Origin of the sequence: Sphingobium cupriresistens LL01, assembly GCF_001046645.1 — a bacterium.
Classification (GTDB): Bacteria; Pseudomonadota; Alphaproteobacteria; order Sphingomonadales; family Sphingomonadaceae; genus Sphingobium; species Sphingobium cupriresistens.
Genome location: NZ_KQ130434.1, coordinates 2521734 through 2694498 on the forward strand (window position 1 = coordinate 2521734; position 172765 = coordinate 2694498).

At 64.9% G+C, this 172765-nt stretch carries 160 protein-coding genes, 2 tRNA genes, 2 rRNA genes and 1 riboswitch (2 of these 165 only partly in view); of the genes, 59 read left to right on the forward strand and 105 right to left on the reverse strand.

Annotated elements, in window-relative coordinates; translation table 11 throughout:
- Nucleotides 1–4109, forward strand: the 3' portion of a protein-coding gene (locus V473_RS12170; RefSeq protein WP_066604349.1) for an NAD-glutamate dehydrogenase. It extends 556 nt beyond the left edge of the window; only the last 4109 of its 4665 coding nucleotides appear in the window; its start codon lies off the left edge, out of view; it ends in the stop codon at nucleotides 4107–4109.
- 138 nt (nucleotides 4110–4247) lie between these two features.
- On the opposite strand, the gene V473_RS12175 is transcribed toward V473_RS12170, so the two are convergent.
- Complete coding sequence (locus V473_RS12175; RefSeq protein WP_066604351.1) at nucleotides 4248–5237, reverse strand: MlaA family lipoprotein; 990 nt, start codon at nucleotides 5235–5237, stop codon at nucleotides 4248–4250.
- 287 nt (nucleotides 5238–5524) lie between these two features.
- On the opposite strand from V473_RS12175, the gene V473_RS12180 reads away from it, so the two are divergent.
- The 4 genes from V473_RS12180 to V473_RS12195 all read left to right on the forward strand — a co-directional run bounded on the left by V473_RS12180 (nucleotide 5525) and on the right by V473_RS12195 (nucleotide 8610).
- A complete protein-coding gene (locus V473_RS12180; protein ID WP_066604353.1) occupies nucleotides 5525–6169 on the forward strand; it encodes a PepSY-associated TM helix domain-containing protein in 645 nt (214 codons plus the stop codon).
- Nucleotides 6170–6186: 17 nt separating this feature from the next.
- Nucleotides 6187–6717 (forward strand): DUF2271 domain-containing protein, encoded by a 531-nt coding sequence (locus V473_RS12185; protein WP_066604354.1) that lies wholly within the window; start codon nucleotides 6187–6189, stop codon nucleotides 6715–6717.
- Nucleotides 6718–6730: 13 nt separating this feature from the next.
- A complete protein-coding gene (locus V473_RS12190; RefSeq protein WP_082679132.1) occupies nucleotides 6731–7645 on the forward strand; it encodes a DUF4198 domain-containing protein in 915 nt (304 codons plus the stop codon).
- 101 nt (nucleotides 7646–7746) lie between these two features.
- Complete coding sequence (locus V473_RS12195; RefSeq protein WP_066604355.1) at nucleotides 7747–8610, forward strand: FAD:protein FMN transferase; 864 nt, start codon at nucleotides 7747–7749, stop codon at nucleotides 8608–8610.
- Between the two features lie 256 nt (nucleotides 8611–8866).
- On the opposite strand, the gene V473_RS12200 is transcribed toward V473_RS12195, so the two are convergent.
- The 9 genes from V473_RS12200 to V473_RS12240 form a co-directional block, all read right to left on the reverse strand.
- Nucleotides 8867–9550, reverse strand: coding sequence for a Fe2+-dependent dioxygenase (locus tag V473_RS12200; protein ID WP_066604357.1), 684 nt, complete (start codon nucleotides 9548–9550; stop codon nucleotides 8867–8869).
- Nucleotides 9551–9565: 15 nt separating this feature from the next.
- Complete coding sequence (locus tag V473_RS12205; RefSeq protein ID WP_066604363.1) at nucleotides 9566–10339, reverse strand: energy transducer TonB; 774 nt, start codon at nucleotides 10337–10339, stop codon at nucleotides 9566–9568.
- A 174-nt stretch (nucleotides 10340–10513) separates the two neighbouring features.
- Nucleotides 10514–12832 (reverse strand): TonB-dependent receptor, encoded by a 2319-nt coding sequence (locus V473_RS12210; RefSeq protein ID WP_066604369.1) that lies wholly within the window; start codon nucleotides 12830–12832, stop codon nucleotides 10514–10516.
- A 34-nt stretch (nucleotides 12833–12866) separates the two neighbouring features.
- Nucleotides 12867–13178: a ribbon-helix-helix domain-containing protein gene (locus V473_RS12215; protein ID WP_082679082.1), complete on the reverse strand. Its 312-nt coding sequence runs from the start codon at nucleotides 13176–13178 to the stop codon at nucleotides 12867–12869.
- The gene (gene phbB / locus V473_RS12220; protein ID WP_066605635.1) at nucleotides 13178–13900 is read right to left on the reverse strand and encodes an acetoacetyl-CoA reductase; all 723 of its coding nucleotides are present in this window, start codon (nucleotides 13898–13900) and stop codon (nucleotides 13178–13180) included. The genes V473_RS12215 and phbB overlap by 1 nt, the downstream gene beginning before the upstream one ends.
- Nucleotides 13901–13926: 26 nt before the next feature.
- The gene (gene hemH / locus V473_RS12225; protein ID WP_066604372.1) at nucleotides 13927–14943 is read right to left on the reverse strand and encodes a ferrochelatase; all 1017 of its coding nucleotides are present in this window, start codon (nucleotides 14941–14943) and stop codon (nucleotides 13927–13929) included.
- Entirely contained in the window at nucleotides 14940–17207 is a 2268-nt protein-coding gene (locus V473_RS12230; RefSeq protein WP_066604375.1) for a xanthine dehydrogenase family protein molybdopterin-binding subunit, read from the reverse strand. The genes hemH and V473_RS12230 overlap by 4 nt, the downstream gene beginning before the upstream one ends.
- A 38-nt stretch (nucleotides 17208–17245) precedes the next feature.
- The gene (locus tag V473_RS12235; protein ID WP_066604377.1) at nucleotides 17246–17680 is read right to left on the reverse strand and encodes a CoA-binding protein; all 435 of its coding nucleotides are present in this window, start codon (nucleotides 17678–17680) and stop codon (nucleotides 17246–17248) included.
- 82 nt (nucleotides 17681–17762) lie between these two features.
- Nucleotides 17763–18755, reverse strand: coding sequence for an Mrp/NBP35 family ATP-binding protein (locus tag V473_RS12240; RefSeq protein ID WP_066605640.1), 993 nt, complete (start codon nucleotides 18753–18755; stop codon nucleotides 17763–17765).
- Between the two features lie 74 nt (nucleotides 18756–18829).
- On the opposite strand from V473_RS12240, the gene hflK reads away from it, so the two are divergent.
- The 11 genes from hflK (at nucleotide 18830) to V473_RS12295 (ending at nucleotide 37556) form a co-directional block, all read left to right on the forward strand.
- On the forward strand, nucleotides 18830–19957 hold the full coding sequence (gene hflK / locus V473_RS12245; protein WP_201785497.1) for an FtsH protease activity modulator HflK: 1128 nt from the start codon (nucleotides 18830–18832) through the stop codon (nucleotides 19955–19957).
- Nucleotides 19957–20805, forward strand: a complete 849-nt coding sequence (hflC, locus tag V473_RS12250) for a protease modulator HflC (protein WP_066604385.1) — start codon at nucleotides 19957–19959, stop codon at nucleotides 20803–20805. Before hflK ends, hflC begins: the two co-directional genes overlap by 1 nt.
- A gap of 135 nt (nucleotides 20806–20940) precedes the next feature.
- Nucleotides 20941–22446 carry a Do family serine endopeptidase gene (locus V473_RS12255; protein WP_066604387.1) on the forward strand — a complete coding sequence of 502 codons (1506 nt, stop codon included), beginning with the start codon at nucleotides 20941–20943 and terminating at the stop codon, nucleotides 22444–22446.
- A gap of 156 nt (nucleotides 22447–22602) precedes the next feature.
- The gene (locus V473_RS12260; protein ID WP_066604389.1) at nucleotides 22603–24234 is read left to right on the forward strand and encodes a helicase HerA-like domain-containing protein; all 1632 of its coding nucleotides are present in this window, start codon (nucleotides 22603–22605) and stop codon (nucleotides 24232–24234) included.
- Nucleotides 24235–24269: 35 nt separating this feature from the next.
- Nucleotides 24270–24659 carry a hypothetical protein gene (locus tag V473_RS12265; RefSeq protein WP_066604396.1) on the forward strand — a complete coding sequence of 130 codons (390 nt, stop codon included), beginning with the start codon at nucleotides 24270–24272 and terminating at the stop codon, nucleotides 24657–24659.
- A 126-nt stretch (nucleotides 24660–24785) separates the two neighbouring features.
- Nucleotides 24786–26090: an MFS transporter gene (locus V473_RS12270; RefSeq protein ID WP_066604399.1), complete on the forward strand. Its 1305-nt coding sequence runs from the start codon at nucleotides 24786–24788 to the stop codon at nucleotides 26088–26090.
- Entirely contained in the window at nucleotides 26087–27016 is a 930-nt protein-coding gene (gene cysK, locus V473_RS12275) for a cysteine synthase A (RefSeq protein ID WP_066604402.1), read from the forward strand. The genes V473_RS12270 and cysK overlap by 4 nt, the downstream gene beginning before the upstream one ends.
- Nucleotides 27017–27037: 21 nt before the next feature.
- Nucleotides 27038–28375 (forward strand): cell wall hydrolase, encoded by a 1338-nt coding sequence (locus V473_RS12280; protein ID WP_066604409.1) that lies wholly within the window; start codon nucleotides 27038–27040, stop codon nucleotides 28373–28375.
- Between the two features lie 330 nt (nucleotides 28376–28705).
- Complete coding sequence (gene rpoB, locus V473_RS12285) at nucleotides 28706–32869, forward strand: DNA-directed RNA polymerase subunit beta (protein ID WP_066604411.1); 4164 nt, start codon at nucleotides 28706–28708, stop codon at nucleotides 32867–32869.
- A gap of 84 nt (nucleotides 32870–32953) precedes the next feature.
- Nucleotides 32954–37240 carry a DNA-directed RNA polymerase subunit beta' gene (rpoC, locus tag V473_RS12290; protein WP_066604414.1) on the forward strand — a complete coding sequence of 1429 codons (4287 nt, stop codon included), beginning with the start codon at nucleotides 32954–32956 and terminating at the stop codon, nucleotides 37238–37240.
- A gap of 242 nt (nucleotides 37241–37482) precedes the next feature.
- Nucleotides 37483–37556, forward strand: a tRNA-Gln gene (locus V473_RS12295).
- Nucleotides 37557–37663: 107 nt separating this feature from the next.
- Here V473_RS12295 and V473_RS12300 read toward each other — a convergent pair.
- The 5 genes from V473_RS12300 to V473_RS12320 all read right to left on the reverse strand — a co-directional run bounded on the left by V473_RS12300 (nucleotide 37664) and on the right by V473_RS12320 (nucleotide 43565).
- Complete coding sequence (locus V473_RS12300) at nucleotides 37664–37978, reverse strand: hypothetical protein (RefSeq protein WP_242495956.1); 315 nt, start codon at nucleotides 37976–37978, stop codon at nucleotides 37664–37666.
- A 25-nt stretch (nucleotides 37979–38003) separates the two neighbouring features.
- Nucleotides 38004–39620, reverse strand: coding sequence for an NAD(P)/FAD-dependent oxidoreductase (locus V473_RS12305; protein WP_066605649.1), 1617 nt, complete (start codon nucleotides 39618–39620; stop codon nucleotides 38004–38006).
- A gap of 42 nt (nucleotides 39621–39662) precedes the next feature.
- Nucleotides 39663–40934 carry a PepSY-associated TM helix domain-containing protein gene (locus tag V473_RS12310; RefSeq protein WP_066605652.1) on the reverse strand — a complete coding sequence of 424 codons (1272 nt, stop codon included), beginning with the start codon at nucleotides 40932–40934 and terminating at the stop codon, nucleotides 39663–39665.
- A gap of 13 nt (nucleotides 40935–40947) precedes the next feature.
- Nucleotides 40948–42984, reverse strand: a complete 2037-nt coding sequence (locus tag V473_RS12315) for a TonB-dependent receptor family protein (RefSeq protein ID WP_066604418.1) — start codon at nucleotides 42982–42984, stop codon at nucleotides 40948–40950.
- 173 nt (nucleotides 42985–43157) lie between these two features.
- Nucleotides 43158–43565 (reverse strand): DUF2946 family protein, encoded by a 408-nt coding sequence (locus V473_RS12320; protein WP_066604420.1) that lies wholly within the window; start codon nucleotides 43563–43565, stop codon nucleotides 43158–43160.
- A gap of 106 nt (nucleotides 43566–43671) precedes the next feature.
- Here V473_RS12320 and V473_RS12325 point away from each other — a divergent pair, with 106 nt between their 5' ends.
- Together V473_RS12325 and V473_RS12330 are read left to right on the forward strand one after the other, a co-directional pair.
- Nucleotides 43672–44082, forward strand: a complete 411-nt coding sequence (locus V473_RS12325) for a MerR family transcriptional regulator (protein WP_066604422.1) — start codon at nucleotides 43672–43674, stop codon at nucleotides 44080–44082.
- Between the two features lie 43 nt (nucleotides 44083–44125).
- On the forward strand, nucleotides 44126–45928 hold the full coding sequence (locus tag V473_RS12330; RefSeq protein WP_066604425.1) for an acyl-CoA dehydrogenase C-terminal domain-containing protein: 1803 nt from the start codon (nucleotides 44126–44128) through the stop codon (nucleotides 45926–45928).
- Between the two features lie 57 nt (nucleotides 45929–45985).
- Here the strand turns inward: V473_RS12330 and V473_RS24565 are convergent, their stop codons facing one another.
- The gene (locus tag V473_RS24565) at nucleotides 45986–46117 is read right to left on the reverse strand and encodes a hypothetical protein (RefSeq protein ID WP_269076438.1); all 132 of its coding nucleotides are present in this window, start codon (nucleotides 46115–46117) and stop codon (nucleotides 45986–45988) included.
- Nucleotides 46118–46373: 256 nt separating this feature from the next.
- On the opposite strand from V473_RS24565, the gene V473_RS12335 reads away from it, so the two are divergent.
- Nucleotides 46374–47669, forward strand: coding sequence for an amino acid permease (locus tag V473_RS12335; RefSeq protein ID WP_066604426.1), 1296 nt, complete (start codon nucleotides 46374–46376; stop codon nucleotides 47667–47669).
- A gap of 97 nt (nucleotides 47670–47766) precedes the next feature.
- On the opposite strand, the gene dnaJ is transcribed toward V473_RS12335, so the two are convergent.
- Nucleotides 47767–48906, reverse strand: coding sequence for a molecular chaperone DnaJ (gene dnaJ / locus V473_RS12340; protein ID WP_066604429.1), 1140 nt, complete (start codon nucleotides 48904–48906; stop codon nucleotides 47767–47769).
- A 65-nt stretch (nucleotides 48907–48971) separates the two neighbouring features.
- Nucleotides 48972–50873 (reverse strand): molecular chaperone DnaK, encoded by a 1902-nt coding sequence (gene dnaK, locus V473_RS12345; protein ID WP_066604431.1) that lies wholly within the window; start codon nucleotides 50871–50873, stop codon nucleotides 48972–48974.
- A gap of 174 nt (nucleotides 50874–51047) precedes the next feature.
- On the opposite strand from dnaK, the gene V473_RS12350 reads away from it, so the two are divergent.
- Nucleotides 51048–51524 carry a copper chaperone PCu(A)C gene (locus V473_RS12350; protein ID WP_066605654.1) on the forward strand — a complete coding sequence of 159 codons (477 nt, stop codon included), beginning with the start codon at nucleotides 51048–51050 and terminating at the stop codon, nucleotides 51522–51524.
- A complete protein-coding gene (locus V473_RS12355; RefSeq protein WP_066604434.1) occupies nucleotides 51521–51979 on the forward strand; it encodes a vgr related protein in 459 nt (152 codons plus the stop codon). Before V473_RS12350 ends, V473_RS12355 begins: the two co-directional genes overlap by 4 nt.
- Nucleotides 51980–52299: 320 nt before the next feature.
- Here V473_RS12355 and sdhA read toward each other — a convergent pair whose 3' ends face one another.
- Genes sdhA through sdhC form a run of 3 tightly spaced genes read right to left on the reverse strand, consistent with a single transcriptional unit; the run spans nucleotide 52300 to nucleotide 54886 of the window.
- Nucleotides 52300–54102, reverse strand: coding sequence for a succinate dehydrogenase flavoprotein subunit (gene sdhA / locus V473_RS12360; protein ID WP_066604435.1), 1803 nt, complete (start codon nucleotides 54100–54102; stop codon nucleotides 52300–52302).
- Nucleotides 54099–54491, reverse strand: coding sequence for a succinate dehydrogenase, hydrophobic membrane anchor protein (gene sdhD, locus V473_RS12365; RefSeq protein WP_066604441.1), 393 nt, complete (start codon nucleotides 54489–54491; stop codon nucleotides 54099–54101). Before sdhD ends, sdhA begins: the two co-directional genes overlap by 4 nt.
- Nucleotides 54491–54886, reverse strand: coding sequence for a succinate dehydrogenase, cytochrome b556 subunit (sdhC, locus tag V473_RS12370; RefSeq protein ID WP_066604444.1), 396 nt, complete (start codon nucleotides 54884–54886; stop codon nucleotides 54491–54493). Before sdhC ends, sdhD begins: the two co-directional genes overlap by 1 nt.
- Nucleotides 54887–55096: 210 nt before the next feature.
- On the opposite strand from sdhC, the gene V473_RS12375 reads away from it, so the two are divergent.
- The 3 genes from V473_RS12375 to V473_RS12385 all read left to right on the forward strand — a co-directional run bounded on the left by V473_RS12375 (nucleotide 55097) and on the right by V473_RS12385 (nucleotide 58268).
- Complete coding sequence (locus tag V473_RS12375; protein WP_066604446.1) at nucleotides 55097–56431, forward strand: methyl-accepting chemotaxis protein; 1335 nt, start codon at nucleotides 55097–55099, stop codon at nucleotides 56429–56431.
- Nucleotides 56432–56534: 103 nt separating this feature from the next.
- Nucleotides 56535–57530, forward strand: coding sequence for a 50S ribosomal protein L11 methyltransferase (locus tag V473_RS12380; protein WP_066604452.1), 996 nt, complete (start codon nucleotides 56535–56537; stop codon nucleotides 57528–57530).
- Between the two features lie 21 nt (nucleotides 57531–57551).
- Nucleotides 57552–58268, forward strand: a complete 717-nt coding sequence (locus V473_RS12385; protein WP_066604454.1) for a dienelactone hydrolase family protein — start codon at nucleotides 57552–57554, stop codon at nucleotides 58266–58268.
- Nucleotides 58269–58288: 20 nt separating this feature from the next.
- On the opposite strand, the gene ruvC is transcribed toward V473_RS12385, so the two are convergent.
- The 6 genes from ruvC to V473_RS12415 all read right to left on the reverse strand — a co-directional run bounded on the left by ruvC (nucleotide 58289) and on the right by V473_RS12415 (nucleotide 61019).
- Nucleotides 58289–58780 (reverse strand): crossover junction endodeoxyribonuclease RuvC, encoded by a 492-nt coding sequence (gene ruvC / locus V473_RS12390; protein WP_066604456.1) that lies wholly within the window; start codon nucleotides 58778–58780, stop codon nucleotides 58289–58291.
- The gene (locus V473_RS12395) at nucleotides 58777–59178 is read right to left on the reverse strand and encodes an endonuclease domain-containing protein (RefSeq protein WP_082679083.1); all 402 of its coding nucleotides are present in this window, start codon (nucleotides 59176–59178) and stop codon (nucleotides 58777–58779) included. The genes ruvC and V473_RS12395 overlap by 4 nt, the downstream gene beginning before the upstream one ends.
- 49 nt (nucleotides 59179–59227) lie before the next feature.
- Nucleotides 59228–59971, reverse strand: coding sequence for a YebC/PmpR family DNA-binding transcriptional regulator (locus tag V473_RS12400; RefSeq protein WP_066604461.1), 744 nt, complete (start codon nucleotides 59969–59971; stop codon nucleotides 59228–59230).
- A gap of 110 nt (nucleotides 59972–60081) precedes the next feature.
- A complete protein-coding gene (locus V473_RS12405) occupies nucleotides 60082–60408 on the reverse strand; it encodes a heavy metal-binding domain-containing protein (protein WP_201785498.1) in 327 nt (108 codons plus the stop codon).
- Between the two features lie 26 nt (nucleotides 60409–60434).
- Nucleotides 60435–60677, reverse strand: a complete 243-nt coding sequence (locus V473_RS12410) for a DUF2312 domain-containing protein (RefSeq protein ID WP_006956223.1) — start codon at nucleotides 60675–60677, stop codon at nucleotides 60435–60437.
- A gap of 42 nt (nucleotides 60678–60719) precedes the next feature.
- Nucleotides 60720–61019 carry a DUF1244 domain-containing protein gene (locus V473_RS12415; RefSeq protein WP_066604463.1) on the reverse strand — a complete coding sequence of 100 codons (300 nt, stop codon included), beginning with the start codon at nucleotides 61017–61019 and terminating at the stop codon, nucleotides 60720–60722.
- A gap of 122 nt (nucleotides 61020–61141) precedes the next feature.
- Between V473_RS12415 and pyk the strand changes: the two genes are divergently transcribed.
- Nucleotides 61142–62599 (forward strand): pyruvate kinase, encoded by a 1458-nt coding sequence (gene pyk / locus V473_RS12420; protein ID WP_082679084.1) that lies wholly within the window; start codon nucleotides 61142–61144, stop codon nucleotides 62597–62599.
- Between the two features lie 236 nt (nucleotides 62600–62835).
- On the opposite strand, the gene ykgO is transcribed toward pyk, so the two are convergent.
- Nucleotides 62836–62961, reverse strand: coding sequence for a type B 50S ribosomal protein L36 (ykgO, locus tag V473_RS12425; protein ID WP_004210176.1), 126 nt, complete (start codon nucleotides 62959–62961; stop codon nucleotides 62836–62838).
- A 198-nt stretch (nucleotides 62962–63159) separates the two neighbouring features.
- On the opposite strand from ykgO, the gene V473_RS12430 reads away from it, so the two are divergent.
- Nucleotides 63160–63765, forward strand: coding sequence for a hypothetical protein (locus V473_RS12430; protein WP_066604468.1), 606 nt, complete (start codon nucleotides 63160–63162; stop codon nucleotides 63763–63765).
- On the forward strand, nucleotides 63762–64892 hold the full coding sequence (locus tag V473_RS12435; protein ID WP_066604471.1) for a M14 family metallopeptidase: 1131 nt from the start codon (nucleotides 63762–63764) through the stop codon (nucleotides 64890–64892). The genes V473_RS12430 and V473_RS12435 overlap by 4 nt, the downstream gene beginning before the upstream one ends.
- A 37-nt stretch (nucleotides 64893–64929) precedes the next feature.
- On the opposite strand, the gene V473_RS12440 is transcribed toward V473_RS12435, so the two are convergent.
- The 6 genes from V473_RS12440 to V473_RS12465 form a co-directional block, all read right to left on the reverse strand.
- Nucleotides 64930–65208 (reverse strand): DUF2218 domain-containing protein, encoded by a 279-nt coding sequence (locus tag V473_RS12440; protein WP_066604472.1) that lies wholly within the window; start codon nucleotides 65206–65208, stop codon nucleotides 64930–64932.
- A gap of 1 nt (nucleotide 65209) precedes the next feature.
- Entirely contained in the window at nucleotides 65210–65860 is a 651-nt protein-coding gene (locus V473_RS12445; protein WP_066604473.1) for a PadR family transcriptional regulator, read from the reverse strand.
- A 121-nt stretch (nucleotides 65861–65981) separates the two neighbouring features.
- Nucleotides 65982–67223, reverse strand: coding sequence for a threonine synthase (locus V473_RS12450; protein ID WP_066604477.1), 1242 nt, complete (start codon nucleotides 67221–67223; stop codon nucleotides 65982–65984).
- 104 nt (nucleotides 67224–67327) lie between these two features.
- Complete coding sequence (gene grpE, locus V473_RS12455; RefSeq protein WP_066604480.1) at nucleotides 67328–67882, reverse strand: nucleotide exchange factor GrpE; 555 nt, start codon at nucleotides 67880–67882, stop codon at nucleotides 67328–67330.
- Complete coding sequence (hrcA, locus tag V473_RS12460) at nucleotides 67879–68922, reverse strand: heat-inducible transcriptional repressor HrcA (RefSeq protein WP_066604482.1); 1044 nt, start codon at nucleotides 68920–68922, stop codon at nucleotides 67879–67881. The genes grpE and hrcA overlap by 4 nt, the downstream gene beginning before the upstream one ends.
- A 31-nt stretch (nucleotides 68923–68953) precedes the next feature.
- A complete protein-coding gene (locus V473_RS12465; protein ID WP_066604484.1) occupies nucleotides 68954–69460 on the reverse strand; it encodes a DUF6438 domain-containing protein in 507 nt (168 codons plus the stop codon).
- Nucleotides 69461–69603: 143 nt separating this feature from the next.
- On the opposite strand from V473_RS12465, the gene rph reads away from it, so the two are divergent.
- Complete coding sequence (gene rph / locus V473_RS12470) at nucleotides 69604–70320, forward strand: ribonuclease PH (RefSeq protein WP_066604488.1); 717 nt, start codon at nucleotides 69604–69606, stop codon at nucleotides 70318–70320.
- 114 nt (nucleotides 70321–70434) lie between these two features.
- Complete coding sequence (rdgB, locus tag V473_RS12475; protein ID WP_066604491.1) at nucleotides 70435–71064, forward strand: RdgB/HAM1 family non-canonical purine NTP pyrophosphatase; 630 nt, start codon at nucleotides 70435–70437, stop codon at nucleotides 71062–71064.
- A gap of 17 nt (nucleotides 71065–71081) precedes the next feature.
- Here the strand turns inward: rdgB and V473_RS12480 are convergent, their stop codons facing one another.
- Nucleotides 71082–71861 (reverse strand): hypothetical protein, encoded by a 780-nt coding sequence (locus V473_RS12480; protein WP_066604493.1) that lies wholly within the window; start codon nucleotides 71859–71861, stop codon nucleotides 71082–71084.
- A gap of 65 nt (nucleotides 71862–71926) precedes the next feature.
- Complete coding sequence (locus V473_RS12485; protein ID WP_408021497.1) at nucleotides 71927–72583, reverse strand: CAP domain-containing protein; 657 nt, start codon at nucleotides 72581–72583, stop codon at nucleotides 71927–71929.
- A gap of 49 nt (nucleotides 72584–72632) precedes the next feature.
- On the opposite strand from V473_RS12485, the gene hemW reads away from it, so the two are divergent.
- Nucleotides 72633–73820 carry a radical SAM family heme chaperone HemW gene (hemW, locus tag V473_RS12490; protein WP_066604499.1) on the forward strand — a complete coding sequence of 396 codons (1188 nt, stop codon included), beginning with the start codon at nucleotides 72633–72635 and terminating at the stop codon, nucleotides 73818–73820.
- Between the two features lie 15 nt (nucleotides 73821–73835).
- On the opposite strand, the gene V473_RS12495 is transcribed toward hemW, so the two are convergent.
- The 8 genes from V473_RS12495 to V473_RS12535 form a co-directional block, all read right to left on the reverse strand.
- Entirely contained in the window at nucleotides 73836–75545 is a 1710-nt protein-coding gene (locus V473_RS12495) for a M56 family metallopeptidase (RefSeq protein WP_066604502.1), read from the reverse strand.
- Nucleotides 75542–75910: a BlaI/MecI/CopY family transcriptional regulator gene (locus V473_RS12500; protein ID WP_066604508.1), complete on the reverse strand. Its 369-nt coding sequence runs from the start codon at nucleotides 75908–75910 to the stop codon at nucleotides 75542–75544. Before V473_RS12500 ends, V473_RS12495 begins: the two co-directional genes overlap by 4 nt.
- Nucleotides 75911–76461: 551 nt before the next feature.
- Entirely contained in the window at nucleotides 76462–76791 is a 330-nt protein-coding gene (gene grxD, locus V473_RS12510; protein WP_066604514.1) for a Grx4 family monothiol glutaredoxin, read from the reverse strand.
- A gap of 57 nt (nucleotides 76792–76848) precedes the next feature.
- Nucleotides 76849–77082, reverse strand: coding sequence for a BolA/IbaG family iron-sulfur metabolism protein (locus V473_RS12515; protein ID WP_066604516.1), 234 nt, complete (start codon nucleotides 77080–77082; stop codon nucleotides 76849–76851).
- 12 nt (nucleotides 77083–77094) lie between these two features.
- Nucleotides 77095–77418: a DUF1476 domain-containing protein gene (locus tag V473_RS12520; RefSeq protein WP_066604518.1), complete on the reverse strand. Its 324-nt coding sequence runs from the start codon at nucleotides 77416–77418 to the stop codon at nucleotides 77095–77097.
- 57 nt (nucleotides 77419–77475) lie between these two features.
- Nucleotides 77476–78087, reverse strand: a complete 612-nt coding sequence (leuD, locus tag V473_RS12525; RefSeq protein ID WP_066604520.1) for a 3-isopropylmalate dehydratase small subunit — start codon at nucleotides 78085–78087, stop codon at nucleotides 77476–77478.
- A 109-nt stretch (nucleotides 78088–78196) separates the two neighbouring features.
- Nucleotides 78197–79648, reverse strand: coding sequence for a 3-isopropylmalate dehydratase large subunit (leuC, locus tag V473_RS12530; protein ID WP_066604522.1), 1452 nt, complete (start codon nucleotides 79646–79648; stop codon nucleotides 78197–78199).
- An 89-nt stretch (nucleotides 79649–79737) separates the two neighbouring features.
- The gene (locus V473_RS12535) at nucleotides 79738–80436 is read right to left on the reverse strand and encodes a glutathione S-transferase family protein (RefSeq protein ID WP_066604523.1); all 699 of its coding nucleotides are present in this window, start codon (nucleotides 80434–80436) and stop codon (nucleotides 79738–79740) included.
- A 228-nt stretch (nucleotides 80437–80664) separates the two neighbouring features.
- On the opposite strand from V473_RS12535, the gene V473_RS12540 reads away from it, so the two are divergent.
- Nucleotides 80665–82473, forward strand: coding sequence for a DUF885 domain-containing protein (locus V473_RS12540; protein WP_066605658.1), 1809 nt, complete (start codon nucleotides 80665–80667; stop codon nucleotides 82471–82473).
- A 299-nt stretch (nucleotides 82474–82772) separates the two neighbouring features.
- Here the strand turns inward: V473_RS12540 and V473_RS12545 are convergent, their stop codons facing one another.
- Complete coding sequence (locus V473_RS12545) at nucleotides 82773–84368, reverse strand: isocitrate lyase (RefSeq protein WP_066604525.1); 1596 nt, start codon at nucleotides 84366–84368, stop codon at nucleotides 82773–82775.
- Nucleotides 84369–84510: 142 nt separating this feature from the next.
- Between V473_RS12545 and V473_RS12550 the strand changes: the two genes are divergently transcribed.
- Nucleotides 84511–85908: a helix-turn-helix domain-containing protein gene (locus V473_RS12550; RefSeq protein WP_066604532.1), complete on the forward strand. Its 1398-nt coding sequence runs from the start codon at nucleotides 84511–84513 to the stop codon at nucleotides 85906–85908.
- On the opposite strand, the gene V473_RS12555 is transcribed toward V473_RS12550, so the two are convergent.
- The 7 genes from V473_RS12555 to V473_RS12585 form a co-directional block, all read right to left on the reverse strand.
- On the reverse strand, nucleotides 85905–86099 hold the full coding sequence (locus V473_RS12555; protein ID WP_066604534.1) for a hypothetical protein: 195 nt from the start codon (nucleotides 86097–86099) through the stop codon (nucleotides 85905–85907). The two genes, V473_RS12550 and V473_RS12555, sit on opposite strands and share 4 nt — an antisense overlap.
- A gap of 31 nt (nucleotides 86100–86130) precedes the next feature.
- On the reverse strand, nucleotides 86131–87069 hold the full coding sequence (locus V473_RS12560; RefSeq protein ID WP_066604536.1) for a right-handed parallel beta-helix repeat-containing protein: 939 nt from the start codon (nucleotides 87067–87069) through the stop codon (nucleotides 86131–86133).
- Between the two features lie 105 nt (nucleotides 87070–87174).
- The gene (locus V473_RS12565; RefSeq protein ID WP_066604539.1) at nucleotides 87175–87534 is read right to left on the reverse strand and encodes an argininosuccinate lyase; all 360 of its coding nucleotides are present in this window, start codon (nucleotides 87532–87534) and stop codon (nucleotides 87175–87177) included.
- 88 nt (nucleotides 87535–87622) lie between these two features.
- On the reverse strand, nucleotides 87623–90235 hold the full coding sequence (gene metH / locus V473_RS12570) for a methionine synthase (RefSeq protein ID WP_066604542.1): 2613 nt from the start codon (nucleotides 90233–90235) through the stop codon (nucleotides 87623–87625).
- Nucleotides 90236–90322: 87 nt separating this feature from the next.
- Complete coding sequence (locus tag V473_RS12575) at nucleotides 90323–91369, reverse strand: homocysteine S-methyltransferase family protein (RefSeq protein WP_066604545.1); 1047 nt, start codon at nucleotides 91367–91369, stop codon at nucleotides 90323–90325.
- 94 nt (nucleotides 91370–91463) lie between these two features.
- Nucleotides 91464–92369 carry a methylenetetrahydrofolate reductase gene (gene metF, locus V473_RS12580; RefSeq protein WP_066604548.1) on the reverse strand — a complete coding sequence of 302 codons (906 nt, stop codon included), beginning with the start codon at nucleotides 92367–92369 and terminating at the stop codon, nucleotides 91464–91466.
- Nucleotides 92366–93337, reverse strand: coding sequence for an ArsR/SmtB family transcription factor (locus tag V473_RS12585; protein WP_066604550.1), 972 nt, complete (start codon nucleotides 93335–93337; stop codon nucleotides 92366–92368). Before V473_RS12585 ends, metF begins: the two co-directional genes overlap by 4 nt.
- Before the next feature lie 239 nt (nucleotides 93338–93576).
- On the opposite strand from V473_RS12585, the gene V473_RS12590 reads away from it, so the two are divergent.
- Nucleotides 93577–93792 (forward strand): hypothetical protein, encoded by a 216-nt coding sequence (locus V473_RS12590; protein WP_037491279.1) that lies wholly within the window; start codon nucleotides 93577–93579, stop codon nucleotides 93790–93792.
- Nucleotides 93793–93871: 79 nt separating this feature from the next.
- On the forward strand, nucleotides 93872–94114 hold the full coding sequence (locus V473_RS12595; RefSeq protein WP_066604551.1) for a hypothetical protein: 243 nt from the start codon (nucleotides 93872–93874) through the stop codon (nucleotides 94112–94114).
- A 62-nt stretch (nucleotides 94115–94176) separates the two neighbouring features.
- Here V473_RS12595 and V473_RS12600 read toward each other — a convergent pair whose 3' ends face one another.
- Nucleotides 94177–94596, reverse strand: coding sequence for a glycine zipper 2TM domain-containing protein (locus V473_RS12600; RefSeq protein ID WP_066604552.1), 420 nt, complete (start codon nucleotides 94594–94596; stop codon nucleotides 94177–94179).
- Between the two features lie 188 nt (nucleotides 94597–94784).
- Between V473_RS12600 and V473_RS12605 the strand changes: the two genes are divergently transcribed.
- Nucleotides 94785–95798, forward strand: coding sequence for an esterase-like activity of phytase family protein (locus V473_RS12605; RefSeq protein ID WP_066605661.1), 1014 nt, complete (start codon nucleotides 94785–94787; stop codon nucleotides 95796–95798).
- Nucleotides 95799–95961: 163 nt separating this feature from the next.
- On the opposite strand, the gene rpmB is transcribed toward V473_RS12605, so the two are convergent.
- A complete protein-coding gene (gene rpmB / locus V473_RS12610) occupies nucleotides 95962–96255 on the reverse strand; it encodes a 50S ribosomal protein L28 (protein ID WP_066604556.1) in 294 nt (97 codons plus the stop codon).
- Between the two features lie 167 nt (nucleotides 96256–96422).
- Between rpmB and V473_RS12615 the strand changes: the two genes are divergently transcribed.
- Nucleotides 96423–96644 carry a hypothetical protein gene (locus tag V473_RS12615; protein WP_066605666.1) on the forward strand — a complete coding sequence of 74 codons (222 nt, stop codon included), beginning with the start codon at nucleotides 96423–96425 and terminating at the stop codon, nucleotides 96642–96644.
- A gap of 41 nt (nucleotides 96645–96685) precedes the next feature.
- On the forward strand, nucleotides 96686–97144 hold the full coding sequence (locus V473_RS12620; RefSeq protein ID WP_066604561.1) for a nucleoside deaminase: 459 nt from the start codon (nucleotides 96686–96688) through the stop codon (nucleotides 97142–97144).
- Here the strand turns inward: V473_RS12620 and V473_RS12625 are convergent.
- Nucleotides 97106–99013 (reverse strand): hypothetical protein, encoded by a 1908-nt coding sequence (locus tag V473_RS12625; protein ID WP_066604563.1) that lies wholly within the window; start codon nucleotides 99011–99013, stop codon nucleotides 97106–97108. The genes V473_RS12620 and V473_RS12625 overlap by 39 nt on opposite strands.
- 45 nt (nucleotides 99014–99058) lie before the next feature.
- On the opposite strand from V473_RS12625, the gene V473_RS12630 reads away from it, so the two are divergent.
- Nucleotides 99059–99475 carry a GtrA family protein gene (locus V473_RS12630; protein ID WP_066604566.1) on the forward strand — a complete coding sequence of 139 codons (417 nt, stop codon included), beginning with the start codon at nucleotides 99059–99061 and terminating at the stop codon, nucleotides 99473–99475.
- Between the two features lie 85 nt (nucleotides 99476–99560).
- Here V473_RS12630 and V473_RS12635 read toward each other — a convergent pair whose 3' ends face one another.
- The 3 genes from V473_RS12635 to V473_RS12645 form a co-directional block, all read right to left on the reverse strand.
- On the reverse strand, nucleotides 99561–100361 hold the full coding sequence (locus V473_RS12635) for a LytR/AlgR family response regulator transcription factor (RefSeq protein ID WP_066604569.1): 801 nt from the start codon (nucleotides 100359–100361) through the stop codon (nucleotides 99561–99563).
- Nucleotides 100358–101464 carry a sensor histidine kinase gene (locus V473_RS12640; protein WP_408021498.1) on the reverse strand — a complete coding sequence of 369 codons (1107 nt, stop codon included), beginning with the start codon at nucleotides 101462–101464 and terminating at the stop codon, nucleotides 100358–100360. Before V473_RS12640 ends, V473_RS12635 begins: the two co-directional genes overlap by 4 nt.
- Before the next feature lie 77 nt (nucleotides 101465–101541).
- The gene (locus tag V473_RS12645; protein WP_066605673.1) at nucleotides 101542–102024 is read right to left on the reverse strand and encodes a winged helix-turn-helix transcriptional regulator; all 483 of its coding nucleotides are present in this window, start codon (nucleotides 102022–102024) and stop codon (nucleotides 101542–101544) included.
- Between the two features lie 112 nt (nucleotides 102025–102136).
- Here V473_RS12645 and V473_RS12650 point away from each other — a divergent pair, with 112 nt between their 5' ends.
- Nucleotides 102137–104242: a RelA/SpoT family protein gene (locus V473_RS12650; protein ID WP_066604572.1), complete on the forward strand. Its 2106-nt coding sequence runs from the start codon at nucleotides 102137–102139 to the stop codon at nucleotides 104240–104242.
- A 160-nt stretch (nucleotides 104243–104402) separates the two neighbouring features.
- Here V473_RS12650 and V473_RS12655 read toward each other — a convergent pair whose 3' ends face one another.
- Both V473_RS12655 and V473_RS24090 read right to left on the reverse strand, forming a co-directional pair.
- A complete protein-coding gene (locus V473_RS12655; protein WP_066604575.1) occupies nucleotides 104403–105050 on the reverse strand; it encodes a LysE family transporter in 648 nt (215 codons plus the stop codon).
- A 267-nt stretch (nucleotides 105051–105317) separates the two neighbouring features.
- A complete protein-coding gene (locus V473_RS24090) occupies nucleotides 105318–105482 on the reverse strand; it encodes a hypothetical protein (RefSeq protein WP_165363568.1) in 165 nt (54 codons plus the stop codon).
- A 551-nt stretch (nucleotides 105483–106033) separates the two neighbouring features.
- Here V473_RS24090 and rplJ point away from each other — a divergent pair.
- A complete protein-coding gene (rplJ, locus tag V473_RS12660) occupies nucleotides 106034–106549 on the forward strand; it encodes a 50S ribosomal protein L10 (RefSeq protein ID WP_066604577.1) in 516 nt (171 codons plus the stop codon).
- A gap of 72 nt (nucleotides 106550–106621) precedes the next feature.
- Entirely contained in the window at nucleotides 106622–106996 is a 375-nt protein-coding gene (gene rplL / locus V473_RS12665; protein ID WP_066604579.1) for a 50S ribosomal protein L7/L12, read from the forward strand.
- A 126-nt stretch (nucleotides 106997–107122) separates the two neighbouring features.
- On the opposite strand, the gene V473_RS12670 is transcribed toward rplL, so the two are convergent.
- Complete coding sequence (locus V473_RS12670) at nucleotides 107123–108559, reverse strand: porin (protein WP_066604580.1); 1437 nt, start codon at nucleotides 108557–108559, stop codon at nucleotides 107123–107125.
- A gap of 144 nt (nucleotides 108560–108703) precedes the next feature.
- Here V473_RS12670 and V473_RS12675 point away from each other — a divergent pair, with 144 nt between their 5' ends.
- A complete protein-coding gene (locus V473_RS12675; protein WP_066605676.1) occupies nucleotides 108704–110200 on the forward strand; it encodes an ABC transporter substrate-binding protein in 1497 nt (498 codons plus the stop codon).
- Nucleotides 110201–110290: 90 nt separating this feature from the next.
- Entirely contained in the window at nucleotides 110291–110713 is a 423-nt protein-coding gene (locus V473_RS12680) for a DUF4112 domain-containing protein (RefSeq protein ID WP_066604589.1), read from the forward strand.
- On the opposite strand, the gene V473_RS12685 is transcribed toward V473_RS12680, so the two are convergent.
- The 6 genes from V473_RS12685 to V473_RS12710 are packed head-to-tail and all read right to left on the reverse strand — an operon-like array spanning nucleotide 110714 to nucleotide 116339.
- Entirely contained in the window at nucleotides 110714–111541 is an 828-nt protein-coding gene (locus V473_RS12685; RefSeq protein ID WP_066604591.1) for a ribonuclease T2 family protein, read from the reverse strand.
- Complete coding sequence (nadC, locus tag V473_RS12690; RefSeq protein WP_066604593.1) at nucleotides 111534–112400, reverse strand: carboxylating nicotinate-nucleotide diphosphorylase; 867 nt, start codon at nucleotides 112398–112400, stop codon at nucleotides 111534–111536. The genes V473_RS12685 and nadC overlap by 8 nt, the downstream gene beginning before the upstream one ends.
- Nucleotides 112381–113700, reverse strand: a complete 1320-nt coding sequence (locus V473_RS12695) for a DUF2254 domain-containing protein (RefSeq protein WP_066604596.1) — start codon at nucleotides 113698–113700, stop codon at nucleotides 112381–112383. Before V473_RS12695 ends, nadC begins: the two co-directional genes overlap by 20 nt.
- A 13-nt stretch (nucleotides 113701–113713) precedes the next feature.
- Entirely contained in the window at nucleotides 113714–114718 is a 1005-nt protein-coding gene (gene nadA / locus V473_RS12700) for a quinolinate synthase NadA (RefSeq protein ID WP_066604598.1), read from the reverse strand.
- Between the two features lie 44 nt (nucleotides 114719–114762).
- Nucleotides 114763–115476 carry a DUF4230 domain-containing protein gene (locus V473_RS12705; protein ID WP_066604601.1) on the reverse strand — a complete coding sequence of 238 codons (714 nt, stop codon included), beginning with the start codon at nucleotides 115474–115476 and terminating at the stop codon, nucleotides 114763–114765.
- The gene (locus tag V473_RS12710) at nucleotides 115461–116339 is read right to left on the reverse strand and encodes an MBL fold metallo-hydrolase (protein ID WP_066605679.1); all 879 of its coding nucleotides are present in this window, start codon (nucleotides 116337–116339) and stop codon (nucleotides 115461–115463) included. The genes V473_RS12705 and V473_RS12710 overlap by 16 nt, the downstream gene beginning before the upstream one ends.
- A gap of 145 nt (nucleotides 116340–116484) precedes the next feature.
- Between V473_RS12710 and V473_RS12715 the strand changes: the two genes are divergently transcribed.
- Together V473_RS12715 and V473_RS12720 are read left to right on the forward strand one after the other, a co-directional pair.
- Nucleotides 116485–116871: a hypothetical protein gene (locus tag V473_RS12715; protein WP_066604604.1), complete on the forward strand. Its 387-nt coding sequence runs from the start codon at nucleotides 116485–116487 to the stop codon at nucleotides 116869–116871.
- Nucleotides 116872–116876: 5 nt separating this feature from the next.
- Nucleotides 116877–117767, forward strand: a complete 891-nt coding sequence (locus V473_RS12720; RefSeq protein ID WP_066605681.1) for a tyrosine recombinase XerC — start codon at nucleotides 116877–116879, stop codon at nucleotides 117765–117767.
- A gap of 1 nt (nucleotide 117768) precedes the next feature.
- On the opposite strand, the gene V473_RS12725 is transcribed toward V473_RS12720, so the two are convergent.
- The 4 genes from V473_RS12725 to rsmI all read right to left on the reverse strand — a co-directional run bounded on the left by V473_RS12725 (nucleotide 117769) and on the right by rsmI (nucleotide 120851).
- Nucleotides 117769–118368 carry a DedA family protein gene (locus tag V473_RS12725; protein ID WP_066604606.1) on the reverse strand — a complete coding sequence of 200 codons (600 nt, stop codon included), beginning with the start codon at nucleotides 118366–118368 and terminating at the stop codon, nucleotides 117769–117771.
- A 156-nt stretch (nucleotides 118369–118524) separates the two neighbouring features.
- Nucleotides 118525–119499: a glutathione synthase gene (gene gshB, locus V473_RS12730; protein WP_066605682.1), complete on the reverse strand. Its 975-nt coding sequence runs from the start codon at nucleotides 119497–119499 to the stop codon at nucleotides 118525–118527.
- Nucleotides 119500–119643: 144 nt separating this feature from the next.
- Nucleotides 119644–120012, reverse strand: a complete 369-nt coding sequence (locus V473_RS12735; protein ID WP_066604609.1) for a YraN family protein — start codon at nucleotides 120010–120012, stop codon at nucleotides 119644–119646.
- A complete protein-coding gene (gene rsmI / locus V473_RS12740) occupies nucleotides 120009–120851 on the reverse strand; it encodes a 16S rRNA (cytidine(1402)-2'-O)-methyltransferase (RefSeq protein ID WP_066604612.1) in 843 nt (280 codons plus the stop codon). The genes V473_RS12735 and rsmI overlap by 4 nt, the downstream gene beginning before the upstream one ends.
- Nucleotides 120852–120862: 11 nt before the next feature.
- Between rsmI and V473_RS12745 the strand changes: the two genes are divergently transcribed.
- Nucleotides 120863–122068, forward strand: a complete 1206-nt coding sequence (locus V473_RS12745) for a penicillin-binding protein activator (RefSeq protein WP_066604615.1) — start codon at nucleotides 120863–120865, stop codon at nucleotides 122066–122068.
- Nucleotides 122069–122098: 30 nt separating this feature from the next.
- On the opposite strand, the gene V473_RS12750 is transcribed toward V473_RS12745, so the two are convergent.
- Complete coding sequence (locus tag V473_RS12750; RefSeq protein ID WP_066604618.1) at nucleotides 122099–122878, reverse strand: ABC transporter ATP-binding protein; 780 nt, start codon at nucleotides 122876–122878, stop codon at nucleotides 122099–122101.
- The gene (locus V473_RS12755) at nucleotides 122872–123870 is read right to left on the reverse strand and encodes a FecCD family ABC transporter permease (RefSeq protein WP_066604621.1); all 999 of its coding nucleotides are present in this window, start codon (nucleotides 123868–123870) and stop codon (nucleotides 122872–122874) included. Before V473_RS12755 ends, V473_RS12750 begins: the two co-directional genes overlap by 7 nt.
- Before the next feature lie 83 nt (nucleotides 123871–123953).
- Between V473_RS12755 and V473_RS12760 the strand changes: the two genes are divergently transcribed.
- Nucleotides 123954–124763, forward strand: a complete 810-nt coding sequence (locus tag V473_RS12760; protein ID WP_066604624.1) for an ABC transporter substrate-binding protein — start codon at nucleotides 123954–123956, stop codon at nucleotides 124761–124763.
- Between the two features lie 36 nt (nucleotides 124764–124799).
- Here the strand turns inward: V473_RS12760 and V473_RS12765 are convergent, their stop codons facing one another.
- The 7 genes from V473_RS12765 to V473_RS12795 form a co-directional block, all read right to left on the reverse strand.
- Nucleotides 124800–126647 (reverse strand): TonB-dependent receptor plug domain-containing protein, encoded by a 1848-nt coding sequence (locus tag V473_RS12765; protein ID WP_066604626.1) that lies wholly within the window; start codon nucleotides 126645–126647, stop codon nucleotides 124800–124802.
- Between the two features lie 165 nt (nucleotides 126648–126812).
- Nucleotides 126813–127026, reverse strand: a riboswitch (cobalamin riboswitch).
- A 69-nt stretch (nucleotides 127027–127095) separates the two neighbouring features.
- Nucleotides 127096–127908, reverse strand: a complete 813-nt coding sequence (gene fdhD / locus V473_RS12770; RefSeq protein ID WP_066604628.1) for a formate dehydrogenase accessory sulfurtransferase FdhD — start codon at nucleotides 127906–127908, stop codon at nucleotides 127096–127098.
- 28 nt (nucleotides 127909–127936) lie between these two features.
- On the reverse strand, nucleotides 127937–128242 hold the full coding sequence (locus V473_RS12775) for a formate dehydrogenase subunit delta (RefSeq protein ID WP_201785499.1): 306 nt from the start codon (nucleotides 128240–128242) through the stop codon (nucleotides 127937–127939).
- Between the two features lie 10 nt (nucleotides 128243–128252).
- Entirely contained in the window at nucleotides 128253–131099 is a 2847-nt protein-coding gene (gene fdhF / locus V473_RS12780) for a formate dehydrogenase subunit alpha (RefSeq protein WP_066604630.1), read from the reverse strand.
- The gene (locus tag V473_RS12785) at nucleotides 131096–132697 is read right to left on the reverse strand and encodes a formate dehydrogenase beta subunit (RefSeq protein ID WP_066604634.1); all 1602 of its coding nucleotides are present in this window, start codon (nucleotides 132695–132697) and stop codon (nucleotides 131096–131098) included. Before V473_RS12785 ends, fdhF begins: the two co-directional genes overlap by 4 nt.
- Complete coding sequence (locus V473_RS12790; RefSeq protein ID WP_066604637.1) at nucleotides 132694–133146, reverse strand: NAD(P)H-dependent oxidoreductase subunit E; 453 nt, start codon at nucleotides 133144–133146, stop codon at nucleotides 132694–132696. Before V473_RS12790 ends, V473_RS12785 begins: the two co-directional genes overlap by 4 nt.
- Before the next feature lie 98 nt (nucleotides 133147–133244).
- Nucleotides 133245–134147, reverse strand: a complete 903-nt coding sequence (locus V473_RS12795; RefSeq protein WP_066604639.1) for a LysR family transcriptional regulator — start codon at nucleotides 134145–134147, stop codon at nucleotides 133245–133247.
- Between the two features lie 46 nt (nucleotides 134148–134193).
- On the opposite strand from V473_RS12795, the gene mobA reads away from it, so the two are divergent.
- Entirely contained in the window at nucleotides 134194–134715 is a 522-nt protein-coding gene (mobA, locus tag V473_RS12800) for a molybdenum cofactor guanylyltransferase (protein WP_066604642.1), read from the forward strand.
- A gap of 17 nt (nucleotides 134716–134732) precedes the next feature.
- Here the strand turns inward: mobA and cobA are convergent, their stop codons facing one another.
- From cobA to V473_RS12855, 11 genes are all read right to left on the reverse strand, one after another.
- The gene (gene cobA / locus V473_RS12805; protein ID WP_066604645.1) at nucleotides 134733–135515 is read right to left on the reverse strand and encodes a uroporphyrinogen-III C-methyltransferase; all 783 of its coding nucleotides are present in this window, start codon (nucleotides 135513–135515) and stop codon (nucleotides 134733–134735) included.
- Entirely contained in the window at nucleotides 135502–138111 is a 2610-nt protein-coding gene (locus V473_RS12810; protein WP_066605683.1) for a nitrate reductase, read from the reverse strand. Before V473_RS12810 ends, cobA begins: the two co-directional genes overlap by 14 nt.
- A complete protein-coding gene (gene nirD, locus V473_RS12815) occupies nucleotides 138111–138446 on the reverse strand; it encodes a nitrite reductase small subunit NirD (RefSeq protein ID WP_066604648.1) in 336 nt (111 codons plus the stop codon). Before nirD ends, V473_RS12810 begins: the two co-directional genes overlap by 1 nt.
- A 5-nt stretch (nucleotides 138447–138451) precedes the next feature.
- A complete protein-coding gene (gene nirB / locus V473_RS12820) occupies nucleotides 138452–140941 on the reverse strand; it encodes a nitrite reductase large subunit NirB (RefSeq protein ID WP_148648394.1) in 2490 nt (829 codons plus the stop codon).
- Between the two features lie 236 nt (nucleotides 140942–141177).
- A complete protein-coding gene (locus V473_RS12825) occupies nucleotides 141178–142383 on the reverse strand; it encodes a hypothetical protein (RefSeq protein WP_066604650.1) in 1206 nt (401 codons plus the stop codon).
- Nucleotides 142384–142628: 245 nt separating this feature from the next.
- Nucleotides 142629–143873, reverse strand: a complete 1245-nt coding sequence (locus V473_RS12830; protein WP_066604652.1) for a nitrate/nitrite transporter — start codon at nucleotides 143871–143873, stop codon at nucleotides 142629–142631.
- Nucleotides 143874–144231: 358 nt separating this feature from the next.
- Nucleotides 144232–145446 (reverse strand): CmpA/NrtA family ABC transporter substrate-binding protein, encoded by a 1215-nt coding sequence (locus V473_RS12835; RefSeq protein WP_066604655.1) that lies wholly within the window; start codon nucleotides 145444–145446, stop codon nucleotides 144232–144234.
- Nucleotides 145443–146027 carry an ANTAR domain-containing response regulator gene (locus V473_RS12840; protein WP_066604659.1) on the reverse strand — a complete coding sequence of 195 codons (585 nt, stop codon included), beginning with the start codon at nucleotides 146025–146027 and terminating at the stop codon, nucleotides 145443–145445. Before V473_RS12840 ends, V473_RS12835 begins: the two co-directional genes overlap by 4 nt.
- 88 nt (nucleotides 146028–146115) lie before the next feature.
- Nucleotides 146116–147645 carry a DHA2 family efflux MFS transporter permease subunit gene (locus V473_RS12845; RefSeq protein WP_066604662.1) on the reverse strand — a complete coding sequence of 510 codons (1530 nt, stop codon included), beginning with the start codon at nucleotides 147643–147645 and terminating at the stop codon, nucleotides 146116–146118.
- 21 nt (nucleotides 147646–147666) lie between these two features.
- Complete coding sequence (locus tag V473_RS12850; protein ID WP_066604664.1) at nucleotides 147667–148818, reverse strand: EmrA/EmrK family multidrug efflux transporter periplasmic adaptor subunit; 1152 nt, start codon at nucleotides 148816–148818, stop codon at nucleotides 147667–147669.
- Complete coding sequence (locus V473_RS12855) at nucleotides 148811–150325, reverse strand: efflux transporter outer membrane subunit (protein WP_066604670.1); 1515 nt, start codon at nucleotides 150323–150325, stop codon at nucleotides 148811–148813. The genes V473_RS12850 and V473_RS12855 overlap by 8 nt, the downstream gene beginning before the upstream one ends.
- 89 nt (nucleotides 150326–150414) lie before the next feature.
- Between V473_RS12855 and V473_RS12860 the strand changes: the two genes are divergently transcribed.
- Both V473_RS12860 and V473_RS12865 read left to right on the forward strand, forming a co-directional pair.
- Entirely contained in the window at nucleotides 150415–151053 is a 639-nt protein-coding gene (locus V473_RS12860) for a TetR/AcrR family transcriptional regulator (protein ID WP_066604672.1), read from the forward strand.
- A gap of 113 nt (nucleotides 151054–151166) precedes the next feature.
- Nucleotides 151167–151790 carry a response regulator transcription factor gene (locus V473_RS12865; RefSeq protein WP_066604675.1) on the forward strand — a complete coding sequence of 208 codons (624 nt, stop codon included), beginning with the start codon at nucleotides 151167–151169 and terminating at the stop codon, nucleotides 151788–151790.
- Here V473_RS12865 and V473_RS12870 read toward each other — a convergent pair.
- Genes V473_RS12870 through argH form a run of 4 tightly spaced genes read right to left on the reverse strand, consistent with a single transcriptional unit; the run spans nucleotide 151781 to nucleotide 155453 of the window.
- Nucleotides 151781–152545, reverse strand: coding sequence for a precorrin-2 dehydrogenase/sirohydrochlorin ferrochelatase family protein (locus V473_RS12870; protein WP_066604678.1), 765 nt, complete (start codon nucleotides 152543–152545; stop codon nucleotides 151781–151783). The two genes, V473_RS12865 and V473_RS12870, sit on opposite strands and share 10 nt — an antisense overlap.
- Entirely contained in the window at nucleotides 152545–153810 is a 1266-nt protein-coding gene (gene lysA / locus V473_RS12875; RefSeq protein ID WP_066604679.1) for a diaminopimelate decarboxylase, read from the reverse strand. Before lysA ends, V473_RS12870 begins: the two co-directional genes overlap by 1 nt.
- A gap of 18 nt (nucleotides 153811–153828) precedes the next feature.
- Nucleotides 153829–154086 carry an argininosuccinate lyase gene (locus V473_RS12880; RefSeq protein ID WP_066604682.1) on the reverse strand — a complete coding sequence of 86 codons (258 nt, stop codon included), beginning with the start codon at nucleotides 154084–154086 and terminating at the stop codon, nucleotides 153829–153831.
- The gene (gene argH / locus V473_RS12885; protein WP_066604684.1) at nucleotides 154086–155453 is read right to left on the reverse strand and encodes an argininosuccinate lyase; all 1368 of its coding nucleotides are present in this window, start codon (nucleotides 155451–155453) and stop codon (nucleotides 154086–154088) included. Before argH ends, V473_RS12880 begins: the two co-directional genes overlap by 1 nt.
- A 43-nt stretch (nucleotides 155454–155496) precedes the next feature.
- On the opposite strand from argH, the gene V473_RS12890 reads away from it, so the two are divergent.
- From V473_RS12890 to V473_RS12925, 8 genes are all read left to right on the forward strand, one after another.
- A complete protein-coding gene (locus V473_RS12890; protein WP_066604692.1) occupies nucleotides 155497–156093 on the forward strand; it encodes a TlpA family protein disulfide reductase in 597 nt (198 codons plus the stop codon).
- 250 nt (nucleotides 156094–156343) lie between these two features.
- The gene (locus V473_RS12895) at nucleotides 156344–158914 is read left to right on the forward strand and encodes a TonB-dependent receptor plug domain-containing protein (protein ID WP_066604694.1); all 2571 of its coding nucleotides are present in this window, start codon (nucleotides 156344–156346) and stop codon (nucleotides 158912–158914) included.
- Nucleotides 158915–158990: 76 nt separating this feature from the next.
- Entirely contained in the window at nucleotides 158991–159473 is a 483-nt protein-coding gene (locus V473_RS12900; protein ID WP_066604697.1) for a RidA family protein, read from the forward strand.
- A 23-nt stretch (nucleotides 159474–159496) separates the two neighbouring features.
- Entirely contained in the window at nucleotides 159497–161083 is a 1587-nt protein-coding gene (locus V473_RS12905; RefSeq protein ID WP_066604700.1) for a flavin monoamine oxidase family protein, read from the forward strand.
- A gap of 1 nt (nucleotide 161084) precedes the next feature.
- Nucleotides 161085–161489 carry a c-type cytochrome gene (locus V473_RS12910; RefSeq protein WP_066604703.1) on the forward strand — a complete coding sequence of 135 codons (405 nt, stop codon included), beginning with the start codon at nucleotides 161085–161087 and terminating at the stop codon, nucleotides 161487–161489.
- Nucleotides 161486–162631: an aminotransferase class I/II-fold pyridoxal phosphate-dependent enzyme gene (locus V473_RS12915; protein ID WP_066604705.1), complete on the forward strand. Its 1146-nt coding sequence runs from the start codon at nucleotides 161486–161488 to the stop codon at nucleotides 162629–162631. Before V473_RS12910 ends, V473_RS12915 begins: the two co-directional genes overlap by 4 nt.
- Nucleotides 162628–163890: an aminotransferase class V-fold PLP-dependent enzyme gene (locus V473_RS12920; protein WP_066604707.1), complete on the forward strand. Its 1263-nt coding sequence runs from the start codon at nucleotides 162628–162630 to the stop codon at nucleotides 163888–163890. The genes V473_RS12915 and V473_RS12920 overlap by 4 nt, the downstream gene beginning before the upstream one ends.
- An 18-nt stretch (nucleotides 163891–163908) precedes the next feature.
- Nucleotides 163909–164358 (forward strand): RidA family protein, encoded by a 450-nt coding sequence (locus V473_RS12925; protein ID WP_066604710.1) that lies wholly within the window; start codon nucleotides 163909–163911, stop codon nucleotides 164356–164358.
- A gap of 110 nt (nucleotides 164359–164468) precedes the next feature.
- Here the strand turns inward: V473_RS12925 and V473_RS12930 are convergent, their stop codons facing one another.
- The 7 genes from V473_RS12930 to V473_RS12960 form a co-directional block, all read right to left on the reverse strand.
- A complete protein-coding gene (locus tag V473_RS12930) occupies nucleotides 164469–164678 on the reverse strand; it encodes a Trm112 family protein (protein WP_066604713.1) in 210 nt (69 codons plus the stop codon).
- Nucleotides 164656–165270, reverse strand: coding sequence for an LON peptidase substrate-binding domain-containing protein (locus V473_RS12935; RefSeq protein WP_066604716.1), 615 nt, complete (start codon nucleotides 165268–165270; stop codon nucleotides 164656–164658). The genes V473_RS12930 and V473_RS12935 overlap by 23 nt, the downstream gene beginning before the upstream one ends.
- Nucleotides 165271–165275: 5 nt before the next feature.
- Nucleotides 165276–166187, reverse strand: a complete 912-nt coding sequence (locus V473_RS12940) for a tetratricopeptide repeat protein (RefSeq protein ID WP_066604719.1) — start codon at nucleotides 166185–166187, stop codon at nucleotides 165276–165278.
- A 96-nt stretch (nucleotides 166188–166283) separates the two neighbouring features.
- Entirely contained in the window at nucleotides 166284–167132 is an 849-nt protein-coding gene (locus V473_RS12945) for a MipA/OmpV family protein (protein ID WP_066604722.1), read from the reverse strand.
- Nucleotides 167133–167205: 73 nt separating this feature from the next.
- Complete coding sequence (locus tag V473_RS12950; protein ID WP_066604726.1) at nucleotides 167206–167613, reverse strand: DUF2141 domain-containing protein; 408 nt, start codon at nucleotides 167611–167613, stop codon at nucleotides 167206–167208.
- A 23-nt stretch (nucleotides 167614–167636) separates the two neighbouring features.
- Nucleotides 167637–168365: a sterol desaturase family protein gene (locus tag V473_RS12955; protein WP_066604727.1), complete on the reverse strand. Its 729-nt coding sequence runs from the start codon at nucleotides 168363–168365 to the stop codon at nucleotides 167637–167639.
- A 202-nt stretch (nucleotides 168366–168567) separates the two neighbouring features.
- Entirely contained in the window at nucleotides 168568–169458 is an 891-nt protein-coding gene (locus tag V473_RS12960) for a prephenate dehydratase (protein WP_066604729.1), read from the reverse strand.
- Between the two features lie 185 nt (nucleotides 169459–169643).
- Between V473_RS12960 and V473_RS12965 the strand changes: the two genes are divergently transcribed.
- Nucleotides 169644–170270 carry a c-type cytochrome gene (locus V473_RS12965; RefSeq protein WP_066604732.1) on the forward strand — a complete coding sequence of 209 codons (627 nt, stop codon included), beginning with the start codon at nucleotides 169644–169646 and terminating at the stop codon, nucleotides 170268–170270.
- A 441-nt stretch (nucleotides 170271–170711) separates the two neighbouring features.
- On the opposite strand, the gene V473_RS12970 is transcribed toward V473_RS12965, so the two are convergent.
- From V473_RS12970 to V473_RS12980, 3 genes are all read right to left on the reverse strand, one after another.
- Nucleotides 170712–170788 (reverse strand) — tRNA-Met (locus tag V473_RS12970).
- A gap of 182 nt (nucleotides 170789–170970) precedes the next feature.
- Nucleotides 170971–171085, reverse strand: a 5S ribosomal RNA gene (gene rrf, locus V473_RS12975).
- 201 nt (nucleotides 171086–171286) lie between these two features.
- Nucleotides 171287–172765 (reverse strand): 23S ribosomal RNA (locus V473_RS12980) (it continues 1342 nt past the right edge of the window).

A 172765-nucleotide genomic window follows, 5' to 3' on the forward strand; every position in this document is an offset into this window, starting at 1 on the left:
CGGACGAGGAAGGCGCGGCCCTGCTGCGCTGGTTCCTGGCGCGGCATTTCACCCAGACCGGGCATGAGATCATCCAGCGGGACGGCGGCAGCAGCGCGCCGCTCGGCATCTGCACCCGGCATGACAGGCCGCTGATCGCCCCCGCCTCGCTGGAGGCAGCCTTCTCCTGGTTCGAGGAAGGCAAGCGCACGCCCCTTATCATCAAATCCAGCCGCATCTCGCGCGTGCATCGCCTGGTGCTGCTCGACCTGGTCATCATTCCGGTGCGGGACGGAAAGGAGGTCAAGGCGCTGTCGATCCACGCCGGCATGTGGACCAGCACCGGCCTGTCGGCGACCCCGGACAAGGTGCCGCTGCTCCGCTCGGCGCTCTCGACCCTGATGGACAAGTTCGGCTTCGATCCGCTCGGCCATGCCGGCAAGACGCTGGCCCATGCGCTGACCGCCCTGCCGCACGACATCACCATCGGCTTCGACCGCGAAACGCTGGAGCGGCTGGCGCTGACCTTCATGTCGCTGACCGACCGGCCACGCCCGAAGCTGGCGCTCGCCACCAGCGCACTGGCCCGCCATCTCTATGCCTTCGTGTGGCTGCCGCGCGACGAATTGTCGACCGCCCGTCGCGTAGCGGTGCAGGATATGCTCGCGCAGGCGGCGAACGGCCCGGTGCTCAGCTGGTCGATCGCGCTGGAGGAAGGCGGCCTGGCGCTGCTGCGCATCACGCTCGACCTGCGCGAAGGCGGGGTAGTGCCCGATGACGCCGCGCTCGACCGTCAGCTCAAGCAAATGGTGCGCGGCTGGGTGCCGGCCGTCGAGGAAGCGCTCGCCGAAACCGAGGAAGCTGGCCGCGCCGCAGCGCTCGCGCAGCGTTTCGCTCCCGGCTTCCCGCTCGCCTATCGCAATGGCGCTGGCCCGCTTGAGGCCGCGATCGACATTCGCCTGCTTCACGGCCTGTCGGGTGAAGGTGACAAGTCGATCCGAATCTATCGCAACGCGGAAGACTGCAACGAACGCCTGCGGCTCAAACTCTACAGCAGCCATACGGTCGCCCTGTCCGAAGTGGTGCCGGTGTTCGAGAATTTCGGTTTCCGCGTGATCGAGGAAATGACCACCGCGGTCGACAATGGCGCGCTCGGCCATGTCCAGCGTTTCGTGCTGGAACTGCCCGCCGGCGGCGACGCGCAGGCAGTCGTGGCGCGCGCCGGCGTCGTGACAGAGGCGATCGCGCAGGTACTCGAAGGACGCGCCGAAAACGACCGGTTCAACGAACTGATCGTCACCGCCAGCCTGTCGCCGCGCTCGGTCGTGCTGTTCCGCGCGCTCTACCGCTATCTGCGGCAGACCGGCGTCGCCTATGGCATGGCTACCTTCGCCGAAACGCTGCGCAAGGCGCAAGGCGTCACAGCCAACCTCATCAACCTGTTCGAAGCGCTGCATGATCCCGCCGCGCAGGACGGCGCGGCCGACCGGATCGCCCAGGCTCAGGCGGCAATCGAGGCGGGTCTGGAGCAGGTCACCGCAATCGACGAGGACCGCGTGCTGCGCCTGCTGCGCGCCGTCATCACCGCCACGCTGCGCACCAATTTCTACGCCCCTGCGGCGCAGGAAGCGCTGGCGTTCAAGCTCGACAGCGCACAGGTGCCCGGCCTGCCCGCGCCCCTCCCCTGGCGCGAAATCTGGGTCTATTCGCCCCGCGTGGAGGGCATCCACCTGCGCGCCGGTCCGGTGGCCCGCGGCGGGCTGCGCTGGTCAGACCGGCGCGACGATTTCCGCACCGAAATCCTGGGCCTGATGAAGGCGCAGCGGGTCAAGAACGCCGTCATCGTGCCGACCGGCGCGAAGGGCGGCTTCTATCCCAAGCAATTGCCCAGCCCCCAGGTCGATCGCGACGCCTGGCTGGCCGAAGGCACGGAAAGCTATCGCATCTTCATTCGGTCCCTGCTGTCGATCACCGACAATATCGTGAAGAACAAGGTGAAGCACCCCGCGCAAGTCGTCATCAACGACGGCGATGATCCCTATTTCGTCGTCGCGGCGGACAAGGGCACCGCCACCTTCTCCGACGTCGCCAACGCGATCGCGCTGGACCGCGATTTCTGGCTGGGCGACGCCTTCGCCAGCGGCGGCTCCAACGGTTACGATCACAAGGCGATGGGCATCACCGCGCGCGGCGCCTGGATCAGCGTACAGCGTCACTTCGCCGAAATGGGCATCGATGTGCAGAGCGAACCGGTCAGCGTCGTGGGCTGCGGCGACATGTCGGGCGACGTGTTCGGCAACGGCATGTTGCTCAGCAAGGCGATCAAACTGGTCGCCGCCTTCGACCATCGCCACATCTTCTTCGATCCCACGCCCGATCCGGCGAAGAGTTGGGAAGAGCGCCACCGGATGTTCGCCCTGCCCCGCTCCAGCTGGGAGGATTATGACAAGGCGCTCATCTCCAAGGGCGGCGGCGTCTTCTCGCGCAGCCTCAAGCGTATCGCGCTGACGCCCGAAATGCAGACTGTGCTCGACGTCACCGACAAGGAAATGGAGCCGGCCGCGCTGATCTCCGCCATCTTGAAGGCGCCGGCCGACCTGCTCTGGTTCGGCGGCATTGGCACTTATGTAAAGGCCGCGGGGCAAAGCCATGGCGATGTCGGCGATCCCGCCAACGACCGCCTGCGCATCAACGCCGAACAACTGCGCGTCAAGGTGGTGGGCGAAGGCGCAAATCTGGGCGTCACCCAGGCTGGCCGCATCGCCTTCTCGCTCCATGGCGGCCGGATCAACACCGACTTCATCGACAATAGCGCTGGCGTTGACTGTTCGGACAACGAAGTGAACATCAAGATCGCGCTGAACAAGGAGATGATCGAGGGTCGCCTACCCTTCGACAAGCGCAACGCACTGCTCGAAAGCATGACCGACGCGGTCGGCGACATCGTGCTGGAGGATAACCGCCTCCAGGCGCTCGGCCTTTCCATCGCCGAAGCGGGCGGCGCGGCCGACCTTGCCTCCTATGTCCGCCTGATCGAGACGTTCGAGGAAACCGGCCGGCTCGACCGTCAGGTTGAAGGGCTGGCCGCTAACGACCAGTTGCTGCGTCGCGGCCAAGACGGCCAGGGGCTGACCCGCCCTGAACTGGCCGTCCTGCTCTCGACCGCCAAGCTGGCGTTGCAGGATGCGATCGAACATGGCGATCTGGCGACCGACGACAGCATGACCGGCGAGCTCATGGCCGCCTTCCCCGCCGCAATGCAGAAGAAGGAAGCGGACGCCATCGCCGCCCATGCGCTGCGCAAGGAAATCATCGCCACCAAGGTCGCCAACCGTATCGTCAATCGCCTGGGCCTCATCCATCCGTTCGAACTGGCGGAAGAAGAAGGCTGTTCGATGGCCGACCTTGCCAGCGCCTTCCTGATCGCCGAACGGCTTTACGACATCGGCGCGCTCTGGGCGGATATCGACGCGGCGGACATGTCGGAAGGCGCCCGCCTCGCCCTGTTCAGCGATATCGCGGGCGGCATGCGCGCGCAGATTGCAGACATATTGCGCGCCCTGCCCGCCGGGACGCTGCCCAGCGAAGGGCATGATCGCCTGTCCAAGGGCGTCGGCACCTTGGCCGCCCAGGTCGACGATCTGCTGACCAGCGAGGCGCAGCGTCGCACCAATGCCGTCACCGACCGGCTGCTCGGCCTTGGCGCGCCCGAAACCCTGGCGCTGCGCACGGCGGGGCTGTTCAAGCTAGACGGCGCGGTCGGCATCGCCGCTCTCGCCGCGCGCATGGGCGTGGAGGAAGTCGCGCTCACCCGCGCCTTCACCCATCTGGGCGAAGCGGTCGGCATCGACTGGGTCCAGTCCGCGGCCGCGCGGATGGAGCCGACCGATCCGTGGGAACGGCTGCTCATTTCCGGCGTCGCCCGCGACATGCAGCAGGTCCGGCTCGATTTCCTGGCCCAGGGGAAGGGGAAGGATATCGCCACCCATGTCGAGAACTGGTTGCAGGCCAAGGGCGCCCGCGTCCGCCAGTTCCGCACCCTGGTCCAGCGCGCCAAGGCGGCCGCGACGCCCAACGTCGCAATGCTCGCCGAGATAGCAGGCCAGGCGCGCGGCCTGCTGGGGCGGTAAGAGACGGGCGTTCCGGCGAAGGCCTGAACCCAGTCCTGCCGTCTGATCTGGGAACACGCCATGCCTTAGCCGCCAACAGAAAGAGCGTCATTCTCTTCGCGAGAATGACGCTCTTTCCGTGTCGCGCGAATACAAGCTTTATTGCGGCGCGTCCGGCGCCGGTTCGGCGGCATCATCGTCCGCATAGGGATCGGGTAACACGACCTTGGGCGCATCTTTCTTGCCCGGCGTGCGCAGGCCGTCGCCATAGATGGGCACAACCGGCTCCGCCGACACGCGCCCGTGCAGCGCTTCGATCTCCGCCTTACGCTGTTTCAGGTACAGCGTCTTGTAGACGGTATAGGGATCGTCTTCCTTGCGGATCGCCGTGATCGTCTCGTCGAATGCGGCGCGCTCGCCCAACTGGTTCAGGATCGTCGCGGGAATGACATAGGCCGGCTTGAAGAATTTGCCGCCCAGGGCGAAAGGCAGGATCATCTTGTCCGCCGTATCGCCGATGATGTCGCGCAACGTGGTCGGCCCGACGACCGGCAAATACATATACGGCCCCGGCCCTACGCCGTAGAAACCCAAAGTATTGGCAATGCCATTGTCGCGATGGGGCAGGTTGAACGGCTTGCGCTTGGCCACATCGAACATCCCGACGAAACCCAGCGTCGTATTGACGCCAAAGCGCCCGGCCGTCTCGAACGCCTTGCCCGGTTTGAACTGCAACAGATAGGCGGCCGCCACGATCGGTTCGCCCAGGTTCGAAAAGAAGTTACGCAACCCCTTGCGCACCGGGCGCGGCAGGCCCTTGTTATAGGCCTTCGCCACCGGCTCCACGACCGCCCTGTCGACCGACTGCACCGCCTCGAAACTCTTGGCGTTGAGCTGCTCCAGCGGGTCGCCCTTGGGCGCGCCCTTGTCGCCGGTGACCACGATGTCCTGCGCCGCGTCGCCCTGTGGGGCGAGCGGCGGGGCAGCGACAGGTTGCGTGGGTGCCTGCGCCGGGGCGGCGGGAGTGACGGACGGCGCTGCATCCTGCACCCCACCCGCGACTTCTGCGGCCACGGCCAGTTGCGGCGCGGCGGCTTCCGCCTGCGTCCCGATCATCATCATTCCCGCAGCTACGGCCGGCAATAGCATAGTCATGTCCTAGCAGCAGCCACGCGCTCTCCCCCCGCGCGGCTATCAAAATCCGTGACATACCGGACATATAATCCGTGTTACATCAGGCATACAGTGCGGCTAGAGGTGGTGGCCATGGTCGTCAATAGCAAGGCCACGCCATAGATCGGCCGGAAGGGGCCTCTTGTCGCATCCCGATCCGGCTCTCCTTACATTTTGATACAATTTCCTGCTGCGACTCGTTTGCAACTGCGAGTCGTTCGCGTTATGCGAGGATCATCATAGCGCAGGACATATCCCACCCCATGCACGGAACCGCCCGCATCCAGACGACCAGGAAGAAGAGCGCCAAGGCCTTCTGGATGAAGCAGCTCCATACCTGGCATTGGGTGAGTTCGGCCGTCAGCCTGATCGGCCTGCTGCTTTTCGCCTTTACCGGCATCACCCTCAATCACGCCGCCGATGTCGAAGCATCGCCCCGGACCATCGAAAAGAGCGCCACCCTGCCCGCCGACCTGCTGCAACAGGTCGCCGCCAATGACGCGCCCGACGCGAAGAAGCCCCTGCCCGCGCCCGTCGCGACATGGGTCGAAAAATCGGTGGGCCTGCCGGGCGTCGGCAATGCCGAATGGTCCGCCGATGAAATCTATCTGGCCCTGCCCCGCCCCGGTGGCGATGGCTGGGTATCGATCGACCGGCACAGCGGCGCCGTCACCAGCGAAAGCACCAGCCGCGGCTGGATCAGCTATCTCAACGATCTGCACAAGGGTCGCAATGCCGGCGGCGTGTGGAAATGGTTCATCGATATTTTCTCGATCGCCTGCTTCGTCTTCGCGCTGACCGGCCTGGTACTGCTCCAGCTTCACGCCAAGAAACGGCCCAGCACCTGGCCGCTGGTCGCGATCGGCCTCGCCCTTCCGGCGCTTCTCGCCATCATCTTCATCCACTAAAGGGGAATTTTCCGCTCATGCAGATCCGCCACACGCTTATCCTGACGGGCAGCGCGACGCTGGGCGCGGCCGGAGCGCTTGCCGGCCCCGCGACCGCGCAGACGCTCGACGTCACCCTCACCCTGCCGCGCCTGTCGGTCGCCGAATATCACCGTCCCTATGTCGCGATCTGGATCGAGAAGGAGGGCGCGCCCGCCCGCACCCTGTCGATCCTGTACGACGTCGACAAGCGCAACAATGCCGGCGTCAAATGGCTGCGCGACGTGCGTAGCTGGTGGCGGGCATCGGGCCGTGCGCTCAGCCTGCCTGCCGACGGCGTCAGCGGCGCGACCCGCGCGCCGGGCACGCACAAGCTCAGCTTCACCGCCGGCAAGGGCGGAATGCCGAACCTTGCGCCCGGCAAATATACGCTGGTGGTCGAAGCCGCGCGCGAAGTGGGTGGTCGCGAAGTTGTGCGCGTCCCGCTGACCATCGGCGCATCGGGCGCGAAGGGCAGCGCCACCGGCTCGGCCGAGCTGGGCGCCGTCAATGTCGTCGTTTCACGCTAAGGGGATGCAGGTCATGATGAAATTCCGCACGCTGCTGCTCGCGGCGGGGGCTGCGCTTGCCCTGCCATCCACGGCCGGCGCCGCGCCGCGTCCCTGGATGCTGCCGTCCGAAACCATGTTCGCCGGCACCGGCAATGAATGGCTGACGGTCGATGCCGCCATCTCCACCGACCTCTTCTATTTCGATCATCCGGGGCAGGATTGGGAACCGGTCGTCACCGCCCCCGACGGATCGATCGTTCCCGCGGAAAACCGCTCCGTCGGCAAGCTGCGCGAAACCTTCGACGTGCCGGTCAAGGCCAAGGGCAGCTACAAGATCGCCATCACCAATGTCGCGGTGATGGGCAGCTTCATGCTGAACGGGGAACGCAAGATGCTGCCGCGCGGCACCACGCCCGCGACGCTCGCCACCGCCGTCCCGCAGGGCGCCACCGACGTCCAGACAGCCCAGGCGATGACGCGGATCGAAACTTTCGTCAGCGCCGGCGAACCGACCCGCGACATTTTCAAGCCGACCGGCAAGGGGTTGGAAATGGTGCCCGTCACCCATCCCAATGATGCGGCCGTGGGCGAGCCGGCCACCTTCCAGTTCCTGCTGAACGGCAAGCCAGCGGCTGGTCTGGACGTCACCGCCATCGCCGGCGGCGTGCGCTATCGCCAGGATCTCAAGCAAATGGACGCCAAGACCGATGCAGAGGGCAAGGTCACGCTGACCTGGCCGGACGCAGGCATGTATTGGGTCAGCGTCAGCACGGGCGGCCGTCGCGGCGGCGAGGGTGGCCCTGGTGGTCCCGGTGGCCCTGGCGGCCCCGGTGCTGGCGGCCCACAGGGTCCGGCGGGCGGCGAAGGCCAAGGCGGCCCCCGCCCACCCATGGGTCCGCCGCAGGACCGCGCCACCTACGCCATGACGATCGAGGTGCAGGGCTGAGCACCCATGGCGTCCGCATCGCGATAGCGCCCGGCCTGTCGCCCGACCAGTTTGTCGGGCGACAGCGCAGGGGCGCTATCGTCACTTATGGCGGCCCCACCATGGGAACTAGCTGGTCGGCGCAGATCGTCGATCCGCCCGCCCGCTCTGAAAGCGCCATCGAAGCGGTGCTGGCCCGCGTCATCGACCAGATGAGCAATTGGGAAGCGGACTCCACGATCAGCCGTTTCAACCGCATGGCCGTGGGCGCTTGGATGCCGCTGCCCGCCGACATGCTGACCGTGCTGCGCGCCGGGCTGGACATGGCGCGGCTGTCGGGCGGCGCCTTCGATCCCGCTATCGGCCAGCTCGTCGACCGATGGGGCTTCGGCCCCGGCCTTGGTCCGACCGCCGCGTCCGTCACCGCCCTCTGGACCCGCATAGAGGTGGAAGGGGATCGCGCCCGCCGCCGCGCCGACGTCGCGCTCGACTTTTCCGGCATCGCCAAGGGTTTCGCCGTCGATGCCGCCGCCGCGCAGTTGCGCGCCATGGGCGTCGCCAATTTCCTGATCGAAATCGGCGGCGAGCTGCGCGGGGAAGGCATCAAGCCCGACATCCAGCCCTGGTGGGTCGATGTCGAATCCCCGCCCGACCTCGCCGTCCCCACGCTCCGCATCGCGCTGTGCGGCCAATGCGTCGCCACCTCCGGCGACTATCGCCGCTTCCGCCTCGAAGACGGCGCGCGTCTGTCCCACAGCATCGACCCCGCGACCGGCGCCCCGATCGCGCCCGGCGTCGCTTCCGTCACCGTCCTGCACGACAGCGCCATGATGGCCGACGCATGGGCCACCGCCATCACCGTCATGGGAGCCGACCGTGGCATGGCGCTGGCCACCCGCCACGATCTCGCCGCCCGCCTCGTGCAGCGCACGGGCGACGGCGCGCAGGAATATATGACCCCCGCGCTGGCGGCGATGCTGGAGTGATGGCGCTAATCCGGTGATCGAGAATAGCGAATTGAGGTGGATTCCCACCATTCTCCGATTTTTAACAACCGTTGGGGATTTGCAGCCGTCGCTGCAAAACCAGTGATCACAAATGTTCCAATGTAGGATTTTCTCTGGTCTGTCCGCGCGATGGCGTCACAGGGGCCTGGGCGGTACGATTGCCCGAAAAAGTCCGACAACGGTGTGAACTTCGGCGCGCCCGATCATGGCGCATCATCGCCCCCCACAGCGCTCGTCAGGCGTCGGCCCAGCGCCGCAGCAAATTATGATAGACGCCAGTCAGCCGGATGACCTGCGCATCGTCATGGCCGAGGGTTTCGGCAAGCTGCTGGATGCTGCTGTCCAGATCGAACAGGGTCTGGCGCGCGCTATCATCCCGCACCATCGACTGGACCCAGAAGAAACTCGCCACACGCCGCCCGCGCGTCACCGGCTCGACCCGGTGCAGCGAGGAAGAGGGATAAAGCACCGCATGACCGGCGGGCAGCTTGATCTGTTGGACACCATAATGGGTTTCCACCGTCAGTTCGCCGCCATCATAAGCCGCCGGGTCTTCCAGAAACACGGTCATGGACAGGTCGGACCGCACCCGGAATGTCGTGCCCTTGCGGATGCGGATCGCATTGTCGACATGGGTGCCGAACGCCTGCCCACCGGCATAGCTGTTAAACAGCGGCGGGAAGATGCGCTGCGGCAGCGCCGCCGCGATGAACAGCGGGTTTTGGCCAACGGCATCGAAGACGATCTGCTGCGCCTCTTGCGCGGCAGGCGAATCTTCGGGCAATTGCAGGTTGCGCTTGGCCAGCGCCGACTGATGGCCTGACGTGATGTTGCCATCCACCCAATCACCAGCGTCGATGATGGCACGGATAGCGGCGACGCCAGCGGGGTCGATCAGGTCGGGGATGGCGATCAACATGAAAAAGCGTGTCCGTTAGGCGGCATCGGTGCGCAGAATGAAAGGGATTTCGACCACGCCCCGAACTCGGACCGGCTGCCCGCCCCGGATGGTCGGCTTCCAGCGCCAGCCCTTGACCGCATCCCTGGCGGCATCGTCGAGCCGGGCGAAACCGCTGCTCTGGCTGACGACGATGCTCTCCACCCCGCCATCCATTGCCAGGGTGATGGTCAGCACCACCGTCCCCTGCTCGCGCTTGCGGCGGCTGTCGATGGGATAGCGGGGCGGCTTGCCCGCGACCATCTGGGCGCCCAGATCGCCGCCCTGCACCATGCTGGGCGGGGCCGGCGGCGCGGCGACCGACGTGCTTGGTCCCGGCGCGATGACGGTGACCGGCGCGGCCGCCTGCACGGGCACGGGTTCGGGCGATGTCTGGACGGTTGGCACCGGCGGCGCCGGCGTCTGCACGATCGGCGGCGGCGCGACCACTTGCGGCGCGGAAGGCGGCGGCGGGGGCGTTTCCGCTGCGGGCGGCGGAGGGGGCGGCGGCGACAGGTTCACCACCGTCAGCTTGGCCGCCTCCGTCCGCTGCACGTGGTTGCGCACCTGAATCAATGCGCCGATCAACAATGCGTGGACGACCAGGATGGCGACGATGGCCGGGACGTTGGGGCGGGACCGGGCGCCATAGCGATCGGCGGAAGACGCCACGGAGGCCGACGGAGGCAGGGCCGCAACAGGCGCGAGGGCGACGACCTGCTCCGGCGCACCATCATAATCCTCAATCGGCTGGCTGGCCGCCTGCAACATGCCAGTGCCTCCCTTTGCGTGACCCTGTGGCGGTTCGCAATAGCGTGAAGCCTAATGCGAATCAATTGCGATGTTTGCGAAGGCTTTCGATCGGGCCATGCAGGGACGCTGGCGCAAACCGGAGCCTGTCGCCGCCCATCCTGCCCCCCCGGCCGGTTGGACCGGGGGATTGGATCAGAATTTATAGCCCAGAGTCAGGATCGCCGCCCGTCCTTCTCCGACCCGCGCCCACTGGGCCGACGTCTGCGCGCCGTTGCGAACCCCAGTATAATAGGTCTTGTCGGTGAAATTCTTCACATTGAGCTGGGCGGACAGACCCGGCGTGAAGTCATAGGCCAGCATCGCATTGTGGATCAGATAATCATCCACCTGATAGATGGCGCCGGTCGTCGCCGAATTGAGATCGAACTTGCCCTGATAGGTGAAGCCATAGCCGATTTTCAGGCCGAAGGGCAGCGCATAGGTGGTGAAGAAGCTGCCCGAATGTGTCGGCACATTGGTCAGTTCCGCACCCGACAGCGGATCGACCTCCCCATCCGCGACGCTCTGGATGATCTTGCTGTCCAGGTAGGTATAATTGGCGGTGACGGTCCAATTGGGCGTGATCTGGCCATTGGCGCCCAGCGCGACGCCATCGACCCGCGACTTGCCGTCCAACTGCATTTCACCCAGCGGATTGTCGTCGCTCACGATGCCGGTCACGCGGAAATTGCTACGCTCGTTGCGAAACAGCGCTGCCGTCAGCAGAACGCCTTCGCCCAATTCCGCCTTGGCGCCGATTTCATAATTGACCGCCGATTCCGGCTTCACGTTGCACGACGCCGCGGTGCAGGATCCATTGACCGAAGTCTTGGACGGGGTCTTGCTGTTGCCATAGGCGGCATAGAGGCTGATCGCTTCGACCGGCTTGTAATTGAGGCCGACGCGGTAGGAAAACAGGTCATCCTCGTTGCGGAAGGTCGTGCCGGGCGTCACCGTCCCCATGCTGGTGGCGGTTGCGCCGACGATCGTGTCGGCGCGATAGCTGCCCTTGTTCTTTTCATAGCGAAGGCCGCCGGTCAGCTCGAACTGGTCGGTCAGCTTCATCGTGTCGAACAGATAGACAGCGTAATTTTCCAGCTCGCCGGTCTGCGCCGCCGTCGGGATGAAGTTGACTGGGCCGGTATAGATGTTGCTGCCATAAGTGAAACCGTCCGGGCCGGTCACGATCGCGTTGGGATTGGCGACGTTCATCAGCGGATAAGCGCTGAAAGCTGCCGTGCCGTCCGCATTGCGCAGGCTGTTGCCCGACCGGAGGTCATATTTCTCCCACGTCACCGCCGTACCCAACACGATCGTATGTTCGATCCCGCCGGTGTTCGCCACAGCCCGCAGGTCGAGCTGGTTGAAGGCGAGCTGGTTGCGCGAATCGCGGGTGGTCCCGCGTGGGCCGCTGGGCAGATAATAACCGGCCGGAACCGTCGCAGGACAGGCATCGCCATTGGGCAGTGCTCCGTTGGCCAGGCAATAGGTGCCCTGTGGCGGATTGACGACGGTGAACTGGGTCACATCTTGCCAGCGGGTCAGGTTGCGGATACTGACCGTATCGCTGAAATCATGTTCGAAAATGGCCGTCAACTGATCGACATTGGTTTCCTGCGTATCGACATTGCGATAACCGAAATAGTCGGTGCTGTCGGCGCCCGGCAGCAAACCGCCCAGCGCGGCCACATAGGGCGCGCCATATTGGGGGGTATTTTCGTCTTCCTGATGCAGATATTGCAGCGTCAGGCGGGTCGGGCTTTCGATGCCGAAGGTGATCGACGGCGCCACGCCCCAGCGTTTATAATCCTCGACATCGCGGCCCGGCACGTCATTCTTGTGCGCCATCGCATTGATGCGAAAAGCGATGAATTCGCTGGCGCGAACATTGGCGTCGATCGCGGCGCGATAATAATTGTCGGTGCCGATGCCGGCATTGGCGACGACCTGCGTGTCGGCTTTGGGCCGCTTGGTCACGATATTGATCGAACCGCCGACAGAGCCGGACCCGGCGGTGACCGAATTGGCGCCGTTGGTGACTTCGATCTGTTCGGTGTTGAAACTGTCGGTGCGGCTGTACTGGGCGCTGTCGCGCACGCCGTCGGTGGTGATGTCGGTATTGGCCGAATAGCCGCGCAATGTGATGCTGTCGCCATAGCCCCCGCCGCCTTCGCCCGCGCCAAAGGTGATGCCGGGCACTGTCGACAACACGTCGCGCAGCGTCAACAGATTCTGCTGCTCGATCACGGTGTTGGTCAGGATGGTAATCGTCTGCGGCGTGTCGCGGACGGGGCGGGTCGCCTTGGGGCTTTCCTGCCGGGCCGGAGCGTCCTCGATTGCGGTGTCCGTGACGGTCATGCCGCCCAGACGGGGCCCCTGCTCCGCCTCTTGCGCGTTCGCAGTCGTCGCAAAAGCCATCACGCCGACGCAACCCATCGCCAGAAACGAGGTCATGCTCACCGATTTCGACATAGTTTCAGATCCCCTTTTAATCGTTGGGGGCCTGCTATTGAGAGTCCTTCTCAGAGTCAACGCTATTGCGAATAATTCTTATCGTTGTCGCAAAATGTCCAGCGAACAGCCAGCACCGGATGGCGCTGGCCAGATTGGGCGGATGCGGCGCGGCCAACCGCGCAGCATCGATACGAGCGACCAGCGCGTTGATCGGAAGATTTTGCCGCAAGGCATGGGTACGCAAGGCGTCCCAGAAGATCGGCTCCAGGCTGATCGCAGTCTGGTGTCCGGCAATGGTCACGCTCCGCTTGACCGGCGGCGCGAAGGGCGACCCCAAAGGATGGTCAGGGTCGCCCGTCATCATCAATACATGTGCTGGCCGCCGTTGATCGACAAGGTGCTGCCGGTCACGAAGCCGCCTTCCTCGCTACAGAAGAAGGCGACGCCACGCGCGATTTCGCTGGCCTGGCCCAGGCGGCCGACCGGGATTTTGGCGACGATCTTCTCCAGCACCGGCGCGGGGACCGCGGCCACCATGTCGGTGTCGATATAGCCGGGCGCGATCGCGTTGACGGTGATGCCGGACTTGGCGCCTTCCTGCGCCAGCGCCTTGGTGAAGCCGTGAATGCCCGACTTGGCGGCGGCATAGTTGACCTGGCCATATTGTCCGGCCTGGCCGTTGATCGAACCGATATTGACGATCCGGCCCCAGCCGCGTTCCCGCATCCCGCCGAAGGTCGCCTTCGACATGTTGAAGCAACCGCCGAGGTTGATGCGCATCACCTCGTTCCAATCGTCAAAGCTCATCTTGGCGAGCACGCCGTCGCGGGTGATGCCGGCATTGTTGACGACGATGTCGATCGGACCCAACGCTTCGGTCACCGCGGCGCAGCCGTCGAGGCAAGCCTGGTGATCGCCGACGTCCCATTTGAAGGTCGCGATGCCGGTCTTGTCGGTAAAGGCCTTCGCCTTCTCCTCATTGCCACCATAGTTGGCGGCGACGGTATAGCCCATCTCCTGCAAAGCCAGGCTGATCGCCTCGCCGATGCCGCGCGTTCCGCCGGTCACGATCGCCACTCTCGACATATGCGTATCCTCTTCCTGCAACCGGGTCAGTTGATCCAACCCGAAAGTTCGCGGCTCACAAGCCTGTCGTACAGAGTGATAGCTTCCGCTGATGCGTTTAGACAGGGCAAAAGGGCAAATTTTTCGCCACCTTGGGCCAAAAAAACATCTTTCGCACGCAGGGCGATTTCCTCTAGGGTTTCAAGGCAATCCGCCGCGAATCCTGGTGTGACCACAGCAACATTGCGGACACCTTCCTTCACCAATTTGGCGAGCGTAGCTTCGGTTTCCGGTTCGAGCCATTTGGCGCGACCGAAGCGCGACTGGAAGCTCATATGGACCGGCAGCGGCGGGTTTTTCAGAGACAGGGCTTCACGCAGCAGGCGGACCGTCTTGACCGATTGGCAATGATAGGGATCGCCCAGATGCAAAGTGCGTTCGGGCATGCCGTGGAAACTGGCGAGCAGCGCGTCGGGAACGAAGTCGAGTGCGGCGACATGCCGGTCGATCGACGCCTTGAGCGCGGCGATATAGGCCGGATCGTCATGATAGGGCGGCAAGGTGCGAATGGCGGGTTGCCAGCGCATTGCGGCCAAGGCGGCGAAGGCCGCGTCATTGGCGGTCGCGGTGGTAGCGGCGCTATATTGCGGATAAAGCGGCGCGAGCAGGATGCGTTCGCAGCCTTGCGCCTTCATCGCCGCAAGCTTCGCCGCAATGGCCGGATTGCCGTAGCGCATCGCCCAGTCGACCACCACGCCCTGCCCCATCGCCTGTTGCAGCGCATGGGCAGTGGCGCGGGTATGGACCGCCAGCGGCGAGCCGTCCGGTGTCCACACCTGTTGATAGGCGTGGGCGGATTTCTTCGGGCGGGTAGTGAGGATCACGCCGCGCAGGATCGGTTGCCAAAGGAGTTGCGGAATCTCCACCACGCGCCGGTCGGAGAGAAATTCCGCCAGATAGCGACGCACCGATTTTGGATCGGGCGCATCGGGCGTGCCGAGATTGATGAGCAACACGCCGACCTTGGGCGTGGCAATGACGGGATGATTGGCGGGCTGGTTCATGCGGCTCCCACTAGCGGCAGGCTGCGCATACGCTGACCTGTCCATGTGTACAGGGCGTTGGCGATGGCGGGGGCGACGAGCGGCGCTGCCAGATCGCTGACCCCGGCCGGATCGGCGGTGCTGCGCATCAGTTCCACCGTGACTTCGCCGATGTCGGCGAGGCGCGGCAGGTTCATGCGGCCAAGGATGGCGCGGGTCGGCAGGCCGCGCTCATAGGGAACGGAGGCGCCCATCGCATAGGCGAGGCCATAGACCAGCCCGCTTTCTATCTGCTGCCGAGCGATGTCGGGATTGACCTGATCGCCCGCATCGACCGCAGCGACGATGCGGCTGACGCTGAGCTTATCGCCGTTCATCGCCGCCTCCACCATGATGGCGGCATAGGCGCCGTCCATCATATGGGCGGATAGCCCCTGCCCGCTGCCCGCTATGCCGCCCTGCCAGCCGCCCATCGACGCCGCGGTCGACAGGCAATGGGCGAGGCGCGGATTGCCGCCCAGCATCTGGATGCGGAAGGACATGGCCTCCATCCCCGACAGATGCGCCAGTTCATCGACGAAACTTTCCGTGAAGAAAGCGCTGTGCAGATGCGCATTACCGCGGGTGAAGCCGAGCGGCAGGCCGACATCGGTCGGGAAATGATCGACCGCCCAATTAGGAATGGCATAGGGCGGGGCCATGCCGGCGACGGCCAGCCGGGTCGCCCTGTCCGCGGCGTCCGCCGCCGCAACGTGCGGTAAGACGCCGTCCGCGATGCGCGCCCATGTCTGCGTCAGGGCGCAGGGCGCGGCGACCTTCGCCAGCCAGCCTTCGATCGCGCCGTTGCGGCCGAGCTTGGCCGCCATGCGGGCGTGGGCGGGGGCGCTCGGCCGATCCTGGACCACATCCTCCAGCCGCGACCAGAGGAGTTGCACCGGCCGCCCCATGGCGCGCGCCAGCAGCGCCGCCTGCACCCCGGCATCCCAATCCATCCTGCGGCCGAACGACCCGCCAGCATGGAGCGGATAGAGCGTCACCGCCCGTTCCGGCAGGCCCAACGCATCGGCGATCGCCGCACGGGCGAGGCCGGGCGCCTGCGTCGCCATCCAGATTTCCGCGCCGTCGTCGGTGACGCGGGCGGTGGCGCACTGGGGTTCGAGCGCCAGATGCAGCCCGGCATCGACCTGATATTCGCTGGCTAGGATGGTCGCCCCCTCGAACACCGGGGCGAGATCGCCCTGGGCATAGAGGCGGCGGCCGTCCGACCCCGCAAAAGCCGCCTCCAGCGCGTCGTCTATGCCACCGCTGCTGACCGGCACGCCGCGGAGCGTGAAGACCGGGTCGGACAGGTCGAGCGCCTTGTTCGCGGCCCACCAGTTGCTGGCGACCGCGGCGACCCAGCGTTCCTGCCGCACGAGCTTGAGGAAGCCGGTGACGCTGCCGGCGGCGCGCTCGTCCAGCCCGGCCAGCAGGGCGTCGCCGATCGGTCCCTGCCGGATCGAGGCATAGACCATGTCGGGCAGACGAATGTCGGCGGTGAAATTATGGCTGCCGTCGATCTTCGACGGGGTATCGAGCCGCGGCAGATCCTGCCCGGACAGGCGGCCATCCTGCCCCTGGCGATAGGGCAGGATATCGGGCAGGTCGAACCGGGCGGCATCCGCGACCACATCACCGATCTTCATGCGGCGCGCGCCGCCGTCGGAAATGATGCCATCCTGAATGTCGCAACTTTCCCAGGGAATGGCCCAGCGCGCCGCCGCCGCCTTGCACAACAGCACGCGGGCAGCCGCGCCGGCATCGCGATAGGCGTCGCGGAACATCGGGACGGAGGTGCCGCCGCCGGTCAGCATCAGCGCGCCGCGCGTCGCATATTGGCCGATCGCCCAGTCGCCAGCGTCACCGAGCAGCCGCGTCCAGTCGCTCGCCAGCCATGCGCGCGCCAGCAGGGTGTTGGCGTAGAGCGGGCTGATCGGCGCGCTCTGCACCGCGACTGTGCGCCAGTCCGCGCCCAGTTCGTCGGCCAATATCTGTGGCAGGACTGTGGTGACGCCCTGCCCCATTTCGGTTTGCGGCACGACGACGATGATCTGGCCGGATGCATCGATCTTCAGGAAGGCGTTGACGATGGTTTCGCCGGGACCGGCGTTGAGATTGGGCTGGTAGCTGCGCGGCCATACGCCCCAGGCGAGCAGCAGCCCCGCCGCTGCGCCACCGCCGATCAGCAGCGTGCGCCGGTTGATGCCCTGATGTTTGCCGGATTGCTTCCGCGGGGTGCGCGCCATGCCAGCCTGATAGAACCGCAGGCGCGCGCTGCCTAGCGTTAATCGGCACCTATCGGCGCAAGGCCGAGGCGGGGGATGTCGATCGCGGGACAACGATCCATCACCACCTTCAACCCGGCCGCTTCGGCGCGCGCCGCCGCCGCTTCGTTGACGACGCCCAGTTGCATCCACACCGCCTTGGCCCCGGCGGCGATGGCGTCGTCCACCGCCTCCCCCGCCGCTTCGCTGCGACGGAAGATATCGACCATGTCGACGGCCACGCCGATGTCGGACAGGCGGCCCCAGACAAATTCGCCATGGACATGCTCACCGGCGATCTGCGGATTGACCGGCAGGACGCGATAGCCATGGTCCTGAAGGAATTTCATCACGCCATAGCTGGGGCGGTCCGGGCGATCGGAAATGCCGACCAGCGCGATGGTGCGGATTTCCGACAACAAGGCGGCGATGTCCTGCGGGGCGGTGAGCGGCATGGCGTATCTCCTTTGCGACCGAGATGGGGAAGACGCGGGCGAACGCAAGACGTTCCTTTCCCGGCGCGACCGGGCGCTATAATCAGGCCGATGCCTTAAGCCAGTCGGCAACCTTGCGCGCGATGGCATGGAAGGCGTCGGCATGGACGCCCTCGCCCGCCGCCGGCGGATCGCCCGCGTCCGAGCGGCGACGGATGTCGATCGCCAGGGGCACACGGCCAAGGAAGGGCATGGACAGGTCGCCAGCCGTGCTTTCCGCGCCGCCATGGCCGAACGGATCGGAGACTTCGCCGCAATGGGGACAGGCATAGCCGGCCATATTTTCGACCAAGCCGACCATCGGCACCCCGGCCTGATGGAACAGGCTGACCGCGCGGGTGGCGTCGATCAGCGCCAGATCCTGTGGCGTGGACACGATCACCGCGCCGGCGGGCTTGTGCTTCTGCACCATGGTCAACTGGATGTCGCCGGTGCCGGGCGGCATGTCGACGACCAGCAATTCCGTCTCGCCCCACTCCGCATCGATCAGCTGCGTCAGCGCATTGCCCACCATCGGCCCGCGCCAGGCCAGCGCCTTGCCCGGCTCCACCAGATGCGCCATCGACAGCATCGGGATGCCCAGCGTGCCGGTGACGGGAATCAGCTTCTTCTCGCGCGCCTGGGGCTTTTGATCCTCGCTCCCCATCAGCCGCGCCTGCGACGGGCCGTAGATATCGGCGTCGACCAGCCCGACCTTCAGTCCGAGCCGGTGCAGCGCGACGGCGAGATTGGCCGACAGGGTGGATTTGCCCACCCCGCCCTTGCCCGACGCGACGGCCAGGATGCGCAGCGGCGCCTTGGCGGGCGGCGTTTCTGCGGGCTTTCGCTCCGCGGTCATGGCGATGCGGACGTCGGTGACGCCGGGCACGGTCAGCGCGCCTTCGCGGATCGCGGCGGCTAACCCATCGCGCCGATCGTGTTCCAGTCCACCCACGTCGAGGGCGATGGTCATCACCCCTTCCTTGAGCCGCGGCGCGCTGGCGCGGCCGTCGGTAAGGGCGGTCAGACGGGCGGTGAAATCGGCAAGATCGGTCATGGCCATGCCCTGTAGGAAATAATCGCAGGCATTTGCACTGTTTTTCGGCGAAGAGCCTTCCTATAGAAGGTGGCATGAGAAGAATGTTCGGGTGGATGCCCGCGATCGCAGCGATGGTCCAAGGCCCCTGGGGCGGCAAGAATGACGGACCCGAAGGGGACGGACAGAGGGGTGGCGGCGACGGCGGCCCGCGCAATCCGTGGACCCAGCCGGGCAGACCGTCCGGCGGCCAGAAGGGGCCATCCGCCATCGAAGAACTACTGCGCCGCGGCCGCGAAAGCTTTGGCCAGGGCGGCGGCGGGAATGGCGGTGGCTTCGGCGGGCTTCCCCCGCGCGCGTCGGGCAAGGCGCTCTGGCCGATCGCCATCGCCCTGGTTGTGATATTGTGGCTGGTCCTGACCAGTTTCCATCGCGTCGGCCCGCAGGAGCGCGGCGTCGTCACCCTGCTCGGCAAATATAGCCGCACCCTGACACCCGGCATCAGCCTGACCATGCCCGCTCCGTTCGAGGCGGTGACGACGGTCGATGTCGAGGAAATCCGCACCATCGATATAGGCTCCGCCAGTGCGGAGAGCGAAAATCTGGTGCTGACCGGGGACCAGAATATCATCGATCTCGCTTATTCGGTGCGCTGGAACATCCGCAACCCGGAACTCTATCTGTTCCAGCTGTCGGACCCGGACGCGAGCGTGCGCGAAGTCGCCGAAAGCGCGATGCGCTCCGTGCTCGCCAGCGTCAGCCTGGACGATGCGCTGGGCGCCGGGCGGACCGCGATCGAACAGCAGGTCGAATTGCGGATGCAGGAGATATTGGACGGCTACAAGTCGGGCATCCGCATCCAGGGCGTCGCGATCAAGCAGGCCGACCCGCCGACCGCCGTCAACGATGCGTTCAAGGCGGTGTCCGCCGCGCAGCAGACGGCGCAGACCTACTTGAACGAAGCGCGCGCCGCCGCCCAACAGGTGACGGCCAAGGCGCAGGGCGAGGCCGCGGCTTTCGACAAGGTCTATGAGCAATATAAGCTGTCGCCCGACGTGACCCGCCGCCGCATGTATTATGAAACCATGGAGGGCGTGCTGTCGAACGTCGACAAGACCATCGTCGAGGGCGGTAATGTGACGCCCTATCTGCCGCTGCCCGAAATCAAGCGCCGGGCGCAGCCCACCCCGACGCCAGACGCCGCCAGCACGGGAGGCCAGTGATGCCCGGCATATTGCGCCATCCCGTCGCCCTCGCGCTGATCCTGCTCGCCCTGCTGATCATGGTCGGCAGCACCGTGGCGATCGTGCCCGAAACCAAACAGGGCGTGGTCGTCCGCTTCGGCGATCCCAAGGCGATCATCAACCGCTATCGCCCCAACGAAAGTTTCGGCAACACCGGCGCCGGCATCATCTGGCGCTGGCCGTTCGTCGATCAGATCGTCTGGATCGACAAGCGTGTGCTGTCGGTCGAGATGGAGCGGCAGCAAGTGCTGTCGACTGACCAGTTGCGGCTTCAGGTCGACGCTTTCGCCCGCTATCGCATCGTCGATCCGCTGCGCATGTATATCGCGGCGGGCAACGAAGAGCGGGTCGGCGAAGCGCTGCGCCCAATCCTGGGATCCGCGCTGCGCAACGAACTGGGCAAGCGGCCCTTCGCCGCGCTGCTCAGCCCCGAACGCGGCCAGGTGATGCAGAATATCGAGGCGGGCCTCGACCGGGTCGCGCGCCAATATGGCGCCGAGATCGTCGACGTGCGGATCAAGCGCGCCGATCTGCCCGACGGCACGCCGCTGGAAAGCGCCTTCACCCGGATGCGCACCGCGCGCGAGCAGGAAGCGCTGACCATCCGCGCCCAAGGCGCCAAGCAGGCGCAGATCATCCGCGCGGAAGCCGACGCCAACGCTGCGCGCATCTATGCCGAGAGCTTCGGGAAGGACCCGTCCTTCTACGATTTCTATCGCGGGATGCAGAGCTATCGCTACACCTTCGCGCCCGATCGGCCGGGCCAGACCAATATCATCCTGTCGCCGGACAATGAATTCCTGCGGCAATTTCAGGGACGACGTTAAACTTTCGTCATGATCCCCCGGAGATCATTACGGAACCAGCGTCATTCAATGAGGGTTAAGGCAAGGCGGAGCATCTGAGGGCTTCCTAAAAGTCCCGCCTTCCTTACCATGAAGCTTTGAAGAGGACCGTCACGAGTGCGTTACGCTTATGCCATCACCGGCGCCCTGCTGCTCGGCGGCACCGCCATTGCGGTCACGACCAGTTCCAATGTCGGGGCGCAGACCGCGCAGAATGAAGGCCTCACGGCTGCGGCGCCCGCGGGTGCGCCGGCCAGCCTGGCCGACATGGTCGAGAAACTGCAACCCGCCGTGGTCAATATCTCCACCAAGCAGCGGGTGAAGGTGCAGAATCCTTTCGCCGGCACGCCATTTGGCGAATTATTCGGTCAGGGTCAGGGTGGACAGCCCCAGACCCGGCAGGCGCAATCGCTGGGATCGGGCTTCCTGATCTCCGCCGACGGTTATATAGTCACCAACAATCATGTGGTGTCTGCCGGCGCTGAAGGCGCAAGCGTCGATTCGATCACGGTCACCATGACCGACAAGCAGGAGTTTTCCGCCAAGCTGGTTGGGCGCGACCCTGCGACGGACCTGGCGGTGCTGAAAATAGAATCGCCAAAGCCCCTGCCCTTCGTCAAGTTCGGCGACAGCAGCAAGGCGCGTGTGGGCGACTGGGTCGTCGCGATCGGCAACCCCTTCGCCCTTTCGGGTACGGTCACGGCGGGCATCATTTCCGCCCTGCATCGTGGCACCGGCGGCACCTATGACAAGTTCATCCAGACAGATGCGTCCATCAACCAGGGCAATAGCGGCGGCCCGATGTTCGACATGCGCGGTAATGTCATCGGCATCAACAGCCAGATTCTGTCGCCGTCGGGCGGCAATGTGGGCATCGGCTTCGCGATTCCCTCGGAACAGGCGGCGCCGATCGTCGATACGTTGCGCAAGGGCCAGGCGATCAAGCGCGGCTATCTGGGCGTGCAGATCAGCCCGCTGGGCGAAGACCTGGCCGACTCGCTCGGCCTCGCCAAGAATCGTGGCGAATTCGTCCAAGGCGTGGAGCCGGGCAAGGGCGCTGAAAAAGCCGGGATCAAGGCGGGCGACGTGATCGTCAGCGTTGCCGGCCAGGAAGTGACCGCAGACCAGAATCTATCCTCGATCGTCGCCAATCAGGACATCGGCGCGCGCGTGCCGATCATCCTGATCCGCAACGGCCAGCGGCAGACCGTCACCGCCATCGTCGGCGAGCGTCCGTCCGAAGACGAATTGAACAATTTCGCCCAACCGCAAGGCGACGAAGATTTCAGCCAGCAGGACCAGAATCCGGGTCAAGCGACACAGCAGGCGCTGGGCATCTCGGCGATCCCGCTGACGCCGGGCATCATCCGCCAGCTCGGCATCGCCGCCGACACGAAGGGCGTCGTCATCACGGCGGTCGATGGGTCGACTGACGCGGGAGCCAAGGGCCTGCGCCGCGGCGATGTCATCATCAGCGCCAACAACCGCCCGGTCGCAAGCCAGGCGGAGCTGGACGCGCAGGCGAAGGCGGTGGCGGCCCAGGGCCGCAACGCTATCCTGCTTCAGGTGCTGCGGCGGGGTCAGCCAGCCATCTTCCTGCCGGTACGTCTGCGCGACAAGTAAGCGGCGCTTGCCGAACCGTCCTAGCCCGGTAGAGTGAGGACGTCCTATCAGACCCGTTCGGGCTTAGCCTGTCGAAGCCTTCTTCTTCCCCTGAAGAACAGAAAGGTCCTTCGACAGGCTAAGGGCGAACGGGTTTTTCTTTTCGGAGTTGCAGCAATGAGCGACGGTATCTTCATCGGCCTGGGCGCACCGGAGAAGGAAGGCGGCGTTCCGCAGATGCTGAACCTGCGCCGCGCCAACCGTCATGGGCTGATCGCAGGCGCGACCGGCACCGGCAAGACCGTGACCTTGCAGGGAATCGCCGAGAGTTTTTCCGCGCTTGGCGTGCCGGTGTTCCTGGCCGACGTGAAGGGCGACCTTGCCGGCATATCCATGGCCGGTTCCCCCACCGCCAAAAATGCCGACAAGCTGGTGGCGCGCGCGGCGGAAATCGGCATCAGCAATTATAGCTATGCCGATAATCCGGCGATCTTCTGGGATCTCTATGGCGAGCAGGGCCATCCGATCCGCACCACCGTCAGCGAGATGGGGCCGCTGCTGCTCGCGCGGCTGATGGGCCTCAACGAAACGCAGGAAGGCGTGCTGTCCATCGCCTTCAAATATGCCGATGAGGAAGGGCTGCTGCTGCTCGATCTGGGCGATTTGCAGGCGATGCTGGCCTATTGCGCGGAAAATGCCGATACGCTGTCGGCCCGCTACGGCAATGTCACCAAGGCCAGCGTCGGCGCGATTCAGCGGCAGTTGCTGCAACTGGAAAGCCAGGGCGGCGACCATTTCTTCGGTGAACCCGCGCTCGACATCCACGACATGCTGCAGGTGGACGAAAAAGGGCGCGGTTACGTGAACGTGCTGGCCGCCGACAAGCTGATGCAGAGCCCCAAACTCTACGCGACCTTCCTGCTATGGCTGTTGTCGGAATTGTTCGAGACGCTGCCGGAAGTCGGCGACCCCGACAAGCCTAAGCTGGTCTTCTTTTTCGACGAGGCGCATCTGCTGTTCGACGACGCGCCCAAGGCGCTGACCGACAAGATCGAACAGGTCGTGCGCCTGATCCGGTCCAAGGGCGTAGGCGTCTATTTCGTGACCCAGAACCCGATCGACATTCCAGAGGATGTCGCCGGGCAGCTGGGCAACCGGGTGCAACATGCGCTGCGCGCCTTCACCCCGCGCGACCAGCGGGCGATCAAGGCGGCGGCCGAAACTTTCCGCATCAATCCCGATCTGAACGTCGAGACGGCGATCACGGAGTTGAAGGTCGGCGAAGCGCTGGTTTCGCTGCTGCAGGAGGACGGGTCGCCCGGCATCGTCCAACGCACGCTGATCGCGCCGCCGCGGTCGCGGCTGGGACCGCTGGATGCCAAGGAGCGGGCGATCATCCAGTCGATCTCGCCGGTCGCCGGCAAATATGACGACGCAGTCGATCGCGAATCGGCTGAAGAGATATTGGCCGCACGCGGGCAGGCCGCCGCTGCGGCAGCGCAGGCGCAAAAGGCGCAGGCAGAGGCCGACAAAACCGCCGCCGCCCAAGCCAAGATCGAGGCGAAGCAGCGCGAGGCAGAATTGAAGGCGCAGGCCCGGCGCGAAACGGTGGAGGCGCGCGAAGCGGCCAAGCCCAGCGCTTTCGACAAAGCGATCCAGTCGGCCACGCGGGCGGCGGGCTCATCGGTCGGAAGGCAAGTCGCCAACGAACTGGGCCGCGCCGTGTTCGGCGGCACGAGCCGCAAATCCTCGTCCGGCGGGATCGCCGGCAAACTGGTCCGCGGCATATTGGGCAGCCTGTTCAAATAGGCTATGCTGGTCTACCGGCAGGGAGGCGGCGCGTCATGCAGAAGACAGCGATTTGGACAGTAGTAGCGCTGGTCGCGGCCAGCCCGCTCCACGCCCAGACGATTGATCCCCATCATGTCATCGGCGCTGCGATCGCCAGCGACATCGCGCGCGACCGGCAGGCCGAGCGCGACGCCCGTCGCACGCCCTATGCCTCGCCAGGCTATGGCGCGATCGCAACGGCCGCCGCCGCACGCGACGCCTGCGCGGCCAAGGCGCTGTACCAGGCCGGCCCCAACGGCAAGCTCATCGGTCGACCCCGCGCCAGCACCATGGCGACCGGATGGGAGGTGGAGGGCGAGATCGGCTTTGCTGAGGGCGGGGCCGTACCCTTCGTCTGCTCCGTGCGCAACGGATCGGTCAGCGGCGTGCTGTTGCAACGCTGATCGGCTATGTGGGGCGGAGCGATGGATCGCCGCCCGCCCCGCTCATAGGTCGCAAAGCAAATCTTGTTGCATGGTGGGCCGCACCCCTGTTGCTTCGGCAATATAAGCGCCGCTAAAGCCGTGGCCATGACGGCTGCCCCCTCCCCTCGCCACCCCCTGCATTTCGGCAATTTCCGGGCCTATCTCGCGGGACGGCTGTGCGCCGTGCTGGCGCAATACAGCATGATGATCGTGCTGGCGTGGCAGGCCTATAATATCGCGCGGGAGACGATGACGACCGCAGGCGCTTCGGCGCAGCTTGGCCTGATCGGGCTGGCGCAGTTCCTGCCGCTTTTCTTCCTGACACCCGTCACCGGATGGGTCGCCGACCATTATGACAGGCGGATCATCACCCGGCTGACGCTCACCTTGCTGACGATCGCGGCCGGGCTGCTTGCCTTTGCCACCTATGAAGGCTGGGTCAGCCTGCCGCTGATCTTCGGGATCGCCGTGATCGTGGGCATCGCCCGCGCCTTCAACGGCCCGGCCTATGGCGCGCTGGCGCCCAATCTGGTGCCACCAGCCGCGCTGCCCACCGCTATCGCCATTTCCAGCGTCTCGTGGCAGGCCGGGATGATCGCGGGACCGGCGGTAGGCGGCTATGCCTATGCCGCCACCCCTTGGGGCGCATATGCGCTGGCGGCCATCCTCTATGGCGTGGCGCTGGGCGCGATGCTGCTGATCGGGCCGGTGCCGCAGCCGCCGCGCGACACCAGCCGCCATCCGGTACGCCAGATGATCGACGGCTTCACCTATGTGAAGGGCAACCGGCTGGTGCTGGCGACGATCACGCTGGACCTGTTCGCGGTGCTGCTGGCGGGCGCGACCGCGCTGCTGCCGGTCTATGCCCGCGACATATTGCATGTGGGGTCGGCCGGGCTGGGCCATCTGGCAGCCGCGCCCGGCATCGGCGCGGCGGCGACCGCGCTCTGGTTCTCCTTCCGTCCGATGAAGACCGAGGTGGGGCTGAAGATGCTGGGGTCGGTCATCCTGTTCGGCTTGGCCACCATCGCGTTCGGCTGCACCGCCTTCCTGCCGCGCGGTATCGCGATCGAGGCGGGGATCGCATCGCTGGTGGTGCTGGGCGGCGCGGACATGGTGTCGGTATTCGTGCGCCAGTCGCTGGTCCAATTGCACACGCCCGATGCGATGCGCGGGCGGGTGTCCAGCCTGTCGCAGCTTACCATCTCTGCCTCCAACGAACTGGGCGAGGCGGAGTCCGGTTTCCTCGCCGCGCTGGTCGGCCCTGTCGCGGCGGTGATCGGCGGCGGCGTCGGTGCTATCATCATCACCCTATTCTGGGCGCGACTCTTTCCCGAATTGCGCCTTGCACGAAGCTTCGATCCACCCGACATCGGGCGAGAAGAGAACAGCCAGGAGAAAAACCCATGAAAGCTGCCACGATTCTCGAAACCATCGGCAATACGCCACATGTCCGCATCAACCGGCTGTTCGGCGATGCGCCCGCCGGCACCGAAGTGTGGATCAAGTCGGAACGGTCCAATCCCGGCGGGTCTATCAAGGACCGTATCGCGCTGGCGATGATCGAGGCGGCCGAGGCCAGCGGCGAATTGCAGCCGGGCGGCACCATCATCGAGCCGACATCGGGCAATACCGGCGTGGGCCTGGCCATGGTCGCGGCGGTCAAGGGCTACAAGCTGGTGCTGGTCATGCCCGAAAGCATGTCGATCGAGCGCCGCCGGCTGATGCTGGCCTATGGCGCCAGCTTCGACCTGACGCCGCGCGAAAAGGGCATGAAGGGCGCGATCGAACGCGCGCTGGAACTGGTGTCGCAGACGCCGGGTAGCTGGATGCCGCAGCAGTTCGAAAATCCCGCCAATATCGACGTGCATGTCCGCACCACGGCGCAGGAAATCCTGGCCGATTTCGCCGACGCGCCGATCGACGCGCTGATTACCGGCGTGGGCACAGGCGGCCACATCACCGGCGTCGCCGAGGTGCTGAAAAAAACATGGCCCGCGATCAAGATCTTCGCGGTCGAACCGACCCTCTCCCCGGTCATCAGCGGCGGCCAGCCCGGCCCGCACCCGATCCAGGGCATCGGCGCGGGCTTCATCCCGGCCAACCTGCACACCCAGTTGCTGGACGGCGTGATCCAGGTCGATCCGGCCGACGCCAAGGACTATGCCCGCCGCGCCGCGACGCAGGAAGGCCTGCTGGTCGGCATCTCGTCGGGCGGCACGCTGGCGGCGATCGCGCAGAAGCTGAAGGAACTGCCCGCGGGCAGCCGGGTTCTGGGCTTCAACTATGATACCGGCGAACGCTATCTGTCGGTGCCCGACTTCCTGCCCGAATAGGCTATTGGCGGCAAGCGAGGCATGACCGACCTACCTCCCCCGGCCCGGCCGCATCCTTTCCTGTGGCTGGTCTGGGCACTCCTGTTTGTCGGCCTGCCCGCACTGGCCGCCGCCTGGGACACGCGGGCGCGGCCGGACGCGGGCGCGCGCCGGATGGCCGTGGTCGAAGCCGAACGGATGAAACGCCCCACCACGCCGCCGCCGCCAGTGGAGCCGGTCGAGGTCTTCGCGCTGGAGCGGAACCAGGCGGTGGCGTTCAACGCGACCATCCCCTTTTCGCGCGATCCCAACCCGGCCGCCCGGCCCTTCCGCTTTTCGGGCTCCGAAACCGATCTGGCGCGTGCGACCGATTGCCTGGCGGCGGCGGAAATCTTCGAAGCGGGCGACGACGCCGTGGGCGAACAGGCGGTGGCGCAGGTGGTGCTGAACCGCGTGCGCCACCCCGCCTTCCCCAAGACGGTCTGCGGTGTCGTGTTTCAGGGACAGGAACGGCGCACCGGATGCCAGTTCACCTTCAGTTGCGACGGGGCGCTGACCCGCACGCCGGGCGAGGCCGCTTGGGGCCGCGCGCGCGAGATCGCCCGCGCCGCGCTGGCGGGCAAGGTCTACAAGCCGGTCGGCCACGCCACCCATTATCATACCGACTGGGTCGTGCCCTATTGGAGCGGCAGCCTGGACAAGATCGCGGCGGTCGGCACGCACCTCTTCTTCCGCTGGCGCGGCTGGTGGGGGACGCCCCCCGCATTTCACCAGAGCGACGACAAGGGCGAGCCGCTGATCGGCCGGATCGCGCGCTTCTCGCCTGCGCATCAGGGTGGGACGGATACCCCCTTGATGCCGCCGCCGACCGTGGCGGCGGCGGAGGCTGCCGCAGCGCTCGCCGCCCGGCCGCAACAGACGATCGGCGCGGATTCGCTGGGGCGTACGGTGGCGGGGGTTCGGCTGATCGCGATCGCGCCGGGGGCGAAGAGCTTCCTGGTCGAACTGCCTGCCGGCAGCGGCGGCGCGGATGGCTGGCCGGCGATGGCGCAGACCTTTTGCGCCGGGCGCGCCGAATGCCGGATCATGGCCTGGCGACCGGGCGCTGCGCCTGCGGGCCTGCCTCTCAGCGACGCGCAGATGGCGACGATGAGCTTCGCCTATATCCATAACGCCGGCAGCGGCTTGCAGCGGGCGCTGTGGAATTGCGGGCAGACGCGGCGGACGGCGAAGGAGGAATGTATGCGCCAGCGCCTCCCGACCATTGTCCCCACCCTGCCCACCGAAGCGCTGGCCGGTGTCCGGCGCAAGGGGCGGTTCGAAACGGTGAAGATCGCGCCGGTCATGCCCGCCGGTGAGACAAGAACAGCGACACCTTGAACGCTTGGCGTTTTGGCGGCTTACCTGCCCCCTTCACAAACCGGGCGCCAGCGCCTATATCGGCGGCAATCCGGTCGTCCTCTGCGCTGTGCGTAACGGGATAGGCCGTCCCCCGGATCGCTCGGGGTCTGGCTTCGAATTGCGCGCGAAGCTGGCGGAATTGGGCGAATTTTGGCGGGTCACAAAGTGCTGACAGTGCGGATCGGACAGTCCCGGCCCGCACTTTTTTGCGTGGATTGGCGGGTGCGAATCACCCCCTATTCCATCGCGCTTGGACTGAGTTTTCGCTGGGATGCGGAAAAACGCGACGAATGAAGGCAAGGACAACGCATGGCGACCAGAGCTCTCCCCCCGATCAGCAACACCGGCGCGAAGAAGCGCATCAGAAAGGTGTTCGGCGACATCCACGAAGTGGTGCAGATGCCCAACCTGATCGAGGTCCAAAGGGAGAGCTATGAACAGTTCCTCCGGTCCGACCCGTCGATCGGCTATGTGTCGGGCCTGGAAAAGACGCTGCGCAGCGTGTTCCCGATCCGCGATTTCGCCGGCACCGCCGAAATGGACTTCGTCCATTATGAGCTGGAAGACCCCAAATACGACGTCGAGGAATGCCGTCAGCGCGGCATCACCTATGCGGCGCCGATGCGCGTTACCCTGCGCCTGATCGTGTTCGAAGTGGATCAGGACACCGAAACCCGTTCGGTCCTGGATATCAAGGAGCAGGACGTCTACATGGGCGACATGCCCCTGATGACGGGCAACGGCACCTTCATCGTCAACGGCACAGAGCGCGTCATCGTGTCGCAGATGCATCGTTCGCCGGGCGTCCTGTTCGACCATGACCGTGGCAAGACCCACTCGTCGGGCAAATATCTGTTCGCCGCGCGCGTCATCCCCTATCGTGGTTCGTGGCTCGACTTCGAATTCGACGCCAAGGACATCGTCAACGTCCGTATCGACCGCAAGCGCAAGCTGCCGGTCACGGCGCTGCTGTTCGCGCTGGGCCTGACGCCGGAAGATATCCTGGGCGAATTCTACAACAAGGTGACCTATGTCCGCGGTGAAGGCGGTTGGGTGATCCCCTATCTCGCCGAAGCCTGGCGCGGCCTGAAGCCCGCCTTCGACATCGTCGATGCGAAGACCGGTGAAGCGATCTTCCCCGCCGGCACCAAGATTTCGCCGCGCGCCGCCAACAAGGCGGAAAAGGACGGCCTGGAAACGCTGCTGATCCCGACCGAGGAAGTCTATGGCCGCTACAGCGCCTATGACCTCATCAACGAGAGCACCGGCGAAATCTACATCGAGGCGGGCGACGAAGTGTCGCCTGAAAATCTCGAAAAGCTGGACAAGGCGGGCATCGACCGCCTGGAACTGCTCGACATCGACCATGTCGGCACCGGCCCCTGGATTCGTAACACGCTGAAAGCCGACAAGGCCGAGGATCGCGACCAGGCGCTGAGCGACATTTATCGCGTCATGCGCCCCGGCGAACCGCCGACGAAGGAAACCGCCGAAGCGCTGTTCGCCGGTCTGTTCTTCGATCCGGAGCGCTACGACCTGTCGGCTGTGGGCCGCGTGAAGCTCAACATGCGCCTCGACCTCGACGCCGAGGACACGGTCACCACCCTGCGCGTCGAGGACATCCTCGCCGTGGTCAAGGAACTGGTGAACCTGAAGGACGGCAAGGGCGAAATCGACGATATCGATAACCTCGGCAACCGTCGCGTCCGTTCCGTCGGCGAACTGCTGGAAAACCAGTATCGCGTCGGGCTGCTGCGCATGGAGCGCGCCGTCAAGGAGCGAATGTCGTCGGTCGACGTGTCGACGGTGATGCCCAACGACCTGATCAACGCCAAGCCCGCCGTGGCCGCCGTGCGTGAATTCTTCGGCTCGTCGCAGCTGTCGCAGTTCATGGACCAGACCAACCCGCTGTCGGAAGTCACCCACAAGCGCCGCGTGTCGGCGCTTGGGCCGGGCGGTCTGACCCGCGAGCGCGCAGGCTTCGAAGTCCGCGACGTTCATCCGACGCATTATGGCCGTATCTGCCCGATCGAAACGCCCGAAGGCCCGAATATCGGTCTCATCAACTCGCTGGCCACATTCAGCCGCGTCAACAAATATGGCTTCATCGAAACGCCGTACCGCAAGGTCGTAGACAATAAGGTCACCGACGACGTCGTCTATCTGTCGGCGATGGAAGAAGCCAAGCACACGATCGCGCAGGCCAACGCCGAAGTCGATGCCGACGGCCATTTCGTCGAGGATCTGATCTCCTCACGCGAAGCCGGCGAATTCCTGATGGCGCCGCGCGACCACATCACCCTGATGGACGTCAGCCCCAAGCAGCTGGTGTCGGTGGCGGCTTCGCTCATTCCGTTCCTGGAAAATGATGACGCCAACCGCGCGCTCATGGGATCGAACATGCAGCGTCAGGCCGTGCCGCTGGTGCGCGCCGAAGCCCCGTTTGTGGGCACCGGCATGGAAGGCACGGTCGCCCGTGACTCCGGCGCGGCGGTCGCGTCCAAGCGGGCGGGCATCGTCGATCAGGTCGACGCGACCCGTATCGTCATCCGCGCGACCGGCGACATCGAAGCCGGCCAGTCGGGCGTCGATATCTATACGCTCCAGAAGTTCCAGCGGTCGAACCAGGACACCTGCATCAACCAGCGTCCGCTGGTCCAGGTCGGCGATCTGGTCGAAGCCGGCGACGTCATCGCCGATGGTCCCTCGACCGAGTTCGGCGAACTGGCGCTGGGCCGGAACACGCTCGTCGCGTTCATGCCCTGGAACGGCTATAACTACGAAGACTCCATCCTGATCTCCGAACGGATCGTGAAGGACGACGTCTTCACCTCGATCCATATCGAGGAGTTCGAGGTCATGGCCCGCGACACCAAGCTGGGGCCGGAGGACATCACCCGCGACATTCCCAATGTCGGTGAAGAAGCGCTGCGCAACCTCGACGAGGCGGGCATCGTCTATATCGGCGCGGAAGTGGAGCCGGGCGACATTCTGGTCGGCAAGATCACCCCGAAGGGTGAATCGCCGATGACCCCGGAAGAAAAGCTGCTCCGCGCCATCTTCGGCGAAAAGGCGAGCGACGTGCGCGACACGTCCCTGCGTCTGCCGCCGGGCGTCGCCGGGACGGTCGTGGAAGTCCGCGTGTTCAACCGTCACGGCATCGACAAGGACGAGCGCGCCATGGCGATCGAGCGGGAGGAAATCGACCGCCTCGCCAAGGATCGCGAGGACGAACGCGCCATCCTCAACCGGGCGACCTTCAACCGCCTGCACGAAATGCTGCTGACCCAGACGGCGTCTGCCGCGCCCAAGGGCGTCAAGAAGGGCGTCGTGATCGACGAAGCCCTGCTGGCCGAAGTCGAGCGTCACGAATGGTGGAAGTTCGCGGTCGAGGACGACAGCCGTCAGGCCCAGATCGAAGCGATCAAGGGCCAGTATGACGAAGCGGTGAAGTCGATCGTCGACAAGTTCGAGGATCGCGTCGACAAGCTGCAGCGTGGCGACGAACTGCCGCCGGGCGTGCTGAAGATGGTCAAGGTGTTCGTCGCGGTGAAGCGCAAGCTGCAGCCAGGCGACAAGATGGCCGGCCGTCACGGGAACAAGGGCGTCATTTCGCGCATCCTGCCCGTGGAGGACATGCCGTTCCTGGAAGATGGCACCCATGTCGACATCGTGCTGAACCCGCTGGGCGTGCCATCGCGCATGAACGTCGGCCAGATCTTCGAAACGCATCTGGGCTGGGCCGCCCGTGGCCTTGGCCAGCAGCTCAAGCACGCGCTGGAAGACTGGCGTGAGGCCAATCCGAACCCATCGGCGGGCGACATGCCCGACGCGGTCAAGGAACGGCTGCTGACCTCCTATGGTCCGCGCTATGCCGAGCAGATCGAAGGCCGCTCGCCGGAACAGATCATCGACCTGGCCGAGCATCTTCAGCGGGGCATCCCGATGGCGACGCCGGTGTTCGATGGCGCCCGTGAAGCGGACGTGTCGGCAATGCTGTCGCTGGCAGGCCTGCACACGTCGGGCCAGTCGGACCTGTATGATGGCCGCACCGGCGATCGGTTCGACCGCAAGGTGACCGTGGGCATCATCTACATGCTCAAGCTGCATCACTTGGTCGACGACAAGATCCATGCCCGTTCCATTGGGCCGTACTCGCTCGTCACGCAGCAGCCGCTGGGTGGCAAGGCGCAGTTCGGTGGCCAGCGCTTCGGTGAAATGGAGGTCTGGGCGCTCCAGGCCTATGGCGCGGCCTATACGCTCCAGGAAATGCTGACGGTGAAGTCGGACGACGTGGTCGGCCGCACCAAGGTCTATGAGGCGATCGTCAAGGGTGACGACACGTTCGAGGCCGGCATTCCCGAAAGCTTCAACGTGCTGGTCAAGGAAATGCGCTCGCTGGGCCTCAACGTCGAACTCGCCACGATGGACCCGGTCCTCGACGAAGACGGCGTCGCGCTGGCTGCGGAATAAGGGAAGCTTCGGGCGCTGTCTCCCGACGACAGTGCCCTGCCCCTTCTTCACCCCAGAACTTTACCCTCTAGAGGGACTGAAAAAATGAACGAACTGACCAACTTCGCGAACCCGGTCCAGAAGGCCGAGACTTTCGACCAGATCCAGATCGGCCTCGCCTCGCCAGAGCGCATCCGGTCCTGGTCTTTTGGCGAGATCAAAAAGCCGGAAACCATCAACTATCGCACGTTCAAGCCGGAACGTGACGGCCTGTTCTGTGCCCGCATCTTCGGTCCGATCAAGGATTATGAATGCCTGTGCGGCAAATATAAGCGCATGAAGTATAAGGGCATCGTCTGCGAAAAATGCGGTGTCGAAGTTACCGTGAGCAAGGTGCGCCGCGAGCGCATGGGCCATATCGAACTGGCCGCCCCGGTTGCGCATATCTGGTTCTTGAAGTCGCTGCCCTCGCGCATCGGCCTCCTGCTCGACATGCAGCTCAAGCAGCTTGAGCGCGTTCTGTATTTCGAAAGCTATATCGTCATCGAGCCGGGCCTGACCTCGCTCGACAAATATCAGCTGCTGAACGAAGACGAACTGCTCGACGCGCAGGACCAATATGGCGAAGACGCCTTCTCCGCCGGGATCGGCGCGGAAGCGGTCAAGCAGATGCTGATGGACCTCGACCTGGAAGGCGAAAAGCAGATCCTGCTGGACGAGCTGGCCGTCACCAAGTCGGAACTCAAGCCCAAGAAGATCATCAAGCGGCTGAAGGTCGTCGAAAGCTTCCTGGAATCGGGCAACCGCCCCGAATGGATGATCCTGGACGTCGTCCCGGTCATTCCGCCAGAACTGCGTCCGCTTGTGCCGCTGGACGGTGGTCGTTTCGCGACGTCGGATCTGAACGATCTCTATCGCCGCGTCATCAACCGGAACAACCGCCTGAAGCGCCTGATGGAACTGCGCGCGCCGGACATCATCGTCCGCAACGAAAAGCGCATGTTGCAGGAAGCCGTCGACGCCCTGTTCGACAATGGCCGTCGCGGCCGCGTCATCACCGGCGCGAACAAGCGTCCTTTGAAGTCGCTGTCCGACATGCTCAAGGGCAAGCAGGGCCGCTTCCGTCAGAACCTGCTCGGCAAGCGCGTCGACTATTCGGGTCGTTCGGTCATCGTGACCGGCCCGGAACTCAAGCTGCACCAGTGTGGCCTGCCCAAGAAGATGGCGCTCGAACTGTTCAAGCCGTTCATCTACGCGCGTCTGGACGCCAAGGGTCTGTCCATGACCCTGAAGCAGGCCAAGAAGTGGGTCGAGAAGGAACGCAAGGAAGTCTGGGACATCCTGGACGAGGTGATCCGCGAGCATCCGGTCATGCTGAACCGCGCGCCCACGCTTCACCGTCTGGGCATCCAGGCGTTCGAACCCGTGCTGATCGAAGGCAAGGCGATCCAGCTGCACCCGCTCGTCTGCTCGGCCTTCAACGCCGACTTCGACGGTGACCAGATGGCCGTCCACGTTCCGCTCTCGCTGGAAGCCCAGCTGGAAGCGCGCGTGCTGATGATGTCCACCAACAACATCCTGTCGCCCGCCAACGGCAAGCCGATCATCGTGCCGTCGCAGGACATGGTGCTGGGCATCTATTATCTGTCGATGGAACGCGAAGGCGAGCCGGGCGAAGGCATGTTGCTGTCGGACATGCAGGAAGTGCATCAGGCCCTCTTCACCAAATCCGTGACGCTGCATTCCAAGGTCATCAGCCGCGTGCCGCAGACCGACGAGGCGGGTAACGCCTATCTCAAGCGCTACGAAACCACGCCGGGCCGTATGTTGCTGGGCGAATGCCTGCCCAAGTCGCACAAGGTGCCCTTCGACGTCGTCAATCGCCTGCTCACCAAGAAGGACGTGGGCGACGTGATCGACGAGGTCTATCGTCATACCGGCCAGAAGGACACGGTCCTGTTCGCCGACGCCATCATGAGCCTGGGCTTCCGTCACGCATTCCAGGCCGGCATCTCGTTCGGCAAGGACGACATGGTGATCCCGGACAGCAAGGAAGGCACCGTCGCCGAAACCAAGGCGCTGGTGGCCGATTACGAGCAGCAATATCAGGACGGCCTGATCACCCAGCAGGAAAAATACAACAAGGTGATCGACGCCTGGAGCCGTTGCGGCGATCAGGTCGCGAACGCCATGATGGACGAGATCAAGGCCCAGCCCAAGGATCCGCAAACCGGTCGCCTCGCGCAGATCAACTCGATCTACATGATGGCGCATTCCGGTGCGCGTGGTTCGCAGGCCCAGATGAAGCAGCTGGCGGGTATGCGCGGCCTGATGGCCAAGCCGTCGGGCGAGATCATCGAAACGCCGATCATCTCGAACTTCAAGGAAGGCCTGACCGTCCTTGAATATTTCAACTCGACCCACGGCGCGCGCAAGGGCCTGGCGGATACGGCGCTCAAGACGGCGAATTCGGGTTACCTGACCCGCCGTCTGGTCGACGTGTCGCAGGACTGCACGATCGTCGAGGAAGATTGCGGCACCGAAAAGGCGCTGGAGATGAAGGCGATCGTGCAGGGCGGCAGCGTCATCGCCTCGCTGGGCGAGCGCATTCTGGGCCGCACCACGGCGCAGGACATCGTCGACAGCAAGGATGGCAGCGTCGTCATCCCGATCGGCACCCTGCTGGACGAACCGATGATCGCGAAGATCGAGGCCATCGGCACCCAGGCGGTCAAGATCCGCAGCCCGCTGATCTGCGAAAGCCGGATGGGCGTTTGCGGCAAATGCTACGGCCGTGACCTGGCCCGCGGTACGCCGGTGAATATCGGCGAAGCGGTCGGCGTCATCGCGGCGCAGTCCATCGGCGAGCCGGGCACGCAGCTCACCATGCGGACCTTCCACATCGGCGGTGCGGCGAATTTCAACGAAACGTCAAACCTGGAATCGATGGCGGACGGCACGATCGAACTGCGCGACATGCCGACCATCACCGACAAGCAGGGCCGTCGCCTGTCGCTCGCCCGCAACGGCGAGATCGCGATCATCGACAGCGAAGGCCGCGAGCGCGAAACCCATCGTCTGCCTTATGGCGCCACCATCCTGTTTGCGGATGGCGACGCGATCAAGAAGGGCGAGCGTTTCGCCGAATGGGACCCGTTCACCATGCCGGTGATCACGGAAAAGCCCGGCATCGTGAAATATGTCGACCTGATCGACAGCAAGACGCTGACCGAGCAGACCGACGAAGCCACCGGCATCGCCCAGCGCGTCGTGACGGAACATCGTGGCGCCGCCCGCACCAAGGAAGACCTTCGCCCGCGCCTCACCCTGCTGGACGACCAGTCCGGCGAAGCCGCCCGCTACATGCTGGCGGTGGGGGCGACCCTGTCGGTCGATGATGGCGCCCAGGTGCAGGCCGGTGACGTGTTGGCCCGTGTCAGCCGTGAAGCGGCCAAGACCCGCGACATCACCGGTGGTCTGCCGCGCGTCGCCGAACTGTTCGAAGCCCGCAAGCCCAAGGACAATGCGATCATTGCCAAGGTGTCGGGCCGCGTCCAGTTCCTGAAGGATTACAAGGCGAAGCGTAAGATCGCCATCAATCCGGAAGATGGCGGCGAGCCGGTCGAATATCTGATCCCCAAGAGCAAGGTGATCGACGTTCAGGAAGGCGATTTCGTCAAGCGCGGCGACAACCTGATCGGCGGTTCGCCCGATCCGCACGACATTCTGGAAGTGCTGGGTATCGAGCCGCTGGCCGAATATCTGGTGGCCGAAATCCAGGAAGTCTATCGCTTGCAGGGTGTGAAGATCAACGACAAGCACATCGAAACGATCGTTCGTCAGATGCTGCAAAAGGTCGAGATCATCGAATCCGGCGACACCACCTTGCTGGTGGGCGAGCAGATCGACCGCGAGGAGATGGACGAGATCAACGCCAAGCTCCAGCCGGGCTTCGCGCCCGCCGCGGGCAAGCCGGTGCTGCTGGGCATCACCAAGGCGTCGCTCCAGACCCGCTCGTTCATCTCGGCGGCGTCCTTCCAGGAAACCACCCGCGTCCTCACGGAAGCGGCGGTACAGGGCAAGAAGGACACGCTGGTCGGTCTCAAGGAAAACGTCATCGTCGGCCGCCTGATCCCGGCGGGCACCGGCGCCGGCATGAACCGCCTGCGCGTAGCCGCCTCGTCGCGTGACGCGGCGCTGCGGGCCGCGCTGCGCGCGTCCAGCCAGGTGGACCTGATCGCACCCAAGTCGGCTGCCGCCGAACGTGCGGCCGAACTGGCGCAGGGTCCAGAAGCGGCGATCGGCAATGATCCGCTGGCCGCTCTTGAAGGCGAAACCCACGGCACCGACGCGGACGCGGGCGATTACCTGCTGAAGAGCGACGGCGAATAAGCCCTTTGAAAGCATGGGAGGCGCTTCCTATATAGGTGGCGGCTCCCATGCCATTCGCTCCCGCAAGGGAGAGAAGCTCATGCCCGCCGGACGCTTCACGCGCTCCGGCGGGCTTTCTTTTTACGGGAAAAAATCGGCAGCCGACTTGCAAAAAAGTGCGTCGATCCGTTTCACAAACCCCTTGACCATCGCCAGAACCGCGCTTATTTGCGGCCTCCCAAGCGCGACGCGCTGGGGATTGATGCCCGATCCTCTAATGGTAAGAGAGCGGACTCTGACTCCGTCAATCAAGGTTCGAGTCCTTGTCGGGCATCCAGAATTTTCCCATCATGATGACCCATTGCCGTCGCAGGCGCGCGCATGGGATCGGCACGCGCCCGTGGCCCCGTGCAGTCCGTGCGCGTTCCATCTGCGGCCGCCCGTTTAGGGAATATCCTTCCTCATCGCGCCGATCATGATGCGCCATACATTGGCGGCGTCGGCCTGATGCGCCGAGAACGGCTCGTCCGGGCTGATATTCTGTATCAGTTCCGCTCCCGCCTCGCTCATCCACGCGCTGGGTTCATGCAGAGCCTCTATCACGGCGAGGGCCTGAGCCATGTAGCCGTGCCACAATAGCCCCCCTTCTACGGCTGTGTCTTCGGTCTTGCCGTCAAGGGCGCACAGGGCGCGGGCGGCGCGTTCGATCGGTGTCATCTTCACAAGGTTGCGGAAGCTTGCGGGTCCGTCAAGCGCCATGCCCGCGCGAATCCTTAATATGCATTTATCCCATGGTGCAGGCGACCGCTTCGGCGACCTTGATGCCATCGATCGCGGCGGACAGGATGCCGCCGGCATAGCCCGCGCCTTCCCCCGCCGGGTAGAGGCCGGTCACGTTGAGGCTCTGGAAATCCTTGCCCCGCGTGATGCGGATGGGCGAGGAGGTCCGCGTTTCCACGCCCGTCATCACCGCATCGGGATGGTCGTAATGGGCGATCTGGCGACCGAAGGCGGGCAGCGCTTCGTGGAAGGCTTCTATCACATAGTCGGGCAGGCAGCGCGCCAGGTCGGTGGGGGTCACGCCCGGCTTGTAGGATGGCACGACATCGCCCAGCTGCGTCGAGGGTCGGCGAGCCAGAAAATCGCCCACGGTCTGCCCCGGCGCCCAGTAGCAAGAGCCGCCCGCAACATAGGCCATCGATTCCCAATGCCGTTGCAGGTCGATCCCGGCCAGCGGCCCGTCGGGATAGTCGCGCGCCGGGTCGATGCCGACGACCAAACCGGAATTGGCGTTGAATTCCGCGCGGCTATATTGGCTCATGCCGTTGGTGACGACGCGCCCTTCTTCCGACGTGGCGGCGACGACGCGGCCGCCCGGACACATGCAGAAGCTGTAGACGGTGCGGCCATTGGCGCAATGATGGGCCAGGCTGTAGGAGGCCGCGCCCAGATCGGGATGCCCGGCGCAATGGCCGTAGCGGGCGCGATCAACCCAGCTTTGTGGATGTTCGATCCGCACGCCGATCGAAAAAGGCTTGGACTCGATATAGACGCCGCGGCCGTGCAGCATCTCGAAGGTCGGCCGGGCGCTGTGTCCGACGGCCAACACGACATGGTCGGTGTCGATCACGCTGCCATCGTGGAGGACGAGGCCGCGCAAGCGCTGTTCGCCCTCGCCGGTGCGTTCCAGCACCAGATCATCCACCCGATGCTGCCAGCGATATTCGCCCCCCAGCGATTCGATCTGCCGCCGCATCGCCTCGACCATGGTGACAAGGCGGAAGGTGCCGATATGGGGATGCGCTTCCCACAGGATGTCGTCGGGCGCACCCGCGGCGACGAATTCCTCCAGCACCTTGCGGCCCAGGAAGCGCGGGTCTTTCACCCGGCAATAGAGTTTGCCGTCAGAGAAGGTGCCTGCCCCGCCTTCGCCGAACTGGACGTTGCTGTCGGAATTCAATTCGGCGCGGCGCCACAGGCCCCAGGTGTCCTTGGTCCGTTCGCGCACCACCTTGCCGCGATCAAGGATGATCGGACGAAAGCCCATTTGCGCCAGGATCAAGCCCGCGAACAGGCCGCATGGCCCCGCGCCGATAACGACCGGGCGCTTACCCTGCCAGCCGTCGGGCGCGTGGGTGACGAATTTATAGCTGGTGTCGGGCGTAGGCCGGACGTCATGGTCGTCGGCGAAGCGGGCCAACACGGCGGCTTCATCCACGACATCGATATCGAGCGTATAGACCAGCAGAATCGCGCTGCGGCGGCGGGCGTCGTTGCCGCGCCGCACCAGGCTGTGGCCGCGCAGTTCGTGCGGATCCAGGCCAAGACGGTCGCAGATGGCGGCGGGCATCGCCTCGGCCGGATGGTCGAGGGGCAGTTTCAGGCCGGACAGGCGGATCATGGCATCGCCCATAGTGCGTCGGGACCGGAAATGAAATGGCGGTCAGGCCATCCGCACCTGCCCGACCAGCCATTCCCCCGCCAGAGCGGCCAGCATCGACAGGCCGGTGAGCGGGAAGAATATGCCCAGTCCCAGCATCAGCGCCGCGACCATGCGCCGGGCGGCGGGCGTGGAGGCGGGCGGCGGGTGCAGGCGGCCATGCTTGCGCCGCTTCCACCACAGGATCGGCGCGGTGATGCACAGCGCCAGCAGGCAGAGGCAGCCCGCCAGCATCAGCAGGCGATTGGCCTCGCCATATTGCTGGCCCTGATGGGCGGCGATGCCCCATTCGACCGCTTTCGCCCCCGGACCGAACATGCGCCAGTCGATATCCTGCACAACCGCGCCGCTGGCCGCGTCGATAGTGAGGGCGCGGGCATCATCAGCGCGTTGCACCAGGCTCGCGACCAGATAGGGCGCGCCGGGATGGGACGGCAGGATGATCTGATAGCCATGACGCAGCCCGCGCATCGCGGCGATCCGGGCGACCGCATCGACGCCAATGTCGCCAGGCGCGCCCGCCGCGCCGCCGCCTTCGCGCAGGGTCCAGGGGAGCGCGTCCCTGGCCGGGGCGGTCAAGGGGATGACCGCCATTTTCGGGCGGCCCCAGTCGTTGGCGGCGACGACGGCGCGCAATCCCCCGCCCCAGATGTCGGTCCAGGGCATCCCGGTCACCGCGAGGAACAGGATGACCCCGGCCGACAGGAAGCCCAGCGTGCCATGCAGGTCGCGCCAGAAGATCCGGCCCCCGACCCGGCCCCGGATCGCCAGCGCCCGCTGACCGCGGCGGGGCCAGCGCAGATAGACGCCGGTGACGCACAAGATGATCGCCCAGCCCGCGACCACCTCCACCAACCGGTTGCCGATCGGGCCGGTCAGCGCCAGGCTGTGCAGATCCTTGATCGTCTTCATGACGCCGCCGCGGTGGATCACGCCCAGAATATGGCCGTCAAATGCGTCAACGAGTTGGACAGTTGAATCGCCGTTTTCGGCTTTGGTCGTCACCCGCCAGCCTTCCGTCCGGGCGGCCGGGATCAGCAATTGGGTGACCGGATCGCCCGATATTCGTTGCGTTATCGTAATGATTTGCGAGGGCGGCAGGGTTCGCGCATCCGGCGGCGCGGCGATCCGCACCGGATAGAGCGCCGCCTCCAGCTCCGGCTTGTAGAGATAGAGCGCGCCGGTCACCGCCATCAGCGCCAATATAGGGAGCACGATCAGTCCGGCATAAAAATGCCAGCGCCACATCGCACGGTAGAAAGCCCCTTCCGCCATGGTCCCGCCCCCGTCAGAAGCGCGCGCGCACGCCGCCATAAATGGCGCGGCGTTCGATGGGATAGAAGGCGGCGCTGCCTTCGTCGGCGGTGGTGGCGGCATTGTCCGGCGTGTAGCGGACGAGCGCGCTGATATCGCCGATCGCGCGGCGGGCGGTCAGGTTGCGGGCGTCGAGGAACAGGGTCACGCCATCGCGTAGCTGCGCCTGCGCGCCCAGGTTCAACATCGCATAGCCGCCCACGCGCTTCGTATTGGCATAATCGACCCACGCGCCCTGCGGCAGCCATTCGACCACGGGCGAGACGGACAGGCGATCCGTGCCTAGCTGGAGTTCCGCACGATAGGCGTGGCGCGGGATCACCGGCAGGCGGTTGTCGCCGAACTGTGCGTCGTCGCGGAATCGGAAGTCGCTATATTGATAGACCTGCCGCAGCGTCGCCCAAGGCGCGAATGCCAGGTCCAGCCCCGCCTCCAACCCCTGGTGCCGGGTGCGATCGGCGTTGAAAGTGGCGGCGGGGATCGTGCCCGGCACCACGCTATATTGCAGCATCTCCCCCCTTATGTCGGCGCGGTAGAGGCTGATATCCCATCGGGCGATGCCCATCGCGCCGCGCGTGCCGACCTCCGCCGTCCACGCTTTTTGCAGGCCGACCGGGGTGAAGCCCGGCACGCCGCCGGCCGGCGTCTGGCTCAATTCGGCATAGCCCGGCATTTCGACCGAGCGGCTGACATTGGCATAGAATTGCAGGGTATCGGCGGGTTGATAGAGCAGGCCCAGTTTCGGCGCGAAGCTGTCGAAACTGGCCTTACCGCTGCGCGCGGGGGCGAAGCGATTGTCGATCTTGCGCTCGCCATGGCTGTGGAGGCCGCCCGCGATCAGCCACAGGCCCGGCAAAGGCGCGACGCGCAACTCGCCATAGCTGTTGATGGTCTGCGCGCTGGGCCGCTGATAGGCGGTGGGCGCGCCGGACTTGCCGCCCAGATTGACGAACTGGCGCGACATGCCGTTGCCGAACCGCGCCTGGCTGCCCAGCGTCAGTTCCACCGGCAGGCGACCCAGATCGCCCGCCAGGTCGAGGCTGACGAAGCCACCCCATACCTGCGACCTCTGGTCGATCACCTGATAGATGGGATGGTCGAGTGATTTGGCATTGAAGAAGCCGCCGAAGGCCAGTTGGCCGTGCGCCAGATCGACCGTGGTGCGGTTCTGCAAGCGAATCGAATCGATGTTGCGCGCCTGATCGAGCACGACATTACCCTTGGCCGGATTGGTCAGTGCGTCCTTCTCGCTTAGCGTGCCGGCGAGTTTCTGGCGGATCGTCTGGGCGCTGGCATAAAAGCGGGTTTCGATATGGTCGCTGAGTTTCAGCCCGATATTGCCGTTAAAACGCAGCGCCTTACGATCGCCATGGATGCGGTCGCTGTCGGAGCGGTCGGCCGTCAGCGCGGCATAGGCGTCGCCATGATCGTCGGCATAGCCATAGGCGATCTTGCCGCGCAGCGTGTCGAAGCTGCCGCCGTCGATGCGGACTTCCGCGCCGGGCGTATTGCGGCCGGTCGGGGTCACCGCATTGATCGCCCCGCCCAGCGTCGACCCGCCGTAACGCAGCGCATTGCCGCCGCGATAGACCTCGATATGCTGGAAGACCTGCGGGTCCAGTTCCTGGAAATCGCCATTATCGTCGGCGCTATTGATCGGCACGCCATCCTGCAACAGCGTCAGCCCGCGCATATGATAGCCGCGCGACAGGCCCGACCCGCGGATCGATATCCGCACCTCCTGCCCGAAACGCGGCTGCGTATAGACGCCGGGCGAAAAGGCGAGCGCATCGCGCAGCGAGACGGCGAATTTGTTTTCGAACGCTTCCGCGGCAACGACATCGACGCCACCGGGGGTGCGCTGCACGCGGGCAGCGGCGGCTTCGACGGCGGGACTGGCGGTGACGATGATGGCGCTTTGGTCGGCGTCTTCGGCGAAGGCGGGAACGGCGGACAGAGCAAGAATGAGGGCGCACAGCGGCAGGCTGCGCATGGCGTGGATGTGACGCATGGAACGACTTTCTGAGAACGGGCAATGCAGGATCGGCGCGCGGGCGCGACGATCAGGTCATGCCACTTCAGGACCGTTGATCAGGCGCTTCGCGAAGAGAGCCGCGCTTTTCGTCAAGAAAAGGACGGGGCTTCGACAGGCTCAGCCCGAACGGTGAGAGGTGGCGATAGCGTTCAGAAAGTCGTGGGCGGCCCTGATGAGGGCGGCGGCGGCGCGGCGAGGCGCGCGATGACGCCCGTCTTGAGCGCGAAGGCGATCGGGCCGAAGGCGATCTGCCAGGTCGGGAGCGGCAGATCTGCGGCGACGAGCGGCGGCACGAGCGGTTGGACCGAGGCGGCGAAGGGGCAATGCTGCTGCCCGGTCATGCCATCGTCCGGCTGGCCTTGCTTGCCCGGCGCTTCCCCGCGCGGGACCACGACATTGACCGCACCCTGCCCGGTGCAGAGCGTCACCACGACGCCCGTTGCGGTGCGCACCGGCATGAAGCCGGCGGGCGCGATCAACTGGATGGCGAGGACGAGGAGCGCCAGTGCGGCCAACAGCCCGCGCGCCCTTTCCGATTGTCTGATCGCCCCCATCATGGCGCTTCCCTAGCGGCGACGGAGCGTTCTGTCATCCGGTCAAAAGGTCCAACCTGTCCATTCACTCACCTTGACGTAAACGTAAAGCTCGATTACATCTTTCGGCATGAACAACCGCAGCAGCATCGCCGGCATCGAACTGCCCGACCATAGCGAACGGCAGAGCTACAGCATCACCGACCTGTCCGAAGAGTTCGGCGTGACCGCGCGCGCGCTGCGCTTCTATGAGGATGAGGGGCTGATCTCGCCGGAACGGCAGGGGCTGGCCCGCATCTACTCGCGGCGCGACCGCGCCCGGCTCGCCTGGATTTTGCGCGGCAAGCGCGTCGGTTTCAGCCTGACCGAAATCCGCGAGATGATCGATCTCTACGACGCCGACGAAGAGCATGAGGCCCAGCGTCGCGTCACCGTGGACAAATGCAAGGCGCGAATCGACCTTTTGACCCGGCAGAAAGAAGATATCGACGCCGCCATCGCCGAACTGGACGCCTTCGTCGCGACCATCGAACAGCGCTAATTCCCTCCCCTACCCTTCAATAAAAATATCGCAGGAGAAGATCATGCCCAGCTATGCCGCCCCCGTTCGCGACACCCGTTTCGTGCTGGACCATGTGGTCGGGCTGGACCGCTACGCCAATCTGCCCGGCTTCGAGAACGCCACCCCAGACCTGGTCGAGGCGATCCTGACCGAAGGCGGCAAGATGGCGGCCGAAGTGCTGTTCCCGCTGAACGCGGTGGGCGACAAGGAAGGCTGCACCCGGCATCCGGACGGCAGCGTGACGACGCCGACCGGCTTCAAGGCGGCGTTCGACCAATTCGTCGCGGGCGGATGGACGACGATCCACGGCCCGGCGGAATTTGGCGGCCAGGGCCTGCCCAGCGTGCTGGCGACGGCGGTGGACGAATATGTGCTGTCCGCCAACCAGGCGTTCGAAATGTATCATGGCCTGACCGCCGGAGCGGTCGCGGCGCTGATCGCCAAGGGCAGCGCCGAATTGCAGCAGCGCTATATTCCCAAGATGGTGTCGGGCGAATGGACCGGCACGATGAACCTGACCGAACCGCATTGCGGCACGGACCTGGGCCTCATCAAGACCAAGGCGGTACCACAGGCCGATGGCAGCTACGCCATCACCGGCACAAAGATCTTCATTTCGGCGGGCGAACATGACCTGTCGGAAAATATCATCCACCTGGTCCTGGCCAAGACGCCCGACGCGCCCGAAGGCAGCAAGGGTATTTCGCTGTTCGTCGTGCCCAAGCTGTTCGTCGATGATGACGGGACAGTGGGCGACCGCAACGCCGTGTCCTGCGGGTCGATCGAGCATAAGATGGGCATTCACGGCAACGCCACCTGCGTCATGAATTATGACGGCGCGACCGGCTGGATCGTGGGCGAGGAGAATAAGGGCCTGGCCGCGATGTTCATCATGATGAACGCCGCGCGGCTGGGCGTGGGCCTGCAGGGGCTGGGCCAGGCGGAGATCGCGTTCCAGAATGCGGTCCATTATGCGAAGGATCGCCGTCAGGGCCGGGCGCTGACCGGGCCGAAGGAGCCGAACGAGAAGGCCGACACGCTGTTCGTCCATCCCGACGTGCGCCGGATGCTGATGGAGGCCAAGGCGATCACCGAAGGATTGCGCGCCTTCATCCTGTGGGGCGCATTGCAGGTCGACCTGTCGCACCATGCCGCCACGGAAGAAGAGCGCCAGACCGCCGACGACCTGATCAGCCTGCTGACCCCGGTCATCAAGGGCTATGGCACCGACAAGGGCTTCGACGTGGCGGTCGCCTGCCAGCAGGTGTTCGGCGGCCATGGCTATATCTGGGAAAATGGCGTGGAACAGTATGTCCGCGACGCCCGCATCGCCCAGATTTACGAAGGCACCAATGGCGTGCAGGCGATGGACCTAGTCGGCCGCAAGCTGCCGATGAATGGCGGGCGGGCGCTCCAGGCATTCCTGAAGATCGTCGCCGACGAGGTGGCCGACGCCAAGGGGCATGAGAAGCTGAGCAGCTTTGCCGAGGCGCTGGAAAAGGCGAGCGGCCAGTTGGGCGCGGCGACCATGTGGCTGATGCAGAATGCGATGAAGAACCCCGACCATGCCGGGGCGGGCGCGCATCATTATATGCACATCATGGGCATCGTCGCGACCGGCCTGATGTGGCTGCGCATGAGCAAGGCGGCGGTGACGCTGCTGGAAGCGGGCGAAGGGGACGCGCAGTATCTGGAAGCCAAGCTGGTGACGGCGCGCTTCTATGCGGAACGGATCATGCCCGATGCAGGGTCGCTGCGTCGCAAGATTGAGGGCGGCGCCGATGCGCTTATGGCGCTCGATCCAGACATGTTCCTGGCCGCCTGACCCGGTGCGACCAGTATCAGACGAAAAAAGGGCGGCCCATCGGTCGCCCTTTTTGCGTCAGGCTGCGAGCGGGATCGGGGTCACATCGTCCTCGACCGGCGTCTGCGCCTTGGCGAGGCCGGCCATATAGCGTTCGCCGATGACGACGTCACGGCGATAGGCGAAATAAAGCGACAGCAGGGAAAACATCGTGGAGCCTCGATTGATAGATTTTGCTGCGTTGCAACATCAAGGTTCATCTGGGCTTCCGGTCGCGCTTTCGCAAATGCAATGCGGGTCGAGGCGATTGCAGTTAATGTAAGTCGGCGTAGCGGGTTGGTCTGGTAGCGACCGAGGACGTGTCCCACTCCCGCTGGCGGGGGCATGGCCGTAAACCACCCATCCTCCCCTCCCCGTGCAACAACCGACCCTAGCCATCGTCCCCCGCCCCCGTTAGCATCCGCCCATGCCAGCCCCCGACATCGCCGCGCCTTCAGCGCCCTCCTCCGCCCGCACCCTGGGCCTGGCCGCCTGCATCGCGCTGGTCATGGGCAATATGATCGGGTCGGGCGTGTTCCTGCTGCCCGCGGCCCTCGCGCCGTTCGGCTGGGATGCGGTGGCGGGATGGGTGTTCACCATCGCTGGGTCGCTGGTGCTGGCCTTCGTCATCGCCCGGATGACCGTCGCCATGCCCGACGCCAATGCATCGCAGATGATCGCGCGTGCCTATGGACCGCTGGCGGGCTTTGCGATCGGCTGGATCTACTGGCTGTCGATCATCATCACCAACGTCACCATTGCGGTGGCGGCCACCGCGAACCTGAGCAGCGTGCTGCCCGCGCTCGCCGCGCCGGGTATGGGCGCAATCTGCTCGATCGCCTTCCTCTGGGCGATGACCGGCATCAACCTGATCGGCGCGCGGGCGGCGGGCATGACGCAGATCGCCACCACCTGCGTCAAGCTGATCCCCATCATCGTCGTCATGGTGTTGCTGGTGCTGATCCTCTCCAGCGGCGAGGCGCAGGTCGCGCCCTTTCCCGCGCAAGGCCTGACCGGCGCGAGGATCACCGCGTCGGCGGCGTTGACGCTGTGGGCGTTGCTGGGGTTCGAATCCGCCAGCGTCGCGGCCGACAAGGTGCGCGATCCTGCGCGCACCATCCCGCGCGCGACATTGATCGGCACGGCGGCGACGGGGCTGATCTACCTGCTGGTCTGTTCGGGGATAGCGCTGACCCTGCCAGCGGCGGAAACGCAGACCGGGTCGCCCTTCGCCGCGTTCGTCAGCCATTATTGGTCGGCGGGACCAGCGCGCTATATCGCGATCTTCGTGGTCGTCAGTTGCCTGGGCGCGCTCAATGGCTGGACATTGTTGCAGGGGGAGGTGCCGCTGGCGATGGCGCGGGCGGGGGAACTGCCGCGCTGGCTGGCTGGCACCGACGCCAAAGGAACGCCGGTGCGCGGGTTGATCCTGTCCACGACATTGGCCAGCCTGTTGCTGGTCGCCAATAGTTTGCAGGGGCTGGTGGCGCTGTTCACGGCGATGGCGCTGCTGGCGACATCGGCGACCTTGTGGCTCTATGTCGGGTGCGCGTTGGCGAGCCTGCGTTTCCGGCTGGTGGCGCCGGCGGCGGTCATCGGGCTTGGCTATGCGCTCTGGACGCTGTGGGGCGCGGGACTGGCGGCCAGCGGGTCGAGCGTCTTGCTGATGGCGGCCGGCCTGCCCTTCTACTGGTGGGCGCGGCGGGAGCGACGGTCCTTGTAAGACATCCGTTCGGTTCGCGCTTGTCGAGACCTATTCTCGATACGCCTTCTCGACAGGCTCGAAGGCTACTCGAATCGAACGGCATCCTTTTTAAAGATCAATCCGCCCACAAATCCTTGAGTTTGGAGAAGAAGCCGCTGACCTGCGGACATTCCTCGCCGGTTTCGGTCTCGCGGAAGGCTTCAAGCAGTTCCTTCTGCTTCGCGGTCAGGCGGGTCGGCGTCTCGACGTCGATCTGGACGACCAGATCGCCCTGACCCCGGCCGTTCAGCACCGGCATACCGCCGCCACGCTGGCGAATCTGCTTGCCCGACTGAATGCCGCTGGGAATCTTGATCTCATGTCGCAGGCCGTCCAGGCCCGGCACTTCAATCGATCCCCCCAGCGCCGCCGTCGTGAAGCTGACCGGCGCGCGACAGAACAACGTCGTGCCGTCGCGTTCGAACAGGCCGTGCCGCTTCACATGCAGGAAGATATAGAGGTCACCCGCCGGTGCGCCGCGCGCGCCAGCCTCGCCCTCGCCCGACAGGCGAATGCGCGTGCCTTCGTCAACACCGGCCGGGATATTGACCGACAGACTCTTGGGCTTGTCCACCCGGCCTTCGCCCCGGCAGGAGCGGCACGGGCTTTCGATCACCTGACCTGCGCCATGGCAGGACGGACAGGTGCGTTCGACCACGAAAAAGCCCTGCTGCGCGCGGACCTGGCCATGGCCCTTGCACGTGCCGCAGCTCTTGACCCCGGTGCCGGGCTGCGCGCCCGATCCCTCGCAACTATCGCAGGCCGTGGACACCTCGATCTCGATCTCGGTCTTCTTGCCATGATAGGCTTCGTCCAGCGTGATCTCCATGTCGTAGCGCAGGTCCGCGCCGCGACGATTGGCCTGACGCCCGCCACCCTGCCCGCCAAAGCCGGACTGGCCGAAAATGGTTTCGAAAATATCGCCCAAGTCGGAAAAGCCGCCTGCGCCGCCGCCGTGAAAACCGCCGCCGCCGCCCTGCTGTTGCTGGGTGTAGGCCGCATGGCCGAACCGGTCATAGGCCGCGCGCTTTTGCGGATCTTTCAGGCAGTCGTAAGCCGCCGACACGGCCTTGAACTTCGCTTCGCTGTCGGTGCATCCCCCGGTCTTGTCCGGGTGATATTTCATCGCCATTTTGCGATAGGCGCTTTTGATGGCGCCTCCGTCAGCCGTGCGCTCGATTTCGAGCAACTCGTAATAATCAACTTCGGTCGTCATAGAGGCTCCCGCCCGCTTCGCCCGTCACCCCGGTTCGTACCGGCATGACGGGCGATGGGCATAGATTATGCCTTGTTGTTTTCGTCGACTTCCGAGAATTCGGCGTCAACGACATCATCGTCAGCCTTAGGCGCATCCGCACCCGGAGCAGCGGCCGAAGCCTGCTCCTTCTCGTAGATCGCCTGGCCCAGCTTCATCGCGACGGTCGCGAGTTCCTGCGCCTTGGCTTTCATCGCTTCGGGCTCGCCGCCCTCGATCGCCGCCTTGGTGTCGGCGATCGCGGTTTCGATCTCGCCCTTCAGGCTGGCGTCGACCTTGTCGCCATGTTCGGCCAGCTGCGCTTCGGTCGTGTGGACCAGGCTCTCGGCGTTGTTCTTCGCCTCGGCCGCCTCGCGACGCTTCTTGTCGTCCTCGGCGAAACGCTCGGCATCCTTGACCATCTGGTCGATGTCGGAATCGCTGAGGCCACCCGACGCCTGGATGCGGATCTGCTGTTCCTTGCCGGTGCCCTTGTCCTTGGCCGACACATTGACCAGGCCGTTGGCGTCGATGTCGAACGTGACTTCGATCTGCGGCACGCCCCGCGGCGCCGGCGGGATGCCGAGCAGGTCGAACTGGCCCAGGATCTTGTTGTCCGCCGCCATTTCCCGCTCACCCTGAAACACGCGGATCGTCACCGCCTGCTGATTGTCGTCGGCGGTCGAATAGACCTGCGACTTTTTGGCGGGGATCGTTGTGTTGCGGTCGATCATACGGGTGAACACGCCACCGAGCGTCTCGATGCCCAGCGACAGCGGCGTCACGTCGAGCAGCAGCACGTCCTTGACGTCGCCCTGCAACACGCCCGCCTGGATCGCCGCGCCCATGGCGACGACTTCGTCGGGGTTCACGCCGGTATGCGGTTCCTTGCCGAAGAACTCCTTCACGGCTTCGCGCACCTTGGGCATCCGGGTCATGCCGCCCACCAGCACCACTTCGCTGATCTCGCTCGCCGAAACGCCCGCGTCGGCCATCGCCTTCTTGCACGGTTCCATGGTCCGCTTGATGAGGTCGGCGACCATACGCTCCAGATCGGCGCGGGTGATCGTCTTGACCAGATGCTTGGGACCATTTTGGTCGGCGGTGATGAAAGGCAGGTTGACTTCGGTCGACTGGGCCGACGATAGTTCGATCTTCGCCTTTTCCGCGGCTTCCTTCAGACGCTGGAGGGCCAGCTTGTCCTTTGTCAGATCGATGCTCTCGGTCTTCTTGAAGTCGTCGGCCAGGAACTGCACCACCTTCGCGTCGAAATCCTCGCCGCCAAGGAAAGTGTCGCCATTGGTCGACTTCACTTCGAACACGCCGTCGCCGATCTCCAGGATCGAGATGTCGAACGTGCCGCCGCCAAGGTCATAGACCGCGATCGTCTTGCCGTCCTGCTTGTCCAGCCCGTATGCAAGGGCGGCCGCGGTCGGCTCATTAATGATGCGCAGGACTTCGAGGCCCGCAATCTGGCCGGCGTCCTTGGTCGCCTGACGCTGGGCGTCGTTGAAATAGGCGGGAACGGTGATGACCGCCTGCGTGACCGTTTCGCCCAGATAGGACTCCGCGGTTTCCTTCATCTTCTGCAGGATGAACGCGCTGATCTGCGACGGGCTGTAATCCTCGCCACCGGCCTTGACCCAGGCGTCGCCGTTCGGGCCCTTGGCGATGTCATAGGGGACGAGTTCCATGTCCTTCTTGGTCATGGGATCGTCGAAGCGGCGGCCGATCAGGCGCTTCACCGCGAAAATCGTGTTGTCGCCATTGGTGACAGCCTGGCGCTTGGCCGGCTGACCGATCAGGCGCTCGCCATCCTTGGCGAAGGCGACGATCGAGGGCGTGGTGCGCGCACCTTCTGCATTTTCGATGACCTTGGGCTTGCCGCCGTCCATGACGGCGATGCAGCTGTTGGTGGTGCCAAGGTCGATACCGATTACTTTTGCCATTGTGTCCTCTTTGAACCCCAAATTCTATTCAGCGGTTGACGGCCCAATACCTCACATAAGCGCCAAGGCAAGGCCGGTTTGCAGGTGGGATATAGGCGCGCTTTCGCTTGGCACAAGAAGTTGTGACGATTACCTATGCGGGCGACCGGAAACGAGACAGTCATGGAGCATCCAATGCGCGCGCCCCTTATCCTCTTCGCCCTTGCCGCACCGATGCTGCTCAGCGCCTGCGGCGATCCTGCCCCCAGCTATATCGACCAGGCCTGGGTGCGGCTGTCGCCCAATAAGGACACGCCCTCGGCCGGCTATTTCGTCATCCATGGCGGCGACGCGGGCACGCAGCTGCGCGGCGTGCTGACCGACTATGCGCTCAAGGTCGAAATGCATGAGAGTATCGACAAGGACGGGATGATGACGATGCAGGCGGTCGACAAGGTCGATGTGCCGCCCAAGGCAACGGTCGCCTTCGCGCCTGGGGCTAAACATCTGATGCTGTGGGGCGTCAACGATACGGCGATCAGCCGGGGTAAGATGCAGCTCACCTTCCTGATGGGCAATGGCGACCGGCTGCTGGTGGACGCGGTGGTCCGCAAGCCCGAAGCGGCGGGTGCGACCGCCGCCGCCAAGTCGGAGGGGCACGAGGGCCATTGACCAGCCGCGCGCTGACAACGCAGGAGGTTGCGCTGGCGCGCGGCATGTTCGGCGGGGCGATCGATTATAGTCGGGTGCGAGCGCATGAGCGCAAATGGTGGCCGCTCCAGCCCAAAGGGGTGACGATGGCGCCGGATGGCGACCTGTGGTTTCATCCTGACGGCGGGTTGTTCTGCGCGGATTTTTGCGACGGGCCGCTGCATTTGCAGGGGCATTTCATCCACGAAATGACCCATGTTTGGCAGGCGCAGCGTTCGGGAAAGTGGTGGCTGCCGCTGATGCGGCATCCCTTCTGCCGCTATGGTTATGATGTCGTGCCGGGGCGACCGTTCGACCGCTATGGCATAGAGCAGCAGGCGGAGATCGTGCGGCACGCCTTTCTGTTGCGGCGGGGTGTCGCGGTGGTGGGGAAACCGGGGCTAGAGGTTTATGAGGGGCTGCTGCCCTTTGGTTAAGACGGTTACCAATATTTGGTAGCATCGCGTCATGAGCAGCAAGACCACCTCCATCGCGCCGGGCGATCGCTTCCGCGAATTTGCCGCGCGCAAGGTCAGCGAAGGCCGTTACGGAAGATTTCGTTTCCGACGTCTTTTTGGCGGCTAAAAGACATGCCCGATGATGGGTCGGATCATCCGCATGGCCATGATAGCGTGGACATTGTGTGCGTATTCCATCAGCGGATGGATGCTGCCGCAAAGTTCTGATGCCTGATGCGATACAGAAAGGGCGGACCTTCCGGCCCGCCCTATTCCGCATTCACACCAGATCGCGGCCTTTAATATACGCGCGCCTTGGGCTTCACATATTCCGCTTCGTCGGTCATCGTATAGTCGTGGACCGGGCGATAATCGAGCGTCACCTTGCCGCCCGAACCGCCCCAGCCTTCGAACCAGCTGATGGTGTGCTTCATCCAGTTTTCGTCGTCGCGGTTGGGGAAATCCTCATGCGCGTGAGCGCCGCGCGATTCCTTGCGCGCTTCGGCGCCTTCCATCGTGCAGATCGCCTGGCACATCAGATTGTCCAGCTCCAGCGTCTCGATGAGGTCGGTGTTCCAGATCAGCGAGCGATCCGAAACCTTGACGTCCTGCAACCGCTTGTTGACGGCCTGCATCTGGATAACGCCTTCGGACAGAAGCGCGCTGTCGCGGAACACGGCGGCGTGCTTCTGCATGGTGCGCTGCATGTCCAGGCGGATGTCCGCCGTCGGCGTGCTGCCCTTGGCGTTTCGATAATGGTCGAGACGCGAGAGCGCCAGGTCCGCGGCATCGGCCGGCAGCGCCTTGTGCGGCGCGTTGGGCTTGAGATTGTCCTTGAGGAACAAGCCCGTAGCACGGCCGAACACGACTAGGTCGATGAGGCTGTTGGAGCCAAGGCGGTTGGCGCCATGGACCGACACGCAGGCCGCTTCGCCGACCGCGAACAGGCCTTTCACGATCACTTCGGGATCGTCGCCCACCTTGGTCACGACCTGACCATGATAATTGCAGGGGATGCCGCCCATATTATAATGGACGGTCGGCGTCACGGGCAGCGGCTGGCGGGTCAGGTCGACGCCGGCAAAGATCTTGCCGCTTTCGGTGATGCCCGGCAGGCGCTCGGCCAGCACCTTGGGATCGATATGGTCGAGGTGCAGGAAGATATGATCCTTATGCTCGCCCACGCCGCGCCCTTCGCGCATTTCCATCGCCATCGAGCGGGACACGACGTCGCGCGACGCCAGATCCTTGGCCGAGGGGGCATAGCGTTCCATGAAACGCTCGCCTTCGGAGTTGGTGAGGTAGCCACCCTCGCCGCGCGCGCCTTCGGTGATGAGCACGCCCGCGCCGTAGATGCCGGTCGGGTGGAACTGCACGAACTCCAGATCCTGGAGCGGCAGGCCCGCGCGCAGCACCATGCCGCCGCCGTCGCCGGTGCAGCTATGCGCCGAGGTGGCGGAGAAATAGGCGCGGCCATAGCCGCCCGTCGCCAGCACGACCGCATGGCTGCGGAAGCGATGGATTGAGCCATCCTCCATGCAGATGGCGATGACGCCGCGACATTCGCCATTTTCCATGATGAGGTCGATGGCGAAATATTCGATGTAAAAGTCCGCGTCATATTTCAGCGACTGCTGATAGAGCGCGTGCAGCATGGCGTGGCCGGTACGGTCGGCAGCGGCGCAGGTGCGCTGCACCGGCGGGCCGGCGCCCATATTCTGCATATGGCCGCCGAAGGGCCGCTGGTAGATGGTCCCGTCCTCGTTGCGGCTGAACGGCACGCCGGCATGTTCCAGTTCGATCACGGCCGCCGGCGCTTCGCGCACCATATATTCGATCGCGTCCTGGTCGCCCAGCCAGTCGGACCCCTTGACGGTGTCGTACATGTGCCAGGTCCAGTGGTCGGGACTGTTATTGCCCAGCGACGCGGCGATGCCGCCCTGCGCCGCGACGGTGTGGCTGCGTGTCGGGAACAGCTTGGTGATGCAGGCGGTCTTGAGGCCCGCCTCGGCGCTGCCCATGGTCGCGCGCAGGCCGGAGCCGCCCGCGCCCACGACAACCGTGTCGTAGGTGTGGTCGATGATCTTATAGGCTTCGGTCATGGCTTGACGACCCCAATGAAGGCGATCTTGGCGATCGCGAAGACGCCCGCGGCCGCGCCGCCAAAGGCATAGAAATTCAGGACGAGCATGGAGAAGAAGGCCAGACCCTTGTCATGGACATAATCCTCCAGCATCACCTGCATCCCCAGGCGCAGGTGCATGAAAATGCTGACGACCATCAGCATCAACGGCACCGCAACCACCGGGTTGGCGATCCAGCCGACGACGCTTTCATAATCCAGGCCGGGCAGGCTGAGCAGGCTGAACAGCAGCCACAGCGTCAGCAGCAGGTTGCCGACGGCGGTGTAGCGCTGCGCCAGCCAATGATGCGCGCCGTGACGGGCCGAGCCCAGGCCGCGGACGCGACCGATACCAGTACCGTTGCCCATCAGAGCGCCTTTCCGAAGATGGTGAGCCAGACGAGGCCGGTCACGAGCAGCGATGCGATGAAGGTCGCGATCGACCACAACTTGTTGTTCTTCAGTTCGTAACCCGCGCCCATGTCGAGCACGAAGTGCCGCAGGCCAGAGAAGAGATGCTGGAAGAAGAACCAGCTAAGGCCGATCATCACCAGATAGCCGATCGGCGAAGTGGCGCACTTCACGAAGGTCGCATAAGCCTCCGGCCCGGTAGCGGCGGCCATCAGCCACCAGATGAGGCCGAGTGCGCCGGCGGTGGCCAAGCCATTGCCCGTTACGCGGTGCATGATGGAGACGGCCATGGCCGGTCCCCATTTCCAGATCGTCAAATGCGGCGAGAGCGGCCGGCTGTTGGATCGCGCCATGTCTACCCTAGTCCCTGATACGTGTCCCTGAGTCCGCCCCCCTTAGGTGCGATACGCCAAGAGGGCAAGAAGCGGAAAGCGGGAGATTGCCGCTACCCCTTTGGCCAGGTCGGCCAGCCGGGCATATGGTCAGGCATAAGAAGTGATTAACCAACGCGCGCTAAAAGGACGAACACGCACCGATCACGTCATCAGCAGGGACCGTCCTTCATGCCGTCCAATCTTCCTTCCGCCGCCGCCACATCGGATTTTCTGGCGGAGGTCGATCCCACCGGCGACATCGCCCGCGCCGCGCGCGAAGTGGGCGAATTGATCGGCGACGATCTGGGCAGCGTCGGCGCCGCCTTCTTCACCAGTTATATGCGTGAAACGGGGCTTCAGGACCGGCTGGGCAGCGCCGTCATCGCGCGAATCGAGCGCGAAGCCGACACCTATGTCCGCGAAAAGCTGATGCATTTCGCCGAAGGGCGCTGGGCGCGGTCGGCTTCCGATTGCGTGCGCCACGCCCGCAAGCACGACGTGTCAGTGCGCGCGGTTCTGAGCGCCGTCGCCGCCGCCAACGAGCGCATCACCGACATCATCTGGGAACGCTGCCATGATGACGGGCCGCGTTGCCGCCGACTGCTGCGCATGATGTTGCAGATCGCGATGATCGATTCGGGTTTCATGAGCAATGTGCTGGCCACCGACCAGGCCGAAGCGCAGCGCGCCGAGCGCCAGCGTTACGGCACCCTGTTCGAACAGCGCATCGTGGGCGAGATCGACGGCGCGTCCAAACTGGGCGAATCGCTGCGCGAACAGGCCAAGGACGCCTCCGCCGCCACGCGGGGCATGTTGGGCAAGGCGTCCGAAGTCGCCGCCGCCGCCGAACAATCGGCGCTGGCCATGCGCGAGGCCGCCCGCACGTCGGCCGGCCTGATCCGCGCGATCGAGGACGCCCGCACCGAAGTCGAGAGCGCGGCCGAGGTCGCCCAGCGCGCATCCGCCCAGTCGGGTGACGCGGTGTCCATGTCCTCCACCCTGTCCGACCATGCCAAGTCGATCGAATCGATCCTGGGCCTGATCCGCGACATTGCAGGGCAAACCAACCTGCTCGCCCTGAACGCCACGATCGAGGCCGCCCGCGCCGGGGACGCCGGGCGCGGCTTCGCCGTCGTCGCGCAGGAAGTGAAAAGCCTGGCCAACCAGACCGCCCGCGCCACCGACGAGATCGCTGGCAAGATCGCCGACATCCAGGCGTCGACCCGCCAGTCGGTCGAAACCAACGAGCGTATCCGCGATACGGTGGGCGAGGTGCAAGCCAGCGCCGAACGCATCCGCCACGCCATGGATGCGCAGGCGCAGACCGTCACTATGATCACCGCCGCAGTCGATGAAACCGCGCTGGCCGCCGATTCGATGTCGACCACCATTTCGGCGATCCGCCAGGACACCGAAGTCGTGGCGTCGGAAATCGACCAGCTGGAACGCGGCTTCGTCAGCGTCGAGGGCAAGCTCGCCAGCCTGCGCCATGCCTCGTCCGATTTCGGCCGCCAGGTGGCCTGAGCGGCTCTCTCAAGCGCCTATCTCCGTTCGAAACGAACGGATGGCTTGTGCCACCCTGTAGCCCGTCTTCCCCTGCCCCGCCCGCTGGTCTAAAGGCGGCGGGATGAACGATGTCGCCAAGCCAGTCCAAAGCTGGAAAGTCACCCTGCCCTGCACCCGCGCCGAAGCGGAGGCGCTGGACGGGGACATCGCCGCCTTCACCATGATGGAGCAGCCGCCGGTGCTGATGACCAGCGAGGCGACGCCCGATGACGAGGATGCCTGGCGCCTAGACGCCTATTTCGAGGGCAAGCCCAGCGTGGCAGCGATCAAGCTGCTCAAGACGCTGGTGCCCAGCGCCAGCCGCGCCAAGCCCATTGTAGAGGCGCTGCCTGACGAGGATTGGGTGACGCTGAGCCAGCAGGGGCTGGAACCGGTGACCGCCGGCCGCTTCCATGTCCGCAACATCGCCACCGATCCCGAACTGCCCGACCATATCAATCTGCTGATCGAGGCAGGTCGCGCCTTCGGCACCGGACAGCATGAAACGACCGCGGGCTGCCTCGCCATGCTCGACCGGATGCGCCGGGTGGGGATGCGTTTTGCCCATGTCGCCGATATCGGCACTGGCACCGGCCTGCTCGCCTTCGCGGCGCTCAACCTGTGGCCCCGCGCCCATGCGATCGCGTCGGACATCGATGCCGTCGCGGTGGAGATCAGCGCCGACAATGCGCGCGCCAATGGCGTGGCGCTGGGCGACGGACCGGGTCGGCTGGCGCTGGTGACGGCGGCGGGCGGCAACCATCCCGCGCTGATCGGCCGGGCGCCCTATGACCTGCTGATCGCCAATATCCTGGCCGGGCCGCTGATCGAACTGGCGCCAACGCTGTGCGCCCTCGTCGAGGATGGCGGCACGATCGTCCTGGCGGGCCTGCTGAACGAACAGGCGGATGCGGTAATCGCGGCCTATCGCACGCAAGGGATGCGGCTCGCCGAACGCAGCGACCGGGGCGAATGGCCTACGCTGCGCCTGCGCAAGCGGCCCAGTATCGGCTGGAAGCGGCCCCGTCGCATCAATGCCGCCGCGCGCGGCGAAGCCCCCGGCTTCGGCAGCATCTGACCTTTAACGGAGGTATCGTCCATGAGCATCACCCGCACCGTCATCGTTCAGGACATGGCCGGCGACCCCTTCGAGCATGTCGCCGTCGCAGACGATGCCGTCGGCCCGCGTCCCGGCATCCTGCTCTTCCCCAACATACTGGGCACGAAGGAGGCCGACTTCGCCTATGCCGAGAAGGTCGCGGCGCTCGGTTACGCCGTACTGGTCGCCGACGTCTTTGGCCAGGGCAAGCGCACCACCCGTGCCGACCCCGATGCCGGGCGATACATGGCGCCGCTGAACGCCGACCGCGCCTTGCTGCGCGACCGGGTGAACGGCGCGCATGATGTGCTCAAGGGGCTGGCGGACGTCGATGCCGAGAGGACGGCGGCGATCGGCTTCTGCTTTGGCGGCAAATGCGTGCTCGATCTTGCTCGCTCCGGCGCGGACATTAGCGGCGGCGTCAGCTTCCATGGGGTCTATGACCCGGTGCCCTTCCCCAACGCGCCGATCACCGCCAAATTGCTGGTCTGCCACGGCTGGGACGACCCGATCGCGCCGCCAGAGGCGACCGCGGGTCTGGCCCGCGAACTGACCGACGCAGGCTGCGACTGGCAGATTCACGCCTATGGCGGCACCGGCCACGCCTTCACCGACGAGGGCGTCAATATGCCGGAAAAGGGGCTGGCCTATAGCCCAAGCGCCGACCGGCGCAGCTTCCGCGCGATGACGGATTTCCTGGGCGACCTGTTCGGATAAAAGCCGAAAACAGGACTGTCTCAACGGGTCGGAATGCGCCGGGCGCTGGCGAGATGATGGGCGTGGGTGATCGCCACCGCCAGCGCATCGGATGCGTCCGGCCCCACGATCTTCGCGCCGGGCAGCAGGCGCGACACCATCGCATGGACCTGCTCCTTCGACGCATTGCCGACGCCAACCACCGATTTCTTGACGAGGCGCGCGGCATATTCGCCGACCTCCATGCCCGATCGCGCGGCATTGAGCAGAATTACGCCCCGCGCCTGCCCCAGCTTCAGCGTCGATTGCGGGTTCACATTGACGAACACTTCCTCGACCGCCGCGCCATCGGGCCGATGTTCGAGGATCAGGTCGGTCAGCGCCAGGTCGAGCGCCAGCAGTCGCGTGGACAGCGCCATGCTGCTGTCGGTCTTGATCTGGCCATTGCCGATATGGGTCAGCCGATTGCCATCCGCGGCGATCAGGCCCCAGCCGGTGGTGCCAAGGCCGGGGTCCAGGCCAAGCAGGATCATAAACTCTCTGAACTTAGCCCCTCCCCTTCAGGGGAGGGGTTGGGGTGGGGCCAGCGATCCGGCAGCGTTTCAAGCTGCGTCATGATCTGCACCAGAACGCCTTCGACATTCTCGGCAACATCCCGATTCGAGACGTGCAAAACAGCAACGCCCATACCGGTCAGTTCGGCGTCTCTGACAGCCATTTCGTCCACATCATGCGTGTCACCATCGACTTCGATCGCGAAGGCTCTGGCAGGGCAGAAGAAATCGACAATCCGATTGCCGATCACATGCTGACGGCGGAATTTATAGCCAAGCTGAGACCGGGACAGGTGACGCCAGAGGATCACCTCAAAGGGTGTGGCGTCATGGCGCATATGCGCTGCATTTTTCAGCAATCGCGGGTCTTGCGCCATTCCCCACCCCAACCCCTCCCCTCAAGGGGAGGGGCTATGTACGAGCATCTTAGCCCAGCTTCTCCATCACGTCGTCGGACACTTCATAATTGCCCCAGACGGTCTGGACGTCGTCGTCATCCTCCAGCGTGTCGACCAGCTTCATCAGCGTGGCCGCATTGGCCTCATCGACATCGACGGTGATCTGCGGCTTCCAGGCGAGCTTCGCGCTGTCGGCGGCGCCCAGCTTGGCTTCCAGCGCCTTGGCGACCTCGTGAAGGGCGTCCATGGCGGTCCAGATTTCATGCTCGTCCTCGTTGGACGACACATCCTCCGCGCCCGCTTCAAGCGCCGCTTCGAAAATCGCGTCGGCGTCCCCCGCGCTTGCCGGGTAGCTGATGAGGCCGACACGGTCGAAGCCATGGCTGACCGCGCCCGACGCGCCCAGATTACCGCCATTCTTGGAAAAGGCCGTGCGGACATTGGTCGCGGTGCGGTTGCGATTGTCGGTCAGCGCCTCGACGATGATGGCGATACCGGCCGGGCCATAGCCCTCGTAGCGCACTTCCTCGTAATTCTCGCCGCCCGCCGCGTTCGCCTTGTCAATGGCGCGCTGGATATTGTCCTTGGGCATCGACTGGGCCTTGGCGGCGTTGACCGCCAGGCGCAGGCGCGGGTTCATGTCCGGGTCGGGCATGCCCATCTTGGCCGCGACGGTGATTTCGCGGCTGAGCTTGGAGAACATCGACGAGCGCTTCTTGTCCTGCGCGCCCTTGCGATGCATGATGTTCTTGAATTTGGAATGGCCTGCCATGGTCCTGAATTCTTATCTGCCGGTTGACTGTGATGGGCGCCCTTACACCAGCGCCCGCCCAAAGGGCAACCGCCAGCGCATCCTTCAGTCTCTGCCGGATGGGCGAGGGATCAGTAGAGGATCGCGGTGCCCGATGCCGACACCATCAGCATCGACCCGTTGGAGCCGATGACTTCATAGTCCAGATCGACGCCGACCACGGCATTGGCGCCCAGCGTCGCCGCGCGCGTGCGCATTTCGCCCAGCGCCTGATCGCGGGCGCGTTGCAGCACATCCTCATAAGCGCCCGATCGCCCGCCCACGATATCGCGGACGCTGGCGAACAGGTCGCGAAACAGGTTCGCGCCCACGATCACCTCGCCGGTGACGATGCCGAGATAGTCCTTCGCCGGCCGCCCTTCCAGACGGCTGGTGGTGCTGACGATGATCTCGGACATGGGCGTTTCTCCTTGATGATAAAAACTTATTCCATGCCCAGCGCGGACAGATAGGTCTGGAGGATCGCTTCCATCTCCTGCCGGTCATGCGGCTGCATCTTACGCAGACGGACGATCTGGCGCATGATTTTGGGGTCGTAACCGGTCGCCTTGGCTTCCAGATAGACGTCCTTGATATCGTCGCCGATGCCCTTCTTTTCCTCTTCCAGGCGCTCGATGCGCTCGATCAGAAGGCGGAGTTGGTCGGCGGCGACATTGGGTTCTGTCATGGGGGAGTATCTCCGGTAGATGTGAATCGGTTGGAGGGCGTCCTAGTGATTGTCGGCGTTCTTCGCCACACTCTCTTTCATCCGCGCCACCTGCTCTGGCGTCGCTTCGCCCTGATGCCGTTCTTTCCATTCCGGAAAAGGCATGCCGTGGATGATTTCGCGCGCCTGGTCGCGCGTCAGATCGCCGTCCGCCTCCGCGATCCAGTCGGCCAGGCAATTGCGGCAGAAGCCCGCCAGCCCCATCAGATCGATATTCTGGACGTCGGTGCGGTGCTGCAAATGCGCGACCAGGCGGCGGAAGGCGGTTGCGGCCACGGCATCTGTGACTATGGTGTCGGTCATCGGCGTGAGGAACCTTTCGCTGATCTACATCATCCTGTCGTGCAGCACGGATAACCCATAACGACGCACTGGCAAGGCCTACAAGGCCAAGCCGGGGACGATCATGACGGTCAGGAGAAACCATGACGAAGTTACCGCCCCGCTCGCGCAAGGTTCGCATCCTGGCGACCCTTGGTCCTGCGAGCGATACGTCCGAAATGATCCGGGCGCTGTTCATCGCCGGGGCTGACGCCTTCCGCATCAATATGAGCCATGGCGCGCATGAGGATCATGCCGCGCGCATCGCCATCATCCGCGCGCTGGAAAAGGAATTTCAGCGGCCAACGACGATCCTGGGCGACCTGCAGGGGCCAAAGCTGCGCGTCGGCGCCTTCGAAAAGGGGCTGGCCATATTGGAGACGGGCGCCGCCTTCACCCTCGACCGGGACGAAACGCCCGGCAATGCCCGCCGCGTCAACCTGCCCCATCCCGAAATCTACGCCGCTCTGGTGCCCGAAACCCGGCTGCTGCTGGACGATGGCAAGCTGGTGCTGCGGGTGAAGGCGATTGGGGAAGACCGGATCGACACGATCGTCGAAGTCGGCGGCGCCCTGTCCAACCGCAAGGGCGTGAACGTGCCCGACGTGGTCGTGCCGGTGCCGGCGCTGACCGACAAAGATCGGCGCGACCTGAGCTTCGCCATGAGCCAAGGCTGCGACTGGATCGCGCTCAGCTTCGTCCAGCGGCCCGAAGATCTGGCCGAAGCGCGCAAGTTGATGGGCGGCTATGGCGCGCTGATGGCGAAGATCGAGAAGCCGTCGGCCGTGCAGCGACTGGAGGAGATCATCGAACTGGCCGACGGCGTGATGGTGGCGCGCGGCGACCTGGGCGTCGAACTGCCGCCCCAGTCGGTGCCGCCGCTGCAGAAGCAGATCGTCGCCACCGCGCGGCGCATGGGGCGGCCTGTGGTGGTTGCGACCCAGATGCTCGAATCGATGATCAAGTCCCCCTCCCCCACCCGCGCCGAAGTGTCGGACGTGGCGACCGCGGTCTATGACGGGGCGGATGCGATCATGCTGTCGGCGGAGACGGCGGCGGGCGACTGGCCGGTGGAGGCGGTGACGATGATGGACAGCATCGCCCACAGCGTCGAGCGCGATCCGGGCTATTTCGGCCGGCTCCATTATACCGAGACGAAGCCCGATCCGACCACCGCCGACGCGCTGGCCGAAGCGGCGGGGAACATCGTCGCGGTCGTGGGGGCCAGCGCCATCACCTGCTTCACTTCATCGGGCAGCACTGTGCGCCGCGTGGCGCGCGAACGGCCCGATGCGCCGATCCTGGCGCTGACGCCGCGCACCGACACTGCGCGCAAGCTGGGCCTGACCTGGGGCGTCCACGCCATCCGCACCAAGGATATCGGCACGTTCGAGGAAATGATCGGCAAGGCGCGGCGCATGGCGCTGCGCCATGGCATGACCGAAAAGGGCGGCAAGATCGTGGTGCTGGCCGGCGTCCCGTTCGGCACGCCGGGATCGACCAATGTGCTCCACGTCACGGCGATTCGCGGTGACGAGTTGAAGGGCCGCGACGAGGGTTGAGCGCAGCGCGCCCCGACAACACCCTCCGTTCGCTTCGAACGAAGTCGGGAAGCGGGTAACGCTATCCCTGCGTGTCTCGACTTCGCTCGAAACGAACGGCGATGGGTAACAGGAGTCCGATTCGGGCGAATCACCCACCCCATGCCAACGCGGAAAGGCGCCCGATCATCGACCGGGCGCCTGCCACATTGCATGAAGACCCACCGCCCCGAAGGGGGGCGACAAGCGCCTGCCTATTAGCCCTGGCGGGCCTTGAAGCGGCGGTTGGTCTTGTTGATAACATAGGTGCGGCCGCGACGACGGATCACGCGGTTGTCCCGGTGGCGGCCCTTGAGCGACTTGAGCGAGTTGCGGATCTTCATGGCAGACGGCCCTTGATGAATCTGGTGTGGTCGAATTTCGAAGCGCAGCCCCTATGGGTCGGGCCGGCCAAAGTCAAGGGCGGCAGGCGCTCTTTTCCCGCTGTTCATCCCCCGTGCAGCAAGGTCGTGGCTTCACGCGTTGGAGGGGATTATGCTCTCCGCGCCGTTACTACGGCATATGCCCGTTGGAGTTTACCCATGTCGAAGCGCCTGATTCTCGCCGCTTGCCTTGCCCTGCCGCTTTCTGCCTGCGCGACCGCCGTTCCGCCGGTGGAAGTGACCCGCTTCCATGTCGACAATCCCGCCCGCGCCGGCACGATCGCGGTGGAGGAAATGCCCGGCAACCCGGACATCAGTCTGGAATTTCGCACTTATGCTGCTGCGGTATCGCAGGAATTCCAGCGTGTCGGCTTCACGCCGGCGCCGGCCGGCGGCCCAAGCGACTATGTCGCATCGGTCAGCTTTCGTCGCGCCTTCCGCCCGTCCGGCGTCGATCGCAGCAGCGACAAGCCGGTCAGCGTAGGCGTGGGCGGCGGCATCGGCGGCGGCGGCGGCACCTTCGGCGGGCTTGGCCTGGGCGTCGGCATCAACCTGTCGGGCAAGCCCAAGGATATCGTGACGACCGAACTCCATGTGCAGTTGCGCCGCCGGGCCGATTCGACCGCCATCTGGGAAGGCCGCGCGTCGACGCAAGGACGGCAGGGTACGCCGGCCGCGCAGCCGGGGATCGCCGCACAGAAACTCGCCGCGGCCCTGATCGGGGGCTATCCGGGTGAATCGGGGCGCACTATAACGGTCAAATGACCATCAACATTTCCAGCGGCTTTGACAGCGGCAATATTCGCGTCCTCTCCATCACCCACACCCCGGCCGGCGTCCGCGCCGATCTGGAGATCGTGACGGATCATCAGAGCGACTTTTACCAATGGTTCCATTTCCGGCTGTCCAACGCGGCGGGCCGCGCGGTGGAAGTGCGAATCCTCAACGCGGGCGGATCGGCCTATCCCGACGGATGGGCCGGCTATAGCGCGCGAATGAGCGAAGATCGGGACAATTGGGTCCAGGCCGACACCAGCTATGCCGATGGCATACTGACGATCCGGCTGGAGCCGGACAGCAATGCGCTATGGATCGCCTATTTCGCGCCCTATTCGATGGAGCGCCATCACGACCTGATCGCCTGGGCCGCGACCCAGCCGGGCGTCGACCATCGCGAACTGGGGCTGACCCTGGACGGCCAGCCGCTCGACATGCTGACGATCGGCGACGGGCCGAAACAGGTCTGGCTCTATGCGCGCCAACATCCCGGCGAAACGATGGCGGAGTGGTGGATGGAAGGCGCGCTGGAGCGGCTGTGCGACGAGGAGGATGCGGTCGCCCGCCTGCTGCGGCAGAAGGCGACAATCCACATCATCCCCAACATGAACCCGGACGGCAGCCGCCGCGGCCATCTGCGCACCAATGCGGTCGGCGTGAACCTCAACCGCGAATGGCATGAGCCGACGGCCGAGCGTAGCCCCGAAGTGCTGATGGCGCGCAATGCGATGGACGACACCGGCGTCGATTTCGCCATGGACGTGCATGGCGACGAAGCGATTCCCGCCGTATTCATCGCAGGATTTGAGGGTATCCCGTCGATCACCGATCGGCAGGTCGCGCTCTATCATCGCTATCGCGACACGCTGGCCACGCGCACCCCGGATTTCCAGACGCGGCTGGGCTATCCGGTGGCGGGCGCGGGCAAGGCGAACCTGTCCATGTCCACCAACCAGCTGGCCGAACGCTTCGGCGCGGTGGCGATGACGCTGGAGATGCCGTTCAAGGATAATGACGACCTGCCGGACGCCGATTTCGGCTGGTCTCCGGCGCGGTCGATCCAGCTCGCCAAGGATTGCCTGGCGGTGCTGGCGGAGATGATCGAGGATATTTGAGGATCGACATGTTCCCGCGAAAGCGGGAACATGCAACCTAACGCCAATCGAACGGCAGCGGCGCTTCGCGGAAGGCGAAGCGGTCGAGATGATCGGCGACCACCTGTTTGAACCGCTCCACGTCGGCGTCCGCATTGGGCTCCAGCGTCACCACCAGCGCCTCGGGCTGCGCCGCCATGCGGATCGGCCCCATCGGGAAGGCAATGACGCCCTGTTCGGGGCTGAAATCCGTCTCGAACTTGTGGCTCCAATGTTTGCACAACTGCTGGAGATAGCGGCTGGCATGGGTGGTCGGCACGTTTGCGGTCACGGTCATGTCAGAGCCTTTCGATCTTGCTCGCAGCCTCGTCGATCAACGACGCGACATCGAACATGGTCTGGTTATCGGCGCCCTCCTTTTCAAGGCGATGCTGGATGGCGATGCGCAGATTGTGCAGCGCGCGGCGCACCGGCGCGCCATCGACCCGCTCCGCCTTCTGCGCCAGCGCGGCCAGCCGGGCCAGCGCCAGGTCGAGCGCGGCCTTGCGCTCCTCGATCTGGACCTTCCCGGCATCGGTGATGGCGAAGCGTTTGCGGCTGCCTGAGCCTGATCCCAAGGGCGGTTCCTCGACGATCAGATCCATTTCCGCCAACATAGTCAGCGTAGGATAGACGACGCCGGGGCTGGGCGCATAGGCTTCGCCCGACAGCGCCTCGATCGCGCGGATCAGTTCATAGCCATGGCGCGGCTCGTCGGCGATCAGCTTCAGCAGGATCAGGCGCAGCGTTTCATTGTCGAACAGCCGTCGGCGACCACCGCCGCGGCCGCCGCGGCCGCCGCCGCGCAAACCGTTTTCGCCAAAGGGATCGCCGCCGAGCGGGCCGCCCCGCCCGCCGCCACGACCAAAGCCGTCAGGTGAACCGAATCGGCCAGCGCCGGGGCAATGACCGCCATGGCGGCCGCGATGAGAGTGAGGAAAATGCATCATTGGGTCTTTCATATATGTCATGATGCATTGCGATATATCTTACAAATGTTCGCCGTCAAGAGTTACGATAGATCTTAATTGTATTTTTGTGGTCGCGGCGTTGAGACGCCCGCATGTTGGCCTAGAGCGCGGCGAAATCGATCGGTGCGTGGCGATCCAGCGTGCGGCTTTGGTCTTCCAACGGATATTTCAGACCGCTGGCGCAATTGAACAATACCGCCCGCTCGTCCCGTCCGATTAGCTTCTCGTCTAGCGCCCGTTGATAGGCAGCCAGCGTCGCACCGCCCTCCGGGCAGAGCAGCAACCCGTCGTCGCGCGCCACGTCGCGCACCGCCGCCATGATCGCCGCGTCAGACACGGCCAGCGCCGCGCCGCCGCTTTCCCGCACCGCGCGCAGGATCAGGAAGTCGCCCACCGCGCGCGGCACGCGGATACCCATGGCGATGGTGTAGGCATCCTCCCAGCGCTCGGCGAACTCCACGCCCTGTTCGAACGCGCGCACCATCGGCGCGCAGCCCTCGGCCTGCACCGCGAACATCTTGGGACGTTTGGAACCGATGAAGCCGATCTTCTCCAGCTCGTCGAACGCCTTCCACATGCCGATCAGGCCGGTGCCGCCGCCAGTGGGGTAGAAGATCGCGTCGGGCAGTTCCCAGTCCAACTGTTCGGCCAGTTCCAGCCCCATCGTCTTCTTGCCCTCGATCCGGTAGGGCTCCTTGAGCGTCGAGAAATCGAACCAGCCGCGCGCCTTCGCCCCCTGCCCCACGATCGCCCCGCAATCGTCGATCAGGCCGTTGACGCGATAGACGCGCGCGCCCTGCGCCGCGATTTCGCGCACGTTGATCTCCGGCGTGTCGTCGGGGCAAAAGATGATCGCCTCCATCCCCGCTACGGCGGCATAAGCGGCCAGCGCCGCGCCGGCATTGCCGTTGGTCGGCATCGCCACCTGGGTCACGCCCAGTTCCTTGGCCATGGACACCGCCATGACCAGGCCGCGCGCCTTGAAGGAGGCGGTGGGCAAGCGCCCCTCATCCTTGGCCAGCAGATGTGCCCCGCCCAGCCGGGCTGCGGTGCGCGGCAGCGGGATCAGCGGCGTCGCATTTTCGCCCAGGCTGACGATATTGGAAGTCTGCCGCACCGGCAGCAATTCGCGCCAGCGCCACAGGTCCATCGGCCGCGCAGCAAGCGCTTCCTTGGTCAGTGTCGCCCGCACGCCGTCAAGGTCATAGCGCACCAGCAACGGCTTCCCCGCCGCCGACAACCCATGCAGTTCATCCGCCGCATAACGCTCGCCGGTCAGCGAACATTCCAAATGGGTGACGAAAGTGGGACGATCGGTGGTCAGGTTGAAGTTGTGCAACACAATAATCTCCGTTCGGGCTGAGCCTGTCGAAGCCCCGCCCTTCTCTTCAGAAAGTGGGGCCCTTCGACAGGCTCAGGGCGAACGGGATAAACAACCCGGTGTGATTATTCCGGCGTCTTCGCCACGCTGACCATGGCGGGCCGCAGCAGGCGGTCCTTTATCATATAGCCGGCCTGCATCTCGATCAGGATCGTGCCCGGCGCGGCGTCGGCCGACGGGACTTCCATCATCGCCTGATGCTTGTTGGGATCGAGCGGCTGGCCGACCGATTCGATCTTCGTGATGCCGTTGCGGCCGAACACGCTGTCCAGTTCGCGGCCGGTGGCTTCCAGGCCCACGACCAGCCCCTTGAACTTCTCATCCTCGCGCAGGTCGGCGGGAATGGCGGCCAGCGCGCGGCTCAGATTGTCGGCGACCGACAATATGTCGCGGGCGAAGGCGGTCGCCGCATAGGCGCGCGTATCGGCCAGTTCCTTTTCCAGCCGGCGGCGCACATTCTGCGTATCGGCATGGGCGTAGAGAATATCCTGCTTGGCGGTGGCCAGTTCCGCCTCCAGCGCTGCGATCTTCTCGGCGGCGGCATCGCCCGCGGGCGCGGCGTCTTCCGGCAGCGCGTCCACGACTTCGGTGTTTTCGATAGTGTCTTTTTGTTCGCTCATCTCATCAATCTCGATAGCGTCTGTGCTGTGAAGTCCACCATGGGGATCACCCGCGCATAGTTCAAGCGCGTGGGGCCGATCACGCCGACCACGCCGACGACCCGGCCGTCCGCGCCACGGTAGGGCGCGGCTATGACCGAAGAACCCGACAGGGAAAAGAGCTTGTTTTCCGACCCGATGAAGATTTTGGTCGCGCTGCCGGCCAGCGCGCTTTCCAGCAGGCGGGAAATCTCCTGCTTGCCTTCCAGCTGCTCCAGCAATTGCCGCACCCGTTCCAGGTCCGCGGCGGTGCCGTCATCGATCAGATGCGCCTGCCCGCGCACGATCAGCACCGGCCGGTCGTCGGCATCGTGCGACCAGATGGCGATGCCCCGTTCCACCAGTTCGCGCGCCGCGCCGTCGAGCAAGCTGCGCTCCGTCTCCATCTCGCGGCTCAACTGGTCGCCCGCCTGACGCAACGTCATACCGGCAAAGCGCGCCGACATGAAATTCGCCGCTTCGTTCAGCATCGACGGGGTGACGCCGGGCGGCAAATCCAGCACGCGATTTTCCACCGATCCGTCCTGCCCCACCAGCACCGCCAGCGCCTGACGATCATTCAAGGGTACGAAGCCAAATTGCCGCAGCACCGGCTCGCGCCGTGGCACCATGACGATGCCGGCGCAGGCCGATAGGCCCGACAGCGCAGCCGTGGCGGCGGACAGCGCTTCCTCGATCGGGCCGCTTTCGACCAGCCCGGCCTCGATCGCGCGCCGTTCTTCCGCCGATGGCGCGGCCGCCTGCATCATCCCATCCACAAACAGGCGCAGCCCTGTCTCGGTCGGCATCCGCCCGGCCGACGTATGTGGCGCGGCGAGCAGGCCCAGTTCCTCCAGGTCTTGCATGACGTTGCGAATCGACGCCGGCGACAGGCTGAGCGATGCGATCTTGCTGATGGTGCGCGATCCGACCGGCAGGCCGGTGCCCAGATAGCTTTCCACCACCACGCGAAAGACATCGCGCGCGCGATCGTTCAATTCGGAGATGGGGGTTATCGACATGCGCCTTATCTAGGCAGGCCGGGGCGCAGGCTCAAGGCGTGACCGCCTTGGGATTGAGCATGGGCTGGACATCCAATATCTTCGGCACCGCCGCCAGCGCGACCCGCAATCGGCCGTAGCGCGCATCCATGCAACCCGACTGGAATTCCAGCCGCGTCGCGTCCTGCCCCGGCCGGGTCCATTCCACGACATAGCCGGGCATGTCGGTGGCGAACCGATCGCAATTCTGGCCATGGGCGATCTTTCGCACCGTGCCCGCCGCCGGGCGATGCGGCGCCAGCGTCGTCACGAGCCGGCGATATTGCGCCGCCGTGAGGGTAAAGCGCGTCGGACCGGGAACGGATGTGAAGCGTTCCGGCTCCAGCAGGCCCGACCCGTCCGGCGACACCTGCACCCTATAGGCCGGGCAAGCGCCAAAGCAGCGCCCGGCGGTGAAGCGGATGATGTCGCCCGGCGCCTTGGGCGGTTCCAGCCCCGGTTCGGCGGCCGTGCAACCGGCCAGCAGCAGCATGGCGGTGAGTGTCGATATGCGTTCCATGCCCCCTCCTTATCGCCTAATTGTCGCCGTGACACTGGCAAGAAGCGTCGTCGGGCGCTAAGCGGCCTGTTAAGTGCGCTTTTGGGCGCATTGGCGGCATCCGTCAGGGATGGCCGCCATCTGAACGCTTCGGAGTAGAAATTATGCGTCCTTCCGGCCGCGCGCCCGACCAGATGCGCGACATCACCATGGAGCCTGGCTTCACCATCCATGCCGAGGGAAGCTGCCTCATCAGCTTCGGCGATACTCGCGTGCTGTGCACCGCATCGGTCGAGGAGAAGGTGCCGCCTTTCCTGCGCGGCAAGGGGTCGGGCTGGGTCACGGCCGAATATGGCATGTTGCCCCGCGCCACCCATACCCGCGGCAGCCGTGAAGCGGCCAAGGGCAAGCAATCGGGCCGCACGCAGGAAATCCAGCGCCTGATCGGCCGGTCGCTGCGCACGGTCGTGGACCTCAAGAAGCTCGGCGAGCGCCAGATCGTGGTCGATTGCGACGTGATCCAGGCCGATGGCGGCACGCGCACGGCGGCCATTTCGGGCAGCTGGGTCGCGCTGCGAATCGCGGTCGACAAGCTGCTGGCGTCGGGCGCGCTCAAGGAAGACCCGATCATCCAGAAGGTCGCGGCGATCAGCTGCGGCATTTTCGAAGGCACGCCGGTGCTCGACCTCGACTATGCCGAGGACAGCAATGCCGAAACGGACGCCAACCTGATCCTGACCGGCGACGGCAAGTTCGCCGAAGTGCAGGCGACGGCCGAAGGCGCCGCGTATGACGAGGAAGAGCTGCTCCGCCTGCTCCGCCTCGCCCGCATCGGCTGCGCCAAGATCTTCGCCGCGCAGGATGTCGCGACGGGCCGGTAACAACATCTGCCTCCGTTCGTTTCGAGCGAAGTCGAGTTCAGCGAAGCTAAACGCTATGGATGCGCTATCCGCTTCTCGACCAGGCTCGAAGCGAACGGAACGAATGGGAAATTTATGACCGACCAATTCGGACAGGAACAGGCGATCCGCAAGCTCGCCCCCGGCAAGCTGGTGATCGCCAGCCACAATCCTGGCAAGGTGCGCGAAATCGCAGCATTGCTTGGCCCGTTCGGGATTGAACCGATTTCGGCCGCGAGCCTGGACCTGCCCGAACCGGAGGAAACGGGCACCACCTTCATCGCCAATGCGGAATTGAAGGCGATGCAGGCGGCCGACCTATCGGGCCTGCCCGCGCTGGCTGACGACAGCGGCTTGTGCGTCGAGGCGCTGGGCGGCGACCCCGGCCTCTTTTCCGCGCGCTGGGCTGGCCCGACCAAGGATTTCGACCTCGCCATGCGCAAGGTGTGGGACGGGATCGAGGCCAAGGGCCCGGACGCCGGCCATGACGCCCATTTCGTCTGCGCCCTTGCCCTCGCCTGGCCCGATGGTCATGTCGAAGCGTTCGAGGGGCGGATCGACGGCGCGCTGGTCTGGCCGCCGCGTGGCGACAAGGGCTTCGGTTATGACCCCATGTTCATGCCGCACGGTCATGACGTCAGCTTCGGCGAGATGGACCCGGACGCCAAGCACGCCATGAGCCACCGCGCCAAGGCCTTCGAAAAACTGGTGGCCGCGGTTTTCTGATCAAGAGTGGCGCCATTTCATCGCGTCGGCGCCGCCTTCAGCTTCGCCTGCCCGATATGCCAGCGCAATTGGGCAGGCGACGCGCCGTCCACATCATTAACCCGCCGCACGACATAGTCGCCGACGAAACGCTGGCGCGTGCCGTCCTGCAATTGCGAATCGACCGTCACCGGCACCGTCTGGTAGATTGATCCCGCGCCGCCATCGCCCGGCTCCAGCTGGCCGATCGTCACCCGCGTCGATCGGGTGCCAGCGAACCCCGCCTGAAACTTGTCCAGCGTCTGGTTGGGCGGGCCATTTTCGCCCCATTGCGCCCAGGCCACGCCATAGTCGCGGGCGTTGAGCGCGGAATAATAACGCTGCACGACCGCCACGGCCGCCGCCATGCTCTTGGGCGCGGGATCGCATTCCGGCATCGGATCGCCCTGACCGTCGAACAGGGCGCAGCTGCGCGCAATCTCATCCTCGATCATGGCGCAGCTATTGGCGGCATTGCAGGGCGGGTGGGTGGCGGGCGACACGTTGCGGCAGATGGCGACTCGCTTGGCCGCCGCGGCCGACCCGATATCCGCCGCGCAGGATAGCGGCGCAGCGGGCGCCGCTGCGTCAGCCGCCGACGCCGCATCGGGAATGGGCGTCTGCGCCCCATTGTCCGGCGCAACCCTGGTCACGGCGGGGGCGGAGATAGCGGCGTTGTCGGACCCGCCCTCCGCCTTGGGCGGCGTCGGCGCGCCACACCCGGCCAGCCCGATCAGCGCACAACCCGACAGGGTCCATGACAGCAGAGCGATGCGCATCCTCTTCTCCTTTTGGCGACATGCCCTGTCCAATGCGCGCCCCCGGGAGAAATATCCATAGCCGCCTATGGCGCTGCGCTCGCCACCTGGGTCTGCGCGCCCGGCGTGTCTGCCGTCGGCGGAGCGGGTTCATCGTCCGCATCCATCGGCCCGCGCCCGAACGCATTGCCGGCCGGGAAATAGCGGCACACCAGATAATCGGCATTGGTCCCTTCGCCCAGCGCGCAGCCGACCTTCCGCGTGCCGCGCCAGATCATCTGGGTATAATGGCCGACATCCTGCCAGCGCCCGGTGCTGCTGAGGTCGGGCAACTTGCCTGCAATTCGCGTGAAGCGCTTCTCTTCCAGAAACGATCCCACCATGACCTGATAATCGTAGAGACGGCGCGGCCCCATCCACAGATTTTCGCCGCTGGGGATGGCTCGGCCGGCCCGCGGCGAATGGCGGAAAACGCCGCTGCGCGCCATCTCCCCGGCGTAACGCGCCGCATCGGTCGCCAGCGCCTGGTCCCAGTCCAGCAGCGGCAGACCCAACGAGGCCCGCTCGCCATTATGCGCGTCCAGCATCGCCGCGCGCAGCAGCCTATCGCTCCGCGCGGCCTCCGCCATGCCATAATAGGCGGCTGACATCACCGCGATCGCGGCGCCCGCCTTGGGCGCGCGCCCGTCGCTATCGCTCGCCGCCTGCGCGCCGCTCGCCGTCGCCAGAAGAACCGGCAGCATCGCTGCCCATAGCGAAGCGCGCAAAAACGCTTTAGGGCTGCCCCCAGCCATGTCGTCTCATTCCCCCCAAAATCCGCCGGCCCCTGCTTGCGTGCCGGCAGACGCCCAAGCCTTATATATCCACTGGCCATTTTGCGTATCCAAATGTCCCTATTGCGATTTTAACAGTCATGTCCGCGATGGCGTGGACATCGATGCGTGGCGCGCTGCGCTTTTGGCCGACATGGCGCATGAGACGGCGCTGACCGCGGGGCGGCGGCTTTCCTCCATCTTCTTCGGCGGCGGCACGCCCTCGCTGATGCCCCCTGCTTTGGTCGAAACGCTGATCGACGCGGCGCAGGACCATTGGGGCTTCACCCCCGACATAGAAATCACGCTGGAGGCCAATCCCAATTCGGTCGAGGCGGCGCGTTTCGCCGATCTGGCCGCCGCCGGGGTCAACCGCACCTCGCTTGGCCTGCAGGCGCTCGACAATGAGGCGTTGCATTTCCTCGGCCGCGCCCATGACGTGACGGAGGGACTGGCTGCGCTCGACACCGCGCAGGCCGTGTTCGACCGGGTGAGCTTCGACATCATCTATGCCCGCCCCGGCCAGAGCGAGGCGGACTGGCAGGCCGAACTGGCCCGCGCCTTGTCCTTCGGCACTGGCCATCTCTCGCTCTATCAACTGACGATCGAACCGGGCACGCGCTTCGCCACGCTGGTCGCGCAGGGCAAGCTGACGCCCGCCGACCCGGACCATGGCGCGACCCTGTATGAACTGACGCAGGCGATGACCGGCGCGGCCGGCATCCCGGCCTATGAGATCAGCAACCACGCCCGACCGGGCCAGGAAAGCCGCCATAACCTGACCTATTGGCGCTATGGCGACTATGCCGGGATCGGGCCGGGCGCGCATGGCCGCCGCGGCGGCATGGCGACGATGCGCCACAAGAAGCCCGAAAACTGGATGGGCGCGGTCGGCCGCAACGGTCACGGCCTCCAGAGCGAAGAGCCGCTGTCGGGCGAGGACCGGGCGCGCGAGGCGCTGCTGATGGGATTGCGGCTGGGCGAAGGCGTCGATCTGGCCCGCATCGCCGCCGCGTCGGGGGTCAAGGCCGACCGGCTTGTCGACGAACGAGCGATCGACCAACTCGCCGACCTCGCCCTCATCCGCCTGACCGGCAGCCGGTTGCAGGTGGCCCCGGCCGGCATGTTGCTGCTCGACGCCATCCTGCCCGAAGTGGTGGCGGTCTAGGGCCGCTCGGTAATATCAGGGCTGGTCGTTACGCAGTTCCGCGATCGACTGGTCGATTTCACGCAGCGCCTGCGCGCGGGCATAGGCAGGCATGGACGTGTTGCGGGCGATCTGGCCCCGCGCGGTGCGCAGGCCATTCAGCGCCGCAACATGGTCGGAACGCGCGGCGCGTTCGGCGCGGGCTTCGGCGATGTCGGCCTGCCGCTCCGCCCGATCCGCCTGAAGGTCGGCCGCCTGCTCGGAACGGCGGGCCGCCCGCTCGGCGCGGGCCTCGGCAATATCCGCCTGCCGCGCGGCGCGATCGGCTTGCATCCCGGCCATGTCGGCGGAGCGTTGGGCCGCCCGCTCGATCGCCGCGTTGCAGATACGCACCCGGATATGGCGACGGCCATTGGCGTCCACGCTTTCGCGACGGGTGGTGGCGTCCCTGCCGCCATCGCAACCTTCGCGCACATCGACCACCGGCACCATCCGGGCGATGTCCGCCTCCGTCGGGATACGGTGCGTTTCGACACGACCGTCGGCATGGGTGACGGTCATCCGACCCTTTTCATTGCGCACGACGGGGGGCACCGGCGGCGCGGGCGGCACCGGGGCGATCATGTCGGCGGCGGGCACGATCGGCGCGGGCGGGGCCATGGGCGCTGGCGAGGGCCATGCATCATCGGCCGCGCTGGCCGCCGGGACGGCTGGCACAGCAGGGATCGCGGCACCTTCGGCCAGTGTCGGTACGGTCGCCGCTACGGGCTGCGACACCAGATTGGACAATTTGGCGAAGTCGGCGCCTTCCACCTTGTCAGTGATCGCCGCCATCTGCTGCGCGGCGCGGCTGCCCGATGCGGTGAGCGCCAACCCTGCGGCGGTGACAACCGCGACGGCGGCCATGCCCCAACTGATACGCTGAAGCGAAACATCATGGTTGGACAGCATTTTCAGCCTCCCTTTCAACGTCGTGATACGGGTGAGATGGCAGGCGCCCGCAAATTGCCGGCCGCCCGCCGCCTTCAAGATGGCGCGGCCATAGGCATGGGCCTGGTCGCGGCCGTAGAGCGAGAGGACGCGCGCGTCGCAGGCGGTTTCCTGGTCGGCGCGATAGGCGCGATAGGCGATCCATGCGACCGGATTGCACCAATGCACCGCCAGCAGCAGCAGCGCGATCATGTTGGCGGCCAGGTCGCCGCGCTCATGATGCGCCCGTTCATGGGCGATCGCCATATCCTGTTCCTGCGCGTCATAGCGCAGCGCGAAATCGGCGGGCAGCACGATATAGGGGCGCAACACCCCGAAGGCGAGCGGCCCGGACGCATGGGGGCTGGTGATGAGGCGGATGCGCCCCTCCTCCCCGATCGGCGTCGCGCCATCCAGCATATGGCGGCGGAACCGCCCATAGCCCACGGCCTGCACTGCCAGAAAAGCGAGCAGCCCGACGAACCACATGCCGATGCCGATCTCCAGCCAGGGGAAAGACGGCGCGGATGAAGCGACCGATGCGGCGGGTGCGACCGTCAGCAGGTCCGGCAGGCCCGCCTGATCGACCGCGACATGCAGCGGCGAGGGATCGACGTCGCGTGGCAGCGCGGGCAACAGCATCCGCGCGAGCGGCAGCGCCCAGAGCCAATAGGCCGCCCCTGCCCCCAGCCAGCGCGCCACCGGCCGGCGCAACATCATGACCAGCGCCATCAGCAAGGTGGTGGCGATCAGCGTTTCGGCCAGCCAGACGCTCATGATTTCAACCCCTTCAGGATGGCCTCAAGCTCGGCGATATCGTCCGCCGTCAATTGATCCTGTTGCGCCAACTGGGCGACCAGCGGCGACACCCGCCCGCCAAACAGCCGGTTCACCAGCCGCCCGGATTCGCCCGCGACATAATCGTCGCGCGCCACCATCGGGCGATAGAGAAAGCGGCGGCCATCCTGGTCGGCGGCGATGATATCCTTGGCCATCAGCCGCGACAGCAAGGTCTTGACCGTTTGCAGGCTCCAGTCGCGGTCGGCGGCGACCCGATCCGACACGTCATTGGCGGTCTGCGGCGCGGTTTCCCACAACGCCTCCATCACCACCAGTTCCGCTTCGCTGATCTTCTCAGTCACCTGGCCTCACCCGACTCGCATATTTAACAACCACAGATGTAATCGCATCGATTACGGATGTAGTCAATGGGCGTTCGCAGCGGTGGAGCGTCACACTTCGCGTTGAAAAGGCGCGATATGTCGGAAAATTTGACAAAGCGGATGAAGGCGGTCGAGGCGTTAACCTTTGGAACCCGCGCTTTCCTGCAAACGCACCATTGTGGCACAGTCATTGCGACATTGGTCGCGTTCCCACCGTTTACCTATCGGGGGATGCAGGCCGTCTCCGCCAGCATCCCCCACCCGGTGGGCTTCTCCCTTATCCTCGACCATGGTCTCGATGTGACTGGGTGCGACCAGAATCGGACATTCCCCCCCCCCGCTGGCGGGAGGGAGTTAGGGGGTGGGCAGGACGTCGCAACGGCCCACCGCGCTGCGACTAACGCGCTCCGCGCGCAAGTCTCGCTGCCCCTCCCGCAAGCGGAAGGGGAATGGCGGACAGCCACTCAAAGCAACAAAAAAGGGCGGCCGAACCCGGACCGCCCTTCGCAAACCGTCAGACCCAGCCCCGCTTAACTGGCGGCGACGCCCTGGTCGGTCATCAACTGCTGCAATTCGCCAGCCTCGTACATTTCCATCATGATGTCGCTGCCGCCGACGAATTCGCCCTTCACATAAAGCTGGGGGATGGTCGGCCAGTCGGAAAAGGCCTTGATGCCCTGCCGCACAGCCTGGTCCTGCAAGACGTCGACCGTGTCATAGGCGACGCCCAGATGTTCCAGGATCGCGATGGCGCGGCTGGAAAAGCCGCATTGCGGGAAGAGCGGCGTGCCCTTCATGAACAGCACCACGTCATGGGCGCCCACAAGTTCGGCAATCCGCTGATGCACGGCGTCGGTCATGTCTAAGGTCCAGTCCTGTCTGGCGCCCCGTCCGCGGAGCGCAAATCTATCGAAGGATTAGTTGGGAACGGCGGTGGTCAGTTGCAAGGCGTGCAGCACGCCGCCCATGCGTCCGCCCAGCGCGGCATAGACGGCGCGCTGCTGCGCGACCCGGCTCATGCCGCGAAAGCTTTCCGCCACGACTTTCGCCGCATAATGGTCGCCATCCCCGGCCAGGTCGGTAATCTCGACCTCAGCATCCGGAATCGCGGTGCGGATCATGTCCGCAATATCGTCGGCGGCCATCGGCATGGGATCGCGGCCTTATTGGGCTTCGATGAACATGCGGCGGGCGATCACCGCCTGCTCGTCCAGCGCGGCGCGCACGCCGGCTTCATCGATGTCGATCCCGGCCGACGTCATGTCGCCCACCAGCTTGCGGATGACATCCTCGTCGCCCGCTTCCTCGAAATCGGCCTGCACGACCGCCTTGGCATAGGCGTCGGTTTCTTCCGGGGTCAGGCCCATCTTCACGGCAGCCCATTCGCCCAGCAGGCGGTTGCGGCGCGCCTGGATGCGGAACTGCAGTTCCTGATCGTTGGCGAACATATTTTCGAACGCCCGTTCGCGATCGTCGAAGGTGGTCATGCGTCAAAGCCCCGTTGAAATGCCGTCTGGTTAGGAAAGATAGGCAGAAGCGCGTCGTTACGCAACGGCCGCGGGCACGATCCAGGGGCGATCCTGCGCCTGTTTCGCCTCATAGCCGCCGATCAGATCCGACTGGTCCAGAGTCAGACCGATCTCGTCCAGCCCGCCCAACAGGCAATGTTTGCGGAAGGGATCGATTTCGAACGTGAAGCGATCCTGAAATTGCGTGGTGACGGTCTGCGATTCCAGATCGATATGGATCGGATCGGGCGTCCCGTTCACGCCTTTGGCGACGTCCATCAGCCGGTCGATGGCCGCCTGCGGCAGCACCACGGTCAAGATGCCGTTTTTGAAGGCGTTTCCAGAGAAAATGTCGGAGAAGCTGGGCGCGATCACCACCTTGATGCCGAGGTCGCCGAGCGCCCAGGCGGCATGTTCGCGGCTGGACCCGCAGCCAAAATTGTCGCCCGCGATCAGGATCGGGCTGCCGACATAGGCGGGATCGTCAAAGACGTTGCCCGGTTCCTTGCGCAGCACTTCGAACGCGCCCTTGCCAAGGCCGCTGCGCGAAATCGTCTTGAGCCAATGCGCCGGGATGACGATGTCGGTATCGACATTCTTCATCCCGAACGGATAGGCCCGGCCGTCGACGGTCGTCAGCTTGTCCATTAGTGAACCTTCTTCGCCTCGGCGGCCGGCGTGTCTTCGGCCCGGCCCAGGGTCGCGGCCATGGCGGCGCTGGCCAGTGCGCCCAGCGTCAGCAGCCAGAAAATCTTCTTCATGCGACCACACCCTCTTTGTTATTCAGCAATTCGCGCACATCGGTCAGCCGCCCGGTGATGGCCGCCGCCGCCGCCATGGCGGGCGACACCAGATGGGTGCGCGATCCCGGCCCCTGGCGGCCCATGAAATTGCGGTTGCTGGTCGAAGCGCAGCGTTCGCCCGCAGGCACCTTGTCCGGGTTCATCCCCAGGCACGCAGAACAACCCGGCTCGCGCCATTCGAAACCGGCGTCGAGGAAGACGCGGTCCAGCCCTTCTTCCTCCGCCTGGCGCTTGACCAGGCCGGAACCGGGCACGACCATGGCGTGCTTGATGCCCGCCGCGATATGGCGGCCTTTGAGCAGCGACGCCGCGGCGCGCAGATCCTCGATCCGGCTGTTGGTGCAGCTGCCGATGAAAATATGTTCGATGGCGACGTCGGCGAGTCTTTGCCCTGCCGTCAGCCCCATATAGTCGAGCGACTTCTGCGCCGCCGCCTGCTTGGACGGATCGGCGAAGCTCGACGGATCGGGCACCACGCCCGTCACGGCGACGACATCCTCCGGGCTGGTGCCCCAGGTGACGTTGGGCACGATGTCGGCGGCGTCGATCACCACGGTCTTGTCGAACACCGCGCCCTCGTCCGTATGCAGCGTGCGCCAATAGGCGACGGCCGCGTCGAAATCCGCGCCCTTGGGCGCCATCGGGCGGCCCTCGATATAGGCGAAGGTTTTCTCGTCCGGCGCGAACAGGCCCGACCGCGCGCCCGCCTCGATCGACATGTTGGCGACGGTCAGGCGACCTTCGATCGACATGTCGCGAAACACGGAACCCCGATATTCCATGACATAGCCGGTGCCGCCCGCCGTGCCGATCGTGCCGCAAATGGCCAGCGCGACATCCTTGGCCGTGACGCCCGGCGCCAGTGCGCCATCGACGACGACGGCCATCGTCTTGGATTGCTTGAGCAGCAGCGTCTGGGTGGCCAGCACATGCTCGACCTCCGACGTGCCGATGCCAAAGGCCAGCGCGCCCAGCGCGCCGTGCGAGGACGTATGGCTGTCGCCGCAGACCAGCGTGGTGCCGGGCAAGGTGAAGCCCTGTTCCGGCCCGATGACGTGGACGATGCCCTGTTCCGCATCGGCGTCGCCGATCAGGCGCACGCCGAACTCCGGCGCATTGCGCTCCAGCGCGGCCAGTTGCTGGGCGCTTTCGGGATCGGCGATCGGGATGCGCTTGCCATCCGCGTCGCGGCGCGGCGTGGTGGGCAGATTATGGTCCGGCACGGCCAGCGTCAGATCGGGCCGGCGCACTTTTCGGCCGGCGAGGCGTAGCCCTTCGAACGCCTGCGGGCTCGTCACTTCATGGACGAGGTGGCGGTCGATATAGATGAGGCAGGTGCCATCGGGACGCCGTTCGACGACGTGCGCGTCCCAGATCTTTTCGTAGAGGGTGCGAGCTTTGACCATAGTCCTCACCCCCTAGACCCGTCGGGGCGATCGGGAAAGGGGGTGAGCGACCGATTTGTCCTGTTTTCGCCATCAGGCGGGCAAGAATGTTACACCGCCCGATAGTCCGCGATGATCCTGCCCGCCGCGCCCATCTCCGCCTCATGGCTGTCCTCACGCCAGCTTTCCGCCAGCGCCGCTTCCTCCCACCGGAGCATGGCGGGATGGGCCAGCATATGATCGACCCAGGCTTGTGCTTGCGGGCCGACATCCAGCCCATAGGTGCGCACGCGGAACGCCACCGGCGCATAGAAGGCATCGACTGCGGTGAAGCTGCTGCCGGCGAGGAAGGGACCACCGAACCGGTCCAACCCCTGCTCCCACAATTCCCGCAGGCGGGCGATGTCCCGGCCCAGCGCGGGCGAGTGGACATGCGGCTCGACGCGCACGCCCACATTCATGGTGCAGTCGTTGCGCAAGGTCGAAAAGCCGCTGTGCATTTCCGCCGCAGCGCATTGGGCAAAAGCGCGCGCAGCCTCGTCCGCCGGCCAGACGCCAGGATGGCGGTCCGCCAGATAGAGGATGATGCCGAGCGAATCCCAGATGGTGCGCTCTTCCCCATTGGCCCTGTCGATCAGCGCCGGCACCTGTCCGGTCGGCGAGAAACTGCGGAACGCCGCATAGTTGGTGGCGGACGCGAACGGCTCGATCCGGTCTTCGAACGCGATGCCCAGCGCCGTCATCAGCACCCAGGGGCGCAGCGACCAACTGCTGTAATTACGATTGGCTGTGATGAGCGTGTAGGCCATGCGGTTCCTCCCTGTGCAAGGTGCGCGCGTTTTAGCGTATCGGGTGGCGGCGAAACAGCTGCAACGATCCGTGCAGCTTACAAGCTGGGCTTATGCAAACTCCGTGCTCCCGCCTGCGCGGGATCACATGACGTTGAACCCTAGCCAAGCCCTTCTCATCGCGGCACAAGGCCTCATCGCGGGCGGCGCCCCCTTGCCGCCCTCCCTTGATCCATGGAGCATTTTGTCGTGAACCGACGCCAATTCCTCGCCACCAGCGGCGCCACCGCCATCGCCGCCGCCACCCCCAGCGCCTTTGCGCAGGCAGGCGGAGCCGACACCCGTTTCCGCGCGATGCTGGACGATTTCTTCTACGCCCGGCTCGCCGAATCGCCCGAACAGGCGACGCGCCTCGGCCTCGACACCGGCGCGCGCGCGGCGCTGCGCGGCAAGCTGTCCGACACCAGCGCCGCCGGCGCGGCCCGCGACCTCGCCCGCACCAAGGCGCAGGCGAAGCGGCTGGCCAGCGTCGATCGCGCCAAGCTGAGCCAGGCCAGCCAGCTCGACTATGACGTCGTCGCCTATCAACTCGACCGCGCCGTTAGCGGCGAACGCTTCGGCTATGGCGAAACGGCGGGCCGCTATGCGCCCTATATCCTCAGCCAGTTGACCGGCAGCTATCGCGAAATTCCCGACTTCCTCGATTCGCAGCATCGGGTGAAGGACGCGGCCGACGCCGACGCCTATCTCGCCCGTCTGGAAGCCTTCCCCGCCGCGATGGACGGCGAACTGGCCCGGCAAAAGACGGACGCGGCCAAGGGCGTGTTCGCGCCGGACTATATCCTCGACACGACGATGAAGATGCAGGCGGCGCTGCGCGATCAGCCCGCCGCGCAGACGGTCCTCGTCGCCAGTTTCGTCAAGAAGCTCGCCGCCGCCGGCCTGCCGCCCGAACGCGCCGCCCAGGCGGAAAAGATCGTCGCCGAGAAAATCTTCCCCGCCGTCGATCGCCAGCGCGCGCTGGTGCAGCAGCTACGCGCCAAGGCCAGCCATGACGCCGGCTGCTGGCGTCTGCCCGCTGGCGAGGCCTTCTACGCCGCCGCCGCTGAGGCCGCGACCACGACCAAGCTGACGGGCGATGACATTCACCAACTGGGCCTGGATCAGGTCGCGCAGATCAGCGGCCGGATCGACGCGATCCTGAAAGGCCAGGGGATGAGCCAGGGCACAGTCGGCGACCGGCTGGTCGCGCTCAACAAACGCCCCGATCAGCTCTTCCCCAACACCGATCCGGGTCGCGAGGCGCTGCTGGCGCAGCTCAACACCCAGATCAAGGCGATGCAGGCGCGTCTTGGCGAATCGTTCAACACCGTGCCCAAGGCGCCGGTCGAGGTGCGCCGCGTGCCGGTGACGATCCAGGCGGGCGCGCCGGGCGGCTATTATCAGAACGCCTCGCTCGACGGATCGCGGCCGGCCATCTATTATATCAACCTGCGCGACACGTTCGACCGGCCCAAATTCGGGCTGGCGACGCTGACCCATCATGAAGCGGTGCCGGGCCATCATCTGCAAGTATCGGTGGCGCTGGAATCCGATGCCATTCCCATGATCCGGCGGCGCGGCGGCTATAGCGGCTATTCCGAAGGCTGGGCGCTCTATTCGGAGCAACTGGCCGACGAAATGGGCATGTATGAAGGCGATCCGCTGGGCCAGGTCGGCTATCTCCAGTCGCTCCTGTTCCGCGCCACCCGTCTGGTGGTGGACAGCGGGATGCACGCCAAGCGCTGGAGCCGGGAAAAGGCGACCGATTACCTGATCGCCACCACCGGCATCGCGCGCGGCCGCAGCCAGGGGGAGATCGACCGCTATACCGTCTGGCCGGGCCAGGCGTGCAGCTACAAGATCGGCCATACCGTGTGGACGCAGTTGCGCGACGAGGTGAAGAAGGCGCAGGGCGACAGGTTCGACCTCAAGGCCTTCCATGATGTGCTGACGCTGGGCGCGATGCCGCTCGACATCTTGAAGCAGACGGTGCGGCAGCGGATGGGGGTCGCTTAACATATACACAGGTGTTCCCGCCAAGTGGGAACACGCATTCCTTGGAAAACACAAAAAAACGACCCGGCGGTGCGCCGCCGGGTCGTCCAGTTTCTTCCACCCAAATCGCGAGGCGGTGTCGAAGCCCCCGCGCTTTGGCTTTTCTTGCGGCCGGCACGCCGCAAATTGCACTTCCTATGCTCCTCAATATCCGTTCAGGCTGAGCGAAGTCGAAGCCCTTGCCGGAGCGAAGCAAAGGCGCCTCGCTCCGCTCGGTTGAACCCTTCGACTTCGTTCAGGGCGAACGGAGTATATGATTGCTAGGCCGCAAACTGGTTCATCGTGTTGTGTGCGCCACCGGCCTTGAGCGCTGCTTCCCCAGCGAAATAATCCTTATGATCGTCGCCAATATCGCTGCCGCTCATATTTTGATGCTTCACGCAGGCGATGCCCTGGCGGATTTCCTTGCGCTGGACGCCCTCGACATAGCCGAGCATCCCGGCTTCGCCGAAATAGTCCTTGGCCAGGTTATCGGTGCTGAGCGCCGCCGTATGATAGGTCGGCAAGGTGATGAGGTGGTGGAAAATCCCCGCCCGCGCCGCCGCATCCTTCTGGAAGGTGCGGATCTTCTCGTCTGCTTCGCGGCCCAATTCCGTCGCGTCATAGTCCGCGCTCATCAGCTTCGCCCGGTCATAGGCGCTGACATCCTCGCCGGCTTCGACCAAGGCGTCATAGACCTGCTGGCGGAAGTTCAGCGTCCAGTTGAAGCTGGGCGAATTGTTGTAGACCAGCTTGGCGTTGGGGATGACTTCCCGGATGCGGTCGACCATCGACGCGATCTGTTCGATATGCGGCTTTTCCGTCTCGATCCACAGCAGGTCCGCGCCGTTCTGGAGCGAGGTGATGCAATCGAGGACGCAGCGATCCGCGCCGGTGCCTTCGCGGAACTGGAACAGGTTGCTGGGCAGGCGCTTGGGGCGCAACAGCTTGCCGTCGCGGTTCAGGATGACGTCGCCATTCTTCGCCGTCGCCGGGTCGATCTCCTCGCAATCGAGGAAACTGTTATACTGGTCGCCAATGTCGCCTGCTTCCTTGCTGACCGCGATCTGCTTGGTCAGGCCCGCGCCCAGCGAGTCGGTGCGTGTGACGATGATGCCATCATCGACGCCCAGTTCCAGGAAGGCGTAGCGGCACGCACGGACCTTCGCGAGAAAGTCTTCATGCGGCACCGTGACCTTGCCGTCCTGATGACCGCACTGTTTTTCGTCCGAAACCTGATTCTCGATCTGGAGCGCGCAGGCGCCCGCCTCGATCATCTTCTTGGCGAGCAGATAGGTCGCCTCGGCATTGCCGAAGCCTGCGTCGATATCCGCGATGATCGGAACGACATGGGTTTCATAATTGTCGATGGCGTGGGTCAGGCGTTGCGCCTCGACCGCGTTGCCCGCCTCGCGCGCCTTGTCGAGATCGCGGAACATCATGCCCAGTTCGCGGGCGTCGGCCTGCTTCAGGAAGGTGTAGAGTTCCTCGATCAGCGCGGCGACGCTGGTCTTTTCATGCATCGACTGGTCGGGCAGCGGCCCGAAATCGCTGCGCAGCGCGGCGACCATCCAGCCGGACAGATACAGATATTTCTGCTTCGTCGTGCCGAAATGCTTCTTGATCGCGATCAGCTTCTGCTGACCGATGAAGCCGTGCCAGCAGCCCAGCGACTGGGTGTAGTTGGCCGGGTCCAGATCATAGGCGGCCATGTCGCGGCGCATGATGCCAGCGGTATATTTGGCGATGTCGAGGCCGGTGTTGAAGCGGTTCTGGAGCTTCATGCGGGCGACGGATTCGGCGTTGATGCCGTCCCACGTGCCGGGGTGGCTGCCGATGAGGCTCTGCGCCTTTGCGATATTGTCCTGATAGGTCATGGGCCGTTGTCCTTGCGGTCGGTGAGCTGTTGCCCCTCGCCTACGCCCCCCTGGCGCAGCGCGGCAGTCCTCCTGAAGTTCAGTTGTCGATCTTTACAAAAATCTGCTGTAAAGTTGTAAAGCCTGCACAGGAGCATGAGTCATGGCCAAGGATCGTCCCGTCTATATGGGGCCGCGACTGCGGCGGCTGCGGCGTGAACTGGGCCTGACCCAGGCCGACATGGCCGCCGATCTCGACATTTCCGCCTCCTATGTGGCCCTACTGGAACGCAACCAGCGCCCTCTGACCGCCGACATGCTGTTGCGGCTGGCGCGCACCTACAAGCTGGACATGGCGGAGGTGGCGGGCGACGGCGGCGCGGAACAGACCGCGCGGCTCCAGGCCGTGCTCAAAGACCCGATGTTTGCGGACATCGACCTGCCGCAACTGGCGACCGGGGATGTGGCGGTCAATTATCCCGGCATCACCGAAGCGCTGCTGCGCCTCTACACCAGCTATCGCGAGGAGCATCTGGCGCTGGCGGATCGGGGGGCGGACACGGAACCGCAGGAGGATGTCGCCGATCCCGTCGCCGAATCGCGCCGCTTCCTCGCCGTCCGCCGCAACAGCTTCCCCCTGTTGGACGACGCGGCGGAGAAACTGGCGACGGAGGCAGAGGCCGAAGGCGGCCTCATCGCCTGGCTCAAGGCGAAACATAATCTTCGGGTGCGCCGCTTGCCCTCCGACGTCATGGCCGGGTCGATGCGCCGGCTCGACCGCCATCGCGACGCGGTGCTGCTGGACGATGCGCTGGACGGCGCGAGTTCCGCCTTCCAGCTGGCGCTCCAGATCGCCTATCTGGACATGCGCAAGAGCTTCGACGCGATCCTGAAGGACGGCCAGTTCGCCAGCGAAAGCGGCCGCCGCCTCGCCCGCCGTGCGCTCGCCAGCTATGGCGCCGCCGCGATCCTGATGCCCTATACCGCCTTCGCCAAGGCGGTCGAGGCGCGGCGCTACGATGTGGAGGCGCTGGCCCGGCAGTTCGGCGCCAGTTTCGAACAGACCGCCCATCGCCTGACCACATTGCAGAAACCGGGGCAGGAGCGTGTTCCTTTCTTCTTCCTGCGCGTCGATCCGGCCGGCAACGTCTCCAAGCGGCTGGACGGCGCGGGCTTTCCCTTCGCCCGCCATGGCGGCTCCTGCCCGCTCTGGTCGGTGCATCGCGTGTTCGAAACCCCGCGCGAGGTGGTGACGCAATGGCTGGAACTGCCCGACGGCCAGCGCTTCTTCTCGATCGCGCGCACGGTGACGGCGGGCGGGGGGGGCTGGGGGGCGCCACGGGTCGAACGCGCCATCGCGCTCTGCTGCGCGGCCGACCATGCCCATCGCCTGATCTATACGCAGGACGCCCCGCCGCCGGAGCCAACCCCAATCGGCGTCACCTGCCGCCTGTGCCACCGCAGCCAGTGCATGGCCCGATCCGCCCCGCCGATCGGCCGTGACATGCTGCCCGACGATTATCGCCGCACCCGCACGCCATTCGGCTTTGCGGATGGTTAGCTTTCGATCAGGTCCAGATAGGCGACGACATCATTGTCGGTGGCGAGGAACAGGCCGTCCTGCACCTCTACCGACTGCTGTTCCGCGACATGCAGCGCCTGACTCAAAGGGCCATACATGATGGTCCGGGCCGCGCCGTCATCGCCCAGATGATAGAGGCGGACGGTGGCATTGTCATAGGTGCTGCGCATCGCCGCCTTCTACCACGACGCCGCGCCCAAGTCAGCGCCGATCCTTGACCTTCATGCTGGGCGCCAGCTGGTTCGCGCCGATCCGCACCGCATCGTCGGTGAAATTGGCGACGAAGGTCGAGTTGCGATCCACGCCCGGCACGAAGCCCACCTTGTTCCCCTCGATCACCAGCCCCGCGCTGCTATGTTCGCGGCCTTCGGGGGCCACGGTGATGAAGGCGGACCAGTTATCCTTGTCCTTGCCCTGCACCATTTCATTGCCCGTGATGCTGCCGGTCGCGCCGTTGGACAGGTCGATCATATAGTTGGTCAGATGCCCGGCGCTGTCGTCGAAACTGTTGCCGCTGATGGTGACGCGGGCGGTGCGGGTTTTCAGATAATGGCCGCCATCGCCCTGGTCGAAGCGGCTGTTGGTGACGGTCAGGCTGGCGAGGCGGCCGATATAGATGCCATGCGCGCAATCCAGATCGCGGTCGCAGCGCCCCAGATGGCGGAAGGTGGATTTGTCGATGACCACCTGCCCGCCGTCATAGTCGCCGGTCAATATGCCTTCCTCGCTGTTGCGGAACAGGCTGTTGCGCACGGTCAGGCTGCCGCTTTCCAGCCGGATGCCCGCACCGTTGCCGTCAGGCACACGCATATTCTGGAAGATGACGCCATCGACCGTGCTGGACCGGCCGCGCAGGACGAACCCGCCCTTGCCCTCGCATACCACGCCGTCGAAAATAGCCGTGCCCGGCGTCGCCGCGCGGATGGTGACGTCGCCGCCCTGCTGCACCGCGCATTGGCGATAGGCGCCGGGCGCCACCACCACGGTCCCGCGTCCGTCGCCGATCGCAGCCAGCGCATCGCCCAGCCGGGCGTAGGCGCGGCCGCTTTCCGCCACGGTGAAGGGCGCGCCGCCGCCCTGGGCGAAGGCGGTGGCGGTGATCGCTGCGGACAGCAGCAGAGTCGTGGACAGGATGCGCATGGCGACAGGCCTACAACGCCCGACCCCATGCGCCAACGCACGGATAGGGTTAACGAAAAACCGCCCCATCGCGGGACGGAAGCGGCGTCCCGCGTTAACGCCGCGTCATTCCCACTTGGCGGTCGCCTTCTGCGTCTTTTGGTTCCAGAAAATCTGGATCTTGCTGATCGTGCAGAGGTCGAAATTGGTCCAATAGGCTTCGTCGCCGTCGGTGAAGATGACCTTCAGGTCGTAATTGCAGATGGCGTTCTTGGCCTTGAAGGTGATCGGCACGGAATGCGCGTCCTCCAGCACCTCGTCCTCCATCACGTCATCGCCCCAATTTTTCGACTTGGCGGGCGACACATAGACTTCGGCAATATCATAGCCGGTCTTGTTGAACAGCGTGAAGTCCTGGTCGCCAGCGACAGCAGGCGCGGCAAGCATCAGGGCGCAGGCGCCCAGGGCAATAGACATGATCTTCATAGGAGTCCCCCCGATGTCGACCGGAAGGATCGACATCGGACGGCATAATTTATTCTCGATACGGCAACAAGCGGTTGTTTTTCGTATCTTAATCCAGATTGGGACGCAGATAGCGCTCGGCCGTTTCCAGGTCGATCCCGCGCCGCTGGGCATAATCTTCCAACTGGTCCCGACCCACGCGGGCGACGCCGAAATATTCGGCTTGCGGGTGGCCGAAGTAAAAGCCGCTCACCGCCGCAGTCGGCAGCATCGCGAAACTCTCCGTCAGCGTCGCGCCGGTCGCATGATGGGCGTCCAGCATGTCGAACAGGATCGGCTTCAAACTATGTTCCGGGCAGGCCGGATAGCCCGGCGCCGGGCGGATGCCGCGATATTGCTCCTTGATCAGCGCTTCGTTGGTCAACTGTTCGCCCTCGGCATAACCCCACAGCGCCGTGCGGACATAATGGTGCAGCCGCTCGGCAAAGGCTTCGGCCAGACGATCGGCCAGCGCCTTCAAAAGAATGTCGGAATAGTCATCGATCGCGTTCTTGAAGCGCGCCAGATGCGGTTCGATGCCGTGGATCGACACGGCGAACCCGCCCATCCAGTCGCCGTCAGGACTGATGAAGTCAGCGAGGCACATATTGGCCCGCCCTTCCCGCTTCTGGATCTGCTGGCGCAGCATCGGCAGGCGGACATGCTTTTCATCCTCGACATGGACGATGATGTCGTCGCCCCCCATGTCATTGGCGCGGCGGCAGGGCCACAGGCCCGCCACACCGCGCGCGGTCAGCCATTTATCTTTGACGATCTTGTCCAGCATCGCCTGCGCGTCGGCGAACAGGCTGGACGCGCTTTCGCCCACCACTTCGTCGGTCAGGATCGCGGGATAATTGCCCGCCAGTTCCCACGCGCGGAAGAAGGGCGTCCAGTCGATATAGGGGACCAGATCGGCCAGATCCCAGTTCGGGAAGCGATGCACGCCGGGCAGGCGCGGTCGCGGTGCCTTGAGGCTCTCGTCGATTTCGAATCCGTTGGCGCGGGCGTCCTCGATCGGCACCAGCGCGCTTTGCCCCTTGTTCGCGCGGGCGACGCGGACATGCTCATAATCATCCTTGGTCTTGGCGACGAAGGCGTCCTTCTGCGTTTCGGACACCAGCGCGGTCGCCACGCCCACGGCGCGGCTGGCGTCCAGCACATGGACGACCGGGCCGGTAAAGGCCGGATCGATGCGCAGCGCGGTGTGGACGCGCGATGTCGTCGCGCCGCCGATCAGCAGCGGCATCACCATGTTCGCGCGCTGCATTTCCTGCGCCACCGTCACCATCTCGTCCAGCGAGGGGGTGATGAGGCCCGACAGGCCGATCATGTCGGCGTCATGATCGTTCGCGGCCTTGAGGATGTCCTGCCACGGCACCATCACGCCCATGTCGACCACGTCGAAGCCGTTGCACTGGAGCACCACGCCGACGATATTCTTGCCGATATCATGGACGTCGCCCTTGACCGTCGCCATGATGATTTTGCCCTTGCCCTTGGCGCCCGGCTCCTTGGCGGCCTCGATAAAGGGCAGCAGATGCGCGACCGCCTTCTTCATGACGCGGGCGGATTTCACCACCTGGGGCAGGAACATCTTGCCCGCACCGAACAGGTCGCCGACCACGTTCATGCCGTCCATCAACGGCCCTTCGATCACCTCGATCGGCTTGGCGGCGACAAGGCGGGCTTCCTCCGTATCCTCGACCACATACATGTCGATGCCCTTGACCAGCGCATGTTCCAGCCGCTTGGCGACCGGCCAGCCGCGCCATTCCTGCGCCGCCTTTTCGGTCGCCGCATCCTTGCCGCGATAGCTTTCGGCCAGCGTGACCAGCCGCTCCCCCGCGTCGGGATCGCTGTTCAGCAGCACGTCCTCGCACGCCTTGCGCAGCACCGGGTCGATCGTGTCATACACATCGAGCTGGCCCGCATTGACGATCGCCATGTCGAGGCCGGCGGGAATGGCGTGGTAGAGGAACACGCTGTGCATCGCCCGACGCACCGGCTCGTTGCCACGGAAGGAGAAGGAGAAGTTGGACAGGCCGCCCGAAATATGGACATGCGGACAGCGCGCCTTGATCTCCCGGCACGCCTCGATGAAATCGACGCCGTAGTTGTTATGCTCCTCGATCCCCGTCGCCACGGCGAAAATATTGGGATCGAAGATGATGTCTTCGGGCGGAAAACCGATCGTCATCAGCAGCTTGTAGGCGCGCTCGCAAATCTCGACCTTGCGCTCTTTCGTGTCGGCCTGGCCCGTCTCGTCGAACGCCATGATGACCGCCGCCGCGCCATAGGCCATGCATTTGCGGGCATGGAACAGAAAGGCTTCCTCGCCCTCCTTCATGCTGATCGAATTGACGATCGGCTTGCCGCTGACGCATTTCAGGCCCGCCTCGATCACATCCCATTTGGAAGAGTCGATCATCACCGGCACGCGGCTGATGTCCGGTTCCGACGTCATGAGCTTGAGGAAGGTCGTCATCGCCTCGACCGCGTCGAGCAGCCCCTCGTCCATGTTGACGTCGACGATCTGCGCGCCATTCTCCACCTGCTCGCGCGCGATGTCGATCGCGGCGGCATAGTCGCCTGCCATGATCAGCTTCTTGAACTTGGCAGAGCCGGTGACGTTGGTGCGTTCACCGATATTGACGAAGGTGGCGGTGGTTTTCTGGGTCATGTTTCAAAGGGTCCGTTCGCTTCGAGCGAAGTCGAGAAGCATTCGCGCCCGTGTCTCGACTACGCTCGACACGAACGGCGGTTGGGTTCAGGCGGCGATATGCATCGGCTCCAGCCCCGCAAGCCGCGTCACGACCTCCAGTTCCGGCACCAAGCGCGGCTTGTGCCCCTCCAGCGCCTTCGCCACCGCGCCGATATGCGCGGGCGTCGTGCCACAGCAGCCACCGACCATATTGACCAGCCCCTCATCCACCCAGTCGCGGATCAGCCGCGCGGTGGTTTCGGGCAGTTCGTCATATTGCCCCAGTTCGTTGGGCAGCCCCGCATTGGGATAGGCCAGGATCAGCGTGTCGGCGTTTTTCGACAGTTCGCTGAGATAAGGCCGCAGCAGGTCCGCGCCGAACGCGCAGTTCACCCCGATGGTCAGCGGCTTCAAATGGCGCAGCGAATACCAGAAGGCGTTGATCGTGTGGCCCGACAGGTTGCGGCCCGACATGTCGGTGATGGTGAAGCTCAGCATCAGCGGCACCGATCGGCCCGCCGCTTCCTCCGCCTCGCGCGCGGCCATGCCCGCCGCCTTGGCGTTCAGCGTATCGAAGCAGGTTTCGACCAGCAGGAAATCCACGCCGCCCGCGATCAGCGCATCGCACTGTTCGCGATAATCGGCCTTGAGCGTATCATAATCGACCTCGCGATAGGCCGGATCGTTCACGTCCGGCGAAATCGACAGCGTCTTGTTGGTCGGGCCGATCGAACCGCATACGAAGCGCGGCTTGCCATCGGTCGCCGTCGCCTTCTCGCACGCGCTGCGGGCCAGCTTGGCCGCCGCGATATTGATGTCCCACACCAGATGTTCGCAGCCATAGTCGGCCATCGCGATCTTGGTCGAGCTGAAGGTATTCGTCTCGATCATGTCCGCGCCGGCCGCCAGATAGGCGGCATGGATGCCCTCCACGATGTCCGGCCGGGTCAGGCACAGCAGGTCGTTATTGCCCTTCTGGTCCTTGGCCAGATCGAGCGACCCGCGATAATCCGCCTCGGTCAGCCCATGTTTCTGGATCGACGTGCCGTATCCGCCATCGAAAATCAGGATCTTGTCGGCAGCCAGTTGGCGCAATTTTTCTTCGGCAGTCATATGCTCCCTCTCCCCGTTCGGTTCGAGCTTGTCGAGAACCCTCGCGCGACCAGTCCTCGACAAGCTCGAACCGAACGGAGGGGGTTAATCCGTATCAGGCGTCCACCGCCGCCTTGGCCCGAAGGCCCAGCAGATGACAGATCGCAAAGCTGAGTTCCGCCCGGTTGAGCGTATAGAAATGAAAGTCGCGCACGCCGCCTGCATAGAGGCTGCGGCACAGTTCCGCTGCAATCGTTGCCGACACCAGTTGGCGCGAGGCGGGATGATCGTCCAGCCCTTCGAACAGACGCGCCATCCAGTTGGGCACCTGCGTGTTGCACATGGCGGCCATGCGCTGGGTCGCGGCGAAATTACTGACCGGCATGATGCCCGGCACGATGTCGGCCGTGATACCGGCCGCCGCCGTCTTGTCCAGGAATCGGAAATAGGCTTCGGGCGAAAAGAAGAATTGCGTGATCGCGCGGGTCGCCCCGGCGTCCAGCTTGCGCTTGAGATTATCGAGATCGCTCTGCGCGCTCGCCGCCTCCGGGTGGACTTCGGGATAGGCCGACACCGAAATCTCGAACGAGTGCCGCTTCATCAGCCCATCGACCAACTCGGCCGCGCTTTTATACCCGTCCGGATGCGGCTCGAACGTCCCGCCCACCTCTGGCGGATCGCCGCGCAGCGCGACGATATGGCGCACGCCCGCGTCCCAATAGGCGTCGGCGATCTCGCCAATCTCATCCTTGCTCGCTGCGACGCAGGTCAAATGCGCCGCGGCCGCCAGCGGCGTTTCGCTGGCGATGCGGGCCACCGTATTATGCGTCCGCTCGCGCGTGGAGCCGCCCGCGCCATAGGTGACGGACACGAATTTGGGGGCCAGCGGCGCCAATGTCTCGATCGCCGACCATAGCTGCGCTTCCATCTTCTCCGTTTTGGGCGGGAAGAATTCAAAGCTGACACGGGCGTCGCCGGCCAGGTCCGCATAGAGCGGTGCTGCAGGATCATTCAGGGTCATGCGGAAATCCGTTCGTCTTGATGCCGGATGCGCGCGCTCCCGCGCCGTCCCAGCCACAGTTGCACCGTCAATTCCTGGCCGGGCAACGTCTCCACCCGCTCCAGCGCCAGGCCCGCCTGCGCGAACCAGCTTTCGATCTGCTCGTCGGAAAAGCCCAGTCGCGCATGTTGGTCGCGCAGCCGCAGCTCTTCGCGTTCATGCGCCGCGAAATCGGCGATCAATACCCGGCCGTTCGACGCCGTCACGCGCGCGGCTTCGGCGATCACCAGTTCGGGCGCCTGCGCATAATGCAGCACCTGATGCAGCACCACCGTATCGGCGCTGCCCGGCTCCAGCGGCAGGGCGGAAAAATCGCCCAGCAACAGCACATATTTGTCGCCCGCATCCTGCGGCAGTTTGGCGCGGGCCAGCCGCAGCATGTCCGGGCTGCGATCGAGCGCCGTCACCTGATCCGCGGCATCGCCCAGCAATTCGATCATCCGGCCAGTGCCGGTGCCGATGTCGAGCAGATGGCCTATGGGTTCGCGGCCCAGCAGCGCAGTCATCGCCGTCTCCACTTCGGCTTCGGCGACATGAAGCGAGCGGATCGCGTCCCATTCCTCGGCATGTTCGGCAAAATAGCTTTCGGCAGCGCGCGCGCGGTCGGCGCGCACCGCGGCCAGCCGCGCCAGGTCCGCCGCCTGCCACAATATCTCGCCCTCCGACGGGTCGAGCCGATCGAACAGGGCCAGGAACGGGACCACCGACATAGCCTTGCCCAGCCGCAAAAACACCCAATTGCCTTCCTTGCGCCGCTCCACCAGCCCCGCTTCCGCCAGGATGCGCACATGGCGGGACACGCGCGGCTGGCTCTGCCCCACGACCTGCGCAATCTCGCCCACCGCCAGCTCCATCGCCCGCAGCAGATGGATGATGCGCAAGCGCGTCGGGTCGCCAAGTGCCCGGAAAATATCGAGTGCCGCGTGCATGGCAGCATCATATAAAGAAATCTTTATATACGTCAATGCGGTCGTTTGATCAGGCATTTTTCTAAGGATTTTTCGGCCAGGGAGCGGCAAAATGGCGCGCATCCGACCTTTCCCCCGCATGAATGGGATTGCCTTGCTGTGCCCAAAGCATTACGAATCGGCGCGCAGGCGCAATGGGGGGTGAGCTTTTCTCCGAGAGTGGTCTGCAATTTGTTTTTCTCAGAGAGGGGTTTGTGCCCATGACCAAGTCGATTGCTCTTTCGCTCGTTCTCGCCGCTTCGCTCGGCCTGGCTGCTTGCTCAGGCGGCACCGAAAACGCCGCCAACAACGCCGCCAATTCGGCCGAGAACGCGTCGAACGCTGCCGACAACGCCATGAACGCTGCGCTGAACGCTGCCGACAACGCCGCGAACGCTGCGTCGAACGCGACCAACAACGTCGCCAACGCGATGTAATCAGGTCCCGTTCGGGTCTTGAAGTTATGAAGGGGGTCGCACCAGCAAAGGCGCGGCCCTTTTCGTTGGAGCGCCGTCTATGATCCGCATCTTCCTGTCCATGGCCGTGGCATTCGCGCTGGCGGCTTGCGATTCCGGGTCGCAGGATGGCGTCGGCGGCGTCAGCGCCGGTGAGGCCAAAGCGCTCAATGAGGCGGCCGCCCGGCTCGATGCGCGCGCCGGCGCTGCGCGGAGCGGCGACCCCGGTCTCAATCCCGCCGCCGTCGCGGCCGCACGCGCCGACCGGAACCGCGTCCCACCGCCGCCACAGCCTGCGCTCTGACACATGAAAAGGACCGCCCTTTGCAGGACGGCCCTTCCCGATTGGTCAATGCAGCGGGGGTCTTAGCAGTTTCGGTCGATCGCGCGGCCGGCCAGCGCACCCACGCCCGCGCCGATGATGGCGCCGGTGGTGCCGTCGCCGCGACGGCCATAGCGACCCGAACTCCGGCCGACTTCATTGCCCAGCAGACCGCCGGCGATCGCACCGATGATGGTGCCGCCCGTGCCATTGTCCCGGCAGCGATAGCCGCCGCGATAGCCGCGATAGCTGTTGCGATAATAGTCGCCGCGATAGCCACGATTATACCCGCGATAATAGCGATCGCCGCGGTAGCCGCGATTATATCCGCGATAATAGTCGCCGCGGTCATAACCACGCGAATAATGATCGCGCGCCATCGCCGGGGTGGCCGTCACGGCCGCGAGGGAGGCAGCGCCCATCGCCAGAGCGGCTCCCATATTCACAAGAAATTGCATCTTCATGGCGTTGCTCCTCAATACCATCCTCTTGGGCGGTCGCATGAAAAACACGGGATTGCCCTTCGATTGACGTCTGTATGCATGAGTCGGCTTGAGCCAAGCCTGAATGGGGGTGACAGCCCCCGTTCAGATGGACACGGCCTGTCACAGCCCTGCTGCGTCCTGCCGGATTATGCCCTATGGCAGGCGCGATGCAGCGAATCCTGATCGTCCTTGCCCTTGCCGTCCTGCTGCTGCCGGCCCCGCACATGGGCAAACCGGAAACAGTGACGGCCGGGGCGCTGCTGGTGACGGCGCGCGCGCTGCCGCTCAGCAGTATCGATCCGACTCTGGATCATGTCGGCGTGCTCGCCTATCTCGGCGGCTGGGAGCTGAAAAGCGCCAATCCCGGCTTCGGCGGCCTGTCCTCCCTGCTGGTGTCACCGGCAGGCGATATGCTGGGCCTCAGCGACTCCGGCATATTGATGGGTTTCCACATCGGCCCCGGCGAAGGCGAAGGCCATCCCTTCATCGCGCCCCTGCCCGTCCGCGCGCAGGACCGCCATCGCCCTTGGTGGGCCTGGGATTCGGAATCCATGACGCGCGACCCCGCGACCGGCCGCTATTGGGTGGGCTTCGAACTGCAACAGGCGATCTGCCGCTACGCGCCCGGCTTTGCGCGGGTGGAGGCGTGCCGGACCTGGCCCGAAATCCTAGCCTGGCCCAAGACCGGATCGATCGAATCGCTCGCCCGCCTGCCCGACGGCCGCTTCCTGGCGATCGGCGAGATGGGAATGACGCCCGACGGACGGCACGACACATTATTGTTCGCGAGCGACCCGGCGGAAAAGGACACGCCCGCCCCCATCCACATGCGCTACACCCCGCCGCGCGGCTATCGCCCGACCGACGCGGTCGCGCTGGACGACCGCCACCTGCTGGTACTCAACCGCCGCCTGACGATGGAGCAACTGTTCACCGCCACGATCGCGATCGTCGAACTACCCGAAAAGCTGGAGCCGGGCACGGACCTCAAGGCCCGCACCCTCGCCCGGCTGGCCCCGCCGCTGCTGGCCGATAATTTCGAAGGGATCGCGGTCAGCCGGGAACGCGGCCGCCCGATCATCTGGATCGTCTCCGACGACAATCACGAATTTTTCCAACGCACTTTGTTGCTGAAGTTTGAGCTGCTGAAATTTGGGCTTCCCGACGATCCGTCACGTTAGACGCGACCTGGATCAAAGCGCTCCGTGCTCCCGCGTCGGGGGGAACCCAGTCCCACCGCCAATCTGGGTTCCCGCCTGCACGGGAACACGCATCATGTAAAACACGACGCAAAAAAGCGGCCTGTCGCCAGGCCGCTCCTTATGCCGAAACGAATCGCGGGAATCAGGCTGCGACGGCAGCCTTTTTCTTGACGATGTCGCGCTTCAGGCGCCGGGCCTTGAGCGACAGCTTGTCGTCGCTGGTCTTGACCAGCCAGTTGTCCAGGCCGCCATTATGTTCGACCGAACGCAGACCATGGGTCGACACGCGCAGCTTGACGCTGGTTTCCAGGGTTTCGGAGATCAGCGACACGTTCTGCAGGTTCGGCAGGAACACGCGCTTGGTCTTGTTATTGGCGTGGGAAACATTGTGACCCACCTGGCGACCCTTGCCGGTCAGCTCGCAAATGCGCGACATAGTCAATCAACCTTTGAATTCGGGTTCGTTCGGAAAGCCGCGCCGATAAACAGATTCGCGGCCAGCGTCAACCACGAGCGCAAATTTGACCCTGCCGATCGTGGCGCTTGCGCAACCATTTCGCCCGCCCCCGCGTTCATTCTTCCAATTGGACAGAGGAGGAATATATGCGTTTCATCGGCGGACTGTTGCTGATCGCGCTTATCGTGGTCGGCGTAGGGATAGCAACCGGATTCGTCGACCTTCAGAAAACCAGCGAGGGTCGCCTGCCCGAAATCGCGATCAAGGAAGGCGCGCTACCCAAATATGAAGCGAACGTCGCCAAGGTCGAAGTCGGCACCCGCAACGAAACGGTCGAAGTGCCCACCGTCGCGGTCAAAAAGCCCTGATACTTTCGCCAAGCGCCGTGATCCTGTAACGGCAGGGGCCTATGGCCCCGCCCTTCCCCCTCCCCGCGCCTATGCGCCGCGCGCTGGACCTCGCCGCCCAAGCGCAGGCGGCGGGCGAAGTGCCGATCGGCGCGGTGGTGACGAAGGATGGCGCGATCATCGGCGAAGGGCAAAATCGCAATCGTCGCGACAATGATCCCACGGCCCATGCCGAAATCGTCGCCATGCGCGCGGCGGCGACACATCTGAACGATTTCCGCCTGACCGGCTGCGACCTGTGGGTCACGTTGGAACCCTGTCCGATGTGCGCGGGAGCCATCTCCCACGCCCGCATCGCCCGGCTCTATTACGCCGTCGGGGACCCCAAGGGCGGCGCCATCGAGCAAGGCCCGCGCCTTTTCGGCCAGCCCCAATGCCTGCACCGGCCAGACGTCTATGGCGGTCTGGCCGAGGTCGAAGCCTCAACGCTGCTGCGCGCCTTCTTCGCCGCCCGGCGCTGAACGCTTCGCATAGTCGATGCGATAGAGTTGATAAGGCAATGTCATGCCGGTCTTGAGCGCCACCGGCGCCAGCCAGCGCGGGATCGTTCCCCGCATCAGCCCGGCATAGAAGCCGCGCGGGCTGCGCGACTGGTAGATCGTGCCTTCGGGGAAATTAGGGCAGACCAGCAGATAGGTGGCATGATGCTTGGCCGCGATCGGGCGGAAGGAGTCTGCCGGCCCGTCATAGGCGTGATGGATGTCCAATATCGTCGCCCCGTTGCGATGATAAGGGCCAGCCAGCGCACTATGATGGGTGGTCGCGATCAGCCGAGGCCCCAGATCGACCATGGTGAAGATCGTCGCCGGCGGCAACTGGTTCAGCACTGCCAGCGCCGGCAAGGTGCGGCAGCGCCCGTTCGCCTTCTTGATGGCATCGGTCCGAGCAACCGCCGACGGCCGCCAGGGCTTGGGCTTCCTTCCCGTCGCCTCCTGATACAGCTTCACCACCTGCGGGTAGAGCGGATAGGCGAAGGCGATCGCCGCCAGCAACACAACGCCCGCCCCCGCCGCGATCTTCACTCGGCGCGATCCCATCACGATCATCGCGATCAGCCGGTGCGCGGCCCAGGCGGCAGGCGGGATCGCCAGCAATTGCGCCGCCGGCCCGGCGCGTAGCTGCCAAAAGAGCAGCGCAGTGGAAAACACCATCATCAGCCCGACCGTCGCCCAGGCCCAGAGCCGCTCGCCGTCGCGGCGGGCGTCCCACAGCGCCCAGACCAGCCCGATCAACCCCGCCAGCGGGAGCGCCAGCAACGGCACCACCATGCTCTGCGCCTGCGCCGTGATCGGCTTGGCCTCGCGGATGTTGGCGAGCCACAGCCGCTCCAACTCCGGCGAAATCTGATAGGGGGACAGGCATTGTGGCCAGTTCAGGTAAAAGAATAGGCCAGCCGCCCCGCCCACGACCGCGCCCGCCGCCAGCCGCGCCGCCCACCCCCGTAACGGCAGGCGCGACAGCAGCACCATGCCCGCCGATGCCACCCCGAACACGGCGACCCAGATCGGCGACAGCGCATCGCACACTTGTCCCCGATTGGCGTAGCTGGCGAACAGCAGATAACAGAGCGACGTCGCGCCCCCCAGGCTCAGCGCATAAGGCAGCATCCGCCGCTCCGCTCCCGGCCGGAACACCCAGCGCAGCGCGATCAACCCGCCGCCCGCCGCCAGATAGACGATCATCTCCATGCCGATGGCGATCGAAAGCGCGCTGCTGACCCCCGCCATCACGCCGCCGCGCAGCCGGTTGGCGTCGATCACCCCCGCCAGCATCGTCACCGCCAGCGCCAGTTGCCAGCCATGATGGTCGATCCGCATCGGCGCATACATGCCCAGCCCCATCTGCGCGGCCAACGGCGCCAGCACCGCCAGCAGCCAGCCGTTAGGCCCCGCCAGCCGCCGCCCGATAAAACCCAGGCTCAGCATCAGAAGCAGCAGCGGCAGCAGCGGCGCGATCCCGCAGGCCAGCCGATCGGCCAGCCCCTGATCGACGAAGGCGCGAAAGAAGAGGATCAGGCCCGCGATCGGCAAGTCGACCAGCCGCGACCAGTGGATGTTCGCCCCGCCCGGCGGATCGAGCCGATATTGGCGCAGATCATACCAGCCTTGGCCCGCCAGCCAGTCCTTCACCTGCGCATAGCGGATATTGTCGTCTGTATCGCCCAGCACCAGCCAGTGGATGGCGGACCAGCGGGTCGCGACCATAGTCACCGCGATCACGATCCAGATCAGCAGGGTCAGCCATTTCCAGTGCCGCTGGGCGTAAGCGGTCAGGATCGCCGTCCAGTGAAGGGCGCGGGCGCGCAGGGTGTCGCGACTATGCAAGGTCATGGCTGTGGATTAGAGGCTGCGAACCAAAGCGCAACGGGGAGCTGCATGAAAATCCTGCAACGATATTATGCGGAGCATGGCGCGCTGTTCTGGCAGATCGTCCGCTATGGCGTGACCGGCCTGTTCGTCACCGCCTGCCAGGCGGCGATCTACTGGTGCCTCGCCGCGCTGGCCGGCTTCCATCCGCAAGTCGCCAACCTGATCGGCTATGCCGCCGCGGTCGCCATCGGCTATGTCAGCCACAGCCTCTTCACCTTCCGCGGCCATGGCGGGGAAGCGAACCATGCCGCGCGCGGCGCGAAGTTCGTGGCGGTGTCGCTCATCAGCTACGCGCTGAACGCGCTTTGGGTCTATCTATGCGTCACCCATATGCACTGGCCCGAATGGTCGCCCATCCCCGCCATGGTCTTCGTCACGCCCGCCGTCATGTTCGGGTTGAACCGACAATGGGTGTTTAAGTAACACCGCCCGATATCCGCGCAGGCGGGAACCCAGTTCATACGGTAGGACTGGGTTCCCGCCTGCGCGGGAACACGGCAGCCCTAATTCAATGCACGAACCGCGCCACCACATCGCGGTACGACCGGCTGACCTTCACCTGCGCGCCGCTTTCCAGCACCAGGAAACATTCGCCATTGGTGTGCGGCTTGACCTGCCGCACCTGTGACAAATTCACGATGGTCGAACGATGGACGCGCTGGAAATTGCGCGGGTCGAGCCGCTTTTCCAGATCCTTCATCGTCTCACGCAGGATCAGGCTATTGTCGGCGGTGTAAATGCACATATAGTCGCCCGCCGCATCGATCCGCTCGATCGAATCGACATCGACGCGGAAAATCTGGCCGCGATCCTTGATGTTGATGAGCTTTTCGAAGCGGTTGGACGCAGGCGCATCGTCATCGGCGGCGAAATCGGTCATCGCCTGCGGCGCGACCTCGGCCAGCACCTCGCGCAGCTTCTCGATCTCCTGCACCTGCCGCTTTTCGTTCAGCCGCTGGCGCACCCGGTCGAGCGCATCGGCCAGGCGGCCTTCGTCCACCGGCTTCATCAGATAATCGACCGCCTGCGCCTCGAACGCGCGGATCGCATGATCGCTATAGGCGGTGCAGAAGATGACGAGCGGCGGCTCCACCTCCATCAAACCCTGGACGACGGAAAAGCCGTCAAAACCGGGCATCTGGATATCAAGGAACACAAGGTCGGGTTTATGCGTCTTGATGGCGCGGATCGCTTCACGGCCGTTATTGCAGGTTTCGATAATGTCGACATCCTCATGCGCTTGCAGACGCAGCGCAAGCCCTTGAATGGCCAGGCTTTCGTCATCGACGAGGATTGTTCTGATGGTCATGCGGCCACTTTCGATGTTTCATCCATATTCAGCGGAATTTCGATGATGACCGAAAATCCGCCCGGCGTGGAACGCGTTTCGAAGCGCTGTCGTTCCCCGAAGGCCTGAATTAACCGGTCCCGGATGTTCGGCAGGCCAATCCCCGTCCCCTCGCTCATCGGGATGTGCGGCCTGATTCCGCTTTCGTTCAATCCCGGCCCGCTGTCCGATACGACGATCCGGACATTATCCCCGGCAGGCTGCGCGCTGACCGCGATTTCGGCGCCCTCTTCCTTGGGCGTGACCGCATATTTGATCGCATTTTCGACCAGCGGTTGCAGCAGCAGCGAAGGCAGGCGCGCCTGCGCCACCGCCGGATCGATAATGAAGGATGGGCGCAACCGCTCCTCGAACCGCATCTTCTCAATCTCCAGATAGAGTTTGAGCGTTTCGATCTCCTGCTCGATCGTCACTTGCGCCGTCGGCTCGTTGATCAGCGTATAGCGCAGGAAGGAGGACAGCCGCGACAGCATCGCATTCGCCCGGTCCGTCTGTTTCAGCAGCACCAGCGTCGATATGCTGTTGAGCGTATTGAACAGGAAATGCGGGTTAAGCTGATAGCGAAGCATCGCCAGTTGCGCATTGGCCGCCTGATTTTCCAGCAGCAGCAACTGGTCCGCCTGCTCCTCGACCGTCAGATAGAAATTGATCGCATAATAAAGCGCCGACCAGGCGCCCAGCAGCGTCATCGACAGATAGAAAGCGCCCAGGAACAGTTGCAGCCCCGCCGTCTCGCTCCCCCGGTTTTGCGTCGAAAAGACCCAGGCGTCGATGAACGCGACCAGCCCCGCCGCCGCGACCACGGTGACGATCGACACGCCCCAGGTCACGATCGGCCGTTTCTTGACCAGAAACCGAAACATCACCGCGATCAGCAGCGTCACCGAATAGCCGGTGACGGTCGAAATCAGCACCGGCACCAGGCTGGAGAGCGGCTGGCCATTGGCGATGGTGGAGGAGCCGCGCAGCAGGAAAGCCCCGGCCCATCCGACCGACTGCAAATTCCAGAAGGCGCGGTTCTTGTCAGCGAAAAAGGGCTGAGGCTTGATGCGGGGCACGGTCACGGACATTGCGTGCAGGCTTAGGCGATTTGGGCCTGCGGTCAAAGCGGGTTTGAGAGCGCCCGTGTCGCTGGCGCGACTCAGGCCGCCGCGGCCGGCTCTTCGGTCATCGGCGTCACCTCGTCGGTGCACAGCCAGACCAGGTCGGACAGGTCCAGCGTGCGGCCGTCATGCGCCAATATGCCGATCGGGCGGATCGGCTGGCCATCGCGCTTGTCCGCCAGCACCTGGCACGCGGGCGTGCCGCAGCCCCATCGCTCGCCCCACTGGCGCAGCGCGATCATGGCGGGGGCCAGCCCCTGCCCTTTCTCGGTCAGCCGATATTCGACCTTTCGCCGGTCGCACTGCATCGGCTCGCGCACCAAAATCCCGTTCTCGACCAGCCGGGCGAGCCGATTGGCCAGGATGTTGCGCGCAATCCCCAGCGTCGACTGGAATTCCTCGAAATGGCGGATGCCTGACAATGCGCCGCGCAGGATCAGGAACGACCAGCGTTCACCCATCATTTCCAGCGCGCTCGGCAGCGCGCATTGTTCCAGATCCTGGGCCAGATTATGTTTCATATGTCGCCCCGCATAGCGCAAAGCTTTCAGCGTTGCAAAATCGCCGCCTAATTCGTGGAAGATGGGATTTTTTTGTTGCACGACAAGGGTCTTCCAACACAATCGGGAAACGATGCTACGCCAATATGAACTTGTCGAACGGGTAAAGCGCTACGATCCCGATGCGGACGAAGCGATGATCAACCGCGCCTATGTCTTTTCGGTCCAGAAGCACGGCTCCCAGAAGCGCGCCAGCGGCGATCCCTATTTCAGTCACCCGATCGAGGTGGCGGGCATCCTGACCGACTTCAACCTGGACGACCAGACGATCGTCACCGCGCTGCTGCACGACACGATCGAAGATACGCTGGTCACCTATGAGGAGATCGAAAGCGCGTTCGGCAAGGATGTCGCCCGCATGGTCGATGGCGTCACCAAGCTGTCGAAGATCGAGGCCATGTCCGAAAATGAGCGGGCCGCGGAAAATCTCCGCAAATTCCTCCTCGCCATGTCGGACGATATCCGCGTGCTGCTGGTCAAGCTCGCCGACCGGCTGCACAATATGCGCACGCTGCACTTCATCAAAAATCCTGACAAGCGCCGCCGCATCGCGCGCGAGACGATGGATATCTACGCGCCCTTGGCCGAACGCATCGGCATGTACGACTTCATGCGCGAGATGCAGCTGCTCGCCTTCCGCGAGATCGAGCCGGAAGCCTATGCCAGCATCACCAGGCGGCTGGAACAGCTCAAGGAAGGCGGCCATGACAAGGTCGACCGGATCGGCGCGGAACTGCAATTGCTGCTGGCGGGCAAGGGCATGTCGGTCAGCGTGTCGGGCCGCGAAAAACACCCCTTCTCCATCTGGAAGAAGATGCAGGAACGCCATATCAGCTTCGAACAACTGACCGACGTCATGGCCTTCCGCGTCATCACCGACAGCCATGAGGCCTGCTACCACGCGCTCGGCATCATCCACCAGACCTTCAAGATGGTCCCCGGCCGCTTCAAGGATTATATCTCCACGCCCAAGCGCAACGGCTACCAGTCGCTGCACACCACCGTCATCCATCAGGACAATGCCCGGATCGAGGTGCAGATTCGCAGCCGCGACATGCATAATGACGCCGAACTGGGCCTCGCCGCGCACTGGGCCTATAAGCAGAAGGGCGACGCCACCGACCATCATGCCGCCTGGCTGCGCGACCTCGTCGAAATACTGGAACAGAGCCAGGACGCCGACGAACTGCTCGAACATACCCGCATGGCCATGTATCAGGACCGCATCTTCGCCTTCTCGCCCAAGGGGGAGCTGCACCAGATGCCCAAGGGGTCGACCCCGGTCGATTTCGCCTATGCCGTCCACACCTCACTCGGCAACCAGACCGTAGGGGCCAAGGTCAACGGCCGCGTCGTGCCGCTGCGCACCTCCCTTGAAAATGGCGACCAGGTCGAAATCCTGAAATCCGAAGGGCAGGAGCCGCAACCGGGCTGGCTCACCTTCGCCATCACCGGCAAGGCCCGCGCCGCCATCCGCCGCTACATCCGCCAGAAGCAGCGCGGCGAGGAGATCAAGCTTGGCGAAAAACTCTATGAGGAAATCATCGGTCGCTTCTCCCCCGACCTCGCCAGGGAACTGGGCGACAAGGCGCTGACCGCTGCGCTGAAGCGGCTGAAGCTGGACGACCGGGCCTCGCTGATGGTCGCGATCGCCACGCATCGCCTGCTCGATTCCGAAGTCATGGAGGCGCTGATGCCCGGCTCCACCAGCGCGCAGGGCATGGAGGAGGCGCATCCCCGCCAGCATGAACCCGTCTCGATCCGCGGCCTGACGCCCGGCATCGCCTATCATCTGGGCGATTGCTGCCATCCCGTCCCCGGCGACCGCATCGTCGGCGTGCGCCGCACCGGCGAACCGATCGAGGTCCACACCATCGACTGCCGGTCGCTGGAGGTGGAGCAGGACGACGACTGGATCGACCTGGCCTGGGACGGCAAGTCGAAGGGCGGCACCGCCCGCCTCTCCGTCATCGTCAAGAACCAGCCCGGCGCGCTGGCCGCCGTCGCCAACCTCTTCGGCGCGACCAAGGCGAATATTCTGAACCTGCAACTGGTGAACCGCGAAGGCCCGTTCCACACCGACGTCATCGACCTGGAAGTCGCCGACGCCCAGCATCTGAACCGGATCCTGTCGGCGCTAAGGGCGATCGATGTCGTGGTGCAGGCGGATCGAGTTTAGGGGGCGACGAAAAACTTCCTTAGAAGGGTTGTCGCGCATATATACAACCCGACGGTGATTTCCGCACAATCTCTGATTCAGAATCGGGATTTATCCTGCCATTCGTTAGGAATTTCAGGAAATCGCGTGCGCCTCTGACGGCTACATGTGATTGTCGTCATCATGTGATACCTATGGCGCTAAACAGAAGGCCGCCACCAAAGATGGCCATCAGCGCGCCTGCGACAGCATCGAGCCAGTAGGTGAGATGCCGTGCGCCATCGGACTGCGCCATGAAAGCCATGAACTGCGCGAGCAGTTGATGATAGATCAGGTCAACGGCGATAATCCCCAGCAACACCATGAGGCGTATCTCTGTGGGGACGGCTTGTCCCGCTACCGGAGCGAACAGACCGAAGAAGAATACGGCCATTTTTGGGTTCCCGATTGTCACGGCGAAGCCTTTTGAAAGAGCGTCCTTCAATCTCGCGGTGTCAATGTTCGACCGGCTATGCTGCGATGGTTCCAAGGTGTTATCTGCCGCCCTAAAATGCGATCGAAGAAGGGCTGCGCCGAGAGTAATGAGGTAAATGCCGCCACCGATCTGGATCATGGTGATAACCCAAGGAAATGCCGTCAGCAGGGCGCTTATGCCGAGTAATGCTGATACGGCATATATTGCGGCGGCGAGTGTCACGCCCAGTGCGGCACACGCACCGACCATCCTTCCGTTGGCGATAGTGGCGCGCGATACCGCAACGAAGCTTGGCCCCGGCAGAGGGACCGCGACGGCATAGATCAGAATGACGGCGAGGGCTGAAAACGTCATGGGGCTTTCCCTTTAAGGGCCGCCGCAACAGGTGACGTTCAGAGATTAAACCATTCGCCCCGGCACGGCGGCGATGGTCGCAGATAAATGACGACAAGCCGCTCCCTACAGGAAGCGGCACCAAACTGCGCTAAAGTTCGAAATTGGAAGCGTCATGGTCACAACAGATGCCATGTGAAAGGCGTCCTGCCAAGCGGCTAGGGAGTTTCGGTAGCCAGTTGCCCGACAAACAGGTGTTGTCGTCATTCGGCAACATCCAACATACACTCAATTCAGTTGCAAAGCGGCGTCGTGATCCTGTTCCGGACCGATGATCCGGTGAATGAAGATGCGGTCCGGTTCGACGGAGTAGAGGATTCCATATCCCTTGTAAGACCGGCGCCTGATTCCATGCTGTTCGTAGCGCGGGACCAGCGGGAAGGCGCGGGGCATATCACCTAGCCGCTCCCCGCCCGGCCCGTCGCCGCACCCGGACCAAGGCGCATCATCGGCGCGCCACTATGACCCGATCGTGACCCAACACACGCGCAACAGGCGCGTCATCGATACCCACCTGTGCCCCAACAGCGGCTTTCCCGTTACCCCGCCGCCTTATTTTTCCACATTTTGCGTCGCCACACCCCGACAACGGTGTGAACTTCGCCGCCAGCGCCCCGCTGTGATCCGCGGCCAACGCCCCACACCCCCGCCCCACGCCACTTTCCGCGTGACATCCCGCCCCTTTTCCCATAAAGGCGCCCGCAGCGAACCCTTCGGGGTTCACCGTCCGAGACAGTTGGTGAAGGGATCTGCCCTTCTTAATCTCCAGCCTAGACGGGGAAAAGTTCTTTGCCGAACGGGTCATGCACCCGATTCGGGTCTGCCTGTTCCTTGATGGATGCGGGCCAGTCGATCTCTCCCCTCGGACTTAGTGCCCCATGCCTTCGGCGTGGGTTTAGTCGTTCGCTCGTGCAAGCGGCGCGGACATGAAGTGGAGTAATGGCATGGATCGTAATCAGAAAGCTGAGGTCGTTTCCGCGCTCAACGCAGAGCTGGCAGAAGTTGGCGTGGTCGTCGTGACCCGCAACCTCGGCATGACCGTCGCACAATCGACTGTCCTGCGCCAGAAGATGCGCGACGCGGGCGCCACCTACAAGGTTACGAAGAACCGCCTCGCCCGTATCGCCCTTGATGGCACGGCCTATGGCCCGCTCAGCGACCTGCTGACCGGTCCCGTTGGCCTCGCCACCTCGGCCGACCCGGTCGCAGCCGCCAAGGTTGCGGTCGATTTCGCGAAGACCAACGACAAGCTTGAGATCGTTGGCGGCGCGATGGGGCAAATGCTGCTCGATGCGGAGGGCGTCAAGTCCCTGGCATCGATGCCGTCGCTGGATGAACTGCGTGCAAAGCTGGTCGGCCTTATCGTCGCTCCGGCTACCAAGCTCGCAACCGTCACCCAGGCACCGGCAGCGCAGCTGGCGCGCGTCTTCAACGCCTATGCGGAGAAGGAAGCGGCGTAAGCCGACCTTCACCCGGAACATCTTTGAACCCAATCTGACGGGGCGCTTGGCCCCAATCAAGGAACTAGAAAAATGGCAGACATCAACGCTCTGGTCGAACAGCTTTCGGCCCTCACCGTTCTCGAAGCTTCCGAGCTGTCGAAGGCTCTGGAAGAAAAGTGGGGCGTTAGCGCCGCTGCCGCCGTCGCCGTCGCTGGCCCGGCCGCTGGCGCCGCTGCTCCGGCTGCTGAAGAGCAGACCGAATTCGACGTGATCCTGACCGGCGACGGTGGCAAGAAGATCAACGTCATCAAGGAAGTCCGCGCCATCACCGGCCTGGGCCTGACCGAAGCCAAGTCGCTGGTCGAATCGGCTCCCAAGGCCGTCAAGGAAGGCGTGAACAAGGAAGAAGCCGAGAAGGTCAAGAAGCAGCTTGAAGAAGCTGGCGCGACCGTCGAGCTGAAGTAATCGAAAACGCCCCGCAGTCACAAGCTGCGGGGCGGCCGATCCGGCTCCGGCCGGACGAAAAAGGGCGACACCTTGTTATGGGTGTCGCCCTTTTTATGTGCTGGGGTTGGGGCGATGCCTCGCCGGTCAGTAATTCCATTGCACCTGGGTACGAATCAGGTCGCCTTCGGCGCGGCCGGTGCGCCGTTCGTCGGCTTCGGCGCGCTTCATCCGGGCATAAGCGACCGTGAATTCCAGCGCCTTCCACGGCTGCCATTCCAGGCCCAGTTCGAACTCGTCGGTTTCCAGGCGCGGCGCGTTGGTGCTGGCCTTCCACCCGCCGCGATAATGTTGCCAACGGCCATAGGGCATCAGCGCGCCGACCGAGTCCGTCGGCAGGCGATACATCATCTGGACATAGCCGCCGCGCAGCTTCTTCGTTTCAATGGACAGGCTGTCGCGGTCATATTCCGGTCCCTTGCCCCAATTCCATTCGGCCTGGATGCCGAAAGGCTGCGGATAGAGCATGGCGTGGAGGCCGACGCGATTATCCTCATAGGCGATCGTGCTGACCGCCCCGCTGCGCAATTCGGGCTGCACCTTGTTCAGCATCGCCGACCCGCCGATTTCGAACACCTGCCCTTCAAACGCATCGCCCAGCCCGTCCAGCGCGAACGGCCAGGTCGCAAAGGCGACCTTCATCAGCCCGCGATTCTGCTCGGTCCGGTTGGTGCCCTGCCCGTTGAACACGCCGACGCCAAAGGCGCCATAATTGCCGAACAGCTTCTGACCGTCATGCCCCAGCCGGTCCCAGATCTTCTGCACCGACGGCGGCGTATAATAGCCCACCACGCCCAGATCGCGCTCGCTGGGCACTGCGCTGTTGATCGCATCGCTGCGGTCCAGCGTCAGCCGGTTGGACGATGACTGCATATTCTCCCAGCCATAGGGCACTTTGGACTGGCCAAAGCGCAGGCGCAGGCTCTTTTCTTTGTCGAGGAACACATCGGCATAGGCGTCGCGCAACTGGGCGAAACCCTCGCGCCGCTCCGTGCCCGCCTGATTGTTGACGGCGGTCGCGAAGTCGGACTGGAGGTAGAGCGAGACGCGATCGGAGACATCGCCTTGGAGCACCAGCCGCGCCCGACGGAGCGAAAAGCCGCCGCGATCCGAAATCGAACTGTCATGCACCGACCGCAGGCGCGATACGCCCGCCGCCGCCGTATCGTCACCGGACAGGAAGCCATTATAGCGCATCTGGGTATAGCCGCGCAGCGACAGCTTTTCATACCAGGCCTTGGCCTTTGGCGCGGCGGACGATGCCGGGATGGCCGGCGGCGGCGCGATCGACGCGGCAAGCGCGACCGGCGTGGCGGACGATGCCGGCGCGGACGCCGGCGCAACAGCGACAGGTTGCGCGCTCTGGCCCGCAGCCAGCGCCGCGGTCAGCGCCTCCACCTGGGCCCTGAGCGCGTCGATCTGGCGCTGCAAATCGGCGCTGCTTTGCGCCTGCGCCGCCACCGGCATATGTATCATCAGCAGCGCCAGCGCGGTGCCGCCAGCCAGTCGCAGTCGGAGCGTCATACCTATACCTTTCCTGTTCCGCGACGCCCGTATGAAACTTTAGTTACATCTTGGCGTCTATCTCATGTCTCTTTTGTGACAGTCGCTTTTTGATCCGATCGCCGGTTGGCGGCGCGGGTTCGCCGGGCTAAGTCCCTGAACATCATGTTCGCTGTTCCGCCCTTCCCTATCGCCTGCCGCCGCGCCGCCCTGATCGCGGTGGCGGGACTGGCCCTGCTGGTGGGCGGCTGTTCCGATGAGGGCCGCGATCCTGTCGTCGTCAGCGTAATGGGCGATCGCGACGATTTTGCGAAACCGCTGGCGCACCTGCCCGATCCGGGCGCCAAGCTCATTCTGGAGGCGACGGCGCAAGGGCTGGTCGCCTTCGATGCGGGTGGCGAGATATTGCCGGCGCTGGCCCAGCGCTGGATCGTCGAGGATGGCGGTCGCAGCTATATTTTTCGCCTGCGTCGCGCATTCTGGGCCAATGGCGCGCGGGTCACCGCCCCCGACGTCGCCAGGATGCTGATGGCGCGGATCGAATCGCTGCGCCGCCTTGATCCCGACGGCCCGCTGGACGCGGTGCAGGCGGTGGTGCCGATGACCGGCGAGGTGATCGAAATTCGCCTGGCCGCGCCACGCCCCTATGTGCTGCAAATGCTGGCCCAGCCGCAAATGGCGGTGCTGTCGCGTGATGGCGGCACCGGCCCTTACCGCCGCCGAACGCAGGGCAATGCCCAGTTCCTGACGCCGATCGACCGCAACAGCGGCGACGACGTGGCGGCGGATGAGCCGGTTCCGCCCTGGCAGACGCGCGTCCTGCGCGCCGAACGGGCGGCGCTGGCGATCATCCGGTTTCGCGAAGGCGACGCCGCGCTGGTGCTGGGCGGCCGCTTCACCGATCTGCCGTTGCTGGTGCCGGCGGGGATCGACCGCGACAATGTGCGGATCGATCCTGTGCGTGGTTTGCTGGGCCTGGCCGTGACCAGCCGCGGCAAGCTGCTGGACGACGCCGCGATCCGCGCCGCCATCAACATGAGTATCGATCGCAGCCAATTGCCCGCGCTGTTCCCCCTGGGCGGCTGGGCGACCAGCGAACGCATCCTGCCCGATCCGATGGATCTGGGACGGGCGCCCAGCGATCCGGCCTGGGCGGGGCTGTCGGTGGAACAGCGCCGCGCGCAAGCAGGGGCGAGCGTCACCCGCTGGCGCGCCGACAATGGCGACCCTCCGCCGCTCCGCATCGCCCTGCCGAACGGTCCGGGCGCCACGCTGCTGTTTGGCCTGCTGCAGCGCGATCTTGCCGCCATCGGGCTGCCTGCTCGGCGCGTCGCCACCACCGCGGATGCGGACCTGCGCTTGATCGACGAAGTGGCCGCCTATGACAGCGCCCTCTGGTATCTCGGCCGCATCGGCTGCGCCCGCAAGATCCATTGCAGCGACGTGGCCGACGCCCAGCTTCAGGCCGCCAGCCTCGCCAGCTCAGCCGAGGAGCGCGCCGCCCGCTTCGCGCAAGCCGAAGCCCAGATGGTCGCGCATGACGGCTATATCGCGCTCGGCGCGCCGGTGCGCTGGTCGCTGGTCGCCAAGCGGCTGACCGGATTCCAGCCCTCCGCCCGCGCGCGTCACCCATTGAACCATCTCTTCCGCACTACCAATTAGGCGTTTGACCGTGCGCGTAATGAACCCCCTGGGGGTCGGGCGCGTATGTCAATCAGGCGCCCATCCAATATCGGGCAAGGAGGCACGCAGATGGCGATTTCGCAGGACCAGTTCGACCGTATCGCGCGGGAGTTGCCGGGTTTCGGCCGCGACCCTGCCTCCATCCGCCGCCGGATCGAAGCGATGGAGGCGATGTTGGAGGGGCTGTTCGTCATTCCCGGCACCAATCGCCGCGTCGGCCTGGACAGCCTCGTCGGACTAATCCCCGTGGTCGGCGATCTCGCCACCGCCGCCATGGGCGCCTGGATCGTGTGGGAAGCCCGGAACCTGGGCATGTCGAAATGGCAGATCACCCGCATGGCCGCCAATGTCGGGGTCGATACGCTGGTGGGCGCCATTCCCTTCGCGGGCGACCTGTTCGATTTTCTCTATAAATCGAACACCAAAAATCTGCGGATCATCCGCAAGCATCTCGACCGCCACCATCCCGCGACCGTGACGATCGACGCCTGATCAACCGGCGCTGTTGCCCAGCGGCTGGACCTTAGGGTCCAAATCCAGGATCAGCCCCGGTTTGCGGGCCGGGCTGGTTCGCCGTCTGGGCGTGCTTACCGGTCGCCGGGGGTTCGCGATCACCGGCCCCGGTTCGATCCGCAGATAGCTGGTTGTGGACGCGCCGCCTTGATGGCTGGGGCAGCGGGTGAATTCCAACGCCCTGTCCATGCATAGCCAGATTTCGCTCAGCCAATTGCCACGCACCGTGGTTACGCGCAGCATGTCGGCGCGCAGCCCCTTGTTAGCGCGCGCAAAAGCCTCCGCAAACTGGCCGACGGTCAGCGTCGGTCGCCGTGCCAGCGCCGCCATATCAGGATAGCGCAGCGACTGATAGAAAGCGCGCGACAGGTTGAAATACAGCTCCGGCTTCGTCGTCATGCAGGTGCCATGCTTGGCCCATTCATGCTGGAGCAGCTGGACCGATGGCGTCGTACAGAGATTGGCGCGCAGCACCTGCCGTGGCAACAAGTCGGCCGGACGGCAATATTGCGGCCATTCCCTGCCCATTCCGTCGGGCCACAGGCCGTGCAGGGTGAAGCCGAACCGTCCGTTGCGCCCCCCGCACTGGAGTCGGCTGGCGGCTCCTCGCGCGGTCGAGCAATATTGCGGCGACCAGCTAAGCGCCAGCGTATAGCTGCCGATCGGCAGAACGCGCTTAGGCTCCTTGGCGCTGGGCGCCTCGATTTGCGGCCGGGGCAACGAGCCGGCCATGCTGCACTGGGCCGACTGCGCCAGGGCAACGCCGGGAATGGCCAAAGCGGCGATGGCGATCGCAGCCCTAAGCATAAGCGAAATCCAGTCCGATGTCCGCGGCCGGGGCCGACTGGGTCAACCGCCCGACGCTGATATAGGTGACGCCGGTCTGCGCCTTCGCGCGGATCGTCTCAAGCGTGACTCCGCCCGACGCCTCGGTCGGCACGCGCCCGGCCACCAAGGCCACCGCCCCGCGCAGCGTCGCCGCGTCCATATTGTCGAGCAGCAAATGGGTCGCGCCTGCGCTTAGCGCCGGTTCGATCTGGTCCACCCGATCGACCTCCACGATGATGCTGGCGACCCCGGCGGCCACGGCGCGGCGCACCGCTTCCTCGACCGATCCGGCGACCGCGACATGATTGTCCTTGATCATCGCCGCATCCCACAACCCCATGCGATGATTGGTCGCCCCGCCCATGCGGGTCGCATATTTCTCCAGCACGCGCAGGCCGGGGATCGTCTTGCGCGTGTCGAGCAGGGTCGCGCCGGTCCCGTCGATCGCATCGACATAGGCGCGGCTCATCGTCGCGATGCCGGTCAAATGCTGGACTGTGTTGAGCGCGGACCGCTCCGCCGTGAGCATCGCGCACGCCCGCCCGCGGATACGCATGATGTCGGTCCCGGCCGCCACCCGATCGCCATCCTGATGCAGCAGTTCGATCGCCACATCGGGGTCGAGCGCACGGAAGAAAGCGACCGCGATCGGCAGTCCCGCCAGCGTCACGTCATCGCGACTGTCCATCACCCCTTCGAACACCGCATCGGCCGGAATCACCGCCTCGCTGGTAACGTCCCGGCCATCGGGGCCAAGATCTTCGGCAAGGGTAGACGCGACGAAGGCGGCAAGGTCGAAGCCTGGGAGCGAAAAGATATCAGGATAAAAGCCGTTCATACCCGCCGTCTTTCATGGCTTCAACGAAATCGCAATAGCGCGCGTCCAACTCGTCCAGTGACGGCCCGGCCAGTTCCAGCCGTGCCTGCGCCATAAGCAGCGCCCCTTCTTCGCGCAGCCTCACGCGCCTGCCATGCAGGCGCAACGGCGATGCTGCGCCCAGCAGACAGTCCAGAAACTGCGCCGCGGCGATCGGACTGGTCGCCGCTGCCGCGCGAACGCCACCGAAGCCGCGGCGCACGAAATGATCGAAATCGTCATTCATCGGCACGACTCGATTCCAGTCATAATCGCCCTGGTCCGGTCCGCCGCGCAGGTCGCGCGCGCCGATCTGCGCCGTCGCCGCGCCCAACCAGTGCAGGGCGGTAACGGCGGTGAAGGGATCGTTGATGCCCGGCGACAGCGCCCGCAGCGCGATCTCCACCAGTTCGTCGATCAGAAATTCGATATCCTGCGCGGGCGATCGCATCGCGCCCAGCGAAAAGCAGCCGCGCAGCCTGTCCCGCATCACATCGTCCACCTCGACGCCCACAACGGCCAGCAGTTCCACATCGGGATGAACGAAATCGCCAGGCCGCAGCCGCATTTCGATCCGGCATCCCGTTTCACGCGCGATCCGGTCCAACCCGGCGAAATCGACGATCTGGATATAACCCGTCCCGATTGCCGCGACTGAAGCGCCCAAAGGTGGTTGGTCGCGCTGCTCTTCGACGCAACCTTGCGGGAAGCGGTCACGTATCGCACGTAGTAGCCGCTCCCCTATCCCTTCCAGCACCGCGTTGATGCGGATGGATGCGGGCACATGATTGAGGAAATAGACCAGTACCGCGATCGAGGCCGCCATCAGCCCGGTCGCGACCATCAGGGATAATTGCGGCACGAAACCGGGATCGCCGGCCGTCTCATAGGCGTCGCGAACCACGCGCAGAACCATGACGGCATAAACGAAAGTAGCGATGAAGGTCGCCAGCGACAGCTGGTTGCCGCGATCTTCCATGAAATTGGCAAGCAGGCGCGGGCCATAGCTGCCCGACGCATAGACAACGGCGGCGATGGTGATGGAAAAGACCGTCGATGCGACGCCAATCATCGACCCCGAAATGACGTTCAGGACGTTGCGTGCGCCCTCAGGCCGCGCCTGGTCCACCCATTCATGGCTCGTCAGCCACGCGGTGGCGCCGTGGCGGTCCAACCAGACGGTCAGCATCGCCAGCACCGCCGCGGTCAAGGTGAAGAGCGCGGGGTAGAGCCAATAGCTGGCCCTCGTCCCCTGCCAGAGCGCACGTAATCGGGCGACCATCACCAATCAACTTTCAGGGCCGCGCGCCCGCATCCCTGGCGCCCACGTCTCCCTGGCCCACGGTCCCGCTCGCCATTTCCAGCATCCGGTCCAGGCTCTTCTTCGCCTGCAACCGCAGCGTTTCGTCCATTTCGATCCGCGGCTGCAAATCGCGCAGCGACAAATACAGCTTCTCCATCGTGTTGAGCGCCATATAGGGGCAGATATTGCAGTTGCAGTTGCCGTCCGCGCCGGGCGCGCCGATGAAATTCTTGTGCGGCACCGCCTTTTCCATCTGATGGATGATATGCGGTTCGGTCGCCACGATCAGCGTGTTGCCCGGCATCGTCTTGGCGAAATCCAATATGCCGCTGGTCGATCCGACATAATCGGCATGATCGACGATATAGGGCGGACATTCGGGGTGCGCGGCGATCGGCGCGTCGGGGTGCTGAACCTTGAGTTTGAGCAGTTCGGTCTCGCTGAACGCCTCATGCACGATGCACACGCCCGGCCACAGCAGCATGTCGCGGCCCAGTTTGCGCTTGAGGTAGCCGCCCAGATGCTTGTCGGGACCGAAGATGATCTTTTGGCTCTGGGGTATCTGCGCCAATATCTTTTCCGCCGAAGAGCTAGTGACGATAATGTCGGACAGCGCCTTCACCTCGGCCGAACAATTGATGTAGCTGAGCGCGATATGATCGGGATGCGCCTCGCGAAACGCCTTGAACTGGGCGGGCGGGCAGCTGTCCTCCAATGAACAGCCCGCGTCCATGTCCGGCAGCACGACGATCTTCTGGGGCGACAGGATTTTCGCCGTCTCCGCCATGAAGCGCACGCCGCAGAAAGCGATCACGTCCGCATCCGTCTCCGCCGCCTTGCGCGACAGTTCCAGCGAATCGCCGACAAAGTCCGACAGATCCTGAATTTCGGGCGACTGGTAATAATGGCCGAGGATGACGGCGTTGCGCTCCTTGCGCAATCGGTCGATTTCGGCGCGCAGGTCGGTGCCTTGCGGGATTCCCGTGATCGCGTTCATACCCTGATACTCCTCGGTCCCATGGCTGGCCCTTTGTCCGCGCCCTAGCGCTGTGGCCGCCTGTTGGCCAGTACCTCGTTGATCGGCGTTGTGACGTCCCACTGTTCCTTGCTGCGTCTTTCCGACGGGAAAGTGACGATCACCCGCGCGTCGCCAAAGCCCATCGCAGCCAGCGGCGCGCCCATGATCTTGCCCACCGCCGCGCGCCCATATTCGCGCGCCTGCGCCATGCGTTCGGGCGAGCGCGCCGATGCCGCGGCGCGGGCCTGCGCATGGGCGGACACTTTCCGGCTGAGGGCCTCGCCCGCCGCCCGCGTCACGAACAGGCCGCTGGTCCGCACCAGCGTCCGGCGCGCCTCGTCGACATTGGGCTTGTCCGGCGTCACATCGGGCGCATTGACGATCAGCGTGCGGCTCTTCTCGTTCCACTCCAGATCGCGCGCGCTCAGTCCCGACAGATCGATGAAATAATCGACCGAATAGGGCATCTTCACCACCTGGTCGGATTTCAGCCAGCCAAAGCCCCGCACGTCCTGCGCCGTGCTCTGGACCGTGCCGTTCAGCCGCGACACGCGCAGGTCGCTGGCGCCTGCGATCTTCTCCGCGATGATCTTCGTCACCGCGGACCCGTCATCCTCGACCGCGACCACATAGTCGCGATCATAACGCTGCCACCCGACCAGCATCGCCGCGCCCACGCCCAAAATCAGCAACGCGGCAAGGACGGGACCGACATAGCGCCTCAGCGCGTCTGCCATCGCCCATCCTCCAGCGGCGCGGCCAGACCGCGGCCGTCCAGGTCGATCAGATGCGCCAGCACCGATCGCCCCGCCGCGCCATAGAGGCGCGGATCGACGCCCTTGTACATTTCGGCCACCATGTCGGGGATGGCGCTGTCGCCGTTGCGCTCCAGAAAGCGCAAAATCTGCCCCTCGCGCTGCTTGCGATGGCCCATCATGCCGCGCACCAGCCGCTGCGGCGTCTCGATCGGTTCCCCATGCGCGGGATAATAGATGACATCGTCCCGCTCCAGCAGTCGCTGCATCGAGCGCATATAGGCGCTCATGTCGCCATCGGGCGGCGAGATCACACTGGTCGACCAGCCCATCACATGGTCGCCAGTAAAAAGGGCCTTCTCTTCCAGCAAGGCGAAGCAGAGATGGTTGGACGTATGCCCCGGCGTCGCCACCGCCTCCAGCGTCCAGCCCGGCCCGCTCACCTGCTCGCCATCGACCAGTACTCGGTCAGGCCGGTAATCGGCGTCGAAGGCCGCGTCCGCCCGCGGCCCGTCATCCTCCAGCGTCAGCGGCGCACAGCCGATGACCGGCGCGCCGGTCAGGTCGCTCAGCGGCCTGGCGGCCGGGCTATGGTCGCGATGGGTATGGGTGCATAATATCGCCACCACGGAGCGTCCGGCAATGGCGGCGGTCAGCGCGGCGAGATGATCGGGGTCCGCGGGACCAGGGTCGATCACCGCGACCGCCTCGATTCCCACGACATAGGTCTGCGTGCCGGTATAGGTGAAGGGCGACGGATTGGGCGCCAGCACCCGCGCCACCAGCGGAGACAGCGGCATCAGGACGCCGGTCGGCAGGTCGGCCGGATCGAAAGGTGTTGCCATGCATCCCATGTGCCCATTTATGCGCGGATTTCAAGGGCGTCGAAAAGGCCTTGCCCGGCCCATAGATAGGAAGACGACAAATGAAAGATTGTCGCATCAACGGCTAATCGCCTAGACAAGGCGGATGCGACCTCCCGTCATAGCAATGGCAGCCATCGGCTTTAGGGCGTTGGGCGGTTGCGACACCTATACTGTGCCGGTCGATGCCACCTACAAACGCCCCGCGTTCGACGGGACGTCGGTGGATTATGTCGATTATCGGCTGAACCTGACCGTTCCTGCCCGGTACGCCCCTATCATGGCACGGAATTTGGCCAGCACCACAGCAACCATCGCCGAGTGCGCGTCTGGTGTGGCATTCGCAAAGGTGCCGAATTTGACGCAAAATAGGGAGATGGGCTTCCAAAGCCAGTTTCGCCTCAAATATACCGTGCCGATGAACCATATGTGCGTGACCGTCGCAGGCGGACGCCTGTTCGAACGGTTCGAAACCTTGCCAACGCCACTTAAACCGCTGGTCCTGTTACAGTGACCAACATGACCCCCGCCCTTTCCGAACGCTGGCGCCAGCATCTCGCGCTCGACCGACGGCGCTCTGTCCACACCGTCCGCGCCTATGTCGCCACCGCCGAGCGGCTGATCGCCTTCCTCGAACAGCATCGCGGCGAAGGCGTCAGCCCCGCCACGCTCGCGCACATCGATCAGGCCGAGCTGCGCGCCTTCCTCGCCAGCCGGCGGACGGACGGCATCGGCAATCTCTCTGCCGCCCGCGAACTCTCCGCCGTGCGCGGTTTCCTCAGGTTCGTCGGCGGCGACGACGCCCGCGTGCCGCTGCTCAAGGGGCCGAGGGTCAAGCGCGGCCTCCCCCGCCCCATCTCTCCCGACGAAGCCGTCGCGCTGGCGCAGGACATCGCCGAGACGGCCCGCGAAGGCTGGATCGGCGCGCGCGACTGGGCGGTGCTGCTGCTGCTCTATGGCGCAGGCCTGCGCATCGGCGAGGCGATGGGCCTGCATGGCGACATATTGCCGCTGGGCGACACGCTGCGCGTCACCGGCAAGCGGGGCAAGACCCGCATCGTGCCCCTGCTGCCGCAGGTGCGCGCCGCGATCGACGCCTATGTCGACGCCTGCCCCTATCCGCCCGCCCGCGACCAGCCGCTGTTCCGCGGCGCGCGCGGCGGGCCGCTTTCCCCCGCGCTCATCCGCCGCGCGGTGCAGGGCGCGCGCGGGCGGCTCGGCCTGTCGGACCGCACGACGCCCCACGCGCTGCGCCACAGTTTCGCCACCCACCTGCTCGGCCGCGGCGCGGACCTGCGCTCCTTGCAGGAGCTATTGGGCCATGCCAGCCTGTCCTCGACCCAGGTCTACACCCAGGTCGATGCCGCCCACCTGCTCGACATCTATCGCAACGCCCATCCCAGGGCGTGAATCAGCCCTTGGGTCGCCAGGTCGCGAGCCGCCAGAGATAGAGGATCACCGCGCCCACCACGCAGGCGGTCGCCACCGGGCCGACATAATGGTCTATGTCCCGGAAATTCTGCCCCAGCACATAGCCGGCATAAGCCAGAATGACATTCCAGATCAGCGCCCCGCCCATCGTCCACAGCAGAAAACGGACATGCCCCATGCGGAACAGCCCAGCGGGCAGCGAGACCATGGTGCGGAAGGCGGGCATGAAGCGAAAGACGAAGACGACGATCTGGCCATATTTGCCGAATAGCCGGTCCAGCGCCTCGACATCGCGCCATTCCAGCGTCGCCCAGCGGCCGAAGCGATCGACCAAGGGTTTCAGACGCTCGAAGCCCAGCACATGGCCGACCAGATACCAGAAATAATTGCCGATCGTGGTGCCGATCGTGCCGGCCAGCAGCAGCCAGCTCATGTCCATCCGTCCCTGCCCGACGCGGATGCCACCAATCCCCATGATGAGTTCGGACGGGATCGGCGGAAAGACATTCTCCAATATCATCAGCAGGAAAATGCCCCAATAGCCGCCCGCATCGATCAGGCGCAGAACCCAGTCAGTCATGAAATATCGCTCACTTGGTTCTCAAAGGGCACGAAGATGGACTAACGCGCCACCCTCACTTCCGTTCGCCCTAGGCCTGTCGAAGGGCCTAACTTTCCTTTGGCAATGGACTTCGACGTTGCTTAGCCGGAATGGATTTGAGGAACAGCGACATATCTACGCCGCCGCCCGCGCCGCCAGCCGGGCGTCGATCGCGTCCCAGATCAGGCCGCCGGTGTCGGTCCCGTCGAACGCATCGATCGACACGATGCCCGTCGGCGAAGTCACGTTGATCTCGGTCAGCCATTCGCCCCCAATCACGTCGATCCCCACGAACAGCAGCCCGCGGGCCTTCAACTCCGGCGCCATCGCGGCGCAGATTTCGCGCTCCTTGTCGGTCAGCAGCGTCTTGGCCGCCGATCCGCCCACCGCCAGGTTCGACCGGATTTCGCCCGCGCCCGGAATACGATTGACCGCGCCCGCCACCTCGCCATCGATCAGCACGATGCGCTTGTCGCCCTGCGCGACGCCGGGGATGAAGGCCTGGACCATGAACGGCTCGACCCACGACGCCTTGAACAACTCCACCAGTGACGACAGGTTGGCCCCATTCTTGCCGAGATGGAAAACCGCCACGCCGCCATTGCCGTACAGCGGCTTGACCACGATTTCGCCATGCTCCGCCAGGAAGCTCTTCACCTCGCCCAGGTCGCGGGTGATCATCGTGGGCGGCATGAAGCGCGCATAATCGAGCACGAACAGCTTTTCGGGCGCATTGCGGACGCTGGCGGGATCATTCACCACCAGCGTCTCTTCCTGCACCCGTTCCAGCAAATGGGTGGCGGTGATGTAGCTCAGGTCAAAGGGCGGGTCTTGCCGCATCCACACGACATCGACGTCGCGGCCCAGGTCCAGCACCTCTTCCGGGCCAAAGGCGAAATGGTCGCCCTCCACTTTCTGCACATTGACCGGCCGCGCCTTCGCCAGCACGCGGCCGTCGCGAAAGGTCAGGTCGGGCGCCAGATAATGATAGAGCCGGTGCCCCCGCGCCTGCGCCGCCAGCATGATGTGGAAGGTCGAATCGCCGGCGATCTTGATGTCCTCCATCGGGTCCATCTGCATGGCGACGGTCAGGGGGTTGAGTTCGGTCATGCGCGTCATTCCCTTAAACCGTTCGGTTCGAGCAGCTTCGAGCTTGTCGAGAAGCGCCCGTCGAGAACCCTTTCTCGACTGCGGTTCTCGGCTTCGCTCGAACCTCCGCTCGACACGAACGGGATTGATGGATGGGGCGGGCCTTCACCCCCCATGCCAGACATTGGCCAGATGGCGCGGCGCACGCCCCGGCGCAAGGAGGATGACGTCGATTCGCATGTCGTCCCCCGGTTTCGCCAGTTCGTGCCACAATATTTCCGCCGCCTTCGCGACCCGCGCCAGCCGCCGCTCGTCGATCGCTAGGTCCAGTTCCGCCGCGCTCGCCCGCGCTTTCACCTCGACAAAGGCCAGCATCGCCCCCCGCCGCGCGACCAGATCGACCTCGCCAGCGGGCGTACGCATCCGGCGGCCGACAATCTGCCAGCCCTTCAGCCGCAGCCACCAGGCGGCGATGCGTTCGGCCTGCCGCCCGCGCTTCTCCGCCGCGAGTTTTGCAGCAGGCGGGCTCTTCACCCCTTCAATTCCGTCGCCCGATCATAGAGCGTCCGCCGGTCCAGCCCCAATTTCTTCGCGACCTCGCCCGCCGCCTTCGACACCGACAGCCGGGTCAGCGCCTCCCGCAACGCCGCGTCGGCGTCCTCCGCGCTGGCGGGCGGCGCTTCGCCCGGCGGGCCGACGGTGACGACGATCTCGCCCTTGGGCGGCGCATCGGCATAGCGGGCGGACAGTTCGGACAGCGTACCGCAGGCGGTTTCCTCGAACGTCTTGCTGATCTCGCGACTCACCGCCGCATCGCGATTCCCCAGATGCGCCGCCATGGCCGACAGGCTTTCCGACAATCGCGGCCCGCTTTCGTAGAAAACCAAAGTCGCGCGCAATGCCGCCACCTCGTCCAGCGTATCGCCCCGCGCCTTCGCCTTGCTCGGCAAAAATCCCATGAACAGGAAGCGATCGGTCGGCAGCCCCGACAGCGTCAGCGCTGCGATCGCCGCGCTTGGCCCCGGCAGCGTCGTGATCCTGCGCCCCGCCGCCCGCGCGTCGCGCACCAGCTTGTAGCCCGGATCGGAAATCAGCGGCGTGCCCGCATCCGACAGCAGAGCGATCGATTCGCCCGCCATCCGATCCACCAGCCGCTGGCGCACATTTTCCGCGCTATGATCGTGATAGGGCACCATCGGCCGATCCGAACCGGCATGGCGCAACAGTCGCGCGCTCACCCGTGTATCTTCCACGGCGACCACATCGGCCAGCCGCAGGACTTCAGCCCCGCGCGGCGTAAGGTCACCAAGGTTGCCGATCGGCCCAGCCACGATATAAAGCCCAGGCTCTAGCCCAGAAGTTCGAGTTTCCATAAGGACGCCAGATGACAGAGACGGATGCCCCCCGGCAAGCAAATGTGTTCGCTGCCATGAAGCGCGGCGCGCGCTGCGCCTTCATGGGGGCGGCGCTGTTCCTGGCCGCCTGTCAGTCGATCGTGCCCAAGGGGCCGGCCCCCGCGCCGCCCACCGGCCCGGTCCAGCCGACCGGCCCGGAAGTGGTGCAGGGCCTGCCGACCGACGCCATGCGCCATCGCGTCGCGCTGCTGGTGCCGATGAGCGGTCCCAATGCGGGCGTCGGCCGATCGATCGCCAACGCCACTACGCTGGCGTTGATGGATACCAAAACCGACAGGGTTCGCATCACCACCTATGACACCGCGCTTGGTGCGGCTGCGGCGGTGAACAGGGCGCTGGCCGATGGCAACCGCCTGATCCTGGGACCGTTGCTGGCGGAGGACGCCCGTGTGATCGGGCCTATCGCCGCGCGCGCCAATGTCCCGGTCATCAGCTTCTCCAACGATAACAGCGTCGCGGGCGGCGGCGTCTATATCATGGGTTACAATCCCACCCAGTCGATCGAACGGGTCGTCGGTTTCGCCCGCGAAAGAGGCCTGAGCCATTTCGGCGCGCTGATCCCCCGCGGCACCTATGGCGAACGGGCGGGCAATGCGCTGCTGCGCGCGGTCGAGCAGGCTGGCGGCACCGTCGTGTCCATGCAGACGTTCGACCGCAGCCCCGCCTCGATCACGGCAGCGGTCAAGAAATTGCAGGCGTCATCCAGCTATGATGCGCTGCTGATCGCCGACAGCGGCCGCGTCGCGCTTCAGGTCGCGCCGATCGTGCGCAAAAATGGCGGCGCGACCGCGCGCCTGCTCGGTACGGAACTGTGGAATACGGAAGGCACGCTGGCCGCCAGCCCGGTGCTGCGCGGCGCCTGGTTCGCCAGCGTTTCCGACACGCTCTATCGTCAACTCGCGACCAAATATCGCGCCCGCTATGGCGCATCCCCCTTTCGCCTGTCCTCGCTGGGCTATGATTCGGTGCTGCTGACCGTCCGCATCGCGCAGGACTGGAAGCCCGGATCGCCCTTCCCCGCCGCGCGCCTGCGCGACGCGGGCGGTTTCTCCGGCATCGATGGCGCCTTCCGCTTCAACCGCGCCGGCGTCGCCGAACGCGCGCTGGAAGTCAGCGAAGTCGGCGCTGGTGCCGTGACCGTCGCCGATCCTGCACCAAGGGGGTTTGGGGAGTAATCCAGACCCCGTTCGCTTCGAACGGATATCTTATTCGTTAACCCGCGCCATCGGCACAATCAGCGGCACGTCCCCGTCCCGCTCGATCCGCGCCGTCACGCCATAGACCCGCGCCAGCGCACCCGCCGTCAGCACGTCCATCGGCGCGCCATCGGCCACCAGCGCCCCGCCGTCCATCAGCAGCAGCCGGTCGCAATAACGCGCCGCCATGCCGAGGTCGTGCAGCACCGTCACCACCAGCGCCCCGCCGCGCGCCTCGCCGCGCAGCAGGTCCATGACGTCGATCTGATGCCCCGGATCGAGCGCGGCCAGCGGCTCGTCCGCGATCAGCCCGTGCGCGCCCACCGCCAGCGCCCGCGCCAGCAGCACCCGCGCGCGTTCGCCACCCGACAATTCGGTCGCGGTCCGACCCTTCAGATGCTGCACATCGGCCCGGACCATCGCCGCCTCGATCACCGCTTCATCATCCGCCGACATCCTGGACAATGGCCCCAAATGCGGCAATCGCCCCAGCGCCACCAGCCGCTCGACGCTGAGCGGCCAGTGCAGCGTCTGGCCCTGCGGCAGATAGGCGACGGCGCGCGCCATCGCCCGCCGGTCGAGCCGCGTCACGTTCTGTCCGTCGATCAGCACCCGCCCCGCCTGCGGCTTGACCAGCCCCAGCAGCGCGCGGATCAGCGTGGACTTGCCCGCACCATTGGGACCGATCACGCCCACCAAAGCCCCCGGCTCCAATCTCACGTCCACATCCCGCACCGCTGCGTGGCGGCCCAGCCGCACCGTCAGCCCCTGCGCCGATATCGTCACCATAGCCGCCGCTCCCGTATCAGATGCGCCAGGAAGACGGGCACGCCCAGCAGCGCGGTCACCACCCCCAGCTTCAATTCATTATTGGTCGGGATCAGCCGCACCCCGATGTCCGCCAGAGTCAGCAGCGCTGCGCCGCCCAGCATGGACGGGACCAAAACGGACGATGGCGACCGGTCGGTCAGCGGTCGGACCAGATGCGGCACGATCAGCCCGACGAACCCGATCGCCCCCGACACCGCCACCGCGCCGCCTACGCCGATCGCCACGCCCAGCATCATGCGCAACCGCGCGACCGACAGGTTGACGCCCAGCGCCTGCGCGCCATCCTCGCCCAAGGTCAGCGCATCGAGCGTCCGCCCGTCCGCAATCAGCAGCGCCGCGCCCACGACGACGCAGGGCAGCGCGATCCAGACATGGGCATAGCTGCGATTTTCCAGACTCCCCATCAGCCAGCTCATGATTTCCATCGCAGCGAAGGGATTGGGCGACAGGTTGAGCGCCAGGCTGATCCCCGCCCCCGCCAGCGTCGCCACGGCGATGCCGGCCAGGATCAGCGTCAGTGGGCTTTCCACCGTGCCCGACAGCGCGAACAGGGTCAGGATGGCGACGAGTCCGGTCAATATCGCCAGCAGCGGCAATATCATCGGATGCAACTGCGCCAGCCCGAAATAGAGCGCGCAGACAGCCCCCAGCGCCGCCGCATTGGACGCACCCAGCACCGACGGCTCAGCCAGCGGATTACGCAGATAACCCTGCAACGCTGCCCCCGCCAGCCCCAGCATCGCGCCGACAACCAAGCCCAGCAGCATCCGCGGCAAACGCAGGTCCAGTATGATGGTGCGGGCGACCGCATCGCCGCCGCCGGTCAGCACAGCCCAGACGCGCGCTGGACTGATCGCCACCGCGCCCAGCAGCACGGAGCCGAAGGCGGTGCCGAAGACCAGCAGCAGCAAGCCGGGGATCAGCAACGGATGATGGCGGCGCGCGGTCACTTGCGCGCGCCTTGGCGGTTGGCAATGCCGCGTGTTCCTGCGAAGGCGGAATCAAGTCCCGCTATTGGATTCAACACGCTTCCATGATCCGCCCCCTGATGATCGCGGCAACCGCCCTGCTCGTGCTTGCCGGCACGTCCGCATCGGCCGCCCCGCGCCGCATCGTGTCGCTCAACGTCTGCGCCGACCAATATCTGCTGGCCCTCGCCGATCCGACCCAGATCGCCGCGCTCAGCAGCAACGCCCGCGATCCCGAACTCTCCGCAGCGGCGATCAAAGCGCGCGGTTTCCGCACGCTGCGCCGTCCCGCGGAGGAAGTGCTGGCGATCCGCCCCGACCTGATCCTGGGTTTCCCGATCGGCCCGAATGCGGTAGCGGGCGCGCCGCCGGGCCAGTGGCGCACGCTCGGCCTCGCCAGCGCCGACAGCTATGCCGCGATCCTCGACCAGATCCGCCAGGTGGCGCGCGCCATCGGGCATGTCGATCGCGGTGAAAGACTGATCGCGGCCATGAACCGCGACCTCGCCGCCCTTCCTCGCCCCAAACACAGCGGCGTCGCGGCCTATTATCAGCGGCGCGGCTATATGACCGGCACCGGCACGCTGATCGACGATCTGATGCGCCGCATGGGCCTCACCAACCTGGCGGCAAAGCTCGGCAAGCCCCCGCTGGCGCAGGTGCCGCTGGAGGAAATGGTCGCCGCGCGCCCCGAATGGCTGATCGTGGAAAGCGCCACCGACCGCGTGGTCGATCAGGGCACCGAAATGCTGCACCACCCCGCGCTCGCCGCCGTTCCGCGCATCAGCCTGCCGCAAAGCTGGACCGTGTGCGGCGGCCCCGCCTATGTGCAGGCGGCGCGCACCATCATGGCGCGACTGAACGCGCCGCGCTGAAGGGGCAGGCATCACGCCCGCCCCCTTGCCTGTCGATCAGAAGCGAACACGCACGCCGCCATAGGCAGCGCGGCCATAGGAGCCATAGCCATAGGCCGTCTGGTACGTCTCATCGAACAGATTGTCGATGCGACCATAGACTTCCAGATGCGCGCCCAGCGGCATCGAGGCCCGCACCCCGGCCAGCGCATAGCCGTCCAGCCGCCGCGTATTGGCCGCATTGTCGAAGCTGTCGCCCACCATCGTGACCGTCGCGCCGGTCGACAGGCCGAACGACCAGACATAGTCGGCCGACACGCTCACCGCATTGGCGGCGCGGCGGGCCAGGCGATTGCCATAGTTGGCCGACCCCGCCGACCGATCCCGCGCATCGACATAGCTGTAGCTGCCGGTGACGGTCAGCGCATCGACCGGCTTCAGCGCGATCGACGCTTCCACGCCCTTGGCGCGGGTGCGGTCCAGATTATTATAACCGCCAAAGGGTGGCAGCGAGGAATCATAATTGATCTGGTCGCGCGTGTCGCGGCGGAACGCCGTAACCGACAGCATCGCCCGCCCGCCATCTAGGCTCTGGTCAAACCCGATGTCGTAGCTTTTCGACCGCTCCGGCCGCAGCGCTGTATTGCCGCTATAGATGTCATATAGCTGATAGAGCGAAGGCGCCTTGAATCCTTCGCCATAGCTCAGCCGCACATTGGTCGCGCCGCCATTGGGCGAATAGTTGGCGTTGGCGCCAAAGGTCGTCGCCCCGCCGAACTGGCTATGGTCGTCATGGCGCACGCCGCCGGTGACGGCCAGGCCTGCGAAGGGCTTGACGATCGCCAGCGCATAGACGCTGTCGATATTGATCTTCGCGCTCGCCGTGTCGCCAAAGCCGAAGAAATCATAGTCGGGCCGTTCATGCTCATAGCCAAACAGCAGCTTGGCCTGCTCGACCGGCGCATAGACGCCCTCATATTCGAACCGCAGGTTGGTGCCCGAATAGCCATAGTCTGGGTCGGTGCCGCGCACGAAATAATAGTCGCGGTCGTTGCGCAGATATGTGACGGCGGCGCGATTGGTCAGCTTGCCATCCAGCAGCGCCAGGTTGAGGCCCGCATAGCCGACATATTGGTCAAGCTTGCTCACATCGCTGCTGTCGGCAGGCGCGCCGAAGAAGCTGTCATAGTCGATGTCCGCATGGATATAATAGCCACGAAGGTCCAGGCTCAGCGCCTCGGTGAAATTCAGCGTCAGCCGCGCGTTGGCCGCGATATTCTCGGTCCCGTCGCGCTCCGTGCCCCCGGCTGCCGACGAAATGCCGTCGGTACGGAAATAGGCCGCGCCGATCCCGCCCGCGGCGATGCCGCTGGTGCCCGACACGTCCGCCTTGGCGTTCAGCGTATCGCTATAGCCATAGTCCACCGATGCGTTCGCGCCAAACCCTTCAGCCGGCACGCCGGTCATCACATTGACCACGCCGCCGATCGCCTGGCTGCCATGCACTACCGAGTTGGAGCCGCGCAATATCTCGATCCGCTTGATATTGCCGGTCAGCAAAGGCCCGAAATCATAACCGTCGCCGATGCCGCTGGGATCGTTGACCTTCACCCCGTCGATCAGCACCAAAGTCTGCGTCGTTTCCGCGCCGCGCAGCGACACGCCGGTTACCCCGCCGGTCGATCCGTTGCGGTTGAAGCGCACGCCCGGCGTCGTCGCCAGCAGGTCGACCACATCGATCGCCTGGCGCGTCTTGATCGTCTCCGCGTCGATCACGGTGATCGCCTGGCCGACCTCGTCGCGCGACTGCGCGACGCCCGTGGCGGTGACGACGATCTGGTCATCCTGCGCCAGAACCGGCGTCGCTACGATCAGCGCCACCAGAGAAATACCTGTTTTCAGCATATATACCCCCCGGCGCCTGTGCGACTTGGGCTGGGGCGTCCGCAACGCGGTCAGGCAGAGGCAAGGGATGGCGCCATATCCCGTCCACAACCCGATGCGGCCCCGGCCGCATGGCGTCGCTCGACGGAAAAACCACCGTGCCCTGGCCATCCCCTGGACCAAAGCAAGAGCGACCAAGCGCCGGCAGGTCTCCTGGCTCGCGGGTCGCAGCACGAATGCATAGCCTTCCCGGACATCGGTCCAGTGGCCGGTCTTTCGACCATATGCATCGCACTATCCGCTTACAGTTGCAGGGACAGCCACGGAATTGGGCGCTCGCACGCCCGCACCGCATTCCCGATTAAGCCCCTGACGGGGCACCGGCGCGATCATCTCGCAGGGGAAGCCAAGCCGCCCCTGCGCCGCGCGCTGTAGGGGAAAGCGGATGCAATGCCAAGCCGTCGCCGGTTTAGGGCAACAGCCTGTGGCCGCGCAGCAACAGCGCATCGCCCCGCGCCAGCACGACCAGCGGCAGGCCGGCCGCCTCCGCGCGAGTCGCGGCCAATCGCGTCGGCGCGGAAATGGTGACCAGCATCGGGCACTGGCTCAGCACCGCCTTCTCCACCAGTTCATAGGAACAGCGCGACGACAGCAGCGCGAAACCGCCGTCCCAGTCCGCCCGTGCCCTGTCTCCTTGGCGCGCCATCGCCCCGATCAGCTTGTCGAACGCATTATGCCGCCCGACATCCTCCCGCACCAACAAGATCGCGCCATCCGCGCCGACCCAGGCGGCGGCATGGGCGGCCCCGGTCGCCGCGTTCAACGGCTGATGATCGCACAGCCCCCCCAATGCGCGAAAGATGGCGGCGGGGTCCGCCCGCGATACCGCCGTCACCTTGGGCAGCGGCCTTATCGCCTGCTCCAGATTTTCGATCCCGCACATGCCGCACGACGACTCCGACACACGATGCCGCACTCGCTCCAGCAAGGCCTCGGTGCGGTCCTGCGGCAATGTCGCGCGCGCCACGATCCCCTGGTCGGTACGATGCGTGTCGACATCGAACGCCGCATCGCCCGGCCCGATCAGCCGCTCGGCCAGCGCAAAGCCCAGCACCAGATCGCCAATGTCACTCGGCGTCGCCATCAGCACCGCATAGCCGATGCCGTTAAATTCGATCGCGACCGGCACTTCCTCCGCCAGCGCGCGGGCGATCTCCTGCGTCCCGCCGTCCGGGGTCAGACGATCGAATGTCAGGGGGCTGGCGGCGGCGTCTTCCATCATCAGGGCGTAGCGGTGGACGGCGCGCCGCTCAACCGGCGTCGCAATGGCCCGTCTCGTCCACCGCGTTGAATTGCGTCGCGTCGACATCAGGCGCCGCCCGACCCCGCGCCATCCGCGCGACGGCGGCCGCCACCATCGGCGAAAGCCGGTCGGGCTGGTCCTGCGCGATGGCGACGATCTGCGCCTTCATCCGCGGGTCCCAGAAACGGGTCAGATGCTCGGCCAGCGCTTCCGTCGCCTTCGCGTCTCCCATCATCGCCAGATTGCGCGCAATCTGGTGCGCCATATAGAGCAGGCGGTCCTCGGTGGACATGACATGGGTATCATCGCTCATATCCGCCTCCCTATTCGGCCGCTTCCAACGGCGCGATGCGGCGACTGTTGCGCGCCTGCCGCGCATAATCCTGCTGCCAGTCGCTCGGCCCGTTCGACGCCATCACCTGCACCGCCGTCACCTTATATTCCGGGCAGTTGGTGGCCCAATCGCTATAGTCGGTGGTGATGACGTTCGCCTGCGTCTCCGGGTGATGGAAGGTCGTATAGACCACGCCCGGCGCGACCCGCTCGGTAACAAGCGCGCGCAGCGTCGTCTCCCCAGCCCGGCTGCGCAAAGTCACCCAGTCGCCGTCCTTCAGGCCGCGATTGTCCGCATCGCTCGGATGCATCTCCAGCCGATCCTCCGGGTGCCAGGCGGTATTGGCGGTCCGCCGCGTCTGCGCCCCGACATTATAGTGGGACAATATCCGCCCCGTCGTCAGCAACAACGGGAAGCGCGGTCCGGTCTTCTCGTCGGTCGGCACATAGTCGGTGACGACAAACTTGCCCTTCCCCCGCACAAAGCCGTCTATGTGCATGGTCGGCGTCCCGTCGGGCGCTGCGTCATTGGCCGGCCATTGCAGCGATCCTTCCGCCTCCAGCCGGTCATAATGCACGCCGGCAAAGGTCGGGGTCAGTGCCGCAATCTCATCCATGATTTCGGACGGGTGGCCATAGGTCCAGCCCAAGTCCAGGGCGTTGGCCACCAACTGCACGATCTCCCAGTCGGCATAGCCATTCAGCGGGGCCATCACCTTGCGCACCCGCTGGATGCGCCGTTCCGCGTTGGTGAAGGTGCCGTCCTTCTCCAGAAATGTCGATCCGGGCAGGAAGATATGGGCGTAATTGGCGGTTTCGTTCAGGAACAGATCCTGCACCACCACGCACTCCATCGCCGCCAGCCCGGCTGCGACATGATGGGTATTGGGATCGGATTGCAGGATATCCTCGCCCTGCACGAACAGGCCCTTGAACGTCCCGTCGGTCGCGGCGTCCAGCATGTTGGGGATGCGCAATCCCGGCTCGGCGTCCAGCGCCACGCCCCATGCCCGCTCGAACATGCTGCGCGTCGCGGTGTCGGACACATGGCGATAGCCCGAAAATTCATGCGGGAAACTGCCCATGTCGCAAGCGCCCTGCACATTATTCTGCCCCCGCAGCGGGTTCACGCCCACGCCCTCGCGTCCGACATTGCCGGTCGCCATGGCCAGGTTGGCGATGGCCATGACGGTGGAGGAACCTTGCGAATGTTCGGTGACGCCCAGCCCATAATAGATCGCGCCATTACCCCCGGTGGCATAGAGCCGCGCCGCCGCACGCACCTCGTCCGCCTTCACGCCGGTCAATGGCTCGATCGCCTCTGGCGAGCGCGCTGGCTCCGACACGAACTCCGCCCAATCGGCAAATTCGTCCCAGTCGCAGCGCTCGCGAATGAACGCCTCGTCATAAAGCTTCTCGGTCACCACCACATGGGCGATCGCGGTCAGCATCGCGACATTGGTGCCGGGCCGCAGGGGCAGATGATGCTCCGCCGCAATATGGGGCGATTGCACCATATCGGTACGGCGCGGGTCGATGACGATCAGCTTCGCGCCCTGCCGCAACCGCTTCTTCATGCGGCTGGCGAACACCGGATGCCCGTCGGTCGGGTTTGCGCCGATCACCAATATGACGTCGGCCGCCATCACGCTGTCAAAATCCTGCGTCCCCGCCGATGTGCCGAACGTCTGGCTCAACCCATAGCCGGTCGGCGAATGACAAACGCGCGCGCAAGTATCGACATTATTATTGCCGAACCCCTGTCGGATCAATTTTTGAACCAAAAAGGTTTCTTCATTGGTGCAGCGGCTGGACGTGATCCCGCCGATGCTGCGCGTCCCATATTTCGCCTGAATCCGGCGAAACTCGCTCGCGGTATAGGCGATCGCCTCGTCCCACGACACTTCGCGCCACGGCTCGCTCACCGACGCGCGGATCATGGGGTTCAGGATACGGTCCTGATGCTGGGCATAGCCCCAGGCGAAGCGGCCCTTGACGCAGCTATGGCCCCGATTGGCCTTGCCATCCTTCCACGGCACCATCCGCACCAGTTCCTCGCCCCGCATTTCCGCGCGGAACGTGCAACCCACGCCGCAATAGGCGCAGGTGGTGACGACGGCGCGATCGGGCGTGCCGATCTCCACCACCGCCTTCTCGATCAGCGATGCGGTCGGACAAGCCTGCACGCACGCCCCGCAGGACACGCATTCGGACCCCAGGAAATCCTCGCCCTGCGACGCCGAAACCTTGGAGTCGAACCCCATATTCTCGATCGTCAGCGCAAACGTCCCCTGCACCTCCTCGCAGGCGCGCACGCAGCGCGAACAGACGATGCATTTGCTGGGATCGAAATCGAAATAGGGGTTCGACTGGTCCTTCGCCTGCCCCATATTGGTCGCGCCGTCATAGCCATAGCGCACGTCGCGCAGGCCGACCGCGCCCGCCTGATCCTGCAATTCGCAGTCCCCGTTCGCGCCGCAGGTCAGGCAGTCGAGCGGATGATCGGAAATATAGAGTTCCATCACCCCGCGCCGCAATTGCTTGAGGCGCTCGGTCTGCGTCCGCACCACCATGCCGTCCGCGACCGGCGTGGTGCAGGACGCCGGATAGCCGTTGCGCCCTTCCACCTCGACCAGGCAGAGGCGGCACGACCCGAAACTCTCGACGCTATCGGTCGCGCATAATTTGGGGATCGACCCGCCGGTCAGCGACGCGGCCCGCATGATGCTGGTGCCTTCGGGCAGGGTCACGCTCTGCCCGTCGATGGTCAGGGTGACGGACTTGCCAGTGGCGATCGCCGGCGGCGTGCCATGGTCTGTTTCGCGGTTGAAGCTCATTCCGCGGCCTCCTTGATGGGCGCACTCGCACCAAAATCTTCGGGAAAATAATCGAGCGCGCTCAGCACCGGATAAGGGGTGAAGCCCCCCAGCGCACAGAGCGACCCATATTTCATCGTATCGGCCAGATCGCGCAGCAGGCTGGTCTGCGCCTCGATCGACACATCGATCCGGTTCGGTGCCCGCGAGTAAAGCGCCCTATCCAAATAGCCCTCCCCCGTTCGGGCTGAGCCTGTCGAAGCCTTCCCCTTATCTTCAGGGTGAGACGTGTCCCGCGCCCCGATGATCCGGTCCATAATCTCCACCCCGCGCGTCGATCCGATCCGGCAAGGCGTGCATTTGCCGCAGCTTTCCGCAGCGCAGAACTCCATCGCGAAGCGCGCCATATGCGCCATGTCCACGCTATCGTCGAACAGCGTGATCCCGGCATGGCCGATCAACCCGCCCGCGGCCGCGAACGCCTCATAGTCGAACGGCAGATGGAACATGCTCGGCGGGAAATAGGCGCCCAGCGGCCCGCCCACCTGCACCGCCCGCACCGGCCGCCCGCTCGACGTGCCGCCGCCGATATCGTTCACCAATTCACCCAGCGTGATGCCGAAACCGACCTCATACAGCCCGCCATGCCGCACATTACCCGCCAGTTGCACCGGCATGGTCCCGCGCGACCGGCCGAACCCGACCGCCGCATAGGCATCCGCCCCCTGCGCCAGAATGAACGGCACCGCCGCCAGGCTCAGCACATTGTTGATGACCGTCGGCCGCCCGAATAATCCCTGAAGCGCCGGCAGCGGCGGCTTGGCGCGCACCTGCCCGCGCTTGCCCTCGATCGAATCGAGCAGCGCCGTCTCCTCGCCGCACACATAGGCGCCCGCCCCCTCGCGCACCTCCAGCGTGAAGGGCGCGACGATGTGCGCCGACGCCGCGATCGCCGCGCGCATCGTCGCGATCGCGAACGGATATTCCGACCGGATATAGATATAGCCATGCCGCGCGCCGACCGCATGAGCGGCAATCGCCATCCCCTCGATCAGGCAGAAGGGATCGCCCTCCATCAGCATCCGGTCGGCGAAAGTGCCGCTGTCGCCCTCGTCCGCATTGCAGACGATAAACTTCTCGTCAGCAGGCGCGTCCAGCACCGTCTGCCACTTGATCCCGGTCGGGAACCCCGCACCGCCGCGCCCGCGCAGCCCCGACGCCTTGACCGTATCGACCACCTGTTGCACCGCCTGCGCCCGCGCCGTCCCCAATCCTTGCCAGCCACCATGCGCCGCATAATCCGCCAGGCTCAGCGGATCGATGACCCCGCACCGCGCGAAGGTGAATCGCCGCTGCCCGACAAAGAAAGGCAGGTCCTCCACCTTCCCCAACCGCGCCGCGTGCGCGCCGTCCAGCACCGCCGCGACATCGCCCGGTCCCACAGGACCAAAGCCGATCCGCCCCAGGTCCGTCTCCACCTCGACCAGAGGCTCGATGCTGAACAGCCCGCGCGATCCCGTTCGCACCACCTCGCACCCGGCATCACCAAAGGCCCGCGCCACATCGTCCGCGCCCAGCGCCACCGACGCCATGTCGCGGCTCACAAACACGCGCGTCATGCCGCCACCTCCAGTGCGATCCGCTCCAGCGCGGCCGCATCAATCCGCGCCACCGGCCGTCCGTCGACCAGCGCATTGGGACCGATCGCGCACAGGCCCAGGCAATAGACCGGCTCCAGCGCGACCTGCCCGTCGGCCCGCGTCGCGCCCATCGCCACGCCCAATCGCTCCGCCGCCGCCTTTTCGATCGCCGCGGCGCCCCGCGCCTGGCAACTTTCGGCTCGGCACAGCTTCACCACATGCCGCCCCGGCGCGACCCGGCGAAAATCATGGTAGAAGGTGACGACCCCATGCACATCCGCGCGGCTGAGGTTCAACGCCCTGGCGATCGCCGGCACCCACGCATCGTCGATATGGCCGGCCTCTTCCTGCATCGCGTGCAGCAGCGGCAACAGCCGGTCGCGCGTCGCGCCGTGGCGCGCGGTCCATGCGCCGATAAATTCTTCCATTTCTACCCTGCCTTCTGGCCCGAATTTTGGGTGCGATCCTGCGCCCCGGCCATCAGCGGGTCAAATCGAAGTCGTCCATCTTTGATAGAAAGGTTCTATCAGGAAATTCGAAAGCCCGGCGGCAGGCGCATTTCGCGCGCGACCCCCAGCACCGCCTGCGCCAGCGGCCCCATCGGCGCGCTGTCGGACACGATCACCCCGACCCGGCTGCCTTCGTCCGTCTGGGGCATGGCGTGGGTCCGCGCCCAACTCAGTCCGTCCAGCAAGGTCGCATGACTGTCGGGAATGATGGAGCAAAGCCGACCCTGCTGCACTAGCCCCAGCAGCGCCACATAGCTGTCCGCCGTCGCCAATGGCCGCAGCGCCAGCCCCCGCTCGGCCAGCCGCGCATCCAGAATCCGCCGATTCTGCATCCCCTGATGCAGCAGGCAGAGCGGCAATATGGCCAACCCCGCCCAGTCCAGCGGATCGGGCACCACCACGCCATCGACAGCGCTCACCAACATCGTCCGCTCGACATAGAGCGGCACCGACAGCGCATGGGCGGGCGGCTCGAAATCGAGATAGGTTAACCCCGCATCCAGTTCGAACGCCGCCAGATCGCGCTCGATCTGGCGCGACGTCGACGCCCGGATCGACACGTTCAAACCCGGATGCCGCGCCTGCATCGCCGCGACCAGGCATCCGATGGCGGGCATCGCCGCCGGAATCGCGCCCAATCTGAGTTCTCCCCGCAACGGCCCGCGCGCCGTCTCCGCCGCCTGCCCCAGCGCCTCGGCCGCCGCCACCAATTGCCGCGCCCATGGCAATATCGCCTCTCCCTCCGCGGTCAGCCCGCCATATTTGCGGTCGCGCCGGATCAGCCTCTTGCCCAATTGCGTCTCCAGCGTGACAATCCCGGCGGACAAAGTGGGTTGCGACACATTGCAACGCGCGGCGGCGCGGGCGAAATGACCTTCGCGCTCCAGCGCCAGGAAATATTCGACAAGGCGGGTCTGCATATCGCCACCTTATGCCTTATAGAGCATAGCTATCAAGGGAGCGGCGATGGACGAGACAAGGATATTGGGAGCCGTGCTGGCGGGTGGACGCGCCACGCGCTTTGGCAGCGACAAGGCGCTGGCCCGCATGGCCGACGGCCGCACCCTGATCGACCATGCGGTGGCGGGCCTCGCCCCCCATGTGGCGGCGGTCGTCATCTGCGGGCGGGAAGGCGGCCTGCCCGATCGCCCCGCGTCCGACATGGGACCGCTCGGCGGATTGAACGCCGCGCTCCATCATGCGCTGGACTATGGCTTTGCGGGCGTGCTGACCACCGGCTGCGACATGCCCTTCTATCCCGCAGCCCTGCCCGCCGCCCTGATCGGCGAAAGCGCCGCCATCCTCAAAGGCCAGCAACTGCTCGGCTGGTGGCCCGCCACGCTCGCATCCGAACTGGACGCCCATCTGGCGGAGGAGAATAATCGGTCAATATATGGCTGGATCGACCGCGCAAACGCGCGCGTGGTGGAAATACCGGGCCTGGTCCTCCCCAACATCAACCGGCCGGAGGATCTGGCGGGTCTATAGCCCGTGTTCCCGCAATTTCAGACCGCCAGCACCTCACCCACCGCCATATCCGCAACCACCGGCGTCCCCGCCACCGCCTCGCCGATCAGCAGCAAGGTCGGATCGTCATCGCTGATCGTCTGCACCAGAAACGCCAGCGCCGACAGCTTCCCCCGGATCAGCCGCTCGCTGGGCAGCGACACATTGACCGCCACCATCACCGGCGTCTCCGGGTTGCGCCCCGCCGCGATCAGCGACCGGCCAATCTCGCCCGCCGCCGCACGCCCCATATAGATGCCCAGCGTCCCGCCCGGCCGCGCCAGCGCTTCCCAGTCCAGCTTCAGCGGCTCGCCCGCCTTGAGATGCGCCGTCACCAAAGTCAGCCCCCGCGCCACGCCCCGCAAGGTCAATGACGCACTCCCGCTCGCCGCCGCCGCGCTCGCCGTGGTGATGCCGGGGCAGATATGGAAACGCACCCCCGCCGCGCCCAAATGCGCCATCTCCTCGGCCGACCGGCCGAATACCGACGGATCGCCGCCCTTCAACCGCACCACCCGCCGGCCCGCCTGCGCCGCCACCAGCAACAGGTCGTTGATGCTGCCCTGCTGCTTGCTATGCCGGCCGGACCGCTTGCCCACGCTCACCTGCTCCACGCCTTGCGGGATCAGGTCCAGGACGCCCGGCCCCACCAGCGCATCGTAAAACACGATATCGGCCGCTGCGATCAGCTTCTCCGCCTTGCGGGTCAGCAGGTCCGGGTCGCCCGGCCCCGCGCCGACCAGCCACACCTCACCGGGCGCAATCATCTCATTCGGCTGCATGAAGCGTCTCCTGACGGGTCTCTTTCAATAGATTGGCGAGCGCGGGCCGGCACGACCCGCAATTGGTGCCCGCGCCGATCGCCTTGCCGATGGCCGGCACATCCAACAACTGCTGCTCGCGGATCGCCGCGACGATCTGGTTCAGGCCGATGTCGAAACAGACGCAGATGGTCGCGCCCTTGTCCGGCTGGCTGCCCGGCCCGCGCGCGGCCAACACCGATGCGCCCACACCCTCGACCGACAATTGCCCGATCAGCCAGTCGCGCGACGGCAGCAGGCCGGTGCGGGTGATGAACAGCACGCCCGCCAGCTTGCCTTCACGGATGATGGCCACCCGCCGCGTGCCCCGCGTCTGGTCGATCGCCTCGACCCGCTCACCCTTGGGCAGGCACGCTTCCAACCGCGCGGCATCGCCATTGCCCGCTACTTCGTAGAGCGCGCCGCCCGGCACGCTGATCTTGGTGGACCAAAGGCAGGGTAGCTTCACTGGCTCCTGGCCCCGCAGGATCAGGAAGCCTTTCCATTCGGTCGCGACCCGCTCGACGCTGGCCGGCGTCGATTTGAAACCCGGCTGACCCGAATGGGGATCGACCAGCGGCCGGGGCAAAAGGCCGGTGCGCCCGCCGCTCGACACCTGGTCGGTCCAATGGATCGGCGTGAAAATCTCGCCGACCCGCTGTCCTTGGCTCAACATCACGCGAAACAGGCTGCTCCCCTGCGCCGTCTGCACCTGCGCCAGATCGCGATCGCCTATCCCCAACGCCTGTGCATCGCGCGGATGGATCTCGACCAGCGGCTCCTCGCGATGCCGCGCCAGCTTGGGCGCCAGGCCGGTGCGCGTCATCGTATGCCACTGGTCGCGATAGCGGCCGGTGTTCAGCGTCATCGGCCAGTCTTTGAGCGGCGCTTGCACCTCCATCTGCTTTGTCAGCACCAGCCGCGCCTTGCCGTCGGGGGTCGGAAAACGCCCGTCGGCAAAGGGCGTGTCGCCCCAGCGGAACGGCTCCATCGCGTCATAGGCGTCATTGCCGATCGTCGCCCACGCCCGCAGGTTCAACAGCCGTGCCCCGTCATTCTGATAGGCGGTCAACCGCGCATGTTCGCGCCAGATATCGGCGGGCCGGTCATAGGCGAAGGCATTGCGCCACCCCATGCGCCGCGCAACCTGCGTCACAATCCACCAGTCCGGCTGCGCCTCGCCCGGCAATGTCAGGAAGGGCCGCTGGCGGCTGATCGTGCGGTCACTGTTGGTGACGGTGCCGTCCTTCTCCCCCCATCCGGCGGCGGGCAGGCGGACGTCGGCATGAACGCTGGTGTCGGTATCGGCGATGATGTCCGACACCACGACGAAGGGGCATGTTTCCAGCGCCTCACGCACGCGCCCCGCATCGGGCAGCGACACGGCGGGGTTGGTCGCCATCACCCACAGCGCCTTGATCCGCCCTTCGCCGATAGCGCGGAACAGGTCCACCGCCTTCAACCCCGGCTTGGTCGCCATCGTCGGCGCGGCCCAAAAACGGCCGACGCGCGCGACATTGTCGGCCGCGAAATCCATATGCGCCGCCAATGTGGACGCCAGCCCGCCGACCTCGCGCCCACCCATGGCGTTGGGCTGGCCGGTGATGGAGAAGGGCGCTGCGCCCGGCTTGCCGATGCGGCCAGTGGCCAGATGGACGTTGATGATCGCATTGACCTGGTCGGTGCCACGGATCGACTGGTTGATGCCCTGGCTGAACAGGGTGACCGTGCGGGGCGTCGCGGCGAACAGCCGGAAAAACTGCTCCAGCAGCGCGGGCGCAATGTCGCAGGTTTTCGCCGTCGTCCACAGGTCGTGGCCGGTGCCGATATGATCCCAGAAGCCGTCGGGCGCGGTCACGCTATCGCCCAGAAACGCCGGATCGGTCATCCCCTCGGCCACGCACCAGGCGAGCAGGCCGTTCATCAGCGCGACGTCGGCGCCCGGCTTCACCGCCAGATGCAGGTCCGCGTCCTCGCAGGTTTCGGTGCGTCGCGGATCGATCACGACCAGCTTCGCGCCACGCGCCGCGCGCGCCGCCTGGATGCGCTGATACACGATCGGATGGCACCAGGCGGTGTTGGACCCGACCAGCACGATCAGATCGGCTTCGTCCAGATCGTCATAGCTGGCGGGCACGATGTCTTCGCCAAATGCCCGGTTATGCCCCGCCACCGCGCTCGACATGCAAAGGCGGCTGTTGGTGTCGATGTTGGCCGAACCGATGAAGCCTTTCATCAGCTTGTTGGCGACATAATAATCCTCGGTCAGCAATTGGCCGGAGACATAGAAGGCGACGCTGTCCGGCCCATGCCGCGCGATCGTCTCGCGAAACTTCTTCGCGACCAGGTCCAGCGCCTTGTCCCAACTCGCCCGCCTGCTGCCCACCATTGGATGCAGCAGGCGCCCGGTCAGCCCCACCGTCTCGCCCAGATGCGTGCCCTTGGAGCAGAGCCGCCCGGCATTGGCCGGATGCGCCGCATCCCCGTTGATGACGACCGATCGCGGCCCGGTCGGCATGGCCGATATGCCGCAGCCGACACCGCAATAGGCGCAGGTGGTGCGGATCGGCTCCGCCATCAGGCCGCCGCCTGCATCGCGACAGGCCGCGCGATCCATATCCGCCCGCCTTCTTCCTTGACCGCGATGGTCGGCGTGCAGCCCTCGTCCGCGCCCTGCGCCTCGCCGGTCTGGAGCGCGATATTCCAGTTATGCAGCGGGCAGGCGACGCTATGGCCATGGACGATGCCCTGGCTCAGTGGCCCCTTTTTGTGCGGACATTCATTGACCAGCGCGAACACCTGGTCGTCGCCGGTGCGAAACACCGCGATCTCCTTTTCGCCGCCGATCTGCACCGTCCGCGCGCCGCGCTGGGGAATGTCGGCCAGGGTGCCGATGTCGATCCAATCCGTCATATGATTCACTCCGCCGCGATGGAGATGGGGTCGAGATGCTGGTGCAGGTCGCTATTGGCGCCCGCGGCGCGCTGCGCCCAGGGATCATCCTGCATGAACTGCTGCGAAAACAGGAACCGCGCGCGCAGCGCCTCGCGACCGGCTTCATCCTCCACGATCCGCTGCTTGACATACTCCACGCCGACCCGCTCGATCCACGGCGCGGTCCGCTCCAGATAGCGGGCCTCTTCGCGGTAAAGCTGGGTGAAGGCGGCGCAATAATCGAGCGCCTCCTGCTCGGTCGGCACCTTGCACAGCAGGTCGGTGACGCGGACATGGATGCCGCCATTGCCGCCGACATGCAGCTCATAGCCGCTGTCCACGCACACGATGCCGAAATCCTTGATCGTGGCTTCCGCGCAATTGCGGGGGCAGCCCGACACCGCGATCTTGAACTTGTGCGGCATCCACGACCCCCAGGTCATCCGCTCGGTCTTGACGCCAAGGCCGGTCGAATCCTGCGTGCCGAAACGACACCATTCGCTCCCCACGCAGGTCTTCACCGTGCGCAGCGACTTGCCATAGGCATGGCCCGACACCATCCCCGCCGCGTTCAGGTCCGCCCAGACGGCGGGCAAATCCTCCTTCTTGATCCCGAATATGTCGAGCCGCTGCCCGCCAGTGACCTTGACCATCGGCGCGTCATATTTCTCGACCACATCGGCGATCGCGCGCAATTCGCGTGGGTTGGTCAGGCCGCCCCACATGCGCGGCACGACCGAATAGGTGCCGTCCTTCTGGATATTGGCGTGCATCCGCTCATTGACGAAGCGGCTCTGCTGGTCGTCGACATAGACGCCCGGCAACGCGCAAAGCAGATAGTAATTCAGCGCCGGGCGACAGGACGAACAGCCGTCGGGCGTGGACCAATGCAGTTTCTGCATCACTTCGGGGATCGACCGCATATCCTGCGCCACGATCTCCCGCCGCACATCATCATGACCAAAGCTGGTGCATTTGCACATCGTCTTGGGGCCGGACTGGACGTCATCGCCCAGCACCACCGCCAGCAGATTTTCGACCAAGCCGGTGCAACTGCCGCAGCTCGCCGACGCCTTGCACCCCGTCCGCACCGCGTCCAGGCTGCATGCGCCCTGTTCGATGCAGGCGACGACCTGGCCCTTGGAAACGCCGTTGCAGCCGCAAATCTCGGCATCGTCCGAGAGCGCCGCAACGGCCGACTTAGGGTCCAGCGCGCCCCCTCCCTGGGCGAAAGCCTGACCGAAGATCAGCAGGTCGCGCATCTCGGCGACATTTTCGCCGCGCTTCAGCAGGTCGAAATACCAGCCGCCATCGGCCGTATCGCCATAGAGGACCGCGCCGATGACCTTGTCATCCTTCACCACGACCCGCTTATACACCCCGCGCGATGCATCGCGCAGGACGATATCCTCGCACCCCTCGCCGCCCGCAAAATCACCGGCGGAAAAGACATCCAGCCCCGCGACCTTCAGCTTGGTCGATGTGACCGAACCCTTATAGCCTGTATGCTGGTCGGTCAGCCCGTCGGCCAGGCTGCGGCACATGTCCCACAGCGGCGCGACCAGGCCATAGACATTGCCGTCATGCTCGACGCACTCGCCAACCGCCAGCACGTCCGCATCGCTGGTGACCATATGGTCATCGACCTTGATGCCGCGATTGACCTCCAGCCCCGCTTCGCGCGCCAGCGCGGTCGCGGGACGGATGCCCACCGCCATGACGACCAGACTGGCGGGAATTTCGCGGCCATCCTTCAACCGGACGCCCTCGACCTTGCCTTCACCATAAATTTCGGCGGTATTGGCCCCGGTCAGGATGGTCTGGCCCCGCCCTTCCAGCGCGCTCTTGAGCAGCCAGCCGGCCGCTTCATCCAACTGTCGCTCCATCAGCGTGTCCATCAGGTGGATGACCGTCACCTTCATCCCGCGCAGCGTCAGGCCATGCGCCGCCTCCAGCCCCAGCAACCCGCCGCCGATCACCACCGCGTTCCCGCCCTTCCCGGCGGCTGCGACCATGGTGTCGACGTCCTTCATGTCGCGGAAGCTGATGACGCCTGGCAGATCCTTGCCCGGCACCGGGATGATGAACGGATCGGAACCGGTCGCGATCAACAGCTTGTCATAATGCACCGTCCGGCCGCTTTGCGCGGTCACGCTCTTGGTCGCCCGGTCGATCGCCGTCACCGGATCGCCCGCGATCAGCGCGATGCCGTTATCGTCATACCAGGCGCGATCGTTGATGACGATGTCGTCAAACGTCTTCTCGCCCGCCAGCACGGGCGACAGCATGATGCGATTATAATTCACATAAGGCTCTGCGCCGAAGATGGTGACGCGATAGCGCGCGCCGTCCCGCGCCAGCAGTTCTTCGACCGCGCGGCACCCGGCCATGCCGTTGCCGACCACGACCAGATGTTCGCGCACATCGTCCATCGGCACCAGCATCTGGTCATCGCCGCCCGCCACCGGCGCCATTGCGGCCTGCGTCTCGATCTGAAATTCCATCCCCGTCGCTCCAGAAAAAACAAAAAGCCGCCATCCTGACCCCCGGTAAGAACCGAAAGTCAGGATGGCGGCTTTGCCATCATATGGGCCTTGTCGATCCGTCTCTGGACCGCCGCAGCTATGTGAGAAGGACATCCTTGTCCCTTGCAGTGCAGCATATGGGGAATCGCTCGATCACTCAAGCGATTCCTCTCATGGATTTTCAATCAGATGGCCCAATCGGCCTGCAACCACAGCTTGTCGGTGTCCGTCGCCATCGCCTTCGCGTCATAATGGGCATAGCGGACCGACAAAGCGGTCTTCTTCACCTTCGCGGATGCGATGAGGTTCCACTCATTGCCATAATGCAGGTCCAGCCGGTCGCTGTCGAACCGGTGCCATGTCGCCGCCAGCGCCACGCCCGTCATCGGCCCCACCTGTTTCCAGCCATAGCCGCCACCGACATACAGGTCGCGCACGCCATTGGCGGGCGTGACCAGGAACTTGTCGGCCCAGCCCTGGAATTTGAAATTGGTGCCCAGCGGCGTCTGGAAACTGGTCAAAGCCGCCCCGCTGCTGGCGCCCAGCACTTCATAACCAGCGTTCAGCTTCCATCCCCTGACGTCGAGCGTGGCGTCCGCCAGCCAGTAATCCGCGCTATAATTGTTGGGATTGCGATGATGGTCGGACTGGCGCGCATAACTGAACTGATAGCTCAGCTTGGCGACCTTGGAGAGCGGCCGCGATCCCGCCAGCCGCACGCCATAGGTCTGACTGGACATGCGAAACCCCTGCATCGCGGCTTCATCCTGATCCACCATATAGCCAAAGCCGGTCAGCGTGCCGACGGGCGTTACATAGGACAGGTTGGCCAGGATATTGTCCCCGCGCACCGCCTGCTGCCGCGCGCCCTTGCCCTGGAAACCCCATATCGTGCGCACGCTCCACGCATAGGCGACGTCCAGCTTCAACCCCTTGGCCGGCGCCCATTCGGCGCGCACCGCGTCGAACGTCTGCGCATTGTCGCGAAAGGCGACATTGCCCACGAACCGTTCGTCATCCAATGCGATCTTCTGTCGTCCGCCAGTCAGCGTCACCGCCTTGGTCTTGTACTGCAACTGCGCGATATAGAGCGCGATATTCTCCGGATCGGCCACTATCGGCCGGGTCGCCGCGCCATTCACCCCGTCATAATAGCGGTCGATGAGCGCCAGCGTCCCCTGCCCCACAACGCTCGCGGACAGCGCGCCGCTAGTGGCGATCAACCCGGCGCGGGCGCGCATGGTCAGGGCGTCGGCGTCTTGTGGCAGGCCATCCTGATCGACATGCTCATAGCGCAACCGCGCTTCGGCGACGGGTTTCAAACTAATCTCTTGGGCGTAAGTTGGCCCTGCGACGGCCAGCACGGCCGCCGATGCGATGATCTTTTTCATGGGAAATCGTCCCCCCTCGGACGAAGATACGGATCTAATCCCGTTCGCCCGAGCGATGTCGAAGGGCTCTGCTGAGCGGAGGCGAAGCTGCTTCGCTGCGCTCAGTGAGAGACTTCGACTTCGCTCGGCCCGAACGATGTTAACTTTGGGGCGGCAGCCTTTCATCGTCGCATCGCTGGTGCGGAAAACCGGGTCCCACTTTTCCGCGCGATGCTTGACGATGGGCCGCCGCCTCTCCTACTCTTTTAGATGCGGGCGCCCGTGGTCCAGGTCGCGCGCCACTTGGCCTTGACCAGCATCAGGCCCAGCAAGGCCACCACCGCCAGCCCGGCGAAGATCAGAAAGCCCGATGCGAAGCTGCCGGTGAACTGCTTGGCGATCCCCAGCGAACTGGCGAGGTAGAAGCCGCCGATACCGCCGGCCATGCCGACCAGGCCGGTCATCACGCCGATTTCCGCCTGGAACCGCTGCGGCACTAGCTGGAAGACCGATCCGTTGCCGGTGCCCAGCGCCAGCATGGCGAGGACGAACAGGCCCAGCGCGCCAACCAATGTGGTGGCAAAGGCCACCCCGGCCAGCGCCAGCGCCGCGACGATCAACACCATGGTCAGCGTCTTCACGCCGCCGATCTTGTCGGCCAGCGCGCCGCCCATCGGCCGCACCAGCGATCCGGCGAACACGCATCCCGCGGTGCAATAGCCCGCGATGATCGGGGTCAGGCCGAACTGGTCGGTGAAGTAGATCGGCAGGCTCGCGGCCAGGCCGACGAAACCGCCGAACGTCACCGAATAAAAGCCCATCAGCCACCAGGCGTCAGCCTGCTTCAATGGCTCGAAATAGTCGACCAGCTTCTTGGCCGGGGGCGCGTTGGGCGCGTCCTTCGCCATCAGCATATAGGCCACGAACACGATCGTCAGCGGAATGCAGGCCAGGCCCAGCACCGCGTTCCAGCCGAAAATCTTGGCCAGCATCGGCGCGAACAGCGACGCCAGCACCGTGCCCGAATTGCCCATGCCAGCCAGGCCCATGGCCTTGCCCTGATGCTCCGGCGGATACCAGCGGCTCGCCAGCGGCAGCGCGATCGCGAAACTCGCGCCCGCAAAGCCCAGGATGACGCCCAGCGCCAATGTGCCGCCAAAGCTGTTCACGCCCATCATCCAGGCGGTGAACAAGCCAAGGATCACAATGATCTGGCTGATCGCGCCCGACAGTTTCGGGCCTATCCGATCGACCAGCAGGCCGTTGACCACGCGCAGCAGCGCGCCGGCCAGCGTCGGCACCGCGACCATCAGGCCCTTTTCGGCCGGGGTCAGCATCAGCGTCTTGGAAATCATGGGCGCAAGCGGCCCCAACAACACCCACACCATGAAGGCGAGGTCGAAATACAGGAATGCGGCGATCAAGGTCGGCGTGTGGCCGGCCTTCCAGAAACTTGTCGCGGGTGCGGCCGGTGCGGCCTCTCCATCACGATCCCAATAAGCGGTTGCCATGCTACGTCCCCCAATAAACGGAAATGGACACGAAAAAAGCCGCAGGCCGGACGTTACCTTGGCGGTAAATCCGGTCAGCGGCTTTGCTGCGAATATGGATGAGGATGGCGATCCCACCCTTGGGACGGCGCATCCTTGTCAGCGCACTTCGTCGTGCGACCCTTATGGTATCTCGCGATTCGCATCATGTTGCAAGGCACAAAATGGGAGGACGAACCGCCCCCCTATTGCCGTTCGCCCTGAGCCTGTGGAAGGGTCGCTCTTTCTTCTTGTCTTATAAAGAGAAAGTGTAGGATTCGACAGGGGCAGCCCGACCGGATTATTTTTTGCCGGATCGATTTTGCGCGATCCGCCCGCCTCATCGCCCCGGCGCAAATCCCGCCAGATAATCCTCGATCTTCTCCGGGTCGAACACCCGCCCGTCGAAGAATCGGTCCGGCCCCAGCGTCAATTCGCCCCGGCGCGATCCCACCGCAAGCGGCAGGTCGACCGCGCCTTCCAGTTTCATGCTGGCGCCCGGCATGGCAACGTCGCTGTTGGCCAGCGCCCGGCGATAGACGTCCGGCCGGAACACCGCGCCCGCCTTGGCCGCCGCAGCGGCGTCGTGCTCGACCATGTTCCACCGCACCAGCTGCGAATAGATCCACAACGCCTGGCTGCGCCAGGGAAAGGGCGTGGCTTCCCGGCTGAACAGCATGAAGTCGGAATTGGCCACCGGTGCTTCGCCCGCCCGCGCCACCATCTGCCCGGAAAGCGCCCGCGCGATCAGGTCCGCCGGCTGATCGACATAGCGCGGCCGCGCCAGCAGTTCCGCCAACGTGGCATGATTGCCGCTATCGTCGCACCAGGCCGCCGCCCGCGCCAGTGCGCGCAGCAGCCGGTCGACGATGTCGGGATTCTCCTCCAGCCACGGCTCGCGGAAGGCCAGAACCTTCTCCACGCCGCGCCGCCAGATGCGCTCGCCCACCGCCACCGTCTCGGCCAGCCCCGCCTCCACCGCGGCGCTGCCCCAGGGTTCGCCCGCGATGAAGCCGTCAATCTCGCCCGCGCGCATCGCCTCCACCGTCAGCGACGGCGGCAGCACGCGCAACACCACATCTTTGTCGGGGTCGATCCCCGCGCTCGCCAGCCAGTAACGCAGCATCAGGCTATGGCTGGAAAAGCGATGCACGACACCGATCATCGGCTTGCGCCGCCACAGGCCGATCGCCGCGGCGAAATCATGCGCGGTGCCCAGCGGATCGGCGACCCGCCGCGCCACGTCCGGCTCCAGCGCGGCGGCGAAATCGCGGGCCATCACCAGCATATTGCCGTTGACGTTCAGCTTGTAGGGCGCGGCCAGCGCGGCGGGCTGCTGGCTCAGGCCCAGCGTCACCGCCACGGCCAGCGGCGCGAGCATCTGCGCGGCATGGACCTGGCCATAGACCAGCCGGTCGCGCAGCGTCGCCCAGCTGGTCGATCGCACCAGCTCCAGCGCGATCCCCTCTTCTTCCGCAAAGCCCTGCTCGCACGCGGCCACCAGCACGGCGGCGTCGGTCAACGGCAGAAAGGCGATTTTCAGGTCCGTCGTCATAATCCCCCTCCGCCCAACAGCTCGCTCGCGGTGATCAGCGCCTGCGCCACCTCCACGATCTTCTTGCCCTGGTTCATCGCCGCGGACCGCAACAGCGCATAGGCGTCCTGCTCGCTCAGCGATCGCTGGTTCATCAGGATCGACTTGGCCCGGTCGATGATCTTGCGTTCGGACAGCGCGGTGCGCGCCTCGTCCAGTTCGCCCTGGATCTTGGCGAAGGCGTTGAAGCGCCGCACCGCCAGTTCCAGCACCGGCTTCACCCGCTCCTTGCGTAGTCCATCCACGACATAGGCGGACACGCCCGCATCGATCGCCGCGCCGATCATCGCCTCGTCCGACTGGTCCACGAACATCGCGATCGGCCGGGCGAGCGCGCGGCTGACGGTCAGCATTTCCTCCAGCGTGTCGCGGCTGGGGCTGCCCAGGTCCATCAGCACGACATCGGGCGCCATCCGCTCCAGTCGCGCGACGAACGCGCCGCGCGGGGGGACGATATGGATATCGTCATAACCCGCCTCGCGCAGTCCCTCCTCCAGGACGGTCGCGCGCAGCCCGCTGTCATCGATGATGACGATTCGCATCTACCCTTGCCTCTTTTCGCCCCTTCACTGGCCGCGATGCTGCGCCGCGTCAATCGGGCGGCGGATCGCGCTGCGGCCATCCTGACGCTTAGTGTGCGGCGGACGTATCCACATTGCCCCGCGGCTTGGGCGCGATCCACACGATCACCGCCGCTGCGAACAGGATCATAGCCGACATGAAGAAAACATGATCGACCGCCATGACGATCGCCTCCTGCTCGACCAGGTTGGAAATGGTCTGGCGCGCCTGTTCGGAGGAAAAGCCCAGGCTGGACAGCAGGGATTGCGTCTGTTCGGGTTGCAGGACGTCGGCCATATCGTTGCGCGACACGCGCTGGCTGTCGCCCCAACTGGTCAGAACCAGCGACGTCGCGATCGCCGTCGCCATGGTGCGCACGAAATTCTGCAAACCCGCGGCGGATGCGGTTTCGCTGGGCAGCACCGAACCCAGCGTCAGCGTGGTCAGTGGAATGAAGAAAAAGGGCAGAGCGAAGCCCTGGACGAACTGCGGAATGATCATCGTGCCGAAATCGACGCCGCTGGTCCAATGGGCGCGCACCAGCGACATGATGCCGATCCAGGCGACCGCGCCCGAAATCATCAACCGCACATCGACCCGCGATATCATATATCCCGCAATCGGCGCTGTGAACAACGCCGCCATCGCCGTCATCGCGGTAACGATGCCCGCCAGGGTCGCGGTATAGCCCATCGACATCTGCAACCATTGCGGAATGACGACGATGCTCGCGAAATAGGCGCCAAAGCATAGCGCCATGGTGAACAGGCCGGAACTGAAGCCGACATGCCGGAATACCCGCAGATCGACCACCGGATGCTCCTCGGTCAACTCCCATATGACGAAGGCGACGAAGCCGATGACCGCCAACAGCGCCAGCGCCACGATTATCGGATCGGCGAACCAGTCATGGTCGCGGCCGATGTCCAGCATGATCTGCAAACAGCCGATCCAGAACACCAGCAGGAACAGGCCCATCTTGTCGATCGGCACATTGGCCGTCTCCGTCTCCACCGGCTTCAGCAGCGCCTGCGCCGCGAAAATGCACAATACCGCGATCGGCAGGTTGATGAAGAAGATCCAGTGCCAGCTCCAATTGTCGCTGATATAACCGCCCACGATCGGTCCCAACGCCGGTCCCATCAGCGTGGTCATCGCCCACATGCCCATCGCTCTCCCGCGCATTTCCGGCGGAAAAATGCGCATCAGCAGCGTCTGCGACATCGGCATGATCGGCCCGCCGCAAATGCCCTGTCCAATGCGGCAGGCGACCAACATGCCGAGCGTCGATGACAGGCCGCACAGGACGGAAAACAGGCCAAAGCCGATCATCGCCATGGTGAACATGCGCACCACGCCGAAACGCTGCGCCAGCCATCCGGTCAGAGGTACGCAGATCGCCTCCGCAACCGCATAGGATGTGATGATCCAGGTGCCCTGATCCGGCGAAATGCCCAGATTCCCCGCGATATGCGGCACGGAAACATTGGCGATCGTCAAGTCGAGCACGACCATCAGATTGCTCATCGCCAGCACCAGCCCGGCCAGCGTCCGGCTGCGCGGCGAGAGTCGCGAGAAGATATCGTCGTCGCTGCTCATCGCCCGGACATTCCTTTGGTGTTACTTTTCGGACAGGTCGATCTCGACATCCATGGACAGGCCCACGCGCAACGGATGCGCCGCCAGTTCCTTGGGGTCGAGCGCGATGCGCAGCGGCAGGCGCTGCACCACCTTGATCCAGTTGCCCGTCGCGTTCTGCGCCGGGATCAGCGACATGGACGCGCCCGTGCCGCCGGAAAAGCCGACGACCTTGCCATGATAGACGACGTCGCCGCCATACAGGTCCGACGTCACCCTGGCCGGCATCCCGACGGTCACGCCGCGCAGCTGCCGCTCCTTGAAATTGGCGTCGACATAGACCTGGGCGAGCGGCACGATGCTCATGATCGGGCTGCCCTGCGCCACGCGCTGTCCCACCTGCACCTGCCGCTTGGTGACGACGCCGTCGATCGGCGCGCGGATGATCGCCCGGTCCAGGTTCAGCTTCGCCGAATCCAGCTTGGCCTGCGCCGCCATCACCGCCGGGTCGGTATCGACCGTCGATCCGCGCACCAGCGCATCGTTGGCCGCCAATTGCCCGCTGGCCGCGCTGCGCGTCGCCTGTGCGGTCTGCACTCCCGCGCGGGCCAACTCCAATGCCGCGCGAGCGGCGGCATAAGCCTTGCGCGCGCTCGTCACTTCGTCACCCGACACCGCGCCATCGCTCACCAACGCCTCGCGCCGTCGCAGGTCGATCCGCGCCTTGTCGAAATCGGCCTGCGCGCTCGCCAACTGGGCGCGCGCCTGCACGATATCCGCTCCGCGCGCATCCACTTGCGCCGCCAGCGACGTGCTGGTCGCCGCGGTCTGGCGGAACCGCCGCTTGGCTTCGGCCAGGTCGGCCTCCGCCTGCGCCACCGCGATCTGCGCATCGGTCGGGTCCAGCTTCACCAATATGTCGCCGCGCTTGACCTGCTGGGTATCGCTGACCAGCACGTCGATCGCCTGCGCCGACATAAGCGGCGTCACTTGCGCCATTTCGGCGTTCACATAGGCATTGTCGGTGCTGACATGCGTGCGACCGATCAGCAGGTACCAGGCGCCCCACAACAGCCCGCCGACGATGACGACCAGGGCCAGCCGGATCAGCCAGGTCTTGCGCGCCGATTGGCGGCCTTCCTGCTGCATATCATCGCTGTCGGGCGCGGAAGCTTGCGGATTGGCGTCAGCCATGGGGTTGGTCCTTGGACTGGAAGTCGCTGGCGGCGAAACCGCCGCCCAGCGCACGGATGAGGGCGATATCGGTGGAGAAGGCGCTGGCCTCCAGCCCCGCAAGGGACTGGCGCGCGCCAAGCAGCTGGTCCTCGACATTCAGCACGTCGAGATAGGTGGACAGGCCGCCTTTGTAGCGTTTCTGGGCGATGCCATAGGCGTCCTCCGACGCCGCCACCGCCGCGCGGGCGTCAACCAGCCGCTGGTCCAGCGTCTTGCGCATGGTGACGGCGTCGGCGACCTCTTGATAGGCGGCCAGCACGGTCTTGTCATAGGACGCCACCGCCTCGTCATAGGTGGCGCGCGCGCCGCGATACTGGCCCTGCAACGCCCCGCCATGAAAAATCGGCAGGCTGATCGCCGGGCCGACGGTGCCGAACAGCGATCCCTTGTCGAACAGGCTGTTGATGAACGGCTTGGGCGTGCCCGTGGCCGACGTGCCGCTGAAGACCGTATCATAGCCCAGCGATTGGACACCGATCAGGGCGCTCAGCCGCAGCGCCGGAAAGAAGTCGGCATGGGCCACCTTGATCCGCTTGGCCGCCGCTTGCGCGCGCGCCAGCGCGGCGGCGATGTCGGGACGGCGGGCGACCAGATTGGTGGTGACGTCGGCGGGCAGGCCCAGCGGCGCCAGCGCGCCGATCTTGGGCCGGCCAATCGAAAGCCCCCGGTCCGGTCCGGCGCCGATCAGCGCGGCGATCTGATGCTGGCGCAATTCGATCGCCATGGTCGCGGCGGCCAGCTGCGCGCGGGCGGACGATACGGTGGCGTCCGCCTGCCGCACGCTGCCGCGCGTTTCCAGTCCATTGTCGCGCCGGTCCGCCACCAGCTTCTGGCTCGCCATCCGAATGTCGAGCGTGCGCTGCGCGATATCCGCCTCGTCATGCAGCCGCGCCAGGTCGGCATAGGCGTCGGCGATACCCGTCGTCAGCGCCAGCCGCGCCTGCTGCGCGTCGATCCGCGCCGCGCGCGTTTCGGACGTGGCGGCCGCCAGCGCCGCCTTGTTTCGGCCCCACAGGTCGAGATCGAAGCCCATGTCCAGCGCCACGCGCCCGGTGCCCAGCCAACCTTGCGGCACGAAATTCTGGGGCAGTCCCATATTATAGCTTTGCTTGGTCGCGCCGCCGCTCGCATCCAGGTCGACCGACGGCAGCAACGCCGCGCCCGCCTGCTGCGCCATGCCCGCCGCCTTGCGGAAACGGGCGCTGGCGGCGGCGACGTCGGGCGATGCGCGCAGTCCTTCGGCGATCAGCGCGTCAAGCTGCGGATCGCCATAGGCGCTCCACCAGCCATCACCCGGCCAGGCCAAGGGCGCAGCCGCCAGACTGCGGTCCGCCGCGATGGTGGCGGGCGTGCGCAACTCAGGTTTCGCGCCCAGATCGGGGACTGCGGCGCAGGCGGCCAGCAGCAGGATGGAAGAGGCCATGCCGCCCGTTCTGGCGGCCAGGGCAATGCGACTCACGGACATATCAAACCGTACCACCTAGTATGAAAATTGCCATTGCCGCCCCTGCAAAGCCTTGTCAACCGAAATAGCGTACTCTATGGTACGATTTTATGACAGCGCCTGACACGCCCCCGATTCCCTCGCGAAGGGAGGCCCGCCGCCAGGATCGACGCGATGCGATCCTAACGGTGGCGCAGACCTATTTCCTCGAACATGGCTTCGCAGGCACCACCATGTCGGGCATTGCGGCGGAACTGGGCGGGTCGAAGGGCACTTTGTGGAGTCATTTCCCCTCGAAGGAAGCCTTGTTCGCCGCCGTGGTCGAACGCGCGGCCAAGGCCTATCAGGCCCAGTTATCGCAGATTCTGAACGTCGATGAGGCGTTGGAACTGACTTTGCAGCGCGCCTGCCGCAGCCTGATCGAAAAAGTGACCTCGCCCGACGGTAGCGCCCTGCATCGACTGATCGTCGCCCAGGGACGGCGTTTCCCGGAACTCAGCCAGATTTTCTTCGACCTTGCGCCGCAAAATACCCGCCTTTTGCTGGCCGATTTCCTGCATGGCGCGATGATGCGTGGACAGTTGCGACCGGCCGATCCGGTCGACGCCGCACGCGCGCTGCTGTCGCTATCGCTGTCCGGCTGCCACCAACAAATGCTGATCGGCCGGATCGACCGTCCCGCCCCCAATGAAATCGCCGCCGACGCGACCTTCGCCGTTGATATCTTCCTGCGCGCCTATGCGCCCTAGCCGCCCCCCCCGGCCTGATGCCATCGCATTGATCGCATATCGGCACGTTAACCATTTCTTCGGCGGCGCTTCTTATCCTTCCGTCAGGCCAGAATCGGGAAAAGTGGGACGACATGCCGATCTTCAAGCGCAACCGTATCCGCCATGGCGAACTGGAGGGCGCGCCCGAAACCGCGCGATCCCTGCGCCGCCTGCGTCTGCTGTTGGTCGATGAAAATCCCACCGCGCGCGCCGTCGTCGCCCGCCGCCTGTCGCATCTCAATTATGACGTGGCGCTGGCCGAAAACGGCTTCATCGCGCTTAATCTGCTTGTCACTCGGCCGGTCGACATCATCCTGATCGACATGGGCCTGACGATGCTGCCTGCCGTCGCCACGATGCAAAAGATACGCGCCGCCAATCTGGCCGGCAACGCCTGTTTCGTCATGATCGCCGGGCGGCTCGACAGCCAGTCCACGGTGGAGGCGCTGGCCGCCGGAGCCGACGACCATGTCGTCAAACCCTTCGATTTCGATGTGCTCGACGCCCGCCTGCGCCATCTGTGCCAGCGCGCGGAACAGGTCGGCGCGCTCACCCGCCATAATGCCGACCTCGACGCCCGCATCGCCCGCCGCGCGGTGGAACTGGGCGAAACCCGCGAAGCGCTGCGCGAAATGCAGATCGACCGCGCCCGCCTCGTCTCGTCGATCCAGGCGCTGCATGACGAGGTCGAGCGCCTCCACGCCGCTCAGGGCTGATCCATCTCCAGCCACAATGACAGGCCATCCCCAGGATCGGCCGGCGGCGCATCGGCCATGATCCGCGCCGCATCCGCCCGCGCCCGGTCCAATATCGCCGCCGCCACCGCCGGTTGATGATAGACCCGGTCGGCTTCCCCCAACAGCCGCGCCGACCGCAATGTCAGCTCGTCGGGATCGCCCGACAGCAGCCGGATCACCTCCAGCCGCGATGGCGTTTCGGCACCCTCCGCCGCCAGCCAGCCCGGCACGCCATCGGCCGCCCCGTCGCGCAGCGGATCGATCGGCCCGTCAGGGACCAGCCCCGCATCGATCGCCCGCCGCCGCGCACCCGCGTCCGGCCAGCGCGCCCGGATCGCCGCCCGCCCAGCAAACAGCGCCGTCGCCAGGTCGCCCAGCCGCGCCGGCAGCATCGCCTCCAGCCGTTGCCGCAACGCCTTGGCCAGCCCCGCCGACGCCCCGCCCGTGCCGATCGCGATCAACACCGGATCGCGATCCACGATCGCGGGCAGGGTGAAATCGCACAGCTCCGGCATGTCGGTCGCATTGACCAGCACGCCCCGCGCCCGCAGCCGCGCCACGGTCGCCCCGTCGCCATCCGCCACGATCGCGATCCGCGCCGCTACATTATCCTCGCCGACGACGATCGCGCCCGCCCGCTCCAGCAGCCGGCGCTTGGCGTCCGCCGCTTCGCCCTCGCCCGTCAGGATCACTGGCCCGCCCGTCAGCCGCAGAAAGACGGGCAGGCTCTGCATCAGTTGCCGACCCAGTTCGGGATGATATCCGCTTCGATCAGCGCCTCGATCGGCGGCCGCGCGCGCACCACCGCCCATTGGTCGCCCGACACCAGCACTTCGGGCGTTAGCGGACGGCTGTTATAGGTGCCCGCCATCGTCGCGCCATAGGCGCCCGCGGTCATGAACGCGACCAGGTCGCCCGCCTGCACCACATCCATGTCCCGATGCATGGCGAAGGTATCGCCCGTCTCGCACACCGGCCCCACCACATTGGCGGTTTCGCGCGCACCCACCGGCTTCACCGCGCGGATATCATGCCAGGCGTCATACAGGCTCGGCCGCATCAGGTCGTTCATCGCCGCATCGACGATCACGAACGGCGCCTGCGCGCCCTGCTTCACCCGCACCACGCGCGACAGCAACGCTCCCGCATTGCCCACGATCACCCGGCCCGGCTCGAACATCAGCCGCACCGGCCAGCCCTGCGTCACCCGGCACACCATCGCGCCATAGGCGGCGGGGCTGGGCGGCAAAGGCTGGGACGGATCATAGGGTACGCCCAGTCCCCCGCCCAGATCGGCGGTGCGAATGTCATGTCCCGCCGCCCGCAGCTTCTCGATCAGCGCGCCAACCTTGGTGAAGGCCGCCTCCAGCGGGGCCAGGTCGGTCAACTGGCTACCGATATGCACGGCCACGCCCTGCACATCCAGGCCGGGCAGATCACGCGCCGCCGCATAGGATTCAATCGCCCGGTCATAGGGAATACCGAACTTGTTTTCGGATTTTCCGGTCGAAATCTTGGCATGGGTGCCCGCGTCCACATCGGGATTGATGCGATAGGCTACGGCCGCGCGCGTCCCCATCGACAGCGCGACCTCCGACAGCATCTCGGCTTCCGGTTCGCTTTCCAGATTGAACTGGTAGATGCCCTTTTCCAGCGCCAGCCGCATTTCCTGCGCGGTCTTGCCGACGCCGGAAAAGACGATGCGGTCGGCCGGGATGCCCGCCGCGATCGCGCGCAGCAACTCGCCGCCCGACACCACATCCGCGCCCAGCCCCAGCGTCGCCAGCGTCGCCAGCACGGCCGCATTGGGATTGGCCTTCACCGCAAAGGCGATCAGCGGGTTGTCGAGCGCGTTCAGCCCTTCGCGGAACACGCTGACATGGCGCTCCAGCGTCGCGGTGGAATAGACATAGACGGGCGTGCCGACCGCATCGGCGATCACGTCCAGCGGCACCTGCTCCACCTGCATGGCGCCGTTCACATAGTCAAAATGGTCCAACTTTGCGTCCTTAAAAGCTTATTGCGGCCGCTTTTCGGGCGGCAGGTCGAACGGATCGTCGGCCCGCTGCCGCGATTGCGTCAGCAATTCCACATTGCGCTGCGGCCGCGCCTGGATGGATGGCGTCATCAACTCCGTCGATGTCGGCGCCGTCGCCGCTCCCACCGGCACGGCGGCCACATTCTGCCCGGTGACGGGTTTCAACGGCTGCCGCCCTCCGCACCCGGCCAGCACCAGCGCGATCATGGACAGGCCAGCCAGCGTCCGTGTCTTCATCATCCCAGCACCTCTTTGGCTTCGGCGATCCGCGCCCTTACCTGCGACGGCGCGGTGCCGCCATGGCTCTGGCGGCTGGCGACCGACGCATCGACCGTCAACACCGCATAGACCCGCTCGTCGATCCGCGCATCAATGTCTTTGAGCGTCGCGATCGGCAACTGATCCATCGGCACGCCCGCGCTTTCCGCCGCCGCGACCGCGCGCCCGGTGATATGATGCGCCTCGCGGAACGGGATGCCCCCTTCACGCACCAGCCAGTCGGCCAGGTCCGTCGCGGTCGCAAAGCCGCTTTCGGCCAGCCCGCGCATCCGGTCGGTGCGGAACGTCACCGTCCCGACCATGCCGGTCATCGCCGCGATCGACAGCGCCAGCAGGTCATGCGCCTCGAACACCGGCGGCTTGTCGTCCTGCATATCCTTCGAATAGGCGAGCGGCAGCCCCTTCATCGTCACGCACAAAGCGGTCATGCATCCCATGATTCGCCCGGCATGACCGCGCACCAGTTCGGCCGCGTCGGGGTTGCGCTTCTGCGGCATGATCGAACTGCCGGTCGAATAGGCGTCGGGCAATTTCACGAAGCCGAAGGGCTGGCTTGCCCAGATGATGAACTCCTCGGCCAGCCGCGACAGGTGCAGCGACGCCTGCGTCGCCGCCATCAGATAGTCGAGCGCGAAGTCGCGGTCGGATACGCTGTCCAGGCTGTTGTCGGTCGGCTTGGCGAAACCCAGCGCCGTCGCCGTCGCATAACGATCGGTCGGAAAGCCGGTGCCCGCCAGCGCCGCCGCGCCCAGCGGACATTCGTTCAGCCGCGCGCGCGCGTCGGCGAAGCGGCTGCGGTCGCGCCGCACCATCTCATAATAGGCCATCAGATGATGCCCCAGCGTCACCGGCTGCGCCGATTGCAAATGGGTGAAGCCCGGCATCACCGCGTCGGCCTGCTCCTCCGCCCGCGCCACCAGCGCGCGCTGGAGGCCGAGCAAGCCCGCCTCGACCTCGTCGATCGCGTCGCGCACCCACAGGCGGAAATCGGTCGCCACCTGGTCGTTGCGGCTGCGCGCCGTATGCAGCCGCCCCGCGACCGGACCGATCAGGTCGGCCAGCCGCGACTCGGTGACCATATGGATGTCTTCCAGGTCCAGATTGACCGGCACGCCGTTCGCTTCATATTCGGCGGCGATGGTGTCGAGTCCCGCTGCAATCGCGTCCGCATCGGCCTGCGCAACGATGCCCTGTGTGGCGAGCATCGCGACATGCGCCTTGGACCCGGCGATATCCTGTTTCCACAATCGCTTGTCGAAGGGGATGGAGGCATTTATCTCACGCATGATCGATGCCGGGCCGGCGGCGAACCGGCCGCCCCACATGCTGTTGGAGCCTGCTTCCGTGATATCGTCATTCCGCGCGCTAATGATACTGCTCCTGCCTGCCGCTCTGGCGGCTTGCGATAGGCAATCGCCGCCGAAGGAGCAAGCCAATGCCGCCCTCCCCGGTGAGGTTCCCGCCACGTCGGGAGAGGCGACAGGCGGCGCGACGAAGAAGGAGGGCGCCTTCGACTATCGGCTCGACCGCAGCAAGGCGGGCGCCCCCGCCCCCGACTTCGCCTTCCAGAATCCGGACGGCGGCGAAAGGACGCTACAGGATTTCGCCGGCAAGCCGATCCTCGTCAATCTCTGGGCGACCTGGTGCGCGCCCTGCATCGCGGAAATGCCCACGCTCGACCGGATCGCGGCGACATACGGTCCCAAGGGCCTCGCCGTCCTTACCATCTCGCAGGACAATCAGGGACTGAAGGCGGCCAAGCCCTTTTTCGCCAAACATGACCTTCCGCATTTAAAGGGCTGGGCAGACCCGGAAAACCAGCTGGGCTTCCACTATGCCACCGGCCTGCTGCCCACCACCGTCATCTACGATCGACAGGGGAAGGAAATGGTGCGGGTGATCGGCGCGATGGACTGGGAAGGACCGGAGGCGAAGGCCCTGATCGACGCGGCCATGGCGTCCTGACCGGCTGAATGAAACCATAACGAAGCAGAGTCAAAAATCCGCCATGCCAATTGATTGCAAAATGGCGTGGCGGCGATGCACAGTTGTCACTTGCCGATTCGCTGATCCCGGCAATATCCTCGATCGCTTTTGCCATGGAAACAATTGAGAAATATTACGTTTTAGTGCATTTTTTTGCACCGCAATAGAGGATTGCCACAGCCCGTCCGTCATCCCCCTTGTCATCATAATGCAAAAACAGGGGGCATGAATGACGCGACTGTCCGCGCTCAAACTTTCACTTATTCTGGCTTCGTCCTGGTCCGTCTGCGCCATCGCGCAGGACGCGCCGCAGGAACCGCAGACCGATGACGGCGCCGCCATCATCGTCACCGGCACCCGCGCCGTCGGCATGCAGGCGGCCGACAGCGCCGCGCCGGTGCAGGTTTTCAGCCAAGAGGCGCTGAGCCATGTCGGCCAGCCGAACCTCAATCAGGCGCTGACCCAGATGGTCCCGTCCTTCACCGCCCAGACGCAGGGCACCGACATGTCGAATTTTTCGCTGTCGGCTCGCCTGCGCGGCCTCAGCCCCAACCACACGCTGGTCATGGTCAATGGCAAGCGTCGCCACGGTTCGGCCATCCTTCAGGTGATCGCAGGCCCGTTCCAGGGTTCGGCCGCGCCCTCCATCGACCTCATTCCGCCCGACGCCGTGTCGCGCATCGAAGTGCTGCAGGACGGCGCGGCCGCCGTGTACGGCACGGACGCGATTGCGGGCGCCATCAACCTGATCCTGAAAGACCAGTCCGAAGGCGGCACTTTCAAGGTCACCGGCGGCCAATATTATAACAGCGAAGGCGAACTCTTCTCCGCTTCGGGCAATGTCGGCTTCAAACTGGGCGAGGACGGCTATTTCAACCTTACCGCCTTCCATCGCCGCCAAAGCTACACCTCGACCGGCACCGGTCAGGTCACCATGGCCGACATTGACGGCAATCCTTATGTCAATATGGCGGGCACCTATCCCGGACAGTTCGGGTCGACCAACAACTATTATGATCCGGCCTGGGCTGGCCTCGACCTCAACGGCATCAACGGCGGCCAGGCCAAGTCGCAGTTGAACTTGCTCTTCTACAATATGGGCTATGATTTCGGCGGGGTCGAACTCTACAGCTTCGGCGACGTGTCCCGTCGCGTTGGCTATGCCAAACAGGGCTATCGCCCACCCAACCGCATCTGCGCCAGCGCAACGGACCTGTCGACCTGCTTTGGCGACACCGGCACGTTCGGCATGGTGCCGCAGCAGAAGGTGGAACAGAAGGAATATAGTTTCACCGTTGGCGCCAAGGGCGAATTTGGCGAAGGCTGGAACTATGATCTCAGCACCACATACGGCTATGATCAGAACAAGATCTGGACGATCGAATCGGCGCATCGCGCCCTCTGGATCGAATCCTATCAATCCTCTCTGCTGCCGGGTTCGACCGTCACCCCCAACACGGTGACCGACGCCTATGACGGCGGATTCAAGCTGAGCCAGCTGACCAACACGCTCGACATCCGCAAGGAATTCGACGTCGGCATGGCCGCGCCGCTGACCCTCGCCTTTGGCGGCGAATATCGGCGCGACACCTATGAAATCGTGGCCGGCGACTTCGCCGCGACTTACAAGGAAGGCGTCCAGTCCTTCCCCGGCTACAAGGATGTCGATGCGGGCAAGCATAGCCGCAGTTCGAAGGCCGGCTATATCAATCTGATCGCCACCCCAGTCGATGGCTGGACCGTCGATCTGGCGGGCCGCTACGAAGATTATAGCGACTTTGGCGATACCAAGATCGGCAAGATCACGACGCGCTACGACTTCTCGGACGCATTCGCGATTCGCGGCACGGCCAGCACTGGCTTCCGTGCGCCCACGCTCGCCGAATCCTTCTACTCGACCGTCAATGTTGGCCCGACCAGCGCGGTTCTTCAGCTTCCGGCCGGTTCGCCCGCCGCGATGCTGCTGGGCTTCAACGCGCTCAAGCCCGAAAAATCGACCAACTTCTCGGCCGGTATCGTACTGCGGCCGATCCCTCGTCTGGCGATCACCATCGACGGCTATTATATCAAGATCAAGAACCGCATTTCGGCCACCGCGTCGCTGCCGGCCATTCAGGGCGGCCTGCCAGTGGCGGGTGCGGAAGATATATTGGCGGCGATCGCCTCGACCGGCCTTGTGCTGGATACTGGACTGCAAACGCTGGGCGTAGCCAGCTTCACCAACCTGATCGACACCGAAACCTATGGCATCGATTTCGCGGCCCGTTACCCGATCGCACTCGATTTCGGCAAGCTCGACCTGTCGCTGACCGCCAACTACAACAAGACGAAGATCACCGACAACAAGAACCCGACCTTGTTCAGCACCGTTTCGGAAAGCTATATCGAGGATGCGTCGCCTGAATATAAGGTCGTCGCTGGCGTTAACTTCTCCAGCGGTCCCTTCTCTGCCAACCTACGTCAAACCTTCTACGGCAAGACCAGCGTGCTTGTCCGCTCCGCCCTGTCGGCGGCCGCGCTCAATGGCCAGTCGCAGGAACGGGATGGCGTGGTCAAGGCGACCGGGATCACCGATCTGGAAATGGGCTATGATTTCACCGACAATGTGACCTTCTCGATCGGCGCTAACAACCTGTTCGACAAGCGACCTGAAAAGCCCAAACTGCTGACCGGCGTGACCGTACTTCCTGGCCAGTCGCCCTATGAAAATGGGACAACGACCTGGAACTCCTATTACGGCCACGGGGCCTATGGATCGGCGGGCGGCTATTATTACGCGCGCATCGACTTCAAATTCTGATCGAAGTCACGAAGACAAGGGCCGGTTCGCCAAGGACCGGCCCTTTTCCTTGCCATCTTCATATGGGGGATTGTCCATGACAGCGCGTTTCGCCTTCCTGCTGGCCGCCATGGCCGTACCTTCCGCTCATGCCGCTACCGTCGAACATAAGCAGGCGCCCGGCGCCATGATCGCAAGCGCCGCGATCATCCCGCCCGGCAGCACCCTCTATTATCTCTCCGGCGCCACCGGCGCGCCGATCGATCCCAAGGACATGGAAAGCCCGGACGCCTTCGGCGATACCGAAGCGCAGACCCTCTCCATCTTCACCAGGATGAAGGCGCAACTGGCCGACATGGGCCTCACCATGGGCGACGTCGTCAAACTCACCGTCTTTCTGGTCGGCGACCCCAGGCTGGGCGGCAAGATGGACCGCGACGGCATGACCCGCGCGTACAAGAAATTCTTCGGCACGGCCGACCAGCCGAACCTGCCGACGCGCTCCGCCTTCCAGATCGCCGGCCTCGCCCGGCCGCAACAACTGGTCGAGATCGAGGCGATCGCCGCCAAGGCGCCCTGAGCGCGTTCCAATAGGGGGATATCATGACCGACAGCACCGCGCCCAGCCGCCGCGACCTCCTGACCATGATCGGCAAGGTCGGCGGCGCCGCCGCCATGTATCAGGCGATGACCGCGCTCGGCCACGCCGCCGAAACCCAGTTCACCGGCCCCCCGGTCCTGTCGGGCGCGAAACCCGGCGCATCGGTCGTCATCCTGGGCGCGGGCCTTGCCGGCATGGCCGCCGCCTATGAGCTGCAAAAGGCCGGCTATGCGGTCAAAATCCTGGAATTTCAGGATCGCCCCGGCGGCCGCAACTATTCGCTGCGCGGCGGCGACAGCTTCACCGAAAGCGACGGCACGGTGCAGAAGGTGCAGTTCGCGGCGGGCAATTACCTCAATCCCGGCCCCTGGCGCATCCCGCACCATCACAAGGCGCTGCTCCATTATTGCCGCCAGTTCGGCGTCGCGCTGGAGCCCTTCATCCAGCTCAACCACAACGGCTTCATCCATTCGACCGAAGCCTTTGGCGGCAAGCCGATGCGCTACAAGGAAGTCGCGACCGACTTCAAGGGCCACACCTCCGAACTGCTGGCCAAGGCGATCAGCGCCAAGGCGCTGGACGACAAGCTGTCCGCCGAGGATCAGGAAAAGCTGATGGAGGCGCTGCGCGGCTGGGGCGTGCTCGACAAGAATCTGGCCTATACCAGCAGCCTCAAGGTCTCCGCCCAGCGCGGCTACGCCCAGGCGCCCGGCGGCGGTCGCAACGGCGCCCCCACCCCCTCGCAGATCGCCAAGCTCCAGGACGTACTCGACCCGCAGGTCTGGACCGCCATGTCCTTCTATTTCAGCTATGTGATGCAGACGACGATGTTCCAACCTGTCGGCGGCATGGACATGATCGGCAAGGCGTTCGCGAAGCAGATCGGCAAGATCGTCACCTACAACGCCAAGGCGGTGAAGGTCGCCCAATCCGACAAGGGCGTGACCGTCAGCTACAAGGATGTCGCCACCGGCCAGATGCACGATGTCAGCGCCGATTATTGCGTCTGCACCATCCCGCTCTCGATCATCAGCCAGGTCGACATGCAGGTGTCCCCGGCGCTCAAGGCCGCGATGAAGGCGGTGCCCTATGGCGGCCACGTCAAGATCGGCCTCGAATTCAAGCGCCGCTTCTGGGAGGAGGACGACAATATCTATGGCGGCCACAGCTTCACCGACCAGTCGATCACCCAGCTCTCCTATCCCAATGACAGGATGTTCGGGTCCGGCCCTGCCGTGCTGCTCGGCGCTTTCGCCCGCGATCTCGCAGGCTTCCAGCTCGCCGGCATGACGCCGCAGCAGCGGATCGAAACCGCGCTGAAACAGGGCGAAGTGTTCCACCCGCAATATCGCAAGGAATATATGAACGGCGTATCCGTGCCTTGGAGCCGGGTGCCGTGGATATTGGGCTGCACCTCCACCTGGAGCGAGGACAACCGCAAGGCGCATTACAAGGCTCTCGTCACGCTCGACAATCGCGTGGTGATGGCGGGCGAACATGCCAGCTACTATGGCGGCTGGATGGAAGGCTCCATCCTGTCGGGCATGGACGCGATCACCCAGATCCACGACCATGCGCAGGCGGCCTGAGATGCGGCGCGCGCTCCTGCGCCTCGGCGTTCTCGCGGCGCTGGCCGCCACGCCCGCGCTCGCGGATTCCCCCGGCGGCCGCCCGGTCAAGCTGGCGCTGCCCGATGGCGAGCAGGTCTATAAGCAGGTCTGCGCCGCCTGCCATCTCGACCATGCGCAGGGGTCGCCCGACGGCACCGTCCCGGCGCTGGCCCATAATGCCAAGCTGGCCTCGGCGGACTATCCGATCACCGTCGTGATGAAGGGCCAGGGCGGGATGCCCTGGTTCTCCGAAATGCTCACCCCCGGCCAGGTCGCCGCCGTGGTCGGCTATGTCCGCACCCATTTCGACAACAGCTATGCCGATCCGGTCAGCGAAGCCGATGTGAAGCGCATCGCCGCCGCCATCCGGGCAAGCGAAGAATGACCGACGCCGCCCCCCTATCCCGCCGAATGCTGATGCGCGGCGCGATCGGCGCCGCTACCGTCGCGAGCGCAGCCACCGCCCCGGTCCCCGCGCTCGCCCAGCGCGGGCGCAAGGTCGACCTGCCCGACGATCCAGCCGGCATGGCTGCGAGCCTGACCGACGCTGTCTATATCAACAGCAACGAACATCCGGTCGGCCCCTGCCCCGCGGCGCTCGCCGCGCTGGCGAAGCTGCCGCCGCTGTCGGGCCGCTACGGCATGGCCTTTGCCGGGAAGCTCGAAAGCCTCTTCGCGCGCCAGAACGGCCTGTCGCCGACACAGGTGCAGGTCCATCCCGGCTCCTTCATGCCGCTGCGCTCGGTGGCGCTCAGCTACTCCAGCGTCGACCGGCCGATCGCCTATTTCGAACCGACTTTCGACCAGGGTTTTCTCGGCCTCGACAATGCCAGCATCACCCGCTCGGTCGCGGTCCCGCTGTCGGGCGATTTCGCCGCCGACCCGCGCAAGCTGCTGGCCGCTGCGCCCGACGCCGGCGTCTATTATCTGTGCAATCCCAACAACCCGACCGGCCTCACCACCACCCGCGCCGATATCGACTGGCTGCTGACCAATAAGCCCAGGGGCAGCATCCTGCTGGTGGACGAAGCCTATATCCATTTCAGCGACGCCCAAAGCTGCCTCGACCTCGTCGCGAGGCAAGCTGACCTGCTGGTGACCCGCACCTTTTCGAAAATCTACGGCCTGGCCGGCCTGCGCTGCGGCCTGATCGCCGGGCGCAAGGATCTGCTCGACGGCATGGCGCGCTACGGCACCAACATCACGCCGATGCCGGCCGTGCTTGCGGCGGAGGCCAGCCTGCTTGACCCGACCCTGCTCCCGACCCGCAAGGCGGAAAACAAGGCGGTGCGCGACGATCTGTTCGCCTGGCTCGACGCCAGGGGGCTGCGCTACCTGCCCAGCCAGGCCAGTTTCGCCATGATCCATGTCGGCCGCCCCGGCGCCGCCGTCACCGCCGCGCTGGCGCAGGCGGGCATATTCATCGGCGGCCCGCGCAAACATATGGACGACTGGGTCCGCGTCTCCTTTGGCAGCCCGGCCGAAATGCAGGCGTTCAAGGCGGCCTTCCTCAAGGTCATGGCATGACGATCAGCCGCCGTCAGGCCTTGGGCGCGGCGATCGCCGTCCCACTGGCGGCGCAAGCGGCGCAGGCGGGCCGCGCCAGCAAGCCCAGCCTGCCGGACAGATCCAGCTTCGCCGCCACCCCCATCGCCTATCTCGACAGCGCCTCTACCCACCCGATCAGCCTGGGCGCGCGCGCAGCGATGGACGCCTATGTCGCCGCCCGCACGCTCGATCCCGCCGCCGCGGCGCTGAGGCCTGTGGACCGCGCCGCCACCATCGCCAAATTCGCGCGACTGGTGAACGCCGACCCGGACGAACTTTGCTGGGTCCAGTCCACCACCATGGGCGAACAGGCCGTGCTCCGCGCGCTCGGCTTCCCGCACAAGGGCGGCCGGGTCGTCACCGACACGCTGCATTTCTACGCCGGCTTCCCCATGTATCGGGAACTGGCGAAACAGGGCGTCGATGTCGCCTGGGTGCAGGCGCGCGACGGCCGCATCGCGATGGACGACATGGCCAAAGCCATCACCCCCGGCACGACGCTGGTCAGCCTCTCGCTCGTTTCCACCTATAATGGCTTCCAGCACGACCTGAAGGCCGTCTGCGACCTCGTCCATGCCGCCGGCGCACTGGTCTATGCCGACATCATCCATGCCGCCGGCGCGATTCCCGTCGATCTCCACGCCAGCAGCGTCGATTTCGCTGCCTGCGCGACCTATAAATGGCTGATGGGCGATTTCGGCCTCGGCTTCCTCTATGCCCGGCGGGGCGTGCTGGACGCCCTGCCGCTGGCCGATTTCGGCTATTATGGCTTCGCCGCGCCTGGCGCCCCGCCCGGCATCGGCCTGTCCCCGCCGCAAACCCATGTCTATCCAATGGACGCTCCGGGCAATGAACCCGTCAGCTACGCCATCCGTCCCGGCGCGCTCGGCCATTTCGGCACCGGCACCTATGCCCAGGCGGTGGTCGCCGCGATCGACCATGGCCTCGACCATATCGCGACCCTCACCGTCCCCGCGATCCAGGCTCATGCCCAAAGCCTGATCGCCCCGCTCCGCGACGGCCTGACCGCCAAGGGCTACCGCCTCATCACCCCGCCCGGCACGCGAACGCCGCTGCTGACCGCCCTGCTGCCCGACGCGAAGACCCGCCTCGCCGACCCGCTGGCCAAGGCGCAGGTGCGTATTTCGCTGCACGACCATCATTTCCGCATCGCGCCATCGATCTTCAACGATATGCATGATGTGGACCGCCTGCTCGCCGCGCTACCGCGCGCCTGACATTTTAGGGAGAGACTTATGAAGCGCCTTCTCGCCACCGCCCTGCTGCTCGCCGCCACACCCGCCCTCATGCAAACCGCTTTGGCCCAGCCCGCCGTCGCGCCGCAAGCCCTGCCCGCCAAGCTCCCCTTTTCGCCGTCGATCCGGGTCGGCGACCTCCTCTTCATGTCCGGCCAGATCGGTCAGGCGCCCGAAGGCATGGACAAGCATAAGGAAGGCTTCGACGCCGCGGTGAAGGGGGCGATGGATTCGATCGGCAAGATATTGGCGAGCAATGGCCTGGATTTCGGCCATGTCGTCAAATGCACGGTCATGCTGGACGACATGGCCGACTGGCCCCGCTTCAACGCCGCCTATCTCCCCTATTTCGAAGGCAAACGCCTTCCCACCCGCAGCGCCTTCGGCGCCGACGGCCTGGCGCTGGGCGCGCCGCTAGAGGTGGAATGCATCGCCGCGTTCAAATCTTAAATCCCTCCCCTTCAGGGGAGGGGTTGGGGTGGGGGCTTTCGATAACACCCGACCTTGAGACAGGTGGTCTCTACCTCTCCAAGAGGTCTGGCGGGAAAAGGGTGAGACGGTCAAAGTGCCACAGCCTCCCGCACCACCAGCACCGGCACGCCATCGCGCACCGGAAAGGCCAGTCCCGCCGCGTCCGACACCAGCGCGCTGCGCGCCGCATCCCACCGCAACGGCGTCCGCGTCACCGGGCAGACCAGCTTCTCCAGCAACCAGGGATTAATCGGCGCAATTTCGCTCACAGCCCGCTCACTGCATCGTCGCCCCGCCATCGCGCTCGATCCGGCCGACGATCTGCATCAGCTGGATGATCCGCTCCGACCGTTCGGACAGCGTATCCGCCTCCAGCAATGTCTGCTTGGCCGCCGGGTCGAACGGCACGATCTGCGCGATGCCATTGACCAGCGCGGTATCGTCCAGTTGCGACACCGCGGTCCAGTCCACCACATAGCCCAGCGCATCGGCGAAGCGCCGCGATTCCTGCTCCAGCGCCGCCCGCTCCGCCATGTGCAGCACCTCATCTTCCTGCGGCGCCTGCTCGACATCGGCCTCGATCTGTCGAAATTGCGTCGGCACCTGCAATTCGCGCACCAGCCGGAACCGCGCCAGGCCGGTCAGCACGATATTGAACCGCCCATCCTCCAAAGCTTCGATCTGACTGACATGACCCAAACAGCCCATATCGAACAAGGGCGGTACGGTGCCGGTTCCGCGCGGCTGGATCATGCCGATCCGCCGGTCGCGCGCCATCGCGTCATGGATCAGCGCGCGGTATCGCGGCTCGAAAATATGCAGCGGCAGGTCCATCCCCGGCAACAGCAGCGCGCCGGACAATGGGAAGATTGAGACGCGCGCCAGTGGCATGGCGGTTACGAAAACAGGATCTGGGAGAGTTTGCGCCGCTGCGCCGACACCCACGGATCTTCCAGCCCCACCGCGTCGAATATGGTCAGCAACTGCGCCCGCGCCGCACCGTCGTTCCAGGCCCGGTCGCGCCGCACGATCTCCAGCAGCGCGTCGGCCGCACCATCGCGGTCGCCATTGGCCATCAGCCCGCCGGCCAGTTCGAACCGCGCCTCATGATCGTCGGGATCGGCCTCCACCTTCGCCTGCACGCTCGACAGGTCGGCGACCGGCTTCACGTCCCGCGCCAGCGCGATCGCCGCGCGCGCCTGATCGATCGCGACATTTCTGGCGACATCGGCCGGCAGCGCATCCAGCACCGCTTCCGCCTCGTCCAGCCGCCCCAGCGCCACCAGCGCCCGCGCCAGACCGGACGCCACCTCGACATTGTCGGGCGCCATCTCGGCGATCTGACCGAACACCGACAAAGCGCGCTCGGCATCGCCCGCCGCCAGCACCTCTTCGCCCATGGCGATCAGCGGCGCGATTTCCTGCAACTGCGCCTTCTCGTCCGATTCGATCGGCAATTGCGCCAGCAACTGGTCGAGATATTGCTTGAGCTGCCCTTCGGTCCGCGCCTGCGTCAGGTCAGCGACCGGCTGGCCCTGGAACACGGCATAGACGGTCGGGATCGACTGCACGCGAAACTGGCTCGCGATGAAGCCATTCTCATCGACATTGACCTTGACCAGCTTGACGCCCTTGGCCGCATAGTCGGCGCAGACCTTCTCGATCACCGGGGCCAGTTGCTTGCACGGGCCGCACCATTCGGCCCAGAAATCGACGATCACCAACTGCGTGCGCGAAGGCTCCACCACATCCTGGCGAAACGCCTCCACGGCCGCCTTGTCGGCCTCGCTCAATCCCAGGGTCGCCACGCTTCATTTCTCCTGTCCATGCGGTCATGCGCCGCCGTCATACCGCGCCTTATGTGGGGCGTCACCCCTTTGGGACAAGACGGATGCGGGAAAGGATCAGAAGGTGTAGCCCACGCCGATCGCGCCGACCCACTGGTTGCGCGACCCCACGTCCGCCACGATGGGCGAATCCGCATATTTGCCTAGCACCCGCGCATAGCCCGCGACACCGAACACGGCCCAGCCCTTGCGCAGGTCGCCCGACAACGACTTGCCGGCCGAAAGGTTGACGTTCAACCGCTTGAAGCCCGATCCGCGCCCGGCCCGGTCATAGACCGCCAGCCCGCTCGCCAGGCTCTCCTGCGGCGTGATGTCGAAATAAGTGCGGCCATATTTTTTGTCGACATAATCCGCCGACACCGACGCGCCGACAAAACTCGTCATCGACAGCGGCGTGTAATATTCGATCGTGGGCGTGATGACGGCGCCGCCATGCGCGCCCGCGACATCCTTGGTCACCGCGACCCGCGCGGCGAGATTGTCATAATCGCTGGTGATGACCCCGGTCTTGCCGATGCCGACGAAGCCGCCGACCTCCACCGCTATGTCGCGCTTGCCCAGCAACCGCACGGCGTCGTCCTTGATCCCCTTGCGGCTGGTGCGGTCCAACCGGACATTGACCACCGGGCCAAGTTCGAAGTCAAAGCCTGTGCCGGTCGGATCGGGGATAGCATCGACATAGAGCGCCGTGCCACGGGTCCAGAAAGCGAAGTCACGCACCTTGCCGCGCGCCTGCACGATCGGCATCACGCGATATTCATCGGCCCCTTCATAGCTGGGGATGACCGCCGCCCCCGCGCCGATGGTCAACATGCTGTGCTGCTCCTCCTCCTGCGCCATGGCGGGACCGCAAAGGGGCAGGGCCGCGACGATCGTCGCGGCCAGTCGGCTGCGGAAAAAATGCATGATGGCCCTATTCGTAAAACTGCGTTTGGACCTAAGAATGTTTTGAGGGGGTTACAGGTTCCCGCCCTCTGTTTCAGAGGAAATATTTGAGCCTGATCGCCTGCTCCACCGGCGCGCCCGCGACCGGAAAACTGGCCGAACCAAAGCTCGGCGCGCCGAAACGCAGCACCGGATTGCGCGAAAAGCCCACACCCTCGCGCGGGATGCCCATGAATGTGTCCAGCTTGCCATTGCCATTTTCGTCATGGACGATGGCGATCGCATAATCGCCCGGCGCGACCGTGCCCAGCGGGATCGGCCCGCTCTTCACCGGCACCGCGAAATGCCGCTTGTCAGGGTCTTTGGCGCAATCTGGGAAATACGCGGCCGATCGGGTGACGCACACCAATATCTGCCCTCTGGTCGATCGCAGCCCCTCCAACGTCATGCTGAGCGCCTGGGGCTGCCCCGCCGCCCCTGCACCCGATCCTGCAATGGCCATGAACAATAGCGCTCCCAACCGCCTCACGCACCCACCTTCTTGAAATCGCCCAGCCCCTTATCGGTGCCGCACAGGCGGTCCCAAACGCGGAAATATAGCCCGTAATTACAATTATACTGGTCATGATGCCGCTGATGATGGGTGGCGGTTATCAACCACCCGCCCATCGGCCCGCGCACCATCCACCGGGGGAACATCTCCCATCCCATATGGTTGCTCACCCCCATGATCGTCATGATTGTCAGCACGCATCCCAGCGCGCCGACATGGATGGGAATCAGGAACACCAGAGCCGGGATCACCACCGCCCCGGTCAGCGCCTCCCAGGGATGGAAACTCATCGCCGCCCAGGCGGTCGGCGGTCGGCTGGCATGATGCACCGCATGGGCGATGCGGAATAGCTTGGGCCGGTGCATCCAGCGATGCGTCCAGTAAAACCATGTGTCGTGCGCGGCCAGATATAGCAGCACCGACAGCGGCAGCCACCACAGCGGAAAATCCCGCACGTCGCTATAGATGCGCGTCCAGCCTCGCTCCTGCCAGCCCCAGGCCACCACGCCGGCGGGCGCGCCATAGATCAGCGCGGACGCCAGCGACCAGCCGATCTCCCGCCCCATCTGCTTTTCCAGCCCGCGATACAGCCCCGGCTGGCGAATCCGCGTCGCCAGCGCAAACCCGCCGCTCGCCAGCAGATAGCGGACGCCAACAATGACGCTCATCGCCAGGGCGGACAGAAGGATGGCTGCGACCATGGGGAGCGCTATACAGACTTCTTGATAGGTGACGAATAGGGTTGGTCGAGATTTCGTCCAGATGGAGCCGAAAAGCGTGATTTTCGAGTAGCTCGGAACGAGTCACGCGCCTCGTTCCGACGCAGCATACTTAAAGTACGTGAGCGCCGGAGCGCAGAAGAGCGCGCCTTGCAGGCCCATATGGGCGGAATATCGGCCAACCCTAAGTCCGCGGCCGCGCCTGCCGATAGCTGCCCAACTGCCGCACCCACTTGGTGTGGAACTCCAGCTCCGCCAAAGCCCGGTCCACCGCCGGATCGCCCGGCATCCCCTCGATATCGCAGAAAAACTCCGTCGCGGCGAAACTCGCGCCCCGCTGATAGCTTTCCAGCTTGGTCATATTGACCCCGTTGGTCGCAAAGCCGCCCATCGCCTTGTAGAGTGCGGCGGGCACATTCTTCACCTCGAACAGGAATGTCGTCATCACCGGCCCGACATGGGCGACCGGCATCCTGCCCTCCTGCGCCAGCACCAGGAAGCGGGTCATATTGTCGTCGCTATCCTCGATATTCTCGGCAATCAGGCGCAGCCCATAGAGTTCCGCCGCCAGATAGGGCGCAATCGCCCCTTCGCCCGGCGTGCGCGTCTCCGCCACCAGCGCCGCCGCGCCCGCCGTATCGGCATAGGCGACCGGCTGGATACCGCGCTCGCGCAGATAATGGCGGCACTGGCCCAGCGCCTGCGGATGGCTGATCGCGCTCTTTACCGGGCTGTCGTCGGGCGCCATCAGGCAATGCCGGATACGCAGGAAATATTCGTCGACGATGCTCAGCCCCGATTCGGGCAGCAGGAAATGCATGTCCGCCACTCGCCCGTGCAGGCTGTTTTCAATCGGAATAATCGCCCGCGCCGCCAGCCCGTTCCGCACCGCGTCGATCGCATCCTCGAACGCGAAGCAGGGCAGCGGCACGCAATCGGGCGCATAGCCCAATGCGGCCAGATGCGAATTGGCGCCGGGCGCGCCCTGATAGGCGACGGCGCGCGCCGGGTCGGCGGCGGCCTTTTGCGCGAGTTGGGCGACGATCGCGCGGGCGGGGGCGGGATAATTTTCCATGACTGGCTGCGCGCTTAGGGTTTCACCTGCCCCCACGCAAGCATCGCCGCGGCGTCCGCGCACGCAAAGGGCGATTTACCGTGCCAACCCGGCTTGCATGGTGGCGTGTCCGCCATTATGGCAGCGCACAAGAGGGGGCGCGGAAGACAGCCGCCAGAACAGAAGCGCAAGGGAAATCGAGCGAAATGGGCGATCGTTTCAACACCGTGGCGGGCTGGGCTTTGTTTGCGGGGATCATCGCGCTGGGTGGCGCGATCGTCAGTTCCAAATATTTCCATGACGAACGCCCCGAAAAGATGGGCTACGCGATCGAAGGCGTCGAAGCCGAGGGCGAGGGCGGCGACACCGGCCCCGGCCTCAACACCCTGCTGGCCAGCGCGGACGTCGCGGCCGGTGAGAAGGTGTTCGCCAAATGCGCCGCCTGCCACACCGTGAACCAGGGCGGCGCCAACGGCATCGGTCCCAATCTCTACGCCACGGTCGGCGAATCGATCGGCCAGGGCAAGGGCGGCTTCGCCTTCTCCGACGCGCTCAAGAGCAAAGGCGGCGAATGGAGCTTCGACAATCTCGATCACTGGCTGAAAAGCCCGCGTGAATTCGCGCCCGGCACCAAGATGACCTTTGCAGGGCTCGGCAATCCGGCCGATCGCGCCAACCTGATCGCCTGGCTCAACACGCAGGGGTCCAACCTGCCGCTGCCCGCAGCCGACGCCGCGCCTGCCGCAGCGGAAGGCGCCAACGCCGCCGAAGCCGGCAATGCCGCCAATGCGACGGAAGCCCCCGCAGCGAACGCGGCCAACGCCAGCGAATAAGCGGCGTCACAGAGCAACGAGAAAGGGCGCGGCGCTGATTGCCGCGCCCTTTGTCGTTTGGGGCTGGTTGCGTCCGCAGCGAAGCGACCCTGCCGCATAATGTGATGGCCGATGTGCGTAGGTTGCAGACACCCCACTCCTATGCCGTCATCTCCGCGCAAGCGGGGTGGCGGAGAGGAGCGCGACTCTTCACCGACATCCCGCCTTTGCACCGTGTCAAAGGTTGGGAGACAGGCTCCCGCCTGCGCGGGAATGACAAAAAGAGTGGGTAGCAGACGTTGCCGCAACTGAATGACTGACCGGCTGACGCCGGCAGGATCATGGCGCGGGGCGGAAGCTGTTTTGTGGCCAGTGGCTTGCGCGGCCTGTCGCGAAGTTCCGTTGGTCATCACGCAGGAAAAAGCGCTGGCGGCCATTCCGGAAGCGCTTTGCAGAATATGTTGGTTGCGGGAGTAGGATTTGAACCTACGACCTTCAGGTTATGAGCCTGACGAGCTACCGGGCTGCTCCATCCCGCGTCACCAACATGGGCTGCGTTTTGCAGCCTGCGAAGCATTTTTGCTTGTCATCCCGCTTTTGCGGTCTGACGGCGGGCTGCTTCATCCCGCGTCACCAACGGTAAAAGGGCGACCTTTTGGGTCGCCCTTTTATGAGACGTTATGAATGGGTTTTTGTTTCCGATATATGCGCGAGCTTCAATGCCTGGCGACGCCCTACTCTTCCAGTGCTTGAGCAATAGTACCATCGGCGCAGACTGGTTTCACGGCCGAGTTCGGGATGGGATCGGGTGGGTCACAGACGCTATGGTCACCAAGCAATGAAGCTGGCGCATATATGGGTTTTTGATCGATGCCGTGCACATGAGTATTTGCTTGCCAAACACGGCAACAGCCGCGTTTGGTGTATGTTTTGTAAGCGTATATCCGGGCTGGCTTAACAACCGACCGATCGCTGACATGCGCTGGAGACCAGCATTGTCGTTGATGGTGGGACTCTGCGGTTCACAAGTGAACCGTTTAAGCGCGAATAGGACAATTAGTATCGGTTAGCTTCATGCGTTACCGCACTTCCACATCCGATCTATCAAGGTCGTGGTCTTCGACCGTCCTGAGAAATCTTATCTTGAGGGAGGCTTCCCGCTTAGATGCTTTCAGCGGTTATCCCGTCCATACATAGCTACCCAGCTGCGCTCCTGGCGGAACGACTGGTACACCAGAGGTATGTTCAACCCGGTCCTCTCGTACTAGGGTCAACTCCTCTCAAATTTCGACGCCCACGGCAGATAGGGACCAAACTGTCTCGCGACGTTCTGAACCCAGCTCACGTACCACTTTAATTGGCGAACAGCCAAACCCTTGGGACCTGCTCCAGCCCCAGGATGTGATGAGCCGACATCGAGGTGCCAAACGATTCCGTCGATATGAGCTCTTGGGAATCATCAGCCTGTTATCCCCGGCGTACCTTTTATCCGTTGAGCGATGGCCCTTCCACGAGGGACCACCGGATCACTATGACCGACTTTCGTCTCTGCTCGACTTGTCAGTCTCGCAGTCAGGCGGGCTTATGCCATTGCACTCTAACAGACGGTTTCCAACCGTCCTGAGCCCACCATCGCGCGCCTCCGTTACTCTTTAGGAGGCGACCGCCCCAGTCAAACTACCCACCACAGAGGGTCCCTGTACCGGATAACGGTACGAGGTTAGACATCAGAAAACAGCAGGGTGGTATTTCACCTATGGCTCCACATCAACTGGCGTCGATGCTTCAAAGCCTCCCACCTATGCTACACAGCTCTTTCCTAATGCCACTCTGAAGTTGCAGTAAAGGTGCACGGGGTCTTTCCGTCTAACCGCGGGTACTCCGCATCTTCACGGAGAATTCAATTTCGCTGAGCATATCCTGGAGACAGTGGGGAAGTCGTTACGCCATTCGTGCAGGTCGGAACTTACCCGACAAGGAATTTCGCTACCTTAGGACCGTTATAGTTACGGCCGCCGTTTACCTGGGCTTCAATTCAGAGCTTGCACTCCTCCTCTTAACCTTCAGGCACCGGGCAGGCGTCAGGCCCTATACGTCGTCTTGAAGCCGACTTAGCAGAGCCCTGTGTTTTTGCTAAACAGTCGCTACCCCCTGGCCTGTGCCCCCCACAAGAGCTTGCGCTTATGTGGGGCCTCCTTCTTCCGAAGGTACGGAGGCAATTTGCCGAGTTCCTTCAGGATACTTCTCTCAAACGCCTTGGTATACTCTACCATTCCACCTGTGTCGGTTTAGGGTACGGTCTATACGGAGGGGCTATTTCCTGGGACAACTTCACAGCCTGGAGCAATCCAATAAGCCCAGACCATTTACGCCATCCGTCACACACCTCCAGGCCCACGAATATTAACGTGGTTCCCATCGACTACCCCCTTCGGGCTCGTCTTAGGGGCCGGCTTACCCTGCTCAGATTAGCTTTAAGCAGGAACCCTTGGAATTTCGGCGACAGTGCATCTCAC

What these genes read in the sequence shown, in the direction of transcription:
- V473_RS12685 (WP_066604591.1), bottom strand. Translation starts at nt 111,541, where the DNA reads ATGCTTAGGGCTGCGATCGCCATCGCCGCTTTGGCCATTCCCGGCGTT.
- V473_RS12585 (WP_066604550.1), bottom strand. Translation starts at nt 93,337, where the DNA reads ATGCACGCGGCACTCGATATTTTCCGGGCACTTGGCGACCCGACGCGC.
- V473_RS12745 (WP_066604615.1), top strand. Translation starts at nt 120,863, where the DNA reads ATGACAGAGACGGATGCCCCCCGGCAAGCAAATGTGTTCGCTGCCATG.
- V473_RS12620 (WP_066604561.1), top strand. Translation starts at nt 96,686, where the DNA reads ATGGCCCCGCCCTTCCCCCTCCCCGCGCCTATGCGCCGCGCGCTGGAC.
- V473_RS12965 (WP_066604732.1), top strand. Translation starts at nt 169,644, where the DNA reads ATGGGCGATCGTTTCAACACCGTGGCGGGCTGGGCTTTGTTTGCGGGG.
- V473_RS12430 (WP_066604468.1), top strand. Translation starts at nt 63,160, where the DNA reads ATGTCGAAGCGCCTGATTCTCGCCGCTTGCCTTGCCCTGCCGCTTTCT.
- V473_RS12385 (WP_066604454.1), top strand. Translation starts at nt 57,552, where the DNA reads ATGAGCATCACCCGCACCGTCATCGTTCAGGACATGGCCGGCGACCCC.
- V473_RS12725 (WP_066604606.1), bottom strand. Translation starts at nt 118,368, where the DNA reads ATGACTGACTGGGTTCTGCGCCTGATCGATGCGGGCGGCTATTGGGGC.
- V473_RS12410 (WP_006956223.1), bottom strand. Translation starts at nt 60,677, where the DNA reads ATGACAGAACCCAATGTCGCCGCCGACCAACTCCGCCTTCTGATCGAG.
- V473_RS12330 (WP_066604425.1), top strand. Translation starts at nt 44,126, where the DNA reads ATGCCCAGCTATGCCGCCCCCGTTCGCGACACCCGTTTCGTGCTGGAC.
- V473_RS12765 (WP_066604626.1), bottom strand. Translation starts at nt 126,647, where the DNA reads ATGCTGAAAACAGGTATTTCTCTGGTGGCGCTGATCGTAGCGACGCCG.
- sdhD (WP_066604441.1), bottom strand. Translation starts at nt 54,491, where the DNA reads ATGGGCAACGGTACTGGTATCGGTCGCGTCCGCGGCCTGGGCTCGGCC.
- leuC (WP_066604522.1), bottom strand. Translation starts at nt 79,648, where the DNA reads ATGGTCAAAGCTCGCACCCTCTACGAAAAGATCTGGGACGCGCACGTC.
- rph (WP_066604488.1), top strand. Translation starts at nt 69,604, where the DNA reads ATGCGTCCTTCCGGCCGCGCGCCCGACCAGATGCGCGACATCACCATG.
- V473_RS12445 (WP_066604473.1), bottom strand. Translation starts at nt 65,860, where the DNA reads ATGATGCATTTTCCTCACTCTCATCGCGGCCGCCATGGCGGTCATTGC.
- V473_RS12595 (WP_066604551.1), top strand. Translation starts at nt 93,872, where the DNA reads ATGATCCGCATCTTCCTGTCCATGGCCGTGGCATTCGCGCTGGCGGCT.
- V473_RS12310 (WP_066605652.1), bottom strand. Translation starts at nt 40,934, where the DNA reads ATGGCGGAAGGGGCTTTCTACCGTGCGATGTGGCGCTGGCATTTTTAT.
- V473_RS12900 (WP_066604697.1), top strand. Translation starts at nt 158,991, where the DNA reads ATGACAGCGCGTTTCGCCTTCCTGCTGGCCGCCATGGCCGTACCTTCC.
- rpoC (WP_066604414.1), top strand. Translation starts at nt 32,954, where the DNA reads ATGAACGAACTGACCAACTTCGCGAACCCGGTCCAGAAGGCCGAGACT.
- V473_RS12680 (WP_066604589.1), top strand. Translation starts at nt 110,291, where the DNA reads ATGGCGATTTCGCAGGACCAGTTCGACCGTATCGCGCGGGAGTTGCCG.
- V473_RS24090 (WP_165363568.1), bottom strand. Translation starts at nt 105,482, where the DNA reads ATGCCCCGCGCCTTCCCGCTGGTCCCGCGCTACGAACAGCATGGAATC.
- rsmI (WP_066604612.1), bottom strand. Translation starts at nt 120,851, where the DNA reads ATGGAAACTCGAACTTCTGGGCTAGAGCCTGGGCTTTATATCGTGGCT.
- hflC (WP_066604385.1), top strand. Translation starts at nt 19,957, where the DNA reads ATGCCCGGCATATTGCGCCATCCCGTCGCCCTCGCGCTGATCCTGCTC.
- metF (WP_066604548.1), bottom strand. Translation starts at nt 92,369, where the DNA reads ATGACCCTGAATGATCCTGCAGCACCGCTCTATGCGGACCTGGCCGGC.
- V473_RS12495 (WP_066604502.1), bottom strand. Translation starts at nt 75,545, where the DNA reads ATGAGCGTCTGGCTGGCCGAAACGCTGATCGCCACCACCTTGCTGATG.
- grpE (WP_066604480.1), bottom strand. Translation starts at nt 67,882, where the DNA reads ATGAGCGAACAAAAAGACACTATCGAAAACACCGAAGTCGTGGACGCG.
- nirB (WP_148648394.1), bottom strand. Translation starts at nt 140,941, where the DNA reads ATGGCGCCGGTGGCGGGCGGCGATGACCAGATGCTGGTGCCGATGGAC.
- nadA (WP_066604598.1), bottom strand. Translation starts at nt 114,718, where the DNA reads ATGAACGCGATCACGGGAATCCCGCAAGGCACCGACCTGCGCGCCGAA.
- V473_RS12515 (WP_066604516.1), bottom strand. Translation starts at nt 77,082, where the DNA reads ATGCCGATGGCCGCCGACGATATTGCGGACATGATCCGCACCGCGATT.
- V473_RS12825 (WP_066604650.1), bottom strand. Translation starts at nt 142,383, where the DNA reads ATGAAAAAGATCATCGCATCGGCGGCCGTGCTGGCCGTCGCAGGGCCA.
- V473_RS12840 (WP_066604659.1), bottom strand. Translation starts at nt 146,027, where the DNA reads ATGCGAATCGTCATCATCGATGACAGCGGGCTGCGCGCGACCGTCCTG.
- V473_RS12400 (WP_066604461.1), bottom strand. Translation starts at nt 59,971, where the DNA reads ATGGCAGGCCATTCCAAATTCAAGAACATCATGCATCGCAAGGGCGCG.
- V473_RS12575 (WP_066604545.1), bottom strand. Translation starts at nt 91,369, where the DNA reads ATGACTGCCGAAGAAAAATTGCGCCAACTGGCTGCCGACAAGATCCTG.
- V473_RS12930 (WP_066604713.1), bottom strand. Translation starts at nt 164,678, where the DNA reads ATGGCGGGGCGACGATGCAGTGAGCGGGCTGTGAGCGAAATTGCGCCG.
- V473_RS12935 (WP_066604716.1), bottom strand. Translation starts at nt 165,270, where the DNA reads ATGCCACTGGCGCGCGTCTCAATCTTCCCATTGTCCGGCGCGCTGCTG.
- V473_RS12180 (WP_066604353.1), top strand. Translation starts at nt 5,525, where the DNA reads ATGCACGGAACCGCCCGCATCCAGACGACCAGGAAGAAGAGCGCCAAG.
- V473_RS12565 (WP_066604539.1), bottom strand. Translation starts at nt 87,534, where the DNA reads ATGAAGATCATGTCTATTGCCCTGGGCGCCTGCGCCCTGATGCTTGCC.
- V473_RS12635 (WP_066604569.1), bottom strand. Translation starts at nt 100,361, where the DNA reads ATGACCATCAGAACAATCCTCGTCGATGACGAAAGCCTGGCCATTCAA.
- V473_RS12625 (WP_066604563.1), bottom strand. Translation starts at nt 99,013, where the DNA reads ATGACCTTGCATAGTCGCGACACCCTGCGCGCCCGCGCCCTTCACTGG.
- V473_RS12695 (WP_066604596.1), bottom strand. Translation starts at nt 113,700, where the DNA reads ATGGTCGCCCGATTACGTGCGCTCTGGCAGGGGACGAGGGCCAGCTAT.
- V473_RS12175 (WP_066604351.1), bottom strand. Translation starts at nt 5,237, where the DNA reads ATGCTATTGCCGGCCGTAGCTGCGGGAATGATGATGATCGGGACGCAG.
- V473_RS12300 (WP_242495956.1), bottom strand. Translation starts at nt 37,978, where the DNA reads ATGGCGCTTGACGGACCCGCAAGCTTCCGCAACCTTGTGAAGATGACA.
- V473_RS12305 (WP_066605649.1), bottom strand. Translation starts at nt 39,620, where the DNA reads ATGATCCGCCTGTCCGGCCTGAAACTGCCCCTCGACCATCCGGCCGAG.
- V473_RS12705 (WP_066604601.1), bottom strand. Translation starts at nt 115,476, where the DNA reads ATGGCAGACGCGCTGAGGCGCTATGTCGGTCCCGTCCTTGCCGCGTTG.
- V473_RS12860 (WP_066604672.1), top strand. Translation starts at nt 150,415, where the DNA reads ATGACAGCGCCTGACACGCCCCCGATTCCCTCGCGAAGGGAGGCCCGC.
- V473_RS12195 (WP_066604355.1), top strand. Translation starts at nt 7,747, where the DNA reads ATGGGAACTAGCTGGTCGGCGCAGATCGTCGATCCGCCCGCCCGCTCT.
- V473_RS12215 (WP_082679082.1), bottom strand. Translation starts at nt 13,178, where the DNA reads ATGATGACGGGCGACCCTGACCATCCTTTGGGGTCGCCCTTCGCGCCG.
- V473_RS12535 (WP_066604523.1), bottom strand. Translation starts at nt 80,436, where the DNA reads ATGGCCTACACGCTCATCACAGCCAATCGTAATTACAGCAGTTGGTCG.
- hemH (WP_066604372.1), bottom strand. Translation starts at nt 14,943, where the DNA reads ATGAACCAGCCCGCCAATCATCCCGTCATTGCCACGCCCAAGGTCGGC.
- V473_RS12260 (WP_066604389.1), top strand. Translation starts at nt 22,603, where the DNA reads ATGAGCGACGGTATCTTCATCGGCCTGGGCGCACCGGAGAAGGAAGGC.
- grxD (WP_066604514.1), bottom strand. Translation starts at nt 76,791, where the DNA reads ATGACCGACGCCGTGCATCAGCGGATTGCCGAACTTGTGGGCGCCCAT.
- V473_RS12855 (WP_066604670.1), bottom strand. Translation starts at nt 150,325, where the DNA reads ATGTCCGTGAGTCGCATTGCCCTGGCCGCCAGAACGGGCGGCATGGCC.
- V473_RS12395 (WP_082679083.1), bottom strand. Translation starts at nt 59,178, where the DNA reads ATGGCGCAAGACCCGCGATTGCTGAAAAATGCAGCGCATATGCGCCAT.
- V473_RS12670 (WP_066604580.1), bottom strand. Translation starts at nt 108,559, where the DNA reads ATGACGCTCCGACTGCGACTGGCTGGCGGCACCGCGCTGGCGCTGCTG.
- mobA (WP_066604642.1), top strand. Translation starts at nt 134,194, where the DNA reads ATGGACGAGACAAGGATATTGGGAGCCGTGCTGGCGGGTGGACGCGCC.
- V473_RS12485 (WP_408021497.1), bottom strand. Translation starts at nt 72,583, where the DNA reads ATGCTGCCGGTTCTTCTGGCGACGGCGAGCGGCGCGCAGGCGGCGAGC.
- metH (WP_066604542.1), bottom strand. Translation starts at nt 90,235, where the DNA reads ATGACCCAGAAAACCACCGCCACCTTCGTCAATATCGGTGAACGCACC.
- V473_RS12950 (WP_066604726.1), bottom strand. Translation starts at nt 167,613, where the DNA reads ATGGCCATTGCAGGATCGGGTGCAGGGGCGGCGGGGCAGCCCCAGGCG.
- dnaJ (WP_066604429.1), bottom strand. Translation starts at nt 48,906, where the DNA reads ATGACGACCGAAGTTGATTATTACGAGTTGCTCGAAATCGAGCGCACG.
- V473_RS12235 (WP_066604377.1), bottom strand. Translation starts at nt 17,680, where the DNA reads ATGCCGCTCACCGCCCCGCAGGACATCGCCGCCTTGTTGTCGGAAATC.
- V473_RS12185 (WP_066604354.1), top strand. Translation starts at nt 6,187, where the DNA reads ATGCAGATCCGCCACACGCTTATCCTGACGGGCAGCGCGACGCTGGGC.
- V473_RS12600 (WP_066604552.1), bottom strand. Translation starts at nt 94,596, where the DNA reads ATGAAGATGCAATTTCTTGTGAATATGGGAGCCGCTCTGGCGATGGGC.
- V473_RS12785 (WP_066604634.1), bottom strand. Translation starts at nt 132,697, where the DNA reads ATGACGCGCGTGTTTGTGAGCCGCGACATGGCGTCGGTGGCGCTGGGC.
- V473_RS12555 (WP_066604534.1), bottom strand. Translation starts at nt 86,099, where the DNA reads ATGCGCAGCACCTATGACAATGCCACCGTCCGCCTCTATCATCTGGGC.
- V473_RS12830 (WP_066604652.1), bottom strand. Translation starts at nt 143,873, where the DNA reads ATGGCAACCGCTTATTGGGATCGTGATGGAGAGGCCGCACCGGCCGCA.
- V473_RS12890 (WP_066604692.1), top strand. Translation starts at nt 155,497, where the DNA reads ATGATACTGCTCCTGCCTGCCGCTCTGGCGGCTTGCGATAGGCAATCG.
- hflK (WP_201785497.1), top strand. Translation starts at nt 18,830, where the DNA reads ATGAGAAGAATGTTCGGGTGGATGCCCGCGATCGCAGCGATGGTCCAA.
- V473_RS12960 (WP_066604729.1), bottom strand. Translation starts at nt 169,458, where the DNA reads ATGGAAAATTATCCCGCCCCCGCCCGCGCGATCGTCGCCCAACTCGCG.
- V473_RS12270 (WP_066604399.1), top strand. Translation starts at nt 24,786, where the DNA reads ATGACGGCTGCCCCCTCCCCTCGCCACCCCCTGCATTTCGGCAATTTC.
- V473_RS12315 (WP_066604418.1), bottom strand. Translation starts at nt 42,984, where the DNA reads ATGCGTCACATCCACGCCATGCGCAGCCTGCCGCTGTGCGCCCTCATT.
- V473_RS12835 (WP_066604655.1), bottom strand. Translation starts at nt 145,446, where the DNA reads ATGACGACGGACCTGAAAATCGCCTTTCTGCCGTTGACCGACGCCGCC.
- ruvC (WP_066604456.1), bottom strand. Translation starts at nt 58,780, where the DNA reads ATGATCCTGCTTGGCCTGGACCCCGGCCTTGGCACCACCGGCTGGGGC.
- rpmB (WP_066604556.1), bottom strand. Translation starts at nt 96,255, where the DNA reads ATGTCGCGCATTTGCGAGCTGACCGGCAAGGGTCGCCAGGTGGGTCAC.
- V473_RS12205 (WP_066604363.1), bottom strand. Translation starts at nt 10,339, where the DNA reads ATGTTGCAGGCGGCCAGCCAGCCGATTGAGGATTATGATGGTGCGCCG.
- gshB (WP_066605682.1), bottom strand. Translation starts at nt 119,499, where the DNA reads ATGACCGAACTCAACCCCCTGACCGTCGCCATGCAGATGGACCCGATG.
- V473_RS12750 (WP_066604618.1), bottom strand. Translation starts at nt 122,878, where the DNA reads ATGGTGACGATATCGGCGCAGGGGCTGACGGTGCGGCTGGGCCGCCAC.
- V473_RS12630 (WP_066604566.1), top strand. Translation starts at nt 99,059, where the DNA reads ATGAAAATCCTGCAACGATATTATGCGGAGCATGGCGCGCTGTTCTGG.
- V473_RS12520 (WP_066604518.1), bottom strand. Translation starts at nt 77,418, where the DNA reads ATGACCACCTTCGACGATCGCGAACGGGCGTTCGAAAATATGTTCGCC.
- V473_RS12715 (WP_066604604.1), top strand. Translation starts at nt 116,485, where the DNA reads ATGGCAGCCATCGGCTTTAGGGCGTTGGGCGGTTGCGACACCTATACT.
- rplJ (WP_066604577.1), top strand. Translation starts at nt 106,034, where the DNA reads ATGGATCGTAATCAGAAAGCTGAGGTCGTTTCCGCGCTCAACGCAGAG.
- cobA (WP_066604645.1), bottom strand. Translation starts at nt 135,515, where the DNA reads ATGCAGCCGAATGAGATGATTGCGCCCGGTGAGGTGTGGCTGGTCGGC.
- V473_RS12720 (WP_066605681.1), top strand. Translation starts at nt 116,877, where the DNA reads ATGACCCCCGCCCTTTCCGAACGCTGGCGCCAGCATCTCGCGCTCGAC.
- phbB (WP_066605635.1), bottom strand. Translation starts at nt 13,900, where the DNA reads ATGTCGAGAGTGGCGATCGTGACCGGCGGAACGCGCGGCATCGGCGAG.
- V473_RS12865 (WP_066604675.1), top strand. Translation starts at nt 151,167, where the DNA reads ATGCCGATCTTCAAGCGCAACCGTATCCGCCATGGCGAACTGGAGGGC.
- V473_RS12850 (WP_066604664.1), bottom strand. Translation starts at nt 148,818, where the DNA reads ATGGCTGACGCCAATCCGCAAGCTTCCGCGCCCGACAGCGATGATATG.
- V473_RS12810 (WP_066605683.1), bottom strand. Translation starts at nt 138,111, where the DNA reads ATGGCGGAGCCGATCCGCACCACCTGCGCCTATTGCGGTGTCGGCTGC.
- rplL (WP_066604579.1), top strand. Translation starts at nt 106,622, where the DNA reads ATGGCAGACATCAACGCTCTGGTCGAACAGCTTTCGGCCCTCACCGTT.
- V473_RS12645 (WP_066605673.1), bottom strand. Translation starts at nt 102,024, where the DNA reads ATGAAACATAATCTGGCCCAGGATCTGGAACAATGCGCGCTGCCGAGC.
- V473_RS12350 (WP_066605654.1), top strand. Translation starts at nt 51,048, where the DNA reads ATGCGCGCGCCCCTTATCCTCTTCGCCCTTGCCGCACCGATGCTGCTC.
- V473_RS12560 (WP_066604536.1), bottom strand. Translation starts at nt 87,069, where the DNA reads ATGCGCATCCTGTCCACGACTCTGCTGCTGTCCGCAGCGATCACCGCC.
- V473_RS12905 (WP_066604700.1), top strand. Translation starts at nt 159,497, where the DNA reads ATGACCGACAGCACCGCGCCCAGCCGCCGCGACCTCCTGACCATGATC.
- V473_RS12440 (WP_066604472.1), bottom strand. Translation starts at nt 65,208, where the DNA reads ATGACCGTGACCGCAAACGTGCCGACCACCCATGCCAGCCGCTATCTC.
- V473_RS12335 (WP_066604426.1), top strand. Translation starts at nt 46,374, where the DNA reads ATGCCAGCCCCCGACATCGCCGCGCCTTCAGCGCCCTCCTCCGCCCGC.
- V473_RS12895 (WP_066604694.1), top strand. Translation starts at nt 156,344, where the DNA reads ATGACGCGACTGTCCGCGCTCAAACTTTCACTTATTCTGGCTTCGTCC.
- V473_RS12795 (WP_066604639.1), bottom strand. Translation starts at nt 134,147, where the DNA reads ATGCAGACCCGCCTTGTCGAATATTTCCTGGCGCTGGAGCGCGAAGGT.
- V473_RS12760 (WP_066604624.1), top strand. Translation starts at nt 123,954, where the DNA reads ATGATCCGCCCCCTGATGATCGCGGCAACCGCCCTGCTCGTGCTTGCC.
- V473_RS12415 (WP_066604463.1), bottom strand. Translation starts at nt 61,019, where the DNA reads ATGACCGACACCATAGTCACAGATGCCGTGGCCGCAACCGCCTTCCGC.
- hemW (WP_066604499.1), top strand. Translation starts at nt 72,633, where the DNA reads ATGTCGTCTCATTCCCCCCAAAATCCGCCGGCCCCTGCTTGCGTGCCG.
- V473_RS12550 (WP_066604532.1), top strand. Translation starts at nt 84,511, where the DNA reads ATGGCCAAGGATCGTCCCGTCTATATGGGGCCGCGACTGCGGCGGCTG.
- V473_RS12230 (WP_066604375.1), bottom strand. Translation starts at nt 17,207, where the DNA reads ATGGCGCGCACCCCGCGGAAGCAATCCGGCAAACATCAGGGCATCAAC.
- V473_RS12375 (WP_066604446.1), top strand. Translation starts at nt 55,097, where the DNA reads ATGCCGTCCAATCTTCCTTCCGCCGCCGCCACATCGGATTTTCTGGCG.
- V473_RS12790 (WP_066604637.1), bottom strand. Translation starts at nt 133,146, where the DNA reads ATGGAAGAATTTATCGGCGCATGGACCGCGCGCCACGGCGCGACGCGC.
- cysK (WP_066604402.1), top strand. Translation starts at nt 26,087, where the DNA reads ATGAAAGCTGCCACGATTCTCGAAACCATCGGCAATACGCCACATGTC.
- V473_RS12920 (WP_066604707.1), top strand. Translation starts at nt 162,628, where the DNA reads ATGACGATCAGCCGCCGTCAGGCCTTGGGCGCGGCGATCGCCGTCCCA.
- ykgO (WP_004210176.1), bottom strand. Translation starts at nt 62,961, where the DNA reads ATGAAGATCCGCAACTCGCTCAAGTCGCTCAAGGGCCGCCACCGGGAC.
- V473_RS12710 (WP_066605679.1), bottom strand. Translation starts at nt 116,339, where the DNA reads ATGGCAACACCTTTCGATCCGGCCGACCTGCCGACCGGCGTCCTGATG.
- hrcA (WP_066604482.1), bottom strand. Translation starts at nt 68,922, where the DNA reads ATGTCGATAACCCCCATCTCCGAATTGAACGATCGCGCGCGCGATGTC.
- leuD (WP_066604520.1), bottom strand. Translation starts at nt 78,087, where the DNA reads ATGGACAAGCTGACGACCGTCGACGGCCGGGCCTATCCGTTCGGGATG.
- sdhA (WP_066604435.1), bottom strand. Translation starts at nt 54,102, where the DNA reads ATGACCGAAGCCTATAAGATCATCGACCACACCTACGACACGGTTGTC.
- V473_RS12845 (WP_066604662.1), bottom strand. Translation starts at nt 147,645, where the DNA reads ATGAGCAGCGACGACGATATCTTCTCGCGACTCTCGCCGCGCAGCCGG.
- V473_RS12910 (WP_066604703.1), top strand. Translation starts at nt 161,085, where the DNA reads ATGCGGCGCGCGCTCCTGCGCCTCGGCGTTCTCGCGGCGCTGGCCGCC.
- sdhC (WP_066604444.1), bottom strand. Translation starts at nt 54,886, where the DNA reads ATGGCGCGATCCAACAGCCGGCCGCTCTCGCCGCATTTGACGATCTGG.
- V473_RS12325 (WP_066604422.1), top strand. Translation starts at nt 43,672, where the DNA reads ATGAACAACCGCAGCAGCATCGCCGGCATCGAACTGCCCGACCATAGC.
- rdgB (WP_066604491.1), top strand. Translation starts at nt 70,435, where the DNA reads ATGACCGACCAATTCGGACAGGAACAGGCGATCCGCAAGCTCGCCCCC.
- fdhD (WP_066604628.1), bottom strand. Translation starts at nt 127,908, where the DNA reads ATGATGGAAGACGCCGCCGCCAGCCCCCTGACATTCGATCGTCTGACC.
- V473_RS12675 (WP_066605676.1), top strand. Translation starts at nt 108,704, where the DNA reads ATGTTCGCTGTTCCGCCCTTCCCTATCGCCTGCCGCCGCGCCGCCCTG.
- V473_RS12200 (WP_066604357.1), bottom strand. Translation starts at nt 9,550, where the DNA reads ATGTTGATCGCCATCCCCGACCTGATCGACCCCGCTGGCGTCGCCGCT.
- V473_RS12615 (WP_066605666.1), top strand. Translation starts at nt 96,423, where the DNA reads ATGCGTTTCATCGGCGGACTGTTGCTGATCGCGCTTATCGTGGTCGGC.
- V473_RS12435 (WP_066604471.1), top strand. Translation starts at nt 63,762, where the DNA reads ATGACCATCAACATTTCCAGCGGCTTTGACAGCGGCAATATTCGCGTC.
- dnaK (WP_066604431.1), bottom strand. Translation starts at nt 50,873, where the DNA reads ATGGCAAAAGTAATCGGTATCGACCTTGGCACCACCAACAGCTGCATC.
- V473_RS12210 (WP_066604369.1), bottom strand. Translation starts at nt 12,832, where the DNA reads ATGTCGAAATCGGTGAGCATGACCTCGTTTCTGGCGATGGGTTGCGTC.
- V473_RS12190 (WP_082679132.1), top strand. Translation starts at nt 6,731, where the DNA reads ATGATGAAATTCCGCACGCTGCTGCTCGCGGCGGGGGCTGCGCTTGCC.
- V473_RS12280 (WP_066604409.1), top strand. Translation starts at nt 27,038, where the DNA reads ATGACCGACCTACCTCCCCCGGCCCGGCCGCATCCTTTCCTGTGGCTG.
- V473_RS12915 (WP_066604705.1), top strand. Translation starts at nt 161,486, where the DNA reads ATGACCGACGCCGCCCCCCTATCCCGCCGAATGCTGATGCGCGGCGCG.
- V473_RS12880 (WP_066604682.1), bottom strand. Translation starts at nt 154,086, where the DNA reads ATGAAGACACGGACGCTGGCTGGCCTGTCCATGATCGCGCTGGTGCTG.
- V473_RS12775 (WP_201785499.1), bottom strand. Translation starts at nt 128,242, where the DNA reads ATGAGCGATGATACCCATGTCATGTCCACCGAGGACCGCCTGCTCTAT.
- argH (WP_066604684.1), bottom strand. Translation starts at nt 155,453, where the DNA reads ATGTGGGGCGGCCGGTTCGCCGCCGGCCCGGCATCGATCATGCGTGAG.
- V473_RS12925 (WP_066604710.1), top strand. Translation starts at nt 163,909, where the DNA reads ATGAAGCGCCTTCTCGCCACCGCCCTGCTGCTCGCCGCCACACCCGCC.
- V473_RS12650 (WP_066604572.1), top strand. Translation starts at nt 102,137, where the DNA reads ATGCTACGCCAATATGAACTTGTCGAACGGGTAAAGCGCTACGATCCC.
- V473_RS24565 (WP_269076438.1), bottom strand. Translation starts at nt 46,117, where the DNA reads ATGTTTTCCCTGCTGTCGCTTTATTTCGCCTATCGCCGTGACGTCGTC.
- V473_RS12870 (WP_066604678.1), bottom strand. Translation starts at nt 152,545, where the DNA reads ATGCAGAGCCTGCCCGTCTTTCTGCGGCTGACGGGCGGGCCAGTGATC.
- rpoB (WP_066604411.1), top strand. Translation starts at nt 28,706, where the DNA reads ATGGCGACCAGAGCTCTCCCCCCGATCAGCAACACCGGCGCGAAGAAG.
- fdhF (WP_066604630.1), bottom strand. Translation starts at nt 131,099, where the DNA reads ATGAGCTTCAACCGCGAAACAGACCATGGCACGCCGCCGGCGATCGCC.
- nirD (WP_066604648.1), bottom strand. Translation starts at nt 138,446, where the DNA reads ATGACGGATTGGATCGACATCGGCACCCTGGCCGACATTCCCCAGCGC.
- pyk (WP_082679084.1), top strand. Translation starts at nt 61,142, where the DNA reads ATGACGAAGTTACCGCCCCGCTCGCGCAAGGTTCGCATCCTGGCGACC.
- V473_RS12955 (WP_066604727.1), bottom strand. Translation starts at nt 168,365, where the DNA reads ATGGTCGCAGCCATCCTTCTGTCCGCCCTGGCGATGAGCGTCATTGTT.
- V473_RS12265 (WP_066604396.1), top strand. Translation starts at nt 24,270, where the DNA reads ATGCAGAAGACAGCGATTTGGACAGTAGTAGCGCTGGTCGCGGCCAGC.
- V473_RS12945 (WP_066604722.1), bottom strand. Translation starts at nt 167,132, where the DNA reads ATGCATTTTTTCCGCAGCCGACTGGCCGCGACGATCGTCGCGGCCCTG.
- V473_RS12545 (WP_066604525.1), bottom strand. Translation starts at nt 84,368, where the DNA reads ATGACCTATCAGGACAATATCGCAAAGGCGCAGAGCCTCATCGGCAGC.
- V473_RS12605 (WP_066605661.1), top strand. Translation starts at nt 94,785, where the DNA reads ATGCAGCGAATCCTGATCGTCCTTGCCCTTGCCGTCCTGCTGCTGCCG.
- V473_RS12405 (WP_201785498.1), bottom strand. Translation starts at nt 60,408, where the DNA reads ATGTCCGAGATCATCGTCAGCACCACCAGCCGTCTGGAAGGGCGGCCG.
- V473_RS12380 (WP_066604452.1), top strand. Translation starts at nt 56,535, where the DNA reads ATGAACGATGTCGCCAAGCCAGTCCAAAGCTGGAAAGTCACCCTGCCC.
- V473_RS12320 (WP_066604420.1), bottom strand. Translation starts at nt 43,565, where the DNA reads ATGATGGGGGCGATCAGACAATCGGAAAGGGCGCGCGGGCTGTTGGCC.
- V473_RS12480 (WP_066604493.1), bottom strand. Translation starts at nt 71,861, where the DNA reads ATGCGCATCGCTCTGCTGTCATGGACCCTGTCGGGTTGTGCGCTGATC.
- V473_RS12240 (WP_066605640.1), bottom strand. Translation starts at nt 18,755, where the DNA reads ATGACCGATCTTGCCGATTTCACCGCCCGTCTGACCGCCCTTACCGAC.
- nadC (WP_066604593.1), bottom strand. Translation starts at nt 112,400, where the DNA reads ATGAACGGCTTTTATCCTGATATCTTTTCGCTCCCAGGCTTCGACCTT.
- V473_RS12465 (WP_066604484.1), bottom strand. Translation starts at nt 69,460, where the DNA reads ATGGAACGCATATCGACACTCACCGCCATGCTGCTGCTGGCCGGTTGC.
- V473_RS12655 (WP_066604575.1), bottom strand. Translation starts at nt 105,050, where the DNA reads ATGACGTTTTCAGCCCTCGCCGTCATTCTGATCTATGCCGTCGCGGTC.
- V473_RS12590 (WP_037491279.1), top strand. Translation starts at nt 93,577, where the DNA reads ATGACCAAGTCGATTGCTCTTTCGCTCGTTCTCGCCGCTTCGCTCGGC.